Source organism: Candidatus Nitrosopumilus sp., assembly GCF_965263415.1.
Lineage (GTDB): Archaea > Thermoproteota > Nitrososphaeria > Nitrososphaerales > Nitrosopumilaceae > Nitrosopumilus.
The window spans coordinates 738,389-964,576 of the sequence record NZ_OZ253671.1; the positions used below are offsets into that span (position 1 = coordinate 738,389).

278 protein-coding genes and 3 tRNA genes (2 of these 281 only partly in view) are annotated in these 226,188 nt (G+C 34.4%); 159 read left to right on the top strand and 122 right to left on the bottom strand.

Going from position 1 to position 226,188, the window contains the following annotated elements; genetic code table 11:
- Both ACQY22_RS04945 and ACQY22_RS04950 read left to right on the top strand, forming a co-directional pair.
- Positions 1-155 carry the end of an AlwI family type II restriction endonuclease gene (locus ACQY22_RS04945; RefSeq protein ID WP_428325402.1) on the top strand. The gene continues 1,369 nt to the left of window position 1, outside the view, so only the last 155 of its 1,524 coding nucleotides appear in the window; the start codon falls outside the window, past its left edge; it ends in the stop codon at positions 153-155.
- A 40-nt stretch (positions 156-195) separates the two neighbouring features.
- Positions 196-396: a winged helix-turn-helix domain-containing protein gene (locus ACQY22_RS04950; protein ID WP_428325403.1), complete on the top strand. Its 201-nt coding sequence runs from the start codon at positions 196-198 to the stop codon at positions 394-396.
- Positions 397-404: 8 nt separating this feature from the next.
- Here the strand turns inward: ACQY22_RS04950 and ACQY22_RS04955 are convergent, their stop codons facing one another.
- The 9 genes from ACQY22_RS04955 to ACQY22_RS04995 all read right to left on the bottom strand — a co-directional run bounded on the left by ACQY22_RS04955 (position 405) and on the right by ACQY22_RS04995 (position 9,821).
- Complete coding sequence (locus ACQY22_RS04955; protein WP_428325404.1) at positions 405-1,346, bottom strand: hypothetical protein; 942 nt, start codon at positions 1,344-1,346, stop codon at positions 405-407.
- 1 nt (position 1,347) lies between these two features.
- Positions 1,348-3,549 (bottom strand): hypothetical protein, encoded by a 2,202-nt coding sequence (locus ACQY22_RS04960; RefSeq protein WP_428325405.1) that lies wholly within the window; start codon positions 3,547-3,549, stop codon positions 1,348-1,350.
- Positions 3,550-3,727: 178 nt separating this feature from the next.
- Complete coding sequence (locus ACQY22_RS04965; protein ID WP_428325406.1) at positions 3,728-6,043, bottom strand: valine--tRNA ligase; 2,316 nt, start codon at positions 6,041-6,043, stop codon at positions 3,728-3,730.
- 1 nt (position 6,044) lies between these two features.
- Positions 6,045-6,869, bottom strand: a complete 825-nt coding sequence (locus tag ACQY22_RS04970; RefSeq protein ID WP_428325407.1) for a 6-pyruvoyl trahydropterin synthase family protein — start codon at positions 6,867-6,869, stop codon at positions 6,045-6,047.
- A 68-nt stretch (positions 6,870-6,937) separates the two neighbouring features.
- Positions 6,938-7,858 carry a transcription initiation factor IIB gene (locus ACQY22_RS04975; RefSeq protein ID WP_428325408.1) on the bottom strand — a complete coding sequence of 307 codons (921 nt, stop codon included), beginning with the start codon at positions 7,856-7,858 and terminating at the stop codon, positions 6,938-6,940.
- Positions 7,859-7,869: 11 nt separating this feature from the next.
- A complete protein-coding gene (locus tag ACQY22_RS04980; RefSeq protein WP_428325409.1) occupies positions 7,870-8,112 on the bottom strand; it encodes a hypothetical protein in 243 nt (80 codons plus the stop codon).
- A 287-nt stretch (positions 8,113-8,399) separates the two neighbouring features.
- Positions 8,400-8,681: a DNA-binding protein gene (locus ACQY22_RS04985; RefSeq protein ID WP_428325410.1), complete on the bottom strand. Its 282-nt coding sequence runs from the start codon at positions 8,679-8,681 to the stop codon at positions 8,400-8,402.
- An 80-nt stretch (positions 8,682-8,761) separates the two neighbouring features.
- On the bottom strand, positions 8,762-9,037 hold the full coding sequence (locus tag ACQY22_RS04990) for a 4a-hydroxytetrahydrobiopterin dehydratase (RefSeq protein ID WP_428325411.1): 276 nt from the start codon (positions 9,035-9,037) through the stop codon (positions 8,762-8,764).
- A 37-nt stretch (positions 9,038-9,074) separates the two neighbouring features.
- On the bottom strand, positions 9,075-9,821 hold the full coding sequence (locus ACQY22_RS04995) for a thermonuclease family protein (RefSeq protein ID WP_428325412.1): 747 nt from the start codon (positions 9,819-9,821) through the stop codon (positions 9,075-9,077).
- 107 nt (positions 9,822-9,928) lie between these two features.
- Here ACQY22_RS04995 and ACQY22_RS05000 point away from each other — a divergent pair, with 107 nt between their 5' ends.
- The 10 genes from ACQY22_RS05000 (at position 9,929) to ACQY22_RS05045 (ending at position 17,777) form a co-directional block, all read left to right on the top strand.
- Positions 9,929-10,684: an asparagine synthase C-terminal domain-containing protein gene (locus ACQY22_RS05000; RefSeq protein WP_428325413.1), complete on the top strand. Its 756-nt coding sequence runs from the start codon at positions 9,929-9,931 to the stop codon at positions 10,682-10,684.
- A gap of 116 nt (positions 10,685-10,800) precedes the next feature.
- The gene (locus ACQY22_RS05005; protein WP_428325414.1) at positions 10,801-12,768 is read left to right on the top strand and encodes a serpin family protein; all 1,968 of its coding nucleotides are present in this window, start codon (positions 10,801-10,803) and stop codon (positions 12,766-12,768) included.
- 3 nt (positions 12,769-12,771) lie between these two features.
- Positions 12,772-13,275, top strand: a complete 504-nt coding sequence (locus ACQY22_RS05010) for a hypothetical protein (RefSeq protein ID WP_428325415.1) — start codon at positions 12,772-12,774, stop codon at positions 13,273-13,275.
- On the top strand, positions 13,257-13,916 hold the full coding sequence (locus tag ACQY22_RS05015) for a hypothetical protein (protein WP_428325416.1): 660 nt from the start codon (positions 13,257-13,259) through the stop codon (positions 13,914-13,916). The genes ACQY22_RS05010 and ACQY22_RS05015 overlap by 19 nt, the downstream gene beginning before the upstream one ends.
- Positions 13,913-14,341, top strand: a complete 429-nt coding sequence (locus ACQY22_RS05020; protein ID WP_428325417.1) for a hypothetical protein — start codon at positions 13,913-13,915, stop codon at positions 14,339-14,341. Before ACQY22_RS05015 ends, ACQY22_RS05020 begins: the two co-directional genes overlap by 4 nt.
- Positions 14,338-15,093, top strand: a complete 756-nt coding sequence (locus ACQY22_RS05025) for a hypothetical protein (RefSeq protein ID WP_428325418.1) — start codon at positions 14,338-14,340, stop codon at positions 15,091-15,093. The genes ACQY22_RS05020 and ACQY22_RS05025 overlap by 4 nt, the downstream gene beginning before the upstream one ends.
- Positions 15,094-15,103: 10 nt before the next feature.
- Positions 15,104-16,156 (top strand): hypothetical protein, encoded by a 1,053-nt coding sequence (locus ACQY22_RS05030; RefSeq protein ID WP_428325419.1) that lies wholly within the window; start codon positions 15,104-15,106, stop codon positions 16,154-16,156.
- 6 nt (positions 16,157-16,162) lie between these two features.
- Positions 16,163-17,083 (top strand): hypothetical protein, encoded by a 921-nt coding sequence (locus tag ACQY22_RS05035; protein WP_428325420.1) that lies wholly within the window; start codon positions 16,163-16,165, stop codon positions 17,081-17,083.
- On the top strand, positions 17,073-17,465 hold the full coding sequence (locus tag ACQY22_RS05040; RefSeq protein ID WP_428325421.1) for a hypothetical protein: 393 nt from the start codon (positions 17,073-17,075) through the stop codon (positions 17,463-17,465). The genes ACQY22_RS05035 and ACQY22_RS05040 overlap by 11 nt, the downstream gene beginning before the upstream one ends.
- A gap of 3 nt (positions 17,466-17,468) precedes the next feature.
- The gene (locus ACQY22_RS05045; RefSeq protein WP_428325422.1) at positions 17,469-17,777 is read left to right on the top strand and encodes a hypothetical protein; all 309 of its coding nucleotides are present in this window, start codon (positions 17,469-17,471) and stop codon (positions 17,775-17,777) included.
- A 115-nt stretch (positions 17,778-17,892) separates the two neighbouring features.
- Here ACQY22_RS05045 and ACQY22_RS05050 read toward each other — a convergent pair whose 3' ends face one another.
- The 3 genes from ACQY22_RS05050 to ACQY22_RS05060 form a co-directional block, all read right to left on the bottom strand.
- Positions 17,893-18,864 carry a dienelactone hydrolase family protein gene (locus tag ACQY22_RS05050; RefSeq protein WP_428325423.1) on the bottom strand — a complete coding sequence of 324 codons (972 nt, stop codon included), beginning with the start codon at positions 18,862-18,864 and terminating at the stop codon, positions 17,893-17,895.
- 243 nt (positions 18,865-19,107) lie between these two features.
- A complete protein-coding gene (gene purB / locus ACQY22_RS05055) occupies positions 19,108-20,469 on the bottom strand; it encodes an adenylosuccinate lyase (RefSeq protein WP_428325424.1) in 1,362 nt (453 codons plus the stop codon).
- Between the two features lie 42 nt (positions 20,470-20,511).
- Positions 20,512-20,709 (bottom strand): hypothetical protein, encoded by a 198-nt coding sequence (locus ACQY22_RS05060; protein WP_428325425.1) that lies wholly within the window; start codon positions 20,707-20,709, stop codon positions 20,512-20,514.
- Between the two features lie 83 nt (positions 20,710-20,792).
- Here ACQY22_RS05060 and ACQY22_RS05065 point away from each other — a divergent pair, with 83 nt between their 5' ends.
- Genes ACQY22_RS05065 through ACQY22_RS05075 form a run of 3 tightly spaced genes read left to right on the top strand, consistent with a single transcriptional unit; the run spans position 20,793 to position 22,950 of the window.
- Positions 20,793-22,241 (top strand): RtcB family protein, encoded by a 1,449-nt coding sequence (locus ACQY22_RS05065; protein WP_428325426.1) that lies wholly within the window; start codon positions 20,793-20,795, stop codon positions 22,239-22,241.
- Positions 22,238-22,642: a DNA-binding protein gene (locus ACQY22_RS05070; protein ID WP_428325427.1), complete on the top strand. Its 405-nt coding sequence runs from the start codon at positions 22,238-22,240 to the stop codon at positions 22,640-22,642. The genes ACQY22_RS05065 and ACQY22_RS05070 overlap by 4 nt, the downstream gene beginning before the upstream one ends.
- A complete protein-coding gene (locus ACQY22_RS05075; protein WP_428325428.1) occupies positions 22,642-22,950 on the top strand; it encodes a hypothetical protein in 309 nt (102 codons plus the stop codon). The genes ACQY22_RS05070 and ACQY22_RS05075 overlap by 1 nt, the downstream gene beginning before the upstream one ends.
- On the opposite strand, the gene ACQY22_RS05080 is transcribed toward ACQY22_RS05075, so the two are convergent.
- Positions 22,947-23,465 (bottom strand): 30S ribosomal protein S11, encoded by a 519-nt coding sequence (locus ACQY22_RS05080; RefSeq protein ID WP_428325429.1) that lies wholly within the window; start codon positions 23,463-23,465, stop codon positions 22,947-22,949. The genes ACQY22_RS05075 and ACQY22_RS05080 overlap by 4 nt on opposite strands.
- Positions 23,466-23,583: 118 nt before the next feature.
- On the opposite strand from ACQY22_RS05080, the gene ACQY22_RS05085 reads away from it, so the two are divergent.
- Positions 23,584-23,904 carry a hypothetical protein gene (locus ACQY22_RS05085; RefSeq protein ID WP_428325430.1) on the top strand — a complete coding sequence of 107 codons (321 nt, stop codon included), beginning with the start codon at positions 23,584-23,586 and terminating at the stop codon, positions 23,902-23,904.
- Here the strand turns inward: ACQY22_RS05085 and thiL are convergent, their stop codons facing one another.
- Positions 23,905-24,840 carry a thiamine-phosphate kinase gene (gene thiL, locus ACQY22_RS05090; RefSeq protein WP_428325431.1) on the bottom strand — a complete coding sequence of 312 codons (936 nt, stop codon included), beginning with the start codon at positions 24,838-24,840 and terminating at the stop codon, positions 23,905-23,907.
- Positions 24,824-26,122, bottom strand: a complete 1,299-nt coding sequence (locus ACQY22_RS05095) for a phosphomannomutase (RefSeq protein ID WP_428325432.1) — start codon at positions 26,120-26,122, stop codon at positions 24,824-24,826. The genes thiL and ACQY22_RS05095 overlap by 17 nt, the downstream gene beginning before the upstream one ends.
- Before the next feature lie 53 nt (positions 26,123-26,175).
- Here ACQY22_RS05095 and ACQY22_RS05100 point away from each other — a divergent pair.
- Positions 26,176-26,249, top strand: a tRNA-Thr gene (locus tag ACQY22_RS05100).
- A 202-nt stretch (positions 26,250-26,451) separates the two neighbouring features.
- On the opposite strand, the gene ACQY22_RS05105 is transcribed toward ACQY22_RS05100, so the two are convergent.
- Positions 26,452-26,637, bottom strand: coding sequence for a hypothetical protein (locus ACQY22_RS05105; RefSeq protein ID WP_428325433.1), 186 nt, complete (start codon positions 26,635-26,637; stop codon positions 26,452-26,454).
- 61 nt (positions 26,638-26,698) lie between these two features.
- Between ACQY22_RS05105 and ACQY22_RS05110 the strand changes: the two genes are divergently transcribed.
- Positions 26,699-26,908 (top strand): hypothetical protein, encoded by a 210-nt coding sequence (locus ACQY22_RS05110; RefSeq protein ID WP_428325434.1) that lies wholly within the window; start codon positions 26,699-26,701, stop codon positions 26,906-26,908.
- A 3-nt stretch (positions 26,909-26,911) separates the two neighbouring features.
- Here ACQY22_RS05110 and ACQY22_RS05115 read toward each other — a convergent pair whose 3' ends face one another.
- Positions 26,912-27,172 (bottom strand): winged helix-turn-helix domain-containing protein, encoded by a 261-nt coding sequence (locus ACQY22_RS05115; RefSeq protein ID WP_141978549.1) that lies wholly within the window; start codon positions 27,170-27,172, stop codon positions 26,912-26,914.
- A gap of 104 nt (positions 27,173-27,276) precedes the next feature.
- On the opposite strand from ACQY22_RS05115, the gene ACQY22_RS05120 reads away from it, so the two are divergent.
- Positions 27,277-27,855, top strand: a complete 579-nt coding sequence (locus tag ACQY22_RS05120) for a hypothetical protein (RefSeq protein ID WP_428325525.1) — start codon at positions 27,277-27,279, stop codon at positions 27,853-27,855.
- Here the strand turns inward: ACQY22_RS05120 and ACQY22_RS05125 are convergent.
- Entirely contained in the window at positions 27,852-28,019 is a 168-nt protein-coding gene (locus tag ACQY22_RS05125; RefSeq protein ID WP_428325435.1) for a hypothetical protein, read from the bottom strand. The genes ACQY22_RS05120 and ACQY22_RS05125 overlap by 4 nt on opposite strands.
- A 157-nt stretch (positions 28,020-28,176) precedes the next feature.
- The gene (locus tag ACQY22_RS05130; RefSeq protein WP_428325436.1) at positions 28,177-29,928 is read right to left on the bottom strand and encodes an AIPR family protein; all 1,752 of its coding nucleotides are present in this window, start codon (positions 29,926-29,928) and stop codon (positions 28,177-28,179) included.
- Positions 29,929-30,003: 75 nt separating this feature from the next.
- Between ACQY22_RS05130 and ACQY22_RS05135 the strand changes: the two genes are divergently transcribed.
- From ACQY22_RS05135 to ACQY22_RS05150, 4 genes are all read left to right on the top strand, one after another.
- Positions 30,004-30,465, top strand: a complete 462-nt coding sequence (locus tag ACQY22_RS05135) for a cupredoxin domain-containing protein (RefSeq protein WP_428325437.1) — start codon at positions 30,004-30,006, stop codon at positions 30,463-30,465.
- A gap of 182 nt (positions 30,466-30,647) precedes the next feature.
- On the top strand, positions 30,648-30,881 hold the full coding sequence (locus ACQY22_RS05140; RefSeq protein WP_428325438.1) for a hypothetical protein: 234 nt from the start codon (positions 30,648-30,650) through the stop codon (positions 30,879-30,881).
- Positions 30,882-30,883: 2 nt separating this feature from the next.
- Positions 30,884-31,303 carry a hypothetical protein gene (locus ACQY22_RS05145; RefSeq protein WP_428325439.1) on the top strand — a complete coding sequence of 140 codons (420 nt, stop codon included), beginning with the start codon at positions 30,884-30,886 and terminating at the stop codon, positions 31,301-31,303.
- Between the two features lie 3 nt (positions 31,304-31,306).
- Entirely contained in the window at positions 31,307-31,642 is a 336-nt protein-coding gene (locus ACQY22_RS05150) for a hypothetical protein (RefSeq protein WP_428325440.1), read from the top strand.
- A 241-nt stretch (positions 31,643-31,883) separates the two neighbouring features.
- Here the strand turns inward: ACQY22_RS05150 and ACQY22_RS05155 are convergent, their stop codons facing one another.
- Positions 31,884-32,258, bottom strand: coding sequence for a hypothetical protein (locus tag ACQY22_RS05155; protein ID WP_428325441.1), 375 nt, complete (start codon positions 32,256-32,258; stop codon positions 31,884-31,886).
- A gap of 350 nt (positions 32,259-32,608) precedes the next feature.
- On the bottom strand, positions 32,609-32,920 hold the full coding sequence (locus ACQY22_RS05160; protein ID WP_428325442.1) for a hypothetical protein: 312 nt from the start codon (positions 32,918-32,920) through the stop codon (positions 32,609-32,611).
- Positions 32,921-33,011: 91 nt separating this feature from the next.
- On the opposite strand from ACQY22_RS05160, the gene ACQY22_RS05165 reads away from it, so the two are divergent.
- The 11 genes from ACQY22_RS05165 (at position 33,012) to ACQY22_RS05215 (ending at position 42,079) form a co-directional block, all read left to right on the top strand.
- Positions 33,012-33,755: a winged helix-turn-helix transcriptional regulator gene (locus ACQY22_RS05165; protein ID WP_428325443.1), complete on the top strand. Its 744-nt coding sequence runs from the start codon at positions 33,012-33,014 to the stop codon at positions 33,753-33,755.
- 396 nt (positions 33,756-34,151) lie between these two features.
- Positions 34,152-34,559: a VOC family protein gene (locus ACQY22_RS05170; RefSeq protein ID WP_428325444.1), complete on the top strand. Its 408-nt coding sequence runs from the start codon at positions 34,152-34,154 to the stop codon at positions 34,557-34,559.
- Positions 34,556-34,945, top strand: a complete 390-nt coding sequence (locus ACQY22_RS05175) for a hypothetical protein (protein ID WP_428325445.1) — start codon at positions 34,556-34,558, stop codon at positions 34,943-34,945. The genes ACQY22_RS05170 and ACQY22_RS05175 overlap by 4 nt, the downstream gene beginning before the upstream one ends.
- Before the next feature lie 2 nt (positions 34,946-34,947).
- Complete coding sequence (locus tag ACQY22_RS05180) at positions 34,948-35,517, top strand: redoxin family protein (RefSeq protein WP_428325446.1); 570 nt, start codon at positions 34,948-34,950, stop codon at positions 35,515-35,517.
- Complete coding sequence (locus ACQY22_RS05185; RefSeq protein ID WP_428325447.1) at positions 35,507-36,844, top strand: hypothetical protein; 1,338 nt, start codon at positions 35,507-35,509, stop codon at positions 36,842-36,844. The genes ACQY22_RS05180 and ACQY22_RS05185 overlap by 11 nt, the downstream gene beginning before the upstream one ends.
- Complete coding sequence (locus ACQY22_RS05190) at positions 36,834-37,109, top strand: hypothetical protein (RefSeq protein ID WP_428325448.1); 276 nt, start codon at positions 36,834-36,836, stop codon at positions 37,107-37,109. Before ACQY22_RS05185 ends, ACQY22_RS05190 begins: the two co-directional genes overlap by 11 nt.
- Positions 37,106-38,038, top strand: a complete 933-nt coding sequence (locus ACQY22_RS05195) for a hypothetical protein (RefSeq protein ID WP_428325449.1) — start codon at positions 37,106-37,108, stop codon at positions 38,036-38,038. The genes ACQY22_RS05190 and ACQY22_RS05195 overlap by 4 nt, the downstream gene beginning before the upstream one ends.
- Positions 38,035-39,960, top strand: coding sequence for a hypothetical protein (locus ACQY22_RS05200; RefSeq protein ID WP_428325450.1), 1,926 nt, complete (start codon positions 38,035-38,037; stop codon positions 39,958-39,960). Before ACQY22_RS05195 ends, ACQY22_RS05200 begins: the two co-directional genes overlap by 4 nt.
- 104 nt (positions 39,961-40,064) lie before the next feature.
- The gene (locus ACQY22_RS05205; protein ID WP_428325451.1) at positions 40,065-41,303 is read left to right on the top strand and encodes a rhodanese-like domain-containing protein; all 1,239 of its coding nucleotides are present in this window, start codon (positions 40,065-40,067) and stop codon (positions 41,301-41,303) included.
- A 100-nt stretch (positions 41,304-41,403) separates the two neighbouring features.
- Positions 41,404-41,841 (top strand): universal stress protein, encoded by a 438-nt coding sequence (locus ACQY22_RS05210; protein ID WP_428325452.1) that lies wholly within the window; start codon positions 41,404-41,406, stop codon positions 41,839-41,841.
- A gap of 49 nt (positions 41,842-41,890) precedes the next feature.
- The gene (locus tag ACQY22_RS05215) at positions 41,891-42,079 is read left to right on the top strand and encodes a hypothetical protein (RefSeq protein ID WP_428325453.1); all 189 of its coding nucleotides are present in this window, start codon (positions 41,891-41,893) and stop codon (positions 42,077-42,079) included.
- Position 42,080: 1 nt separating this feature from the next.
- Here the strand turns inward: ACQY22_RS05215 and ACQY22_RS05220 are convergent, their stop codons facing one another.
- The gene (locus ACQY22_RS05220; protein ID WP_048071117.1) at positions 42,081-42,302 is read right to left on the bottom strand and encodes a histone family protein; all 222 of its coding nucleotides are present in this window, start codon (positions 42,300-42,302) and stop codon (positions 42,081-42,083) included.
- Positions 42,303-42,398: 96 nt separating this feature from the next.
- Here ACQY22_RS05220 and ACQY22_RS05225 point away from each other — a divergent pair, with 96 nt between their 5' ends.
- From ACQY22_RS05225 to cgi121, 3 genes are read left to right on the top strand one after another with little or no spacing between them, the layout of a single operon-like run.
- Positions 42,399-43,154 carry a TatD family hydrolase gene (locus tag ACQY22_RS05225; protein WP_428325526.1) on the top strand — a complete coding sequence of 252 codons (756 nt, stop codon included), beginning with the start codon at positions 42,399-42,401 and terminating at the stop codon, positions 43,152-43,154.
- A gap of 30 nt (positions 43,155-43,184) precedes the next feature.
- Complete coding sequence (locus ACQY22_RS05230; protein ID WP_428325454.1) at positions 43,185-43,580, top strand: hypothetical protein; 396 nt, start codon at positions 43,185-43,187, stop codon at positions 43,578-43,580.
- A 41-nt stretch (positions 43,581-43,621) separates the two neighbouring features.
- Positions 43,622-44,395 carry a KEOPS complex subunit Cgi121 gene (gene cgi121 / locus ACQY22_RS05235; protein ID WP_428325455.1) on the top strand — a complete coding sequence of 258 codons (774 nt, stop codon included), beginning with the start codon at positions 43,622-43,624 and terminating at the stop codon, positions 44,393-44,395.
- On the opposite strand, the gene ACQY22_RS05240 is transcribed toward cgi121, so the two are convergent.
- The 5 genes from ACQY22_RS05240 to ACQY22_RS05260 form a co-directional block, all read right to left on the bottom strand.
- On the bottom strand, positions 44,387-44,908 hold the full coding sequence (locus tag ACQY22_RS05240) for a THUMP domain-containing protein (RefSeq protein ID WP_428325456.1): 522 nt from the start codon (positions 44,906-44,908) through the stop codon (positions 44,387-44,389). The genes cgi121 and ACQY22_RS05240 overlap by 9 nt on opposite strands.
- Positions 44,905-45,501, bottom strand: a complete 597-nt coding sequence (locus ACQY22_RS05245) for an L-threonylcarbamoyladenylate synthase (protein ID WP_428325457.1) — start codon at positions 45,499-45,501, stop codon at positions 44,905-44,907. The genes ACQY22_RS05240 and ACQY22_RS05245 overlap by 4 nt, the downstream gene beginning before the upstream one ends.
- A gap of 152 nt (positions 45,502-45,653) precedes the next feature.
- Positions 45,654-45,941, bottom strand: coding sequence for a winged helix-turn-helix domain-containing protein (locus ACQY22_RS05250; RefSeq protein WP_428325458.1), 288 nt, complete (start codon positions 45,939-45,941; stop codon positions 45,654-45,656).
- Between the two features lie 119 nt (positions 45,942-46,060).
- Positions 46,061-46,702 (bottom strand): hypothetical protein, encoded by a 642-nt coding sequence (locus ACQY22_RS05255; protein WP_428325459.1) that lies wholly within the window; start codon positions 46,700-46,702, stop codon positions 46,061-46,063.
- A 60-nt stretch (positions 46,703-46,762) separates the two neighbouring features.
- Positions 46,763-46,972: a hypothetical protein gene (locus ACQY22_RS05260; protein ID WP_428325460.1), complete on the bottom strand. Its 210-nt coding sequence runs from the start codon at positions 46,970-46,972 to the stop codon at positions 46,763-46,765.
- Between the two features lie 224 nt (positions 46,973-47,196).
- Between ACQY22_RS05260 and ACQY22_RS05265 the strand changes: the two genes are divergently transcribed.
- Complete coding sequence (locus ACQY22_RS05265; RefSeq protein ID WP_428325461.1) at positions 47,197-47,580, top strand: hypothetical protein; 384 nt, start codon at positions 47,197-47,199, stop codon at positions 47,578-47,580.
- A gap of 60 nt (positions 47,581-47,640) precedes the next feature.
- A complete protein-coding gene (locus ACQY22_RS05270; protein WP_428325462.1) occupies positions 47,641-47,925 on the top strand; it encodes a Fe(2+)-trafficking protein in 285 nt (94 codons plus the stop codon).
- On the opposite strand, the gene ACQY22_RS05275 is transcribed toward ACQY22_RS05270, so the two are convergent.
- On the bottom strand, positions 47,922-48,383 hold the full coding sequence (locus tag ACQY22_RS05275) for a hypothetical protein (protein WP_428325463.1): 462 nt from the start codon (positions 48,381-48,383) through the stop codon (positions 47,922-47,924). The two genes, ACQY22_RS05270 and ACQY22_RS05275, sit on opposite strands and share 4 nt — an antisense overlap.
- 80 nt (positions 48,384-48,463) lie before the next feature.
- Here ACQY22_RS05275 and ACQY22_RS05280 point away from each other — a divergent pair, with 80 nt between their 5' ends.
- From ACQY22_RS05280 to ACQY22_RS05290, 3 genes are read left to right on the top strand one after another with little or no spacing between them, the layout of a single operon-like run.
- On the top strand, positions 48,464-49,465 hold the full coding sequence (locus ACQY22_RS05280; protein WP_428325464.1) for an adenylosuccinate synthetase: 1,002 nt from the start codon (positions 48,464-48,466) through the stop codon (positions 49,463-49,465).
- A gap of 49 nt (positions 49,466-49,514) precedes the next feature.
- Entirely contained in the window at positions 49,515-50,207 is a 693-nt protein-coding gene (locus tag ACQY22_RS05285; RefSeq protein WP_428325465.1) for a hypothetical protein, read from the top strand.
- Positions 50,188-50,928 carry an orotidine 5'-phosphate decarboxylase gene (locus ACQY22_RS05290; RefSeq protein ID WP_428325466.1) on the top strand — a complete coding sequence of 247 codons (741 nt, stop codon included), beginning with the start codon at positions 50,188-50,190 and terminating at the stop codon, positions 50,926-50,928. Before ACQY22_RS05285 ends, ACQY22_RS05290 begins: the two co-directional genes overlap by 20 nt.
- Here ACQY22_RS05290 and ACQY22_RS05295 read toward each other — a convergent pair.
- From ACQY22_RS05295 to ACQY22_RS05310, 4 genes are all read right to left on the bottom strand, one after another.
- On the bottom strand, positions 50,908-51,327 hold the full coding sequence (locus tag ACQY22_RS05295; protein WP_428325467.1) for a bis(5'-nucleosyl)-tetraphosphatase: 420 nt from the start codon (positions 51,325-51,327) through the stop codon (positions 50,908-50,910). The two genes, ACQY22_RS05290 and ACQY22_RS05295, sit on opposite strands and share 21 nt — an antisense overlap.
- Positions 51,324-52,121: a polyprenyl diphosphate synthase gene (uppS, locus tag ACQY22_RS05300; protein WP_428325527.1), complete on the bottom strand. Its 798-nt coding sequence runs from the start codon at positions 52,119-52,121 to the stop codon at positions 51,324-51,326. Before uppS ends, ACQY22_RS05295 begins: the two co-directional genes overlap by 4 nt.
- 73 nt (positions 52,122-52,194) lie before the next feature.
- Positions 52,195-53,340: a DUF373 family protein gene (locus ACQY22_RS05305; protein ID WP_428325468.1), complete on the bottom strand. Its 1,146-nt coding sequence runs from the start codon at positions 53,338-53,340 to the stop codon at positions 52,195-52,197.
- 71 nt (positions 53,341-53,411) lie between these two features.
- Entirely contained in the window at positions 53,412-53,909 is a 498-nt protein-coding gene (locus tag ACQY22_RS05310; protein WP_428325469.1) for a hypothetical protein, read from the bottom strand.
- Positions 53,910-54,159: 250 nt separating this feature from the next.
- On the opposite strand from ACQY22_RS05310, the gene ACQY22_RS05315 reads away from it, so the two are divergent.
- From ACQY22_RS05315 to ACQY22_RS05345, 7 genes are all read left to right on the top strand, one after another.
- Entirely contained in the window at positions 54,160-54,306 is a 147-nt protein-coding gene (locus tag ACQY22_RS05315; RefSeq protein WP_238523217.1) for a DUF5679 domain-containing protein, read from the top strand.
- A 71-nt stretch (positions 54,307-54,377) separates the two neighbouring features.
- On the top strand, positions 54,378-54,800 hold the full coding sequence (locus ACQY22_RS05320; protein ID WP_428325470.1) for a translation initiation factor IF-2: 423 nt from the start codon (positions 54,378-54,380) through the stop codon (positions 54,798-54,800).
- Entirely contained in the window at positions 54,800-55,096 is a 297-nt protein-coding gene (locus ACQY22_RS05325) for a DUF424 domain-containing protein (protein WP_428325471.1), read from the top strand. The genes ACQY22_RS05320 and ACQY22_RS05325 overlap by 1 nt, the downstream gene beginning before the upstream one ends.
- Before the next feature lie 53 nt (positions 55,097-55,149).
- Positions 55,150-55,929: a serine protein kinase RIO gene (locus tag ACQY22_RS05330; protein ID WP_428325472.1), complete on the top strand. Its 780-nt coding sequence runs from the start codon at positions 55,150-55,152 to the stop codon at positions 55,927-55,929.
- A complete protein-coding gene (locus ACQY22_RS05335) occupies positions 55,926-56,498 on the top strand; it encodes a KH domain-containing protein (RefSeq protein WP_428325473.1) in 573 nt (190 codons plus the stop codon). Before ACQY22_RS05330 ends, ACQY22_RS05335 begins: the two co-directional genes overlap by 4 nt.
- Positions 56,485-58,371 carry a DNA topoisomerase VI subunit B gene (locus ACQY22_RS05340; protein ID WP_428325474.1) on the top strand — a complete coding sequence of 629 codons (1,887 nt, stop codon included), beginning with the start codon at positions 56,485-56,487 and terminating at the stop codon, positions 58,369-58,371. The genes ACQY22_RS05335 and ACQY22_RS05340 overlap by 14 nt, the downstream gene beginning before the upstream one ends.
- On the top strand, positions 58,358-59,470 hold the full coding sequence (locus tag ACQY22_RS05345; protein WP_428325475.1) for a DNA topoisomerase IV subunit A: 1,113 nt from the start codon (positions 58,358-58,360) through the stop codon (positions 59,468-59,470). Before ACQY22_RS05340 ends, ACQY22_RS05345 begins: the two co-directional genes overlap by 14 nt.
- Here ACQY22_RS05345 and ACQY22_RS05350 read toward each other — a convergent pair whose 3' ends face one another.
- The gene (locus ACQY22_RS05350) at positions 59,471-59,983 is read right to left on the bottom strand and encodes an Hsp20/alpha crystallin family protein (RefSeq protein WP_428325476.1); all 513 of its coding nucleotides are present in this window, start codon (positions 59,981-59,983) and stop codon (positions 59,471-59,473) included. It lies immediately after the preceding gene.
- A gap of 18 nt (positions 59,984-60,001) precedes the next feature.
- On the opposite strand from ACQY22_RS05350, the gene ACQY22_RS05355 reads away from it, so the two are divergent.
- Genes ACQY22_RS05355 through ACQY22_RS05370 form a run of 4 tightly spaced genes read left to right on the top strand, consistent with a single transcriptional unit; the run spans position 60,002 to position 61,328 of the window.
- Positions 60,002-60,223, top strand: a complete 222-nt coding sequence (locus ACQY22_RS05355; RefSeq protein WP_428325477.1) for a hypothetical protein — start codon at positions 60,002-60,004, stop codon at positions 60,221-60,223.
- 41 nt (positions 60,224-60,264) lie between these two features.
- Positions 60,265-60,615: a hypothetical protein gene (locus tag ACQY22_RS05360; protein ID WP_428325478.1), complete on the top strand. Its 351-nt coding sequence runs from the start codon at positions 60,265-60,267 to the stop codon at positions 60,613-60,615.
- A gap of 21 nt (positions 60,616-60,636) precedes the next feature.
- Complete coding sequence (locus tag ACQY22_RS05365) at positions 60,637-61,035, top strand: hypothetical protein (RefSeq protein ID WP_428325479.1); 399 nt, start codon at positions 60,637-60,639, stop codon at positions 61,033-61,035.
- Positions 61,036-61,043: 8 nt separating this feature from the next.
- On the top strand, positions 61,044-61,328 hold the full coding sequence (locus ACQY22_RS05370; RefSeq protein ID WP_428325480.1) for a hypothetical protein: 285 nt from the start codon (positions 61,044-61,046) through the stop codon (positions 61,326-61,328).
- Here ACQY22_RS05370 and ACQY22_RS05375 read toward each other — a convergent pair.
- From ACQY22_RS05375 to ACQY22_RS05390, 4 genes are all read right to left on the bottom strand, one after another.
- A complete protein-coding gene (locus ACQY22_RS05375) occupies positions 61,325-62,116 on the bottom strand; it encodes an S-methyl-5'-thioadenosine phosphorylase (RefSeq protein WP_428325481.1) in 792 nt (263 codons plus the stop codon). The genes ACQY22_RS05370 and ACQY22_RS05375 overlap by 4 nt on opposite strands.
- On the bottom strand, positions 62,116-62,628 hold the full coding sequence (locus ACQY22_RS05380; RefSeq protein WP_428325482.1) for an adenine phosphoribosyltransferase: 513 nt from the start codon (positions 62,626-62,628) through the stop codon (positions 62,116-62,118). Before ACQY22_RS05380 ends, ACQY22_RS05375 begins: the two co-directional genes overlap by 1 nt.
- 40 nt (positions 62,629-62,668) lie before the next feature.
- A complete protein-coding gene (locus tag ACQY22_RS05385) occupies positions 62,669-64,834 on the bottom strand; it encodes a biofilm-associated protein (RefSeq protein ID WP_428325483.1) in 2,166 nt (721 codons plus the stop codon).
- Between the two features lie 91 nt (positions 64,835-64,925).
- Positions 64,926-67,019 carry an AAA family ATPase gene (locus ACQY22_RS05390; RefSeq protein WP_428325484.1) on the bottom strand — a complete coding sequence of 698 codons (2,094 nt, stop codon included), beginning with the start codon at positions 67,017-67,019 and terminating at the stop codon, positions 64,926-64,928.
- Between the two features lie 103 nt (positions 67,020-67,122).
- Between ACQY22_RS05390 and ACQY22_RS05395 the strand changes: the two genes are divergently transcribed.
- Genes ACQY22_RS05395 through ACQY22_RS05405 form a run of 3 tightly spaced genes read left to right on the top strand, consistent with a single transcriptional unit; the run spans position 67,123 to position 69,115 of the window.
- Positions 67,123-67,599 carry a hypothetical protein gene (locus ACQY22_RS05395; protein ID WP_428325485.1) on the top strand — a complete coding sequence of 159 codons (477 nt, stop codon included), beginning with the start codon at positions 67,123-67,125 and terminating at the stop codon, positions 67,597-67,599.
- A 50-nt stretch (positions 67,600-67,649) separates the two neighbouring features.
- Entirely contained in the window at positions 67,650-68,525 is an 876-nt protein-coding gene (locus ACQY22_RS05400; protein ID WP_428325486.1) for a transcriptional regulator, read from the top strand.
- A complete protein-coding gene (locus ACQY22_RS05405; RefSeq protein ID WP_428325487.1) occupies positions 68,522-69,115 on the top strand; it encodes an RlmE family RNA methyltransferase in 594 nt (197 codons plus the stop codon). Before ACQY22_RS05400 ends, ACQY22_RS05405 begins: the two co-directional genes overlap by 4 nt.
- Here ACQY22_RS05405 and ACQY22_RS05410 read toward each other — a convergent pair.
- Positions 69,105-70,253 (bottom strand): tRNA (guanine(10)-N(2))-dimethyltransferase, encoded by a 1,149-nt coding sequence (locus ACQY22_RS05410; RefSeq protein ID WP_428325488.1) that lies wholly within the window; start codon positions 70,251-70,253, stop codon positions 69,105-69,107. The two genes, ACQY22_RS05405 and ACQY22_RS05410, sit on opposite strands and share 11 nt — an antisense overlap.
- 61 nt (positions 70,254-70,314) lie before the next feature.
- Between ACQY22_RS05410 and rnhB the strand changes: the two genes are divergently transcribed.
- Positions 70,315-70,932 carry a ribonuclease HII gene (gene rnhB / locus ACQY22_RS05415; protein ID WP_428325489.1) on the top strand — a complete coding sequence of 206 codons (618 nt, stop codon included), beginning with the start codon at positions 70,315-70,317 and terminating at the stop codon, positions 70,930-70,932.
- On the opposite strand, the gene ACQY22_RS05420 is transcribed toward rnhB, so the two are convergent.
- A complete protein-coding gene (locus ACQY22_RS05420) occupies positions 70,929-71,603 on the bottom strand; it encodes a fibrillarin-like rRNA/tRNA 2'-O-methyltransferase (protein ID WP_428325490.1) in 675 nt (224 codons plus the stop codon). The genes rnhB and ACQY22_RS05420 overlap by 4 nt on opposite strands.
- Complete coding sequence (locus ACQY22_RS05425; protein ID WP_428325491.1) at positions 71,590-72,981, bottom strand: NOP5/NOP56 family protein; 1,392 nt, start codon at positions 72,979-72,981, stop codon at positions 71,590-71,592. Before ACQY22_RS05425 ends, ACQY22_RS05420 begins: the two co-directional genes overlap by 14 nt.
- 85 nt (positions 72,982-73,066) lie before the next feature.
- Here ACQY22_RS05425 and ACQY22_RS05430 point away from each other — a divergent pair, with 85 nt between their 5' ends.
- From ACQY22_RS05430 to ACQY22_RS05485, 12 genes are all read left to right on the top strand, one after another.
- A complete protein-coding gene (locus ACQY22_RS05430; RefSeq protein WP_428325492.1) occupies positions 73,067-73,978 on the top strand; it encodes a dihydroorotate dehydrogenase in 912 nt (303 codons plus the stop codon).
- Complete coding sequence (locus tag ACQY22_RS05435) at positions 73,962-74,774, top strand: dihydroorotate dehydrogenase electron transfer subunit (RefSeq protein ID WP_428325493.1); 813 nt, start codon at positions 73,962-73,964, stop codon at positions 74,772-74,774. The genes ACQY22_RS05430 and ACQY22_RS05435 overlap by 17 nt, the downstream gene beginning before the upstream one ends.
- A 51-nt stretch (positions 74,775-74,825) precedes the next feature.
- Positions 74,826-76,550 carry a B12-binding domain-containing radical SAM protein gene (locus ACQY22_RS05440; protein ID WP_428325494.1) on the top strand — a complete coding sequence of 575 codons (1,725 nt, stop codon included), beginning with the start codon at positions 74,826-74,828 and terminating at the stop codon, positions 76,548-76,550.
- Positions 76,551-76,590: 40 nt separating this feature from the next.
- A complete protein-coding gene (locus ACQY22_RS05445; protein WP_012215770.1) occupies positions 76,591-76,773 on the top strand; it encodes a 30S ribosomal protein S30e in 183 nt (60 codons plus the stop codon).
- Between the two features lie 82 nt (positions 76,774-76,855).
- Entirely contained in the window at positions 76,856-78,040 is a 1,185-nt protein-coding gene (radA, locus tag ACQY22_RS05450) for a DNA repair and recombination protein RadA (protein WP_428325495.1), read from the top strand.
- Positions 78,041-78,099: 59 nt separating this feature from the next.
- Complete coding sequence (locus ACQY22_RS05455) at positions 78,100-78,714, top strand: HAD family hydrolase (protein WP_428325496.1); 615 nt, start codon at positions 78,100-78,102, stop codon at positions 78,712-78,714.
- 60 nt (positions 78,715-78,774) lie between these two features.
- Complete coding sequence (gene rlmN, locus ACQY22_RS05460) at positions 78,775-79,830, top strand: 23S rRNA (adenine(2503)-C(2))-methyltransferase RlmN (protein WP_428325497.1); 1,056 nt, start codon at positions 78,775-78,777, stop codon at positions 79,828-79,830.
- 57 nt (positions 79,831-79,887) lie between these two features.
- A complete protein-coding gene (locus ACQY22_RS05465) occupies positions 79,888-80,187 on the top strand; it encodes a 50S ribosomal protein L21 (protein WP_428325498.1) in 300 nt (99 codons plus the stop codon).
- Positions 80,188-80,189: 2 nt separating this feature from the next.
- Complete coding sequence (locus ACQY22_RS05470) at positions 80,190-80,516, top strand: RNA polymerase Rpb4 (protein ID WP_428325499.1); 327 nt, start codon at positions 80,190-80,192, stop codon at positions 80,514-80,516.
- 20 nt (positions 80,517-80,536) lie between these two features.
- A complete protein-coding gene (locus ACQY22_RS05475) occupies positions 80,537-81,103 on the top strand; it encodes a DUF655 domain-containing protein (RefSeq protein ID WP_428325500.1) in 567 nt (188 codons plus the stop codon).
- Complete coding sequence (locus ACQY22_RS05480; RefSeq protein WP_428325501.1) at positions 81,100-81,804, top strand: ribosomal RNA small subunit methyltransferase A; 705 nt, start codon at positions 81,100-81,102, stop codon at positions 81,802-81,804. The genes ACQY22_RS05475 and ACQY22_RS05480 overlap by 4 nt, the downstream gene beginning before the upstream one ends.
- The gene (locus ACQY22_RS05485) at positions 81,779-82,315 is read left to right on the top strand and encodes a HemK2/MTQ2 family protein methyltransferase (protein ID WP_428325502.1); all 537 of its coding nucleotides are present in this window, start codon (positions 81,779-81,781) and stop codon (positions 82,313-82,315) included. Before ACQY22_RS05480 ends, ACQY22_RS05485 begins: the two co-directional genes overlap by 26 nt.
- Here the strand turns inward: ACQY22_RS05485 and ACQY22_RS05490 are convergent, their stop codons facing one another.
- Positions 82,316-83,347 carry an isocitrate/isopropylmalate dehydrogenase family protein gene (locus ACQY22_RS05490; protein ID WP_428325503.1) on the bottom strand — a complete coding sequence of 344 codons (1,032 nt, stop codon included), beginning with the start codon at positions 83,345-83,347 and terminating at the stop codon, positions 82,316-82,318. It abuts the gene before it with no gap.
- 109 nt (positions 83,348-83,456) lie between these two features.
- Here ACQY22_RS05490 and ACQY22_RS05495 point away from each other — a divergent pair, with 109 nt between their 5' ends.
- From ACQY22_RS05495 to ACQY22_RS05510, 4 genes are all read left to right on the top strand, one after another.
- A complete protein-coding gene (locus ACQY22_RS05495; RefSeq protein ID WP_428323707.1) occupies positions 83,457-84,215 on the top strand; it encodes a metallophosphoesterase family protein in 759 nt (252 codons plus the stop codon).
- 56 nt (positions 84,216-84,271) lie between these two features.
- Positions 84,272-84,358, top strand: a tRNA-Ser gene (locus ACQY22_RS05500).
- A gap of 35 nt (positions 84,359-84,393) precedes the next feature.
- Complete coding sequence (locus ACQY22_RS05505; RefSeq protein ID WP_185736594.1) at positions 84,394-84,555, top strand: hypothetical protein; 162 nt, start codon at positions 84,394-84,396, stop codon at positions 84,553-84,555.
- A 49-nt stretch (positions 84,556-84,604) separates the two neighbouring features.
- Complete coding sequence (locus tag ACQY22_RS05510; RefSeq protein WP_428323708.1) at positions 84,605-86,128, top strand: hypothetical protein; 1,524 nt, start codon at positions 84,605-84,607, stop codon at positions 86,126-86,128.
- Here ACQY22_RS05510 and ACQY22_RS05515 read toward each other — a convergent pair.
- Entirely contained in the window at positions 86,121-87,092 is a 972-nt protein-coding gene (locus ACQY22_RS05515) for a hypothetical protein (RefSeq protein ID WP_428323709.1), read from the bottom strand. The genes ACQY22_RS05510 and ACQY22_RS05515 overlap by 8 nt on opposite strands.
- Positions 87,093-87,153: 61 nt before the next feature.
- Here ACQY22_RS05515 and ACQY22_RS05520 point away from each other — a divergent pair, with 61 nt between their 5' ends.
- From ACQY22_RS05520 to ACQY22_RS05530, 3 genes are read left to right on the top strand one after another with little or no spacing between them, the layout of a single operon-like run.
- Entirely contained in the window at positions 87,154-87,342 is a 189-nt protein-coding gene (locus ACQY22_RS05520; protein WP_428323710.1) for a hypothetical protein, read from the top strand.
- 1 nt (position 87,343) lies between these two features.
- On the top strand, positions 87,344-88,306 hold the full coding sequence (locus tag ACQY22_RS05525) for a hypothetical protein (protein WP_428323711.1): 963 nt from the start codon (positions 87,344-87,346) through the stop codon (positions 88,304-88,306).
- Between the two features lie 37 nt (positions 88,307-88,343).
- Positions 88,344-88,565, top strand: coding sequence for a hypothetical protein (locus tag ACQY22_RS05530; RefSeq protein WP_428323712.1), 222 nt, complete (start codon positions 88,344-88,346; stop codon positions 88,563-88,565).
- 11 nt (positions 88,566-88,576) lie between these two features.
- Here the strand turns inward: ACQY22_RS05530 and ACQY22_RS05535 are convergent, their stop codons facing one another.
- Entirely contained in the window at positions 88,577-88,990 is a 414-nt protein-coding gene (locus ACQY22_RS05535; protein ID WP_428323713.1) for a hypothetical protein, read from the bottom strand.
- A 331-nt stretch (positions 88,991-89,321) separates the two neighbouring features.
- Between ACQY22_RS05535 and ACQY22_RS05540 the strand changes: the two genes are divergently transcribed.
- Entirely contained in the window at positions 89,322-89,780 is a 459-nt protein-coding gene (locus tag ACQY22_RS05540; RefSeq protein WP_428323714.1) for a hypothetical protein, read from the top strand.
- A gap of 60 nt (positions 89,781-89,840) precedes the next feature.
- Positions 89,841-90,962: an endonuclease NucS domain-containing protein gene (locus ACQY22_RS05545; RefSeq protein WP_428323715.1), complete on the top strand. Its 1,122-nt coding sequence runs from the start codon at positions 89,841-89,843 to the stop codon at positions 90,960-90,962.
- On the opposite strand, the gene ACQY22_RS05550 is transcribed toward ACQY22_RS05545, so the two are convergent.
- Both ACQY22_RS05550 and ACQY22_RS05555 read right to left on the bottom strand, forming a co-directional pair.
- Positions 90,959-91,222 carry a hypothetical protein gene (locus ACQY22_RS05550; protein ID WP_428323716.1) on the bottom strand — a complete coding sequence of 88 codons (264 nt, stop codon included), beginning with the start codon at positions 91,220-91,222 and terminating at the stop codon, positions 90,959-90,961. The genes ACQY22_RS05545 and ACQY22_RS05550 overlap by 4 nt on opposite strands.
- A 153-nt stretch (positions 91,223-91,375) precedes the next feature.
- A complete protein-coding gene (locus tag ACQY22_RS05555; protein ID WP_428323717.1) occupies positions 91,376-91,675 on the bottom strand; it encodes a hypothetical protein in 300 nt (99 codons plus the stop codon).
- A 121-nt stretch (positions 91,676-91,796) separates the two neighbouring features.
- Here ACQY22_RS05555 and ACQY22_RS05560 point away from each other — a divergent pair, with 121 nt between their 5' ends.
- The 5 genes from ACQY22_RS05560 (at position 91,797) to ACQY22_RS05580 (ending at position 95,627) form a co-directional block, all read left to right on the top strand.
- A complete protein-coding gene (locus tag ACQY22_RS05560) occupies positions 91,797-92,384 on the top strand; it encodes a hypothetical protein (RefSeq protein ID WP_428323718.1) in 588 nt (195 codons plus the stop codon).
- Positions 92,385-92,394: 10 nt separating this feature from the next.
- Entirely contained in the window at positions 92,395-92,823 is a 429-nt protein-coding gene (locus ACQY22_RS05565; RefSeq protein WP_428323719.1) for a hypothetical protein, read from the top strand.
- 73 nt (positions 92,824-92,896) lie between these two features.
- Positions 92,897-93,886 carry a hypothetical protein gene (locus tag ACQY22_RS05570; RefSeq protein WP_428323720.1) on the top strand — a complete coding sequence of 330 codons (990 nt, stop codon included), beginning with the start codon at positions 92,897-92,899 and terminating at the stop codon, positions 93,884-93,886.
- Between the two features lie 150 nt (positions 93,887-94,036).
- A complete protein-coding gene (locus ACQY22_RS05575; RefSeq protein WP_428323721.1) occupies positions 94,037-95,131 on the top strand; it encodes a hypothetical protein in 1,095 nt (364 codons plus the stop codon).
- Positions 95,118-95,627 (top strand): DUF6036 family nucleotidyltransferase, encoded by a 510-nt coding sequence (locus ACQY22_RS05580; RefSeq protein ID WP_428323722.1) that lies wholly within the window; start codon positions 95,118-95,120, stop codon positions 95,625-95,627. Before ACQY22_RS05575 ends, ACQY22_RS05580 begins: the two co-directional genes overlap by 14 nt.
- Positions 95,628-95,729: 102 nt before the next feature.
- Here the strand turns inward: ACQY22_RS05580 and ACQY22_RS05585 are convergent, their stop codons facing one another.
- Positions 95,730-97,262: a virginiamycin B lyase family protein gene (locus ACQY22_RS05585; protein WP_428323723.1), complete on the bottom strand. Its 1,533-nt coding sequence runs from the start codon at positions 97,260-97,262 to the stop codon at positions 95,730-95,732.
- A 156-nt stretch (positions 97,263-97,418) separates the two neighbouring features.
- Here ACQY22_RS05585 and ACQY22_RS05590 point away from each other — a divergent pair, with 156 nt between their 5' ends.
- Positions 97,419-98,156: a winged helix-turn-helix transcriptional regulator gene (locus ACQY22_RS05590; RefSeq protein ID WP_428323725.1), complete on the top strand. Its 738-nt coding sequence runs from the start codon at positions 97,419-97,421 to the stop codon at positions 98,154-98,156.
- Here the strand turns inward: ACQY22_RS05590 and ACQY22_RS05595 are convergent.
- Positions 98,153-98,536, bottom strand: coding sequence for a hypothetical protein (locus ACQY22_RS05595; RefSeq protein WP_428323726.1), 384 nt, complete (start codon positions 98,534-98,536; stop codon positions 98,153-98,155). The two genes, ACQY22_RS05590 and ACQY22_RS05595, sit on opposite strands and share 4 nt — an antisense overlap.
- Before the next feature lie 93 nt (positions 98,537-98,629).
- Between ACQY22_RS05595 and ACQY22_RS05600 the strand changes: the two genes are divergently transcribed.
- The 5 genes from ACQY22_RS05600 (at position 98,630) to ACQY22_RS05620 (ending at position 104,155) form a co-directional block, all read left to right on the top strand.
- On the top strand, positions 98,630-99,667 hold the full coding sequence (locus ACQY22_RS05600) for a cupredoxin domain-containing protein (RefSeq protein WP_428323727.1): 1,038 nt from the start codon (positions 98,630-98,632) through the stop codon (positions 99,665-99,667).
- A gap of 1 nt (position 99,668) precedes the next feature.
- Entirely contained in the window at positions 99,669-100,334 is a 666-nt protein-coding gene (locus tag ACQY22_RS05605) for a hypothetical protein (protein ID WP_428323728.1), read from the top strand.
- The gene (locus ACQY22_RS05610) at positions 100,335-101,909 is read left to right on the top strand and encodes a peptidase (RefSeq protein WP_428323729.1); all 1,575 of its coding nucleotides are present in this window, start codon (positions 100,335-100,337) and stop codon (positions 101,907-101,909) included.
- Between the two features lie 230 nt (positions 101,910-102,139).
- Positions 102,140-102,760, top strand: coding sequence for a cation transporter (locus tag ACQY22_RS05615; RefSeq protein WP_428323730.1), 621 nt, complete (start codon positions 102,140-102,142; stop codon positions 102,758-102,760).
- A 78-nt stretch (positions 102,761-102,838) separates the two neighbouring features.
- Positions 102,839-104,155, top strand: coding sequence for a hypothetical protein (locus ACQY22_RS05620; RefSeq protein WP_428323731.1), 1,317 nt, complete (start codon positions 102,839-102,841; stop codon positions 104,153-104,155).
- A 7-nt stretch (positions 104,156-104,162) separates the two neighbouring features.
- On the opposite strand, the gene ACQY22_RS05625 is transcribed toward ACQY22_RS05620, so the two are convergent.
- The 3 genes from ACQY22_RS05625 to ACQY22_RS05635 form a co-directional block, all read right to left on the bottom strand.
- Positions 104,163-104,492: a YnfA family protein gene (locus ACQY22_RS05625; RefSeq protein ID WP_428323732.1), complete on the bottom strand. Its 330-nt coding sequence runs from the start codon at positions 104,490-104,492 to the stop codon at positions 104,163-104,165.
- Entirely contained in the window at positions 104,489-104,845 is a 357-nt protein-coding gene (locus tag ACQY22_RS05630) for a YnfA family protein (RefSeq protein ID WP_428323733.1), read from the bottom strand. Before ACQY22_RS05630 ends, ACQY22_RS05625 begins: the two co-directional genes overlap by 4 nt.
- A 220-nt stretch (positions 104,846-105,065) precedes the next feature.
- Positions 105,066-105,263, bottom strand: a complete 198-nt coding sequence (locus ACQY22_RS05635) for a hypothetical protein (protein WP_428323734.1) — start codon at positions 105,261-105,263, stop codon at positions 105,066-105,068.
- A 311-nt stretch (positions 105,264-105,574) separates the two neighbouring features.
- On the opposite strand from ACQY22_RS05635, the gene ACQY22_RS05640 reads away from it, so the two are divergent.
- The 9 genes from ACQY22_RS05640 (at position 105,575) to ACQY22_RS05680 (ending at position 111,709) form a co-directional block, all read left to right on the top strand.
- The gene (locus tag ACQY22_RS05640; protein ID WP_428323735.1) at positions 105,575-105,913 is read left to right on the top strand and encodes a PEFG-CTERM sorting domain-containing protein; all 339 of its coding nucleotides are present in this window, start codon (positions 105,575-105,577) and stop codon (positions 105,911-105,913) included.
- A 1-nt stretch (position 105,914) separates the two neighbouring features.
- A complete protein-coding gene (locus ACQY22_RS05645) occupies positions 105,915-106,133 on the top strand; it encodes a hypothetical protein (RefSeq protein ID WP_428323736.1) in 219 nt (72 codons plus the stop codon).
- Between the two features lie 340 nt (positions 106,134-106,473).
- Entirely contained in the window at positions 106,474-107,235 is a 762-nt protein-coding gene (locus ACQY22_RS05650; protein ID WP_428325528.1) for a DsbA family protein, read from the top strand.
- 1 nt (position 107,236) lies between these two features.
- A complete protein-coding gene (locus tag ACQY22_RS05655; RefSeq protein WP_428323737.1) occupies positions 107,237-108,193 on the top strand; it encodes a WD40/YVTN/BNR-like repeat-containing protein in 957 nt (318 codons plus the stop codon).
- A gap of 118 nt (positions 108,194-108,311) precedes the next feature.
- Entirely contained in the window at positions 108,312-108,473 is a 162-nt protein-coding gene (locus tag ACQY22_RS05660; RefSeq protein WP_428323738.1) for a hypothetical protein, read from the top strand.
- A gap of 60 nt (positions 108,474-108,533) precedes the next feature.
- A complete protein-coding gene (gene mntR / locus ACQY22_RS05665; protein ID WP_428323739.1) occupies positions 108,534-109,013 on the top strand; it encodes a transcriptional regulator MntR in 480 nt (159 codons plus the stop codon).
- Positions 109,014-109,138: 125 nt separating this feature from the next.
- Positions 109,139-110,194, top strand: coding sequence for a multicopper oxidase domain-containing protein (locus tag ACQY22_RS05670; protein ID WP_428323740.1), 1,056 nt, complete (start codon positions 109,139-109,141; stop codon positions 110,192-110,194).
- A complete protein-coding gene (locus ACQY22_RS05675; protein WP_428323741.1) occupies positions 110,184-111,362 on the top strand; it encodes a ZIP family metal transporter in 1,179 nt (392 codons plus the stop codon). Before ACQY22_RS05670 ends, ACQY22_RS05675 begins: the two co-directional genes overlap by 11 nt.
- Positions 111,363-111,538: 176 nt before the next feature.
- Positions 111,539-111,709 (top strand): hypothetical protein, encoded by a 171-nt coding sequence (locus ACQY22_RS05680; RefSeq protein ID WP_012215752.1) that lies wholly within the window; start codon positions 111,539-111,541, stop codon positions 111,707-111,709.
- Here the strand turns inward: ACQY22_RS05680 and ACQY22_RS05685 are convergent.
- Complete coding sequence (locus ACQY22_RS05685) at positions 111,706-112,524, bottom strand: SirB1 family protein (RefSeq protein ID WP_428323742.1); 819 nt, start codon at positions 112,522-112,524, stop codon at positions 111,706-111,708. The genes ACQY22_RS05680 and ACQY22_RS05685 overlap by 4 nt on opposite strands.
- A 3-nt stretch (positions 112,525-112,527) precedes the next feature.
- Positions 112,528-113,724 carry a hypothetical protein gene (locus ACQY22_RS05690; protein WP_428323743.1) on the bottom strand — a complete coding sequence of 399 codons (1,197 nt, stop codon included), beginning with the start codon at positions 113,722-113,724 and terminating at the stop codon, positions 112,528-112,530.
- A 101-nt stretch (positions 113,725-113,825) separates the two neighbouring features.
- Here ACQY22_RS05690 and ACQY22_RS05695 point away from each other — a divergent pair, with 101 nt between their 5' ends.
- Positions 113,826-114,677, top strand: coding sequence for a methyltransferase domain-containing protein (locus ACQY22_RS05695; RefSeq protein ID WP_428323744.1), 852 nt, complete (start codon positions 113,826-113,828; stop codon positions 114,675-114,677).
- Here the strand turns inward: ACQY22_RS05695 and ACQY22_RS05700 are convergent.
- Both ACQY22_RS05700 and ACQY22_RS05705 read right to left on the bottom strand, forming a co-directional pair.
- Positions 114,674-115,150, bottom strand: coding sequence for a hypothetical protein (locus ACQY22_RS05700; RefSeq protein WP_428323745.1), 477 nt, complete (start codon positions 115,148-115,150; stop codon positions 114,674-114,676). The genes ACQY22_RS05695 and ACQY22_RS05700 overlap by 4 nt on opposite strands.
- Positions 115,151-115,234: 84 nt before the next feature.
- Positions 115,235-115,348, bottom strand: a tRNA-Met gene (locus ACQY22_RS05705).
- 150 nt (positions 115,349-115,498) lie between these two features.
- Here ACQY22_RS05705 and ACQY22_RS05710 point away from each other — a divergent pair.
- On the top strand, positions 115,499-117,106 hold the full coding sequence (locus ACQY22_RS05710) for a hypothetical protein (RefSeq protein ID WP_428323746.1): 1,608 nt from the start codon (positions 115,499-115,501) through the stop codon (positions 117,104-117,106).
- Positions 117,107-117,114: 8 nt separating this feature from the next.
- On the opposite strand, the gene ACQY22_RS05715 is transcribed toward ACQY22_RS05710, so the two are convergent.
- The 3 genes from ACQY22_RS05715 to ACQY22_RS05725 all read right to left on the bottom strand — a co-directional run bounded on the left by ACQY22_RS05715 (position 117,115) and on the right by ACQY22_RS05725 (position 122,230).
- On the bottom strand, positions 117,115-118,773 hold the full coding sequence (locus tag ACQY22_RS05715; RefSeq protein ID WP_428323747.1) for a DNA topoisomerase I: 1,659 nt from the start codon (positions 118,771-118,773) through the stop codon (positions 117,115-117,117).
- A 77-nt stretch (positions 118,774-118,850) separates the two neighbouring features.
- Positions 118,851-119,681, bottom strand: coding sequence for an SDR family oxidoreductase (locus ACQY22_RS05720; RefSeq protein ID WP_428323748.1), 831 nt, complete (start codon positions 119,679-119,681; stop codon positions 118,851-118,853).
- A 38-nt stretch (positions 119,682-119,719) separates the two neighbouring features.
- A complete protein-coding gene (locus tag ACQY22_RS05725; protein WP_428323749.1) occupies positions 119,720-122,230 on the bottom strand; it encodes a DEAD/DEAH box helicase in 2,511 nt (836 codons plus the stop codon).
- 85 nt (positions 122,231-122,315) lie between these two features.
- Between ACQY22_RS05725 and ACQY22_RS05730 the strand changes: the two genes are divergently transcribed.
- Together ACQY22_RS05730 and ACQY22_RS05735 are read left to right on the top strand one after the other, a co-directional pair.
- A complete protein-coding gene (locus ACQY22_RS05730) occupies positions 122,316-122,546 on the top strand; it encodes a hypothetical protein (RefSeq protein ID WP_428323750.1) in 231 nt (76 codons plus the stop codon).
- 242 nt (positions 122,547-122,788) lie between these two features.
- Positions 122,789-124,084, top strand: coding sequence for a DGQHR domain-containing protein (locus ACQY22_RS05735; protein ID WP_428323751.1), 1,296 nt, complete (start codon positions 122,789-122,791; stop codon positions 124,082-124,084).
- 32 nt (positions 124,085-124,116) lie between these two features.
- On the opposite strand, the gene ACQY22_RS05740 is transcribed toward ACQY22_RS05735, so the two are convergent.
- Together ACQY22_RS05740 and ACQY22_RS05745 are read right to left on the bottom strand one after the other, a co-directional pair.
- Positions 124,117-125,472 (bottom strand): DNA-methyltransferase, encoded by a 1,356-nt coding sequence (locus tag ACQY22_RS05740; RefSeq protein ID WP_428323752.1) that lies wholly within the window; start codon positions 125,470-125,472, stop codon positions 124,117-124,119.
- 38 nt (positions 125,473-125,510) lie between these two features.
- Positions 125,511-125,861: a Sec-independent protein translocase subunit TatA/TatB gene (locus ACQY22_RS05745; protein WP_428323753.1), complete on the bottom strand. Its 351-nt coding sequence runs from the start codon at positions 125,859-125,861 to the stop codon at positions 125,511-125,513.
- Positions 125,862-125,985: 124 nt separating this feature from the next.
- Here ACQY22_RS05745 and ACQY22_RS05750 point away from each other — a divergent pair, with 124 nt between their 5' ends.
- Positions 125,986-126,300: a P-II family nitrogen regulator gene (locus ACQY22_RS05750; RefSeq protein ID WP_428323754.1), complete on the top strand. Its 315-nt coding sequence runs from the start codon at positions 125,986-125,988 to the stop codon at positions 126,298-126,300.
- Here ACQY22_RS05750 and ACQY22_RS05755 read toward each other — a convergent pair.
- The 3 genes from ACQY22_RS05755 to ACQY22_RS05765 are packed head-to-tail and all read right to left on the bottom strand — an operon-like array spanning position 126,297 to position 128,911.
- A complete protein-coding gene (locus ACQY22_RS05755; RefSeq protein WP_428323755.1) occupies positions 126,297-127,451 on the bottom strand; it encodes an MFS transporter in 1,155 nt (384 codons plus the stop codon). The genes ACQY22_RS05750 and ACQY22_RS05755 overlap by 4 nt on opposite strands.
- The gene (locus ACQY22_RS05760) at positions 127,448-128,140 is read right to left on the bottom strand and encodes a class I SAM-dependent methyltransferase (RefSeq protein WP_428323756.1); all 693 of its coding nucleotides are present in this window, start codon (positions 128,138-128,140) and stop codon (positions 127,448-127,450) included. The genes ACQY22_RS05755 and ACQY22_RS05760 overlap by 4 nt, the downstream gene beginning before the upstream one ends.
- A gap of 48 nt (positions 128,141-128,188) precedes the next feature.
- A complete protein-coding gene (locus ACQY22_RS05765) occupies positions 128,189-128,911 on the bottom strand; it encodes an archaeal proteasome endopeptidase complex subunit alpha (protein ID WP_428323757.1) in 723 nt (240 codons plus the stop codon).
- Between the two features lie 110 nt (positions 128,912-129,021).
- Between ACQY22_RS05765 and ACQY22_RS05770 the strand changes: the two genes are divergently transcribed.
- Positions 129,022-129,405 (top strand): ArsR/SmtB family transcription factor, encoded by a 384-nt coding sequence (locus ACQY22_RS05770; RefSeq protein ID WP_428323758.1) that lies wholly within the window; start codon positions 129,022-129,024, stop codon positions 129,403-129,405.
- Between the two features lie 74 nt (positions 129,406-129,479).
- Complete coding sequence (locus ACQY22_RS05775; protein ID WP_428323759.1) at positions 129,480-130,754, top strand: Glu/Leu/Phe/Val family dehydrogenase; 1,275 nt, start codon at positions 129,480-129,482, stop codon at positions 130,752-130,754.
- Here the strand turns inward: ACQY22_RS05775 and ACQY22_RS05780 are convergent.
- Entirely contained in the window at positions 130,751-131,128 is a 378-nt protein-coding gene (locus tag ACQY22_RS05780; protein ID WP_428323760.1) for a toprim domain-containing protein, read from the bottom strand. The genes ACQY22_RS05775 and ACQY22_RS05780 overlap by 4 nt on opposite strands.
- A gap of 49 nt (positions 131,129-131,177) precedes the next feature.
- Here ACQY22_RS05780 and ACQY22_RS05785 point away from each other — a divergent pair, with 49 nt between their 5' ends.
- Genes ACQY22_RS05785 through ACQY22_RS05795 form a run of 3 tightly spaced genes read left to right on the top strand, consistent with a single transcriptional unit; the run spans position 131,178 to position 134,819 of the window.
- A complete protein-coding gene (locus tag ACQY22_RS05785; RefSeq protein WP_428323761.1) occupies positions 131,178-131,861 on the top strand; it encodes a type 1 glutamine amidotransferase in 684 nt (227 codons plus the stop codon).
- A 42-nt stretch (positions 131,862-131,903) separates the two neighbouring features.
- Positions 131,904-134,021: a 3-hydroxypropionate--CoA ligase gene (locus ACQY22_RS05790; RefSeq protein ID WP_428323762.1), complete on the top strand. Its 2,118-nt coding sequence runs from the start codon at positions 131,904-131,906 to the stop codon at positions 134,019-134,021.
- Positions 134,022-134,057: 36 nt separating this feature from the next.
- Positions 134,058-134,819, top strand: coding sequence for an enoyl-CoA hydratase/isomerase family protein (locus tag ACQY22_RS05795; protein ID WP_428323763.1), 762 nt, complete (start codon positions 134,058-134,060; stop codon positions 134,817-134,819).
- Positions 134,820-134,868: 49 nt separating this feature from the next.
- On the opposite strand, the gene ACQY22_RS05800 is transcribed toward ACQY22_RS05795, so the two are convergent.
- On the bottom strand, positions 134,869-135,393 hold the full coding sequence (locus ACQY22_RS05800; protein ID WP_428323764.1) for a cupredoxin domain-containing protein: 525 nt from the start codon (positions 135,391-135,393) through the stop codon (positions 134,869-134,871).
- A gap of 94 nt (positions 135,394-135,487) precedes the next feature.
- On the opposite strand from ACQY22_RS05800, the gene ACQY22_RS05805 reads away from it, so the two are divergent.
- The 9 genes from ACQY22_RS05805 to ACQY22_RS05845 all read left to right on the top strand — a co-directional run bounded on the left by ACQY22_RS05805 (position 135,488) and on the right by ACQY22_RS05845 (position 143,444).
- A complete protein-coding gene (locus tag ACQY22_RS05805) occupies positions 135,488-135,829 on the top strand; it encodes an ArsR family transcriptional regulator (protein ID WP_428323765.1) in 342 nt (113 codons plus the stop codon).
- A gap of 43 nt (positions 135,830-135,872) precedes the next feature.
- Positions 135,873-136,457, top strand: a complete 585-nt coding sequence (locus ACQY22_RS05810) for a hypothetical protein (protein WP_428325529.1) — start codon at positions 135,873-135,875, stop codon at positions 136,455-136,457.
- A gap of 44 nt (positions 136,458-136,501) precedes the next feature.
- Positions 136,502-136,900 (top strand): CBS domain-containing protein, encoded by a 399-nt coding sequence (locus ACQY22_RS05815; RefSeq protein ID WP_428323766.1) that lies wholly within the window; start codon positions 136,502-136,504, stop codon positions 136,898-136,900.
- Between the two features lie 89 nt (positions 136,901-136,989).
- Positions 136,990-137,340: an iron-sulfur cluster insertion protein ErpA gene (erpA, locus tag ACQY22_RS05820; protein ID WP_428323767.1), complete on the top strand. Its 351-nt coding sequence runs from the start codon at positions 136,990-136,992 to the stop codon at positions 137,338-137,340.
- A gap of 151 nt (positions 137,341-137,491) precedes the next feature.
- A complete protein-coding gene (gene dnaG, locus ACQY22_RS05825; RefSeq protein WP_428323768.1) occupies positions 137,492-138,634 on the top strand; it encodes a DNA primase DnaG in 1,143 nt (380 codons plus the stop codon).
- A gap of 8 nt (positions 138,635-138,642) precedes the next feature.
- Positions 138,643-139,326, top strand: coding sequence for a DUF120 domain-containing protein (locus ACQY22_RS05830; protein ID WP_428323769.1), 684 nt, complete (start codon positions 138,643-138,645; stop codon positions 139,324-139,326).
- A 38-nt stretch (positions 139,327-139,364) separates the two neighbouring features.
- Entirely contained in the window at positions 139,365-139,799 is a 435-nt protein-coding gene (locus ACQY22_RS05835; protein ID WP_428323770.1) for a universal stress protein, read from the top strand.
- A gap of 89 nt (positions 139,800-139,888) precedes the next feature.
- On the top strand, positions 139,889-141,232 hold the full coding sequence (urtA, locus tag ACQY22_RS05840) for an urea ABC transporter substrate-binding protein (protein ID WP_428323771.1): 1,344 nt from the start codon (positions 139,889-139,891) through the stop codon (positions 141,230-141,232).
- Positions 141,222-143,444, top strand: coding sequence for a sensor histidine kinase (locus ACQY22_RS05845; protein WP_428323772.1), 2,223 nt, complete (start codon positions 141,222-141,224; stop codon positions 143,442-143,444). The genes urtA and ACQY22_RS05845 overlap by 11 nt, the downstream gene beginning before the upstream one ends.
- A gap of 24 nt (positions 143,445-143,468) precedes the next feature.
- On the opposite strand, the gene ACQY22_RS05850 is transcribed toward ACQY22_RS05845, so the two are convergent.
- The 13 genes from ACQY22_RS05850 to ACQY22_RS05910 form a co-directional block, all read right to left on the bottom strand.
- Positions 143,469-144,089 (bottom strand): adenylyltransferase/cytidyltransferase family protein, encoded by a 621-nt coding sequence (locus tag ACQY22_RS05850; RefSeq protein WP_428323773.1) that lies wholly within the window; start codon positions 144,087-144,089, stop codon positions 143,469-143,471.
- Positions 144,090-144,129: 40 nt separating this feature from the next.
- A complete protein-coding gene (gene dph5, locus ACQY22_RS05855; protein ID WP_428323774.1) occupies positions 144,130-145,167 on the bottom strand; it encodes a diphthine synthase in 1,038 nt (345 codons plus the stop codon).
- Positions 145,167-146,294, bottom strand: a complete 1,128-nt coding sequence (locus ACQY22_RS05860; protein WP_428323775.1) for a M20/M25/M40 family metallo-hydrolase — start codon at positions 146,292-146,294, stop codon at positions 145,167-145,169. The genes dph5 and ACQY22_RS05860 overlap by 1 nt, the downstream gene beginning before the upstream one ends.
- Before the next feature lie 3 nt (positions 146,295-146,297).
- Positions 146,298-147,140, bottom strand: coding sequence for a lysine biosynthesis protein LysX (gene lysX / locus ACQY22_RS05865; RefSeq protein ID WP_428323776.1), 843 nt, complete (start codon positions 147,138-147,140; stop codon positions 146,298-146,300).
- Positions 147,137-147,304, bottom strand: a complete 168-nt coding sequence (gene lysW/argW, locus ACQY22_RS05870) for an alpha-aminoadipate/glutamate carrier protein LysW (RefSeq protein ID WP_012215677.1) — start codon at positions 147,302-147,304, stop codon at positions 147,137-147,139. The genes lysX (ACQY22_RS05865) and lysW/argW (ACQY22_RS05870) overlap by 4 nt, the downstream gene beginning before the upstream one ends.
- A gap of 21 nt (positions 147,305-147,325) precedes the next feature.
- The gene (locus ACQY22_RS05875; protein ID WP_428323777.1) at positions 147,326-148,489 is read right to left on the bottom strand and encodes a LeuA family protein; all 1,164 of its coding nucleotides are present in this window, start codon (positions 148,487-148,489) and stop codon (positions 147,326-147,328) included.
- Positions 148,490-148,605: 116 nt separating this feature from the next.
- Entirely contained in the window at positions 148,606-149,025 is a 420-nt protein-coding gene (gene lysM / locus ACQY22_RS05880; RefSeq protein ID WP_428323778.1) for an HTH-type transcriptional regulator LysM, read from the bottom strand.
- On the bottom strand, positions 149,012-150,193 hold the full coding sequence (locus tag ACQY22_RS05885) for an aspartate aminotransferase family protein (RefSeq protein WP_428323779.1): 1,182 nt from the start codon (positions 150,191-150,193) through the stop codon (positions 149,012-149,014). The genes lysM and ACQY22_RS05885 overlap by 14 nt, the downstream gene beginning before the upstream one ends.
- Positions 150,186-150,989, bottom strand: a complete 804-nt coding sequence (locus ACQY22_RS05890; RefSeq protein ID WP_428323780.1) for a [LysW]-aminoadipate/[LysW]-glutamate kinase — start codon at positions 150,987-150,989, stop codon at positions 150,186-150,188. Before ACQY22_RS05890 ends, ACQY22_RS05885 begins: the two co-directional genes overlap by 8 nt.
- A gap of 2 nt (positions 150,990-150,991) precedes the next feature.
- The gene (argC, locus tag ACQY22_RS05895; RefSeq protein WP_428323781.1) at positions 150,992-152,038 is read right to left on the bottom strand and encodes an N-acetyl-gamma-glutamyl-phosphate reductase; all 1,047 of its coding nucleotides are present in this window, start codon (positions 152,036-152,038) and stop codon (positions 150,992-150,994) included.
- Between the two features lie 28 nt (positions 152,039-152,066).
- Positions 152,067-152,924 (bottom strand): lysine biosynthesis protein LysX, encoded by an 858-nt coding sequence (gene lysX / locus ACQY22_RS05900; protein ID WP_428323782.1) that lies wholly within the window; start codon positions 152,922-152,924, stop codon positions 152,067-152,069.
- Positions 152,924-153,091, bottom strand: coding sequence for an alpha-aminoadipate/glutamate carrier protein LysW (lysW/argW, locus tag ACQY22_RS05905; RefSeq protein ID WP_012215670.1), 168 nt, complete (start codon positions 153,089-153,091; stop codon positions 152,924-152,926). Before lysW/argW (ACQY22_RS05905) ends, lysX (ACQY22_RS05900) begins: the two co-directional genes overlap by 1 nt.
- The gene (locus tag ACQY22_RS05910) at positions 153,088-154,287 is read right to left on the bottom strand and encodes an argininosuccinate synthase (protein WP_428323783.1); all 1,200 of its coding nucleotides are present in this window, start codon (positions 154,285-154,287) and stop codon (positions 153,088-153,090) included. Before ACQY22_RS05910 ends, lysW/argW (ACQY22_RS05905) begins: the two co-directional genes overlap by 4 nt.
- Before the next feature lie 134 nt (positions 154,288-154,421).
- On the opposite strand from ACQY22_RS05910, the gene ACQY22_RS05915 reads away from it, so the two are divergent.
- From ACQY22_RS05915 to ACQY22_RS05945, 7 genes are all read left to right on the top strand, one after another.
- Positions 154,422-155,450: an ABC transporter substrate-binding protein gene (locus ACQY22_RS05915; protein ID WP_428323784.1), complete on the top strand. Its 1,029-nt coding sequence runs from the start codon at positions 154,422-154,424 to the stop codon at positions 155,448-155,450.
- Positions 155,447-156,211, top strand: coding sequence for an ABC transporter ATP-binding protein (locus tag ACQY22_RS05920; protein ID WP_428323785.1), 765 nt, complete (start codon positions 155,447-155,449; stop codon positions 156,209-156,211). The genes ACQY22_RS05915 and ACQY22_RS05920 overlap by 4 nt, the downstream gene beginning before the upstream one ends.
- A 5-nt stretch (positions 156,212-156,216) precedes the next feature.
- The gene (locus ACQY22_RS05925) at positions 156,217-156,975 is read left to right on the top strand and encodes an ABC transporter permease (protein ID WP_428323786.1); all 759 of its coding nucleotides are present in this window, start codon (positions 156,217-156,219) and stop codon (positions 156,973-156,975) included.
- 81 nt (positions 156,976-157,056) lie between these two features.
- Positions 157,057-159,687, top strand: coding sequence for a 6-bladed beta-propeller (locus ACQY22_RS05930; protein ID WP_428323787.1), 2,631 nt, complete (start codon positions 157,057-157,059; stop codon positions 159,685-159,687).
- A gap of 56 nt (positions 159,688-159,743) precedes the next feature.
- Positions 159,744-160,127, top strand: coding sequence for a VOC family protein (locus ACQY22_RS05935; RefSeq protein WP_428323788.1), 384 nt, complete (start codon positions 159,744-159,746; stop codon positions 160,125-160,127).
- A gap of 77 nt (positions 160,128-160,204) precedes the next feature.
- On the top strand, positions 160,205-160,621 hold the full coding sequence (locus ACQY22_RS05940) for a universal stress protein (RefSeq protein ID WP_428323789.1): 417 nt from the start codon (positions 160,205-160,207) through the stop codon (positions 160,619-160,621).
- 50 nt (positions 160,622-160,671) lie between these two features.
- Positions 160,672-160,995 carry a hypothetical protein gene (locus ACQY22_RS05945; protein WP_428323790.1) on the top strand — a complete coding sequence of 108 codons (324 nt, stop codon included), beginning with the start codon at positions 160,672-160,674 and terminating at the stop codon, positions 160,993-160,995.
- A gap of 6 nt (positions 160,996-161,001) precedes the next feature.
- Here ACQY22_RS05945 and ACQY22_RS05950 read toward each other — a convergent pair whose 3' ends face one another.
- Positions 161,002-162,102 (bottom strand): MFS transporter, encoded by a 1,101-nt coding sequence (locus tag ACQY22_RS05950; protein ID WP_428323791.1) that lies wholly within the window; start codon positions 162,100-162,102, stop codon positions 161,002-161,004.
- Between the two features lie 113 nt (positions 162,103-162,215).
- Here ACQY22_RS05950 and ACQY22_RS05955 point away from each other — a divergent pair, with 113 nt between their 5' ends.
- A complete protein-coding gene (locus tag ACQY22_RS05955) occupies positions 162,216-163,178 on the top strand; it encodes a homocysteine S-methyltransferase family protein (RefSeq protein WP_428323792.1) in 963 nt (320 codons plus the stop codon).
- Between the two features lie 32 nt (positions 163,179-163,210).
- Positions 163,211-165,709, top strand: coding sequence for a dihydropteroate synthase (locus ACQY22_RS05960; protein WP_428323793.1), 2,499 nt, complete (start codon positions 163,211-163,213; stop codon positions 165,707-165,709).
- On the opposite strand, the gene ACQY22_RS05965 is transcribed toward ACQY22_RS05960, so the two are convergent.
- Entirely contained in the window at positions 165,706-166,443 is a 738-nt protein-coding gene (locus ACQY22_RS05965; RefSeq protein ID WP_428323794.1) for a 5,10-methenyltetrahydrofolate synthetase, read from the bottom strand. The genes ACQY22_RS05960 and ACQY22_RS05965 overlap by 4 nt on opposite strands.
- A gap of 74 nt (positions 166,444-166,517) precedes the next feature.
- Here ACQY22_RS05965 and ACQY22_RS05970 point away from each other — a divergent pair, with 74 nt between their 5' ends.
- The 3 genes from ACQY22_RS05970 to ACQY22_RS05980 are packed head-to-tail and all read left to right on the top strand — an operon-like array spanning position 166,518 to position 167,811.
- Positions 166,518-167,066, top strand: a complete 549-nt coding sequence (locus ACQY22_RS05970) for an NUDIX hydrolase (RefSeq protein WP_428323795.1) — start codon at positions 166,518-166,520, stop codon at positions 167,064-167,066.
- A 37-nt stretch (positions 167,067-167,103) separates the two neighbouring features.
- Positions 167,104-167,262 carry a 50S ribosomal protein L39e gene (locus ACQY22_RS05975; protein WP_428323796.1) on the top strand — a complete coding sequence of 53 codons (159 nt, stop codon included), beginning with the start codon at positions 167,104-167,106 and terminating at the stop codon, positions 167,260-167,262.
- Entirely contained in the window at positions 167,263-167,811 is a 549-nt protein-coding gene (locus tag ACQY22_RS05980) for a 50S ribosomal protein L31e (protein WP_428323797.1), read from the top strand.
- A 37-nt stretch (positions 167,812-167,848) separates the two neighbouring features.
- Here the strand turns inward: ACQY22_RS05980 and ACQY22_RS05985 are convergent, their stop codons facing one another.
- The 3 genes from ACQY22_RS05985 to ACQY22_RS05995 all read right to left on the bottom strand — a co-directional run bounded on the left by ACQY22_RS05985 (position 167,849) and on the right by ACQY22_RS05995 (position 171,505).
- Positions 167,849-168,799: a cell division protein FtsZ gene (locus tag ACQY22_RS05985; RefSeq protein ID WP_428323798.1), complete on the bottom strand. Its 951-nt coding sequence runs from the start codon at positions 168,797-168,799 to the stop codon at positions 167,849-167,851.
- Positions 168,800-168,872: 73 nt separating this feature from the next.
- Positions 168,873-170,141 (bottom strand): tRNA (N(6)-L-threonylcarbamoyladenosine(37)-C(2))-methylthiotransferase, encoded by a 1,269-nt coding sequence (locus tag ACQY22_RS05990; protein WP_428323799.1) that lies wholly within the window; start codon positions 170,139-170,141, stop codon positions 168,873-168,875.
- Between the two features lie 2 nt (positions 170,142-170,143).
- Positions 170,144-171,505, bottom strand: a complete 1,362-nt coding sequence (locus ACQY22_RS05995) for an aspartate ammonia-lyase (RefSeq protein WP_428323800.1) — start codon at positions 171,503-171,505, stop codon at positions 170,144-170,146.
- 128 nt (positions 171,506-171,633) lie between these two features.
- On the opposite strand from ACQY22_RS05995, the gene ACQY22_RS06000 reads away from it, so the two are divergent.
- The 3 genes from ACQY22_RS06000 (at position 171,634) to ACQY22_RS06010 (ending at position 175,139) form a co-directional block, all read left to right on the top strand.
- Positions 171,634-173,028, top strand: a complete 1,395-nt coding sequence (locus ACQY22_RS06000) for a multicopper oxidase domain-containing protein (RefSeq protein ID WP_428325530.1) — start codon at positions 171,634-171,636, stop codon at positions 173,026-173,028.
- Between the two features lie 67 nt (positions 173,029-173,095).
- On the top strand, positions 173,096-174,028 hold the full coding sequence (locus tag ACQY22_RS06005; RefSeq protein WP_428323801.1) for a D-2-hydroxyacid dehydrogenase: 933 nt from the start codon (positions 173,096-173,098) through the stop codon (positions 174,026-174,028).
- A 100-nt stretch (positions 174,029-174,128) separates the two neighbouring features.
- On the top strand, positions 174,129-175,139 hold the full coding sequence (locus tag ACQY22_RS06010; RefSeq protein WP_428323802.1) for a hypothetical protein: 1,011 nt from the start codon (positions 174,129-174,131) through the stop codon (positions 175,137-175,139).
- Here ACQY22_RS06010 and ACQY22_RS06015 read toward each other — a convergent pair.
- Positions 175,136-175,651: a thr operon leader peptide gene (locus ACQY22_RS06015; RefSeq protein WP_428323803.1), complete on the bottom strand. Its 516-nt coding sequence runs from the start codon at positions 175,649-175,651 to the stop codon at positions 175,136-175,138. The genes ACQY22_RS06010 and ACQY22_RS06015 overlap by 4 nt on opposite strands.
- Positions 175,648-176,307: a hypothetical protein gene (locus ACQY22_RS06020; protein WP_428325531.1), complete on the bottom strand. Its 660-nt coding sequence runs from the start codon at positions 176,305-176,307 to the stop codon at positions 175,648-175,650. Before ACQY22_RS06020 ends, ACQY22_RS06015 begins: the two co-directional genes overlap by 4 nt.
- Positions 176,308-176,521: 214 nt before the next feature.
- Between ACQY22_RS06020 and ACQY22_RS06025 the strand changes: the two genes are divergently transcribed.
- Together ACQY22_RS06025 and ACQY22_RS06030 are read left to right on the top strand one after the other, a co-directional pair.
- On the top strand, positions 176,522-176,977 hold the full coding sequence (locus tag ACQY22_RS06025; protein ID WP_428325532.1) for a 50S ribosomal protein L15e: 456 nt from the start codon (positions 176,522-176,524) through the stop codon (positions 176,975-176,977).
- Between the two features lies 1 nt (position 176,978).
- Positions 176,979-177,791, top strand: a complete 813-nt coding sequence (locus ACQY22_RS06030) for a CFI-box-CTERM domain-containing protein (protein ID WP_428323804.1) — start codon at positions 176,979-176,981, stop codon at positions 177,789-177,791.
- Between the two features lie 246 nt (positions 177,792-178,037).
- Here the strand turns inward: ACQY22_RS06030 and ACQY22_RS06035 are convergent, their stop codons facing one another.
- The gene (locus tag ACQY22_RS06035; protein WP_428323805.1) at positions 178,038-178,703 is read right to left on the bottom strand and encodes a TlpA family protein disulfide reductase; all 666 of its coding nucleotides are present in this window, start codon (positions 178,701-178,703) and stop codon (positions 178,038-178,040) included.
- Positions 178,704-178,797: 94 nt separating this feature from the next.
- Here ACQY22_RS06035 and ACQY22_RS06040 point away from each other — a divergent pair, with 94 nt between their 5' ends.
- From ACQY22_RS06040 to ACQY22_RS06050, 3 genes are all read left to right on the top strand, one after another.
- A complete protein-coding gene (locus tag ACQY22_RS06040) occupies positions 178,798-179,289 on the top strand; it encodes a HEAT repeat domain-containing protein (protein ID WP_428323806.1) in 492 nt (163 codons plus the stop codon).
- Position 179,290: 1 nt separating this feature from the next.
- On the top strand, positions 179,291-180,010 hold the full coding sequence (locus ACQY22_RS06045; RefSeq protein WP_428323807.1) for a plastocyanin/azurin family copper-binding protein: 720 nt from the start codon (positions 179,291-179,293) through the stop codon (positions 180,008-180,010).
- Positions 180,011-180,664: 654 nt separating this feature from the next.
- Positions 180,665-181,519: a hypothetical protein gene (locus ACQY22_RS06050; protein WP_428323808.1), complete on the top strand. Its 855-nt coding sequence runs from the start codon at positions 180,665-180,667 to the stop codon at positions 181,517-181,519.
- On the opposite strand, the gene ACQY22_RS06055 is transcribed toward ACQY22_RS06050, so the two are convergent.
- The 8 genes from ACQY22_RS06055 to ACQY22_RS06090 all read right to left on the bottom strand — a co-directional run bounded on the left by ACQY22_RS06055 (position 181,516) and on the right by ACQY22_RS06090 (position 190,748).
- Positions 181,516-181,890: a response regulator gene (locus tag ACQY22_RS06055; protein ID WP_428323809.1), complete on the bottom strand. Its 375-nt coding sequence runs from the start codon at positions 181,888-181,890 to the stop codon at positions 181,516-181,518. The genes ACQY22_RS06050 and ACQY22_RS06055 overlap by 4 nt on opposite strands.
- A gap of 10 nt (positions 181,891-181,900) precedes the next feature.
- On the bottom strand, positions 181,901-183,541 hold the full coding sequence (locus tag ACQY22_RS06060; protein WP_428323810.1) for an ATP-binding protein: 1,641 nt from the start codon (positions 183,539-183,541) through the stop codon (positions 181,901-181,903).
- Positions 183,542-183,595: 54 nt separating this feature from the next.
- Complete coding sequence (locus tag ACQY22_RS06065; RefSeq protein WP_428323811.1) at positions 183,596-184,108, bottom strand: hypothetical protein; 513 nt, start codon at positions 184,106-184,108, stop codon at positions 183,596-183,598.
- Positions 184,109-184,162: 54 nt separating this feature from the next.
- Positions 184,163-186,244: an AAA family ATPase gene (locus tag ACQY22_RS06070; RefSeq protein ID WP_428323812.1), complete on the bottom strand. Its 2,082-nt coding sequence runs from the start codon at positions 186,242-186,244 to the stop codon at positions 184,163-184,165.
- The gene (locus ACQY22_RS06075) at positions 186,241-187,383 is read right to left on the bottom strand and encodes a metallophosphoesterase (RefSeq protein WP_428323813.1); all 1,143 of its coding nucleotides are present in this window, start codon (positions 187,381-187,383) and stop codon (positions 186,241-186,243) included. Before ACQY22_RS06075 ends, ACQY22_RS06070 begins: the two co-directional genes overlap by 4 nt.
- A gap of 1 nt (position 187,384) precedes the next feature.
- On the bottom strand, positions 187,385-188,917 hold the full coding sequence (locus tag ACQY22_RS06080) for a helicase HerA domain-containing protein (protein ID WP_428323814.1): 1,533 nt from the start codon (positions 188,915-188,917) through the stop codon (positions 187,385-187,387).
- Positions 188,914-189,705: a DNA double-strand break repair nuclease NurA gene (locus ACQY22_RS06085; protein ID WP_428325533.1), complete on the bottom strand. Its 792-nt coding sequence runs from the start codon at positions 189,703-189,705 to the stop codon at positions 188,914-188,916. The genes ACQY22_RS06080 and ACQY22_RS06085 overlap by 4 nt, the downstream gene beginning before the upstream one ends.
- A 110-nt stretch (positions 189,706-189,815) precedes the next feature.
- Positions 189,816-190,748 (bottom strand): hypothetical protein, encoded by a 933-nt coding sequence (locus ACQY22_RS06090; RefSeq protein WP_428323815.1) that lies wholly within the window; start codon positions 190,746-190,748, stop codon positions 189,816-189,818.
- A 460-nt stretch (positions 190,749-191,208) separates the two neighbouring features.
- Here ACQY22_RS06090 and ACQY22_RS06095 point away from each other — a divergent pair, with 460 nt between their 5' ends.
- The 4 genes from ACQY22_RS06095 to ACQY22_RS06110 all read left to right on the top strand — a co-directional run bounded on the left by ACQY22_RS06095 (position 191,209) and on the right by ACQY22_RS06110 (position 192,911).
- Entirely contained in the window at positions 191,209-191,439 is a 231-nt protein-coding gene (locus tag ACQY22_RS06095) for a hypothetical protein (protein WP_428323816.1), read from the top strand.
- A 22-nt stretch (positions 191,440-191,461) separates the two neighbouring features.
- Positions 191,462-191,668: a hypothetical protein gene (locus ACQY22_RS06100; protein ID WP_428323817.1), complete on the top strand. Its 207-nt coding sequence runs from the start codon at positions 191,462-191,464 to the stop codon at positions 191,666-191,668.
- A gap of 122 nt (positions 191,669-191,790) precedes the next feature.
- A complete protein-coding gene (locus tag ACQY22_RS06105; protein WP_428323818.1) occupies positions 191,791-192,555 on the top strand; it encodes a hypothetical protein in 765 nt (254 codons plus the stop codon).
- Between the two features lie 83 nt (positions 192,556-192,638).
- Positions 192,639-192,911 (top strand): hypothetical protein, encoded by a 273-nt coding sequence (locus ACQY22_RS06110; RefSeq protein WP_428323819.1) that lies wholly within the window; start codon positions 192,639-192,641, stop codon positions 192,909-192,911.
- 207 nt (positions 192,912-193,118) lie between these two features.
- On the opposite strand, the gene ACQY22_RS06115 is transcribed toward ACQY22_RS06110, so the two are convergent.
- Together ACQY22_RS06115 and ACQY22_RS06120 are read right to left on the bottom strand one after the other, a co-directional pair.
- A complete protein-coding gene (locus ACQY22_RS06115) occupies positions 193,119-193,379 on the bottom strand; it encodes a hypothetical protein (RefSeq protein ID WP_428323820.1) in 261 nt (86 codons plus the stop codon).
- Between the two features lies 1 nt (position 193,380).
- Complete coding sequence (locus ACQY22_RS06120; RefSeq protein WP_428323821.1) at positions 193,381-193,842, bottom strand: hypothetical protein; 462 nt, start codon at positions 193,840-193,842, stop codon at positions 193,381-193,383.
- Between the two features lie 138 nt (positions 193,843-193,980).
- Between ACQY22_RS06120 and ACQY22_RS06125 the strand changes: the two genes are divergently transcribed.
- The 3 genes from ACQY22_RS06125 to ACQY22_RS06135 all read left to right on the top strand — a co-directional run bounded on the left by ACQY22_RS06125 (position 193,981) and on the right by ACQY22_RS06135 (position 196,255).
- Positions 193,981-194,799, top strand: a complete 819-nt coding sequence (locus ACQY22_RS06125) for an aspartate dehydrogenase (RefSeq protein WP_428323822.1) — start codon at positions 193,981-193,983, stop codon at positions 194,797-194,799.
- 93 nt (positions 194,800-194,892) lie between these two features.
- A complete protein-coding gene (nadA, locus tag ACQY22_RS06130) occupies positions 194,893-195,849 on the top strand; it encodes a quinolinate synthase NadA (protein ID WP_428323823.1) in 957 nt (318 codons plus the stop codon).
- Positions 195,850-195,853: 4 nt separating this feature from the next.
- Positions 195,854-196,255 carry a tetratricopeptide repeat protein gene (locus tag ACQY22_RS06135; protein WP_428323824.1) on the top strand — a complete coding sequence of 134 codons (402 nt, stop codon included), beginning with the start codon at positions 195,854-195,856 and terminating at the stop codon, positions 196,253-196,255.
- On the opposite strand, the gene nadC is transcribed toward ACQY22_RS06135, so the two are convergent.
- The 3 genes from nadC to ACQY22_RS06150 are packed head-to-tail and all read right to left on the bottom strand — an operon-like array spanning position 196,252 to position 197,897.
- Positions 196,252-197,070, bottom strand: a complete 819-nt coding sequence (gene nadC, locus ACQY22_RS06140; protein ID WP_428323825.1) for a carboxylating nicotinate-nucleotide diphosphorylase — start codon at positions 197,068-197,070, stop codon at positions 196,252-196,254. The two genes, ACQY22_RS06135 and nadC, sit on opposite strands and share 4 nt — an antisense overlap.
- 40 nt (positions 197,071-197,110) lie before the next feature.
- Positions 197,111-197,299, bottom strand: a complete 189-nt coding sequence (gene spt4, locus ACQY22_RS06145; protein ID WP_428323826.1) for a transcription elongation factor subunit Spt4 — start codon at positions 197,297-197,299, stop codon at positions 197,111-197,113.
- Position 197,300: 1 nt separating this feature from the next.
- The gene (locus ACQY22_RS06150) at positions 197,301-197,897 is read right to left on the bottom strand and encodes a DNA-directed RNA polymerase (RefSeq protein WP_012215618.1); all 597 of its coding nucleotides are present in this window, start codon (positions 197,895-197,897) and stop codon (positions 197,301-197,303) included.
- Positions 197,898-198,045: 148 nt separating this feature from the next.
- Here ACQY22_RS06150 and ACQY22_RS06155 point away from each other — a divergent pair, with 148 nt between their 5' ends.
- From ACQY22_RS06155 to ACQY22_RS06170, 4 genes are all read left to right on the top strand, one after another.
- Positions 198,046-199,158, top strand: coding sequence for an Mrp/NBP35 family ATP-binding protein (locus ACQY22_RS06155; RefSeq protein WP_428323827.1), 1,113 nt, complete (start codon positions 198,046-198,048; stop codon positions 199,156-199,158).
- Between the two features lie 41 nt (positions 199,159-199,199).
- Entirely contained in the window at positions 199,200-199,664 is a 465-nt protein-coding gene (locus tag ACQY22_RS06160) for a GTP-dependent dephospho-CoA kinase family protein (protein WP_428323828.1), read from the top strand.
- A 151-nt stretch (positions 199,665-199,815) separates the two neighbouring features.
- Positions 199,816-200,193: a hypothetical protein gene (locus ACQY22_RS06165; RefSeq protein ID WP_428323829.1), complete on the top strand. Its 378-nt coding sequence runs from the start codon at positions 199,816-199,818 to the stop codon at positions 200,191-200,193.
- Between the two features lie 35 nt (positions 200,194-200,228).
- On the top strand, positions 200,229-202,268 hold the full coding sequence (locus ACQY22_RS06170) for a sodium-translocating pyrophosphatase (RefSeq protein WP_428323830.1): 2,040 nt from the start codon (positions 200,229-200,231) through the stop codon (positions 202,266-202,268).
- Here the strand turns inward: ACQY22_RS06170 and ACQY22_RS06175 are convergent.
- Together ACQY22_RS06175 and ACQY22_RS06180 are read right to left on the bottom strand one after the other, a co-directional pair.
- The gene (locus ACQY22_RS06175) at positions 202,265-202,450 is read right to left on the bottom strand and encodes a hypothetical protein (protein WP_428323831.1); all 186 of its coding nucleotides are present in this window, start codon (positions 202,448-202,450) and stop codon (positions 202,265-202,267) included. The genes ACQY22_RS06170 and ACQY22_RS06175 overlap by 4 nt on opposite strands.
- A 57-nt stretch (positions 202,451-202,507) precedes the next feature.
- Complete coding sequence (locus ACQY22_RS06180) at positions 202,508-202,765, bottom strand: DUF2024 family protein (RefSeq protein WP_428323832.1); 258 nt, start codon at positions 202,763-202,765, stop codon at positions 202,508-202,510.
- A gap of 49 nt (positions 202,766-202,814) precedes the next feature.
- On the opposite strand from ACQY22_RS06180, the gene ACQY22_RS06185 reads away from it, so the two are divergent.
- The gene (locus tag ACQY22_RS06185) at positions 202,815-203,198 is read left to right on the top strand and encodes a cyclophilin-like fold protein (RefSeq protein WP_428323833.1); all 384 of its coding nucleotides are present in this window, start codon (positions 202,815-202,817) and stop codon (positions 203,196-203,198) included.
- Here the strand turns inward: ACQY22_RS06185 and ACQY22_RS06190 are convergent, their stop codons facing one another.
- Positions 203,199-203,591: a Mov34/MPN/PAD-1 family protein gene (locus ACQY22_RS06190; RefSeq protein ID WP_428323834.1), complete on the bottom strand. Its 393-nt coding sequence runs from the start codon at positions 203,589-203,591 to the stop codon at positions 203,199-203,201. It abuts the gene before it with no gap.
- A 2-nt stretch (positions 203,592-203,593) separates the two neighbouring features.
- Entirely contained in the window at positions 203,594-204,688 is a 1,095-nt protein-coding gene (locus ACQY22_RS06195; RefSeq protein ID WP_428323835.1) for a cupredoxin domain-containing protein, read from the bottom strand.
- Positions 204,689-204,785: 97 nt separating this feature from the next.
- Here ACQY22_RS06195 and ACQY22_RS06200 point away from each other — a divergent pair, with 97 nt between their 5' ends.
- Positions 204,786-205,673: a heme o synthase gene (locus tag ACQY22_RS06200; protein WP_428323836.1), complete on the top strand. Its 888-nt coding sequence runs from the start codon at positions 204,786-204,788 to the stop codon at positions 205,671-205,673.
- A gap of 3 nt (positions 205,674-205,676) precedes the next feature.
- On the opposite strand, the gene ACQY22_RS06205 is transcribed toward ACQY22_RS06200, so the two are convergent.
- Genes ACQY22_RS06205 through ACQY22_RS06225 form a run of 5 tightly spaced genes read right to left on the bottom strand, consistent with a single transcriptional unit; the run spans position 205,677 to position 209,811 of the window.
- On the bottom strand, positions 205,677-205,973 hold the full coding sequence (locus tag ACQY22_RS06205; RefSeq protein ID WP_428323837.1) for a hypothetical protein: 297 nt from the start codon (positions 205,971-205,973) through the stop codon (positions 205,677-205,679).
- A 2-nt stretch (positions 205,974-205,975) separates the two neighbouring features.
- Positions 205,976-208,144, bottom strand: a complete 2,169-nt coding sequence (locus tag ACQY22_RS06210; protein WP_428323838.1) for a CDC48 family AAA ATPase — start codon at positions 208,142-208,144, stop codon at positions 205,976-205,978.
- A gap of 8 nt (positions 208,145-208,152) precedes the next feature.
- Positions 208,153-208,434 carry an elongation factor 1-beta gene (locus tag ACQY22_RS06215; RefSeq protein WP_428323839.1) on the bottom strand — a complete coding sequence of 94 codons (282 nt, stop codon included), beginning with the start codon at positions 208,432-208,434 and terminating at the stop codon, positions 208,153-208,155.
- Positions 208,435-208,438: 4 nt separating this feature from the next.
- Positions 208,439-208,645 carry a zinc finger domain-containing protein gene (locus ACQY22_RS06220; protein ID WP_428323840.1) on the bottom strand — a complete coding sequence of 69 codons (207 nt, stop codon included), beginning with the start codon at positions 208,643-208,645 and terminating at the stop codon, positions 208,439-208,441.
- Between the two features lie 29 nt (positions 208,646-208,674).
- Positions 208,675-209,811 carry an NAD(P)/FAD-dependent oxidoreductase gene (locus ACQY22_RS06225; RefSeq protein WP_428323841.1) on the bottom strand — a complete coding sequence of 379 codons (1,137 nt, stop codon included), beginning with the start codon at positions 209,809-209,811 and terminating at the stop codon, positions 208,675-208,677.
- A 66-nt stretch (positions 209,812-209,877) separates the two neighbouring features.
- On the opposite strand from ACQY22_RS06225, the gene pth2 reads away from it, so the two are divergent.
- The 4 genes from pth2 to ACQY22_RS06245 all read left to right on the top strand — a co-directional run bounded on the left by pth2 (position 209,878) and on the right by ACQY22_RS06245 (position 213,369).
- Entirely contained in the window at positions 209,878-210,231 is a 354-nt protein-coding gene (pth2, locus tag ACQY22_RS06230; RefSeq protein WP_428323842.1) for a peptidyl-tRNA hydrolase Pth2, read from the top strand.
- Between the two features lie 44 nt (positions 210,232-210,275).
- Positions 210,276-211,880, top strand: a complete 1,605-nt coding sequence (locus ACQY22_RS06235; RefSeq protein ID WP_428323843.1) for a lyase — start codon at positions 210,276-210,278, stop codon at positions 211,878-211,880.
- Positions 211,877-213,073, top strand: a complete 1,197-nt coding sequence (truD, locus tag ACQY22_RS06240) for a tRNA pseudouridine(13) synthase TruD (RefSeq protein WP_428323844.1) — start codon at positions 211,877-211,879, stop codon at positions 213,071-213,073. The genes ACQY22_RS06235 and truD overlap by 4 nt, the downstream gene beginning before the upstream one ends.
- Positions 213,074-213,138: 65 nt before the next feature.
- Positions 213,139-213,369: an Lrp/AsnC ligand binding domain-containing protein gene (locus ACQY22_RS06245; protein WP_048069680.1), complete on the top strand. Its 231-nt coding sequence runs from the start codon at positions 213,139-213,141 to the stop codon at positions 213,367-213,369.
- Here ACQY22_RS06245 and ACQY22_RS06250 read toward each other — a convergent pair.
- Positions 213,366-213,575: a hypothetical protein gene (locus tag ACQY22_RS06250; RefSeq protein ID WP_428323845.1), complete on the bottom strand. Its 210-nt coding sequence runs from the start codon at positions 213,573-213,575 to the stop codon at positions 213,366-213,368. The two genes, ACQY22_RS06245 and ACQY22_RS06250, sit on opposite strands and share 4 nt — an antisense overlap.
- Positions 213,576-213,678: 103 nt before the next feature.
- On the opposite strand from ACQY22_RS06250, the gene ACQY22_RS06255 reads away from it, so the two are divergent.
- The gene (locus ACQY22_RS06255) at positions 213,679-214,365 is read left to right on the top strand and encodes a hypothetical protein (RefSeq protein ID WP_428323846.1); all 687 of its coding nucleotides are present in this window, start codon (positions 213,679-213,681) and stop codon (positions 214,363-214,365) included.
- Positions 214,366-214,368: 3 nt separating this feature from the next.
- Here ACQY22_RS06255 and ACQY22_RS06260 read toward each other — a convergent pair whose 3' ends face one another.
- Complete coding sequence (locus ACQY22_RS06260) at positions 214,369-214,617, bottom strand: hypothetical protein (RefSeq protein WP_428323847.1); 249 nt, start codon at positions 214,615-214,617, stop codon at positions 214,369-214,371.
- 120 nt (positions 214,618-214,737) lie between these two features.
- On the opposite strand from ACQY22_RS06260, the gene ACQY22_RS06265 reads away from it, so the two are divergent.
- The gene (locus tag ACQY22_RS06265; protein ID WP_428323848.1) at positions 214,738-215,226 is read left to right on the top strand and encodes a hypothetical protein; all 489 of its coding nucleotides are present in this window, start codon (positions 214,738-214,740) and stop codon (positions 215,224-215,226) included.
- On the opposite strand, the gene ACQY22_RS06270 is transcribed toward ACQY22_RS06265, so the two are convergent.
- Genes ACQY22_RS06270 through ACQY22_RS06280 form a run of 3 tightly spaced genes read right to left on the bottom strand, consistent with a single transcriptional unit; the run spans position 215,216 to position 216,701 of the window.
- The gene (locus ACQY22_RS06270; protein ID WP_428323849.1) at positions 215,216-215,449 is read right to left on the bottom strand and encodes a hypothetical protein; all 234 of its coding nucleotides are present in this window, start codon (positions 215,447-215,449) and stop codon (positions 215,216-215,218) included. The genes ACQY22_RS06265 and ACQY22_RS06270 overlap by 11 nt on opposite strands.
- 32 nt (positions 215,450-215,481) lie before the next feature.
- A complete protein-coding gene (locus tag ACQY22_RS06275; protein ID WP_428323850.1) occupies positions 215,482-215,634 on the bottom strand; it encodes a hypothetical protein in 153 nt (50 codons plus the stop codon).
- A gap of 32 nt (positions 215,635-215,666) precedes the next feature.
- Positions 215,667-216,701, bottom strand: coding sequence for an alcohol dehydrogenase catalytic domain-containing protein (locus ACQY22_RS06280; protein ID WP_428323851.1), 1,035 nt, complete (start codon positions 216,699-216,701; stop codon positions 215,667-215,669).
- 80 nt (positions 216,702-216,781) lie between these two features.
- Between ACQY22_RS06280 and ACQY22_RS06285 the strand changes: the two genes are divergently transcribed.
- Both ACQY22_RS06285 and ACQY22_RS06290 read left to right on the top strand, forming a co-directional pair.
- Entirely contained in the window at positions 216,782-217,015 is a 234-nt protein-coding gene (locus tag ACQY22_RS06285) for a hypothetical protein (RefSeq protein WP_428323852.1), read from the top strand.
- A gap of 38 nt (positions 217,016-217,053) precedes the next feature.
- Entirely contained in the window at positions 217,054-219,081 is a 2,028-nt protein-coding gene (locus ACQY22_RS06290; RefSeq protein WP_428323853.1) for a thioredoxin domain-containing protein, read from the top strand.
- Here ACQY22_RS06290 and ACQY22_RS06295 read toward each other — a convergent pair.
- The 3 genes from ACQY22_RS06295 to ACQY22_RS06305 all read right to left on the bottom strand — a co-directional run bounded on the left by ACQY22_RS06295 (position 219,078) and on the right by ACQY22_RS06305 (position 220,863).
- Positions 219,078-219,398 (bottom strand): hypothetical protein, encoded by a 321-nt coding sequence (locus tag ACQY22_RS06295; RefSeq protein ID WP_428323854.1) that lies wholly within the window; start codon positions 219,396-219,398, stop codon positions 219,078-219,080. The genes ACQY22_RS06290 and ACQY22_RS06295 overlap by 4 nt on opposite strands.
- 186 nt (positions 219,399-219,584) lie before the next feature.
- Positions 219,585-219,926: a hypothetical protein gene (locus tag ACQY22_RS06300; RefSeq protein WP_428323855.1), complete on the bottom strand. Its 342-nt coding sequence runs from the start codon at positions 219,924-219,926 to the stop codon at positions 219,585-219,587.
- A gap of 37 nt (positions 219,927-219,963) precedes the next feature.
- The gene (locus tag ACQY22_RS06305; RefSeq protein ID WP_428323856.1) at positions 219,964-220,863 is read right to left on the bottom strand and encodes a zinc-ribbon domain-containing protein; all 900 of its coding nucleotides are present in this window, start codon (positions 220,861-220,863) and stop codon (positions 219,964-219,966) included.
- A gap of 90 nt (positions 220,864-220,953) precedes the next feature.
- On the opposite strand from ACQY22_RS06305, the gene ACQY22_RS06310 reads away from it, so the two are divergent.
- Positions 220,954-221,409, top strand: a complete 456-nt coding sequence (locus tag ACQY22_RS06310; RefSeq protein ID WP_428323857.1) for a hypothetical protein — start codon at positions 220,954-220,956, stop codon at positions 221,407-221,409.
- Here the strand turns inward: ACQY22_RS06310 and ACQY22_RS06315 are convergent.
- From ACQY22_RS06315 to ACQY22_RS06345, 7 genes are all read right to left on the bottom strand, one after another.
- The gene (locus ACQY22_RS06315; protein WP_428323858.1) at positions 221,372-222,130 is read right to left on the bottom strand and encodes a DUF3426 domain-containing protein; all 759 of its coding nucleotides are present in this window, start codon (positions 222,128-222,130) and stop codon (positions 221,372-221,374) included. The two genes, ACQY22_RS06310 and ACQY22_RS06315, sit on opposite strands and share 38 nt — an antisense overlap.
- Positions 222,131-222,179: 49 nt before the next feature.
- Positions 222,180-222,869, bottom strand: a complete 690-nt coding sequence (locus tag ACQY22_RS06320; RefSeq protein WP_428323859.1) for a hypothetical protein — start codon at positions 222,867-222,869, stop codon at positions 222,180-222,182.
- The gene (locus tag ACQY22_RS06325; RefSeq protein ID WP_012215567.1) at positions 222,866-223,156 is read right to left on the bottom strand and encodes a hypothetical protein; all 291 of its coding nucleotides are present in this window, start codon (positions 223,154-223,156) and stop codon (positions 222,866-222,868) included. Before ACQY22_RS06325 ends, ACQY22_RS06320 begins: the two co-directional genes overlap by 4 nt.
- 33 nt (positions 223,157-223,189) lie before the next feature.
- Positions 223,190-223,423 (bottom strand): Lrp/AsnC ligand binding domain-containing protein, encoded by a 234-nt coding sequence (locus tag ACQY22_RS06330; RefSeq protein WP_048070591.1) that lies wholly within the window; start codon positions 223,421-223,423, stop codon positions 223,190-223,192.
- A 48-nt stretch (positions 223,424-223,471) separates the two neighbouring features.
- Complete coding sequence (locus tag ACQY22_RS06335; protein WP_428323860.1) at positions 223,472-224,797, bottom strand: DEAD/DEAH box helicase; 1,326 nt, start codon at positions 224,795-224,797, stop codon at positions 223,472-223,474.
- 103 nt (positions 224,798-224,900) lie between these two features.
- Positions 224,901-225,710, bottom strand: a complete 810-nt coding sequence (locus ACQY22_RS06340; protein WP_428323861.1) for a thioredoxin domain-containing protein — start codon at positions 225,708-225,710, stop codon at positions 224,901-224,903.
- A 58-nt stretch (positions 225,711-225,768) separates the two neighbouring features.
- A protein-coding gene (locus tag ACQY22_RS06345) for a pentapeptide repeat-containing protein (RefSeq protein WP_428323862.1) crosses the window boundary here: on the bottom strand, positions 225,769-226,188 show its 3' portion. Its footprint extends 1,263 nt past the window's final position; 420 of the gene's 1,683 nt are visible here — the last part of the coding sequence; its start codon lies beyond the right edge, outside the window — the gene reads right to left on this strand; it ends in the stop codon at positions 225,769-225,771.

Genomic DNA, 226,188 nt, shown 5'->3' on the forward strand with positions numbered 1-226,188 from the left:
ATAGGATATGTAAACAAACCAAAGTGAATGGATTCAGAATATCTGCTGTAAATCTTTTGCAGATGATGAAAACTTATGATGAAAATAAAATTTCTAAAGAAGAAATTTGGATTCTTCTTCAAAAAAATGGTGAAATAACTCCCCTAGATTATTAGTATCAAAAACTTTTACATTACATTATCTTTGAATTAATTTATGGGAAACGAATCACCTTCTCCTTTAAGAAAGAAAATTCTAAATCTTATGGAAGAAGAAGGACCTCAGACAGTAAAAGATCTTGAAAGCAAGATTGGTCTCAGCAATGGCTCATCAAGATCAATTTTGGTGAAGATGAAGGAAGCAGGATTGGTTGAGAGAGTAAGTCCTGGAAAATATCAATTAGTTAAATCCGAATAATCCCAAAATTAATTTTCTTCAAACTTGGGCATTTCAATTTCATATGTTTTTCCAATTCCATCTGAATATTCTGTATGTTTTTTTGGCCATGAATAAATTACTGTTGGATGAAAGTCAGATGAAAGGCAGTACAAAAATGCTCCGACTGATTGGGGCTTTGTACCTAATGGTGCAATAAGCACATTAAGATCATTATTTGGATTGTGTTTTGAAATAATTTTTTTTAAAGAATTATGCACTTCAATTGGGTTTGTGGAGTGAATTTTTTCAACAAAATTTTCTCCTACTGCATTTATCAGAGGACGGTTAATATTTTCTGTAACTCCCTCCCATTCTGGATTATATGATGGTGATGGAATCAATAACACACATTTGTGTGGCTCTATTTTTTCCCAGAGAGTAAAAGATCTGTCTCCTTCATATCCTAGAAACATCACTAAAAGTGATTTGTGTCGAGGATGATGATATCCTCCAAAAGTTGGAATAATCTCTATTTCCCGAGTTCCTAGTGAGAGTGGTCTGTTTTTAGAAATGTTGTAGGATTTAGGTTCTGTATAGAAGAACTGTGAATTTTTTAGTAGATTGTTTTCATGTAATCCTCGTAAAAGTATCAATAGTAAGTATCTGCTCATGGTGGAAATATCTATGGAGATTTTTGCATCTGGATTTTGATCAAAAATACCTCGTAATACATTACATACTGTTGGGGTAGGGTGAGAGGGATCCAATTCAACCACTTCAATTCCACCAAGATTAGACAATTTTTCTTCAACAATTTTCTCGTTTTTTAGTGAGGGGGGTGTCTCAACAGCAGTTTGTCTATATTCAAAAATTATCGAATTTTTTGGTGAAAAATCTTTGATGTTTTCAATACATCCTAATGTTCTATCTTCAAATCCAGCTGCACATATGAAAAAATCTCGGTTGATGTGTGGTGTTTTTGAACTCAATCTATTCTTGACTCCATTTTGTAATTTTTTCATTGGATGAATCATAGGTATCTTTTTTCATTTTAGCATTAAGTGATTTTTTCTCTTCAATCTTGGTTTTTGGATTAATCATTCTAGATAATTCTGATGAACCAAAATCTGAACGCCATCTTGTATGATAACTTATTTCCATTACGGGACAAAGAATACGGTTTATGATTATTTCAAGCGGTCTTGAATAAGAAGTACTTCTTGGTTTTGTAGCATCAATATTTCCAATTTTTTGAAACACAGATTCTCTAATTCCTGTCTTGTACAAATCGAGTAAGTTTTTGGGCCAATTTGTAATTGGATCCTTTATCCCAATTCTAAGCGTCTCAGGCTCTGTGTTATCAAAATGAAGTTTTGTTCGATAAAGATCACTCATATCAATCAAAAATAGTTGCATTGTAAGGCCCAAATTTTCAATACCTGGAGCAATTTTTTCAAGAATTCCTGAAGAAACATTTTGAACTGCTTGAGTTTGAATTTCCGAAGAAATAGTTTTCATTTTTGAAACTTCTTCACCATTTTGTTCCGCAAGATAGTATGCCATTCCACATAATTCCATAAACTGTCGAATGATTCCTGATGAAAGATGTGTAAAAGTATTGAATCCACAATAGGTCTTTTTTCTTCGTTTTTGTTTGGTTCGAAGGGCTCTAAAAATAAGCGCATCTTTGTAATAACTAATTTTTTCTTTAATTATAGATTCATTTATTTCTGAAATATCTTTGCCTTTGGCACTAAGCATTTTTTCATACTCTTCTCTCATGTTTTCATCAGTTACAAAAATCTCATCACCGTCCTGTAAAATTACCGAAATATCTGTCTCATCAAAGCCGTTTTCGGATAGAAGATTTTTTGACACGTGTTTTAGAAGGTCCTTGTATTGTGTCAAAGATCTAGGTTCCTTAAGATCATAATCCAGTGATATGTTCTGATAATCGTTTACAGCTTGTATATCCTGTCCAACAAGTGTTTTTCTTGTATACAGACCTTCATATTTTGTTGCCACTTTCAAACTAACTTTTTCATTAGATTTTTTTATCAAAGTGTTAATGACTACCTGTTGAGATTCCAACAAACTTTCATACTCATCTAACAGAAGGAACAGTGTTTTGTTATTCAGAGGAACGACATTGGAGCTGATTAACAACCAAATTTGTTGTATGGCATCTACCTCAGAATACCCTCCATTGTATGTATTGCCTCCAACCATCAAGGAACTTGCCACAAATTTTCTAATTTCCCTTTTTTGAGCTCTTATCCAATCTAAAAGACTACTCCAGGATTCCGGTCTTTTGCTACCTGCAATGTCGTTCAAGATTTTAGAAATGTTTTTGCAAATTTCTTTTTCATTTACAGCTCCAATTGTAAATCTATCAGAATTTAGGCATTCAGCAATTGTTTCTATCAAAGATTCAGTGAATTGTAGATTAAAATCATCAATAAATAATGTCTTGCTTAATTTTTCCCCCGTCTGCTCAATTTCTTTTTCACTTGTAAGCATAATTCCCCCCCGATCCATTTTCAGATACACTCCAAAGAATTCTAAACCAGAGTCTTCAAATTTGGTTTTGCCAGAACGTTCAATTGCAGTTGTTACCTCCAAAGAACGTAACAACATTGTTTTCCCAGAACCCCTGCCACCTTCTAAAATAACTGCAGATTCGCCTCTAAGAAGTTCATATTTTTCTTTTTCAGGCTCATGAAACGTATTTGCCAATAAACGCCCATCAAAAAATTCGGCTCTAATTTTACCAAATGGGTTTATTTTCGAAGGATTTTGAATTTTTCCATAAAGTTCAATTGATTTTGATTCATGTATACTTCCTAGTAAAGTGCTTAAGCCTTCTATGAATTCTGTAAAATCAATGATCAAGGAGTTATTGATTCCTGGAACTTTGATCAAAGAATTATCAAAAACTAAAAATCTGCATTCGCATTCACTTTTTTTCAAAACATCACGTGCTTTCTCAAAATCAAAACCTTTTGAATTCTGTGTTATAATAAAAAGCATAACGTCACAAATACCCGCAATGTTTTCTATTCCAACTTCAAAAGTTTCTAAAGATGTTAGACTTGGATGTAATGATCGTAATCCATGGTTTTCGAGTGAATCTGATAGAGTTTCTACAAGAGTTTTATCTGCATTATCTGCCGCTATACCTATAGAGATCATTTAATCAGTCCAATATTTTCATACATTCTTACTTTTATGTTCAATACGATTCTTATAAAATGATCAAATTGCCTAGAAAATGTTTTACATATATTAGAAATTTGTCTATGCCATTAATTGGATATATAAAATATAGATTGAATCATCTTTTGTCTAAAACGATGTTCTGAATTAAAAATTATTCTAAATTATGCATTGACTGTAAATCTTTCTTAAATTCAGACAAACTCTCAGGAACTTCCACTGCGATAGAATCCTTTAATGACAATTCTTTTGCCTTTTTCTCATTCCACACTTTGGAGTTAAACTGCACTACCTCTTCAGTAAGTTTTGAGAAATCTTCTGTCTCTTCTGACTCAGCTTGCCTTTCAGTATGGATACTGGTTTCAGAATACAATGTCTGCCACAAATGTTCTGTGATAAATGGCGTAATCGGTGCCAATAATTTTAGAACTGTTGATAGTACTTTGTGTAAAGTGTAAATGGCAGCATCTCTTTCTTCTTCTGAAAATCCCTCCCCATAGGCTCGTTTTTTGACCATTTCGATATAGTGAGCTGCAAACAGATTCCAAGTAAATTCTCTAATTGCAATTGCTGGAACAAAGAAGTTGTATTCATCATATCCTTTCTTGCAATCTTTAACCAATTGATTCAATTCAGACAAAATCCATTTATCCACTGTAGTTGGATTTGCATCTTTGATTACAGTAAAACTAGACAAGAATCGAGAAACATTCCATAGCTTGCTCAAAAATTTCTTGGTTGACTCTATCTTTTGCTCATTGCATCTAAAGTCATAACCGTGATTAATCTCACTTGCACTCCAGAATCGGAATGTGTCAGCTCCAAACTTTTCAATTACTGGTAATGGATCAATTGCGTTTCCTTTACTCTTACTCATCTTCATTCCTTTCTCATCCAAACCATATCCCATAACCCAAGCTTCAGTCCATGGTTTTTTGCCTGTTAACATGTCACAACGCAAAAGTGTGTAATACAACCATGTTCTTACGATATCTTTTGCTTGAGGTCTAAGTGATGTTGGATAAGTTTTCTCAAAGAATTCTGAATCCTTGTTATACTTTGTAACAAACAATGGTGATACACTAGAATCCATCCATGTATCAAATGTTCTATCCTCTCCAGTAAATTCACCATTACCACACTTTGTACATTTTGGAATAGGACATTTTTCCTTCCATGGTTGGTAATATTTTCCTGGTTCTGGAACATGTGGTTCATTGCAACTAGAACAATACCAGATAGGAATCTCTGTACCATAGTATCTTCGTCTAGAAATTGGCCAGTCAATGGATATGGAATCAAGCCAATTCATCAAAATCTGCTTGTGCATAGAGGGGTAAAACGTGATTTCTGAGCCTAATTTTCGCATTTTTTCAACAGAATCTTTCTGCTTGAGATAGTATTCTTCCATTGGAATGATTTCAATTGGAATCTTGCTTCGCTCAGAAATCGGAGTCCTGTGATTAATCTCTTCAATTTTTTCTACAAATCCTTTTTCTTCCAAATCTGCAATAATCTTCTCTCTAGCTTGTTTTGGTTTTAGTCCTGCATATTCTCCTGCAGCTTCTGTCATCCTTCCATCCAAACCAATTGCAACAATCTCTTCTAGTTTCATCTCCCGAAACAATGCAACGTCGTTTTGATCACCATAACTACAAACCATTACAGCTCCTGAACCAAAGTCTTGCTGAGCTGAATGATGAGTTTTGATTTCCACTTCTGCACCAGTAATAGGTACAACTACTTTACTTCCAACAAATGGAGCATATCTTTCATCTTCAGGATTTACAATAATGGTGCGACATGCACATAATAGTTCTGGTCTTGTACTTGCAATGATAATTTCCTTGTCTGTATCTTTGATTTTGAATTTCATGTGGACTAGTTTTGTCTGAATATCTTGGTATGCAATTTCAGCATCAGCAATTGTAGTTCCAGATACCCAATCATAGTTGTTAGGTCGAGTAGCTAGAACAATCTTTCCTTCCTTCCATAATGTGATAAATGTAGATTGTGTTAGTGCACGATATTCTTCTGAATCTGTTCTGTAATGGTTCTTCAAGTCCCCACTCAAACCAAGGTTTGTCATAATCAACACCATCTCTTCTTCCAAGTCATCTAGTGCTTCTCTGCACAAATTCAAAAATTCCCCTCTGTCTGTTTCCCTCATTCTGATGTTGTGTTTTTTCTCAGTGTAGAACTCTACAGGTAAACCATTTCTGTCAATTCCAATTGGAAAGTAGACGTTTTTGCCATTCATTCTTGCAGTTCTTGCAATCATGTCTATCTGGGAATAGTGAGCAGCAGCTCCAATGTGCCAAGGCCTGCCTGAAGGGTATGGCGGAGGCGTATCTATGGTGTAGTTATCATCAGTTGGAGTGAATTTGTAAAGGTCTGAATCCTGCCATTTTTTTAATACCTGTGCCTCTAACTCTGGATTCCATGCCTTTTCTGTAATTTTTGGGTCCATTTTACAAATTGTCTTTTGAGATGTTTGATATAATGTGAGAGCCTTTGTTGTATCCCTCGTAAATGTAAACACCTACAGCTTCAACATTTGATGGCATTTTAGGTGCCAATAATTTGATAAGCTCACCTGAAAGATTTTCAACAGTTGCCTCGCCCTCTAAAAGATAGGTCGTATGTTTTGGAACTTGCAACTCAAACATTCCTTTAGGTCCTTCAAATTTTATTACATAGTGAGAGTCGTCTTCAGATATCACATACTTTCTGTTAATGAAAAACTTGTGATCAAATGCAGTTAATACTTCTTTGATGATTTTTTTTGCAACACCAAAGTCCAGTAACAGGTTGTCTTTCATCTGTCCTACTAATTCCACCATTACAGATGATGTGTGTCCATGTAAAATGGAGCATTTCTCAACTAGTGGTAGTATGTGTGCATAATCAAATGCAAATGACGCATCATCTAAAAAGATAGAACCAGTCTGTGGTGTTTTATCATAAAATACAATGTCTTGTAACTCTTTTAATTGTGCAGCATATTTTCCGTGTCCGATTGCCATTACTTTTTGTTCAGGAAAGTCTTCTTTGATCTGTTTGTATTTTGTAATGTCGTCTTCATTATCAATTACCTCAATTAGTCCTTTTGCAGTTTTAAAATCAACTGTAACTTTTGTTCCATTTTTTAGAGTAACCTTGTGATTGTATTGGTAATCATCTTCAAGAAAGTCTAGCATCTGGGCTACTGTCAACTCTGTTCGAGTTCTCAGCAAATTTCCTTTCTTGTCGATATATTTGAAATCAGAATCCAATACTGCGGGACTTGTTGCCATGTAAAGTCATCTGCCCCAGAGTCATTATATAAATTCTGAAATTTTTGTGCCTAAAAGGGCCTGTCAAGTCATGATTTCAACTTGAAACTTGGTTGTTTCTTGAATCCTTTGAATCTGTTTCTTATGGTTACTTCTGTTACTCCTGCAGCCTCTGCAAGATCTCGTTGAGTAACAGCACCGCCATATTTCAAACAAGCAATGTATAGTGCAGTTGCAGCAAGTCCCATTGGGTCTTTTCCTGCAGATTCTTTGTTGTCTTGAGCTTCTTGAAGTACTTTGATTGCGTGCCGCTTGATTTTTTCAGAGAGTTTCAGCTTGCTTGAAATTCTTGATATACATTGTATGGAATTTACAACAGGCATCTTTAGCTGCAATTCATAATGCAATAATCGATAACATCGAGCAATGTCTTTACGTTTGACATTTGCAGCAACTGCGACATCATTTAGAGTTCTAGGAGTTTCAGTATCTCTGCATGCTGCATAAACGGATGCTGCAATCATTGCAGAAATAGATCTTCCGCGCACCAGTTTTTTCTCCAATGCTTTTCTGTACAGGTACGAAGCCTTTTCAAGTACGTTTGAAGAGAGTGCAATCTTGTCTTTCATTCTAGTTAGTTCGTTGAGTGCTTGTCTTAGATTCCTGTCCTCAGATTCATGGGATTGACTTCTGCTATCCCAAGTCCTTAATCTCTCAATAGTGCTTTTCATAGAAGATGACAAAGGCTTGCCAGTCGCATCCTTGTTAATTGGATTAATTACAGTAGATAATCCCATATCGTGCATCAAAAGTGAAGAGGGAGCACCAGTTCTTGCAGGATTTGCACCACTTTCAGTTTGAAATGATCTCCACTCTGGACCTGACTCGTTTACTTTTTCAGAGACAACATATCCGCATTTGCTACAAAACTGTTCTCCTGTAACATTATCCGTTAACAGGGAATTTTTTCCGCAACGCAAACAGTTAGAATCTTTTGTTAAAGTTACCATGAAAGTTGCTTTTATGCCGCCACCTTTTTTATTGGAATTTTTTCATGAGATGGATTCTCATCAGAATTTTGAGACTCTAAAACGTCTGCATCTCCTAGTACAGTATCTTCAGATATAGTGCCATCAAGGGTCAATGCATCACGAAATTTCTTGTACATTGTTGAATCCATCTTGGTCTTAAAAAACAGGAATTCTAATTCTAATCTCTTTAATCTATTCATCTCTGCTAATTCTTCTTCTATTCTTTTTGTCATGATTCACTTCCCAGTTCATCGCACTTAAGGGATGTTATTTTTTTAGATTCCATCCCAGTCTTTAGACTGGACATACTAGTGTTGTAAGTCATTTCTTTGAGCAGGTACATCCACAATCAAACATTCCAGCTTTTCCCATACATTGATCATGGTGCTCGTTGTAGCACTTGTTACAGATTACCATGAGATATTCCTTTTTTGTGAGTTTTTTCGTGTGCTAGTACTTTATCAAATGTATCAGAAAATCCTTCCCAAGTAAATTTGCAATCTCTGCAACTGTATTTCATTTATTTTACTCTCTTTGAGATTGGAATTTCAATAGTAGATACATCTCTATTTCTTCCATCTTGAGATTCAAGTGATTCAGAACTAATGTTTACACACCCTACTTCAAATGCATCTGTTTTCTTTAATAGAACCTGAGTGACGTCTACTGCAAGTCCAATACTGTGTCCTCTGGCCTTGATAGTAATTTTATCCAATGTAGCTAATTGAATTATTGCAGAAGTAACGTATGACATTAACGGCTTTTTTCCGATAAAAATTGTATCAGTTGTATTATCTAACATACAAACTGGGAATAAATGCCTCATTTAAACTGGGAACACATTATCTAGTCGCAAATTTCAATAAATGAAAAAAGTTGGTATTATACTAGAGAATTTAGGATTCTGGCCAAATTGATATCATTTTTTGTAATGCCACCTGCATCATGAGTCGTCAATTCTATTACTAGTCTGTTGTAGACGTTAAACCACTCTGGATGATGATTCATCTTTTCAATCTCCATTGCAGCTCTGGTCATAAACCCAAATGCCTGATTGAAACTCTCAAATTCTATTTCTCTGTGCAGTTTCTCATTTACTACACTCCATCCTGGTAGATTTTTGAGTTCTTCTGTAATCTCTTCTTGTGATAGTTTCATGATTCATTGTATGTTGCATCTAAATTAATAGGTACTATTATGATTCACATCCAATTCCATCATTATCTCCATCAAATTTGTGTGGATCTGGTTGGAATACTGTGAAATCTTTCTGAGAAATATCACCACAGTCTAAATCAGGTGGTGAAGATGGAATGCAAAAGTCCGGATATGACGAGTCACAGTTTTGAGTTTGTTGATTTGTTTCATCTTCTGAATTGTTACATCCATGTTTTGTTGCCCAAGAATGAGTGGCAAATTCACTTTGATCACAAAATGCTGAATAAAGATCCCCGATACCTGAATCAAGTATCTCTTTATTTAGATTCATATCATTACAATAAATCACTCCTAACATTCTACCGTATTTATCTACAAGTTGATCATCGTCCTGATCAACTATGACTTCTGAACCAACTGGACAAACTTGTTCGACAAATTGTTTTGCTTGTCCTCCATCGTATTTTAATTCCGGAGCATCAACTAGTGCAAATCGTATAGACTTTCCATCGACTTTTACGGTATCCCCATCAATTATCTGAGTAATTTTACCAGAAAAACACAAAGCATTTCCTGAACATTCTGTGGATTTTATTTCTATTTGATTTTCTACAGGTTCACTTTTTATTTCTATTTGATTTTCTACAGGTTCACTTTTTATTTCTATTTGATTTTCTACAGGTTCAATTTCTTGTTCTTGTTGTTCCACTAGTCCTATTCCAAATATTGTAACAATTACAACTGCAGATGCTATTCCTAAATTGCGAAGTAATTTTGTATTCATTTCTATACAATCCTCTAAATCCTAGTAGTTAAAATCCTAATTATTGTGCCTAGGAATCAGTTTAGAGATTGATTCATTACCCTTTGTAGAATTTAGAGGAAATAATCATGGATGAGAAATATCAGGAACTCTTTGATAAAATCAAAGATTCCATTACTCAAACAGTTACAGACAAAAAAATTGGAATTGCATATTCAGGTGGCGTTGACAGCACATTAATCTCTAAAATTTGCAAAGACATGAACTATGATATTACATTACTTACAATTGGATTTTCAGAATCTCATGATATCTTGTTTGCAAAAGAGGTCAATGAACAGTTGAATTACCCTCATCATGTCTTAGAAATTGATCCAGAAACTTTTCCATCAATCTCATCTGGTATTCATGAAAAAATACAAACTGACAATCTCTCCTGGAATGAAAACTGTATTGCATTTCATTACGTGTCAAAGCTTGCAAAGAGTTTAGGGATTGGTACGGTAGTCACTGCAAACGGAATTGACGAGCTATTTTGTGGCTATAATGCGTATAGAGAGGCATATTCCGGTGGTGAATCCAAAATCAATGAAGTCATGGAGGCAAAACTGGACAATGAACTCAAAATGATGAAGGCAGTAAACATGATTGCATCTGAATTTGGAATACAAATTCTGCAACCATTACTCTCACCAGATTTCATTGACTATGCAAAGACTGTACCAATTTCAGACAAAATTACAGATTCAGAAGATATCTATCGTAAACACATGATAAGAAAACTAGCAAAAAAAGTTGGTGTCCCAGAAGTTTCTTGTAACAAACGAAAGAAAGCACTACAATATGGTTCTAAGATTCACAAAACTCTACTGAAAACTAGATGATCTAAATTATTGCCTGAAAACGGTTCAGGCCTTTTTGGGTTCAAAACAAAATATCAGAAGCACTTTTCAATGACTGTAATTGATTTTCATATAGTATGAAGTATTTGGCGATTTTTTTGCTGGCCCTTGGTATCTTTGTAATTTTGCAAAACCATGCATATGCAACGTGTGCTATTGATACAGATGATCCTCCGGTATCCTGTGATGGAAAAATTGGAATCCTTGATTATCCAAAAAGCCCTGAGCAACTCATACCATCTCCGCTAAAGCAGATGACTCTTGGAATAAAATTAGGCCATGTAATTTGTGATTCAGAACACCATCTTGCATACAATATTCGCTACGAGCCTGCATGTGTGTTTCCAGACTCTGAATCGTCTCTTTTAACACGAGGCTGGGCCAAACTCAGGTTGCTGCTCCCTGCAGGTCCTGATCCAATCAAAGAGTTGGAACTTACGGGACAAAATGAAATGTCATATCGGATTAATGGTAACCTTGTTTCTGGAGATGACAAACCCCCGCTAAGTGATGAAAGGATTCGAGATATTGCGTGGGAGTATTCCCAAAAACATCATCAAGATGAGCAATACTTGGAGTATTCCATATCTTCTGTTCAACATGTCTATAATGTGGGAGATAAGATTGAATTAAACTTGTTAGAATGGGGAAATTATTCTGGTTGCTGGGATCTCAAATTGCGTATAATTGATGTGCAAAACAATCCTGTCTACGTAGATGATTCAATAAAACACTGTTCAGAGACTGACGAAATGTCTGGCACTTTTCATTCATACTTGACAGGCAAAGACTTTGAGGAATTCACATGTCCACATCCTGGATATTACAGAGTTGAAGTATCCAATGGTAATGTGTTTTATCCACAAATCTTGCAGAACTTTGTCTGTCTTGATCCTGAACCCGGACCTAAACCTGATATCAGTCATCAAGAAAAACCCGTGAATGAGAATCTTGCAAACAATGATGATTTTGTTTTTTCCTTGTATCGTCAAATAATCAAAGATGATGATACATCAAACTTCTTTTTCTCACCATTTAGCATATCAACTGCATTTTCTATGGCATATGAAGGAGCTCGTGGCAATACCGCATTACAAATGAAAGATGCGTTTGGCTTTTCACATGATGACAAAACTCGCTGGAGCAACATGTCTGATGCCCTAAAAAAACTAAACCATGAAAATGGATTTTACGCTCTGGAAGTAGCAAATGGAATGTGGCTTTCTGAACTGTATGAAATAAAACCCGAATATGTAGATGTAGTGACAACTCATTACAATGGAACTGCAAAGTCTGTTGACTTTGTAAGCAATGAGGGTGTAGATGAGATAAACCAATGGGTAAAAGAAAAGACTAGAGGCAAGATACAAGACATATTGGAACAAGGTTCAACTGACAAATTAACGCTCCTTGCACTTACAAACTCGATATACTTTAACGGAGAATGGTCCGACAAGTTCAGTCCAGATAGAACTACCCAAGAATCATTTTGGATTGGTAACGGAGAATCAGTAAATGTGCAGATGATGAAGATTCCATCTGATACGTTTAACTATGCTGAGACTGACACAGCTCAGATTCTTGAGATGCCATACCTTGGAAAATATATCTCAATGCTTGTAGTTCTTCCAAAGGACAAAAACGGACTGAGTTCTCTTGAGGCATCACTTGACTCGTCACAACTAAGCGAGTTCAGAAGCATGATGGAAAAACAACCGCTCACTGTTCATATTCCAAAGTTCGGGTTTGAGTCGGACTATGATCTTATTCCGTTGCTAAAAGAACTCGGGATCCGTGACGCGTTTGACAAAAACAATGCTGACTTTACTGGAATAATAGACGATGATACAGTGTATCTAAGTCAGGCAAAACACAAGGCATTTGTTGACGTACATGAAGAGGGAACAGAGGCAGCTGCTGTGACTGTGTTAATTGCCCAATTCTCAAGTGGCCCACCGGACCCTTTACATGAGTTTATTGCAGATCATCCGTTTGTCTTTGTAATTCCGGAAAACTCTGCTGAAGAGATACTTTTCATTGGACGTGTCACTAATCCTGCACTGTAGAAAATGAAAACTAAATTTTTGATATTTACAACACTAATGATTCTTATTTTGCCATTATTTCTACAAAACTCTTATGCTTGTAGTTGTGCTGCACCTACGGATTTTCTTGGTGCATTGCAGGAATCCCAATATGCATTTATTGGAACTGTTACTGATATTGATAATAGCGGAGGCCCGCAAAAGGTCACTTTCTCTGTTACACAGACATTCAAGGGAGACATCAAGGATCACAATTTTGTTTTAGAAAATCTGGGACTAAGTTTTTCAGATGAATATACAAACGTTAAGCATAGTTCATGTGATGTCGGATATCAAACAGGGATTACATATGCTGTGTTTGTTTATGATAATATTCATTACAACAATGGGATGTGTGATACTAAACCTATCGGGTTTTTAGGATTGAGCTTGCTGAATCCCTTTGATTATAATCTGTTCTATTATGTCCTCTTGGGAACAATTGTTAGTTCTGTTATTGGAGTAACCAAATGGAGAAAAAGAAAATGAAAACTAGGCTTTTGATAATTACTATACTTTGTGCTGTCTGTGTAACATCTACAGTGATGGAAGTTTATGGGCACGGAGTTGGATCCAGACTTAACACAGGATTCTACAGAGTTGAAGATGAAATGTCTTCAAAGACAACCGTGTCTGTAGGGGAATCATTCATTCTAAATGGCACACTCGTATCCCTAGTTGAAAGAGGATTTACAGGGAATATGAATATTAGATTTGATTATACAAACAATGAATCGTGGTTTGTGAATCTCTTGAAATCTAATTTCTCATGTCTTGCCAAAGACACATGTGAAAAATCAATCATTGTCGCACCCAACCAAAATCATTGGTACATGGATGTCCAACCTACTCCCAACTCATATCTGTTGAAAGGAGATGAAACTATTTCATATTCAATAGAAATCACTCCATTAAAGGGCGGAACATATCATGTTCATACGGATCCAAATGCCGACATTGAGTCTTTTAGATACATTGGACCTGGTGTGACAATAATTGTAGAGGGCTCGCAAGACATGACAGAAGGGGAATTGTTTGGATTTTACATTCCTTACACTGCAGGATTTGTTTTGATGGTAATTGGTATAGTGTATGGTATCGTTTTTGTTTATAGGAGAAAAAGAAAATGAAAATTAGATACAAAATACCAATCATTGTGGGAATATCTATTCTGATAGGTTTTGTAGCTATTGTAATGGCCCCCATTTTCTTGATGATTGGCTCTAATGCACTTGCAGGTTTTATAATGTCCAACACTTCCGATGAAATATTTGAAGAGGATTTTGCAAAAATTCCAGAAGTGAAATTCTTTATTGAAAAATACCCGAATCATTCTACATCTCATTCAGGAGATTTTCTGGGATGGAAAGTAATTTTTTACGACTCAAGAACACATGATCAAAATGCCATTAGTTTACATGTAAAGAAGAGTGTATTGCATCAAGGAGTAAAGATAAGTGCAGGATGCAATACAAGTGATTCTAGTATTGCATTTGACATTCCACAGGAACAAGTGATGGATTATCTAAAAAATGACAGATGTTCAAAAAGATGAAAACTAGACTTTTGATATATGTGGTGCTTTTTGGATTAATCCTATTTACGTTAGTGCTGCTTCCATTAATTCTAGAAACACAAGAATTCAATCCTCTTAAATTCCTAGTTGGAATTCCAAATTATCTAATTGTTGCATGTATTCTTGTCCTGATTGGAATGGGAATTTGCTCTCAAATGGATTTTCTAAAAAAGGAGAAAAAGAAAACTACTGACTATGGACACAACTTACGCAAGAGAATTTTGATTGTTATCGGAGCTATCGCCGTATATTATTTGATCAACTTACCATACCTTCTGATTAACGGATTTTTCAACCAGCCTACATTGCAAAATGATCTTCCTGATTATTTTGTCTATAATGTAATCAAGTTTGGGACAGTATCTGCAATCTTGTATGTTGCATTGATAGTGGTAAAACCATCACTATTTCCAAAATCAAAAAAATACAAACGACTAGTCATTTTGACAGTCATACTGATACCGACATCTGTAATTGCACTGCAAAGTGGATATGTCATACCAGAACTGGAGCAAGGACTTTGCATAACCCGTAGTGGCACAGTCAATGAGGACGGCAATTTTATTGGCAGTAGATCTCAGGGAATATCTGTTGAATCTGAATGCAATGCAAGCTGTGAATTTAACAGTAAAACTAGCATGGGAGAAGACAAATTATGTGAGTTTCATGGTGTTTACGGAAAGACTAATTGGATAATAGATCCTAATAATGAGAACATTATTTTTAATTGAGAAATAGAAAATGAAAACTAGATACATAATTCTAATCATTATAATTGCATTATCTTTAGTAGTGGCCTTTATGGTTTATGCTAACCAGTATCCTGAATCAGTTGGTTTGTCAAAACCAGAAATAAAAATGACTATTCCTGATAAAAATGACCCTAGAGTGGCAGAACTAGAAAAGCAAGGATTTTCAGGTTATAGAATTTTACAAATTTTAAACTGTGATCCTAGTGATGAAGACAGAGGAATTAGAGCGAACAGAATAGCTAATGAAACACATGTGTTTGATAAAATTGATTGTGTTTGGAATGAATTAGACTCTGACTCTCCAGTAATGAAGAATTCTGCATCTGAAGATGCTGATGATTTTGACAAAACATGGGGCGGTCCTGGTAACAGGCATCCTGCGTTTTTAGGATATCATATCCCTGATGTTTGCACAGAAGACATGGTTAAACATCTGGTAAAGCATTCCAATGTCTTTGAAGGTGAGGAACATTTTATGCTGGAATATGTTGGATTGCCTAAAGGGATGAACTCTGAAGACTTTGCCCAATGCTATTTGGAAGTTAAAACTGCAATTGTAGAGCAGAGAGAAAACACACTTCCAATAGAATCTGAAAATCTTATCGGAGCATCAGAAGACAAAACACACACATCTCTGGATATTGCAAGTATTGAGGATGGACGCATCATGCTTTATCCTGTTGACACTTGCGCAGGAATAGACATTGACCGCCTTACTGAAGACGAGCTAAGCCAAAGATATCCTGCAACACATACGACAAAATCCGGAAAGACATATGAGATTGAATTTCTAATCCTTGATGATGATGATCTTAAAGAAGCGCCAGTCATATCCGAACTGATCATGGCAACTCATCAAATCCCATTTCCGTCAGATGGAAGAATCACTGCATACAAAGGACTGGTAGAGGATCCTGACTGGAATAATTATTTAGACTGGTATGGTCAAAAAAAGGCCGAACAATTCAACCTAGATGAGGTGAAGGTGCGAGGATTTGTTTACAACGGGGAATACTATAGCATAGGGTTCTCAATCTGTTAGAATAAAATGAAGACTAGACTTTTGATAATTATTGGAATAATTGTTGCAGCTTCTGTAACTTTAGTTGTTTTAGAGTATGATCAAAAAACCAAGTCGTTTATGGAAATAATTGCCATTGATGTAAAGTTTGAGTCAATACATGTTCCTGATCCCATTTGTTTTGTTGTAGACAGATCGTCTCCAGACAACATCGGTGGCAATGTTACGTTGGATACCTGTATCACCTTAGACCAATTTGAGGAAATGGGATGCACTAAACCAATGCTTGAACACATATTAGAATTTTCAAATTTGCTTGATCATGAAGTTGACGGACTTATCTATCTGAAGTGGGTAGGACTACCAAACGGAGTATCTCAAGAGAAATTTGATGATTGTTTTGATGCTATTTCTGAAAAACGAACTGTATCTGAAACAAAAAAGCTTTGGAAATCAACAGATGATTGGAATTTTTTAAACTTAATACGTAATAATGATAATCTTTACTGCAGTTCTGCAAATGAAGAATTAATTGATCATTGCTATTCTCTTGAAAATATCGTATTTGGTGATGGTGGCAAAAAGAAAGAAACAGGTTGGAAATTATATCCTGGCGGAGCTGGATGGACACTTCCAGAAAATTCTACACTTGTACCTATCTACAAAGAAGTTGAATTTGGAATTCCACCACTTGATTTTACCGCAATGCTTGATGATAAAATATTTGTAAACAAATGTGAGTCAAATGGAGGAATGTGGAATTACACTCGTCATGATTGTGAAGGTTTGTGGGAAGTCTGTCCTGATATTGGAGGGATAACAATTCAAGAAGATATCACACCACCGTGTATTGATACTGGAATCATTGATGACGATCCTCTTACAGTTAAAGTGTGCCATGGTGCTGGAGTTATACGGGCAAGTTGTGTGTTTGAATATGAAAACTAGACTTTTGATGATAATTATCGGTATTGCAGTTGGTGCGATTTCTGGAATTGTGTTTGCAATTGATGCTAATGTGATCGAACATTTGATGTATTCTGATCAATATATGCTTGAAACTGCAATGGATAATTCCATTGTACAAGAGTTTGTCAATATGTATCCTGAAAACAAAATAAGGTATGTCAGAGTATTGCATCAGGAACCTGCAATTGTCTTTGAAATGATTTATGATCAAAAGATGGCATTTTTGGCAGTGGGAAGTTTTCAAGAGGATAATTTAGAATTTATGTACAAATGTTTTTCTTACGATTACAGAACAACATTCTTTGAGTTAAATGGATTGCAATCTAAAAAACAAATTCAAGAAAATCCTTGTTGGAATTAGAAAATGAAAACTACTCTAATCGTTCTTGCAATAGTAGTTCCTGCTTTAATTGGGATGCTTTATTTTGCTTATACTGTTGATTATGAAAATAAAATAAAGTCAGAGTTTGAATCTTTAGACTGTGAAAATTTTCAAGATGCTGTATCTTTTTCTGATCCAATAAAAAGCAAATATTATGATGAAAGGTATCGTGAATGCTTTGGAGGATTAGAAGAAGAAAGAAGACGTATTCAAGCTGGTGGAGGAGGACAAGGTGCTTCTCCATTTTCTAATTCTCACTTTGATGAAAGAGATTTGATAAATATACCATAAAATCTGGAAAAGAAAGCGAAGAAACGATAAAAGAAATTTTACGCCTAATTGCGTCTCATTTTATTCTCCAAGAAAAATTCAGGTCTTTTTGGGTTCAAACCATATTTTTAATAATTTATTTTAGATTCTCTTCAAAAAATTCTATTGTTTTTTGCCATGCATCCATTGTAGCTTCAGGAGCATATCTCTCACCTGATGGGTTTGCAAACGCATGGTCCACATCTGGATAAATGTGAATGTCATTAGTAATGCCAACTTCGTTTAATGCCGATTCAAAATCATTTACCTGTTCAGGAGGAATTCCCTGGTCAAGCTCTGCAAAGATTCCAAGTATTGGCCAATCAATTGATGATAATGTTTCAGGTTCTGTGACTAGTCTTCCGTAATAGATTGCAGTGGCATCCATGTCTTCATTGTTTAATGCAAGGTTAAGTGATTGTTGTCCGCCAAAACACCATCCAATTGAACCCATCTTTTCAGGTGAATATTGTTCTTGAAGATATTTTGTTGCAACATTCATGTTTTCAATCCAATACTGTTCCTCAAATGAACTTCTTAGCTCACGTGCCTCATCTGAAGTTGTGGCCACTTGTCCGTCATACAAGTCAACTGCAAAAACAATGTATCCATGAGACGCAAGTTTTTCTGCCATGTCATGAATATTTTCATTTAACCCCCACCATTCATGAATCATAATGACTGCAGGATATTCTCCATCGACAGTAGGTTTTGCCAAATATCCATTAGAGTTTTGAAAATAGTTTACATCCGTTGTCTCTACTGGATACTCTCCAAGTGTGAAGATTTCTGAATTGTTGTTTCCAGTTGTATAGTCAGGTAGAATGTGAATTGCCCATCCTCTCTCAATTAGTTTTGCAACAGAATCTGGTTTCAGACAGGCTGGATTTCCATTTGAAAATTTCATTACAAGTTCCAAACCTTCAGTACAAGTAATATTTCCAGGATCTATGCCTTGTTGAATTTGTTTTAGTGGTGGTGGATGATATGCAATTGCATCTGCTAGTACAATTTGTGATAGTCCTAAAACTATACTGAGAAAAATTATCGCAATCACACTAGTTTTCAATGCTTTAAGATGTTCATTATTTGGTATAAAGAATTCTCCAAAAAAGGTTCAAACCTCTATGGACTCATTTTTTCTTTATGAATAGTTTGAACATGTCTTCGGAGAAAACCTTCACTAGTTAGACGTCTTTTACAATGTGGACAAGTTACCCTTTTAGCCATTCATGAATTCATATTTTTTTATGAATTTCATACATTTGAATGTTAGTTATTAAAAGAGATTTGTATCCCAGTTGGTTCAAGCCTAAAGAAATTTCTTTACTGTTTTTTGAACAGACTGGTTTACGTTACTGATAATCTTAGGTGATGCGCCCAAGTGTTTTTCAGGTGAGAATATTGCATCAATCTCTTTTTCAGTTAACTTTGATGTGAATGCTTTGTCGTTTTTGATTGCATCTTTGTAGAACATTCCCTTGTCATTTGCCAAAAATGCAACTCGTTGTACATCCCTGTATGCAACAAATCTTGGAACACCTTTCTTGATTAGTGCCTCTAGTACAAATTCCGCAAAGATTTGTCCCTTTGTGATGTAGAGATTATCAACAATTCTCTTTTCGTTTACCAATAGATTTGAAACAATTCTAGTCATGGTTTCAAGCATCTCATCAACTAGAATGGATACTGTAGGAATTACAAATCGCTCGTTAGCTGAATTTGATAAATCACGCTCATGCCACAATGGAATGTTCTCAAATGACAATGCAACCTGACTTCTAACTAGTTTAGATAATGATGATACACGCTCACTTTTGATTGGGTTTCTCTTTACAGGAACTGCACTGCTTCCCATCTGTCCTTTCTTGAATTGTTCTGCAACCTCACCGATTTCTGTTCTCTGCAGATTTCTAATCTCAATTGCAATTTTTTCTAATGTTGCACCAATCAAAGCTAATTCAAAGACATATTCTGCATATCTCTCCCTTGGAACTACCTGAGTTGTAACTTCAGCTGGGAATAATTTTAATCGCTTTGCAGCTCGTTTCTGAACTTCAAGTGACTTTGCACCCATTAGAGAACCTGTTCCAACAACACCTAGTGTCTTGCAAATCAAAATTCTTTTCTTGATTTCCTCAATTCTCTCTACGTGCTTTGCCATCTCTGCTGCCCAGTTTGCAAATTTTAATCCAAATGAAATGATACTGGCATGTTGTCCGTGTGTTCTACCCACTGCTGGAATCTTGGAGTGCTTTACTGCTTTTTTTGCCAAGATTGATGCCATCTTTGCAACTTTGGGTTCAATGATTTGCAGTGCATCTCGCATCTGCATAGAGTTACTTGTATCAACCAAGTCATTGCTTGTCAATCCATAGTGAATCCATGGTCTTGCATCTTTAGTACACTTTTCACTTAGTGATTCAACAAGAGCTGCAGTATCGTGATCACTTTTAGCTTCGAGTTGTTTGATTCTTTTTGCAGTAATTTTACCTGAATTAGCTGCTTTGAAAATTTTTCTTCCAACTGTTTTTGGAATCATTCCAATTTCACTTTGAGAAATTGCAGCAGCTCCTTCAATTTGTAATTGATAGTTGACTTTTTTTTGTTCACTAAAAATTTCCATCATTTCTTTAGTGCCATAACGGCCACTATCAATAGGTAGAATTGCCAATGATTCAGATTGAATCTATTGGAAAATAAATCTACTCCTCGTCTAGTATCGTGATTTGTTTACTGTTGCAATCTTTCTTTGAGATCTAGGCTCCTTTGTTTTGGCCTTTGATTTGCTAACTTTACCTTCTGTTTTGATGCTTTTACCGCTTCTTCTTGCTGCCCTTGATGCTTTTGCTCTTGTTTTTTGTTCTTCTTTTTGCTTTTCCTTTTCTTCTTCAGTTATTTTTCCTCTTACCATATTTTCTAAATGTGATTTATCCTAGATAAGTCCTATTCTTTTTACTAAACTTAAAATTGGAACCACACAACTTTTGAAACTGTATGAGTGATATGACTCCAAAAAAGATTGGAGAAAATCAATACCAAATTGATGCTGATTCTAATTTAGGAATGAAAGTTCCAGTAAAAATTTACGCAAATCAAGCACTACTTGACAAAATGCTTACAGACAGAACTATCATGCAAGCAAGAAATGTCTCATCTATTCCTGGAATTGTAGGACACAGTGTTGTTCTACCTGATGGACACGAAGGATATGGCTTTCCAGTTGGCGGAGTTGCTGCCATGGATGCTGAAGAAGGGATGATTAGTCCTGGTGGTGTAGGTTATGACATTAATTGTGGAGTGAGATTACTTCGCTCTAATCTAACTGAAGAAGCAGTTCGTGCAAAACTAAAGGACTTGGTAACTGATTTGTTTAGTTCAATTCCTTCTGGTGTAGGTTCAAAGGGTGCAGTAAAGCTTAGTCATTCAGAACTTGATGAGGTTCTAGTTAATGGAGTAAACTGGGCAATTGATCATGGATATGGTTCTACAAATGATTCAGATGTTTGTGAAGAGAACGGTCAGATAAAAAATGCAGACCCTAACAAAGTTTCAGATAAAGCAAGAAAGAGAGGGGCTCCACAACTTGGAAGTTTAGGCTCTGGAAATCACTTTTTAGAAATTCAAAAGGTTGCAGAAATCCATGATCAAGAAGCAGCTGAAAAGATGGGAATCAAAGAAGGAACAATTACAGTTCTAGTTCATTGCGGTTCAAGAGGATTTGGTCATCAGGTGTGTAGTGATTACTTGCGAGTATCAGAGCAAGCAATGTCAAAGTATAACATTACATTACCAGATAGAGAACTTGCATGTGTTCCAAATACTTCTGAAGAAGGAGAGTCTTACAGAAAAGCAATGTTTGCAGCTTTAAACTTTGCATGGAGTAACAGACAGATGATTACTCATTGGACAAGAAAATCTTTTGAACGTGTCTTTAATCAGTCTGAATCTGATCTTGACATGAAACTAGTTTATGATGTTGCACACAATATAGCTAAAGTTGAAAAACACAAAGTAAACGGAGAAGAAAGAAAACTAGTTGTTCACAGAAAGGGTGCAACTAGGGCATTTCCTGCAAACAGAGATGAGATTCCATCAAGGTATCGCCACTTGGGACAACCAGTATTGGTTCCAGGTTCCATGGGAACTGCAAGCTGGATTCTACTTGGACAACCAAACTCTATGGACTTGAGCTTTGGTTCTACTGCACATGGTGCAGGAAGAACAATGTCCCGTTCCAAGGCAAGACGAAATTACACTGAAAATGATGTTAAAAAATCCCTAAATGACAAGGGCATCTTTATCAAGGCATTGACCAGAGATGGAGTTGTGGAAGAGACCCCTCAAGCCTACAAAGATGTTGATTCTGTAGTTGATGTATCCCATAATCTGGGAATTGCCACCAAAGTGGCAAAATTAGTGCCTATAGGTGTGATTAAAGGTTGAGTGATGATTCAGAACTAGAACGACTAAAAGCAAAGAGACTAGCAGAGATGCAAAAAAATCTCATCTCTAGACAGGATACAGAAAAAACTCCTGAACAAACCCAAGAAAAGCCTGCTGAAAATCCACGAGACATTCTAGTCAAAGTTTTGGGATTTCGAGGACTAGAAGTTTTAGAGAATGCAGAATCTCAATTTCCAAATGAAACACAAATGATTGTACAAAAATTATCTGAATTAATCAAATCAGGAGAACTAAACGAAACAATTGATGGCGGACAACTATTAACATTATTCAGAACAGTTGGACTAAACATTAGAATGGAAACTAAAATCAATGTTGAACAAGATGGAAAATTTGTCTCACTAACTGACAAACTCAGCAAAGAATCAAAGGATGAATAATGGTAATAACACTAGAAATTTCTACAAAAAACTATTCAGATGATTCATTTAACATCAAAAGAGCTCTCTCCCACATGGAAACATTAACTGGTGCATACAACGGATACATGTTTAGTGAACCCAAAGAAAACTTTGGTTGGACTTTTTTTCAAATTGCATTCAAAGCAGACTTGCATGATGGCATTGCAACAAAGTTTGCTGACATGTTAACACGATACAGATCTAAACCCGAAGAAAAGTTTGCTGAATTTATGAGAGATTATTTTGCTTCTAAAAATTGTGACGTAAAAGTTAGAGTTGTTGACTAGACTCTTCTTCCTCTCTTTCCACCCTTCTTTCTAGTGGTGTCATGAGGAATAGGTGTAACATCATCAATTCTTCCAATCTTAAATCCGCCTCTTGCTAATGCTCTGATTGCAGCTTGTGCACCTGGACCTGGAACTCTAGAACCAACTCCACCAACGGCACGAACTCTGATGTGGAATCCTGTGAATCCTTTTGTCTTTGCAGATTCTACCACTGCATTTGCAGCTTTCATTGCAGCAAATGGTGATGATTCGTATCTGTCTGCATTGACATGAATTCCGCCTGAACTAATGGAAACAGTTTCTCCACCAGTAAGATCGGTCATGTGAATGATTGTGTTATTGTAACTACTGTAAATGTGAGCGATACCCCATTTTTCTGGGCCCTCTTTCTTTGCCTCTGGTTGGGCTTTTTCTACTACTGCTTCGGTTTTTGCTTCCTCGACAGGTGCCTCAGTCTCTTGGGCTGGTGCCTCTTCGACAGGTGCTTCCTCAACTTTGGCTTCAGTTTCTGACAATGACTACTCACACCTAAAGGGGTTTAAAAAACATTGATTTTGGAATTTTGCTTTGATTTGGCCACTTTAGCCAAAAACGACCATTCTTCTTATACTGAAAAAAGCTCTGAATTCTCATATGGGAAATATTTTGTTTCTGGCAATTGGTGTTGCAATATCTGCTGCCTTGTTTGGTTCAATGGCTATGCAGTCTCTTGCTCCGATCAATGAAGTAATTTTATCTCCTCAAGAAAAAAAATGCCAACAAATTGCAAATGAAGGATACAAGATGCATGCACTATACCCCGAAGCTCATCCTGATGAACTGCCAGATGATGACAAAAAGAGATTACTTTACCTTGATGACTTGTGGATGACTGAATGTGTTGCAGTTTTGCCTGCCGAATCTGTTTTTGATATTGTAAATAATGTAGAGCGAGACGTATCTTACGACGAATAATTATCTAAAGTGTTTCCAACCTTTGTCTTTTAGAGAAACTTTTTTGTTGTCTCTTTGTAATATCACACCTTTACCTGTAGTGACATAACCAATTTCAATAATTGGTGTTCTGAGTAGTTTTGCATTCTTTAGAATTGTTTTTTTGTATTTTGGATTAATGGTAAACACAAACTCGTACTCTTCTCCTCCATGAAATACTAATTTGTCTTGATTAGACTTTGCAAACTCTTTTAGATCTTTTTTGTGTGGAGAGTTTGTAATAACAAATTTCTTCTTTGATTGCTTTGCCATCTCGTTTAGCGTAGTGGATAATCCATCACTGGAATCCATTGATGATGTAAAGTATCTTTTGTTCTTCACACCAAAATCTACTCTTGGTTTTGGATGAATCACTGACTGTACAGCTTTTGCAACAAAGTCTCTTTTTCCTTTCTTCTTGTGCAATAGTATGCTCAAACCTGCTCCAGTATAGCCAAATGGCCCTGTTGCAAAGATCAAATCCTTGTTCTTAGAACCCTTCCTAGGTACGATTCCATCATCACTACCAAACAGGCATACATTAAACACAATCTCCTTTCCTGCATTCGTATCGCCTCCTAGAATCGAAATTCCAAACTCACTGCATGCCTTTCTAAAGCCACTTGCTGCCTCCTCAACCTTTGAGCGTGAGATGCCTGAAGGGAAATTGACTGAAATGATACCATACCGGGGCTTTACTCCCTTTGCAGCAAAGTCACTAACACATGCTACCACACTCTTTCTTGCAGCATCATCTAGTTTCATTTTAGGAGGAATGTCCGTACTTTGAACCAGTGTGTCTGTCTTTGCTATGATGTTTGCTTTGTTTAGTTTGAAAATCTCTACGTCTTCAAAATTCTTGTTACCTAGTTTCTTTTGAAAAATTTTGATAATTTCAGATTCATCTAACTTGCTCATAACTTTGATTCACCAATTCTATTGTATCTTTTACAATCTGTTTGCATTTCTTTTCATCATTTGATTCAGCTGAGACTCTAATGATGTCTTCAGTGTTTGACTTTCTTACCAATACCCAACTGTTCTCATCAATTATTCCTTTAACACCATCAAGTGTAATTACTTCTGAATAGTTTTTCTCAAATGTTAATTGCACTTGCTCTATCACTTTGTCATGGAATTGTGCATCAATTGCAGTCTTGTCTCTTATTTGGAAATAACTTTCCATAAAGTCTAGTATTTCATTAAATTTTGTAGTTCCAAGCATTGATGAAATTAGACCACTAGTTAGAATTCCTTCTCTACAATAATTAAACTCCGGCAAAATAAAACCACCACTGCTTCCTTCTCCTCCAGCTTGTGCATTGTCTTTTATCATTTGTTCAATGACGTTTGCTTCTCCTACTTTGGTTCGCTGAACTGTTCCGCCATTTTCTTTGATAAATTTTTCAACTGAAACACTGGTGTCAATGCTTAGTACAAATTTTTTGTATCCAAGATCTAATGACTTTGCAACTCCCAATCCCAAAGTTACATCTGGTGTCTGTTTCTTTCCATTTCTAACAACAACCAATCTGTCTCCATCCAAGTCAAATGCAAAACCAATCTCTTTTCCTGATGATGCTGAAACTAGATCCGATAAACTGTCTGCAGTGGGATCAGGGCCTCTAGTACTTGCTTCAAGGTTATCATTAATCACAGCCACCTTGCATCCGATTGATTCTAGCAGTTCAGGCGCAAATCCCTTTGCAGCCCCGCCTCCAATATCGACTACCACTTCAGGATTAGTGTCTAAACTTCCTATGATTTTTCTTGCATCCTCAATGTATGATGATGAAATGTCTTCTTCTGAACCAATCCGTGTCTTTGGAAGTTCTTGTTTCTCAATTATCTGTGGAAGTTCTTTTTCATTGATTCCTCTTCCCTCAATGATGAATTTCAATCCATTCCATTCTATTGGATTGTGAGATGATGAAACAACAATTCCTGCACCATACTTTCTTGCTTCTCTAAAAACTACTGGTGTTGGAACAGTCTCTAAATTAAAAACATCAATTCCGTTTTTCATTATAGCTGCACTTGCAGTATCTTTTATCATGGAACCTGTCGGTCTGGTATCTTTTCCAATCACACATTTACCTGACTGTACCAGTGATGAGAAATTGTTACAAAATTCTAGTACGTCTTTTAGATTAAGATCTTTGCCAAATATCCCTCTAATCCCAGAAATTGTTTTCTTCAATCAATCCAACTCAGGAAGGCTTTTTATTAACTCTGATGGATTTATCCAGACGTGCCTTGGTAGCTCAGCCTGGTAGAGCGAACGCCTCGTAAGCGTTAGGTCGCGGGTTCGTACCCCGTCCGAGGCTTTAATTTAATTTCAAAAAATATTTGTAAATAATTAATTTGATTCATCAAGGGCTTCAATGTCTACTTCTAGTTCTTTTCCTAAACCAATCCACCATTGCTTAGTATCTTCTGTCATATTCCCCTCGTAATTCTCCTAAAATCATCCTTTATAGATCTGCCGGTTGATCAAAAGTTGATCAATTCCTAACTTTTTTCTAAAAATTATTCAGCTTCTTCTTCTCTCTTTCTCTTGAATTTCCTGTACAAGATTATCGTCAGTGCAGCTCCGGCACATCCCCAAAATAATGGCGATAATCCAGGTTCAACTGTAGGCTGAAAAGCTCCAACAAAGCTTGCAAACATGATACCTATCAAAACCAATCCACCAAGTTCAAGCATTTTTGCCATGTTTTCTCTGCGTTTGTGATGATATCAAAAAGATATATGGTTTTGTAAATTATCTTCTCATATGGACAAATATCTTACTGTAGTTTTGATGTTCATGATTGTAACTATTGCAATTGCATTCTTTGATCCTACTACTGGAGATATGCGATTCATTCCGCATCTATTCTATGGCGGAATTGCAGGAATAATCATCATCTTCGTTTACAGTTCCTACAAGGAAAAGAAAGCACGACAAGAAGCAAATGCTAAACGTAAAAGATCTAAAAAGTAAGTTTTAGAGTTCTAAACCAAATGATTCAGCAATACTTGAAAAGTTTGCATAAGACTCTAAATATTGTCTTCCTTTTGGTGTAATTACAAAAGTGTTTTTTCCATCAAACTCAATCTTGTTGATTAGACCTGCTCCAGTCAAGTTATCCAAGAATTTGGATAGTCTGGAATGTGATAAATTGGCCTTTGTTAGAAGTGAGGTTGTCTTGATGCCTTCCTGTCCAGACTGTTCAGTAACAGTCAACAAATCAGCTACAATTTGCATGCTAGTTCTATAGGAAACCATACGTAGTTACTCTCAAACTCTGATATAAGGGTATTACCACCAATTCAGATCAGATAAATAATCTCTTGCCTGATTTGCCAACAATGTCTGCAATTCCATGGTTCAATGACTTTGAAGGTGTTGCTTACCGTTATTATGATCTTCGCATGAATGTTGTCCCGCTAGTTTCAGACAGAAAAGAGTCTGCTTCCCTGTGGCATGATACCATTCGTTTCTGGGTAGATCCGTCAATTAAGATCAGATTTGTCGAAATTGGCGACAAGTACTGGTTTATCATGGGTGCTGATTCCCAAAAGCCTGACACAAATCTTTCCTTTTACAAAGTCTTGCAAAAGTCCGAACACTATGAGCGATTCAAGAAAGGCCACGGTGGTGAAGCATATCTGAGATTGGGAACATATGCACACAAGTCACTTGATGATGTGAAAAAAGATGCATTGTGTAATTGTGGACATGAGGCAAGAGATCATGATGAAAATGATAACGATGAATGTTTGTACCACGATTGTGATTGCAAAGAGTTTTCAACTTTTCAAGTAAACTTGCTTAAACGCAAAAAAACAATCACTGACATACAATTTCTTCAAGAAGAAGATGTAAAAGATGATCCACTTGTTTGGAACTGTTTTAACGCAAATGATTTTTCAGAATCAGAAACTTAGTCTAGTTCTTTGTTTACTCTAATGTGATCTCCAGGATAATACTCGTGAAGCTGTTTTGAATAACAGTCGCCGCAAAGTGTACCTTCTATTCCCCATTCTTTCATTGGATGAAATGGTTGGTTAACTTTTTCACCACAAATTACACATTTTTCTTTTAGTCCCAAAGTGTTTTCTGCTCTTTTTAATCGATATAAAAAACATTCCCGCATACAGATGATAGTTATGTTAAATACAACCTGTTTTTAGGAAATTCAGGTACTAGTCTGACCAATGTAAACCTCCTGCAAGATTTTTACTTGGTTGGACTATTGCCTACTAGAATCACAACAAACTGTTTGTGAGTTTCTTTAGTGCCAAGATTTCATCTTCTTCTTGTCTTATTTTCTTGTCAATCACTCGCAGCATTGTATCATTCCACACATGTTGGGAAAAGAAATTGTGCTTTGTGTTTGCCATCTCTATTTCATCATCAACTACAGTATCCTCCAAAAATTTTGTAACAATAATGTCTGCTAGCTTTAAAATTCGAGAATTCAGTTTGAAACTGCGAAAAACTGGCTCTATTTTTCTAATATCTCCCTTAAAATCGCCCTTTGTTTCGAGAATCTTTTTGTGTAGAATTCTAAAGTATACTGCAACATAGAACAGAGTTGCATACCTCTTTGTCTTGTGACCCCCTTTCTTTCCATACTTTAATGACTTTTTTGCAAATTCCTTTACCAAGTACGGATACAACAAAATTCTGTAATCATCCTTTAGGTTGTCATTAAAAATATCATCATACTTGCTTCCTCTTGGAAGAAATTGAGCTGGCGAGCTATAAGCTTCAGTTGGTCTTTGTTCAATTCCTGCAACTAGACATTGAATTGCATCTTTTGCAACAATGACCTTTTTGTGATTGTCTGGCAAGTAATTGTTGTATGTAGAATCTCCTGCATAGTCGCATTGTTTTGATTTTGATTTTGTATCAAAGGAACCTGCTTGAATCTCATAAAAGTATCCAGAGTTTTTTAATTGTGACTTAATTGACTTGTGAAAGTCCATTAGAGAAACCAAGTCTTTTCCTCTTACAGAGTTTTGAGAGTTTCTGTACTTTGTAATGTTGTTTTGTTCTTGTTCATCATCAGCTTTGATTATTGTAACTGTCATAGAGCCATCCATGTTCTTTGTTCTCTTTGAATGATCCAAAATAGAATTTGATGTCTGAGCACCATTGACTATCTGTGGTGCGTGAAGCTCTATCATGTTCTCACCTAGTTCTGAAAAATCACTTACTACAATTGTAATTCCATTATTGTAAAAGAAGAATTTGTTAGGGTTACTTTGTAGTGTGTCTCGCAGTCCTTTGTTTACTGTAGTCTTGAACTGCATCCATTGTCTGATGTTTGATTCAAATACATAGTCTCTATTCTTGCTTACAAACTCTGTTAACTCGCGTAGTTTCAAAATACCTAGGATTGTATTTTCATGTCTGAGCATCTTTTCTAGTCGTATTGATGATTTTTTGCCTGCAGCTGGCTTTTTTATCCTGTCCCATAATTTCTGAATGATTTTCTCCTCGTCAATTACCTCTACTAGTTCATCATGATAGTCTACTTTTTGGTCTGTAACGTAGCAGCACTTTACTTTGAGATTTTTTTCTTTAATCTTTGTAACAAGCTGGGCCAACTCTGGTCTCATCTTTGTAACGTCTTTTGCAAGCAGTCTCTTTGCATCTTCTTTGAACTTTGCAATTGCTTCTAGTGAATGAGATGTACCATATTTTGATTGAAATAATCTAATTGTATTATCTGAAAAATCTACTGGCAAATACGCATCAATTCCTAGATCGTTTGCACCATCTACAATTGCATCTGCCGCATCATCTTCTGTTGCCTCAAAGACTCGCGTTAATATCCACTGCAGAAAGTTATTTCCCTTCTCAACATCACTCTTAGAGTTCTCAGCATACTCGTGTATGCTTCCTCTGATGTTTTCTGCAAATCCTTCTAGAGGTGGGCTGGAATTTTTTTGAACTAGTAGTGTGTGTGAGCCAGGTATGTATTCTAGTAACCCGTTTCCGTTTTGAGACAATCTACTTTTCTAGTATGTTATATATTTAGAGAATTTGGTAATTATGTAATAACTCAGTTTTGGATGTGAAAAGATTTGATAAAAAAAATAGTTGCAGCAAGCATAGTTGGTATAGTGATTATTGTGGCACTCGCTGCAGCATTCTCAACTGAAATGGATCCACAGCCAGAACCACAACTCGAATCAAATCTTGAAGTTTCATCTTATTCCATGCAAGGAGTTTTGCAGCCTGATGTTATGACTGGAGGCGATGTTATCATGCCAACCAAAGTCTCACGACCTGGCTGTGAAGAAACTGACAGATGCTACATCCCATCTGTAATTACAATTAGTGCAGGCGAGTCTGTAACATGGGTAAATGAGGATTCTGCATTTCACAGCGTAACTTCAGGATTTTATGACACACCACAAGATCTCTTTGATAGCGGACACATGGATCCTTTTGATTCTTACACGCTAACATTTGATGAACCCGGAACTATTGATTATTTTTGCACCTTGCATCCTTGGATGGAAGGACAAGTTATTGTAGAGTAAAGGTACCCGAGGGAGTCGAACCCCCTTGTATAGGCTTTGCAGGCCCACGCATAACCGTTCTGCCAGAGTACCGTTTTGAAAAACACAAAATGAACAATTAAACTCTTGTGATATTCAATCCCTCAAGGATTAGTACACAAGATCAGAAGTACTTATGAACTTAGTAATTTCAGCCAAAAGTATTGCAAGTATATTTTCGTAAAGAAATTCAGGCTTTTGAATATGTCTCATTTTCTGAATTAAAACTCAACAGCCAATCTGACTTTTGCTGCGAAAAATTATCAAAATATGTTTCATCAGTAAAATCTTGGAACGGAAAAATTGGAAAGTACTCTATAGTTGAGAAAGACAACTATGTCCCAATTGATTTTTGTCCTTTTTGTGGTGAAAAAATAGAATACATCTCTGTGACCTGAAAATGAAAACTAGAAATAAAATAATTATAATTGTGGTAACTGCAGTAATTTTATTATTAATAGTAAACACGATTATCCCTGCATATCTATACGCTCAATCTGATAAACTAGGTTTTATTTTGTATAATTGTGCATTTGGAATGCACCGTTATGGCTCCTTAATGCTGATCACTTATGACAATGGAACGCATACAATTAATGAAAATTCTTGTGCTTGGATAAAAAACTCTGATCATAAACCAGCTTCTATGGAGTATCAAGAAATTAATGGTATGTCTTGTGATGAACTTATAGAAAGACACGCTACCAATAGGCCTTATCAAAATAAAGAAAATAAAATATTTGCTGAATCAAAAATTTCAAATTGTAATTTTGTAGATGATTGGTCTGACACGCAGAAAAAAGTAGATGAGTGGAGATAAAAAATGAAAACTAGAAAAATATTTTGGACTTGTATTTCAGTTTTTACCATGATAATAATAGGCATAGTTTTGTTCATGAATATTCTTTCGTTTGAACGACTGTTTCCTTTAGAATGTGATGTATCTGAAGAATGGTTAAGAGGAAAAACAGATTTTCTTGTGATAAAAGATTTTTTTGATAGATATCCTGATTCAAAATTTGAAAATTTGGGAAATATGAAAAACATGCCTAAGTTTTGCCAATATGCATTTGTTTCAGAAAATGATGGTAAAACCAGACAAATGATAATTACTGTTGACAAAAACCTACAACTAATGAAAATATCTGTAGATCCTTGAGAATAAAATGAAAACTTTTGGCAAAAAATGCAAATGCGGTCATTTTGAAAGTGATCATATCAATGAAAACAAGAATTTCTATGAACCTAATCGCTCTCCCGAAATGGATTATTTTATGTCCCCGCCACCAATTATAGAAAACCCAAAACGAATTCGATGTAAGATTTGTTTGTGTGATAAGTTTATTCCAGAAAAGAAAGGATTTTGGAATAACCTCTATTAAACTAAATGAGTAACTAATTTACTTCAAATCCCACACACATGTGTCGTGGTTAAATGAATGAGTACTGTTGTCAATTATTTTGTTTGGTGCAAATCCACCTGGAGTACAAAATACCACATATGGATTACCGCCTGTAGATTTTTCTACTGGTGCTGGTATGCATGCTATAGCTTTTTCAGCTCCAACTCTTGCATTTTCAGAACTCCAGTATTTCCCTATCTTTTGTTTTTCAAGGATTTCAGAACACGTAATTGTTTTCAGTTCTTCTTTTTCTATTGCAGCATTTGGATACATTACATTGTATCTGTAATCCAGAGATGCTCCAAAAATTATGAAAACTGCAACAAAACACACCATAGGAATTAACCAGAATCGCAAGGATTCTTCTTCCATGATTACGTATGGTTGATACTCTATTTAATCACTTGAATTGCAAATTGCGCCTATTGACCCCAAACTAGAGCTGAATCCATGTGGATTCAATCTTCTGAATCATCTGGAGATGCCGAAATTGATGCTGCAAGAGCTACATTTGTAGAAAAATTGCAAGAATTAAGGCAAGCAATCGAGGATGGAGACTGAAAGAGTTTCTGAGTTAAGAGAAGAACTCAAAGATCTTAGAGGCGAGTTAGGTAACATTAGATCATACAGAAGTTAGGTCTAATCCCTACTCTCTTTTTTATTTTTTTTAAAACGGTTCAAGCCTATAGTATTCAAATCTAAAATAAAAAAAGAAGAGAAAATCATCCTCTTCCCATTGCAGCGTATTTTCCCTTGCGACCTCTAACAAAAAATGCAGAAGCGATTCCACCAAATATTCCTGTAGATAGTATCAAGGCACCAAGTACTCCGTCAGCTGCAAACATTGGAGTTCCTGAGCCTGTACTAGGATTTTCATTTGCAATTCGTACTCTGTCTTCTGAGAGTTTGAGGTAATCCTCAAGACCTGTATGCCCAGAAGATGGCAGATATTGAGCAAATGCAAGGTTGCTAACAGAAGGTAATATCAAAACACTTAACATTACTCCTGCTATGATTGTCTTTTTTCTATTCATTGAATAAATTACGTGAATTTTGCATAAAGGGTTTGATGAAATTTTTGTTTTACTAATCCTTACATACTATGTTGTCTTATATTATGCACCTATGAGCAATGAAACTTCAAAGACGATAGATGCTGTAAACATTTTTTCTTTAGATGATGAAAAAATGAAAATTCTGGCCAAAGTCATTTCAAACAAATCAAGTATCTCTATTTTGAATTTATTATTTGATGATGAGATGACTGCAAATGAAATTGCTCAAAAAACAAACATGTCATTGCAATTAGTAAAACATTATTTAGAAAAAATGCAACAGATTGAACTTGTATGTGTTTCAAAAGTTGAAAAAAACTCTAAAGCACGAGACATGAATTATTACAAAGCATCAAAGCTTGCAATTGTAATCACTCCATCAAAAATTACAGAAAAGACAAAGAAAAGCAAATTGTTGTTACGTTCATTTAACTCCATTTCCAAAGTACTTGGTATGGGAATTGTTTCTGCAATAACTGCCATGTCTTTAGTTGTGGTGTCAGCTGAAAGTAGGTTGTTACAACCAATACAGAGCTGGTATTCTCAGTTTAACTTGCCCATCAAAATCCCAGGAACTGGTATTGCAAACTCTATGGATGAGTCATTATACTTGGCAAAGACAAAGGTAGAATCAGTAGTATCAAATCCTGGAGAGGGTTCTGGAACGCCATATCTAGATCCTTATACTGGCGTATCTGAATTAGCAGGAACTGATTTTCTAATCATGCTTTCAATATTGGCAGGAGTAGGTGCAGTGTTATCATTTGTATTTTTCAATAATGTGATACGAACATACCAAAAAATTGATGAATGATTTTGTATCTTTTTGTGCCTAAATATGCCCATTTTTGACCCCCATATGGCAGTTGAATGATGATTATTCCTGAAATTTTTGATTTGTTCTCATATTCGAGCTAATTCTGTCTCTCGTCTGCTTCTGTTTGAGCGATTTGAAAAACGTGTACGGGTATTGCAGCAAGGACATCTAAGGAATCTTTTTTCAAAATAATAGTCACAGTTATTGCAATAACACCCACCTTTTTCATAGGCTGTAGGCTTTGATCCTTTCTCAAATGTTTGACATTTGTTTTTACATGCAGTCAATCCCATTTTCTTCTAATTAGTCCTCATATTATATGAAGGTATCATCTTATTCTAATGATGTCAATAATACGAATACTTTATGAGTCACATTTCTTAATTTTTTGTGATGATTGACGAAATCGAAGGTATGACTGTAATGGTTTCTGATCAACAAAAGGCATTAGAATTCTACACTGAGAAACTAGGATTTGAATCAAAACTAGATACAGATGTTACAGGATTTCGATGGATAGTGGTAGGACCAAAAAACTCTAAAACTGTACTTAGCTTGGCAGATCCTACCAGTGTTGAGAAATGGTCTGAACAAAAATCAACAAAACTAGATCTTAAAATTGGTACTCCAACTGGGATTTGGTTTTTTACAAAAAACATTGATGATACATATCAGGAACTTCAATCAAAAGGAATTGAAATCACAAAACCTGAAAAACAAGTTTGGGGAGGAATAATGTGTACTGTTTATGATCAAGACAAAAATAGTTTTGGTCTTGTTGGTGATTCTGAAGAAAAATGAATAATTTCAAATTCCGTCAAATTGAAATCAAAAACATTGATTTACTAATATCAAAAAACATTGGAGACAAGGAACGTCTTGAATCTATTCAGATGAAACTTGCACGTGGGTTACACTTGTTTTCTGAGAATCGTGCCTATGTTGATGCATTAATTTTAGAAAATCTCTCAAATGATGAGATTGAAGAGATAAAAAATCAAGTAAAATCTGTAACTCTTGAGAAATCAGAGTTTAATGAACAAAGTATGACTAGATGCATATGTTGTGGTAATCCAAAAAAATCTCTTGATAGTGGTGGAATGTGTACTGAATGCTATTATGAATATAGAATGAAAATTTCAAGATTTATTACAAAACCTATGGGAAATATGGGATTCTTGTTTTAACAATGAACGATAGTTATACAAAACTTTCAGTAGATCTTCCTGTACCAAAAAATGACGGTAAGGCATCTCATCTCTTAGGAAGAACAATCCCAAATCTCATTTTACCCTCAACTAAAAACAGTTTTTTTGATTTGTCTGCAATTGAGAAAAAATATGGAATCTTGTATTTTTTCCCAATGATGAGTATGCCTGAAAAAGAATTACCATCCGGATGGAATGACATTCCTGGTGCACGTGGATGCACTCCTCAAAATATTTCAATTACCAAACACATGGTAGAACTTGAAAAACATGATGCTATTCCAATTGGAATTTCTTCGCAACCAATTGCAGATCTAGAGAAATTGTCTACATTAAGGAATTTATCACAAATTCTAGTATCTGATAACAAACTAGAATTTCAAAAGAAACTCAATGTTCCTGTCTTTGCAGTTGATGGAAATACATTGTATAGACGACTAACACTGATTGTTAAAAATTCCAAAATCCTAAAGGTGTTTTACCCTGTTTTTCCTCCTGATGAACACATTTTTGAGATATTGAAATGGTTGGAGAAAGAAAATGAAAACTAGTTTTTTGATAATTGCTTTGGTTTTTGTAGGTGCTTTTGGCACTGTTTATGCTACACCTGAACCTGAACCTGTACCCGATGAACCTGTCTATACTAACTGTGGTCCTGGAACAACACTGCAAGACGGTATATGTGTAGTAGATGATACAGAAGAAAATTCCGATGATTCTGTTCGCTGGGGTGGAGCTGTTTTTGCAGAATGCTCAGAACAACACAGAGAAGCATGTATTGATGAGAATGGAAAATTTGACTATGGTGCATACTGGGACAGCTTTTGGGAGCCTATACAAGTACAACATAGTTTTGAAAAAGACAGCACTGCTACATTTGAGCATCATAAAGACGAATTAGGATTTAGAGGAAAAATAAACGCAACGCAAGAAGATGTCATTACAATTACTGTCCCAAGAAATGTCGTTGATTCTATTTTTAGAAACTGTGATCCTGATGACTTGATGCTGCTTGCAAACTATGAAGAACAATATTCTGATACAATATCTCATGACGGATTGTATGAGCATGACATACAGGCAGAACAGATTGCAAACCAGACTCACAGGCAAATAACCTTTGGAGTTTTACCTACAATGTCTTTTGAACTGGTAGGATCTTTTCCTTTGGGATTGGCAGAAGAAATGTTTGATACGTGTGGTGCACCAAATGGATATTTAGCATATTATACACCTCCAAGATTTCAAGCAGAAAATGGAGTAGAACCCTCTAAAGTAAAATGCAATGATGGTCTGGTTTTACTACAGAAACATAGTGGCTCTCCTGCATGTGTAAAACCTAACAGCGTCATAGACCTTGTTAAACGCAATTGGATGACTACTGATGAGATAGATGGATATGCAATTGACTATGATGGAGATGTAAAACATTTGCCATTTGCAGATATCTGTACTAATGAAATGAAGATACTTTTACTGACATATTCCAACATAAGCTTACCTGAGGAACACTTTGTAATGGAAGATGTAGTGTTGCCCTCTGGAATGAATCAAGAAGACTTTGAACAATGTGCACATGAAACAGAATTTACTAAATCGAGATGGAATATGGTGTCTGTAGAAAATACTGATGAATTTGATAAAACATGGGGAGGTCCTGGAAACAGACATCCTGCATTTTGGGGATATGATATTCCAAAAATCTGTACTGAGGACATGATAAAACATCTGGTAAAATATTCTACAATGTTTGATAGGAGTGCACCATATTCTCTTGAATGGGTTAGTTTGGATGATGGTATTGATCCGGATGACTTTGATGCATGTGTAGAAGAATTGTTGGAAAGAAATCCTAAGGAACTAGAAAATGAAAACTAGATACATCGCAATAGGTGCAGTAATTTCTCTCATATTGGGAGTTGCTATATCTATTCTAAGTATCGAAACATTTCCCTCTGAACCTCCTCAAAATTTGCCCAAAGGAATGGTTCCTATAACACCTGAAGTTGGAAAAACATCAACTCCTATTGGAATTTACATGATTATTGCAAGCGTGTTTGTTCTGATTGGAATTGGCATCTATTCATTAATTGACTTTCAAAAAAGAAGAACTGGTAAAACGGATATGAGAAAAAGAAAATGAAAACTAGATTTTTGATAATTGTTGGTCTATCAGTTATTGGAGGCTTCCTAGTTTTACCAACAATGTCATATGCATTTGCAGCATGTGCACCAACACCGTTTGGTGAATCTATGCCATGTTTTGATAGTTTTCATGTATTTCATGAACCTCTCACAGAAGAATTGATTATGGATTCAATCTACAGAAATCTTGAAACAAACTATGATGGATGGATTCAAACTGATAGAATCTGGGCAAATAATGATGTGGGCTATGAACATCCAACAATAATTTGTACTGCATTTGATTGGAATGGTCAGACTAATTATCGAATGCTACAATGGAAAGATGACTATAGACTTTCAAGTCTAGAAGATCATCGAAATGATTCAATGTGTGACAAGTGGTTTCCTCCAATGTCCTTAGATGCTTCAAATCCTAGTTTTGATTGCAAAGAAGCAGTAAAAAATGAAATCCCTACTGACTGGAAATACAATTGCTATGATGAACCTATGGGTAACCCACTCCGAGACATCAGCTTGTCCAAATCTGATGATCCTCAAAGATTACAATTCATCTTGGAGCATTGTGAAAAATATGGTCCACTTGGTTATGTTGGAGAATTAAGATATCTTAATGACACTCATCTGATAGATCTTGATACTTGTCAATGGGATGTTAGATCCAACAGCGGAATAAGCTTGGATAGAACTGTATACACTGTACCATTTTCTGGAGAAAAATCAGAACAAACAAAGGTACTTTGTGAAGATGAATATGTGTTAGTTGATGGAATATGTGCACCGAAACCAAAACCATCTGATTTTAGAGATTTGCAAACGGGTGAAACTATATCAAATCCTGAAGTGATTGTAATAATTCAGAGTCTTGGAGCAATACTGATAATTTTATTCATTGTAATTTATGCAATAAGGAAGAGAAGAAAATGAAAATTAAAATCGCAATAATTAGTGGAGTTATACTTGCAGCTATATTGTTTGCAGGATTCTCTTCATCCTTTATGTTCCCAAATCCAACTTGCCCTGCTGGAACTGTTCTAAAAAATGATGTTTGTGTGATTGATGCAGATTATACTCGGAATTATGACTACAAGATTACTGGCACACAGGCTGGAGCTGGCTCTCACACAAAATCAGAACTAATCTTTACTCGAACTACTATCGATGAACCACTAATCGTAGACTCTACTGAATTGACCAAAGACCTGTATCACACTGAAAATATCATGTTCTGGGATTGGCAAATCTACACTTTGGAGAATTTTGTCTTTGTTAGTTGGATTACCTCTGAGCAGTCCTGGTCTGATGTATTTTTAGCAATAAGTGATGATTACGGCAAAACTTTCGAAGTAAAAAACATCAGTCAGAATAGAAATTATATTGATCATTATAAGATAGATTTTTCTGATGAGATCCTCTATTTTGTATGGCATCAGGATTTTATCACTGAAGAAAATAATCATCTGACCCATCTTTATTTTACAAAATCTGACAATTATGGAGAATCATTTGGACAACAAAAACTCATGAGTGGTTTTGATACTCGATCTTTTGAGTTTGACATGGAAGCATTTGATGATAATGTCATTTTAGTTTGGAGAGAAGATACGGATTCCCAAGAAGAAAAAAACATATGGTTTGCAATAAGCACTGACAAAGCAGAATGGTTTGATAGAGAAGCAAAATTGTTTGGGGCTCGTATTGACGTAGAATCTTTAGATGGAATTTTACATTTTACCGGACTTTCAGAAAGACATGACACTCAAGTTTGGTATGCATATAGTGACGATGTGGGACAAACTTTACACAAAAAAATAATCTTTGATGCTGATTGGAAACTCAGTCCTTATGCTGAACGCCCTTTTCCAAAGATTACATTTGAAGATAATATTTTTGTAGAATTTGAAATGAATAATGCAGACGGTGAAAAAACGCATTACAAAGTTCCTATAATTGATGAAGATGAGCAAGAAGTTGACTGGTCAGATATTACATTAATGAAACCAAACAGTGTGGAATTTTTCTATTATCCTAACCCTCAGGATAAAGAGGACACACATCAGTTATTCATGCTAATTAGGCTGCCTGAGTGGATGGGCGGTGCAGAAAATGATGTTTCTGCATTTAGAGCATACAGTGCAAAGGCGCTAGATGATCCATGTATCGTAAAATATTGGCCTGATGTAGGACGGCAACGAATTGAGAATCCATGTCAGGGAGGAATGTACCGAGTAATTGATGGTGCCATAACTTATGGTGCAACACATAGAACAACTGCAATGACTGCACTTCCATATCTTGAACTTTCAATTGATAACAATGGAATGATGTATGTCGAACCTCCCACATTTACTCCATCTGAAAATGGTGTGATTGCATATGGCAGAAACTTATCCCTGGATGAAATACGTGAAAACTCTGAATTTCTTGCCGAATCATTTGCAAAACACTATCCAAAGTATCCTCCAATTCCAACCGAGTTTGCTGGATACATCTTGTCTGAAATTACACCTGAAAACCATTCTACTACTGTAAGATACTTGGATTTTCCAAACAAAGTTGGATATGTCACTTTGATAGTGGGAACTGGAGCAATGCATCAGGATTTTTCAAAATCTAATGTGGAGTATTGGCATATAGGTGACACTGAAATCAAAATTGCTGGAACTGCAATGGATGAAGACAGTACTACGCATGAATATTTTAGAACATATGAAATAACATTTAGAGACGGATACTATTACATGATAGAAGGGAAAAATCTAGAGTTTCTCAAAAAATCAGTTGTCTCAAGCTTTTTCCCAGATTTTGAATATGATGATTTGCTTTTAATCTCAAATACTGCTGAATAGGAAATAACAAAGAATAATGAAATTGTCTATGACTCAACTGTATGTTCATGAATGACATTAATCTGAACATTGGCAAATAAATAGAACAAATACGTAATTGTATTATGAAACATTTCATTTTATTTGGAGTTTTGATTCTTTCACTAATTCTAATTGTTAATTATGATCCTATCTTTGCATCTCATGGAGGTTCGCATCATGATGATCAAATGGGCCAACACGGAATGAAAGATAAAACAATGGGACACCATCATATGTCACACAAAGGAATGTGTGCCCCAGGATTTGTGTCCCTTGATGATATGTGTGTGCTAGATGACCGATGCGGACCAGGAGCTTATGCAGGAAAAGTTTGCATGATGGATGGTGTCATGAAAGAATACCTAAGACCACATCATCAAAAACATGCAGGAATTTCTGCTGAAAATATTATTTGTGCTGAAGGAAAACATTTGATGTTCAAACATCATGATGCAAGTCCCGCTTGTGTATCCTCTCACTCTGTAGATAAACTAAAACATAGAGGATGGCAAACTGAAAAACCTCCAATTGCATGTACAATGGAATACAATCCAGTGTGTGGGGCTGATGGTGTAACATATGGAAATATGTGTAGTCTTCATGCTGAACATATGGGATTAAAACATCCTGGTGAATGTGTTGTCTCATCTTCTATGGATTTAGAAGAATCATTCTCATTATCTCCAAGTGAACTAGAACAACAGATGACACTTGATCCTAATCTGGTAGTAATTGATATGCGGGATTCAAACTCATACGTGGATGGACATATTGCAGGCTCTTCAGTTGATGTGATGGAAGGTGCAACCCTTGATAAAAGAATCAAAACAATGTTTAGTAGAATTCCTGAAGTAGCACAAAATATCCATGTGGTTCTTGTTGGTGATTCTCAAAATAATGCATTAGACTCAGCACAAATTATGAATGATGCAGGAATCAAGACCTCTTTTCTTGCAGATGGAATAGAGTCATGGGGTGAACTTTCAACAAAGATGACTCCAACTGTAACTTCTTCAGAAGAACTATACCAACAATTACAAAATCAAGATGACGTTTATCTTCTTGATGTACGAGAACCTTCTGAATTAGAGGTAACTATGATTTCAGGAAGTAAAAACATCCCACTAGCAGATATCTTCATTGAAGAAAATTTGTCTGAGATTCCAACTGACAAACCAGTGGTGATTATTTGTGGCTCTGGTAATCGTGCAACCATTGCAACATATGAGTTGGCACAACATGGAATTGACTTTCAGGTATTGGAGGGTGGAATCATAGCATGGGATGCCTATCTAGATGAAAACAATCTGCCTAAACACTGAAAATTTTATCTATCTACATCTACTTTGAACTCAAATCTCTAATTATCATAATTGATTTTTGAATTTAACAATAAATATTCAAAGAAACACCAATACTTTATTGGAAAAAATTTTGGTTCCGTTTGATGGCTCAGGATATTCTCAAAAAGCTTTTGAGAAAGCATTGGAAATTGCAGAAAAATTTGCATCAAAACTCATAGTCATCACTGTTTTACAATCTACAGTGTCTGAATCTGCGGGTATTTCACTTGAAAGGATGCAAGAGATACAAGATGAAGAGAAAGACACAGCAACTGTAATGCTCAAAAAACTAGAATCGCAAGCAAATGCCAAAAATGTTTCATTTTTGATGCAAGTGATTCACAACCCTTCGTCTGCTGATGGAATAGTAACTTTTGCTGATAAGAACAATATTGATTTGATTGTAATTGGATCTCATGGCAGAACAGGTTTTAGAAAGATTGTGTTGGGTAGTGTGGCAAATGGAGTGCTTGCACAGGCTAAATGCCCTGTATTGATAACTAAAGGAACAGAATAACTATTACATTTTGGGAATTCCTTAAATGCTAAAATGTTCTAAGATACACATGGATTCAAGAATTGCATTATTTACAGTACTAGCACTTGTTGCAGTATTTGCAATGGCACTTCCTATGGATTCTGTTTATGCACAAACAACTGACATCCTTCCAGATGGTGAGGGTGAAGATGGTGAAGGAAAATCTTGTCCATTCAAAAACAAGACTGCATCAGTTAACACCGGTTTGAATATCTAGATTAGAATTTGTTAAATGGTTTTGAAGCTAATTTTACGTCTTCTCCTTTTACAGTCTTTCTTCCTGCATGAGAAGCCATGTCTACTGCACTCTTTGCAATGCCGTTTGCCACTTCTTCAATGACTCTTCTTAATTCATCAGCAGATTCGTCACTGACTCTTTCAGCACCTGCTTTTTTTAGAATTCTATACATTGCAGATAGTCCCAATTCTGATGATTTCATGGATTCTGTTTTCATTTTTTGTGAAAAAAGATAGTGAGTGAAAAAATATCACTAAGGAATCGATTTATACAGACTATTTTAAGAATTGATCAAGAAATGACTTGGCAGTTTGATTCTCACATTCATCTCTCTGATCCGCAGTATTCTACTGACATGCATTTTATTTTACAAGAAATGAAATCCTTGAAAATCAAAGCATGCTGCGTATCTATGGATGCACAAAATTCACAAGAGACCTTGGAGCTTGCAAAAAAAAGTGATCTTGTTTTACCCTTTATTGGAATTCATCCTGAATGTGCAAATGATGAACTGGAAAAAGTTGTCACCATGATTGAAAACAATCATGATGCTCTTGCAGGAGTTGGAGAGATTGGATTGGACCCAACTTATACAAATAATGATGAAGACACTAAAAGACAAATCCATGTCTTTGAAACTTTGCTATCTTGCGCTGAAAAATTCAACAAACCAGTTTCAATTCATTCCCGGAAGAGCTTGGATGATGTATTTCAAGTCATGACATCATATGATACCAAACATGCTTTGCTTCACTGGTTTGATGGAAGCAAAAAACAACTTGCAAAGGCCATGGATATGGGATTCTTTGTTTCATTTGGTCCTGTAATGGTTTATGCTAATGACAAACAGGTTTTGTTGTCAAAATGTGATGAATCAAAAATTCTAGTTGAAACTGATGGTCCTGTGAGATTTTCTAGATGCTTTGAGATGAAATCAGCTGATATTGGCTTTGTTCCCAGTGTGATCTTTTGTGCCTCAAAAATTCTGAATAAATCATTTGATGAGACTGCATTATTACTGGAAAAAAATTCCAACGCATATCTTGGAATATAGGTATAAAATACCCTAATCTTTAGACGATTTGTGGATAGAATAAAGAGTCTTTCATACAAAGTCTTAGAAACTCACAAGTCAAAGTTTGGTGAAGATTTTGCTGATAACAAAAAAATTCTAGATCAAGTATCCATCGTTCGCTCAAAAGGACTCAAAAATGAAGTTGCAGGTTACATTACAAAATATATCAAAAGAGAAATTCGTGATGAAAAAGCAAAACAAGCACGAGAAGAAGCTTCCAAATCCCTAGAACAAGAATCTCAAGTAGAACCTAAACCCGTAGAGGCAACTGAAACTACAGAAGCACCTGCTGCAGAAGCAACTCCTGAAACCACAGAAGCACCTGCTGCAGAAGCAACTCCTGAAACCACAGAAGCACCTGCTGCAGAAGCAACTCCTGAAACCACAGAAGAAAAATCTGAATAATGCACTAAGTATTAATTTCAAACTTTTAACAACACATCATAATGATTACTGTAAAACTTGTTGGCGGTGCCAAGAAATCTTTTACATCAGAAAAATTAGAATTTGAAAAATCTGACATTACTATTCAAGAACTAATTGACTTGTTATTGGAAACAAAGCCAGATGATTCTCCAAAATTAGATACTGAAAATATTTTGATTGCAGTAAATGGTGTTGACTCTTCTGCACTTGATGGAAAATCGACTATACTTCAAAATGATGATGTAGTTAGTATTATTCCTGTAATTCATGGCGGTGCTTCAAAAAAACTACTCTACAAGGTATCCTCAAAACAGATTCAAGTCATCCAAATCAAAGGTCAAAATGATATTGATGTAAAATTTCTTGATAATCTCAGAGAAAAGTTCCCTAAAATTCAACTCCAAGCAGTATCAAGTAAATTTGTCTTGAACAGTTATCATCTCAAAAAAATACTATCTCTTTCACTAGAGTCTCAAAAAAATGATGTTTTACTCTCAAATAAACTTGAAACTGATATTTTGATGCGTTTTGCAATATCAAAACAAATCTCTGCTGCAATCACTTCTGCAGGAATTAAACCAAAAACTGATTTTCTCTTAATTGCAATTGGAAATAAAACATCTCTTGATTCCTTGTACAAAGAATTATCTTCACTTTCTGTTCCATTGTTTTCAAAAAATAACGAGGCATTCTTGAAAAAATCATTTAATATTTCAAAAAAACAAATTGATTCTGTTTATTCCAAAAACCCATTGGAAGATATTCTAGTAGAAAAAGCAGCAGTCTTACTCTGACATACTGCGTTTAGTTTTCTCTGTGCTTAAAATGTCGGATTTTTTTAGCACAGAAATTCCAGTCTTGTTGCCCAAAATCTCAATTAAGACAACCTTGTCTGGAAACTCTAGTGATACTTGATTTTTTATCTTGTTGGCAATTTTTGTAATGATTTCCTGACTAGACATGTCTGAATTTCTTTTCTCAATTGATATTCTGTATTTTTCATCTTTAGATATTTCATCAGCTAATTCTTCAACAACTTTCTCAATCTCTTCAAGTTTTGTCTCTACCATTCTCTGAATTGGAATGATTCTCAAACAATATCTGACACTCCAGGGCTCATCAAGAAGCATCTCCTTGATCTTTCGCACTACCTCAACTGGTTCTAGCTTTGTTTCAGCAGTTAGAATCCCTGACATGCTTGTGATTGTAACTTTGGGATCAGAATCTCCAAATTCATCTAAAAATCCCCTCAACTCCTCTTCTGTTTCTGGCTCTAGATGTCTGGCACACGTTATTATCAGATTCATACCTTCAAAATCTCCTCTTTGCTCAAAGAACCTTCTCTGATAATTTTGATCTTGCCATCTTCTATTGCAACGATTGTTGATTCTCCTTTGCTTGTAATTGTTCCTCCATCAACAAAAACATCATAGTTTTCCACACTCTTGATGCATTCCTGAGGATCAAAAAATGATGGTTGTCCTGAAACATTTGCACTAGTTCCAATTAGATAATGACATTTTTCCAATAATTCTAACGTACATTTGTGATTTGGAACTCGTAGTGCAATTTTGTCTGAAAGATTTAGTGATTCTTTTAATTTTTCATCCTTTAATTTCAAAAGAATTGTTAGTTGACCTGGCCAAAATTTCTCTACAAGTTTTTCTGAAATCTCATCAAATTCAGCAATCTGACTAGCTATCTCTTTAGAGTAAACTAAAACTGGAAATGGTTTTGAAAAATCCCTTGATTTAATCTCGTAAACTTTTTTTGCAGACTCTTTGTTGTAAGGATTACATCCAATCCCATATACTGTATCTGTTGGAAAAACAACTATTCCTCCATTATCGATTATTTTGGATGCTTTCTCAATTCCTTCCTTGTCACAGTTTACTTTCATGCTTTATCCCAGTTTTTTTGTTTAATTACCATTTTCTTTTGAAAAGTTTTTAACATCATATTTTTTCTATGGTAACGTATGTCTAATCCAGATTATCAGGATACAGATTTTGAAGATGACTTTGATGATGAATTAGATGAATTGGATGAAGATTAGATGTTTAATCCAAAGTTGTCTGCAAAGCTTGTAAATTTGTAATATGCTTGAAGAAATTCTCTACCTGTTTGGCTGATTTTGTATTTGTTAGAACCTTGACTGTCAACTTGCTCTAAGAGACCTTGAGAAACTAGTGTTTTTAGAATTCTTGAAATTCTGGAATGAGAAACATTTGCTTTTCTAATCAGATAAGTTACTGTTGCTCCATCCTCATCTTGAAGATCATCTCTGGTAGTAGCTAGAATGTCGCCAATAATTTTCATATGTGTTCTATACTCTGCCATTTCTTACTGATTATTTTGAGAATTTCTATGATAGGACGTTGATATTTTGCAATATACCAAAAAGATAAAAGAATTTGACAAATTTTGCCCTTTGTTCAAATTCGAGCCTAGATTAAAAATCACTCTAACCCTTCATCAAATTTTATCTTGGTTAGAGGAACCTTGCTAACTGGAATGAATAGTGCAATCAGACCGCCAATTTTAATCACCATTGATACTGAATAGAGAATTGATTCAGGGAATACAAATGAGTACCATCCAAGGAATTCTCCTAACGCCAATAACGCCAATCCAATTGAAACTGAGATTGCTCCTTTGTTTCTATTGTCAATGTAGGATAGCATTGTTTCAATTGCACCATATGCTAACAAGATGAATGAAACTGATCTAAATAGATGTTCCAACTGCACTGATGAAACTAGAAAGAATGGTAAGATTCCAACTGATCTAAAGTAACTTGATTTTGGAAAAAATGATTTGATACTATGTGAGAATGCAATGAAAAAGTATCCTACTGTTTGGATTGCAATTCCCAAAGTTTGTACCCATCTTTCAATGTTGCCAGACTTTATGACAAAGTCTTCTGCCATGTATCCTGTCCAAATCACAAAGAATCCTATACTAATTGAGAAAAATGCAATTGTTAATCTAAATAATGTTGGACTACCTGTATTTCGAAATCCAATTAGTGACATTATTCCGATTCCAAGTCCTACCAAAAATCCTATGAGATTAAGTATATTTTCTAACAGAAATTCCAATGATGTTTAGAAAATTGTTAAACTAATTATTTTAATCTGATGAATGATTTTACCATCTTGTTAATCCCATTCATCTAGAGAACCTGCAGTTTGTCCTTCAGTACTACCTGCATAGTCTCCTAGTATGTCTGAGTATGTTGCTTGATTATGTGCTACAAATTTTATGTATTCTCCATAACTCATGTCCAAATCACAAGAACCACATTTTACAAAAGAAAAATCTGGTGACAATTCTGCATTTTCTTTGCATTTAGGGCACTTTATCTTCATGAATGATTTGGTCTTTGTTAATTATTATTACTTTACATAACAGAATTTTCAAGATACTGTTTTTGAGAAATATTTCTAGTCGTAAACTAGGATTTTACCGTGTAAAACCCAAAAATTGATTGTTTTTGTTATCTGAACATATTTTTAAAAATTAACAAAAAATCAGACAAATTTTTCGATTCACACCAACCATAGTTATCTTTTATGAAATTCACAAACCATTCATGAGCCAAAAACTAAATTATGATGGAGTAATGCACCGTCTCTTCGACCTTGATGAGAACATTCGATTTGCTGCAGTAGCTAACATGAATGGTGAAATTCTAGCAACTCATTCAAGACCAAATACTAACTTGTATCTTTCACATGATGACACTCTAGATACAATCCAACATGCAATTGGTGCATGGAAATCCCGAGAGAAACATTACAACAAAGTTGGAGAAGGACTCTATACATTGGCTGTTTATGAGAAGCTAAGAAGGGCAACAATTCCATTGCCAAGTGGAAATCTACTTCTTGTAACAATTGACAACTCTGGTGGTCAACAACAAATCATGGAAAAAATTCTCAATGAAGTAAAAATTCATGATTATACTACAGGGTAAACCTCTTCTTTTTTATTCAATTCAATAAAAGATAAAAGGAGTTTCAAATTGCTAGATTCTATGACTCGTACTTGTACAAAATGCAAGAATGAAATTCCTGATACTGAACAATTAGGTCTAGTTAATGAGAAATATCCTACATGCAACAAGTGTTGGGCTGAATGGAAAGAGTATCAAATCATGGTAATGAATGAATTGAAACTTGACATGTCAATGGCAGATCACAGAAAATTACTAAAAAAACACGAGAAAATCTTTGTAGGTGTAATGTCTCCTGAAGGGGAAGTCATTGATTATAGCAATGAAGATAACAGAAAACCTGATGAGCCACAGACTGGTGCTTAAAACTTCAAGTGTTTTTTTGCATTTTCAGGAATAACTAGCATTATTCTTCTCTTTTTGTCTTCATCAAGACTGTTGATAATTTTTTTTACTGCATTTGCTAGTGTCTCTTTTTCACCATCCTCTAGTGTGAGATAGATTTCCAAGATTCCATCTAAATTGAAAGTGATTAATTTTTGTGGGTTTTGTGCAACTTCTACAATGTATGCTGAAAACAGACCTTCTCTTTGCTCTTCAGACAGTGTGGCCAAAATCTTTAGCCACGTCTTGAAGAGTTTTGCAAAATTTGGAAATGGGATTGTTGGTCCTGCCTCTAATGCATTGTTGATCACTTCATCCTGATCTGGTTTTGCTAATGAAAAAAATTCCATCATACGTTTTTTTAGAATTGGGTTTCTCAAAAAGTCTGGAAGATTTGCTAAATTGACAATGATGTTTCCTGCAAAATTCTCTCCGACCATCGATCTAGAAAACTAATTCTCGGTTATAAAATGATGTCACACCACTTTAGCTTAAATAAACCAAAGTCAAGTTCAACATTATGACATCTACTGTTGTAGTTGGTGGATTTTTTGGAGATGAAGGAAAAGGAAAGATCATCTCATATTTGGCAATTAAGGATAATCCAAAAGTTATAGTTCGCGGTGGTGCAGGACCAAATGCAGGTCACACCATCAAAGACGGTGATAAAGTTTACAAAGTCAGAATGCTTCCAAGCGGATTTCTAAACAAAGATGCCAAAGTCATGATTGGTCCAGGAGTTGTGATTAATCCTGAAGTATTACAAAAAGAGATTGATGATTTTGGTGTTTCTGGACGAGCATTTATTGATAAACACTGCGGAGTTATTGAAGAGACCCACCTTGCCCGAGATTCCAAAGGTGAACTCAAAGAAAAAATTGGTAGTACTGGTTCAGGAACCGGACCTGCAAATGCTGATAGAGCAATGAGGGTCTTGAATCTAGCAAAAGACTTTGATTCTTTGTCTTCTCTAATCATAGATGTACCTGCTGAGGTCAATTCTGCTATAGACAAAAATGAAAATGTCCTAGTTGAAGGCACTCAAGGCACGTTTCTCTCATTGTGGCATGGTACCTATCCATTTGTAACCTCAAAAGATGTTACTGCTTCAGGAATTTGTGCTGATATAGGCTTGGGTCCAACCAAAGTAGATGAAGTGATTGTTGTCTTCAAGTCTTATGTTACGCGTGTAGGTACAGGTCCACTTGACAAAGAACTCTCACTAGAAGAAGCAGAAAAGAAAGGCTGGTCTGAATTTGGAACTGTAACAGGACGTCAACGTCGTGCAGCTGATTTTGATTTTGATTTAGCTAGGCGTGCAATCATGCTCAACGGTGCAACACAAATCTCAATTACAAAGTTAGATGTGTTGTTTACAGACTGTGCAGGAAAAACTTCGTACGATGAATTGTCTGATGATGCAAAAGAATTCATAAAAAATATTGAAGATGAATTACACACGCCTGTTACAATTATTGGAACAGGACCAACTGTCAATGATGTCATTGACAGAAGAAACTAGGCTCCAACTTTTTGGATAAGTTTAATTTGTTAATCGATCGTTAACTTTCGTGGAACAACCTTCTCCTTCTCCTTCTCCTGTTGACAAACAACCTCGATACATACAAGTCAACTCCACTTTAGAATTCACTAGGCTCGTTTGCGCACTAGAGCGTGCACCACGCGTATCTTTCTTACATGATCATGATGGCAGAAAAATTCTATCAGTCCAGATGGATGTTCTAAAAGAAAAACCAATTGTATACTTTACACCATTAGACAATAACGGCCACTATCTTCGTTATGGATTAACAGGTGGAAAAGAAGAATCTGAAATTGTAGATACAACTTCTGATTCTAGCAAACTATATTCTCCAATTGTTAGAATAAAGTCTCTACCAAAAACATTGAAACCTGGAAACGGAACTCTTGATAGATATCAGCCAATTGAACTAGAAGACATGTCTAGTCTTGCAAAACTCACATGGGGTTTTGAAGATATACCCTTCCCGTTATTCTTATTCCCTCACAATGACAAGTGGCTTTTAGGTGTCTTCATGAATTTCCATGAAGAAGGCACATCGTACTTTTGTCATGTCTTACTAGATCAAGATCCACAAAAACCATTCCTAAAGTTTTCAACTAGTAATGTAATTGAACCAGTCTTCGTAGATAACCCTGCAGAACATGGTTATTCATACATCAAAATAATAAAATTAAAAGAGACTCATCCATTGGTTGACTATGCTCACCTTCAAAACTAGACTTTCTCAGATCGCAAAAACAAATGGCAAAGTAATTCTTGCCAATGATTATGATCCCTCTGTAAAAAATTTAGAAGTCAAAACTATCTCTAATATCAAAAAATTACATCCATATCTTTGTGCAATCAAATTAAATTTTCATCTGTTACTTCCACTCAGTGAAAAACAAGTTCTAAAAATAAACAAAACAGCTCACAGATATGGTTTGCAAACAATTGCAGATATCAAACTAAATGATATTGGAAACACAAATCGTGTAACTACGGAAAACTTGTGGAAGATGGGATTTGATGCAGTTATTGCGAATCCTATAATGGGATTAGACAGTCTCAAAAATCTCGTAAAATCTGCCCACAAACATGGTAAAGGTGTCATCACTTTATGCCATATGAGCGCCCCTGAGGCTAGATTGTCTTATGATATGGAGGTAAAACTGAGAAAAAAACAGCAACTCTATCAACTGTTTTTGGATTGGGCTCTGCAATCTAAAGTTGATGGAATTGTAGTTGGCGCAACTTTTCCAAAAATTATTCAATATTGCTCAAAAAAGGCTGGACGAAAACTCAGTATTTTCTCTCCAGGAGTTGGAACTCAAGGTGGAGATGCAAGCGAAGTGATTTCTTCTGGAACAAACTATCTAATTGTTGGAAGAACAATTCTTAATGCAAAAAAACCAATTGATGTTGCAAAAGGTTTGCAGTTAGACAGTCTTGGTAAGTAACATTTGAGCTTTTGTTAGAACTGTTTTTGCATTATCAAAAGTAGTTTTTTCCATTGCAGTGTTGTAATCCATCCAGGTATAATCAAGGTGCTCATGTGAAATGTTTACTTCTTTGGTTGTGGTTTCAGCTAAAAAGAAAACCACTTTTTTGTGAACTAGTTCCTTTTGATATTGAAAATTATATTCAATCCACTCTTCAAAACCATCTAAAAACTTCGCATCAGTTATTCCAGTTTCCTCTTTTGTTTCTCTAATTGCAGTTTCATGTGTGGATTCACCCTTTTCCATTTTCCCCTTTACAAAATCCCAATGCCCTGATGGATAGTGTAAAAGTAAAAACAAATTTTTAGAATCTTCTTTTCTAAACAATACTATTCCTGCTGATGTCTCTTCTATCATTTTCCTAATCTTCTTTTTCTTTCTTGAAATGTTCTAATGGCTCGCATCAAATCTATCTTCCTAAATTCAGGCCAAAATATGTCCATAAAAACTAATTCACTATATGCACTTTGCCACATCAAAAATCCGCTGAGTCTTTTCTCTCCAGATGTACGCAAAATCATGTCTGGTGATGATTGTGGTAAATGTGATGTGTAAAGATTTGATTCAATTTCTTTTTTTGTAATTTTCTCAACGTCTAGTTGACCATCTTTAATTTTCTCACCAATTTTTTTAACAGCATCAACTAATTCGTATTGTCCTCCATATGCTAGTGCAATGTTTAGAAAATGATTGTCATAGTCTTTTGTAGCGTCATCTAGTTTTTTTAGAATATCTTTGATAGAATCAGGTAACAACTCAATTCTTCCAATCCCCTTCACTCTCATCTTACATCTATGGATTCGTGGATCGTTGTACAATTTTTCTAGTCGCATACGAATCAACTCATAAAGATGATCTAATTCTTTATCATTTCTATCTAGATTTTCAGCTGACAATGCATACAATGTTACAATTTTGATGTTAAATTCCTCACACCAATCAAGAAGATTTTCTACTGCATCGGCTCCTTTCCAGTGTCCTGCCTTTGGAATTGTTAGATGTCTTTTTGCCCATCTTCTATTTCCATCTAAAATTAATGCAACATGATTTGGAATGTCTCCACTTTGAATCTCATTTTCTAATCTTTTCCCATAAATTTTGTAAAGACCTGATAGCTGGAAAATTACATCTTTGATTTTACTAATACCGATTCACCTTTTGATGACTAGTGCACCATTAAAGATATCAGTGTTTTTGCAAAATTCAGCCTAGAAATAGTCTAAATTAATCTGAAACCATTTCTTGGTCTTTGTGTTTTCTGTACTTTTTGAAGAGAATTGTAGCTGAAACCAGGGTAGCTGCAAGTCCTCCAAGCAGTGGTGGAATCAGAGTAAATGAACTTACATCAGAAATCATGATGTTTGTAAACTGATAGATTGTTGGATACAAAGCAATCAATACAATTATTCTCAAGATATCGCTGATTTGTCTTGGCACTCCTCCAATCCAATTACTAAGTAATGTTCCTGCAAATATTGCACCTAATCCTGTCCATAGTATTGGTAATACTCCTGCAATAAACTGACCAATGATTACTTGATCAGTAATCTTTACAATAAATTCTGAATCTGATTCTATTAGTTCTGGATCAATTGACGCAACTCCAGCTGGTACTGATGATAGTATCAACAATACTCCTGCAACCATTGTAAACATTCTGATAAAACCCATCGGCGTCGGCTTTGACCAGCTTGACCAAACTCTATCAATATCAAATGCACGAATCAAAAATGCACCACCTAAAATACTGACAAGCACTGCAAAGATTTCTGTAGTGATTCCAAATACTGCTGCAACTCCACCAATTAACAAAAGAATTCCTGGAACCCCCAAGAAAAATTTAGAATATCTGGAATCATATGCAATCATTTTGAGATATTTTCCAAATACTGCATAAGAATACTCTACACTTCTACTTACTTTCATTACAACACGTTGTACTGAAACTACTGGTAGAACATTTTGAATTACTGGAATAACACTTTCATCATCTTCACCATCTGAAACAATAACTGCGCCATTTGCAGAAAATCTATCTAAAACTTTTCTTGTTTCTGCAAGAATTTTTTCATCAGCTTGAACTCCTCTATCTTTGACACCTGCAACTGTAACTACTTCAACTTGATATCCTTTACTTACCAAATCTTCATATGTTTTAATTGCTGAAAATATGGAATTAGAATCTGCATCTTCGGGGTCTTCTAATGCAAGTCTCTGTGCTGCCTCAATACATGCATCTCTTCCAATCACTGGTGTGACAATACCTGCCTTTTCACCTACGTCATTATCTCTGTCTACACAAATTACGAGTAATTTATTGGCAGTAGATGCATTGACATCTTTTTCAACCTTGTCTGAGCGTTGAGACATTCATCTTGTATCGTAAAATTGCTTTTTAACGATTTCCAACCATTATGATTAGTAAAATTCGGTTTTTGAGGCTAAGGTCTTGAGTCATCAGAAATCTTGACAAGTTCCATAGATTCGTCTTTTAGTGATTCAATTTTTTTCATTGCTTCAGAGATTTCATCCTGTGATCTTTCATTTTGTATCAAATTTGCCAAAACTTTGGTCTCTCCAATGTATGAATTGAATTTCTTCATTGCATCCATGTAACTGATGTAACTGTTTTGCCATTCTTCAGGAGGTTTTGATGTTACAAATTCGCTGATCTGAGATGTTATTTGAGTTGATGTAACATCTGCTGATGCAATATACTCTTCTGGTGTAATCTCTCCGTCTAGGAGTTTCTGATATTCTATCAGAGTTGATTCTTGTAAAACTTCGTGAATACCTTTTGCCCCATCTAGATAATTTTCGTAATCTGTAACAATGAATGTGGTTTCATTTTGTTGAGGAACTGTCCACACCAAAAAACTGGCACCCGTAATTACACCCAAAATAATTATTGTAATTGCAATTCCTTTTTTTAATACCATTTTTCTTCTATAATGTCTGCTAGTTTATAATTGATAATCTTTGAAGAAATTTTCTATTATTAAACAAATATTGGAAAAATTGGTTTTTGGCATAATCTTGGCCATAATTTTGTAAAATTAACTAACATTCGTTAAAATTTTTGAATTTAGGCTTTTTCTGAGGCACAAAAAAATTTACGCACGTCTAGTCTGTAGTTAAATAATTTTCACAGGCTCTTCCTAAATACCAGCGTGTTTGACAATTTTTAGAATGGTTACAGCATATTGCGTAAAATGCCGCGAAAAAAGGGACATTAAAGATCCCAAAGAAACTAAACTAAAGAACGGACGTCCTGCCGTAAAAGGTACATGTCCTGAATGTGGAACTAACGTTTTCCGTATCGGAAAAATGGAATAATTTAGAAAGAAAATCCACACGACTTCTTCTTTTTCAAAACCCATATAGGGTCTAGTCTACACTATTTTTTAGTGACCAAAGCAGAATACGAAAGTCTACTCAAAAGGATACAGGACAAACTAGGTGATACTGAAAAAACCTCTACTGCTAGGTTTGAACTTCCTGTTGTAGATGTAATGTGGGAAGGACAGAAGACTTTCTTGCGTAATTTCTCTGAATTCCCAAAGGTGCTTAGACGAGATCCTGACAAAGTATTACAATATCTCTCAAAAGAGTTTGCAGTTCCTGCTGAAAGAATAGGTGACAAGGCCATGTTTATTGGAAAACGTGATCCTGATGACTTTACCAGACTGTTTCAAATTTATGTTAAAGATTATCTTGAATGTCCAACTTGTAAAAGTCCTGATACAAAGATACTAAAAGAAAATCGCATATCATTTTTGATTTGTGAGGCATGTGGTGCCAAGTCAACTCTAAAAGGTAAATATGCATAATGCCATTTGCAGTACGTCAAACTGATTATCAAAAAAACCAAATGTTAAACATCTGTGATGCAGAACTATTAGGTAAAACTATTGTTGAAGGTGAACTGAACATGCACATCAGTGAAAGCTATTACGGAGAAAGATTTGTTGAAAAAGATGAAGCTGAAAATTTACTAAAAACTTCTGCCATAATCAATATGGTTGGAGAAGAAACAATTTCTTTATCCATTAGGTTGGGGGTCGGTTCTGAAAATGGTGTTAAAAAAATCTCTGGTGTTCCTTTTCTTATTGTTTTTAAAATGTAAAATGTCCTTTCAAAAAAGAAATTCATTTTATATAGTAGAGGTATTGCTAACTAATGACTGACATACTAAGCAAAAAATTAGAATCAAAATTAGATAAGAAACTAATTTCAAAATCCAAAAAAAGAACTTTGGATGATGGTTTTAAGAAAGGAAAAGTAGTCAATGAAGTTTTAGACAAACCAACTGTCATGACTTTGTACAAAATGATAACAGATCATGTAATTGCATATGTCAATGGTGCAGTAAGTGCTGGAAAGGAATCTGTATTGTTTTGGGGAGTTGATGAAAATGATTCTAGTGTTGCATTGAAAATTTATCTTGTTAGTACTTCTAATTTTAAAAAACGAGAACCATACATTCTAGGTGATCCTAGATTCTCAAATGTGAAAAAAGGAACAAAAAATCTTGTTTATCTCTGGGCAAAAAAAGAATACCGTAATCTAACTCAATGCTTTGAGGCTGGAATCCCAGTCCCAAGACCACTCTATGTGACAAATAATGTGCTTGCAATGGAGTTTGTGGGTGAAAATGGCACCCCTGCCAAACCATTACTTAATTCACAAGTAGATGAAGATGACTACAAACAGGCCATCCAAATTATTTTAGATATGTATGAAAAGGCAAAGTTGGTCCATGGGGATTTTTCAGAGTATAACATCTTCAAAACCCAAAATGGATTGGTTGTTTTTGATTTGGGTTCTGCAGTCGATTTGAGACACCCTAATACTCAAGAATTTCTTAAGAGAGACATTAATAACATTACAAGGTTCTTCAAAAAAAGAGGAGTTTCTGTTGAAGATCCAGATGAATTGTTTGAGGATATTGTAAAATGAGCTTTGAAAAATTACTACGAATACCAAATGATAGGATTGCAGTACTAATTGGCAAATCTGGAAATGTCAAATCTAAAATTGAAACAGCATGTCATGTCATTTTGGATATTGATGGTGAGACTGGAGAAGTTCTAATAAAGTCTGATGGCGATGTTGAGAAGATCCAACCATTCAAAGCAATGGAAATTGTTACAGCAATTGGTAGAGGTTTTTCTCCTGAAAATGCTATGACTCTGTTAAAAGGAGAAAACACATTGCACGTTATAGATCTCAGAGAATTTGCTGGAAAATCTAATGCAAATGTTGAAAGGATAAAAGGGAGAATTATTGGAGAAGGTGGTAGAGCAAGAAGAAACATGGAAAATCTTAGCAGTACACACATCTCAGTTTATGGAAAAACAGTTTCAATTATTGGTGATGCAAGTAAATTACGATTAGCAGTTGATGCAATATCTTCCATATCAAGTGGAAGTATGCATGGCGCAGTTTATGATAAACTAGAAGCTGCAAATAGAAAAGAAAAACAAGAAAAAATGAAATTGTGGGAAGATCAAGATGTCTTCGATTAAAGAAAAATTTAATCAAATTTCTCCTAGTGAGTTTTTCTATAGTAACCGTGACTTGGCTGGATTTAGTAATCCTACTCGTTCACTATATACTGCTGTCAGGGAATTTGTTGAAAATGCCCTTGATGCCTGTGATCAGAAGGGAATTCTACCTGATGTACACCTAACAATCAAGGCTGTAGAGCCTGATAAACCCGACCCAAAACCATACATCTTGACTGTAAAGGATAATGGACCTGGTGTTGATGCAAAACATATTCCACTTGCATTTGGAACTGTTCTTTATGGTTCAAAATTTGGATTAAAACAAGCAAGAGGGATGTTTGGTCTTGGTGCAACAATGGCAATTCTATATGGTCAAATTACTACAAACAAACCAGTAATTGTAAAAAGCTGTGCTGATGGACAAACTCAAAATCAATTTGAAATATTATTGGACATTCAAAAAAACAAACCAGTAATTGTAAAACATAATACAAAAGAAGCTTCTAAGAAAGGACTTTCTGTTAGTATTTGTTTAGAGGGGGATTATTCCAAAGCAGGAAACAAAATTAGAGATTATGTCTATGAAACATCACTAATTACTCCTTATGCAACAATAACATTTGATGATCCTAAAGGACAAAAATTCCAACATCCTAGATTTGTAAAAGAAATTCCACCTCCACCAACAATCATCAGACCACATCCACATGGAATTGATGTTGAAAGAATTAGAAGGATGATCGTTGAATCCCAATTTGAAATTCCAACAATTGATGATGTAATGATTGAAAAAGTGAGAAAAGATTTGGGATTATCCAAACAAAATCTTAGCTTTACTGCAATAATGACAAAAGCAAAAAAGAAATGGAAAAATCTTTCTCGTCAGGTACGTGTTGTCATAGCTTTGTTGTCCTTTTTGAAAATGGATTTTGAAAAACTAAGTAAAATTAGAATTGAAGACCTTGATGTCCCAAACAAAAAATTACACTATTGGGACTTTGGTGATTCTCAATCAAAAACAGTTGATATGGATCCTGAAAGTCAATATTATAAGCAACTTACCAACACTGTTCAAGGTGAACCGCTAACTACTTTTCTTACCAAAAGATTCCAGCGTGTTGGACCTACTACTGCTGTTAAGTTTGCAGAGTTTGCAAAATTCAAGCCTGAAAAACGTATGGGAACTCTTACCAATCAAGAACTAGTAAACTTGAGTGACTCACTTCAGAAATTCGATGATTTCATGGCTCCAGATTCCAGTTGTTTGGCCCCATTGGGTGAATCTCCACTTGAAAAAGGAATCAAGAAATTTTTCAACCCTGACTTTGTTGCAGTAGTTCAACGCCCAGCATCTGCATATTCAGGATTTCCATTTATTGTTGAAATGGGAATAGCATATGGTGGTGACATTAAATCAGGTGGCCCTCATGTGTATAGATATGCAAATAGAATTCCTTTACTTTACGATGAAGGAAGTGATGTGGTTCTCAAGGTTGTAAATGATACAGACTGGGGACGGTACAAAGTAAAAGGTGATCCACCGTTTATCATAGTCTCTCATATTTGTTCAACTAGAATTCCTTACAAGACTGCAGGAAAAGAAAATGTTGCAGACAGACAAGAAATTGAACGTGAACTCAGACTAGGACTACAATTCTTATCAAGAAAATTAGCTGCATTCATGTCTAAAAGAGGACAAGCAGAAATGGCAAAAAAGAGAGCCAATCTTTATGCAAAGTATATTCCAATGATCGCAGAGTTTTGTACTGAACTTGCTGGAAAGAAAAAAGAACCTAATTACAAGAAAATTTTAGAGGAACTAGAACCTGTTGAGACTAAACAAGCAGAACCCAAACTAGTAGAGGAGGAAAAACCAATTGAAAGCAAGTGAGAAAAAAGCAAAAGAGATCAGCAAAAAGGCTAAAGAAAAACAAAAAACAATTCTTGAATCTCTAAAAAGCCATGGTGCAAAAATCTATGAAGATTTAGAAAATGGACAATTCCCAAAATTCTCCATTCCAAGTAGATCTGTAAGTAACATCGTTTATGATAAAAAATTAAGACAATATATTCTAGGAAACTCATCTGCATTAAGAAGTGCAAAGAATTCAGCACAACTCCGTTCATTTACGCAACTAATGTGGCTAGCATTTTTTGCAAATCGTCTTACTCAAGAGAAAAAATCTTCCACATTAAGAGATGTGTACTATTCCTCACAAGCATTTGCCATTGAATTTGATGATCAGTCTGAATCAGATAACATCATTGTGGATTTAGAGGCAGTAACTTCAAGACCTAGAGAAGACTTTCACATCTTCCCTGAGGAGAGGAGCTCTATCTTTGGTGATTTGAATATTGAATATACAATTCCTGGATATGAGGGTAAAACAATGAATCTCTCAAACCATCCAGACGGTTATTCTATTGGGCCTAGTCTGACTACTGCTGAACTAGTTGATACTAGTGCTGAAATTGTAATTGCAATTGAGAAAGGTGGTCTCTTTACAAGATTCGTTGAAGAACAAGTAGATAAAAAATTCAAATCAATCATAATCAATACTGGAGGACAAGCTCCACGTTCCACTAGAACTCTGCTAAAACGTCTTCATGATGAAATGGGATTACCTGTTATCATTTTGACTGATGGGGATGTGTATGGAGAACATATTGCTATGGTGATAAAATCAGGTTCTGCAAATGCTGCACACCTTAGAGAGTTGACAGTGCCTGATGCAAAATGGGTTGGAGTTTGGGCAACTGATATTGAAAAATACAAACTACCAACAATTCCAATGACTGAGTCTGATATTAAGAGATGTTATGATTTACAAAAGGATCCAAGATATGAATCAGGAATTTGGAAAAAGGAATTGGAAGTATTTTTGAGATTAAAGAGAAAAGCAGAATTGGAGGCCTTTGCAAAATATGGCCTTACAAACATCACTGACAAGTATCTTCCACAGAAATTAGAATTAGCAAAAAGTTTGTAGCTATTTTATTCGTAGTGTTAATACACCATTACGATATTTGAAATCAAATATTTGCATATCGTTTGCACCTTCTATTGGAACTTCTTTTGAGAATCCTGCAGTTCCTCTAATGTAGAGCATCCCATCTACCAATCTTACTGCAATTTTATCTTCAGGACCTGGAACTTCTGCTACAAAGACAAACTCCCCTTCTCCTTTGATTAAATCATACACCCAGTTCTTTTGCTCTTGTTCTCTTGATTGTGTGTAGAGTGGTTTCTGGTCTTTTGTCATCTTTTTCAAGACTCTTACCCAGTAAAACATTGTAAGTGCTGCTGCACCAATCAAGAAGAAACTAACAAAGCCTGAATCTGCTCTCTGAGTCATTATGTAAATTACTCCTAAAAATAATATCACAATAATAGGAATTACAAAATTTAGAGATTGTTCATTTGAATATGCTCCCTTGTAACTTGACAAACAGTAACAATTTGGGCTGACCAAATATAAAGTATCTTTGGTTTTTATTACCATTTTTTCAAATTTGAGCTATTGTCTGAAGATGAAAAACCTGCAAAATTAACAAAAAAAGAAATTTTTCTTAGAGGAAGTATAATTGCATTAATCACTACTGTTCCATCCCTTATTGTATTTGTTCTAGTTTGGTTTTTCCTTGATGATGTTATGATTGGAGCAATTTCAGGTGCAATATCTCACTTTGTTGCAATGGGATTTTCTTTGAAGATATCAAAAAAACTCCTAGTCAAAAAATGACATGGGATCATGTTTTATTGTAATGGAGTAGTTGAAAAATTATGGATTCAAAGATTGAAAACGATCTGATCTCTGAAATTCATCTAAATTCCATTCAAACCAAAGTGTATTTGCTTGTTACTTGTTATGGAAAAATGTCTGCTAAAACAATTTCAGAAAAACTAAAGATCTCTTTAGAAGATGCCCAAAATGCAGCAAATGATCTAATGAATTTGGGTGCATTCATTGATATTTCTGAAACTGAATTTGAGGCAATGCATCCTAGATTTACTGTAGTTAACATGTATAGACGAATGTGTGAGCGAGAAAATATTGTGTTTAAGCGAAACAAGGTTGTTGACAGTATAGGTGTGATTCTTGAAAAGCCATATGATGATGCAAGAACTAAATAATACTACGATTTTTGAAGACCATTGACTATTGATACTGAAACTTGTAAACACCAGCCAGTTTACTTTGGTGTAGTTAACATAAACATAGATGAAAGAACAATTGGTTCCGTTGATGTATGGCGATGTGGTGTATGTAAAAAGAGATTCTGTGAGGAAAAGCAACTTGGAATTGAAGAACTGGCTGATCTTGTAGGGATGCCAAAAATTGATCCAGATGCAAAATGGGGAGTTACCGTTTGTAAATTACAACAGGGAAAATACAAGTGGAAACTAGTAAAATTAAAAGAAAATGGTGAAATTAAGCACGAATGCCTTGATGAAACGATTATTCCTCTAACAGTCAAAGATTACAAAGTCGAGGATGACAAACACTGGAGCTTTTTGATTGATGATAATGTCAACAAAGCAGTTGAAATTTAATTTTTAACATGGAAATCAAAGTTCACATAAATGATATTCATGGCAGTCAGATGGCTGCAAAGATTAATGGTAAATTCACTGTTGATGAACATGAATTTCATTTTACTGCAATAGCATTTGGAAGGATTGGTGGACAAAATGTTGGAGCAAAGCTTTCCAAAACAACTGAAAAAGAATTAGAAAAACTAGGTTATGATGTTGATGAAGTAATAATGGAGTTACAAAGACATCTACTTCAAGGTGATATGTCTTTACCTGAAGGGCTTAAAAAAGAATCATTTGTTGATGATTAAAATTCTGCTTCTTCTAATGCTTTAGCACAAGAACAACTTCTATCTTTAGGGATTTTTTCAATTAATTCTGTTAAAATTTTCTTTGTACCTTCAACATTTTTTGAAAGTGTCTCTAAAACTTCTTTTGCAGTTACTGGTTTTTCTGCCCAAACATCGTAATCAGTTACTGTGGATATTGATGCATAACAAATCTGTGCTTCTCTTGCTAATTGACATTCTGGAACTAGAGTCATTCCAATAATATCTGCACCTGTTGTTCTGTAGAATTTTGATTCTGCTTTTGTAGAAAATCTTGGTCCTTCAATACAGACATAGGTGCAGTCTTTGTGAATGTGCATATCTAAACTATCTGTAACTTGTGTAATTGATGATTGCAATTCTGGACAGAATGGATCTGCTACTGAAATATGAATGACTCTGCCATCTTCAGAAAACGAACCGTCTCTTGATTTTGTGAAATCTATAAACTGTGATGGTAACACAAAGTGCCCTGGTGTCAGTTCTTCTTTTAGACTGCCAACAGCTGATGGTGCAATAATTCGTGTGACTCCAAGCTCTTTGAATGCCCAAATATTTGCTTTAAAATTAATCATGTGTGGTGGAATTGTGTGTTTTTTCCCATGTCTTGGCAAAAATGCAATCTTTCTTCCCTTGAATGTTCCAACAGTAATTGTGTCTGATGGTCTTCCATATGGTGTATCTATATCTACTTCTTTTGCATCTTCAAGTAATCCTGAATCATAAATTCCAGTTCCTCCAAAAATTCCAATCTCTACGTCTTTTTCCATTAGTATTTCACCAGTGATTTACAATCATACTTGCTAATTCCTTTCATACCGTTAAGATCTGTTAGTTCTATGATAAATGCAAAGCCAACAATACTTCCTCCAACTTTTTCAATTAGTTTTGCAGCTGCCTTGGCAGTTCCACCAGTAGCTAGTAGATCATCGCAAATGAGTACTCTTTGTCCTTCTTCTATGATGTCTTTTTGAATTTCTATTGTGTCTTTACCATATTCAATTGTGTATGAAATTTTTGTGGTCTTTCCAGGTAACTTTCCTGCTTTTCTAATCATCATCATGCCTTTGTTGTATCTTGTGGCCAAGATGCATGCTAGAATGAATCCTCTTGATTCTATCCCTGCAAATATATCTACATTTTTTGGATGAAAATACTTTGAAAATTCATCTGCAATTGATTCCATTGCAGATGGATCTTTTAGGATTGGGCTAAAGTCTCTAAATAAAATTCCTTTTTTAGGAAAATTTGGGTATTCTGCTATTTTGTCTCTTAGATTCATACTAGCTGCTAAATTTAGGTGAAATAAAAATTGTTTGAGATTAATTTATCTCAAAAGTGGTTTCGCCTGAAGAAAATGCATCTGATACTTTAATTGTGTATGTTCCTGGTGCAGTTTCTGCAGGAATTATCCATGGTTGGTTAATTTCTCCTCCTGATGATGCAACAAATTCTAATGAATCTAAAACTGATCCATCTGCTGAAACTATGTCAATTTGTACTGTTTGACTAACTCCAATTATCTTGATTTGCATTGAATCCCCAACACCTGGAATGTTAATTCCTTCTTCAACGGTTATTTGAATTCCTTCTGCTACTGTGGAAACCACTTCGATTTCTATTGTGTGGAAGTTTGAGCCACTTTTTGCATTAATTGACCACATACCGCTTTTTCCATCTGTTGGAATTCTAAATGCACTTTCAGAAATCTTTCCATTTTTATCTGAAAAAGTATCTCTTTCTTTTATGATATTTCCATCAGGATCTGCTAAAGATATCGTTAGCAAGACATTTGCGCCTGTATCTCCTAGAATTAGAATAGAATCACCTGGAGTATAGTCTAATTTTGTAGTGTTAATTTGAATTTCTCCTGAACCTGTTTGCAATCCTACTGTAAAGACTTCTGAACTTTGTGAAGTTCCTTTACTAGCTACAGCCGAGTATACTCCTGATGCAAATCCTGTCAAGTCTAGTTCATGTTTTGCAGTACCATCTGGTTCTAATGTAATGGAAATTGTATCTCCTTTTGGTTTATCGGATGGATCTATGATCAACAAACTAACAATTTCAGAAGCTTTTCCTGTGATTGAAATAAATGCTGTATCTCCTGCACTATAATTGAGTTCATCAAATTCTACATTAACTGGTGTTGTAGGTAATTGTCCCAGTCCTGCAAATATGAATTCAATATCTTTTTCTTGTGTTGCAATTAAGGTGTATGTTCCTTTAGGTGATGATTGGTCTGTATCGTATTCAAACTCTACATATCCTGATTCATCTGGTTGAATAATGTCTGAAAATAATTCTTTACCTTGTGGATCTTCTAAAATAAACTCAATTGGTTTGTTAGGCAAGGCAGTTCCATTAAATGTCATTACTTCTCCTGGTTCAAACTTTAATTTGTCTGGTGCAACGATTATTATTTTGTCAGATTCCACAGTCCATGATTTTAGTATACTTTCTCGCCCGTCAGTAATTGTTGCACTGTATTTGCCAAATGGTGTGTCTAGTGCAACTATGATTGGTTCATCCAACTCCCAATTCCCTTTAGCATCAATTTCTGCTGTTCTTGAATTAATAATCTCTCCATCCGGATTCGTTATTTCTGAAGTAATTGCACTATTGGGGGCCCCTGTACCTGAAATCTCTAATAAATCTCCTCTATGAATCACATTTGGTAATCCTTTTACTGTGAGTTTGATATTTTCTGTCACTGGAATTCTATTTTCTATCTGTCCTATTCTTAGACTGATCTTTTTCTCTTCTCCTTCACTGTCTTTGACTTTAAAATCTACTCTGTCTGCATTTTGATTTTCTGGAATCTTCATTGTTGTAATAAAGTGACCGTTCTCATCTGTTACAAAACTGCCAATTTTTGAACTATCTATGTAAAAGTCAAATTCTTCTGAAGATCCAAAATGATCTCCAGTTACTCTGATTGATGAACCGGCATTGGGTTTTTCTGGAACTATTCTAAAGATTGAATCTGAAAGAATTCCTGTTTCTGTTGGTGTTTCCACTGGCTTGTCTTCGGTGTTTTCTACTGGCTTGATTTCGGTATTTTCTACAACTTTGGGTAACTCTTTTGGTAGTACTTTGCCCATACCCTGTTGTTCACTTTTTGTATCCATTGCTTTCCAGTTGATTCCTGGATTTTTGTTGTCTGTTTTTACTCCAAATTTCACTGATTCTCCTTTCTTGATTGGTTCAGAAGTGGTAAAAATGATAACTCCTTGTGGGGTTTTTTCACCTACCCATCCTTTTTCAGTCTTAAAAGATTCAAACGTAAAATCTGAACCTAACCAAATTCTAAAAGTATTGATTTCTTTATCTAAATCATTTGTAAACTCTATGATTGTTGTTTCCTCTAGACTAATACTGTTAGCATTAATCTCTTCCCCATACACATTATCTGGAATTGAAATTAATGTTATTGAAAATAATAGTACAATTGAAAGGAAAACTCCTCTCACAGAGGATTTACTCATTATATTCAAACTAGTCATCTCTCACTTAAACCTTAAAGGTTTTTTTCTCTTTTTCTATTTGTAAATTCAGGATTTTTCATGAGCAAACTTCTTAAGCTTTGGCCTTTTGAAATTTATCTAAATCTGGTTTTGCATTGACATTCTGATATTGTCTAATTCGCTCTGCAACTAATCTGTATAATGATCTGAATTGGTCTTTAGTTTTATCTGATAGAAAACTGGTTTCCTCTAATGCAATTTTTTCACAAATGTATCTGGTAATATCTTCTTTGTTGAATTGACCCCAATCATCATCACTATGCTCTTGCCAAATCTTTCTTAATTTTTCTAAATTACCCTTACCATCTTTTGATAGCACATCTTCAGGTGCAAGATTTGAAAACCCTTCACGTCTCAACTTGATTTCATAAGTCTGATTTACAGGATGTAAATAATCTTCAAGCACGATATAATCTTCAATTGATTCAAGCTTTTTTCCTTCCAATTCAAAGAAAATTGTTTGAATTGGTGAAAATTCATTTGAAACTAGTTGTGCAGAAATTTGTTTAGATTCTTCAGTATTATCTAATAGAATAAAGGTTCTATATCCATGATTTCTATAAAATATTGCCAAAGGTAAAACTGAATTTTTGTTATATGCTGCAACAACATTTAGTGGATTCATTGAAATGTTTGGGTCTTGTAAGAATTTGTCAAATGCATTTAGGTACATTGAATCTGACATTGTCTCTACGATGATCACTGGTCTGGAGTTTGTTCCTATCTCTCTGTCTACTATTGATTCTACCTGACCTCTAGACAACCCATACAAAATTGGTGTTAGTGTTTTATCATCTGCATTCCAATAATCATAAAATATTCGGCTTAGGTGCTTTCGTTTGTCTAACTCTACAACAAGTAAATTTCCTGGGGTATAATCAAATATCATAAATGGTGAGTGTGTTGCATACAAAACTTGGTTTGAACCTGCTAGGTTTTTTAGCAAATCTGAAATTCCCATCTGTTGCGTTGGATGAAGATTTCTTGCTGGTTCATCTAAAAGTAAAATTGCTTCTTTTAGTTCTGCTCTTTGTGTTTCAGCTGCAAAGTTTACAATAAAAGAGAACGTCCATTTGAAACCTTCTGCTCTTCTATTTAATAATCCTGTATTAGTTACTGTACCATCTCTGTGAACATCTGAAATTACAACACTCATGATGTTTCCTGGATTGTATCTCAAGTCTACATGAATTGGATCTCCTTTCCATGCTGGATTCAGTTTACTAGTTAATCTATTGCTTGCAGCGTTTAGTAATTTGATACACTTTGATGGACTCTCTTTTACTTCCTCTAACTCATTCATATCCAATTCTGCTAGATAGAAGAGATTTCTTACTGTCTCTGCCTTATCAAACTCTTCAACATATTCAATAGAATCTGCCCTATCTCCTTTTTCTTCTCTGAGATATTCATTAAGATTTATGTTTCCATAGATTTTTTTGTAATCTGAAAAGTAAACAAATCTTGGATGTAGTTCTGATTCTATGAAATTTTGCAGGGCAATTTTTTCACTCTTGCCACTAAGTAAATTTGAAAATTGATTTTCTGGATTCTCATAGATCTTTTCCCATTCTTCAATTACTTTTGGTTCTTGCATTGCAACAACATGAAATTGATTACTAAATTCTGCCATTCCTCTGTCAAATGATTCTTGATTATTTGGAACATCTCCTTCAAAGAAAGATGTGTTAATCTGAATTCTAAGATGATTTGGAATTGTATCTAAAAACTCTATAATTTGTTTTGAGAAATTCTCCCATGAATTAAGTCCCTTGTTCTCTTCTTCACCAAGTTCAATATCGTCAAATTCGTACTGCACTTTGGGATGTTGATTTGTTCGAAATAATCTAATTTTTTTCATTTCTGGCAGACCTGGAAATTTTTCTTTTAGCATTTCCATCTCGTTTTGATTTAGTTCGAATTCTCCTTCTGCTAGTCTGATTTCCTCCTTGAGCTCGTCACTCATTTCATCACAAAGATCTAATTCTGAAACTTGTTCGCCTCTATTCAAAAGAGTCAATGCTTGTAAAATGGTAGTTTTACCACTTTCATTTCTTCCAATAAATGCTGCCAAATCTCCAACTGTAATCTCTCCAGAATCATGAATGCAACGATATGCCCTAACTCTGAATTTTCTAAGTCGCATCTAGCGATATTTAGTCGGCTACGATTTAACTCATTCGTCAAATTGATCTGAAGTCAAAGGTTTTGCTAAATAGATATAGGGGAAACAGTAATTTTAAAACAAAATGGCATCAAAGAGAATTTTTATTGTATTTGTCTTACCAGTAATTTTCTCAATTGCTTTTGGTTCTGCTGTTATGGGTGATATTCTACAAGAACCTGGTCGAGAATTGAACATGATGCCTTCAGCACCTTCTTCAGGAGGATCTCATAGTTCTGGAGTAAGTTCTCATAGTTCTGATATTGATATAATTGGACTTTCTAAATCATATTCAACTTCTGAACCCGTAGAGATATTTGTACAAGTTTCTGATTCTCATTTTGATTGTGGAGATCTTTATGTGACAATTTATTCTGGTGACGATGTAGTTACCCAAGGTGGATTCCTTGAACAATGTTTTGCTGAAAAAAAGGCATTAATTCCAATTGGGGACAAATTCTCTGAAATTATTGATACTGCTGGATCCTACAAGATTGTAGCACAAATGATATCTAAAGATCTAAAAAACATCTCCACTGGTGAAGAATTTACTGTTAAATAGTAATACTATATGGAAAATATGAAATTAAATTTAAAAAATAAGGTGATTTGATGGCAAAGAAAAAAGAAGAATTAGTTGATGAAGCAAAGAAAATCAAAGCAGAAATTGATGCATTAAAAAAGAAAACAGAAATTTTAGATTCTAAACCTAAAAAATCTACAAAGAAAGCAGAAGCAAAACCTGCAAAGAAAACAACAAAGAAAGCAGAAGCAAAACCTGCAAAGAAAACAACAAAGAAAGCAGAAGCAAAACCTGCAAAGAAAACAACAAAGAAAGCAGAAGCAAAACCTGCAAAGAAAACAACAAAGAAAGCAGAAGCAAAACCTGCAAAGAAAACAACAAAGAAAGCAGAAGCAAAACCTGCAAAGAAAACAACAAAGAAAGCAGAAGCAAAACCTGCAAAGAAAACAACAAAGAAAGCAGAAGCAAAACCCGAAAAACCTAAAAAATTAACTAAGAAAGAATTAGAAGAACAAAAAAGAATAGAAGAATTAACCCCTGAAGAAGAATTAGAAGAGCAATTATCTGATGAAGAAATTGAAAATTTCCAAATCGAAAAAGTAGACATGGAAAGACTCACAAACAAAGTTTGTGATATTTTGGCTGAACGTGAATCAGAAGGAATGTTTCAAAGTGAATTGTGGAAAAAACTCAAACTTACAAGCCGTGATGGTTCCCGTCTATCGTTAAAACTTGAAAGAATTGGTTTTATTACTAGAGAAAAAATGCTTGAAAAAAATCGTTGGACATACAAATTAATTTTAAAGAAAACTCCAATTAGTACACAATCAATTGAGAACTCTCCCTGTTTGGTTTGTCCTGTTGAACAGAAATGCTCACTTGAAGGTGAAATCAGTCCTAGAAACTGTCAATTCATTGAAGATTGGGTAATTGCTGAGATGAAAAAACCTGCGAAGGCCAAATGAAACTATTAGATGCACGAAAAGATCACTATCGAAAATTAGCACATGAGCAAGGTTTTCGAAGCAGAGCTGCATACAAACTCAAAGAACTAAATCAATCTTATCGAATTATTGGTCCTGGTTTTTACGTTCTTGACCTTGGTTGTGCTCCTGGTGGTTGGACCCAGATGGCTGTCAAACTAGCAGGAAATCAGGGCAAAGTTATGGGAATTGACTTGTCTTATGTTGAAGAAATCCCTGGGGCAGAAATTTTGAGAGGTGATATTGAAGATGAAAATGTTGTTGATGATGTGATGTCTTATTTTGAGCGTAAAGTTAATGCTGTGATTTGTGATCTTTCTCCAAAGGTTAGTGGAAATTGGTCTGTTGATCATGCAAAACAAATTTCTCTAAATTATGATTGCACCAAAATCATGGATAAAGTATTGGCACACAAAGGTAATGCTGTATTCAAGGTCTTTGATGGTGAATACTCTATGGAGTTTAGGGACTATGTTAAGAAAAAATTTGCAAGAATAAATCTTACAAAACCTAAAGCTAGTAGAAAACAAAGTAGTGAGTTATACTATGTATGTTTAGGCTTTATTGGATAGATTGGAAAATCTCTGTTATTTGATTAATTTTTGCATCAGTTCGAAATCCTGTTGGATTAAATGATGTTATGCTAGCAACAAAACCCCTTTTTTGTAAATTCTCTATAACATCATCTAGTTTAGGTGGAGATGATTTCATTTTTTTTGCAACTTCATCTAATGTGTAGTATGTTACAGGCATTTCTGCTTCTAAAAGACATTTGTTTAGGGTTTTTTCACAAACTTTGTCTACTTGTAAATTTGGAATTTGAATTAACATATTTTCAACAAATTCTTTATCAAAAATTTTCCCAATCCATAGCGGACCTGCAATTCCACTTTTTGATTTACACAACTCACACTCTTGTTTTTGCTCTAATGAAATTTTCCGATGTCCACAATTTTTACAATGTATAATGTATCCAATGTTTTCTTTTTGATCAGGTCGGTTTCGAACCTTAACATATGTTCTATAGTAATGCATGTCACTTTCTACAAACATTGGTTCAACTTCAACTCCTAATCTTGCTGCTACAATTCTTAGACAACCAAGCACCAATCTAATTGCTATCTCATTTCCATATTCTGCTCTAACTGGAATTCCACCATATTTTCTCTTACAGGCATCCTGAAAGAGCCCATTTAACACCTGTAAATCTGTGGCTGCAGTTGATAATATCCCTCCATGCATGGTTGCTCTTATTCCACAATCAAAAAATGCTGCAGGGGATCCAAATGGATCAATATCTACAATTGAACCTCTTTCCCCTTTTTTTGAATAATTACTAAAAAATCTGCATACTTCTTTTTCAATAAATTCTACATTTTTGATTTCATTAAGATTGGCTGAGTATTCTGCCATTTTTAATGCGGTTGGATTTAGATCATTGATTACTAAATTGTCAATTTCTAATTCATTTGCAACTCGTAATCCTCTTGCACCAATTCCTGATAATCCTTCTAAGAAAATCTTTGGTCCTTGAAAATTTTTTAGAAATGCAGCATATGCGACAATTGAAAAGTCTCTATTCAGTCTTGCTTTTGGATTAAAAAATGCTGGTTCTTTTGGTGGAACTTTTTCTGTAATTGAACCCTTTGGAACTAACAACTTTGTTTTTCCTTCAACAATTTCTTGAAGAGATTCATTTGGTATTTCCAATTATTCTTCTATTTTTTCAAAGCCTATAACGGTTTAATACTTGCGCTTTAAGACAAAATTTGTGCAAATTTGTGGGGTTGATGATGCTGGACGTGGTTCTATGTTAGGTCCACTAGTAATTTCTGGAATATCTATTGAGAAACGAAAATTAAGAAAACTTTCTTCTCTAGGTGTTAAAGATTCAAAGAAACTTTCTCCAAAAAACAGAGAACTTCTTTACAAAAAAATTATTGAATTCGTTGATGATTATTACGTTGTTAAGATTCCGCCAAGATCTATTGATGCCAGTGTAAAGAAACATGGTTTGAATGAATTAGAGGCAAAATACATGGCAAAAGTTGTTTCAAAATTAGATCCTGATACATCATATGTTGATTCCTGTGATGTAAATCCTAAAAGATTTGGAAAAGAGATATCTAAATTATCTGATAACCATAAAATCAAATCCTACCATCATGCAGATAGTAGATTTGTTGTTGTATCTGCAGCCTCAATCCTTGCCAAGGTTACGCGTGATAGGGCAATTGAAAGGCTTCAAAAAAATCATGATTTGGGAAGCGGATATCCATCTGATTCCAAAACTGTGAAATTTGTGACTAAATATTACAAATCTAATCATTTTCTTCCTACATTTGTGAGAAAAAGCTGGAAACCAGTTCAAAAAATCTTGAATAATTAATCTCTAAATTTTGCAATAACTATTGCATGGTCTTTATCATATGGATGCAAATCAATTGATTGTAATATCTCAAACTTTGATTGCAGTTTCTGTGTTTCTTCTTCTACAATTTTTTTTGGTGATTTTGTTACGTCAATACTTCTTGTTTTAATTACTAGAAAGAAATAACCACCTTTCTTTAGAAACATTCCACAGTTATCTATCGCAATTTCTGTTTGATCAGGTTGTGCAATATCAACATAGACTACATCTACTTTTCCAAATACTGAAAAATACTCTTTTGGTCTTCGTGCATCTTGTAGAATTGGCATAATATTTTTTCTATAAGCTGCAACTCTATCTAAAAAATCTCTTGCAACTCTACTTGCATGTTCTACGGCAAACACAATCCCACTAGGACCTACAATATCTGAAATATGACTTACAGTTGTTCCAGTTGATGCACCTAGATACAACACTTTGGTTTTATTTTCAAAAGGAAAATCTTCTAACTCATTCATTATTGCAGCTGCTAATTTACTTCTAAATGGATCCCATAATCTGTATTCTATTCCTTTTTTTACAATTAGTTTTTCTTTGTATACTTGATTGCCTGGTACTAAATTTTCAGTAGCTAATTTTTGCTGACCTTCTGATTTTATCCAGAAAAATGATGGATTATCTTCTTCCAAACTGTTTTCTCTTTTTATTTTTATTTGAACCTGGTCTGTCATCTCTACGTCCGCCTCTGTCATCTCTACGTCCGCCTCTGTCATCTCTACGTCCGCCTCTGTCATCTCTACGTCCGCCTCTGTCATCTCTACGTCCGCCTCTGTCATCTCTACGTCCGCCTCTGTCATCTCTACGTCCGCCTCTGTCATCTCTACGTCTTGAATTGTCTCTAAAGTTGCCTCCATCTCGTCTAAATGACTCTGGTCTTCTGATGTCTTTTTCAGTTGGATTTTCATACTTTTTGCCAATTTCATCTACTCTGACATTGAGCTTTTCAAGTAGAGTATTGTTTAGTCCCTCTCCATACACGTCAACTCTGGCAGCAATGACTGCTTTTGCAGCAATAGCACGTGCAATCTTTCCTCTTTGCCATCTAGGTGCAGCATGAACCATTGCGTGTTGGAACAACAATCCATGCTTTGGTGGTTGGGAACCTGTCTTCAATGATCTAAACAATGCTTTTTCAGCTCCAAGAACTTGAATTGTACTTGCTGGAAGTGATGCTAATCTCTTTAGACTACCAGCTCTTCCTAAAATTCTAGCACCAACTGCAGTACCAAGTATTGCAGAAAGATTTGGTGCAATTGTTACCATTTCAGATTCAACATGCTCTTCAAGTTTTTTACGCAAATCATGAAAATCTAAAATTTGTTTTGCAATTGATTGGACAATTGTTAAATTAACATCTGATATGTCTCCTCCTCTACTTTTTGTAGAAATCAAAGATAACATCTCAACTTTTGATTCTGGAAAACCTGCATCTTCAAAAACTTGCTTTGTTAATGATTCACGTTTTCCTGCCATAACAATTTGTGCATATCCGTTAATGCTGTCAATAATATTGTCTAGTTCAGGAAAGTGTAATCCGTACCATTCCCTTAATCGTGAACTAAGAGCATTTGCAATTTTATCAATTTCATCTAATGAATTAATTGCTTGAATAATATGAAGATCTGGACTTTCAGATACTTCTGTAACTTTTGAAGATGATAATCCTAAAGCAAATTCTCGTAGTTTTCCTAATGCGTCTTGAGGATTAGATGCAAAACCTGAATCCACAATGATTTGTGGTTTTGATGATTGAATTATTTCTAATTTTGAATCCTCCATTATCTGTGAATCTATGTTATTTTTTTTTAAAATTGCAAGTAATGATTCATCACTTACTGCAACACCTCTCTGAATTGAAATTAAATAATTAATGAGCTCATTTAACCTTGATTCTTTATTTTTCACTAAAAGATATTCTTTAACTGAATTTGAGAAAGGAAATGCTTTTTCAAGTTTGCCATCATTGAAAACTGATATTCCCAATTCTGTTAAAATCACAGAATACATGTCTAGTTCAATCTAAATCACCTTTAAAAAAGGTACTAGAATCACAAATCAACTGTTATATTCGAAACTACCCTCATTAATCAAAGTGGAGCCCAATCTTGCAACTTCCATAGGTCCAATTCAATTAGATAGACCCGTAATGCTGGCCTCTGGAATTTTAGGAATATCTTTAGATGTTTTTAATCGTCTTTATCGCTCAGGAGCAGGAGCAGTTGTTACAAAATCACTTAGTACTGAACCTTGGGAGGGATATCCAAATCCAACTATCTTTAGTGTCAAAGGAGGCGGATGGATTAATGCTGTGGGATTATCAAATCCTGGTGCAGAAAATTTTGCAAAAATGATTGAACCAAATCAAGACGTACCAATTATCGTGAGTCTTGTAGGTTCTGTTCCTGAAGACTTTGAAAAAATGATAAAACAATTTGAAAACTGTAAAGTTACAGCGTATGAACTGAATTTATCTTGTCCCCATGTAGCTAAAGTCGGATTAGAGGTAGGTGATGATCCTGAACTCGTAAAGAAAATTGTAACTACTGTCAAAAATTCAACCAATGTACCTGTCATTGCTAAAGTTGGTCTGGGAACTACCCATTATCTTAACACCGTAGGCACTGCGGTTGAATCTGGAATTGATGCAATCACTGCTATTAACACAGTTAGGTCAATGGCAATAGATGTTGAAACACAACGTCCTATTTTGAGTAACAAATTTGGAGGACTATCTGGAACTCCAATCAAACCAATTGCATTAAGATGTGTGTATGAAATTTCATCCAAGTACGACATTCCAATTATTGGATGTGGTGGTATTTCTACTTGGGAAGATGCTGTTGAATTTTTCTTGGCAGGAGCTTCTGCTGTACAACTTGGAAGTGCAATAGGTGATAACTGGATAGATGTGTTTAATGAAATCAATACAGGAATTTTACGATATATGGAGAAAAAAAATTATTCAAAAATTGAGGAGATGGTAGGTCTTGCAAAGAAATCATAATCATACAACAATTGTCACAGTTGAAAAAGTAATTGATGAAACCCCTACTGTTAGAACTTTAGTTTTCTCTGATGAAGTAATGTCAAATGTTCTTCCAGGCCAATTTGCAATGGTTTGGATTCCAGGAATCAATGAGTTGCCAATGAGTGTTATGATTTCAGATGAATCTGGAAAAGCAGCATTTACTGTTAGAAAACATGGAGCAGCTTCTACTGGTCTATTTAATGTACAAGTAGGACAACAAATTGGAATTCGTGGACCTTATGGAAACTCTTTTGATCTTAAAGAAGGAAAACTGTTGTTAGTTGGTGGTGGAACTGGTCTTGTTCCAATGATGCGATTACTAACACATGTAAAACCTACAGATGATGTAACTGTTCTAATTGGTGCAAAGTCTGAGGATGAGGTATTCTTTGAAGACTTGGCAAACAAACTTCTGACAAACAACTCTCACAAAGTAATCGTATCAACTGATGATGGAAGCTATGGCGAAAAAGGCTTTGTCACTGACTTAGTTGAAAAACATGTGGAGCAAACCAAATTTGATGGAGTATATGTCTGTGGACCTGAAATAATGATGTACAAAACAGTTCAATCTGCTCATTCTAGAGGTATTTTTGTCCAGGCCAGCCTTGAGAGAATGATGAAATGTGGTGTTGGGATTTGTGGTAGCTGCTGTGTGGGTGAAGATCTAGTATGCAAGGATGGAACCGTCTTTGATGGTCAGCATCTGTCTCAAAACAAGGAATTTGGTAAATTTCACAGAAACAAGGCTGGAATATTAGAAAATTATTAGATTTGACCAGCAAGGTTTAAAATAAATCATAAAATTAATTTCGTGAAGGGAATGGGAACTCCAAAGATCGTTTTAACTGCTGATCGTACATTAATGTCGCCGTATAGAGGACTGTCTCTTGCGACATTTTTTGGATGTGCTCCTGCTGTTGACCCTAATAGAGACCCAAAGAGCTTTTGGTACAAGATTCTTGGAAAACAAGTAACTCCAAAGATTCTGTTTGATTTTATCTGCAATTATATTCCGCACACAAACGGTGTTGCAAATTATGCTCCATATGGTTTGAGAAAACTTGAAGCAGGTTTGCTACGAGATGGATTTAGCAGACAAGATGTTGTTGTTGCACATCCAGACCACATTGAAAAATTCATTGGACCTGAAACACTAGTTGTTGGAACATATGAGATGGATCCACTTGGAATGGGACCAGTAACTATGACCTTTACTTATGGTAGAAAACAAACATCATACGATGAATATTACAACACTGAACTACATCATAGAATCAAGGCTGCAAAAGCAAAAACTGGCAGCAAAGCCAAAGTAATCTCTGGCGCATCTGGAACTTGGCAATACAACTATGACCCAGAAAAAATTGAAGAGTTTGGAATTTATGCAATTCTAGAAGGTGAGCTTGGTGGCATTGCACCTGAAATTGATGGACATGCAGGACGATTCTTTAACTATTTGATTAATGGCGACTTTGAAAACATGGATCCTTTCAGAAAGAGAAGTGACTTCAAAGTTAACATTAAAGAATTTGAGAGAAACGGCAAAAAACTTCATGGAAGATTTGTCAACTTTTGGGATAGACCTGATTTGGAAGAGATTCCAGACATTGTTGAACCAAGTATGCACGGAATGATTGAAGTAATGAGAGGGTGTGGACGTGGATGCAAATTCTGCGACGTTACATTACGTTCCTTGAGATATTATTCTCCAGAAAAAGTCAAAAAAGAAATTGAAGTCAACATAAAGAAAGGTGGTTCCAAATCTGCATGGGTTCACAGTGATGATATTTTCGTTTACGGCATGGATCCTAGAACTGCAAAAGGAATGGAGCCAAACAGAGAAGCATTAGAAGAATTATTCACTGCAATCATGTCCACTGGAGTAGAACATACAAATCCAACACACGGTACATTAGCAGGAGCAATTGCTGATGAAAAATTAATTCCAAATCTATCTAAAATCATGAAAGCAGGACCTGACAACATGATTGGTGTTCAGGCTGGATTTGAGACTGGAAGTTTGAGATTAATTGGAAAATATGCTGATAGAAAACTTGCACCATACTCTCCTGATGAGTGGCATTGGGTTGTAAAAGAAGGTGTAAAGACTTTGAATAAGGATTACTGGATTCCAGCATTTACTTTGATTATGGGACTAGATAATGACGAGCAACCAGAAGATTCATGGGAGACTATTCGATTAATCAGTGAATTAGAACGTGAACAACCTGAATCAATGTTTACCACAACTGCTTTGACATTTGTTCCAATTGGATTGTTGGAGAAATCTGACTTTTTCAACATTGGAAACGAGATGACTCCTGCACAACTAGGAGTTTTGTACAAGACATGGCAACACAATTTCAAATATGGTATTCAAAAATTCATGACTAGAACTGGTTCTAAAGGACCTCAGAGATACTTTTTCAATGCAATTGCACGTTCCCTTGGTGGTGTACCACTAGGTGCTATGGAGAGATATGCTCGCAGGAAGAGTCGCGAGCACGAACATGTCATTGAGACTGTAAAGGCAAAGTACCGATAAAATTCCAAATACATAAATTCGTTAATTATTGGTGTAGATTATGGCAACTCACGGTTCACTTACCAAAGCAGGCAAAGTAAGAGGACAAACTCCAAAGGTAGAAGGACGTAAAATTGTAGGTACCAATTCTAGTCTTAGAAACAAGAGTAATTTCAAAAAGAGATTTGTCTTAGGTAGATTCCCTGGTCAAAACAAACCTGGACAAAGAAGAAAGAGACGATAGTCAATTTTTCTAAAATTTTCTCACTTTACGATCATTTTCTAAAACAATACTCTTATAAAGTACTGGTACCGTACCATACGGTATGGTAGAAGATTTAAGATTAGATAGTTTAGAGGGCGTAGGTCCTGTAACAACTAGAAAATTATCCGATGCAGGTGTCCACAACGTCATGGACCTCATCGTCAGAGGTCCTGTAGAAATTGCAGAAATAACTGGAATGGAAAAGGATACTGCTGAAAAAATTGTCAATAAAGCACGTCAACATCTAGTTGATGGTGGATTAATTGCCAAACACTTTACAAGTGCAAGTGAAATTTACAAACACCGTCAAAGTATTGGTAAAATCACAACTGGTACAAACTGTCTTGACACACTATTTGATGGTGGTCTTGAGACACAAGCCTTGACAGAAGTTTATGGAGAATTTGGTTGTGGTAAAACACAATTTGCACATACAATGTCTGTAATGGTTCAAAAGACCAAAGAAGAAGGTGGTCTTGAAGGCAGTGTTTTGTATATTGATACTGAAAACACTTTCAGACCTGAAAGAATTGTATCTATTGCTCAAGCTCATGAGATGGATCCAGAAAAAGTTCTAGACAACATCATTGTTGCTCGTGCATACAATAGTGCACATCAAGTATTGATTCTAGAAGAAGCTGGACCAATCATTGAAGAAAACAATGTAAAACTAATTGTTGCAGACTCTGCAGTTGGATTATTCCGTTCTGAATATCTTGGAAGAGGAACTCTGTCAACCAGACAACAAAAATTAAATCACTTTGTTCATTTGCTGTCCAGAATTGCAGAAACTTACAACTGTGCTGCAATTGCAACAAACCAAGTTATGGCATCACCTGATGTCTTCTTTGGAGACCCAACTAGACCAATTGGTGGAAACGTAGTTGCACATACTAGTACCTACAGAATCTACTTTAAGAAATCTGGCAAGAAACGAATTGCCCGAATGGTAGATAGTCCTCATCATCCTGAGGAAGAAGTAATCTTTGCTCTCGGTGAAGCAGGTGTAATTGACCCTGAAGAGGCTGAGAAAAAGACCAAAAAGACTACCAAAAAAGCAACCACAAAAAAGGCAAAAGAGCCTGAAGTAGAAGCCAAAGTAGAAACTCCAGAAGAATCTACAGAAACACCTGAAGTAGATGCAACTGCTGAAACCCCAGAAGTTGAAACTGCACCAGATGTAGAAACTGTCGAAGCACCTCCAGTAGATGCTGAAGCAGATGATTCAGAACCTGTAGAAGAGTAGAACTCTCTACTTTCCTTTCTTTTGAAATCTATGAATATTCCTTTTTTGTTAATCTCTATGTGACTAAAACAAAATGTATTCTGTTTGATATTGGTGGCGTACTAGTTGACTGGCACATGTCCTGGATTACATCTGAAGTATCAAAACGATTTGGTATTAAAGAAGACTTGATAATTTCAGCATTTGATAAACATCTATCTAAATTAGATTCTGGAAAAATTAATGAATCTGATTTTTGGAATAACGTTGCAGTTGATACTCAATCTGATTTATTAAAAAATAACAAAGAATCACTTTGGGATACTTATTTTAGAAAAAATGCAATCCCAAATCCTGATGTAAAAAAACTTAGCATGAATCTAAAACAAAATGGGTTTACTATTGGAATAATTTCTAATATTGAAAAAGTAACTCATACAGTAGTAGACGATTGGGATATGTTGTCTCACTTTGAACACAAATTCATGTCCTATCAAATTGGTTTTTCAAAACCCGATCCTAGAATATATGAACATGTAATTCAAAAATTACCTTATTCTGCAGACGAATTGTTATTCATTGATGACAAATCATCTAATGTGGAATCTGCAAAAAATTGTGGCATGTCCTCTATCCATTTTACAGATTTAGATAATTTACAATCCTCTTTGGAGGGATTTGAGGTAACAATCTAGCCTCAATTTTTGATATCTTTTTGATTAAATTATAATATCAATTGATTAATCTTGTAAATCATGACAGACCTTTATCGATTACTTCCTGAGGAGATGGAAAAATTAGTGATTGATATGGGATATGATAGATACAGAGCAGACCAAATTTTACTTCCGTTATATTACAAATTCCCAAAAAACATCAACGACATTCCTCAACTACCAAAAAAATTACGAGAAGAATTAACAGAAGCAGGTTATACAATTGGTTCAGCAAAAGAAACCCATCGTGTTGTAAGTGATGATGGTGATACTACAAAATTACTATTACAATTATCTAATGATTCATCAGTTGAAACTGTTCTGATGCAATATAATCCAACAAAGATTGGGGGTCATCCAAGATCAACCATTTGTGTTTCAACACAAATAGGATGTGCAATGGGCTGTGTGTTTTGTGCAACTGGACAAATGGGATTTGAAACAAATCTAAAAGCAGAACATATTGTATCTCAAGTAATTCATTTTGCTGAACTTTTAGAGCAACATGGAGAGCATGTTACAAATTTGGTCTTTATGGGAATGGGAGAACCTATGGCAAATTATGATGAAATGATTCGAGCTGTAAAAATTCTAACTCATGATCGAGGGTTTGGATTAGGACAAAGACATATCACAATTTCTACTATTGGTATTACATCTGGAATTGAAAAACTAGCTGAAGAAAATCTTCAGATTGGTCTTGCTATATCTTTACATGCTCCAAATAATGAGTTAAGAAAAAAACTAGTTCCAACTGCTGGATCACATTCTGTTGAAGACATTATAGAATCTGGACGAAATTATTTTAAAAAAACTGGGCGACGTGTAACTTTTGAATATGCATTAATGGAAGGAATTAATGACTCTCCAGAAATTGCAGAAGAATTAGCCAAACTACTACATGGAAACGGTTCACATGTCAACATCATTCCAATCAATCCAACTGCTGGTGACTTTAAGCGACCTACTGAGAAAAATGTCTTAGAATTTGAGCAAATTTTACTCAAATCTGGTGTAAATTGTACTGTTCGTGTGGAAAAAGGCACTGAGATCTCGGCTGCTTGTGGGCAATTGAGAACCGATATTCTTGGTTAATTCTAGTAGAACCTTGTTCTAAGTCTTAAAATAGGGCTTTGGAAGGTTTCACACTACATGGCAACTAAGAAATCTTCTGGTCGTTCACATGGATTCAAACACAAATCTAGATCAGTTATGAAGAAAGATTCTCCTAGAGGCGTTTCATTCTTGCTACGTGAATACAAAGAAGGTCAACAAGCACTTGTCATCATTGATCCTAGGCAGCACAAAGGATTACCGCACAGAAGATATCATGGTAAAGTAGGTATGATTACAAATGTGGGTAGACGTGCAGTCACTCTAGATGTAAAATTAGGAAACAAATCGAAAACCTTAATCACTAGATTGGATCACATAAAACCATTCGGTGTATAGTTATGGAAGAAGTACAAAAGAAACAAGCTATTTCTCTTTCAGAAGTTAAAGAAATCTTAGGCAAAGTTGATCCTGAAGAAATGGATCAAATTCAACGTTGGACCTATGATTATGTTTCAAAATTTGTATCACTTGATCCTAAGAATGCAAAAGAGATGAAGAAAAAACTCATCAAGGAATGTGAATTAACAGAAGATGAAGCTGTTGAAATTGTTAACATTAGACCAACAAGTATGGCAGAATTACGTTCTTTCACCTTTGGTTGGAAAAAACTAATTCTTGCTGAAACTCTAGAAAAAATGCTCAATATAATCAAGGAGCATTCTTAATTTCTCAGGAGTATTTTATTTTGTATAGGGCACAATCCCCACCTAGAAAATATGAGGAATATGCATATGTTCTAGATTTTAATCCTCGGGGGAAATCATCAACTGTAAGAGGAAGAGAAGGAATAATCATCACTGCAATTGGTGAAAATAGACTTACAATCTTGGAGATTCTTGGAATTGCAAATTCTACATTTGAGGTAGGTGAGAAAATCTACATTGGAAAAGAAGGAAGAACTAAAGTTGAGTCTGTATTAGGTAAGATGGAATATGAAAAAATTTCTTCATCTGCTCAAACTGAATTACAAAATGTAGTTGAAAGTATTGTAACTGAAAATGAACCAAAGTTTGTAGAATATCTAAACAAGGCACAACCACTAACTCCTAGAATTCATGCATTGGAATTGATTCCAGGAATTGGTAAAACCTACATGAAGACAATGCTTGAAGAACGAGAAAAGAAACTGTTTGAGAGCTATGAAGACTTGCAAGAAAGAGTTGGATTCAAAGAACCAATCAAACATATCACTGAGCGAATCATGGATGAAATTACTGGTGAAAGTAGAATGAATCTCTTTGTAAAGAGATGATAAAGCGAAAACTACTAGGACAACACTTTCTCAACTCACAACCAATTGCAGAATCTATTGTATCTGAGGCTGAAATCACAAAAAATGATGTTGTATATGAGATTGGAACTGGATTAGGTGTGTTGACTCCTTTATTGTGCAAAAAGGCAAAAAAAGTAATCTCAGTTGATGCTGATGATAATCTGATCAAAAAGGCAAGAATTGAATTCTCTAACATTGACAATCTCGTGTTAAAATCAGGTGATGGTTTCAAGAAAAAGGATTCATTTTCTATTTTTGTATCTAATTTACCATATTCTAAAAGTAAGGATGCTATAGAATGGTTGGCTCAACGTGCCTTTTCTCATGGTGTAATCATGGTTCAAAAAGAATTTGCTGAAAAACTTGTTGCAAAGTCAAAAAACAGAAAAGCAATCAGCATTATTGCTACACATGCCTTTGATATCGAAAAAATATCAAACGTTAGAAAGAATAATTTTTCTCCACCCCCAAAAGTTGATTCTGTGATCTTGAAAATAAAAAAGAAAACTAATGTAGATAAAAGACTGATCTCTACAATTAATGAGATCTTTTCATACCGACGTAAAACTGTAAAAAACATCCTAAAACAATTTCACAAAGAATCTGATATAGAGAAACGAGTTGATGATTTAACAGGAGATGAAATAGTTAATCTTGCAAAACAAATTCTCAAAAAATGATGAATATCCTCCATCTGAGGATACTTTTTTCATTGCAAACAATATTGAAAATGAAAAAGGAGAATATGCATTAGATATTGGAAGTGGTTCAGGATATCTTACAAAATTGCTTTCTGAAAATTTCTCTCTAGTTATTGGAACTGATATCAACTGTGATGTATTGCAACATCAAAGTTCCTACAAAACTCAGAATTTGATTTGTTGCAATGGTTCAGATGCATTAAAGATAAAATTTGATTTTATTGTATGTAATTTACCATATTTGGCTACTGATGAAATATTGGATATTGCAACAGATGGTGGTGCTGAAGGATTTGAAATCCCAAAGAAAATTTTTGATTCTGCAAAAAACAACCTAAAAGAGAATGGCAAGTTTGTTTTTGTCACGTCTTCTCTATCAAATTATCAAAAACTCATAGATTACGCACAAAAACTAGGACTAGAAACACGAATTATGGCAAAAAAGAAACTTTTCTTTGAAGAATTAATTCTTGTAGAAGCAATAAACTAGTTATTTTCTTAATTTTTCTTTTGCGTATGTGACTATTGAATCAGTCATTTGTGTTGTTGATGCATCACCCCCAATGTCCCATGTTACTGTCTTTCCTTCGTTGATTACTTGTTCAGTTGCAGCAAAAATTGCGTCTCTGATATCTCTTTCACCAAGATAGTCTGCCATCCAAGCTCCTGATAGAACAGTTGCAGTTGGGTTTACTTTGTTTTGTCCTGCAAATTGTGGTGCACTCCCATGAGCTGCTTCAAACATTGCATAATTGTCTCCAATGTTTGCAGAGTAAATTAATCCAATAGAACCTACTAGTGCTGATGCAAGTTCTGAAATAATATCCATAAACAAATTGGTACTCACTAGAACTGAGCCATTGAATTGTTCAGTTGCAATTACCATTTGTTGTGCCATATTGTCAATATAAATTTCAGATAATTCAATATCTGTTCCCTCAACTGCCTTTTGTGTTTCATCCCAGAATATTCCATCAGTTTGTTTTAGGATATTTCTTTTTGTTACTGCAACCATCTTTTTCATATTGAATTTATTTGCCCAATCTACTGCTGAATCAATTAATCGTCTACTTCCCTGTCTTGTAATTTTTCTAATTGCGATTGCTGCATCATCTGTAATTTTTGCCTCTACACCAGTGTATAGTCCTTCAGTTGCTTCTCTAAAACAAACACAGTCAAGTTTTCTGTCTGGAGTTAGTCTGTCGTAGGTTTTAGTTGGTCTGATATTTGCATAAAGATCAAATTTCTGTCTTAATGTCACTGCAACACTTCTAGGTGCACCTGGAACTGGAATTGTAGTAGTTGGACCCTTGAAACAACAGTCAGATTCTTCTAGAATTTTCATGGTTGCATCTGGGATGTATGATGCGTCTTTCCTACCATTTTTGTCCCATTGCTCAGAGCCAGCCTCACATAGAACCAATTCTGACTGGAAATTACATTCCTTGAGAACTCTAAGCATTGAATCTACAACTTCAGGTCCAATACCGTCACCTTTCATTACTGCAGCTTTTTTACTCAAAACTGCAAGTTTTTGAGGAGTTTATTATTTAATTCTACCTTGATGTAAATGATTTCTACATGTTATCTATAGTGATGATTTAATAGCTATTTTTGCAAAATAATCTTAAATGATCATAGTTCAGATTTCTGATCTTCATGTAGGTTCTCAATTCTTGGAAGAAAAATTCAACATACTAGTTGATGAAATCAATGCATTAAATCCTGATGTAATTGTAATTACTGGCGATTTGACAAACGAAGGACTAATGAAAGAATATGAAAAATGTAAATCATTACTAGAAAAATTTAACACCAAAAAAATTATTGCGATTAGTGGGAATCATGATTACAGAAATACTGGTTATTTGTTATTCAAAAAATTCTTTCCATTTCAAACTATTAATGAATTAGGTAATGATGTTGTTTTAGTAACTGTTGGTACTGCAAGACCTGATCGAAATGAAGGCGAAGTTGGATATCGACAAAATCTCTGGCTTGAGAGAACCATGAAAAAATACAAAGATAAGATAAAGATTGTTGCAATGCATCATCATCTAATTGCAATTCCTGATACTGGTTCTGATCAACTAACTGTAGTTGATGCTGGTGATGTTCTAAGAACTGTGCTTGATTCCAAAGTCGACGTTGTTTTATGTGGTCACAAACATAGACCTTGGACTTGGAACTTTGGAACTTTGAATGTAGTAAATGCTGGAACTGCGACATCTGAAAGAGTACGTGGATTATTTGAAAATACATACAATATTTTAACAATTGAAAACAAAAAAGTCCAAGTTGACCTAAAAATTGTAGGTGGCAAACGTGTCCCAATTGATGAAATTGTGAGCAATTACAGTCAGTTTCATGATGAACTAGACAACACATGAGTTCTCAATTTGTCCAAAGTTTGACTTATTTACAGATTAATTCTAGCCCTCATTATGCGGGGATCGCCTAGCCTGGTAGGGCGTAGGATTGCTAATCCTATGTCCGCAAGGACACGGGGGTTCAAATCCCCCTCCCCGCGCCATTAAAACTTAATAGACCGAATCGGGAACTTTTTTCATGGGACGAAGAAAAACTCAAAAAATTATACGCACAGGTCCTAAAAATGCAACAACTGGAATGTGTCCTATTTGTAAAACAATTGGTAAAATATTCATCCTTGGTTCACCTGGCGAAGAACGTGCCAAGTGTGAAAAATGTCGCCAAGAATTTGAATTATAGCTTAGGCTGACAAATACACATTTTATCTTTCATTTACTGACTATACCTGATGCACAAGGTCTATCAGATTCTAAAAAAATTCAACCCAAAAAAAGACTATGGATTTGATATTAGACCACAATATGCAAGATGCCTTGAGGTAATGTGCAATGATGATAAGGTAAATGCCAATGAATTTGCAAAAAAACACAGAGGTGAGTTTGTCACAAGAAAAAATACCATGGAGGCAAACTTGGCAGTAGTTCACAAGGCAATTTCATTTGGCAAAAAACTTGGACTATTACAAGAGATTCCAACTGACTCTACTCCGATTTTGTACAAGGACTTTTGTCAACTAGAAACAGTTTCTCATTTTAGAAGTCAACTTCGAGGAAGTAATCGCAGAAACACAAAATCAAATACTGATGGAACCCGTGATACATACACAAGACATCTTCACTACTTTAACAACTGGATTTTTGGAAAATCTTTAGAATATACCAAAGAAGTTTCTGCAGGAAATGACACATACAAAAAAACAAAACAAAAAGTAACTCTAAAAGGAGTAGAGAATTTTTTGCAAATTTATGCCCAAAGCCATTATGACAAAAAGCCGTTTGTGAGACTGATAAAGAGTTACTTTTTGGATTCAGATACTCAGACAAAGAGCAAAGCTATGAGAAACAACTCTTTTTTTGCAATCAATGAATATTTTAAGAAAAATGAAGAACCTATAGAACTAACATTTGATCCTAATGCTGGACTATCCCTTGATGATGGTGATCTAGAACAAATCATGACACTAGATGAGTTTTTGAAAATTCTAACTCTTGGAAGGCCTAGCATAACTGAGCGAGCAGTATTTTTGTGCAAATTCCAAAGAGGACTTGATTCATCTACTCTAGTTGACCGGTTCAACTTTGAGGCATGGTCACAACTAGTAGAAGAATTTGGAACTGATGATTATACCAAATGGGATTTGAAAAAATGTCCCGTATTTGTTGGATTGAGAAGAGTAAAGACAAACATCTCTCATGGGGGATTTTTAGATAGAGATTCAATTTCTGCTTTAATTGACTATTTGAGATATCGAAAAAAAATTACTGGAAAAGAGATTAGTGCAGGTCAGGCACTGTTTCTAAATAATTTTCAAAAACCAATCAATGAGGTATGGATTACTCAAAGTTTTGGTAGAATGAGAAAAAATGCTGGTCTTGATGAGATTCTAAACCCTCAAGAAGTAGAAAATGGTGCAAGAAAAAAGTATAGGATTACGTCCCATGAAACCCGCGATCTCCTAAAATCCGTCCTTGTTGATTCTGATGTAAGATATGATCTTTGTGAGGAGTACATTGGTCACAAAACTGGAGATTCCTATGAAAAACAAACAAAGATGTTTGATGTTACCATGCGAAAAGAGTACATCAAGGCATCAGGCAGACTCAATATCTTCTCAAAGTTTCAGGAAATCTCAAAAGGAGTAAGTAGTGAAGACGAGATGCGAGAGAAACTCAAAGAAGTAGAGGCAAAGATGGAGAAGATGAACAAACGCATCTCTCGAACAGACAAACTGCGTAGAAAAAAATCTAGGTAATCTTTTTCTTTATTTTAGTTAGATATTCAGGTATGTTTAATGATTCTTTAATATCTGCAATAAAATCTGTCAATAATTTTTGTAATTGTGAATCATTGTTAATTGTATCAAATAGTTTTTTTGTAGACTCGTCAATACTGTCTGCAAATTCTGAGTATTTTTTGTTGTATTTTGCCATCTCTGATATAGTATAATCATTTTTTTGTGGTTCATCAGAAAACACAGAAAATATTCTGTTTTGAAATACTACATCATAGTGTAATCTCAATAAATTAAGATAAAACAATGCAACTAGTTCATCAATGAAAAAAGAGATATCTTGTGAATAATGAAATGGAATCTTGTCTTTGTTGTATTTTTTTGTAATCTCTTTTTTGTATTTTGTTTTGTGTGGTATGGTAAAAAAATATTTTTTGAGATGAATATCTGAAATATCTTCAACTATTGGAATCTTTATTGTGAATCTAAATTGGTTTTGTATTTTCTCTCCCTGTGATCTCCATGTATTACTGCCTTGCTCTACTTCTACTGATTCAAATGAATATTTTAGAATCATTAATAGTAATTTTCTGTCATAAATTGATAAGAGCCCGTTGTCATTCCACTGACCTCCAATGTTTGGAAAGAATCTCTTAAAATGTTCTTGATGTATTGTATCTATTTTTGTTATCTTTTCAGATTTTAGAAAATGAAAGAATCCTATTGGTGTTACTTGGTATGTTCTGACTGTCTGTTTTCCGTGTTTTTCCTCTGATGCTATCTTGATGCAAAAAGAGTCTGTGAGATCTTTTTCATTGTCTCTAAAGGTTCGCCTTGATACCCACTCTGTCTTTGAATCTTTATCATGCTTTGAATTGTGTTCAAGATCATACTTTGTAACGCCTATCTGCTTGCTTTCAATGCGTTTTTCTACGCTCAAAATTCTTGCAATTATGCGAATTTGGGTCTTGTTCAAGGCAAACATGGGGAACTTCTCCCCATTATGTCCCACATTTTCTATATAAAATTCTGGTTTATTCTCTCCAATGGGTAAATCAGAACTAAAAGTGTCATTTGAAGTCGAATCTTGGTTTGAATGTGAATGTGAAGATCTAAAAGAGTATAGACTGGAGTTTGATGGCGGAAGTTCTGGAAGTTATTTTGTAGATTATTGCAAGAAATGCTATGATGATGATGACAAGCAGTTTCTAATCTCAATGGAGGTCATACCATAGTATGGCAAATGCACAATTTCTAAATGATATGATATTATTATTACAAACACTAACTGTTGCATTAAAGCAAAAATATTTTGAAAAAATAATAGAGCGTGATGATGGGTTTTACTGCTTTTACTGTAAAACCAAACTAGAACTAGAAAAATTTGTTTATGAGCATCTAAATGATAACAGAGCAGATAACAGATTAGAAAATATTGTATTTGCATGTTATTCTTGTAATAATAAAAAAACATCTAGTGAATCACTTAAAGAAATAGCACTTGCAAAACTCAAAGACAATGAGGGCAATGTTCTGTGTGTGCGAGAATTTGAGGAAAGCGAAACTGCTTCAGTTGAGATTAATCTAAATAGACTTGGAATGAAAATGACTCAAGAATTTTTAGAAGAAAAATTTCAACATAGTGACAGTATTGATAAGATTGATGCAAAGCGATGCATTGCACTAAGAATGTACAACAAAATAGGTAGTGGAAGTGAATCTACAATAAGCAAACACTTGAATGCATTTTGTTGCTCTGAAGGGAAATATGAGCAGGTAGGAAAAAAGATTGTAAAAAGAACTAGTATAGAATCTGGACAAGAAAATATTGATAATCATAATCGAAATAATACTTTGGATAAAACAACAAAACTACGTGCCATAGAATTGAATCTAACTCCTGAAATTGAGCCTAAAAATAGGCATAAAATCGAGAAATTATCTAAAGAACTTCATAATGAGGAAAAATGTAAGGCATGTGAAACCATAAAAGAACATGAAAAAAGAACAGATATACTTTTAGCAATTTATCATAAATCAAGTTCTAAAGAAAAAGATAATCTACTTCTTGACATTCATTCTAAAGTAGATCATTGTGCTAGTTTCTTTTGTAATAGACCTGTATTTGATGGACGTAATTGGTGTGGAGATTGTGTGAACTTTTGGAGTAAGATGATGAATTTTGGTGGGGAGAGATAGGTTGGTGTATAGAACTGATCACAAGTCATGTGATAGTATGGATTGTAAGCAACTTTGTGCATACATTAGAGTAGAAGGTAGATGGACTGTAATTGGGTATTATGGAACAAAATGTAAAAAACTCTCATATGATGACTATGAAGCAGAAAAAAGGAGCAGAGAACTACAAAAGAGACTATATGAAATAATGCATACTCCCAAAGTCCACAAATACCCTAATACAGGCATCAATAAAGAGACAAAAATATTTACCCAGTAAACTGTTACATCTTAATTTCTTTTTTCTAGTGCTTCATTGTATGCTTTGCATTGCTTTTTTGAATCAATTATTTGCCAAATGTATAGTGCAAGAAATGGAATTAGATATAGTGGAACAAACGAGTTTGCAGTAGCGATATATCCTGCTAGTGGTGTAGAGCCATAAATCATAGCAGCTCCTACTGTTAGCATTAGAATAATCCACACCAGAAATAATCCTCCAACTAGAATCAAGACTCCACGTTTTTTCTTTCCAACATAGATGTGACCAATTCCTAAAATCCCAATTAATCCAAGTAATATTGATAGAACTAGAGTTGTACCCTGACTCTTGTAGTCATTGACTGATGGTCTTTCTAGATTTTTGATTCTCTCTTTTGCCTCGTCTAGTTCTTTTCGAAGATCTTCATCTTCTCCATCTTTCATACTATGTTATACTGAGTTACACCCTTCTTAAATTATACTCAGTATTACTTTGTAATACGAAGACAAAAACTGCCATATCTGTAGATATTGAGATGCTCAAATGGGTTGAATCTCAGGTAAAAAAGGGAAGATTTGCTAATGTTAGTCATGGTTTTGAATATTGTGTTAGGGTAGTTAAAGAACAGAAATTATCATTATCTACAAAATGATTTTTTAAGAAAATGTTAACACCTTGATAATTTTTGGTATTTTATTGTCTGTAGATAATCCTTCAAAAATGCAATTGGATCGAAAAACAACTTCATTTATTCTGATATTGATGATTGTTTCTTTGTCACTTCAATTAATCGATCAAAATCTCCATTTTGAATCAGATGAACTTGATAAACAAATTGGAACTCTATTGTTTGCAGTTACTGTTTCTCTTTTTGGAATTGTTTTTGTTACTTTAGCTCATAAAAATTTGAACAAATTTGCAATTGGAGTTTTAACTACATTTTTTTCAGCGATTCTACCTGTTTTGGCATTTCTACCTATACTCTTAAACCATCCTCCAAATCTAGCATGGTTTATTGTTGTGTATTTGATAGTAATGTTAGGTTGGTTTTTCTTAGTTTACACTTTTTTGATCGGAAAAAATAATTCTAATAAACCAATAGAAATACTGGAAAAAAATTATGCTAGATCAATTTCGAAATTAATGTTAAAATATATTCTTCTAATATTTTTCCAAATTCTTGGATATTATGTATTTGTAATGTATTTTCACACTAAAGAATTCATAACATAAAAATTTCATAAAAGTTATCAATAAGATATACATAATTTAGTAATGTTAAATTTTCTTTTTTTGCAGGCTGAAATGGGTGTTGCTGTACTAATGGCTATAATTGTAGCCATAATTATTAGTGCAATATTTTATGGAATTCAGAGACGAGGTATTGCATCAATTCAGAAAAAGTTACAACCTCTATCAAACTTGGATCCTAAAATTGTATATGATGTATCTAGGATTGATACTGAACTAAAAACAGCATATTCTGATCTTACTAATTTGAAAACAAATCTTCCACACACAAATGAAATTACTTCTTTGGAAGAAAACATCAAGAAACTATGTCTTGATTTCACTGAACTTAAAACAAATATTGATGATCAAATGAATAAATTCCGACTTAATACTACTGAAGATTTAGATAAAACAAAAGATGAAATGATAAAAACTGCTACTCAAAAGATTACTGAACAAACAACTAATCATTTAACTGAAACAAGTGTATCTAGAGAAGAATTTGAAAGTCTTAAAGAAAGAATTTCAAAAATGTTAGGTGCTGATGAAGTTGCTGAAAGAATGGAAATTCTATCTTTACTTTTTGATTCTTCGCAAATCAAAACTCTAAACTGGCAATGTAAATTAATTAAATTACTCAATGGTGGATTGGCACCTGATGCTGAAGAAGATTTGATAGTTGCAGAAGGTATTCCAAAATCTAGATGTGAAAAATTTCTAAAAACACTAACTGCAGCAGGAATAACTGAAGCAAAAAAAGTCTCTGCATATTATCTTGCACCAGACTATGAATGGATTTACAGTTATGTTGATAATCCTGATTGGCTTCAAAACAGACTCAGCAGCAATATCAAAAAGGAATATGAATATCAACAATACATCAAAAACAATCTCCATTTGATTGAAGAAGGGCTACTTTTGGAAAAGTCTGAATATGAGTTAGCTACCGGAAAAATTGATTTTATTTGTAGAGATTCAAATGGCAAAGCAGTAGGCTTGGAATTAAAGTATCCATCTGCTACAAAAAGTGTAAAACGACAGATTTCAGGCTATAAAAATGACTATGAATCAAAATCTGGTAGAACTGATTCTAGATTCTTTGTAATTGCTCCTAAGATCCCTGAGGATCTCAAAACTCTTCTAGTAAGTGATGGCTTTGAATATCGTGAAATTGAGTTCTAATCTACAATCTTAATAATTCTATCAAAATTACTGTGTTCTCCCGATTGAGTATATCGTTTACCCGGAAAACTTTGTTCTGTTATCTGAAAATTTGTTATGTCGTTTACAAACATTCTTCTCCATTCTGGAATTCCTCCTGATGATGATGTTCCTGCAATTTGATAAACTAAAAGCGATTCTCTACCATCTTTTATTCCAAACACATGTGGTTCTGCAATTCTATGATGTCCATGATAATCAAAACTAACTATTCTTTTCATGTTTATAGAATCCTCGATATGTTGGAAACTCATAACTTGTATTCTCATTTTTGATATTTAATAGATCTGGATTACATAATACCCAATTAACATATCAAGTTAAAATAAGTAAAAAGAGAAACATAGAATTGAATCTTTTGATTAATTCTATGATTAGTTCTTTTTTTGTGCTAAGGTAATTGCCTCAATTACAGTAGTAACTAGTTCAATTAGTGTCTCAATAGTTTTTTTGTATTTTGTAGCAGATTCTGTTTTAAGATTTTGAATCTTTTGTTTGATTTCTACAAGAATGGTATTGAGAACTTTTACTAGTTTTGAAGTTCCTTCAAATTCTGCAACTATGTCAACTAGAGCTTGACTGTTTGAAGGTAGTTCTCTTTCAATTCTGTATTGTTCAATCTTGGATACTGTGGGTTTTGGAGCAATTATTGTCTTAAAGTCTCCACGAGCCAATGGCAAATTTCTCCATGCATTCAATATATACTAACTAGCCAATATCATTTTCTTTTGATCGGTATCATACCTGTCCAATAAGCTTATAAGCTCATATGTTACAGGTATGATAAGACCTAACATGGCTAGATACTCGAGAAAAAAGGTAATCGAAGAACTAGAAAAAGCATTTCCAAGAATGCAAAAACATGATGAGATTGTTGATGTTTTATTTGCTGGAGAACATATTCGTGCATACAATGAGTCTAATAGAGCAAAAAAATGGAAGTTTGTTCTAAAGGGTGCCTCTTCAAATGCATTTTATCGTGCTTACAAATACAAATTATTAGAAAAACGTGAATCTGCACGTAGAGCATTTGTTATGTCATTACGTGGGATTAATACGAAAAATAAAAAGGATACTTATGAAGCACTCAAAAAAGAACGTGTTGGTTTATTGAAACATTTGGCAGTTAGTGCTTCTGCTCGAAGATCTGCAGCAAAAGCACTATCATTAACATCTGATAGTTATGGATTGATCAAACAAGAACTTGAACAAGGTGATTCACAAACCCAACTTACAACTTATGGTAAAGTGGTTAATCGTTTGACAGTTGAGAAAAAATATAATAAAAAATATGATTACTATTGGATGGGATTTCGAAATATTGGAGATTTGTATTGGTTAAGTGATATGGCACGTAGAATTTTAACAAAGGCAGTTGTGTGATGAGAAAGATATGTCTTTGAATTTTAATGATGAATATCAGGTCAGAATAAACATCCCTGAACTAATTACCGATGTTTTAGATTGTGAAAGACATCTTGAAAGAAATTTGAATCTAATTGGATTTACAAAATGTCATATTTTTGGTAAAATAATGACAATTTTCTTTAAACCTCCTAGAAATTTTACTGATGAATATGTGTTAAAACAAATAGACATGACTCTAAAAGAGATGAGTATTATTTTTGTCAAAGCTGTAATTCGACATTATGTAAGTAATGCTACTAGAACTGTGATTGCAGGAGCTGCTGGTGGTATTGTTGGTGGTATTGCAGGAGCTGCATTGGCTGCATTAGCTGAAAAAGCATTATTTGGATGGAAAGATATGTGTGAATGCAAGCATGGAAATTTCAATGAATTAATTATAACATCATTGGATTGAGATTCTATTATTTAGATATAATTTAACAAATCCAGGAACGACTTTTTATTCAAGTATATTCATAAAATAATACTTGAATAGTGAATCCCCCGATGATGAATTTCCAACGTACACTGGTAATGCAGATAACACTGTAGAGGTTCGTACTGATTCTGATACTCATATTGGAGTAGAGAAAAAATCTGGAGGCTGGCTTGAAAGCGAAACAGAGCGAATTTTGAGATTTGCTGGTATGAAAACCCAAAGAGAAAGAAAAATAGTTTTTGAAGAATCTACTAATGAGCATTATCGTGTTGACATTCTAGCACAATATGACAATCTTACATTATTTGTAGAATGCAAAGACTATTCTGAACTCAAAGTAACTGAAAAAATCCTTTTTACTCTTATTGGACAAGTTCATGATTATAGAATAGATCATCCAGATGAAACTGTTGTAGGTGTACTAGTTACTAGTGCTAAAAATGTAGGGCAAAACATGGGAATTCAAAATAAACTTCAACGTGAAGGATGTCAATTATGGGATGGTACCACTATTCAAAAATTACAAGAAAAAATGATTGATGTTGATAGTAAATCTGAATTTGCTTCTTACTTGTTTGAAAAACTTGGTTATGTATTACAATCTGATGATGTCGATAATGATACTCTAATGCCTGGTCAACATAGATTCCATTGTAGAATGCACTTTTTTTCAATTCCTGCAGTAAAATACATTGGAAACAAATTTTCACATAAATCAATAATTAATGATCTAAAACGAGTTTTAGATGGAACTGGAATATCGATATCTTCATTTAGCTACAAAAATTTTAATTCTTCTGAAGGCGAACGAATTAATTTGTACGTTGATTTTCAAAAAACCCTTACTGAAGAAAAACTCAAAGAATATTGGAAGAGCAAGTCTGGACTTTTTAGAAAACCAAAAGAATCTCCAATGGAATTAATGGAAATTGGTTTTGAATCTGCTTGTATTGGAGCAATCACAAAGACATATGGTGTAGAATATAGCCATCCAACTGGTGCTTATCAAATAAGGTCTATAGCTACGCGTTCTCAGTAAATTTTATTTTTTATAAAAAATATTTTTTATCAGAATTTTTTTCGTTTTAGGTGTACTGAGTATGTACTATGTATTTATAGTACTTTTACCATAATATTATGGTAATAAACCATAATGTTATGGTGTTATTACCATAAGTGGTGCCTAGATATGAGAGAAAATATGTACAAAATACTGGATATACTTGCCAGAGAGATTGGCAACCCAATGTCAATTAACGAAATAAAAAATAACATACATCAAATCTATGGCTCTGCTGATTACAAAAACATCTACATGGCAATACATGAGATGGAAAAAACAGAACTGATTAGAATTCAAAGCATTGGGCGATCTTCTATTGCAGTTTTGAGCTTTGAGAATCCATTATTAATTGACATGCTTGCAGAAATGGAACTAAGAAGAAAGACACTGTTTCTTGAAAATAAACAAGACTTTCAGATGTTACTTATTGAACTTAGCACATTTCTAAAGGAGTTTTATTTTATAAAATCAATATCCATAGTTAATCCTCAAAGAAATGCAAAACTCAACAGAATAGAGTTACTGATTCTACTAAAAAATTCCAAGAGGAAAGGAGATGTTGATGGAGAAATTGCAGCTGTTCGCTCAATAATGAATGCACTATACAAAAAGTATAACATCCGAATAGATCATATACTAATTAACGGAAAAACTTTTCTTGAATTATTAATTTCAGATGAAATTAATGTTGCAAGAGAAATGCTCTCAAATAAGATAGTTCTCTCAAATCCTCAAACATTTTGGATAGAAATAATGGCTGCTCTTAAAGAAGGAATGAATATTAAATTTGAAGAAGAAACAAACCCTGCAAAAATATCTGAACAAGACATGGTTTACAATCTAGCAAGACTGGGATACAAAGAAATTGGAACTAAAATAACAAATGGAACCCCAATAAGCATTGAATACATCATAACATCTATCTTACTTAAAGACAAAAGCATACGACGAATAGAAGCAATTCCTATAATTCTTGGAAAAAACGAGTCTCATGTTAACTATACTCTCTTAGTTTTTCTTGCAACAAAATTTCATGTTCTAAAAAGATTGTATCAGATACTGGAAATCCTAGATGCAATCAAACCTGCTGAAGCACTGACGCACGCAATAGAAGAACTTCGAAATACTACCGTTCACAATGTAAAGACTCGCCAAAAGGAGATTGAGTTGAACCTAAAAGATGTTGAAAAAAAGATGAGGCTATACGATGTCATTGAGTAAGCAGCAATTATTGGATTTTTTAGAAGAATTAGATAAAGAACTTGAGCGTGAGATAACTGTAGTTGCAGTAGGTGGCACTGCAATGACTCTTCATAATGCTAAAGCATCCACAATTGATGTTGATTTTACAATTCCTGCCCAAGACTATTCTGAATTTGATAGAGTCTTGAAAATAATCCCACATGGATTCAAAGTTGATGCTTGGAATAATGGGATGGTCTTCAGCCAAGACTTGCCTGATGACTATTTGGAGAAAAGCAAACCTGTCAGGACAAAGATGAAAAAAATGAAACTCAGGATTTTAGATCCGCTTGATATCATTGTTACAAAGATTGGTAGATTGCATGGACGCGACAAAGAAGACATTGCAACATGTATTAAGAAATTTAGAATTACTCCAGAACAAATCAAGAAAAGAGCAAAGCAAGTTGTGTATGTTGGAAGGGAAGAAAATTATGAGATTAATCTAAATCATGTGATAAAGAATTTTTTCTAGATATTTTGAATCAATTAAACTCAGAATCTCTGAAAGAATCCCTTTGGTGAGCAATTTAACGGATATCTGGTTGGTTTCTTAGATGGGTTATCTCCTACAAAATTATCCAACTTTAATTGTAGCATACGATGATATTGCCACATCACTAAACTGCGTACCGATTAAGATCTTGTAATATCCCTCATGTGCATCATCGCTTGCAGTTATAGTTACAGGAATTTTTACAGATTCATCTGAGATTAATACCATCTCTGATTTTGGATTAACTGTAATTGATTCAGAATTACTATTTCCAAATAATTTAACTTCAGAGTTTTTGTTTGAATTGGGTGTTATAGTTACAAAGAACTCTTTTTGTTCCCCTTGCTTGATTTCAATTTCATCATCATCTATTGAAACTTCTATTGGTAATGGTACTGAAGTGTCTAGTACTCCTATGTTGTTTTCAACCCATTCAGTAAACCATACTTGTTTATCTTTAAACGTAAATCCAAAACTTTGTGATAACCCACAATCACTCAAGTCTCCACAATCTGACCAATCAGGATTTCTTGATGGAATGTCATATTCTACAAGTGATTCTATATCTGGATTAAAAACTGCCAATCTGTTTGCAGTTTGTTGATTAAACCACATGTTTCCCTCCGAATCAAATGCATTCCAGTAAGGACGTGTAATTGGTGTTTTAATTAATCCTGAAGCATTGCCATAGGTCATCACTGATGGTTTTGATGTAACAAATTCTATCACTTTATTATCATCTGGATTAAACTTGTAAAATGAATTTCCTGCAGTATCTGCAATCCAAATATTCCCTAGATGTCCTAATGCAACACCATTTGGTGCTTTTATTGAATCAGGAAGATTAAATCGTTCTACTTCTTGTGTATTGGAATTTGTTTTAACAAGTATTGCTTCTTTTTGATATTTCCACATGATAAACCACATGTTTCCATCATTATCTACAACTGCCTGACTTGTGAAGAATCCATCTGGAATTGAAAGAGTTGCATTAGTGTAAATTCCATTATCTAATTTCTCATGATTCAAAACCACAATTTGTTTTCCTGAAAAATCATTAATTACAAAATTATCATTGTATAAACCGATTTTTTGGGGTGATGGTTTTCCTGTTTTACCTTTAATTTCAAACTTTGAATATTTTTCATCAGGAATAGAGAATTGCCACAGTGCCCCGTATTTGTCATCTGTATACCAAATTTCATTATCTTCAGTAAGTGCTATTCCCCACATCATTGATGCACTATTCAATGACCACATATCATTTGGATACTCTGTAAATTCTTCAGATTCAGGATCAAACTTTGCAATATTCCCTGTATTGGTTTGTGTAAACCAAATTTTTCCGTCATAATCAGCAATTATTGAAAGAGGTTGTGTACAAGGAGTGGGAATTTTAAATTCTTTGATGTATTGACTTGTCTTAGCATCAGAACTTCCACAATGTTGGTCTCTTTCATGAGGTTCATAATTATCAGCAGGAGTTCCAGTTAATTTTTGAACGTCTTTAATTTCTGTAGTAGAACTATCATTTCCAAAAGGGACTAAAGTATACACTGCCCCAAAATATACCAAAATCACAATTACGGGAATAACATAGAGAATTTTGTACACATGATAAAAGGCATTTTCATAGTTTTAATCCCTTGATGTTGTTCTATAGTTGTACCAACAAAAATACAGTTTTTGTCATGTTTCTACTATGCATTATGTTTTCTAGTTGTGATTTTTTACAAACTTTTTAAAAACCATATTTTGTTTTAGTTCTATATGGATTATGAAACAGATTATTCAGAATATGTTCGAGATCAATCTGCAAGATTAATTCTAAAGTCAACATGTTCTCCCAAATCTGCAATTGAAATCAGCAAAGATACAAAAATTTCTCTTGGTACAGTTTACAGAAGACTGGAAATTCTCAAAAAATTGGGATTTTTGAAAACTTCTGGTAAAATTGAAAATGGATGTAAGGTTATGCTATATCATAACAAACCTAAAAGATATCATATCCTAAACCCCAGAATTGTATTTCTTTTAGAAATTATTAACAAAAATCCTGGGTTGTCTTTTAGAGAGTTGCAAAAATTATCAGGTTATCCTTTTGGCACACTTTCAAATTCTCTTAATAATTTAGAAAAAGATTCTAAAATAATTATCAAACGTTCTACTAGACGTGCAAATTATTTCCCACAAGACATCCCATCCCTAGAATATTCAACACTAATCAATTTAAGAAAAGAAACATCAAAGAGAATAATCTTATTCCTTGTTGAAAATCAAAAGGGAACTTTTTCAGAAATTCAAGCCCATGTCTGCAAAGCTCCCTCCACAGTTTCATTAACATTGACTCATTTGGTTGAAGAAAATATTGTACTACGAATAAAAGGACTAAGACCTCATTTCAAACTATTTGATACAAAAACCACTCTTAACGCATTGGATAGACTTGAGCCAAGTGTAACTGATACTATGAAAGACAGATTTGCTGATACTTTCTCTTATCTCTAGTCTGATCTAAAAATCCCTACAATGAAAAAGGATAACATTACAAGAATCAAACCGTGTGTTATGAAATCATGAGCTCCATAAGTAATCTCGAAGAACGGATTTAGCAGATTTGCCAATGATGTACTTTCTGCAACTGTTATTGCTGAAAACGCACCAAAGATCATCAACAAACGAATATTCCTAAACTCCAAATATGTGATCAAACCAACTATTGACAAAAACAAACCAAAAATCACACTAGCTACGTGAATTGCATAATATCCTCTTTCTTCAAAATCCACTCTGTCAAAACCAAGAGGGATGGAAATCACAAGAGCCGTAACTGAAACTATTAGGAGAATTTTTGTTTTCTCTTTAATGGATAGTGTTGGTTTTTGCAATGTTTAGTTTTGAATTAATTTGATTTTAAATTATTTGGAACAATGGTAAAACAATATCATCATTAATTAAAGAAAAAAAGATATTTTTCATTGATGATGATTCTTGAGAAAGCCCCTAGAACTTTTTCAAGAAAAGTCATCATTGGAATGTTTGTTCTAGTCATGCTTTTTACTATTGAGCAATCTTTTGCTGAAGAATACACAATTAGCACTCCCTTTGGAGCATTTAATCCAGAACTAAATACGCCTGCCGAAGTATGGTATGACCCTCCAGAACTTATCATCCAAGTTGGAGATACAATAACATGGACTAATGATGACCGTGAAGGACATACTGTCACTAGTGGAGATGGGGCTGGTAGATTTGATTGGATGGGTTCTAAGAATCTAGGAAAAGCAGATGGCATTTTTGATAGTGGGCGATTCATGCCAGGCGAATCATGGTCTTATACATTTGAAGAAGAAGGTGCATTCAATTATTTTTGTATAATTCATCCTTGGATGGAAGGAATTGTGTTTGTAAAACCATTCATTCCAGATTATCCCCATGATGGTACAGGAAAAAAACTTGAACAATTCCCAATGTATAAAATAACACCTGATCAATCAATTGAAATTAATTTTTCATGGGAGCCTCACATAATCAAAACACATGAAAAAGTAAATTTCATTTATCGATTTTATGATGCAGTATATGATCTTCCTTTAAGAAAAATGCAGTATGATATTTCTATAATTCATAATGGAAATTTAGTTTTTGAAGAAAAAGGCGCAGTTTCAAGTGCAGGTGGGGATTATCGTCAATGGATTTATGAAGAACCTGGAACCACAATTGTAAAAATTAAAAATATCAAGCCTTTTGGAACTGTAGCTGAAACACAAATCCAATTTGGTGATGATGCATCTGCTAGATTGGCAGATTTTAGTGCAATTGTATATGAAAATACCGAAAAAACATTCACTAGTGATGAAATTGTCCAACCAAGACAAACTGTTCAATTTTATTATGAAATAGCAGTTGCAATCATTGTAGTTCCAGGCGTTATGCTATTGGTAGTTATTCTTTACATGAAAAACAAAGGATCTGATATATCTGCAAATCAAAAGGAGAGAAAGGCTAGTCCTGTATGATATGATGGATGTAAAATCAGAACTAAAACTAGTTCGACTCTCATTAATTGTCTCAATAGTTGCAGGAATGTCTTTTCTTGGTGTGTTGTTTTTGGATATTCCAAATGACACAAAAAGTGATGTTTTAGGCACAGAAATTGCATTTTCAGGATTTGGTGAAATTACTTTGTTTAGTTCTCAAAAGACAGGTATGTTTGAAAAAAATTTCTATGAGGATGCAAATCTTGGATTTGTAATATTCAAACCAAACAGCAATTGGGAAATTCATTCTGCATTAGATGAATTTGAATCTGAAGAACTAGAATCATTAAAAACAATAGGATTTGTTGATGGAATATTCATTGAACAAAACCATAACAAACAGTTTTTGCTCACAATCTTTGATATACAAAAAGAAGATTTTTCATTACACGAATACATTGATGACCAAATCTCCTTGATGGAATCTCAAAATTACGATATACCTTTTGAACAAGTATCTCCTGACAATGATTGGGCAATATTTGCAGTAAATGATTCTGTTAGTCAGACATATGGAGAACAATTCTTGATTCTAAAGGAAAATCGATTGTATATGTTACAATACACAGGAGATCATCCAGAAACACTTAGCATAAAACAAAAAGAAAATATCAATTTTATCATGGATTCATTTGAGGTAATTTAGATGAAATTTTACTTCAAGTTTTTAGCACTTTTTCTAATTGTTTGTTTAGGGTTTTCTACAAATTCCGCATTTGGACATGGATTGGGAGGAGAAATGCATCCGCCTAGAACTATTGGAGATAGGGATGCAACTCTTTCAATAAATGTCTCTCCTTCTACATATGATCCTAATGATCCAGAAAATTTTGTGACACTGAAATTGTTTAATTCAGAAACTGAAGCAATTATTGAACATGTTACATTTATCTTGGAACTCAAAAAAGATGGAGAGAGAATTTTCAGATACATGTTTCATGATGAATTTGGCAATCTCAATTTTCGTGTGATTTCAAATGACTCTGATAAAATAGAAATTGATGGGGTTCAGGAGCCTCTTTTGGGAGGCTGGATGAGGGGAAATGATCAACCTCTTACTCTTACTGGACCCATTTTCTCCTCAGGCGGTCTTTATGAATACAAAGTGGAAGTACTTACGGTAGATTCAGACACAAATGTCTTGGATGTAAGGGTGGAACTAGAAGGGGCAATCAGTCTTGCAGATACCAAAACTTTTGGAGTCACTGATTCTCAAAACCAATCTCATGACGTTCAAGTCATTTCGTATTTTGATGTCGTAAACAATTTTGATTTTGATTCAAATCAGATGAGTTTTTCCATGCCTTTTGATTGGAATCAAGATCTTGAACAACTAAGCGTAATTCATGAAGAAATCAGAGTTCCAAATACATTTGGAGAGTTTCTGTCTACAAAGTATGATGCATATCTAAATGGTATTTTGTTACCTGATGATGTAGTAACCATTGATGATTATTCTTTTGATGATAGAACAGTTCACATGACAGTTTATCGTGAATTAATCAAAGAACTAAAAGAAGAGGCTTCAAAAGTATCTGATTCACGAATAGATTTTAGATTAAAGACAAGTGACCAAACACAGTTTCCTTTAGAATTTGCTACTCCTGATTATCGATTCAAAGTGTTCTTGTCATGGGAACCTGAAATCATTCGTGCAGGTGAACCTGTAACATTTTTTGTAGATTTTGATGAATTGTTTAGTGCAAAAACTAAGAGAGTTACAGAATATGATCTTACTGTAATTCAAAACGATGCAGAGATTTACAAAAAACATCTAACTGGTAATGTCAATTCTGATACTTCAAATTCTCATACAATAACGTTTACACCAGAACATACGGGAACTGCAAATATTTTCTTCTCAAACATTGATGATAATACTCTTTCACGAGGAAATTTTATCATAGTAATTGAACCCTCACTTGAGCCACAAATTTTAACAAATATTGAGCCTGAAATTCCTTCTTGGATAAAAAACAATGCAGGTTGGTGGGCAGATGGTTCTATTGATGATGATGCCTTTGTTCAAGGAATACAGTTTTTGATTAAAGAAAACATTCTACAAGTTCCTATAACTACCTCACAAGAATCTACTGACAACGAAATTCCTTCTTGGATAAAAAACAATGCAGGTTGGTGGGCAGATGGTTCTATTGATGATGATGCCTTTGTTCAAGGAATTGAATACTTGATGAAAAATGGAGTCATTGTTGTAAATTGAATTTGTGCAAAGGAGTTTGTGACAGATTCAAAATAAAGATCAAGGGACAAAAAATTAGATATGAAAATAATCAAAAACGATGCCCTGTATGTGATATTTTTATGGTTTGCCTTGACATAAGATGTCCTTGCTGTAGTTGTATTTTGAGAGTAACTCCTAGAGCAAACAAATATCGAAAATCATTTCATGAAAGAAAAAATAACTCTAGACATTAACGAGATAGTGATTTAATGCCAGACGATGATGATTTACCAAAAGATCTTGCACACATCACACCTGCATACAAACGTGCATTATGGATTGTCGTTTTAATCAATGTAGGTTACGGGATTGCCGAAATGATTGGTGGATTCTTGGCAGATTCTCAAGCACTCAAAGCTGACGCACTTGATTTTCTAGGTGATGGGTCAATCACGTTTTTGGGATTGCTTGCGATAGGATGGGGTTTGAAATTACGTGCTCGCTCAGCTCTTCTACAAGGAATTTTTCTTGGTGTAATGGGAATTGCAGTACTTGGTTATACGATATATCGCACACAAGTTTTGCATGTTCCAGAAGCTGGAATGATGGGAGTTTTTGGCTTTGGTGCACTTTTGATAAATGTACTTGCTGTGATCATATTGCTTCCACATAGGAAAGGTGATGCAAACGTACGTGCAGTATGGCTCTTTAGTCGCAACGATGCACTAGGTAATATTTTGGTAATAGTTGGTGCAGGTTTTGTATTTTTAACAGGAACATCATATCCTGACCTTATAGTAGCTGGAATAATTGCGAGTCTCTTTTTACAGTCATCATTTTCAATCATTAAAGATGCTAGAAATGATCTAAAGCAATCCGAGTCATCATAATTCTCATTACATCATTTGAGAATCATCTGTGAAATATGGTATATACTTTAAATTTAACAAAAATACTATCAATAGAGTATGAAAAATACATTACTTTCTGTAATCTTAATTTTTGCTGTTGCTACAATTTCACTATCTTTACTTTCTGAGCAAGTCATGGCACAAACCATGATGTCTCCAAGACAACAAATGATGATGGGAACAAATCCTAACCAAATCGTATGTGCTGACGGTAAGGTTCTCATGATGAAAAACATGGGCATGTCTGCGTGTGTTAATCCTAACAGCTATCTGAAATTGGCAGATAGAGGATGGGGTAATTGGGATATGAACATGATGACAAACGACCCACAACAAATGCAACGTGTAATGAATAGCATGTTAAGCAATCAGCAAACTGGAAAACTTTGGTATGATACTATGGCAAATGATCCTCAGCATTTGCAGACAATGACTGATCAAATGAAAACAACCATGATGAACAATCCTCAGATGATGAGTCCTATGATGAATACCATGATGGATAACCCAGAACTTCGTCAACAAATGATGGACATGATGGCACAACATCAACCAATGATGCAGACAATGCGAGGAAATAGTACTATGATGAATATGATGATGGGTGGTTCTATGAATCACGGAATGATGGGAATGATGAATGATCCTGAACTAAGACAACAGATGATGAACACAATGATGAACAATCCTCAGATGATGCAAGACATGATGAACAATGGAATGATGATGAACATGATGAATGGTAAAATGATGATGGGTAACATGATGGGAAACAACATGATGATGAACAATAACATGATGGGAAATAATATGATGAATGGTAACATGATGGGTTCTGGAATGAACCAAGGTATGATGGGTAACAACATGATGGGTGGCTCTATGATGGGCAAAGGAATGATGATGGGCAACATGATGGGAATGAATCATGGAATGATGTCAAATATGAATAACATGAGCGCTATGGGAACTGCAATGAATGATCCTGAACTAAGGCAACAAATGATGTATGACATGATGAATCACCCACAAATGATGTATGATATGATGAACAATAATCAAATGATGAACATGATGAATGTGAAACCTATGATGAATAGTAATTGGACTATGAACAATCCACAAATGATGAATAATATGATGGGTCAAATGATGAATGATTCTCAAGTAATGCAGAACATGCATGATATGATGATGAACAATCCTTGGCACATGCAAGGAATGATGGGCAACATGATGAGTCCAATGATGAATAGTATGATGGATGATCCAGAATTACGTCAACAGATGATGGACAACATGATGATGCACCCTCAGATGATGCAGAACATGATGAATAATCAACAATTTATGCAGACTTTGAATACGCCTTAGAACTGATTCATCTAGGAAAATAAAACATTACAGCAACACCAATCAAAACTACTACTGAACCAATTATCTCTGGTTTGTCTGGCTTTTTCTTGTCAACCCAATAACCCCAAATTATTGATGATACAACAAAGATTCCTCCATATGTCGCATAGACTTTACCAAACTCAGCAGGCTGTAAAGTCATAACAATTCCATAAGAAAATAAAATCAATCCACCAATTACTCCAAATATTTTTCTTTTATCAATTCGCAACCATTTCCATACAAGATATCCTCCACCAATCTCTAATAGTGCTGAAAAAAAGAAAATACCTAGACTAGTTGCTACTTCGATCAAACCTTCTCTCCTTTTCTTGGATAGTAGAAAATTATTGCAACCCCAATAACTGCAATTATTGTTCCAATAATGTCATAGGTATCTGGTGGCACACCTGCAATTAACCATCCCCACAATATTGCCATTACAATAAAGACTCCTCCATAAGCTGCATAGATTCTATGAAAGTGAGTCTTCTGAAATGTTGGAACAATTCCATACAAGAATAACACAAATCCTCCAACTGCACCTAACATCCAACTAAAATCTTCACGTAACCAAAGCCAGACTAGGTAACCTCCGCCAATCTCACAAAGACCAGCTAGGAAAAATAATAGAATTGAAACGAAAAAATTCTTTGATTGATCACCCATTTGATATCAAAATGGAATAAAGATTCTATATTATAACTAATTAAGATACATGAGTTGGAATCAAAGAAAAAGCAGTTTTGTGGTTATTGTCCAAAAGACAAATGTTTACTTGATTGTAAAATATGTAATCCTCGATTAGATAGTAAATCATCCTGTGATTGTTGACTGTATTCAAAAATTGTCAATTTAGACATTGATAGTCAACAATTAAAAGCAAAAATCAATGAGTTAATTCTGGTTTCAAAGTCCATGCTATTCCCAACATTACAAATGGAATAGACATTATTCCAATTATCCCTAATGTTATATAGAAAGCAGATTCTGATACATTTGGATTGTTAATTATCCAAGGAAGAGGTAATGAAATTACAAACCAAATCAATGCAAGTAAAAGAATTAGTTTTTTGTTGATTTTCAATTCATATTTTACATTTTTTAAATTGTTTTACGTGTATCGTATTTTAGTACAATAAACGAATACGATTAACACGCTAAATTCTTTTCATCATTTAACATATTCCAAAAATCAAACGCAGTATACTGTTCTGACACTACATAGGAAATTCATTATCTGATGTTAGTTTCTTAGTTGTTGTCAATCCTCAAGAAGTTGCAAAATTCCCAATAAAGTTAGAAAGCATTTCTGAATCAAACCCTGATACTGGAAAATACAGGGTAGATCTTACGTGGTTCCCAAATACACTTGAACTTGGAGAATCTGAGTTCATAATGTCATTTTATGATAAGGATACTGGGATAACTTCAGGAAATGTCTCATATGATTTTGTACTAGTCCAAAACGGAACTGAGATTCATCGCAAGTCTGGAATTGCAAATGGTGGTGGAACTTTTGAGAATTTTGTGTTTGTGGAAAAAGAGGCAGGTGATGTTACCATAAGAATTGAAAAAATTGCAGGAACTGATGAATATGTCGAAATCACTGTAAATGTTGTTCCTGAATTTGATTTACTTGCTCTGTTAGTGTTAGGTGTTGCCTTTGTTATTGTAGTGATTTTGAGCAAAACTGGAAAAAAATTACCTGTGTATAGAAATTTGGAGTCCATCTAAAATGAACGTGTGTAAAGGACTTTGTCTTAGAATAGAAATTAAAAAATTCAATGGAAAGATTAGATATGAAAACAATCAGAAACTCTGTACTCAATGTAATGTTTTCATAAATTGCACTGACGCAAGATGTCCTTGCTGTCGTTGTGTTTTACGTATTACTCCAAGAGCAGGAAAATATCGTAAACTATTCCAAGAAAGAAAAGATGAACTCAGATACTAATCAAGTCTTAATTCCACTTGTTTATTGATTAGTAAATTTAAGGTCTATTGACTAAAATAAAATACGAGATAATTACAGCAATAATTCCAATTATTGCAACTTTTGAATTAGTTTGTAGTTTCAATTTAATTAAAAATACATTTTTGCAATATATAACGTTAAAATCTTTGAATTAGGACATTATGTGATTGTTCTTGTAAATAATCACTTCATTTTTTTAAAAAAAGATTAGTACAATGATAAAACATAGTGAATAAATATTCAAAAAATCTATTGTCAGTAGTGAATTTTTTTGGAAGATGAATCTGTTAAAAATACAATTAACAATTCAAATAATATTATGATTAAAAAATCTACGTTTACTAGTTTGATTGTTGTACTAGTGATAGTAATTGCAATATCCTCTTTTTTTGCAGGTTCATATATTACAAATTTAACTTCTGATAAAATTACAAAATCAGATCTTGATACTGCAATTTCAAAATTAGAATCAAAAATTGGAAATACTGCTAAATCTAATGTTCAACCAAATACACCGCCTGTAAAAATTTCCATTGATGATGATCCGATGAAAGGTGATCCAAATGCACCAATTACGATAATAGAATTTTCAGATTATGAGTGCCCTTTCTGTCAACGATTTTATGTTAATACTCTTCCGTTGATTGAAGAAAATTATATCAACACAGGCAAAGTCAATTTTGTTTATAGAGATTTCCCAATTCAAAGCATTCATGACAATGCACTGCCTGCTTCATTAGCTACTGAATGTGCTGATGATCAAGGAAAATTTTGGGAATACCACAATATGATATTTGATAAAAAAAGTACGTGGGAGAAAATAGATGGAGCAAATCTACTACAAGAATTTGAACAATATGCAGTTGTTTTAGGATTAAACATTGAAGAATTTAATGCATGTTTGGAATCTGGGAAATATCTTGATGAGATAAAAAAAGATCTTCAGGATGGACGTGACTATGGTGTAACAGGAACACCTGCATTCTTTATTGGTAATGACGAATTAGGATATGTTGAATTAAAGGGTGCACAACCGTTTGAGAGTTTTCAAAAAGTCATTGATGGCATGTTAAGGCACTAAAATGAACTCTAACAACAAGAAATTCATTATTATTAGTGCAGTAGTTGTAATTGCCATAATTGTGACCCTAATTTTGATTGGTTCGTCTTTGATTAATTCATCAGTAATTGTAGAACAATCTCCAAATCTGGAATCCTCTCAGGAACTTGATCCTAGAATTATTAATTGGCGCCATGTTCATGGATTGGGGCTAGATCCTGCAAATCATTCTGTTTTGTATATTGCAACACATGGGGATTTCTATCAAAGTATTAGCGGTGCACCTCCAATCAAAGTAGACAAAGTTAGAGCAGACTATATGGCATTTAATGCGCCACTGGTTTCTGGATTCCCTCTCTATGCAAGTGGACATCCATCAACTGGAGGAAATACAGGATTGATCAAAAGTAATGACGGAGGAGTGACTTGGCAACATGTTTCTAATGTGATAGAGCCCCCAGTTGATTTTCATGCAATGGCAGTAAGCAAACAAAATCCCGAAACAATAATTGGTTTTGACAGTGGAGCACGCGGACTATTCAAGTCTGTTGATGCTGGAAAAACTTGGGAAACACTAGACTATCCAGAGTATGTTTCAGCATTAGCAATTTCACCTGATGATTCAGAACTAGTATTTGCAGGAACTGGAAATGGCATTTTCAAATCCGATAATGGAGGAAAGACTTGGATTCATCTTGATACGTATAGAGGATTGTCTGTATTTGCATTAACTTTTGATGATACAGGAAAACTATTTGCCTCAGTTAAAACATTTGGCATAGTACAATCAGATAATTCTGGAGATTCGTGGGAAAGTATGGTAAATGTTGATCTTACAGTAACAAGCATTACTGCTGATTCACAAAACAATGGACTCTATGTTTCAGGATTTTCTTCTGATGGGTATCAAGAAGTTTACAAAGTTTCATACGATGGAAATTCATATGAAATGATTGGAACTAACAAGGGGTTAAGATAATTGGAATCAAAGAAAAAACAATTTTGTGGATATTGTCCTGAAGATAAATGTCTATTAGATTGTAAAATATGTAATCCAAAATTAGGTGATGGTTGTAATTGTTAGGAGTAATCAAATATTGAAACTAGTCTGTACTCATTGTAGCAAATTGTTTGAAGGGGAGAATACCAAATTTTGCTCTCAAGGCTGTCGAGATTCGTACATTATTGCAATAGACAAAAGAACAAGAGAGGCAGTAAAAGATGACCCAAGTCATACTACCCATCTGAGTGAAGATTAGAATTATTCCTAAAATAGTCAGTCTACAATAATAAAATACTTGTAGGTTTTCTAATAAAACGTGTCAAAAACTACCTCGGGAAAAAACACAAAGCGATTAGAATCAATCAAAAAAGCACACCGCCAAAAAAATTCATTTACAACTAGAATGGAAGATTATCTTGAGGTGATCTCCGAACTCGTAGAACTCAAAGGATATGCTTCTCCAACTGATATTTCAAATTACATGCATGTTAGTCCACCTAGCGTAACTAAGATGCTTAGGAAACTTGATTCTGATGGGTATGTGGAATATACAAAATATCGTGGATTAAAGTTGACCTCAAAAGGTAAAACTATTGCAAATGACATTCGTCAAAAACACAGCGATCTTTTAGAATTTTTTCAACTAATTGGTGTCGAATTTGATGTGGCAAACAAAGATGTAGAAGGAATTGAGCATCACTTGAACCCAAAAACTATGAAACAATTAAGAAAATTCACAACATTTCTAAAATCTAATTCTGATTATCTTCATTCATTTAATCCCAAGAATAATTGATTCTCTACATCGTTCTTGATTGTGTTGGTACTAGTAAAGTTGCCCTATTCTAATAAAGTTGCATTAGACTAATAAAGTTAGCCTAGGCTAACTTTATATTGTTCAAACATTTCTGTATATCATTCATGATAAAATCACGTTCTGGAATTATGCTAATGTTTTTGATTGCAGTTGCAACAGTTTCTGTACTGTTTACTGCTTTTCCTGATGGTATTAATGCACAACAAGATGAGAATACATTTGTAACTCATTCTGGTGCTGTGGTAAAAACTACTGGTGAGGTACTAGATCCATTGTATACCAGTGCAACAGTGGAATTTGATCCTATGGAATATTTACGTGATTTCAATTATGGTCGTGTTTCACAACTACCTGATGGAACAACTCTGCGTGAATACACAATAATTGCAAATGATGATGAAATAATGGAAGTGTCCCCTGGAATTTTTTATAATGTTTGGACATTTAATGGAACCGTTCCTGGACCTACAATTAGAGCAACCGAAGGAGATGTTGTACGAATCAAATTCATCAACAATGGGGAAAAAGAACACACTATGCATTTTCATGGAATTCATCCAGCTGGAATGGATGGAGTCTTTGAACCAGTAGGTGGAAATGGTGGACAGTTTGTTTATGAATTTGAAGCAGGTCCAGTAGGAGTTCACCCATATCACTGTCATGTAATGCCACTTGAGGAACATATTGTACATGGACTTTATGGTGTGTTTATTGTAGATCCAAAAGAGGAACGTCCACCAGCTGATGAGATGGTTATGGTCTTAAATGGATTAGATACTGATTTTGACACTGAAAATAATTTCTATGCTGCAAACACTATTCCATTTTACTATCAACACCACCCAATCCAAATCAATGCTAATGAATTGATTCGAGTTTATGTTGTAAACATGGTGGAATTTGATCCAATTAACAATTTACATCTTCATGGTAATCTGTACAAATATTATCCCACAGGAACTGATATTGTACCGTCATTTTATACAGACATGATAACGATGTCACAAACTGAACGTGGAATAATGGAGTTTGAGTATGAATATCCTGGGAAATATCTTTTCCACGCACACAAGGTAGAATTCTCAGAAAAAGGTTGGGTAGGAATATTTCTGGTAAATGAAGATGAAAATACTGTAGAGTCTGAAGGATATGGAAGTTAGTAACAAATCCTCAAAAGGAAAAATGATTGCAAGTGGTGTCATTCCATTTGCATTTTTAGTGATTATGATCGCATACATTTTTGGTCCTGGTTCGGATTTATTGGATTTAGGAGTTCCATTACCTGAAGTTACGATGGAAAAAGTAGATTTTGTAGATTCTGAAATTCAAGTTACTGTCAGAAATACTGGACCAATCCCTGTTGAGGTTGCAATGGCAGATGTTAATGATAGAATACAACCTGCCGCAGTTGAACCGGATAGATATTTGAACAGGTATGAAACAGCTTTGGTGAGAATTCCTTTTGAATGGAATGAGGCAGAACCATATAGAATTGGAATTACAATTGAGGATGGAACACGATTTGAAAAAGAAATCGATGCTGCTGCCCCTGCATTAGAACCGACTTTTGATCTTGTAGTCTTTTTTGCAATAATTGGAACCTATGTTGGAATTATCCCTGTAATGATTGGTTTGCTTTGGTTGCCTTTCATCAAAAGGATTAGCAAACAAAAGTATCATTTCTTTTTGGCGTTGACTGCAGGACTTTTGTTATTCTTGGCAATTGATTCTGTTGAAGAGGCATTAGAAGTTTCTGAAGAAAACCTTGCAGGAAGTTTTAACGGTGTACTGCTTGTTGCTACAGTTTTAGTAGCTTCATTTCTTGGATTGTACTACACTGGTGAAAAATTAGTAAACAGAGCAAGATCGTCTAGGTTTACAAAACCTGTTGCAATTGCACTGATGATATCTATAGGAATTGGATTGCATAATTTTGGTGAGGGACTTGCAATAGGAGCTGCTGTTGGTCTTGGGTCTGTTGCATTTAGTACATTTTTGATAGTTGGATTTGCGTTACACAATACCACTGAGGGAATTGCAATTGCCTCCCCTATGTCTAGGGAAAAACGAGTGATTGGAAAATTAGCAGCTATGGGAATGATTGCTGGAGCACCAGCCATTTTTGGTGCATGGGTTGGAGGCTTTGTATATTCTCCTTTCACATCTGTGATATTTTTGTCAATTGGGGCAGGTGCAATATTTCAAGTAATAATTACAATTTTGAAATGGGTGCGAGAAGAAGGTGACAAGAATCTATCTAGTGCCGCTATAGCTTCAGGTTTTGTAGTTGGAATGGCAATAATGTATCTTACTAGTATCCTGGTTTAATTTTTTTGGTGAATTAGCATTATACTCTATTTTTTCATCTATTCAAGCATGAAATAGTCAGTCATTAAAAGAAAAAGTCAATATTTCCTATGTTAAATTATAGTCCAAAAAGCTAACCTGCTCATCAAATTATTTACCCATAACTTTTTAAGACAATTTTTTCTTGATAGATAATCATGAGTTCAGAAGCTGAAACCATCTATGAACGAGTTGCAAAACTTGAAGATGAAATTGCATTGCTCAGAAGTGAAGTCGATATCCTCAAAAGAGCATTGAGAAATAAAATTGCACGTCATGAAATCTCAATGATTAAGAAAGGAAACGATATAGATTCTATTATTGATTAATTTTTTGTCTTTATACTTCTAATCAATTCTAAAATAAAATCTACATCTTCTGCATTTGGATTAATCTCCAAATATTTATTCAAATATTTTAAAGCATTATCATAATTTAGTAATCTTTCTTCCAGTATTCCTTTGTCTCTAATATCCTCAGGTGATTCTGGCTCAATTGCTAAAACCATATTGACACAACGAAGTGCTTTATCATAAACAAAAGATTGTACATAGGAATTCTTCAAGTTGCGAGTCATTCTTATTAGAATCTGATCATGTTCTATCTCATCTAAGAATTCTGGTTTGAATTCTATTTCTCCTCCATAATTTGTATCGAGAATTTCTTGCAAGTCATCAATGTCTAATAATCTTCCATCATAGAATGGATCTAGTATCATCTCTTCGTTATATTTTACTAAGATGTGACTTGGAAATCCCACAATCTTAAGATCCAGTCCTATGAACTTTGCAATTTCTGCATAAAGAATTGAAATAGTAATTGGCAGTCCTGTCTTTTTGTCTAGTACTTCGTTTAGAAAATTATTTTTTGGATTATAGTAATCATCATCATCTCCACTATACCCTAGATTCTCAAAGAGATGTTCGTTTAACATTGATATGAGATATGTTGGATTTTTGACATCACTAATTGATTCTTTAAGAGACATTCCCATTTTGGTTGTCTTTTCTATGTACTTTTCAATATCTAGATCTGGGTATTCTAGAATTTGTGCAAATTTTAGACACTTTTCAACTAAATTGAAGTTTGGATTCTTTACAAATGAAACCCATTCTGCAACAAATGGATCAAACTCTTTTTCCAATTATCACTGGCCCAACTTGTTAAGGTATAGTTGAGGATCCTTGAGTTCTTTGGTATTTGGAGGAATTTCTATAATTTTTTTGAAGGTATCTGAGCCTAGTTTTTCATACACTGCCTTTGTAAAGTCCTTGCCCATGCTCTTTCTTACCTGATATGATGAAAAGTCTGTCCCCATGAATGTGGTGAGATAATTTTGAAAGTCTTGGTCATCTTTTAGAATATTTTCAATTGCAAATCCTGCCATGCCTTCCATTGCGGTAAATACTGCATGATGTTGTTGTATTGGTGCAAGCCATCTCTTGTAAATATCCAAGAGTTGAGGAATTGCTTCTTTAATTTTTGGATCCATTTCTACATGTGTGAATGTCATGACATCAGGTCCAATTTGTTCGATTAAGAAATGATCTGGATTCAAAAAGAAAAACAGATTTGCTCTTTTTGCAAATGGGAAATCATCTGGCACTGTTTGTAGTTGACAGTATTCCGCTAACATGTTAACAGTTTCTGTATCTAATTCTAGAATAATCCTTGCTAGTTCTTCATTAATCTTGTTTACTTGCATTGCAGCTTCTTTGTTTATTTGATGTAACTTTTCTTGTGTCGAGTGAATTAACTCTTCTAATACTGCCATCTTTATTCCTCCTGTATATCCAGAGTTTACGTTCTCAAATCTTGATTCGTATGGTTCTCCTTGTTTGTGTAAAATGATTTGTGGATAACGTGACAAGATGAATCTGTTAAGGTAGATCACACCATCAAGATAGTCGCCATAAGTTGTTGTGATTTTTGAAATGTATTGAATTGCATAGGTGGAATATACCAAATACTTTGCAGTATCTTGCTTCATTAATTCTGCAATCTTTGTATTGTCTTCTTTTGCAACTGCATTAAATAATTCTCTTACAAATTCTTTTGATTCGTTATCTGCAAATACTTTCTCTCCTTTGAGTCTCTTTAGATCTTCTAATTCTGGAAACTCAAATTCTAAAATATCTGATACTTCTATTCCTAGAAATTCTTTGATCTTTTCTTTAAATTTTGGAAGCACTTCCTCTGTTATTTTTTCTATATCTTTGAACTCTATTTTGCCAGCAAGGTCTTCTTTAGCCTTGACTACCAGGCTTGAAATCTCATTTTCTTCATCAATTTCTACTGATAATTGACCAAAAAGTGCTTCTGCAAATTCCTCAAACTCTCCCATTTTCAAATAGAATCTCGAATTACTACATTTAACATTATCTTGGTTTTACATCAAAGAAATATAGTTTGTAACAATTGATTTTTCATATGCTACAATCAAGTATGAAATTTTTAAGATGTATTAGATGTGGAGCAAAACTTGAACTTGACGTTTTTGAATTTGATAAAGAAATCACAGAAGGGATGTTGGAATGCAAGAAATGTAAATTAGAGTTTCCAATTATCCAAAAAATCCCCATCTTATGGGATGATTTCTCAGAATATCTATCTTTTAGAAGGATTCTTGGAGGTAAACTCTACAAACTAACTAATTCATCTAAACTCAAGAGTTTTGTCAAAAAATCTCTGAACACAAAAAACAATGACCGTAGCAATATTGAAGAAAAATGGGCTAGAATTTACCAAAACAGCAAAACTTCAAAATTTTATAGTATGATAAAGAATAATCTAGACTCTTTACCTTCATCAAAATTTGTCTTGGAGCATGGTTGCTCTATTGGAATTGTAACTAGTCATTTGGCAACTTCTAATGAATTAGTGTTTGGTGTAGACCGCTCATTTTCTGCAATTCAAATCGCAAAAAAACAATTCAAAGATAATTTAGATTATTTTGTAACTGACTCATTGAATCCTGTGTTTGGCAAGTTGCAGTTTGATTTAGTTTTGGCTCTAAATGTATTAGAAATAATTGAACCGAAAATATTGCTTAAATTAATATCAAAACAAATTACAAAAGGATATTTTGTAGTATCTGATCCTTATGACTTTGATAGGGGGACTGGCTCTGTGAAAAATCCTGTAGATGCATCTAGTTTACGCACAAATTTGAAAAATTTAGGATTTAAGATTTCAAATTCCACAAAAAAACCATCGTACATTCCATGGAATCTTAAACTAAATCCCCGAACAACTCTAAACTACAAAGTAGACTTTGTTATTTCACACAAATCCTAAATCAAATCTTTCCAGATTCCAGTAAACTCATCACTTGGCACTACTGAGAAAATTTTGATCTTGCCTAGTGGTTCTAGATGTTGTCTCTTATCATAATAGGTAAACTCTCCTTCTGTATCTGGAAAAATTGTGATTGTATCTTGTTGTCCTGGTTCTAGCAAGTCTGTTTGGACATTAAATCCATCAATATACAATCTATGATGCGTTGCTCCATTGTTAATTACCGTTAGAATGTATGCAAAAGACGTTCGTGAAATTAATGTTGGATTGTTTTCTCCTTTAACTCCCTTGATTGCCTGAATTCGTGTTTCTCCCTCAATCTCTTGGAACACTATTGTTTGTTCTACTTTTTCAGTCCAAAATATCTCCACATGTCTTATGTTTCCTTGTCCAATGAATCCGATCATTATTGCAAGACCTATCATTCCTGCAACTAGTCCTGCAATAATCAAAATTTTGTCATTTTGTTTCACTTTGTAATAGATGCAACTTTTACTCTTAAAGACATTAAATCTTAAAATCAATATGAAAAATGACTAAAATTTTGTAAAATTGTGTGCCGGGGGCGAGTTTCGAACTCGCGACCTCCAGATTATGAGTATTGCCTTAGTTGGAGAACCGCTAGAGTTTACCAAGTAACTGGCACTCTAACCAGGCTGAGCTACCCCGGCATAGTATATGCCTGAAAATATGGGAAATTAAATGATTCTTTCAAAATTTTGATTGTATTTTCAGTTTTTTGTTCCTCTTTTTTACCAAAAAATACACTGCATGGCAGTGAATACTCACTGCTTAACTTCTTTTTTGGTGTTTGTACCACGTTGAAGAAATCCTCTCAAAAAGTCACTATTTTGACATCTATTCTACTAATTTCAACTATTTTGATATCTACTCAGGGTTTTTCAAATACCGCATTTGCTGATGATGAAGCAATCAGTCATGACTATGATTTTGTCGCAGGAATACATAATGTAGCTACTTTTCATTTTAGAGATGGTATTGAAACAGTAAACTTTCCAGTCTTTTCAACTACTTCTGATATAGTATCTGATGCTGGAACTAGTTTTTCCATGGAAGGTGTAATTGGTCATAATCCTCATCTTCATATGGCATTAGATGAAGCATACAAACACAGAATATCAAAATTAACTGGTGGCAGTGCATTTGATTATGATCATCGATTTTTCGATGTGGATGTAAAAGTAATGCAATCTAGTACTGTTTTAAAGTCATTCTCGTATAGAAATTGTGAAATTTCTTCACATGGAGTAACAACTCAAAATGATGATTATGAGTCATATCATGTAGCAAATTCTGGATTTGCTATAGTTAACTCAATAGAGTTTAACTGTGGTGGCATTTCAATTAATCAAGAAGAAATTTTTGCAAGTGTACGTCCTGGCGAAAAAACTTTTACAGATTATGGTTCATTACCATTCAAACAAGCTAATAATGTACGTACTTTTCTAACATTTGACTTTGATAACGGTGCTGAAAAAATAGAATCAGTGATTTTTACGTCCACTGGAGGATATAGTGAAGAAGATACTGGAACTCCTAGTTTTCAAATCATCACTGCAGTTTTACCTCATCCATTAATTGATAATGCAATCATAAAGTCTCAAAAAGTTGGTGGTCTTGCAACAAGTTATAATGAAGATTTTGATGTAAATGTAGAATTTGTAACTCCTGCAAAGTTGGATGGACTGACAAAAGTAGATGCTCAAACAATACGTGCTCTTAACTATGAGGGTTGTATTGTGAGTGGTTATGATATACTTACTTTACAAGATAAAGAAGAAGGTTATACTGGAAAGCGTGGATTTGCAACTGCTGAAATACTTGATGTTGAATGTTCTGGATTAACTCCTGTAAATCCTAATAATGAACCTAAACCTGTCACTATTAATTATAACATGGGTTCTGGCCCTCGAGCAGTAGCCACATTTAGCTTTGATAGTGGAACTGAAGTTGTAGAATTTCCTGAATTCTATCAAGGTAATTTAATTGCAAGAGCAAATCCCACATTTGAACTTGTAGGCGTACCTGGAATCACTCCATTGTTGTATGAAGTAGTTGATAATTCCAGAAAGACTGGTTCAAAAACAACTGGTGTTTCTTCACTTGATGAGTTGTTTAATGTCAATGTTAGTATGATGTATGGAAATATTCTTGCTCGTGGATATGACTATTCAAATTGCCATGTAACTGATTATCTTCTAAAAACAGAACATGATCTTGAAGAAAGCTTTTACAAAGGCTTTGCATTAACTAATGAATTTCATTTTGAATGCTTAGGGTATTCTCCAGTAGATCCACACCTTAACATGAATAACCCTCAAAAAGGAGATGTCGAATCTTCAAAAGATTATCAAGCAAAACAGCGTTCTTCTTGGGGACCTGGATTTGCATATGTTTCTAAAAATTAATTTTTTAATTATTTGATTTCTTTCCACTTTGTAGTTTCATTTTTTACCCAGAGGAATTTTTTTTGTAGTGCTGATGTGTATAATTTCTCCCATTCTGCACCCACCTCATCAGTCCATGCCTTGAAAATACGTGGATCTATATAATTTCTAAGTGATGTTCCAATATTGTAATCTCTAGTTTTTTCTGATAAATCTACTTGCAACTTTAATTTTTCAATTCTTTCTTTGTGTTTTTGTTTTTGTTTCTTGATTTGCTCATTTAGTGTCTTGATTCTTTTTTCTTTGTTCTTTTTCTGAGTATCAGTTTTTGGTTCAGTTGATTCTACTTTTTTGAGTGTTTGTTGTGTTTTCTCCCATGCTTTTTCTTTTTCTCTTTTCTTGAGTGTATCCTTCTTTTTTTGTAATGATTGCTCAAACGTCTTTGGGATTGTTCGTTTGTGATTACACATTATTGCAGCTTCAAGATTTGCCAATTTTGCATGGTATAGTTTCTCATTATCTGACTTCCCTTTCATGTTATCATGATTTACCAGATAATTCTTGACTACTGTTGTTGCCTGGTATGTTCTGAACACTTTGGCAGTCACTCCCTTTACAATTCCTGAAAAATACTTGTTTACATCTCTCGATGTTATATTATGGAAAATTTCCTCGTTTGGTTTTTTCTTTTCAATTAATTTTTTGAGATTTTCTTGAAATTGTTTATCGTCTCCTGTTGCTTTGATCGTCTCTTGCCATCTGACACTATCTTTTCCTAAAAAGTCAAACTCTATTGTATCTGAAGTAATTTTGATATGCTCTTTTCTTAATGTTGTAGCACCTACTGTATCAGCTTCATCAGGATCTTTTTCATCACCTACTCTCATTGCAGTTCTATAAATCAGATAACATGCAGTTGCAACATTACTTTTTTTTGCATCTTTCATATCTTTGACCATTGCTTTTCTAATTTTCTCAATCTCTTTTTCAAGCTTGACAGCTTTTTCGTACTTTTCCTTATCTCTACCTTGTTTAAGATCTGAACTGTCTGCCAGCCAAACATATTTTCTTTTTTGTGTAAGAAAATCCAACCAACTGGCAAGCCACATTGAATCATTATCATGAATAATTTTGCCCCAATCACCTTTCATTGTTTTTTTAGCTTCTTTATCCATATTCAGAGTGACATCTTTAGAAGTTACACGAGGTTTCCATCTTCCTCTAAGTGGATGTTCTCCTCTACCGATAAAAATTCCTGGAGGCTCTGCCATATAGTTTCCAACTTCGACTTCTTTTCCATCCATAATTGCAACTCCGTATTTTGCTTTGAGTTCTTCTCGAAGTTCTTTTCTTTTTGCAGCAATTGCCTTTTTCTCTTCTTTTGTCATCATCTCTTTGAGATCTTTTTCTTTGTCAACTAGTTTGTAAGCATCTGAAAAATCAATATCCTCATATGATATTTTTTTAAATTTAGAATCTAGAGTCTTTGCAAAATCTGCTGTAAAGTTTTTCTGAAAAACCTTATCTTGGGCATATGGGGTGTCTTTCTTTTTTGCCCACTGGTAAACCATCTCTTCCTGGTCTAAATTGAGATTTACTTTTTCTCCCTTGATCTTTATCTTGATTCCTTGTGTCTCATAGGCAGGAGGAAACAAGATTCCGTTGTGTTGTAGAGTTTTCCATTTCATTCTTTTTTCACCTTAAAATTGCGGACTTTGACAAAAACTGAGTTCTATGTGTATATCAAGTTAACGTACAAGTTATGTCATCCTGGAAAGAGCTCTTTGCTCATGTATTTCTCAAATTCTAGGTCTGTTTTCATCTTTTTTGCCTCCATGAACATGGCAGCATCTGTTCCAACAACATATCTTGGAAGCATCTCCTTATCATGAATTGCTTTGATGATTACTTCTGCTACTTGTGATGGAGCAGTTCCCATCTGGACCATCATCTTCAACCCTGCCAAAATGTGGTCCGTCAATTCTTTGTATTTTGGATCTGTCTTTGAATCTGGGATCTTCATTGATTCAAAAAAGTTTGTCTTGATTACTCCTGGTTCAATTAGTGTAGTCTTTATTCCAAACTGACCTAATTCATATCGCAAACATTCTCCTAATCCTTCCAATGCAAATTTTGAGCTGATGTATGCTGGAGATCCTGGCAATCCCATTCTTCCAGCAACAGAACTAATGTTAATTATATTTCCTGAATTTTGATTTCTCATAATTGGGGCAACTTCTTGAATAATTCTTACAATACTAAAGAAATTAGTTTCAAACTGTTTTCTAAAATCATCCACTGAAACATCTTCAGTACATCCAAACTGACCATACCCTGCATTATTCACTAAAACATCTAGTCTTCCTGCTGAATCTGTTACTTTTTTTACTGCTGAAACAATTGATTCTTCTTTATCAACATCAAGCTCTATCACTTCAATTGGGAGATTGTCTTTTTTTGCAGCATTTTCCAATTCTCCTGCTTTTGATAAATCTCTCATACTGGCAAATGTGTGATATCCGTCTTTTGCAAGTGCTAGTGCTGTTTCTAATCCAATTCCTGATGAACTACCAGTTACAAGAGCTACTTTTTCCATAATGTTTCTAATTTTTTGTTATATTTATCCCATTTTGATTATACTAGTGGTCTGTCTCCTTCTGTAGGATCTACTAGTTCTGTTTTCTCACCGTTGTTGATTCTCTCCAAAATCTCTAGTGCAGAGTATTTGTGCAAATATTCATTGTTATTTCCACATCTGTACGAGAACGTGCATCTTGGACATCCAGCTTCGTTTTTGCATGGACATTCCTTTACAATGAACATGCTTCTCTCAAGTGCTTGCTCAAATCTGTCATAGAGTGCCTTACTTGCCCCGCTTCCACCAATTGCCCCGTCATAGATGAAAATCAAGCCTGACGTGCCTAGTGATATGCCTCCCAAATCTTGAGATACGCCACCTGTAATCATATTGCTTCCCTCAATTACTACGTGTTCTGTTGCATGATATCCACTGGCTTCAGTATATTCTTCATCTTCAGACTCTCCCATAACTTTAAGAGGTCTAGGTGCATGAAAGACAATTCCCTTTGTAACAAAATCATATTCTAATGGTGTATCTAGTAGAACCTTTTCTCCTTGTGTTACTTCTTGTCCAAGTTCGATATTGACATATCCGTATACTTTTTTCTCAATATGTAATTTACAAAATGCAACTTCAACTCCGTTTGCAACTCTTTTCTCAAAGACTGTCTCAATTGTAGGCCATTCTTCAGTTAATGATTTTGTATAGTATGGATAGTCTCTTGGAATTTTTTCAATCTTTGCGTAATTTTTTTCTGGATAATCAAATTCTTTTACTTTGTAACGAATACCTGCAAGAAAATAGATTGCATCTTTGTGTAATTCTTCTAATGCAATTGGTAATATTCTATCTCCAACTTTTTTTCCATTTAAGAAAATGTCAATTGATTGTCCTATTCCTCTGATACTGTATTCGTTGAGAAGAGAACTAATTTTATCAAAATTTGGAATTATTCTATTATTGAATTCTTTTAGATTCTCTTTGATGATGTGTTGTTCAATTACTTCTTGATGTTCTTTGAGTTCATGTTTTGAAATTGGTCTGTCACATGCCATTGCCAATACTTGAAATTCTTCAACAAATGGATTCTTGGGATCAATGTATGTTTTTTCAATATCTTCAAAATAATCATCAGGATGATTCTTGTAATATTGTGAAATTGGATCATTTCCCAATGCCAAAAATGCATATCCTCTCTGACCTTTTCTTGCAGCCCTTCCAATTCTTTGGATTAGTCTATTTACTGGGATGGTAGATGAAATAACACAATCAACATTTCCTACATCTATGCCTAATTCAAGCGTAGGAGTACATGAAATTGCATCAAGCATATCCTCTTTGAACTGTTTTTCAACAAATGTACGATAATTTGCCATCAGTCCCGCCCTGTGAACTTTGATGTTTACTTTTTGTTTTTTTGCCTGGATTGCTAAAAGTTCAGAGTTTAGATGCGAGTTGTTAAAGACCATTGTCTTGTGATTTTTCTCAGTAAGTTTCTTTGTTAGTTCTACCATTAATGCTCTTTGAGTTCGAAGTGATGGAAATAACATTGCAAAGTCAGTCTGGCCTTTTTTACCTGAACCTTGGATTTTTTGCATTTTTTCTCCAAATAATTTCTCACAAAATTCTTTTGCATCTTCAAGTGTAGCTGATGCTGCAACAAATTGCAACTTGTTTGTACAGATTCGTTTGAGTCTCTTTATGATATAATGGACATTAGAACCAAAAATCCCTGAATACACATGAGCTTCATCTGTAACTAGAATTCTTGTTGATGATAATATTGATGAGAACTTTGTTTGATGCCACAAATGATAATGTAACACATCAAAGTTTGTTACGAGAATCTGAGGAGGGTTTTCAATAATCTCTCTTCTATCAGCTAATTTCGTGTCTCCATCAAAGACATTTACTCTAACTCCAATCTTTTGTGCAAATTTTTTGATCTTTGGGAACTGATCTCTTGCAAGTGCTTTTGTAGGATAAACAAAAATTCCAAATACATTTCCGTCACTGGAATCTTTTTTTATTCTTTGAATCACTGGAATCAAAAAGGCTTCTGTTTTTCCTGAAGCAGTTGGAGCTTCAATTATTATATTTTCTCCATATGCAATTTCGCCAATTGCATCTTCTTGGAATTTATAAAACTGTTCAATTCCTAATTCCTTAAGATGCTCTGTAATTGATTCATCTAATCCCAAATCTTCTATTTTGCAGCCCATTTTAGGCTCAGGATTGCTCAAAACCTTGTATTGTGAAACATAATCCTTTTTTGAATATAGTATTTCTTCAGTTATTTTATCTGGCTTGTTTTTACCAATCATACTTTTGATTTCATTTTCAGCACGTACAATTCCCTCATCTTTGAGGCCTTCAGAAAGTCCTTTTTCGGTGACTAGTCCTTTGTCATATCTTGAAAGAAATTCCAAGAATACTTCATCTACATTCTTTGAGAACTCTAATAGATCTTCAATTCCACAACCACTACACGAAACATGCATTTTTTTATTGAATGTCTTTTGAATCTCAATTCTAGACTTGCATTTTGGACATGATAACTTCAAGATCTATTTGCTAAGAAACGATTAGTGATTTATTGTTTAGTAAATCTGTATACTTAAATCATTGAAAATAATCTGATATGAATATATGAAACAAAAAGATGATTTAAAATTAATTAGAAAAGCTAAAAAAATTTTTGAAAAAAGTAAATTTGATTTTGTTAGTGAACGTATACATTTTTGGACTGATGAAGATGATGAAGAACTTACTGAAATAGATGTATGTGCAATTTTAGAAAATAGAATGTTTATCATTGAATGTAAAAGTGGTAATATAAATAATAAAAATACTGAATTAAGAAAAAAAAAAATGACTTAATCAAAGCCATAAAATCCAAAAAAATAAAAAAAATAAAAAATGATACCAAAGAAAAATTAACTTTAGATCTTCTTGAAAATATAGATGAAGTTTATCTTGGATATTACTTAGGAGATGATAAAGTTTACAAAAATAATAAAGCATCATTAGAAAAAAAACAAAAATTCCCCATATGGGATAATCATGCAGTAAAATATTTTGAGAAAGTTTCTGAAACTTTAGGAAATTTAACTCAGAATGAATTGTTATTTAGAGAATTTTTAGTATTTGATGATGATGCGGGAACAAAACCTGTATCTGCAATACCGTTCAAACAAAATTCTGTTAGATTACATTTATTCACATTACCTGCAAGTCAACTCTTAAAAATTGCATACGTATCTAGACGTGGTACCTCTAGAGATGAATCATATCAAAGAATTATCAATCCCAATAGATTGAAATCTCTAACAAATTTCATTCTTGATTCGAAAAATTTACTCATGGCAAATCCTATAATCATTGCATTTGATCCAGAAACTTATGGAAGTGTAACTTACAACGAAGAAAAAAAATTAAATTTTAAAAATATTGCATGTTCAGCTTGGGTAATTGATGGCCAACACCGAATTTTTGCTTTTAAAGATATAGATTTACCTTCCAAAAAATTCAAAAAATATGATATTCAGATTCCTATTGTTGCCTTAGAAAAAACGAATACACTGCTTCAAAGTGAAACTTTTCTAAATATCAATTATTATCAAAAGAAAATTGACTCTCTTTTGATATATGATCTAGCTGCCAGTTTCCAATATCCTAGAAATGCATTAGTTTGGCCTAGTCTTTTAACATTAAAACTTAATGAAAGTGGAATACTTCAAGGATTAATTAAAGTAAAAGAACTTGATGAAAAAAAATCTTTACAAACAACAAATTTTGTTAGAACCATTTTAGAAGAACTGTTAGGTTATAATTCTGCTATTGATGATTATGATGGTCCATTATACACTTTAGCCAAATTTAACAAAAATACGCGAATTGACACACCAAAAAATGAATCTGCATTTAAGAGTCATTTGGATATTTTGCAAAAATATTTTGTTGAAGTAATGGCTTTGACAAAAAAACAAGGGACAAATTGGAAAGATAACGCCACTGCAAGGGGTTTTTTGTCTTCTTCAGCAATTCAAGCCTTTATGCTAGTACTTTCTGCAATATTGAGAGTTGAAAAGAAAAAAAACATAGATTTCAAATCTATTTTAAAACCTCTTGAAAATGTTGATTTTACTGCTGGAACATATGCTGAATATCGGGCTGGGTATCCTTCAATTCAAGGTTATACAAAAGATCTTCTTCAAACAATTAGTGATCAAATTGGAAAAGATTACCGCTATACCCCAATTAGTCAAATTAGAAAAAAAATAGAAACAGCAAAAAAATCTAAAGCAAAATCCACTAAATCTAAAGCAAAATCCACTAAATCTAAAGCAAAATCCACTAAATCTAAAGCAAAATCCACTAAATCTAAAGCAAAATCCGCTAAATCTAAAACTAAATAAAAATTTCAATTATTCAACTAATTTTTGAATTTTCAGGAATTCTTTTTCTTTGATTTGATCTTTATTGCAGGTTTTGATTTAATTCCTATTTTTATATATAATTCGGAGGTACGCAGTTTCTCTCCCGTTTTTTTAATTTTCTTTTCATGCAGAAGTATGTCGATTATTGCCTTTACAGGTTGTCTGTTTTCCACCAATCTCTCAGGTAAAATTTTATTCAAACTTGCTTTATGAAATGCTTTCTCTGGTAATTTTTTTAATGATTTTCCTAAATGAGATTTTGGATCTTTGATATTTCCTAATTTTATTCTAGTAGTTGGTTTTGTGTCTCTTCCCATCACATAGCACAAATAATCTCCGTCTTTATTTTTATAATATACATAAGTGCTTCTGAAACCTCTGATTTCTTTTTCAGATTGTTCTTTGAATTTGAATTTGTAACCTTTTGGTACTTCAGGCACATCCAGATGTACATCATCTTTTTTACCTGATTCTTCTGCATCTGTCCACTCGATTGGATGATATACTGGTATCATAAAATTTGATGAAAGAAATTTTTCATCTAATCTATTTTGTGCTAATTTTACGTATGGTTTTCTTAAATCAATTCCAATAAAATCTCTGCCAAGTAATTTTGCCATTTTAGTGGTTTGGCCACTTCCATTCATGGGATCTAATACTGTATCTTTTTTCTTTGAATATAATTGAATTAATCTCCATGGAATTTGTTCAGGAAATACTGCAGGATGTTTAATCACCCGTGGTGGAACTGGTGTTATATCCCATATAGACAATGAAACTTGTCTTTTCATAGCTCTGTTTAATGGAATTTTTTCTGTATTTTTTCTATCTAAGGGGATTTTCTCACCACCTTTTTCAAGAACTATAATGTATTCATGCATGATGTTTGCTCTATAATATGTTGGAAATGAGTGTTGTACAAAAACACCAAATCTATTTCCTGCACCATTTCTCCCTGCAGTTACTTTATTCCAAATAATCATATCACGCAAATGCCAGCCTAATTCATCTTCATTTTCTTTAACTAATCGAGATATTAACAAACTAGATAATGGAATCAATTTTCCATTTACTACTTCATCCCCAATAACAATACAACAAAATCCTCCTGGTTTAGTAACTTTCAAAACTTCAGAAAACACTTGCTCCATCTCATCCAAATATCTCTCTGTAGTGGTACCTGCATTTCCTCGAAATGATGATTTCTGAGATTTTTTCTCATTTTCTACATGTTGAGAATAATTAATGGCATTTCTATAAGGTGGAGATGTAATAGTGAGCGAAACACTCTCAGGTTTGATATATTTGCTTAATTCCTTACTATTTGCTTGAAAAATTTCATTTATCTTGTATTTTTTATTTTTCACGAAATATCTGTCAATCGTCAAAGCTTTAAAACTTTCGTTTAGTCCTGTTTTGTTTCAGATTCATCTATTTTCTTTTGACCAATCTTATCTGCAATAATTTTTCGCAACTCGTCATCAGTCTTTCCTTCAACCTTAACCCCTATTGATTTTGCAATAGTCTCTAATTTTTCTCTCTCTGATTCTACTGGTCCTGAAATCTTTGGTGTTTCTTCTGTAACTTCTTTCATGCTTTCTTGAATGTCATTTTTTGCTTTGTTGTATTCATTTACTGCTTTTCCAAGTTTCCTTGCAGCGCCTGGAAGCTTTCCTGTTCCTAAAATCAAAACTAGGGCAACAAAAATTATGATTATCCATTCACTACCTGCTACATTTAATGAATAATCTACCATGATCTCACATGTCTTATTTTGAAATTAAACGTAATGTTTAAAATTATGCCTAGCATTTTCATACATGAATATCACGAATGAGAAGTAGTTATTGATTTAAATAAATTCAAAATTATTTACCTGTATGAAAAAAGTTGAAGCAATAGTAAACGAATCTGCGCAAAATGCAGTTATTGATGCAATGAGAAAGGTTGGCATTAGTGGTGTAACTGTTAGTAAAGTTCAAGGTCAAGGTGCACAAGATCCTCCTTTAGTTGGTGACTTCTTTAGCAGGGTGTTAATTGTATGTGTAGTCGATGATCCTAAACTAGATGAAATCCTTAATGCAATTGCAGGTGCTGCTTGTACTGGTACTAAAGGGGATGGCAAAGTCTATGTCTCAGATATTTGTGATGCTCTTGATATCTGTACTAAAAAACGCGGAACAATGGATATCTAATACAATACTCTTTGTGGTTCTAGTTTCTTTCTAGTAATGATTGCAAGTAGTGCTACCCCAATTCCTATTACACAAAATATCAGATACGGTGTATCATCTCCTAAAGATTGTGATATTGGACCTCCAAGTGTTGGTCCTATTGCCCAACCCATTCCAAACACTGTTTCATATGCTCCAATGATTTTACCTGAGATTCCTTTCTTGGTTTTGCTTAGAATAATCTCCAAAGTTAGTGGGAAGAATATACTGAATCCGAATCCCATTAGAACCAACGATATTGCAAATGTTATGATAGAGTCTGCTACAACTGATATTGCAAGTCCAGCTGACACTGCAAAAACTGCTGCAATCAAGGTTTGACTTGTTTTTCTTGCAAATTTTCCTGCCAATGCAAGTGATACAACCCGTGAAATCCCAAAAACAAAAAACAACAACAAAATGTCTGTGTCTGTCATTCCGTTATCATTTAGAAATGCTGGATAAATTGTCAGAATAATCCCAAATGAAGATGTGCAAAAAAGCAACAAAATTATGACTTCGGGAAATCTCTTCATTTCTTTAATTGATGAAAATGAGAAATGCTCATGATGATTTCTTACACTCTTTCTTGAAACAAGAATTGAAGAAATCAATGCTGTAGCCAAAATAAATGCTGTAATTTGGAATAGGATTCTGTAAGTAGTATCAAGACCTTCCAAAAATACCGTTCCTAGCAGTGGTCCTACCATGAACCCAATCACAAAAAACATTGTAAACCATGAGATGTTCTTTACCCTGTTTTTCTCTGTGCTTTCATTTGATATGATGGATTCACATGGTGGCCAGAAAAATGCATGGGCCACACCTGTCAAGATTCTGAATCCCATTATCTCTGGAACTGATTGTGCAATTGATAGAAGGTAAATTGATGCAGAATTAATTGCAGTTCCCAACGCTAAAAGATATCCGTTGTTGAATCTGTCAAGAAGAATTCCAACAAATAATGGAATGAACATGTAAGGAATGAAATTTGTTAATCCGATTAATCCAAGTTCAGAATATGTTGCACCTATGACATTTTTTGCAAATACTGGAAGTATTGGTCCATGCAGCCCATAGGAAATTCCAATAATTAGACCTGTAATGTTTACTAGAATCAGAACTTTATTCATTTGTATGCAGCAACCATGATTGCTCCACCCATAAGATCTTTCTCAAATTCTACTCTGGAGAATTTCTCTAAAAGTAAACTTTCAAGCTTTTTGTTTTGTGGCCATCTTTTGAAAGTTCCATAAAGAGTTCCAAACTTTAATCCAAGTTTACCTCCTGCACTAAATGCAAGAATTGGCAAGATACATCTAAGATAAAATGCAACTCCTGCTCTAATGAATCCACTATCTGGTTTTCCTAAGTCTACAATAACAAATCGTCCATCTTTTTTCAACACTCTGTGAATCTCTGATATTGCAACTCTCAAGTTTATTGCATCTCTTAACGAGTAACCACATAACACTGCATCAAACTCTTTATCTCTAAATGGAATGTGCTCAAAAACACCGTTTGCCATGTCTGGGGTTTTCTCAAAATGCGAACCTGTATTCTTTAACATTGGAACAAGAGGATCATAAAGCGTAACTGAAATTTTTCCATCAGTTAGTTTTAGTGCTGTCTTTGACATATTGCCAAAACCTGAACCTGCATCAAGTATCTTATTCCCTGGAAGAACTCTATTTGAAATTCCACGGTTACGATGCTCTACATCTTTTCCTAGTGATATGATAGAATTTACCTTGTCATAAACTGGAATGATTTCACGAAGTACTTCGATTACTTCGCTCCAATAACTGCTTCCTAAACCCATTATCTATCGTCTCATACACTAAAATGAATATCTTTCAAATCTGAAATTCTAAGGAACAAATTTTGATGCGTTTTGAGAATATTTTTGCAAATCTGCTTCAGATACTTTTTCAAAGATTTTAGACTCAGTTGAAATCTTTGCCATCTTGATGTCATTAACTCCTTCTTTTTTCTCTGCCTTTAGATTAATTGCTGCAATTGCTAGTGCTGCTGCATCTTCTAAACTCAAATCTTCTTTGTAATTTTTCTCCAAGAATGCATTTACATCATCTGAACCTGCTCCAATTGCAATTGCTGCAAATTGAACATATGTTCCACTTGGATCAGTTACATAGATTGATTCTCCTTTTTGGTCAACACCTGCAATAATCATTGAAACACCATTTGGACGAACTCCTCCATATTGTGTAAATTGATGAGCTTGGTCTGCTAGATGTTTTGCAACAGTAGCAACTTCTACTGATTCGTCATAGGTCATTCTATTTCCTTGTGAGAAGAATCTTGCATTGTCAACTTGAACACGTGCATCTGGAATGTATCCTGCTGCTGCAACTCCAATATGATAATCTACTTGGAAAATTTTCTGTGTGACATCCGTACTTTGTAATGTACGAGGTTTTTCCTCAACTGCCATGATGACTCCTTCTTTACTAGCTACTCCAATTGCTAAAGTTCCTCTTTTTACAGTCTCAATAGCGTATTCGACTTGGTAAATTCTGCCGTCTGGAGAATACATAGTAGGAGTCATATCATAACCCTTTGATGCCATCATGTCATCACGAGTTCATTCTCAGTCAATTTAAGGGTAATTGTCGAGCCTGAATATGGAAAAGATCTGGAAATACGGTTTTAAGCAAAACGAGCATATCTACCTCAAGAAACATGACAAACCAATTACTAGAGTTCAAAGAGATCATTAGATCTAAACAAGATCCAAACCAAAGAAAGCCCGATAAACAAACTAGAAAATTACTATTTTACTTGTTTACAAGTACTCGAGGTGGATTTACAAGACTTAGAATTATTATGAGTTTACTTGATAAGCCCTACAACACTCATCAACTCTCTCAAGAACTTGAACTTGATTACAAAGCCATACAACATCACATGAAGGTACTTGAGAAAAATAACATGGTTTCAAAAATTGGTGAAAAATATGGTGCAATCTTTCACTTGTCAAACTTTCTTGAAATGAACATCTCTGCTTTAGATGAAGCAATTGACAAACTAGACCGAAAGATGAATCACAAAAAAGTCTACATCTAATTCACATATTATGAAACGCGATCAGAAATTTTTAACCAAACTTATATAATTGGAATATTCCTAGATCGATCATCTTGGTAAAATCTGACCCATTTGCAAATGCAACAAAACAGGTTAATGATGCATGTGATATTCTTGGTATCAAAGATAAAGAATTACGAAATTATTTAGCAACTCCAAATAAAGTTTTGAGAGTAAAGATTCCAGTCAAAATGGACAATGGAAAAATTAGAGTTTTCATGGGTTTTAGAAGTCAACACAATAATGATAGAGGTCCTTACAAAGGCGGTATCCGATACTTCAATCCAGAAGGTGGAGTTGAATACATGGAACGGGAAGTCATGGCACTCTCATCATGGATGACTTGGAAATGTGCTATTGTTGATGTTCCACTAGGTGGTGGTAAAGGTGCAATCTATGTTAATCCAAAAACTGAAAAACTAAGTGAAGGTGAACTTGAAAGACTAACTAGAGGATTTGCATACAAAATTTCTGAAATTATTGGTCCAGAAAAAGACATTCCAGCACCTGATGTTTACACAACAGGAAAAGAGATGACACAAATCATGGATACATTTAGCAAACTAAATGGAAACAAATACTCTCCAGGTGTAATTACTGGAAAACCAATCTCAATGGGTGGTTCTCTTGCAAGAAATGTTGCAACTGGTTTGGGAGCAGCATACACAGTTAGAGAAGCTGCAAAGACTTTGAAAATTAATCTTAAAGGTGCAAAAGTTGTCTTACAAGGATTTGGCAATGCATCAACATTTGCAGGTGAATATCTTGAGAAGATGGGTTCAAAAGTTATTGCAGTTAGTGACTCTAAAGGTTCCATCTCAATTCCAAAAGGTGCCAAAGTCAGTAAAATCTTAGAACACAAACAAAAGAAAGGAAGTGTTGTTGGATTTCCTGGCAGCAAAAAAATCTCTACTGAAGAATTACTTACAACAAAATGTGATATTCTAGTTCCTGGTGCACTTGAAAATCAAATTACTGCTAAAATTGCTAAAAATCTAAAATGTAAAATTATTGCCGAAGCTGCAAACGGTCCAACATTACCTGAGGCAGACCCAGTAATTCAACAAAAGAAGATTTTAGTCATTCCTGATATCTTGGCAAACTCTGGTGGTGTATGTATCTCATACCTAGAGTGGGTGCAAAACAACATGGGTTACTATTGGACATTTGACGAGGTTGCAAACAAGATGGAGAAAAATATCACTAAAGGATTCAAAGATGCATATGCATTATCAAAGAAACACAAAATCGATATGAGAAAGGCAACTATGGTTTTGGCTGTAGAAAGAGTACTTGAGGCCTTTAACACAAAAGGTATCTGGCCTTAGGCAAAGTAAGACTCGTAACAAACTAGTTGTTCAATAAACATTATCTTTCCATTTGTAATTTGTCGCAATTTTCTTTTGTATGAAAGATCTATCTTTGTTCTTCTTTGTAATAGTTGAATTGTTTTTCCTGTAAGGTATCTTCCTTTTTTGTCTCTATCAAACAAAAGAATAATTTTTTTGTATTTGGCAGCAGAGTCTACAAAATTAATTATTCCTCCAAACTTGTGAAATACTAAAATTTTTCCTTGATAGCCTAATTTTCTTAATGCGTTAAAATCCCTCTTTCCTTCTACTACTATAACTCCATCTCTTACAGAATTTAATTGAAAAACAAAATTCTGCAATTCTAAAATCTCTTGTTCTGTTACAAACACACCTCTAAATTTATTTTAACATATTAAGCACTTTTGTATGTGGAAAAACATGTCTGATGTGTTATTAGTACAAAACACAAGAATTGAAGGTTCTGGTTATCTTGGTGATTTACTAAAAGAAGATGGATTTGATATTATGTCAGTAAATGCAAAACATGAAAAACTTTCCGAAAAAGATTTCTCTCTTGTTGTGATTTTGGGAGCACCTGAAAGTGCAAATGATGATTTGCCATATCTTAACGAAGAACAAAAACTAATCAAAAATTCTGTTGAAAAAAACATTCCTGTTTTGGGAATATGTTTGGGTTCTCAATTAATTGCAAAAACTTTTGGTGGTAATGTATACTCTGGTCCAAAAAAAGAGATTGGATTTTACAATGATTTGAAAGTCTCAGATGACTCTGGACTATTTTCTGGTTTTCAAAATCCGTTCACTGTATTTCATTGGCATGGTGATACCTTTGATTTGCCTGATGGTGCCATTAATCTAGCCTCATCTGAGCACTATCAAAATCAGGCATTTCGATACAAAAGTGCAGTTGGACTACAATTTCATTTGGAAGTAAATGAAGAGATGGTGAATCTTTGGCTTGATAATACAGAAGAAAAATTACAAAAAATCCCTTACATCGATCCAAAAAAAATTCGTTCTGATATTGATGAAAATATTTCAACTGTAAAATCGAATATGAAGAATTTTTACAATAATTTCAAATCAGAATTTCAACTTTGACCAAAGTTTAATATACTGAGTTTTGATTTCATCGATCGAACGATGGCTGCAGTTAAGAAAATTTTTGATGAAATTATTGAAACTGATCACAAAGTCATCACTGAAGAATCATCAAAGTCTATTCTCAAAACTTATGGCGTTAAAGTACCGCCATATGCACTAGTAACTTCTGCTGAAGAAGCAGCAAAACAAGCAAAGAAGATTGGATTTCCACTTGTAATGAAAGTAGTATCTCCACAAATCTTACACAAAACTGATGTTGGTGGAGTCAAAGTTGGTTTAGACAATGTTGCTGATGTAAAAAAGACATTTACTGACATGTATGGCAGACTATCAAAAAAGAAAGGTGTCAATGTTAAAGGAATTCTTTTGGAAAAGATGGTTCCAAAAGGTGTTGAGCTTATTGTAGGTATTCAAAACGATTCTCAATTTGGTCCAATCATTATGGTTGGAATGGGTGGTATCATGACCGAAGTTATGAAAGATGTTGCATTCCGAATGTTACCCATTACAACTTCTGATGCAAAATCAATGTTAAACGAACTAAAGGGTTCTAAACTTCTCAAAGGATTCAGAGGAAGTGAGCCAATTGACACTAACATGGTTGCAAAAATGTTAGTAAACATTGGAAAACTAGGCGTAGAAAATGCAGATTACATTAACAGCATTGACTTTAACCCCGTAATCGTATATCCAAAATCACACTTTGTTGTTGATGCAAAAATCATCTTAAACAAAGAGAAGAAGAAAAATTCCATCTCAAAGACAAAACCAAACATCACAGACATGGAGACATTCTTTACTCCAAAAACTGTTGCACTAGTTGGAGCTTCTGCAAGTGCAGGAAAGATTGGTAACTCTATCTTAGATAGTTTGGTAAATTATGATTTCAAAGGAAAAGTAATCCCAATTAATCCAAAGGCAGATAAAATCTTTGGACAAAAATGCTATCCTTCAGTAGCTGATATTCCCGGAAAAGTTGATCTAGTTGTTGTTTCAGTTGATTTATCCATGACTCCTCCAGTTCTTGAGGACTGTGCAAAGAAAGGAGTTCATAGTGTTGTAATTGTCTCTGGTGGAGGAAAAGAACTTGGTGGTGAAAGAGCAGCATATGAAGCTGAAGTAGCAAGATTATCTAAAAAACATAAAATCAGAATTATTGGTCCTAACTGTATTGGAATGTTCAATGCAGCAAATAGATTGGACTGTGCATTCCAAGGACAAGAAAGAATGTTACGTTCAAAATTAGGCCCTGTAGCATTCTTCTCCCAAAGTGGAACAATGGGAATTAGTATGTTGGAAAGTGCTGACACATTTGGTCTATCTAAGATGATTAGTTTTGGTAATCGTTCTGATGTTGATGAAGCAGATATGATTTGGTATGCTGCAAATGATCCTCAAACTAAAGTAATTGGATTGTACGTTGAAGGATTTGGTGACGGTAGAAAATTCATCAATGTTGCAAAACGTGTAATGAAAGAGAAAAAGAAACCAATTGTTATTTGGAAGAGTGGAAGAACTGCAGCAGGCGCAAAGCAAGCTGCATCACATACTGGTTCACTTGGTGGCTCAAATGCAATTATTATGGGTGCATTCAAGCAGGCAGGAATCATTTCAGTTGACAGTTACCAACAACTAGCTGGAGTTCTAAAGGCACTAGCATGGCAACCAGCTGCAAAGGGCAATAAAGTTGCTATGACCAGTAATGGTGCTGGTCCAATGATTGGTGGAATGGATCAATTAGAAAGATTTGGTCTTACTATTGGAAAATTATCTTCTGAACGCGTCAAAAAAATGAAGGCCCACTTCCCACCAGCAGTTCCTATCCACAGTGGTAATCCTGCTGATGTAGGTGGTGGTGCTACTGCAGAAGATTACAGATTTGTTATTCAACAATTCATGGATGAAAAAAATATAGATATTGCAATGCCTTGGTTTGTATTCCAAGATGACCCATTAGAAGAAACAATTGTTGATCATCTTGCTAATTTCCAAAAGAAAAGAAAGAAACCCCTTTTAGTTGGATGTAATGGTGGTCCGTACACTGAAAAAATGGCAAAATTAGTTGAGAAACACAATGTACCAGTTTACCAAGACCTTAGAACTTGGGTTGAAGCTGCAGCTGCATTATCTCAATGGGGAAAATTCCTCGGAAAATAGATAACATTTAAGTCTCGCATGGCTTGACAAATTTCCATGTCACTAGTTACCACATCTACTTCTGATGGCATTTGTACTGTCAAAATCAACAGACCTGACAAACTCAATGCTATGAACACTGATGTTGCAAAAGAACTAATCAAAACTTTTGAAGAACTAAACCACAATGATGATGTCAAAGTTATCATTTTGACTGGTGAAGGTGAAAAAGCATTTTCTGCTGGTGCAGACATTGAATACATGTCAAAAATCTCTGCAGATGAATCAGTAGAATATGCAAAGACTGGTCAACTCGTTACTGCAACAGTTGAATTAGTTAAACAACCAACAATTGCAGCCGTAAATGGATTTGCATTAGGTGGCGGTTGTGAACTTGCAATGTCTTGTGACATTAGAATAGCAGCTGATACTGCTAGACTAGGTCAACCAGAAGTAACAATTGGTGTCCCTCCTGGATGGGGTGGAACACAAAGATTGATGAGAATCGTGGGAATAGCAAAGGCAAAAGAACTTGTTTACACAGGTAAAATGATCAAAGCTGATGAGGCAAAAGAGATTGGTCTTGTAAACCATGTCGTTCCTCTTGCATCATTACAAGAAGAAGCTTTGAAAATGGCACAACAAATTGCTGGAAACTCTACAATGGGTGTACAGATGTCTAAAGTTGCAATCAACAAGGGACGAAATGCAGACCTTGATACTGGTCTTGGATTAGAAATTCTTGCTTGGAGAAATTGCTTTACACATCCAGATCGCCAAGAGAGAATGACTGCATTTGTTAACAAGTCAAAGAAATAGCTATTTCCTATTTCCTTCTTATTTTATTATTTTTTGAGTTCTATTGATTCTATGATACTGTAACCAGTCCAACTCTCCAAGGATGGAATGAACAATAGTATTTGTAAACACCTTCTTCTTCAAATATGTGCTCAAATCTATCTCCTGTGTTTAGTGGTGGACTGTTAAACAATTGCGTGACCTTTCCACTTAGATCTATGCTTTGGATGTTATGAGGCACTGAATCATCATTTACCCATGTTACAGTTGCTCCTACTGGAATCTCTAGATTCAATGGTGAGTAAAATCCGGCACCTGTTACATCATAGTTGCCATTTGGAATGACAACTTGTGCATCAACTACTTGTGGTGTTGGCTCCTTTATGTTATCTATTACAATTACTTCATTTTCAATCAAGAATTTTATCATGTTGAGAAATTCCCCTTCAGAGACAATTCCTTCACCATACCATAATGCTGTATTTTTTACCCATTCTGGTACTGCTTGTGCATTTGCTACATTAATTGAAAGAGAAACTATTGAAACTGCAAAAACTAATACTAATACGGACATTGTTTTTGAACTACGTTTCATAGAGATTATAGTAATTCTGGAATTTATAAGATCTGAGTGCAGTGTCTTGCAATGTGTACTGGTTGATTATATCTGATTATCACATATGATAATCATGCAAGAATTAGTACAAACAAGAAAAATAATGGACGATGAAAGAAAGCAAATAATTTTAGAAGTCTTAGCAGACAAATATTGCAAACAGATCCTCCATGACACACTAGAAAAACCAAAATCTGCAATGGAATTATCTGGTGATAAAAAAATCCCTATTAGTACAGTTTACCGAAGATTACAAACCCTATATGATGCAAAATTACTTGCAATCTCCGGTTCAATAAATGAAGATGGAAAGAAATACTTTCTTTACAAGAGTAAGGTAAAGTCAATATCTCTTCAATGCGATTTAGAAGAGACCACAATCGAAATCACTCCTAACCCGTCTAGTACGAGTTAGTTACATTTTATACTTGGGGGCCTGAGATACGTTGAAAGAGAAAATGGGTGCAAATCGTCAGGTTCACAATCAAAAAAAGGAATCGACACGTAGCATTACCTATAGACTTCCAGAAAAACTAGTCAATGAACTTGAAACTGAAGCTACTATGAAAAGCATCTCTCAAAATGTGCTTGTAAAACAAATCTTAGAAAAATATGTTCAATGGGATAGATTTTCAAATAAAATTGGAATGATTCCTGTTCCAAAAACTATTGTAGAAACTTTGGGAAGTGAATTGGATGGTAGAGACATTGATGAAATTATCACACTAATCTTTCCAATGATTAAAGATACTGTTTTGTTTATCAAAGGCGGATATGATTTGAAACGATGTATTGAAACTCTAGAAGATTACATGAGAGCATCTGGAATGAACTCTGATCATAGAATTGAAGGTGATATGCATATTTTTTTGATTCAACACGAGTTGGGAATGAAATGGTCTGTCTTTACTGAACAGATGTTAACTCAGGTTTTTCGTAGTTTTATGCCCGAAAAAGAATTAAAATTTCAAACAACAGACACTACGGTAATTCTTAATGTTCAACTAGGTTCTGATTTCAATGAACATGATTATCATAGTTGAAATTCAGTAAATCCTTTGAAATATCACATGACACAATCTTTTACATGAGTTCTGACACGGTTCATCAGAAAACTCTTGTCAAAGAAATTATGAGCAACTCCGTTATCTCTGTGGATTCTTCTGTTACTGCAACTGATGCTGCAAAAATGATGGAAGATACCGGTGTTGGGGCAATTGCTGTATTGGAAAATGGGTCTCCTGTTGGAATTGTAACTGATAGAGATTTTGCAATAAAAATTACTGCTCATTCATATCCTATTGATACTCCTATTCGGAGGATAATGTCTGCCCCCCTCATTTCTATTGATCCTAATTCTGATCTTTGGACTGCTTCAGATTTGATGACAACAAGAAATGTTAGAAAATTACCTGTAATTGATGATGACCGAATTATTGGCATAATCACTTCTAGTGATCTAGTCAAATATTTTGCAAGTCTTTAAAATTCCATTAAAAATGCCCAATTTCTTGAATTACTAGTGTGTAGGGTTGGAAAAGCTTATTATATTTTGAACCAACTTTTTTGTTCATTATGGCAACTGAACAAACACAAAAGATGATCACAGTTACTGAAAAAGCAGCTGAGAAAATCAAAGAATTCATGAAAGAAGAAGCAGAATCTCCTGAATACCTTAGAGTATATGTTCAAGGCGGAGGCTGTTCTGGTTTGTCTTACGGAATGGGCTTTGAAAAAGCACCAGAAGAAGATGACATCGTCATGGAAGAAAATGGTGTAAAACTTGTAGTTGACAGTTACAGCGTTGACCACTTACAAGGTGCAAACGTTGACTATATTGAAAGCCTAATGGGTTCTGGATTTAAGATTAACAATCCAAATGTTACAAAATCCTGTTCATGTGGTCATTCATTTAGTACTGAATAAACACACCATCATTTTTCATTTTTCATTATACTATGTTTGTATTACAGGCAGCTTTTTTGAAAATTCTAGTTTTTTAATGCAAATTTTTGCGATACCCTCATATATCGAATACAGAGACTCAAAATATGATAATTAAGGAGATGAATAATTTATGCCTCAATCAGGAATTGTCAAATATCATGTTAAACTTTCCTATGAAGTTGATGGGCTCGTTGAAAGGGCAGATATAATCGGAGCCATCTTCGGCCAAACAGAAGGACTGTTAGGCCCTGAGATGAATCTGAATGAACTGCAACGAGTTTCAAAAGTAGGTCGTATTGAAGTAAACGCTAGAAATACTGCAAATACAACTGCTGGTGATGCATTAATTCCAATGAGTACTGATATTGATACTTGTGCATTGATTGCAGCAGGAATTGAAAGCATTGACAAAGTAGGTCCATTTGACTGTAAATTTACCTTAGAAGCAATTGATGATGTACGTGCTGCAAAGAAAGACGATATTGTAAAACGTGCAAAAGAAATCAAGCAAAAATGGGCAACTAAAACTGTTAGTGAAGGAGAAAGTATGCTAAATGATGTACATCAAGGTGATTCTAAAAAATTAACCACTTATGGTCCCTCCAAACTTACTTGTAGTTCTGGCCTAGCTGATTCTAACTGGGTAATTCTAGTTGAAGGAAGAGCTGATGTAATCAATCTTCTTAGAGCAGGATATGATAATGCACTAGCAATTGAAGGTGCAAAAATTGATGAGTCTATCAAAGAATTATGCAATTCAAAAGAAACTGTTGTCGCATTCTTAGATGGTGATAGAGCCGGTGGCTTTATTCTCAAAGAACTAAAATCAGTTGTTGCAATTGATTACGAACTAAGAGCAGACAATGATGTTGAAGTTGAAGAATTAACCCCACAAAGAATTGATGAAATTCTTAGTCCAATTGCTGAAGAAATCAAAGGTGGAAAACCTACACCACAACTCAAAAGTGAAGATGATAAACCTCTTGCAGAGATGGCCGCAAAAGTTTTTCCAACTCTAAATGAAACTCTTGAAGCAGTTGCATTAGATGGTGATAACAATGAAATCTTTAAGGTTCCAATCAGCGAAGTTGTTAGCAAACTATCAACACAATCTGGAATCAAATATCTTCTACTAGATGGAATCATCACTCAGAGACTTTTAGAGGGTGCCAAAAACGCAGGAATTGAATGTGTAGTTGGTCACAGAGTAGCAAAACTATCAAACTCTGATGGAATGACTCTAAAAACATTCGGTGACTTGGGCGTAGCATAGGATCTTAGATGCCTGAACTAAAAATTCAGCATATCCTAACTTTATCTTATCTTCTATCCAAAGGTGCTAAACACAACTATGTTTCAATAACAACCTCTTCTTTGGGCAAAAGCATAAAAAAATCACAACAAGCTGCATCAAAACACCTGCTAGAACTAGAGCAAAATCAATTCATTGATAGAATAATGAGTGGACGAAATGTATCTGTAAAGATTACCCCCAAGGGATTTTCTGAAATGATAAAACTTTCTACGACTCTGCAAAAAAGCTTGAACTCATTTCCATCTCATGTTGAACTAAAGGGAACTTTGGTTTCTGGAATGGGTGAAGGAGCGTACTATATGGGGCTAAAGGGATACACAAAACAATTCAGGTCAAAAATTGGTTATGTTCCATTTCCTGGAACTCTCAATGTACGACTAGATCAAAAAATCCACCAAGAAGCAATCAAACAATTTGAAACTCTAGATGGAATCAAAATTAAGAGCTTTTCTGATGGAAAGAGGACTTATGGTTGGGTCAAATGTTTTCCTGCAAAACTAAACAATTCAATTAATTGTGATGTGATTTTACTTGAACGTACTCACCATGATAACTCTGTTGTTGAATTGATTTCAAAAACATGTATGAGAAAAACTGGCAAACTAAAAGATGGTTCTAAAATAACAATCAAGATCCCTATTTCTTCTTAACAAAAAATTATTAACAGTACATTTGCTAGAACTAATGCTTGATTAAACAAATTACGGTAGCCATCATCACTCCAACTCACGATAAAAAGTCCTTTGATCTGGGATTAGAATTGGCAAAGAAACTAGACTGTCCTCTTTCTGTGATAGAGTGTTTTTACCAAAAACCTCCAACATTTCATTTCTTTGAGACAAAAACTGACAAAATTGCCTTACAAAAAAGAAAAGATAAAATAAAAAATGAACTTTCAAAATGGGAAAAAGCTGCTGCAAAACAAAATGTTCCAATTAAAACTAAATTTGCATTGACTGATTCAATAGCCCATTGGGTAATTGACTATGTTACTGACAATAAAGTCGATTTGCTAATTGTAGACTATCCAAAGTTGTCTATGACTGAATCTACGCTTTATGATGACATTATCAATACCATTCATCATAAAGCAAAGTGTCACGTTTTGACAACAAAACAATAGTTTTGAATAACTAAATTTTTATCCATTATGAATTAAGGTTGGAATTCTACAAAATAGTAATAAGAATCTAATACACTCATACCTTGTTAATGAATAAACTCATTCTTTTTTCTGCACTTGGGATTTCAATCATAATTGTTCTGGGCGTTGGAATTTTTAATCTACAAACTATGGACATTAGTCAAAATCCTCATTTTGAATTTACTTCTGATTATGTAGCAGTTCCTTTGGATAGAGAAAATCCAATCAAAGTGGGTATTATTCATTCTCTTTCTGGAACAATGGCCGTTAGTGAAAAGTCAGTTGTTGATTCCACACTAATGGCAATTGATGAAATTAATGCAAAGGGTGGAATCTTAGGTAGAGAGATAATACCTATTGTAAAGGATGGCAGTTCTGATTGGGATGTCTTTGCATATGAAGCTGAAAATCTTATAGTAAATGAAGACGTTGATGTTGTATTTGGAGGATGGACATCTGCTAGCAGAAAAACCATGAAACCAATTTTTGAAGAACATGAACATCTATTATTTTATCCAGTTCAATACGAGGGATTAGAAAAATCTCCCAACATAATCTACACAGGAGCTTCTCCTAATCAACAAGTTTTACCTGCAGTAGAATGGGCATTTGTTAATCTTGGAACAAAATTTTTCTTAGTTGGCTCTGATTATGTTTTTCCAAGAAGTGCAAATGAAATTATTAAATCTAAAATTCATGAATTAGGTGGTACTGTTGTAGGAGAAGAATACAAACTATTAGGAGATCAATATTTTGATGATGTTGTAGAAAAAATTTCTGAGTCAAAACCTGATGTGATTCTAAATACTATTAATGGTGATAGTAATGTTGCCTTTTTCAAAGAGCTACGACAACAAGGAATTGAATCTGATGAAATTCCAACTATTTCATTTAGTATTGCAGAAAATGAGATACACAATCTTGGTGTAGAATATCTGCAGGGAGATTATGCTTCTTGGAATTATTTTCAAAGTCTTTCAAATGAAAAAAATAGAGAATTTGTAGATAATTTTAAGAAAAAATATGGTTCGGAACGCGTAGTTGATGACCCTATGGTATCTGGATATGTTGGGGTGTATCTATATGCTAAAGCAGTAGAGTCTGTAGGCACCACTGAAACCACTCAAGTGTGTGATGCATTAAGGGGGCTGACGATAAATTCTCCAAAAGGGGCTATAGGAATTGATCCTGAAACTCAACATCTTTCAAAGGTTGTAAGAATAGGGAAAATTCTACCTGATGGCCAATTTAAAATAGTTTCAAGTTCTGAAAAACCAATCCATCCTGAACCATTTCCTGATTATAAAACTGAAGATCAATGGAATTCATTTCTTGAAGATCTCTATTTTGGATGGGATGAAAATTGGGCAAACCCTGTTTTGATTTCTCAAGGAGATAAAAATGAAATTTGAATTAACTTATTCTAAAAAATTACTTTTTCTATTATTGTTAGTAAGTTTGGTTCCTCTTGTTGTGTTAAGCACATTTTACTATGTTGATAAAATAGAAACTGAATCAAATACTTTAAAAAATAAATTATCATCTGTCTCAGAAACTGGTTCAAAAAATATTTCAGAGAAACTATATGAACTAAAAGATAATATTTCCCAAATAGCGCAAACTGAAATCATCGTAACATCTACTAAAGAATTATCAAATGAAAATCTTGAAAAATCTGACATATTCAAAAATCGTTATGAATTAGAAAATCAATTTTACATACTTTCTGATTCTTTTCCAGAAGTACAAAGTTTTACAATTAGTAATGCAAAAACTGGAAAAATTTTATTTTATACTGATTTAGTTCCACCTATTGCAGATCTAAAAAACCAAAAACATTTTGAACAATCTATAAAAGAAAATATTCAAACTAGTGAAGTACTTCTATCTGCATATCTATTACCAAACGAATTTGGTAACTATGAATTAAACATTCCAACTTTGTATGTTTCATCTCCAATTGAAGGTGAAGCGGGTATCGAAGGAATACTTACTGTCCGAGCCAATCTCTTTAAGACAATTTTAATATCTCAATCAGATGATTTTGTTACCTCAAACTCATACTTGGTAACTTCTGAAGGATATTTCCTATCAAAACCAAAATATTTTGATGATTCAGTTGGTTCTGATTTTATCAATACAAGACCTGAACTAAATTACCAAGCTATTGAGCCAAATACCAATCAATTTACTGAAATTCTAAAAATATCAAATAATGAAACTACTGAATTGAACTTAAATGGATATTCTAATTATTTGGGAGCGATTGTTGTTGGTTCTGTCTCTCCTGTAAAAGAAACTGGTTGGAGTTATGTTGCCGAAGTTGACAAAAATGAAGCATTTCAGAAAATTATATCCTTCCAAATCTTGACGGTTTCTATTTTTGGTATAGTTTTGATAGGTATGGTAAGCATGGCACTTTATTTTGCATCTACTTTTACATCCCCAATTAAAAAACTCCAAAATGCTACTGAACAAATTATTCAGGGCAATTTTGATATCAAAACTGCAGAAAATTCCCGAGACGATATTGGTCAACTAACAAGAAATTTCCAAAATATGGTTCAAACTCTAAAGGACACAACTGATGTAAAAGAGCAAATTACCATACAACAGAATCTTAGAAAAGCACTTGAAGAATCATCTACAGTAAGTATAATCGATAAAAATGGAAAAATAACTTATGTTAACGAGAGATTTTGCAAAGCCTCAAAATACACAAAAAATGAACTTATAGGCAAACGTCAAGATATTTTGAGATCTAGAAAAATTCATCTTCCTGGATTCTATAAAGATTTGTGGACCACGATTTCAAGTGGAAAAATTTGGCATGGTGAAATTTGTAATACTGCTAAAGATGGAACTTTGTTTTGGAATGATACTACGATTATTCCGTTCTTAGATAAGGATGGACAAATTTCAGAATATGTTTCAATTAGAAACGACATAACTGAACAAAAAAATCTCACAGATAGATTAGTTCGTGCAGAAAGATTTAGTGCTATTGGTGAACTATCTGCTAGAATTTCTCATGATATCCGAAATCCTCTGGCAATAATAAAAAGTGAATTTGAATTATTGAAAATTCAAAAACAAATTGATGAAGAAGACTTCCGTCGAATTGACACGTCCATTAACAGAATCACACATCAACTAGATGACGTTTTAGAATATTTGCGTGATACGCCACTAGTCTACTCTAAATTCAACCTTACTGAACTTGTAACTGAAGTAATTGATACTTTACAAGTTCCTTCCAATGTAAAAATCACCATCAAAGATGATGAAATTTTTATGATAGGTGATAAAGAAAAAATGAATGTCATTTTAGTTAATTTGATTTTTAATTCTATTCAAGCACTTGAAGATGGAGGAAATATTGAAATTATTTTGTCAAAAATTGATTCTAAAATTGTTATCCAAATACAAGATTCAGGTATTGGTATCACTATAAAACCAATAGAAGCAATATTTGATCCGTTAACTACATCAAAACAAAAAGGAACAGGATTGGGACTTGCTAGCGTAAAAAATCTCGTAGAACAACACGGTGGTACAATATCTGTTAAAAATAACCCTACAACTTTTACGATAAACATTCCGCAAAAAGAGGGTGAAATCTGAAAAAATTATACAATTTTTCAATAATCAAATTCCGTGAATTGATTCACCGTATTCTTTTTGAATCTTTGAGCTAGAACTATCTGGAATTGGGGATTGTAGCCTTGCAACTTTTGCATCTAGATTGATTTTTTTGCATCCTTCTGTAATGAATTTCTCTTGATGAACTTGGTCGTACCCTAATGCAATTATCTGTGGTCTCACATTATTTACAGTCTTGAAAATATCATCTTCTTGTCCAATTAGGCAAAGATCCACCATGGATAATGAGTTAACTAATTCTTGCCTTTGTTCTTGGGAGTGTAATGGTTGTCTTTTTTTCATTTTAACTGCAGTGTTATCTGTGGCAACTACTACTGCAAGAACATCGCCTAGTTTCTTTGCAGCATTTAGAGTGTGTATGTGTCCTGGATGAATAATATCAAAAACACCTCCAGCTAAAACAACCTTCAAAGAATTTCGTCCTGATTCAGTTAGTGATTTTTTGTCTTCATTGACAAATTGATTTTTTATCAACTCATCAATTTCTGAATTTATTTTATCATCTGATAATGCTGTACTTTCTTTGATTTTTTCAATTGGGTTAGTACCATCAATTTGAGATACGTAAATTGCAGAAAGAATTATTTTTTTACTTGATTCCAACATTTTTCCTATTTTTCTCCCTCTCTTTAATTCATCGCTGAAATTACATTTTGGGATCCAAGCCTTTGGCTAACCTCAACGCATCAACTAGTCCATCTGCATAACCGATACTTAGTATGGCAACCTCATCTTGACCATCTTCCAAAAATTTCTCTGCGTCTCTAACATACAACTCTGCATTTTCTAAAATTATTTGAAACTCTTTTTGGTCCTTATAGTAGGGTTCAACCTCTTCTAGTGCTTCTCTGACCATTGGAACGTATTTTTCAATCATTTGAGCAGAAATCTTTCTTGTTTTCTCTGCATTATCGTATGGCTCATCAATACATTCTCCTAAAACCTTCAATGCATCTGATTCTGTAAAATGTAATCTTCCTGGAATTATCACTGTATGTGGTGGTTTTCCAAAATCCTTCTTTTTTAGGCTAGAAATTTTACCTGAAACTATCTCTTGGTCTTTGAATCCTATTCTTGATGCAACTATGGCAAAGGTTGATGAACTGATTACTTTTCTTCTTTGACCTTTCTCAGTTTCTAATAATCCGTTCAATGCATCCTTGGGATCTAAAAAGAAATCTTTGTCTTGATTAAATTCCAAAAGAAGTACAGTGTGATTTCCTTCTATAACATTTTTGTAAATTACATAGTATGGAGTTGTTAGTGATTTCATCTCACTCATTATTGTTGCAATTCTTCCAACTTTGTAAAAGTGCAAACCGCACTCTCCAATCATTGAAGTTAGTGATGAAGATGCATGAATGGAATGTGTTTTTATTTTTTCTTTAATTGCTCTTTCTCGTAACTCGATATGTGTTGTAGCTATGTATGGATCTCCATACGATAACAATACAACTTTCTTTTTCTTTGCATTCTCTAAAATCTCGTTTCCATCTTCTACTAACCATCTTTTTGCAGGTCTAAATTCTCCCTTTGTTGCATTTTTGATTTTGGTTAGATCTGATTTACCAATTGGACTTGTGAATTGTTCAAGATACACAATGTCAGCTTTTGCTAAAACATCAATTGCTTCATTTGGAATGGATTTGAATCCTGAAATTCCTAAACCTACAAACCAGAGCATTACTGCATCTTTCTATCGTGTAGTCTTTTTAAATGCTGTAGCATCTTTTTGAGAATTTCTATTCCCCTAAGGTATTCATCAATTGAGACCTTTTCATCAATGGTGTGAGCTTCATGAGGATCTCCTGGACCATATGTTACAACTGGAATACTCCATTGAGTTCCTAGCACATTCATGTCTCCAGTACCTGTTTTTCTGATTAATTTTGGCCTAGTATGTTCTACATCCATAACTCCAAGCGTGAATGCACGCACTAGAGGAGAATTATGTGCTGCCTCAAATGGCTCTGTTTCATCAAGAATTGAATAAAATGCCTCTACCTCTCTTTCCTCTGAAATCTCCTTGACTAGATTTGCAATTTTTTGTTCAACTGATTTACAATTCATATCAACTGGAATTCTGATATCAAATGTAGTCTCGCATTCTTTTGGTGTAACATTATGACTAGTTCCGCCCCTGACTTCAGTCATAGTTGCAGTAAGCAACATTCCTTTTGTCCTGTCCTCTTGGTTTTCTTCTAGTTTTTCTTTTAATTCTCTTGCAAATATCATTGATTCTAAAATTGCATTTTTTGAAAGCCATGGCGCACTAGCATGTGAACTATCCTCTACAGTTACCTTGAGATTTATTGCTAAACGTCCTTTGTATGCAATTGTAACTTGTTTGATTCCACTTGGTTCGCCAAAAACAGCATAATCTACATCCATTTCTTTTTTGACTAGATTCTTTATTCCTGTTGCATTTCCTTCTTCATCAACTGCACCAACAAAGATTATTGTTCCATTATTGTTTTGTATTGATGCTGCAGCAAATAGCATTGCCATTAATGGTGCTTTTGCATCCGATGCACCTCTGCCATAAAGTGAATCTCCTTCTTTTCTTACCTTTACTTTGCCTGGAACAACATCCATGTGTCCGCACAACATAATTTTTGGACTGCCTGAACCTTTTTTGGCAATTACATTACCAACTTCATCAATTTGTATATCTTCAAATCCTAAATCATCACACTTGTCTGCAAGAAATTCTGCCATTGGTTTTTCACTAAGAGATGGCGTGTACAATCGCAGTGCTTTCTCAAGCATTTTTGTTGCAAATCTTGGTGTTACTGTAAAATGAGTGTCCAATTCTTACTTCTCTATATTTAGTGCATAGTCTAGCATTAGTGAAGGAATATCTACTTCACATACTCTAACAGTGTTTTTGTATTCTGTTGTATTGTTTACTTCGTGAACCACTAATCCTTTCTCTTCGCTTTCCATCAAATCTACACCTACAATATCTCCATAAACTGCATTTTTTGCCTTAATACACATTTCTTCCATTTCTTGTGTTACCTCGCATGGCTCTGCAACTCCTCCCAGTGCCATGTTTGTTTTCCAATGCTCAGAATTACGGTAAATAGCTGCAACAATTTTGTCACCTACCATAATTGCTCTGATATCTCTAGGTGGTCTTTTTACAAACTCTTCTAGATAATGAACTTGATAAATTGGATACATGTTCTCTCTACTTTCAATAATTCCTTCAGCAGAATCTTTATCGTTTAACTTTGAGATTAATCTACCCCAGCTTCCAACTGTTGGTTTGATTACTTTGGGATATCCTTGTGAATCTAGTGCTCCAAGAGCTGCATCCTTTGAGAAAGCAACTGTTGCATCTGGTGTTGGAACTCCAGCTTTCTTTAACAACATATGTGTGAATAACTTGTTTCCTGCAAAAATTCCAGTGTTAAGACAATTGATTACTTTGACTCCTAATCCTTCAAGTGCTGCAGTTGAATGCAAGTTTCTGTAATAACTTACACACCTTTGTATAACTACACCATAATCTTCAGGTTTTTTTTCTAAATCTATTGCTAACTTCTTACAATCTACCATCTGTATGTTGATGTTCTTTTTCTTACCTGCTTCTAGTAGGCCTTTTTCTTCCCAACGGATGGTATCATAAAGAATAGTAACGTCAGGACTCACTGTCCCCAATCCTCGCCAACCGTTTGGGCAGGCTTTAGATCGAAACCGTCTGAACCTTTTGCTAATTCAAAACTTGCGCCACATTCCGGACATGTTACAATTTCTCCTTCAAGTGCATCACTTGGTATAGAAATATCTGCATCACATTCTTCACATTTTGACATATTCTCTTCTCCACCTCCTCTCTATTTATCATTAATTATTTTTTCAAGTCTATCTTCAAGTGGAATTTCAATTAGATCTCCCATTCTAAGACCCTTTAATCCAGCTGCAACTGCTTTTGCACTTTCATCGTCTTTTTCTAATCCTAATAGTGACATGAGATAAGCTGCTCCTGTCTTTCCTGCCAATTCTCCAAATACGATTCTTCTTCTGTTGCCTACTGCTCTAGGAGGAATAGGCTCATAGGCTGCAGGATTTCTGAGTATTGCTGCAAGGTGTGTTCCTGCCTTGTGTTTGTATGCTGAAGAACCAACTATTGGTTTTGAATCATAAGGCTTGATTATTGTATAATCTTCAATTAATCTAGATAAATCTAGTAACATATCTAATCTGAAATCATTTGGTGATTTGTACAAGTATGTTAATGCAACTGCAACTTCTGCAAGTGGAGGAATTCCTGTTCTTTCTCCAATACCATCAATGGTTGTGTGAATTTGATCAACTCCTGCATCACATGCTGAAAAAGCGTTAGCCACTGCAAATCCGATATCATTGTGTACATGTGCATCTAGTGGGACATCAATAGAATCTCTTACCTTCTTTACAAAATTATACATTCCAATAGGACGAAGTATTCCAACTGTGTCTGGAAGACTAATTCTGTCAACACCTGCTTCTTCTATTGCTTTGCAAACTTTGAGTAAAAATTCTGGCTCTGCCCTACTTCCATCTTCTACTGTAAATCTAATTTTTAATCCATGTGATTTTGCATACTCTACAGTTTCCACTGCTCTCTCTAATGCCTCTTCTCTTGTGATGCGAAGTTTGTCTTTTAGGTGTATGTCTGAAATCCCCAGATATGCTGCACACCATTTTGCGTCACAGTCTAATGATGTGTCAATGTCTTGTTTAAGAGCACGTCCATGAGAAACAATATCTGCCTTTAGTCCTTGTTTAATGATTGTCTTTGTTGCTTCTTTATGATCACTTGATACAACTGGTGAAATTTCAATTTGGTCTACGCCGAAATAATCTAACATCCATGCGATTTGGATTCTTTGTTTGTTTGTAAATGAAACACCTGGATGTTGTTCTCCTTCTCTTAGAGTACTATCTAATACTCTAATCTTCTTTGGATTCTTTTCATATGCATTGTATATGTTTGCATAGTGATTCGGATCTTTCATTACAGAATTCGTTAACATAAATTGATGATATAAACATATTCGTACTAGTTTCGTTGGAAATAACTAAAAACGATCCTAAACTAGTTTTGAATTAAAATTTTGAAACGAAAGTCGTTTTAGATAACTTTTCTTAAAATAATGACAGTGTTGGTGTCTACCACACCAGGAATTTTTCTTAAAGCATCAATACTGTTGTTAATCTCTGCAATACTTGATGCACTCATAATTGTCGTAATGTCGTATTGTCCTGTAATTTCATAAACTGTTTTTACACCATCAAGCTTTGCAAGTTTCAAAGAAACTTTTGATGTGTCTGTTGCAGAATCAACTGAGACTAAAACAATTGCACTGGTTGCATTTTCTTCACCTAGTTCTAAAGTAAATTTCTTGATAGTCCCATTTCCTACGAGATTTTTTACACGTCTTCTTACTGCTGATTCAGAAAGTTTTAGTTTCTTTCCAATGTCTACAAATGATTCTCTTGAGTCTTCTTTTAGATACCCAATAATTTTTTCGTCTACGTTATCCTTGTACATTTCGCTTTTTCTCCTCTTCAGTTAGTATGATATCTAGAGCATGTAAAACTTTTGTTACATCTTCTTCTGTTATTACTAATGGAGGTAGAATTCTTAGAATATTTCTTCCAGAATATAGCATAAGAACACCTTCTCTGATCAATCCCATCAAAATATCTCTAACCTCGAACTTCATCTCTACACCTATCATGAGTCCTTTACCACGAATTTCTCTGATCATGGTGTGATTTTCCTTTAATTTTTCTAAACCTTCTCTGAAAATTTTTCCCATCTTTTCAGAATTCTCAATCAATCCATCTTCTGTAATTGATTTGAGTGCTGCAATTCCTGCAGCACATGATATTGGATTTCCTCCAAAAGTTGAAGAATGTTCACCTTTGCTAATAGAAGCCAAGATATCTGGTCTTACAAGAGTTGCACCCATTGGAACTCCCCCTGCAATTCCTTTTGCTAAACACAAAATATCTGGTGCTGTGTTCCAATGATCACAAGCCCATAATCGTCCTGTTCTACCTAAACCTGCTTGTATTTCGTCAAAGATTAACAGAATTCCTTTCTCGTCACAAAGCTTTCTTACATCTTGCAAGAAACCATCTGGTGCAACAATAATTCCACTTTCTCCTTGAATTGGTTCTAAAATTACAAATGCAGTATCATCATCAATTACCTCACGTAATGATTCAATGTCTCCATAAGATGCAAATGAAACTTTTTCCACAAGAGGCGCAAATGCTTTTTTGTATTTTGGATTAAATGTTAATGATAATGCTCCAAATGATTTTCCGTGGTACGAACCTTTCATTGCAACCATTCCTTTTTTACCTGTAAACTTTCTTGCAAACTTTATTGCAGCTTCAATTGCTTCTGCACCACTGTTGTTAAGATGTACTTGTGTTAGTTCTTTAGGTGCTAAACCAATTAATGTTTTCAAAAACTCTTCTCTTGTTTTATTGTAAAGTGAACTGTGTACTGTAATAATTTTGTCAACTTGTTCTTTGATTGCATCATTGACTCTTTGATTTTGATGTCCTACTAGTGCTACACCATATCCTCCCATACAATCAATGTACTCTTTTCCATCAACATCCCACACATGAGCTCCTTTTCCTTTTTCAACTGTAACTGGAAATCTCTGATAGAGATTACCCATGTATTGATCTTCACTCATGTTCAATCACCGTACAATTATCATGTGCAATAGCTGATGAAACTGGATTTTCTTTTTGACCATTTGCAATGAGTGCTTTTTCAACTCCCATATCTAATGCCTCAGTTGATGCTAAAATCTTCTTTTCCATTCCTGGTCCAATCTTTGGTCTAATCTCTTTTGCTTCAGCTAGTGTTAGTTTTGGAACAACCTTATCATCCATTAGCAAACCATCAACATTTGTGATGAATAATACTTTGTCACTTCCTACCTTTCCTGCAACATATGCTGCTGCTCTGTCTCCATCTACATTGAGAAATTCAGACTCTTCACTCATTGCAATAGGTGAAATGACAGGCGTAAGACCTTGATCCAAGAGCAATTTTATGAAACTAGCATTAACTTTTCTAATTTTTCCAGTATATCCGCCATCAATTGCTTGTTTTCGTCCTTTTTCATTTACAATTAAGAGCTTCTTTTTTCTGTCTGCTTCTATAATTTTGGCATCAACACCTGATAATCCAATTGCATTAATACCGTTTTTTTGAAGCATCTGAACAATTGTTTTGTTGATTCTGCCAGACATTACCATTGTAAAAATCTCTGCGGTTTCTTTGTCTGTGTATCTACTTTTAATTCCGCTAGGAGATGTTACAAATTTTGGCTCTTTTCCAAGTTGTTCACAAACTTTGGTAACTTCTTTACCTCCACCATGAACTAGAATCACTCCTTCTGACTCTGCAACTTTTTTGATGTCTGCAATTGTTGATGGATGTAAATCATCTACTACACTTCCACCAATTTTGATAGTAATCATTTCTAAACAGGTGTTAGTGGTGTATATCTTAGTCCGTCCATTTCATCAAAACCACACATTACGTTCATGTTTTGGATGGCAGAACCTGCTGCACCTTTCATCAAGTTATCTGATGCAGATAATGCAATTAATCTATGGTTGTCTTCGTCTAAATCAAATCCTATATCACAAAAGTTTGAACCAACCAAGAATTTTGGATCTGGGAATTTGTATAATCCTTTTTTGTCTCGAATTAATCTTACAAATTTCTCTTCACCATAAGTTTGACGATATAATTTCCACAATTCTTTTTCATCAACATCTTTATTCATGAATGTGTGGTTTGTACAAAGAATTCCACGAACAACATCTACTGCATGTGGACTCATTGAAACATGAATTTTCTTTCCTGCAATTTCACTTAGCTCTTGTTCAATCTCCCCAGTGTGTCTGTGTTTTGCAGGTTTGTATGGTCTAATGACTCCTGCTCTCATTGCGTGTGCAGTTCCTGAACCAGAACCTGCACCTGATGAACCAATTTTAGAATCTACTACAATGTGTTCTGTATCAATAATGTTATTTCTAATCAATGGAGCAAGTGCTAACATTGATGTTACTGCCATGCATCCTGGACATGAAACAAGCTGTGCTTTTTTGATTTCTTCTCTGTGTAATTCTGGTACTCCAAAAACTGATTTAGATAGATAATCTGGATGTGGATGTTCCCAACCATACCATTTGTCATATCCTTCTTGATTATGTAATCTATAATCTGCACTCAAATCAATAATCTTGATACCTCTATCATACAACGCTTTTACAATTTCTGTGGCAGTTCCATGTGGCACTGCTGTGAAAACCAAATCACATTTGTCAGTTAATTTATCGTAATCTAATTCTGAGAAAGTAAGATCGGTAAAACCCTTCAAACTTGGTTGAACTCTGTGTAGATACTCTCCTACATGTTGTCTTGATGTAACTGTAGTGATCTCAACATTTGGGTGATTGACTAAAAGACGTAATGTCTCTCCACCTACATATCCTGATGCTCCTACAACACCTACTTTCATGATAAACCTCCTCGTAATGGAGTATAATTTATTTCCTAACGTAGTTTAGAGCAAATTCTACCATTTCTTTTGGTATATTTCGTTGTGCAACTCTTGCCAATCCCTTAAATTCTACTGTATTATTGACTTCATGAACAACTAGACCATTCTTTTCGTCTTCCATCATGTCTATTCCTAAAATTCCTCCTCCCATTGCTTTTGATGCTTTTGCAGCCATATCCTCCATCTCTTTTGTGATCTCACAAAGCTCTGGATCGGCACCAAGTGCAATGTTTGTCTTGAATCCTCCTGAAGACTTTCTGTACATTGCTGCAACAGGCTCATCTCCAACAGTAATAACTCGAATATCTCTAGGTGGTCTTTCTACTAATTCCTGTAAATAGTAAATTCTATCATGTGGGCTATCTGTAATATCTCTGATTTCTGAAATTGCATCAAACGTATCTTTGTCTTTAATTGGCATTACCCCTCTTCCCCAACTACCAATTACTGGTTTGATTACTAGTGGGTATCCGACTTTTTCTAAATTCTCAGATGCACTTTCACTTGTAAATGAAAAATATGTTTTTGGTGTTGGCACCCCTGCTTTTTTCAAAAGCAACGTCATGAACATTTTGTTTCCACAAACACTTGCAACATCAAACTTGTTTAGAACCGGAATGTCCATAAATTCAAGACTTGCAGTAAAGTGCAATCCCCTAAAGTAACTGACACATCTTTCTAAAACAACCTCTCCCAAGTCAAAATCTTCTTTCTTACTATCTGTGTTGACTTGAGTAATCTTTGCATCCAGCATCACCGTATCATGTCCTAGTTCATCTGCTTCTTTTTGAAGCATCTTTTCTTCGGCTCTTAGGCGGTCAAACACAATACAGACTTTTGACATTACTCTCCCCAGTCTTCGCCTACGCTTTCTGCTTGTTTAAGCTCAACATTTGATCCGTCTTTTTTTGCGATTTCAAAGTCAGCTCCACAATCAGGACAGGAAACAATTTCTCCTACTGCGGCATCATCTGGGATGTTTAGTGTTGCGTCACATTCTGGGCAGTTCATATTTTTTTTGACCTTTTCTTTTGTAATTTATTAGCTTCTGTTGATTGCATTCCCCACAATTCTACAAATCCTTTGGCCAATTTTTGGTCAAATGTGGACTCTGTACCATAAGTAGCAATTTTATGGCTGTAAAGTGAGTTCTTGGATTTTCTTCCAACTACCCTTAGGCTTCCTTTGTACATCTTTAGCTTGACTGTTCCTGAAACCGGTTTTTGGGATGCTTCGATAAATCCGTCTAAATCTATCTTTAGTGGGTCTTGCCACAATCCTGAATATGCTAGGTATGCCCATTCATCATCAATTATTGATTTGAACTTGTTTTCGTGTTTTGTGTGGACCATTTTTTCTAAATCTGAATGTGCTTCAATCAAACAAGTGGCAGCTGGAGTCTCGTAGACTTCTCTTGATTTTATTCCAACAACTCTGTCTTCGATATGATCAATAATTCCAACTCCTGCAGCTCCTGCTTTTTTGTTGATGTATTCAATTAACTTTTGACCATCCATTGTTTTACCGTCAACTGCTACAGGAATTCCTTTCTCAAATTTAATTTCCAAGTATGTTGGTTTGTCTGGTAAATTTTTTGTCTTAACCCAAATGAATGCATCATCTGGTGGTTCGTTGTATGGATCCTCTAGTACTCCGCCCTCAATTGCACGACCCCACAAGTTCTGGTCAATGCTGAACTTTTTTGCTACAGTATCAATTTTGATTCCGTGTTTCTTTGCAAATTTTAACTCTGTAACTCTGTCTAAATTCTTATCTCGAATTGGTGCAATGATTGGTAGATTAGAACCAGAACGTAATGTAATATCAAAACGTACTTGGTCGTTTCCTTTTCCTGAACAACCATGAGCTAGAGATGTTACTTTTTCTTTTTTTGCAATTTCTAAAACTTTTTCAGCAATTAATGGTCTTGCAAGAGCTGTTGCTAGACAGTATTTCTTTTGATAAAGTGCATTTGCTTTAATTGATGGGAAAATGTAATCTTTTACAAACTCTTTTCTTGCATCTATATTGTAGTGTTTTTTTACTCCTAATTTTTTTGCCTTTGCTGCAATTATTTTATTGTCTTCACCTTGCCCAACATCTACTGTAACTGTAATAACATCCATGTCGTGTTCATCTTGTAGATACTTTACAACAACTGAAGTGTCTAGTCCTCCAGAAAATGCAAGAATTCCTTTTTGAGTCATAAAACATCTTTTCCGTCGTATTTTGGAATTTATCTTTTGTGATAGGCTTGCAAATCATTTCTTTTGCAAAAAATTCTTGGCTAGCTTGAGCTAAAATTCGATGATTATTTAACCGCCAAATATAACGCTGTTTTATGAAAATTCGTACGGCAATTTCTGCTGGTATTGCAGCAATTGTGGTGTTTTCAGTACTTGGAGTTGCTCTTAGTTCTAATGATAATACTCATGAGAATAAACTCCGAATTGCATACTTTCCAAACATCGGACATGCTATTCCAATTGTAGGAATAGAAAAGGGATTCTTTGAAGAACATCTTGGTGATAGTACTCGAATTGAAACCAAAGTTTTTGATAGTGGACCTCAAGCAATAGAAGCTCTCTTTGCAAATTCAGTTGATGTTGCATATGTTGGACCTGGACCTGCAATTAATGGATTTTTAAATTCTGAGAATAACAATGTAAAGATACTTGCAGGTGCTGCAAGTGGAGGTGCAAGTTTTATCGTTCATCCTGATTCTGAAATAAATACTGCATCTGATTTTGCAGGCAAAAAAATTGCAGCTCCTCAAATTGGCAACACACAAGATGTTTCACTACGACACTTTTTGGATGAAAACCAACTAAAGCCCGCTGAGAAAGGAGGTAGTGTTGTTGTTTACAATATCCCAAATCCTGACATTTACACATTATTTGTAAAAGGTGACATTGATGGTGCATGGGTTGCAGAACCTTGGGCCACAATATTAGAAACTGAACTTGATGGAAAAAGATTGTTCCATGAAGAAGAACTTTGGCCTGACCAAGAATTTGCATCCGTTTTATTGATTGGAAATGTAAATTATGTTGAAGAAAACAGTGCAACTATTGCAGAGTTTATCCGTGCACATCATGAAACAACAATCTGGATTCAAACAAATCCCATAGATACTAGAATTGTTTTTAATGATTTTCTAGATTCATACCTTGGACAATCTCTGTCTGATGATGTTGTGGATATCGCATTATCAAATATTTTGATAACTGCAGATCCTAAACCCCACTCTGTCTTCTCTTTTGCTGAAAAAGCCGATGCATTGGGATATCTTGGAAGAAATGGATATGATTTGTCTGGAATTTTTTACAGCTTTGATACAAATTCTCTAGAGGAGGCTAATACTCGATGACCAAACTAGAGGCCAAAAACATTGTCAAGTACTTTAACCATGATTCTCATAAACTCAAGGCTCTGGGTGGGATTGACCTCAAAGTAGAGTCTGGTGACTTTGTATGTTTGATAGGGCCTTCTGGATGTGGAAAATCTACCTTTTTGCGCATAGTTGCAGGCTTGGAAAAGCCTGATGATGGTCAGATTCTCTTTGATGGCCGCCCTGTAACTGAGACTGGACCTGAAAGAATCATGGTCTTTCAAGAGGGTGCCTTGTTTCCATGGCTCACAGTACAAGATAATGTGGAGTTTGGGTTAAAGATGGCAGGTATTCCAAAAGAAGAACGTGCCAAAATATCTCACAGGTATCTTGACATGATGCAATTAACAAAGTTCACTGATTCGTATACTTATCAACTTTCAACAGGAATGAAACAACGCGTAGCAATAGCTAGAGCTCTTGTAATGGATCCTGATGTATTATTAATGGATGAACCATTTGCAGCACTTGATGCACAAACTCGTGATTTGTTGTTAGTTGAAATGCAATTGATTTGGGAAAAAACAAAGAAGACTATTCTATTTGTAACTCACAGTGTTGCAGAAGCTGCAGTTCTTGGAACCAAAGTTGTAGTGTTTAGCAATCGTCCATCAATAATTAAAAAAGAAGTTGATAATGATTTTCCAAGACCTAGAGTTTCTGAAGATGAATCATTATTGAAATTCCAACAAGACTTGTTATCTGAACTAAGACCTGAGGTAAAGAAAAACAAACAGTGATTATCATGGCAAAAAATTACACACCTCACAGAATTGCTTTTTATATTGGCATCATTGTTGTTTGGCAAATAATTGCAATGACTGGACTTTGGCCAGACAATGTTTTTCCATCTCCCTATGAAGTAGCTGAAGACTTGGCTTATGGTGCATCTGATGCGAGTCTGTTTTATGGCATTGTAACTAGTATGTGGAGATTGGCAGTAGGACTTGCAATCGCAATTGCTGGTGGTATTGTTTTAGGAATCTTTATGGCAAGAGTTGAAGTTGTGAATCAAACAGTTGGTTCTTTGGTATTGGGATTGCAATCAATTCCATCTATTGCATGGGTGCCACTTGCAATTCTTTGGTTTGGTTTGACTGATGGTGGAATTATCTTTGTTACTGCAATTGGTGCAATCTTTGCTGTAACGATTAACACCTACACTGGCGTCAAAAACATCAATCCCCACTTTATAGAGGCTGCAAGAAATATGGGTGCAAAGGGCAGTCAACTTGTAACTGCTGTGCTTATTCCAGCAGCATTTCCGTACATGATTTCAGGCTTTAAGCAAGGCTGGGCCTTTGCCTGGAGAGGTGTTATTGGTGCAGAAATCCTCTTTTCATTCCTGGGATTGGGCTTTTTACTTAATGCTGGACGTTCTCTAAATGATGTTTCTCAGGTAATTGGAATCATGCTTGTGATCATGGGAATTGGTCTTGCAGTAGATGGAGTTGTCTTCAAAAAACTTGAAGACAAGGTAATGTCCAGATGGGGCTTGCGATGATCCTTGAAAATGGTTCAATCTTTATAGGATTCAAACATTTCGTCGAATACTTTATGAATATCTCATTTAAAGACAAATAAAATGAAATTTTCTTCTTCTGTAGTCTTTGTCTTATTTACTATTAGCATTGCTCCTTTTGCAATAGCAGATTTTGATAATATTGACACAGACAATTTATTACAATTTGATTTTTCTTTTACTCCGTTAACCCCTACAGATAGTTCACCTAATAATTTCTACAAGTTAGAAGTTGATAATCAAGGGAATATCTTTGTGGTTCAAACTGATGTCCATAGAATTCTAAAATTTGACTCTAATGGCAAATTTATTTTCCAATTTGGCACTCATGGTTCAGGTGAGGGTGAAATGACTCAACCTAGGGACATTGCCATAGATAGTTCAGGTGATCTATATGTTGTTGATGGTGGAAATCAAAGAGTTCTAAAGTTTAATTCTGCTGGAGATTATCTAAATACTTTTGGTGATTCTGCTTTTTCTTATTTGCCTAGATTGAATATGGGTGGCATTCACATTGATGAGGAAGACAATGTTTTTGTTGCAAACAGTGGAAGAATTTTCAAATTTAATCTTGATGAGACATTAAAAGACATCTATGGTCAAGACGGTGCTGATAAAGGAGAAGCATTATTCATTATGGATATGGATATTGATTCCCGAGGAAATCTTTATGCATCTGAAAATAATCTTGATAAAATTCTAAAGTTTGATGAGAATGGTAATTTTCTATTTGAATTTGGTGAATCTGTGAGTGGTATTTCAGAACCTGGAAAATTTACTAGCCCTGTGGATGTTGCAGTAGATAGTAAAGGTAATGTCTATGTTATTGACAGCTTTGATGATTCACTCCAAATCTTTGATCCTCAAGGAAATTATGTTCATAGAGTTGGTGATTCTACTGATGACACATTTTATGCTCCATCTGGAATTACAATTGATAATTTAGATAATTTGTTTATCGCAGATACAAATCATCAACTTGTTCAAAAATTTGTTTTGAATCCTGTAGATCTCTTTGTTGAACAACCTGACAATGAGGCAGAAGAAATTCCAAATACTCCTCAATCCATAACTGTTGAAAAAGAACCTGAACCCACTGTCCCAGCAATTCCTTCAACTACAACAGAAACACTTGATAATACAACAAAACCTATTGCATCTTTTGTAGATCCATCAAAAGATCCTCAACATTATGTTGACAGATACAACAATGAGGAAAACTATCGAGATTGGTTTGACAAGAATTATCCTGAGTACGAGTCAATCTATGAAGCAGTGGGTCTTGATGAACCCATTACTGTACCCACCCTTCCAATATATCCAGATTATACTCCTGATCAACATCGTCTGCTAGGTATTGTTGATGGGGTTCAATCCTATCAAAATACAGAATACGGATTTACAATTGATTTTCCCTCCCCCCTACTGTTCTTGATTGACTTTCCTTCTTTGTCTGACTATGATGACGCAGAACAAATTATTCAATTTGGTGGATATCCGCCACACAGTCGTATCATAATTGAAAATTTACCTGATCATGCAAATTCCATAGATGACCAAAAATATTTGGAGACCTTGGAGAAAAGATCTATAACTTTTACTGATACTGTTACAAACAACTTAGAACCAAATTCTTCTACTATCACCTCTTCAGAAATAACTAGTGTTGATAATCACAAAGCATATCAAGTAATCCATGAAACAACATATGAAACAGAAACTCCTGAAAAAATAAGCGCTACCCAGACTGTAATTATTACTGATATTGTAAATGATGATGATATTTTGTCAATTATGATTGTCAATATGCAATATGAAACAGAGTTAGATGTTTCCTCACTTACTATGTTTGCTCCAAAATTTACAAATGAGCAATTAACTGCTTTTCTTGACTCATTCAGGTTTACAACTGAACATCTTCCAAAAATATATGGAAACTCTGATGCCGGATTTGAAATAATCTTACATGATGATTGGACTGTACGTGATTACAGCTTTGTAACTAATGTTGGTGATCTGGTAGAAAAACCACTAGATGAATACTTGCACAAGTCTTTTGATCATTTGGTGTCATCAGCTAGAATCTTTCCTGATAATTCCAGGCATATGCCTGGTGTGGATTCTTTGAATGTTGATATTGGAACAAAAGATGATTTGTTTGTCAATCAGAGCCCTGCTGCTTTTCTTGCCTCGTATCAAGAACATCATTATGATCTGATGAATCGACTCGGTGCCATGTCTTGTGATTTAATTTTACCTCAACCCCATACTGTTGATGGTGTGAAATCTTTTCAATCTCAAATAAGTTGTAACGAAGCAGACAAAGATCAATTCTCTAAAATCAATTACACTTTACTTTTAACAAAAGATCATTTTGTGTTGATACATTTCATTGAGAGACCTGCAGTAGATAATTCTAGATATGTTGATGATATATCTACAATGATAAATTCTATAAAACTAAACATGGTATCTGAACCTGAAGCTTCAACGATAAACAAGTCCTCCTTGTCCGAAAATGATGCTGAATTAACTTCTACTCCTAAATCTTCAGAGATTAGATGTGGAATGGGAACTGAAATGGTGGATGGAATTTGCGTAGTTAGTATTGATGAAGAACCTTCTGAAGAATTATCTGAAGAACCATCTTTTGTTGAAAACATTTTTGGATTTTTCAAATCTTTGTTTAAATAATTTTTTCCATAAACTATTGGAAAAAAGGTTATCAATTATTATAATTTTGAGCCTGTATGAACAAAGTAGTACATTTTGAAATTCCTTTTGATGATGAATCAAGAGCACAAAAGTTCTACCAAGATGTCTTTGGATGGCAAATAACAAAGTTTCCAGAAATGGATTACTTTCTTGCTGTAACCACTCCAAGTGATGAGAACATGAAACCAAAGGAACCTGGTTCGATTAATGGTGGTCTCTTGAAAAAAGATCCTACAGGAAATCATCCAGTTATTGTAATTGATGTTCCATCTCTTGATGATCATATTGCCAAAATTGAATCTGCAGGAGGCAAAACAATAATGCCAAAAATACAAGTCGGTGATTTTGGATTATATGCTCGAGTGCAAGATACTGAAGGAAACATTATTGGAATTTGGCAGACTCTGAAAGCCTGCTAAATTATTTTTCTTTTTCATATTTCTTTTTGTGAAAATAGGATTCACTGTTAATATGTAGGTATTTTTGGAAATGATTAATGGATCTTAATAGAATTTTAGTTCCACTCGATGGTTCAAAAAAATCCTTTCAAGCTTTAGACAGAGCTCTAACTTTGGCAGGATTTACTCATGGACAAGTAACTTGTATTCATGTAATCCCCCATGTGGCTGATGGAGGTCCACGAACAAAAACATTTGATAAGCAACTCCAAGAAGATGGAAAAATATTGCTCAAAAAAGCAGAAAAACGAGCAGGAAACAAAAATGTAAAATTTACAACAAAAATTCTCAGAGGCTCACCAGGACATGTGACACTTCATACTGCAAAAACAGGAAAATTTGATCACATTGTAATGAGTACCACTGGTTCAGGAAGTGCATCCAAAGATATGATTGGTAGTGTATCCAATCATGTTCTTCAAAAATCCAAAATACCTGTGTATTTGATAAAGTAGGAAATTTTGTAACACAAGATCTTTAAATCTAAAATAAACTATAATAACACATGTCAAAGATTCTGTATTCTGATAAACATATCCAAATCTTTGAAGATAAACTTCGATTCAAGTCTTGGTGTTTGCCATGGGGCAAAAAAGACGTCAAACTATCTCATGTCAAAAAAATTTCTGAAAAGAAGATGGGTTTGTTTTCTGGTAGATTGAGAATTTCAGGTTCTAATAATTTTAGAGATTGGTTTCATTTTGATGCAACAAGGCCTGCAAAGAAAAAAGCAATTGTGCTTGAGACTGATTTTCATGTGTACAAACGACTATGGATTACGCCTGAAAAACACAATATTGCCTTTAATGTACTTAAAAAATTGATTTAGTTCTGGTTATTTTTTTACCTTTAACGATACTGCGAATGCACATACAATAATTGCAATTGCAAAGTACATCACAGCAACATAATCAAACAAAAATGCAATTGTTCCTGCAATTACGGGACCAACTACAGTAGCAATTGATAGTGTTGAGCTAAATATTCCAGTTGAAGTTGAACGTGGGTTGTTGTCCATTAGATGAAAGTTTCCTCCAATGAAAAGAAATGCCCATGTGGCACCAACTAGTGACATGAATGGCATTGCCATCCACCACTCAGTTACAAATGACAATCCTACAAACACAAATGTCGTAGAACCAACCCCTATCTTGAATTTAGTAATATTTGAGAGATGAATCTTGCTTGCCATTACATTCATCAAGATAAAAGCAGTCATTGTGTTTGCTGTATATACAATTGAAATGTGGTATAGTTCTCCTCCCCATTTATCTACAATCATTATTGGAAGAATTACCCAAACAGCTGCAGCACCAATGTGTCTTAGTAGTAATGACAAGAAAAGAAACTTGTTTTTTGAAATAACTTTTTTTGTTGTTCCAGGTTCTACCTCTTTTTCTTGTTCAGGATTTGGTAGTCTGATTGTAAACAACAAACCAACTACAAATGATGCCGCACTAATCAAGAAAATTAATTGCAAGTCATTTGCTAGTCCAGCTGCTGCAATTCCTGCCATCCATCCTAATGCATGAAATGAGATTACTGTTGCAGCTCTTTTTTTGTCGACGTTTGCTTCATAGGTATATGCAATCATTGCAGGAATCATTATTCCACTTGCAATTCCTGCTGCAATTCTTACCAAGAAGAACATGGAAAGATCTGTTGCAAAGTAATGCATTCCAAATGCTATTGCACAACCAATGAATCCAATTCTGATGAATTTGAGCCTAGTTCCCTTCTTGTCTGAGTGTCTACCAAAGTAGATTTCAGAGAGAATCTGGGCAAAGCTAAATGAGGCTACCAAAAGGCCTATCTCAAAGACTGATTCTGTGACGCCTTGGGCAATAATGGGCATGAACACAAAGACAATTGAGATTCCAGCGTGCTGAAAAAATGTGGCACTACGTACTAGATTGTTTACTTGAACTTTTTGCATAAATGTATCAAAAAATTACCTCTGACCTAATTTCAACATACGTATCATTACTACTACAGTTAGTTGTTTTTTCTGAAAAGAGTTAAACTGTACAAACTTATTTTGAAATTAAATTGGCTGAAAAAGAACCATTTTTGGATGCATTGCAAAACAGAGTCTTACTTTTTGATGGTGCAATGGGAACTGAAATTCAAAAATTCAATCCAAAACCTGAAGATTTTCCAAACAATCAAGATGGATTCAATGATGGTTTAGTAGTTACTCATCCTGATTGGATTAAACAAATTCACAGACATTATTTAGATGCCGGAGCTGATTGTATTGAAACAAACTCTTTTGGCTCAAACAAAATTAAACTAGATGAATATGGTTTTGGTGATCAAACAATTGAATTTAATAAAAAAATTGCACAACTTGCATCTGAAGTATGTCAAGAATATTCTGACAGACCTCGATATGTGATTGGTTCTATGGGGCCTTCAGGATTTTTACCAAGCTCAAATGATCCTGATTTGGGACAAAAATCTCTAGATGAAATTAGAGAAGCATTTGAACTGCAAGTAGAGGGATTGATTCTTGGTGGAGTAGATGCATTACTAATTGAAACAAGTCAGGATATTTTGGAGGTAAAATTAGTAATTGAAGCATGTCATCAAGCAATGGGAAAAACTGGAAAGAAGGTTCCAATAATTGCAAATACAACACTAGATCAATATGGCAAAATGTTGCTTGGAACAAACATCCAAGCTGCATACACTACTGTTTCTGATATGGGGATTGATGTCTTTGGAATGAATTGTTCTACTGGTCCCATTGAGATGACTCCAAGTGTTAGATGGCTTGATGAGCAAAATGAACATAATATTTTGGTGGTTCCAAATGCTGGCATGCCTGAAAATGAGGGAGGACAGGCAGTTTACAAGATGACTCCTGATAAAATGGGTGATGCATTAGGTGATTTTCTTAATCAATACAAAAAAGTCCGAATAATTGGAGGCTGTTGCGGAACAAATCCTGAACACATCAAAGTTCTAAGAAAAGTAATTGACGAAAAAGCCAACTCTGTCGAGGGTTAAGTATTTAGAAAAACCGAGATGATTTTACACTATTGACAACCCCTAGAGTAAGTTCCGCATTAAAGGCAGTTGATCTCAAACAAATTCCTGCTCCATTAATTATTGGAGAGAGAATCAACACCCAAGGTTCTCGTAAGGCAAAACAACTAGTCCTTGCAGATGATTATGATGGACTAGTTGATTTAGGCAGAACCCAAGTTGAAGATGGTGCACACTGTCTTGATGTATGTGTTGCAACAACTGAACGCTCTGATGAAAAAGATTTCATGTTAAACCTAGTAAAGCGTTTGAGCTTGGAGGTAGATGCTCCTCTTGTAATCGACTCTACTGATCCTGATGTAATTGATGCATCTGTAAAACAGATTCCAGGAAGACCAATAATCAACTCTATTAATCTTGAAGGTGATGGAAGTAGATTTGAAAAACTTGCACCAATAATGTCAAAGTATGGTTTGCCTGCGATTGCATTATGTATTGGACCAAACGGAATGGCAAAAACTCCTCAAGAAAAACTAGAAACAGCTGAATTACTTTTTGAAACTGGTAAAAAATATGGATTAAAAATTGAACAGTTTATCTTTGATGTGTTGACATTTACACTTGCAACAGGAGAAGACGAATTTCTTGAAGCAGGAAAGAACACTCTTGAAGGAATTCGACTAGTTAAAGAAAAATTCCCTGATTCTTTTACTACCTTGGGTCTAAGCAACATTAGTTTTGGACTGGTTCCATATGCTAGAAAAATTCTAAACTCTGTATTCTTGCATCATGCAATAAAGTCTGGTCTTGATACTGCAATTGTTAATGCAAAAGAGATTATCCCCTATGGGGAGATAGATGAAAAAGAAAGAAAACTTGCAGAAGATCTAATCTTTAACACTCATCCTAATGCACTATCTGAACTAATCACATATTTTGAAAATGCTGGACCTCAAACTAGTACTGCATCAAAGAAAGTCGATGTAGACCCATCTTGGCCTGCAGGAAAGAAGGCTCACTTTAGAATCGTTAACAGACTCAAAGATGGAATAGAAAATGATGTTGTTTTAGCTATTGCAGATAAGGTTGACAAAAATGAAATTCTAAAAGACACTGATGGGGTTCTTTCACTTGATGCCCCTCCTGAAACAACTCATGATGGTGCAATCAGAACTCTCAATGAAGATTTGTTACCTGCAATGAAGGAAGTAGGTGACAAATTTGGAGCAGGGGAATTAATCCTTCCATTTGTTTTGAAATCTGCTGAATGTATGAAGGCAGCTGTCAGTGAACTTGAAAAATATTTGGTCAAAGAAGAGGGCTCTAGTAAAGGAAAATTAGTTTTAGGAACCGTTTATGGTGATGTACATGATATTGGAAAGAATTTGGTAAAGACTATCTTTCAAAATAACGGTTATACTGTTTATGATCTTGGAAAACAAGTCCCTTTGCAACAATTTCTTGAAAAAATTGATGAAGTAAAACCTGATGCAGTTGGATTGTCTGCATTACTAGTTTCTACTTCAAAACAGATGCAGTTCTTTGTAGAGCATGCAAGAAAAAACAATATGGATATTCCGATTCTTTGTGGAGGGGCAGCAATCAACAGCAATTACATCAATCGAATTGCAAAGGAAGATGGAATCTACGAGTCTGGCGTCTTTTACTGTAATACGATGTTTGAAGGCCTAAAAACAATGGATACTTTGGTCTCTGATGAAAAACCAAAACTCTTGGCAGAGTGGAAAGAAAAATTAGAAAACTGGAAAGAAAAATCTACTGCCACAGTAGATCCTGCTAGTTTACCAAAAAGTGATATCAAACCAGTACAACCCCCTACTCCGAAAATTATTGGTGAGCCTATTCGCCTAAAAGCAGAACAAATCAAGATGGATGAAGTATGGCAACTAATTGACAAAAAATCACTCTTCAAACTTTCTTGGGGTCTAAGAGGTAAAGCGGGCTCTGAATCAGAAGCTGATCACGAACAACTGCTGAGTCAATGGAAGATAAGAATAATTCGAGAAAAACTGTTTGAACCCGAAGTGGTTTATGGGTATTTCAAATGTAATAACAAGGATGGAAAACTATCTGTAGAGAATCCTCATGGTGATGATGTATCCTTTGACTTTCCTCGTTCTACAAAACCTGAGCATCTATGTTTGACTGACTATTTTGGTGATAATGATGTTGTCGCATTTCAGGCAGTAACAGTTGGAAACAAAGTTGCAGATATTATTGAACAATGGAATCAAGAAGACAAGTACACTGATGCATATTATCTTCATGGATTAGCAGTTGAAGTTGCAGAAGCATTAGCTGAATGGATTAATAGAAAAATAAAATCTGAACTGAATTTAGATGCGGGTGGTCTGAGATATTCTTGGGGTTTTCCTAGCTGCCCTGATGTATTACAACATCAATTAGTCTGGAAACTCTTAGAACCTCAAAAATCTGGAATGGAATTGACTGAATCAGGCCAAATAATTCCAGAACAATCTACTGCAGCAATAGTTGTACATCACCCTAAAGCACAATATTTTGTACTTTAGAAACTAGTTTTACTCAAAAACTCGTTTAATCCAGTAAAGTCATTTGGAGATGTGAGCAATACGTCACCTGTAATATTGTGTGCTTTTTTCAACAACTCTTCAAATTCCTGACTATATGATTCTAAATCCAAACCCAAAAATTTTGCAGATTTTTCATTTTTTTGTGAAGGAAACAATATGATTGGAATGATTGAGAATTCTTTTAGATTGTCTGCTAATGCTTGTACTTGTCCCGCATTCTGAACTACCTGAGTCATGAATCCTTTTGGTTTTGCATCTGTCTTCTTTCCAAGTTTAGAGAAGTTTGGCTTGTTTGAAACTGAAAGATACAAATCAATTTTTGAATCTATATTTTTCTCCTTTAGTTTTTTTATCGTCAAACTAGGAATCTGCCCAGAATCTGACTTTCCTGTTTGTGACGGATCACCCATCAAAACTAGGATTCCTGCAAAGCCAGTATCAATACATTTTTCAACAAATTCCAAAATTTCTTCTTCGGATTTGTCTCTGACTCTAAGGCTTACTGTAATTGGCAAATCTGGAATTTCTTTTTTAATTATTTTTCCTACTTCTAATGGTGACACTCTTTGAAATCCTAACACATTTTCTGTAAGATGAATTGCATCACATTTTTTTGAAATATCTTTTATCCTCTCAATGAATTTTTTTATTGATTGATCAATATCTACATCAGGTAAAATTTTAGGTGGATTAGCTTCATACCTGATTGTCATATTGTCATTTTTTGTATCCTTGGTTAAAACCTTTGAATACCAAAACCCATATGGAAAAGTAGGAAAGAAGAAAAATGATTCTTAAAAATATCAAATCAACTCTTACTAGTGCAATTCATCCTGTCATTGAAGATCCTGGAGAATATAGGTTGGCGTCAGTTCTAGTTGTAATTTATGGAAATGATCCAATCGTTGTTATGACTGAAAAACCAAAGAACATGAAATTTCATGCAGGTGAAATTTCATTTCCTGGTGGAAAATTAGATTCAGATGATTCAGATCTTTTGGATACTGCATTACGTGAAACAAGTGAAGAGATTGGTTTGACAATTTCAAAAGACCAAGTAGTTGGTCAACTCGAACCTGTGATTACTTTGAATTCTGGATTTAAGATACTGCCATTTGTTGCTATTGTCAATGAGATTCCTTCTCTTTCACCAAATCGAGAAGTTGAGAAAATTTTTCATATGCCTCTTGATTCTTTATTGAAAACTATGGCACATGATCCTGATCCCTCCCACAACATAATCCAAGAAATGTTCGTCTTTGAATATGAAAACAAAATTGTCTGGGGTGCCTCTGCTAGAATCCTAAAACAGATACATGATAGCCTAAAATCCTGAGATTCATTTAAAAAGAGCTCCGCGTGCCTGAAAATCTATGGCTGCACGTAAGTCATCTCCAAGGAAAATTCGTCTGTTGAAAAAAACAAGACAAGCATCACCAGTACCCGCATGGATAATTCTCAAAACAAAGAGAGGTGTTAGAACAAATCCAAAACGTAGGGCTTGGAGATCAACTGATGTGGAGGTAGGATAGATGTCTCAAGAATTAGAACGCGTTTACACAATTCCACTTGGTAAAGTATTGCTCTCTCAATCACAACATAGAGCAGTTAGAGCAATCAATATGATCAAAGAATTTGCTCGTCATCATATGAAAGTTGAAGATATTAAAATTGAAGAAGATTTGGCTCATCAAATATGGGCAAAAGGGGTTCGAAGTCCTCCAAGAAAAATCAGAGTTAGAATGAGTAAGACCGATGAAGGCTATGTACTTGTTTCTCCTTATGAAGAGGAAATTGAATCTAAAGTAACACCTGAAAAAGAAACTCCAAAAGTTGAAGACAAAGTAGAAGAACCAACTAAGGAAGAAACTAAAGTTGAAGCAGAAGTTGAAGAACCAGAAGCAGAAACTGAAGTCGAAGCTGAGGTAGAAGAGCCAAAGAAAGAAGAAACACCAGCAAAAGAAGAAACACCAGCAAAAGAAGAAACACCAGCAAAAGAAGAACCTAAAGTTGAAGACAAAGTAGAAGAACCAACCAAAGAAGCACCTTCTGAAGAACCAAAGAAAGAAGAAAAAGAATAATCTTTTCTCAAAAAATTTTTAGTGTTTAAAAATTATTTTATTCTAATTGGTACAAGTCTAATTCACAATCAATACTACAGTCTGGTGTGTCCCAATCAAGTGTGTCTTCTTGTGAAATCATTCCAAGAGGATCATAGTTATCAAATTTAGTCATTCCTTGAATGGATGATAACATTACTACTTTGGATTCTTCAGATTCTGAAGTCATATCAATTTGTGAATTACTTTCACTTAGAATTCCACTTGTAAGGTTGGTAATGGAATTTAATACTCCCACTGGAATGTTACTTCCTCCAACAACATAAAGCATTGAGCGTTTTACAGCGTTAGGTGGAGCATTTTCGTATAACATTTTGAGTGAATCTCTAAGAGAGTCTTCAATATCTTGACCTTCTTTGCTTGTAGTGAGAATGTTTGTCTCAGAAGACATTTCTGATGTTCCAAGTGATTCAACTACGTGCATGATTGCAGAGTTTGCAATACCATAACATGCTTTTGGAGTTAAATCAGGATTGCTTTCTAATAATGAATCATTATCAAGCACAACAGTGCATTCAGAGTTTTCTCTAACTCTTTTTAGTGATACACCTGAATTGAAAATTCTGTCTTTTTCATATTTGAAAGGCATAATTGCAAATGAAACTAGTCCAATATCTGCATCTTTACACATATCTGATACAACTGGTGCCATGGCTGAGCCTGCTTTCCCAGCTAAATTACTCATCATAACAATTGTGGAATAACCTGAAATCTTTGATTTGATTTCGTCTGAAACGTTGTAAGTTGAACCTCTGATTAATTGCATTGATGGATTTACTACTGAATCAGTTGAAACATGCACAGAAGGCACATCTCCTGTAAAGTCCTTTGAGTCATTACTGATTAAGAGACAATCTGAATTTAGTGAATCTTTGGCTTTGAGTGCTAGTTTTGAGCCTGCACCACCAAGGCCTACTACTAAAACTGGTTCTTTTACTTGAAAACTCATTTCAGATCCTATTCTCTGAATTCCATAAAAAACCTTCTTACGTTTTTTTAATCAAATTTTAGATCTAAAAAATTTAGCTTGCGATCTTTCCAAGAAGGCTATTTTGTGTTGCATCAATGATTTCAATTGTGTGTAATTGACCAATGTCTACTTTTTCAGGGACAAATACTGACTTGTATGCAAAGTTTCTACCTTTGATTCCCTCGTCTGTCTGCTCATCAAAGAGGACGGCTCCTTTCCATCCGATCCACTTTTTGTTGTTCTCAAACGATATTTTGTTGATCTGCTCAAAAATTTTCTTACTTCTTGATTTTACTTCTGCAACATCAATTTGTTCCCATTCAGCTGCCTCTGTTCCAGGTCTGGCACTATATTTTGAGAGATTTACAACATCTGGTCTTGTCTCCTCAAGCAGTTCTACTGTTTTTTTAAAGTCCTCCTTTGTCTCTGATGGGAATCCAACTATGATGTCTGTTGAAATGGTGAAGTCTGAGAATTTTTCTCTTGCCTTCTTTACTATTTCTCTAAATGTTCCAGCAGTATGACCTCTTTTCATATCGTGTAAAACTTTGTCACTTCCGCTTTGTACTGGAATGTGCAAGAATTTGAAGACTTTGTCATTGTCATATGCTTCAATTAGTTTTTCTTTAATTCGTGGCATGTACATTGGATTCATCATACCTACTCTAATCATAAATTCTTCAGGAATTTCTGATACTGCATCAACCAAAGAAGGCAAATCTGTTCCAATATCAAACCCATAACATCCATTATCTGTTGATGTTAGCCAAACTTCTTTACATCCTTCATTGATCTCTGTCTTTACTTGTCTTACAATGTCTCCTAATCTGTAACTTTGCAGATCACCTTTTGAAATCTTAGTTTGGCAAAATGTGCATTCACTCATACATCCACTTGCTATCTCAACTATTCCTACTGCGGGATTCAATCTTACTTTTGGCAGTCCCACTTTTGATAGATCAGTGTCTGCTAATGCAATTTCTTTTCTTCCTTTGAGAGTAGAATCAATGACTTGGAGAGTTTTTCCTAGAGAATTTGGACCAAGTAGACTGGCATTTTCAGAAAATTTCTCAACGGTTTCTTTTTCAGCCTTTGGTAGACAACCAGCTACTACAAGAGGCTTTGTTTTTAATGACTTTATTCTGTGAATCATCTTGTTTGCAGTTGCATCTTTTACAGAACATGTGACAACAACATTAAGATCTGACTCTGAAGAATCTTCAACTAATGTGTGTCCTCCATTTAGAATTAATCCTGAAATCATTTCAGAGTCTGCAAAGCTTGCAGAACATCCGTAAGATTCTACAAATATTTTTGCCATCTTTATCCAAACAGAGAATCAATTTCTTTGTTAGTCATTAGTTTCTTTGAAACAACTAGCTCTCTGATAGTTTTTCCGGTCTTTAATGACTCTTTGAAAAGTTCTGCAGATTTTAGATAACCAATTTTTGGAGTTAACAGAGTTACAATTACTGGGCTATTTTCAATGTCTGCACGTAACTTGTCCTTGTTTGCAGTAAGTCCATCAATTAGATTTGCAGAAAATATTGGCAAGAAATTCTTTAGCATGTCTGTTGACTCTAGCATGCATTTTAGCATTCCAGGTAACATGACATTAAGCTCAAACTGTCCACCTTGTGCTGCATATGATACTGCAGTATCATTCCCAATAACATTAAAACAAATCATGTTCATGCATTCAGCTAATGAAGGATTCACTTTGCCTGGCATGATTGATGAGCCTGCATGAACTGCAGGAATTCCAATTTCTGCCAAACCTGCAATTGGACCTGATGCCATTAGTCTGATATCATTTGCAAGTTTTCCAATTTCTAATGCTAAATTACGTAGTGCACCTGAACAATTTGCAACTGCATATTTGCTTTGCAGTCCATACTGCATATCTTTTTCAGGTTTTAGTGGTAACTTTGAAATTTTTCCAAGCTCTACAATTACAATCTTTCTGTAACCTTTTGGTGTATTTGCACCAGAACCAACAGCAGTTCCACCAAGTGCAACATTTTGTAATTCTTTTTGTGATGCTACAATTTCATTTCTTGCTTTAGTAATAGATGTAACATAAGCTGCAAATTCGCTTCCTAATGTTACTGGTAGTGCATCCATAAGATGGGTTCTTCCAATTTTCTTAAACGATGAAAATTGTTTTGCTTTCTTTGTTAGCGACTTTATCAAAATGTCAATAGCAGGAATTGTTTCTTTTAAATTCATCAAAATTGCAACATGCATTGCAGTTGGATATGTGTCGTTGCTTGATTGTGACATGTTGACATGATCATTTGGATGTAAGAATTCATACTGTCCTTTCTTTTTGTGCAATACCTCTAATGCAACATTTGAAATGACTTCATTTGAATTCATATTAAATGCGGTTCCTGCACCAGAATTTATCATATCAACAACAAATTGTTCAACATATTTTCCCGCCAAGATTTTGTCACAAGCTGAAACAATTGCCTTTCCACGTTTTGTATCAATTGCCTTTGTCTTCATGTTTGCAACAGCAGCTGACCGTTTAATCATAACAAATGCCTTAATCAAATTCTCATGAGATGTGTTTCCAGTAACATGATATTGTTTGATTGCTCTACCAGTAAATGCTCCATAGTATGCATCTGATGGGATTTTGACTTTTCCTAAAGAATCTTGATCTAATCTGAATTTCATATAAAATAGCCTCAACTACCCATTATTCATTCTTTTTCAGCATCATCTTTCATTTTTGTAATTCCCAAATTGGGAAATTGTTATATAGGAACTGGATACCATCGTGCATAATGAATAAGCGTGTTAGTATGCTCTTTACAATTGCAGCAGTAGCTGTAATGGGCGCAACCTTATTCGGAAGCACATACACACAAACCCAAATAGCTGGTCAATCCCTTGACATGGACCAAATGGATGTCTCTGTTATGGATAAGATCAGACATATGGGCGGTTTACAGCTTGTAATGCCTGAAGCATTCGCAGAAACTGATTGTGGTGCTCTAGAAAACTCTGGACGTAATGTCGTTGAGTTTAACTTGACTGGTGAAAGTGTTGAACTTCCAATCATGGGAGGAAAAACATATCACGCAATGACTTTCAGTGAACAAGTCCCAGGACCAACACTAAGAGTTACACAAGGTGATGTTGTTAAAATGACACTTACAATTCCAGATGATGAAGTTACTGGACACGGTAACGACATGCATGCATCACAAATGTCAGCAGGAAACTTTGAATCAGTTAATCCTGGTGAAACAAGTCAGTACTGTTACATCGCTGAATCTGCTGGTATGTTCAAATACCATTGTTCTGGTGTTAAACTAATTGGTATGGACCAACACGTACTTTCCGGCATGTACGGAATTACAATTGTTGATCCTGCAAATGGTTACAAGAAATTAATGGTTGAGAAAACAAGCGGAAGTGGTGAACTTGACAGAAAATTCTATGATGCAGATGCATTAGAGTTCCAACTCCAATACAATCAGTTGTACCTTACACCTGAAGGCAACTATGATGCCGGTGCAATGTTCAAACATCAAAACACTGCAACAGTTGTAAATGGACTACAATTTGGTTATGTACCAAACATGGCTCATAACTTACTCGTCAATGGCGATGTAAACAAGAACATCTTTGTTGCACAACCATGGAATGGACTTGAACACAAGCAATACCAATCACAACTCTTATTTGTTGAAAATGATCAACACGTAAGATTATTCGTTGAAAACCAAGGTAACGAACCAGTATTCTTCCACATTGTTGGAGAAATTTTGGACAGAGTTACACAAGGTAACAGAGTACAATCCGCAGCAACTGAAACATGGTTACTCGGTGGCTCACAAGGAATGATTGTTGACTTGGTATTTGATGAACCAGGTGCATACGCAGCAGTTAATCATGACTATGCAGCAATTTACACTGGCGCAGCTACAGTCTTTGTAGCAGGTGATCCATTCGGCTTGAACCCAGTTCTAGTTGAGAAAGGAGTTATCCCAGCACCAGTCGCATCTTATGCATATGCTTTGGGTAACCCAAGTAGTGCTGTCCCACCAATGGGAATGAACAGTATTGCTCACCCAGCAATTAACATTCATGGTTTGATGACTGACAACGTAGCTTCTGAAATGCAAGAAAGTGGCGATTATGTCGCATTATGGGAAGTAATTCCTGTAGTAGCAGAAATCTTAACTTCTTGATAACATAACATCTTTTTCTTTTTATTATTTTGAATGAATTATATTCCGTAGCTCTATTTTGTATTTTATGGGATTTGATGATTCTGTACTGATCTGTGATGAAGTAGATCCAATTTTAAATAAAATTTTACAGGATAATGGCTTGAAAATATCTTATGAGCCCGAAATTACCCCTGAACAAATTTTAGAGAAAATTTCTGATTACAATATTGTGATTGTTAGAAGTAGAACTACAATCACAAAAGAAATGATCGCTAAAGCAGACAATTGTAAGATTATTGCCCGTGTTGGAGTTGGACTTGATAATGTTGATCAAGAAGCTGCCAAAACAAAAGACATTCGTGTAATTAATGCCGTAGAGGGTGCAATGAATGCAGTTGCAGAATTAGTATTAGGTTTGATGTTATCTCTTGCAAGACAAACTGCAAGAGGTGATAGGGGTATTAGAAATGAACAATGGCTTAAAAAAGAATTGAAAGGAACAGAACTTGCAGGAAAATATCTTGGAATTGTTGGATTAGGAAACATTGGAAAACGATTGGGAAGACTTGCACGTGCACTTAACATGAATATCATCGGCTATGATGTGGTTCCAATTGATGAAGAATTTTCAAAAGAAGTTGGTTTGATGAAAGCTGATTTGAATACTCTTTTACAAAGTTCTGATTATATTTCAATTCATGTTCCACTACTTGATTCAACATACCATCTTTTAGATGCTCAGAAAATGTCTACAATGAAAAAGACTGCAAAAATTATCAATACTTCTAGAGGTGGAGTAGTTGATGAAGATGCACTTTATGATGCACTCAAAAATGGAACTTTGGGTGGTGCAGCATTAGATGTATTTGAAAAAGAACCTGCTATTGGAACAAAGTTGGCAGAACTTGACAATGTCATTTTAACTCCTCATATTGGTGCTCAAACAAAAGAAGCACAATCCTTAGCAGCAAATGTAATTGCCGAGAAAATTGTTCAGATTTTACGAGGCGTTATCTGACAATTTCTGCGTGATTCTTAAAAATACTCAAAAAAGTTGACTTTTACGTGATTAATTATCGTCTCTTTGTTTTTAACACCCATTTGGAGGAAGTCAATCGTTGAATAACCATAGTACACACCAATTACAATCTGATAGATTAAGAAATTTGACCAATGGTAATTCACTGCTAAAAATTTCTCTAGGGTTAATCTTCTTTACAATACTCTCATCTGCATTTGTGTATGCTGAAACAATATCCGTTGATGTAGATGGAACTAGTTATGATGTTGATTATACTGTATCTGGAATGTCTGTATCTGGCATTGAAGCTGATTCTGATTTCATTTCTCTACTTTTTACTGTAGATGTAACTGATTCTCTAGGTATTTTGGAAATTACTTTTGATAGAACTTTTTACGATTCCATTTATCAAGGATTAGATGATGAGTTTATAGTAATTGCTGATGGTGGACTTGAACCTACTGTTACTGAAACTGTTACAAATTCACAAAGCAGAACATTAAAAATTGAATTACCTCCTGGAACACAAGATGTTGAAATTATTGGTTCTGTATTTGGTAGAACTATAGAAGAAACACCTGAACCTGAGGAAACAATTCCTGAAAAACAAATTCCTGCAGCATTTGTTGATACTTCAAAAGATCCAAAGTTCTATGTTGAACGCTATGTTACTGAATCATCATACAAGACCTGGTTTGAAGAGAATTATTCTGATTATACATTTCATGAGGCTTTAGATATTTCAAAATCTGAATTAGATAAACTAATTGCTGAAGTTGAAGCAGAGAATTCTGCTCCTGCTCAAGTAGAAACTCCGGTAGAAACTCCTGACGAGACCACTGAAACAACACAATGTGGTGCTGGAACCGTTCTCAAAGATGGGGCCTGTGTTTTAGATGATAGATGTGGTCCTGGAACAATTTTCCAAGATGGAGCATGTGTAGTTGAACAACAAACATCTACTTCTCCAACATCTACTCCCCAACCAACTTCTTTCAAAGGACTTGGTAAAGAATTAGGTTATGGATTAATTGCAGCATTTATTGTAACTGGTGCAATTGCAATCATCTTGGCATTAATGTCTAAGGCCAGTAAAAACAGAGATTAATCACAAGTCAAATCTTCTGCGTTCATCATTTGATCAAAATCAAATGCCGAAATTTGTGTAGTTGATGAATATGGTATTATGCCTAGAATAGGTGTGTGTGTTTGAATTACTACGATGAATTGATTTGGATCTAATCTGATATCTCCTGAATCAAACTCAAAATCAAAATTCATGAAAGTATGTTGTGCATGTGAGATATTTTCAGATGAAAAAACTCCTTCTTGAATTCCTGATGACGATGGATTAAGTGTCAATGGTTTTACTTCATATGATCCTATATTTGTTCCAGTGTAAAATATTGAAAGTTCAAATTTTTCAAATGTCATCCAAAACGGAAGTGTGTTACAAAACTCCATCTCCCCATGATTTGACATTGTAAAAAATGAAAAAGTTCCTGGAGAATGCCATCTGTATTCTAATTGCTGACTACCAACGATATTCATTGCAGCAACTACAAACGGAGTGACAATTACTATGATTGCAATTGCAGTTATTGCAGAATATTTATTCATATTTCATTTCCTGTCTCTTGTTCAAGTGAAATTATGTTTCTTTCAATTAGATTGTTTATTGCATTAACTAGATCATCGTCACTTATCGCACCTTCAAGCCACCAGTACCCTACGTTTTTCACCCATTCTGGAATTCGAACATCATAAACAGTTGTTTCATTTACATCAAATGGAATTTTAAAAAGTTCTAAATCCTCTGTGAATTTCTCAAATGCATCAATCAAAAATCCATCTGAAATATTTCCTGAAAGCCAATTTGCCATAATTGGTTTTACTGTTTCTGGAATGCATACTTTACCTGAATCGATTAATGTAAATTCTGCAGTTGTCTGTGCTTCTGAATATTCAACATCAATAAAGTATTTTCCTAACGGAAAAATTTCTTTTTCAAAAGCAACTCTTGATGGTACTGGATTTTCTAAATCTGTTATTGGAAATGGAATTGCACTACTTCCTTTTCCTGTATCATCTCTAATGTGAATTATTGCAGGATTTCCTGTAACTTCTGAAACTTTGATTGTATAGAATAATTTTTCACAGTAACTGTAAGTTGTTTTTTCCATGATAATTTCTACTGTAGACTCTGCATGTGCAGATGGTAAAACAGTCAAACTTAGTATTACGATCGTGGCTACTATTCCCACTTTTACTCTCATCATTTTTTTGCTCATTTTACTCAATAAAAATCTCAAAACAATTCTCAGGAATCTTTTTTAACAACTTTGACGTCCTTATATTATCGAGTTTTCTGCGGATGCAACTCTTCGAGTGCGTGGAATGTGATGCCCCACTCAAGAGAATTTTAACTACCTAGCGGTGCTCAGATTCACACGATTTACAGTTATTAAAGGGGATTTCACTATGCCCGATATGCCTAGTCGTCAAGACCAAATTTGGATCAGACTCTGGAAAGAAAATGCTCCAGAACTACGTGAACGTGTAGTTGGCTGGCGTAAACAAAATGCAGTGACTCGTATTGACAAACCCAGCAGAATTCAAAGGGCAAGAAGATTAGGATACAAAGCAAAACAAGGCATTATTGTTGTTAGAATGAGAGTAGGTACTGGTGGTATGAGAAAACAGAGACCTACTGGTGGTAGAAGGCCAAAACATCTTGGTGTTACAAGAATTAAAGCAGATGACAATATGAAAACTGTTGCTGAAAGAAGAGTCAGCGAAAGATATCCAAACATGAAGCTATTGGGCTCTTACTTTATCTACAAAGATGGTAAACACTATTGGTTTGAAGTAATCTTGGCAGACCCAGATCATCCAAGAGTTGCACAAGATAAAGAATTAACTAAACGTATATCTCAAACAGCATAAATTGAAAATATTATTTTTCATTCCGTTATTATTACTTCTAATAATATCTCCTGTGTTTGGTCAACTTTCTGATCAAACCGGATTATTAACACGTCTTGATGTTGATACAAGTGGTCATACTTTTGAAGTTGTTGTTGTTTCAAATTTTGAGATTCTAGATCATGAGTTTAACAAAAATGAAAAACGTTTAACCATCTTCATTAACAGTGGTCTTGAAGATAATCTAGGTGAAGTAACAATACCTAAAAATCTCCTTGGTGGTAATTTCACCTATCAGATAAATGATATGACATCTATTCAAGAATTCAAATCGAATGAAAGAATTTCATTTGTTACTTTGAATTTTACTGGAATTGGTGACAACAAAATCGACATCATTGGAACAGACGCGTTAGTTGGAGTAAAAGAGGTTGTAGAAATGGTTCCTGATGAAATTGTTTATGAAGAACCGGGTGGTGGTTGTTTGATTGCAACTGCAACATTTGGTTCTGAATTGTCACCTCAAGTGCAGCAGTTAAGAGAACTTCGAGATGGAAAATTACTGCAAACAGAACCTGGAAAATCTTTCATGAATTCATTTAACGCATTTTACTATTCATTCAGTCCTCAAATAGCAGACCATCAACGAGAAAATCCTATATTTAATGAATTGATAAAGGCAGGAATTACACCTATGATTACTAGTTTATCTTTAATGGACTATGCAGAAACTGAATCTGAGATGATATCTATTGGAATGTTTTTGATTATTCTAAATATTGGAATGTATGTTGGATTACCTGCAATTGTAATTATGGGAATAAGGAAAATCTAATTCATTTTTTAAACATAATCCATATTCTTGTTCCAACAAAAATTCCAACTGCTGCTGCAATTAGTAATGGAATAATGATTTGTCCTTCTTCCATACTCTGTGTTGTTTGAAATTGCATTAATGTCTTTTACAAATCCTTAAAATTTAGAGGCCAAAGTTATTTTGTGGATAATGCAAAAATTGCTATTGTTGGAGGATTCATAACAGCTGTAGTATTATCAATTGTTGTAATTCTACTTTGAAAATCTAGTCTTCACTAAGTAATTTTTGAATCATTGATTCTGTTTGTCCAACTTGACCAAATGAAACATCTCTGAGAATTCCTTTTCTATCGACTAGAATAGTTGATGGGGTTCCACGTAGTGCAAATTTTTCAAATGTTTCGGCCGAATATTCTTTTGATTTCATGTAATCTTTGACTCTTTGTATGATTTGATTTTTGTATTCTTCAGGTTGTGAGTCAAACTCTGGAATTTGTGGATAGATAAACTCCATGATTTTTTCTTGGCTTATCTCACCTGCTGTCTTTACCAAGTTATCCATTGCTAAAGGAAATGGAATTTTGTATGGTAGTTTATCTCCTTCTTGTAGTTGTCCATTCATTTGAAATGCACTTTTTGTTTCTCCTACTATTTCTCCAGTTTCTACTAGCATCTTCAAATTATCTAATGTATTTTTATCAAAATCCTCAAAAGCCGTAGCAATTCCAATTACTCTTACTCCATCATCTTTGTATTTGTTGTAAATCTCAATTGCTTCTGGTAAAGCATGCATAAAACAACCTGGGCAGTTTACTTGGAATACTTCCACTAGAACTATGTGATCTTTTTCTTGGTCAAAGTTTGTTGGTGCACCTTGGACCCAGTCTGAGACTCCAAAATTTGGCACTTTATCACCAATTACTGCGCTCATGAGAAATTAACATATTTTTTCCATTAAATACATACCTCAAAATTTTTGGAATTTCTTCTGATTACCTAAATATAGGACACAGAAATCTCAAAAAATGTTGCAAGTAGTTACTGATGATCGATTGACTCTTTTTGCTGAAATGGAAAAAAAGTATGAGCAAAAAGACACTGAATACTTTGTAAAACTTTTAGATCATTCTGATTATGTGGTCAGAACTAGAGCTACATGTATTTTAGTTGATTTTGGTGGTGAAGATAAAGTTCCCTATATTGCAAAAGTTTTGAAAAACGATGATAATGAATTGGTAAGACATGAAGCTGCTTTTTCCTTAGGTCAGATGTGTTATTCTAGCTCAGTTCCTCCACTAACTGATGCAACTCTAAATGATCCAAGTATGTTTGTACGACATGAAGCTGCAATTGCATTAGGTGTTGTTGGCAATAAAGATGCAAAAGATGCCTTGGAGAAAGCATTAGATGATCCTGATGAACCAGTTGTAGAATCTGCAGTTGTAGCCCTATCTAATATTGAATTTATGGAAAAGTTAAGTAAGAACGAGAAGTTTGCAAAGTTAACAGGTGGATGAGATGAATTTTTCTTATGGAATTATAGCTGCAGTTGGAGTTTTAGTTGCAATATCAATTGGATTTATTGCTCAATCTCCTGATGATGTTATTGAACCCAGAATAGTTGAAGAAAACCCAACTGTTTGTACTATGCAATGGGAACCTATGTGCGGTGTTGATGGTGAAACTTATGGTAATTCATGTATGCTAGATGCTGCTAATGTTAAACTAGATTATGTAGGTGAATGTATTGTTTCTGTACCAGAACCAGAGCCTGTACCAGAGCCTGTACCAGAACCAGAGCCTGTACCAGAACCAGAGCCTGTACCAGAACCAGAGCCTGTACCAGAACCAGAGCCTGTACCAGAACCAGAGCCTGTACCAGAACCAGAGCCTGTACCAGAACCAGAGCCTGTACCAGAACCAGAATCTAATTTACCAATGTCACTAACTATTTCTGCACCTGAAGGATCAGGTGTTCCTGGATGTGAAGAAAATAATGAATGTTATTTACCTTATGAAGCAACTGTAGCCGTTGGTGCAATAGTTACTTGGAGTAATGATGACACTGCAGCTCATACTGTAACTAGTGGAAATGTTAATGCAGGTCCAACTGGAGTGTTTGATTCAGGATTATTCATGTCTGGTGGAACTTTTGAATTTACCTTTGAAGAAGCAGGCACTTATGATTACTTTTGTATGGTTCATCCTTGGATGACTGGTATAATTCATGTAGAATAATTTACTTTCAAAATTTAACACATAATTTTATTCGTTAATCTTGTTGTGTTAAGAAGTTTAGATGATGTTTGATGAAAACAGATTGTAAAATCTGTTCCACAATTAACGCACCAAGGATCTGTTACTCTTGCAGAGTGATTACAGATAACACATAATTTTTGATTTTCTTGCATGCAATTTATGTTGATTTTGATTTTAAAGATTCATTGAAGTTAATGCGGTATGCTATTGATTAGTTTTTATCTGAATGTTTTATGTGATTGCAATTCTTTGTAGAAATTATCTAAAAATTCTGGCATGTGTTTAGAACAATAATTGTAAGAATCCCATATTTCATTCCCACATTTTCTGCATATTGTATTTGGCATTTTTTTCTCCGAAATAGGACTTGGGGAGAATTTCTTCCCCCCAAGGGTAACATGAATTTCTAATATTGTTAGAACCAAGTGATATATGACAATACCAATCCATTTGCGGTATGGCTTTTAATTAATTTTAAAAGAATTTTGAGATTGTGTATTTTTTTGGATTTATTTGAAAAATTAGGAACGAAATAGGACTGCCGGGCCATAAAAAAATCAGCCCGGCTGTCATTTGGGGCGTTTGATTAATTTAGATAATTGTTATATATGACAATACCAATCCATTTGCGGTATGTCTACCGAAGAAAATACTTCAAAATACGGAAATCTGTATTCTTACAAATTCTATCTAAGACCTACTGCTCATAGACTTTACGGTGATCGATTCTCATCAATTAAAAAAATCAAACACCATGAAAATGTCCAAAAATTATTACAAGTATTGTTTCTTAATGGAACGTGTACTACGTGGGAAATGGCAAAAATAAAACATCCAAACGATGTATCTACAATTAGAACAAAAGAAAAGGAATATCGAAGATTAATCAAAGGACGTACTGACAGAGGTAAGCACTCTTCTGGAATAATGGAATTGGGTTTAGTAATTAATGATGGTCAAAAATTCAATAAAGGATATTCAGACACATATCGATTATCTCTTCCAGGAATTCTTTATTGTCTTGATGTCTTGAATTTAAGTAAAAAAGAAATTGATCAAATGGCAGCAAAATATGCTGTTTTCGTGCCAAAACTTTTTGGAAAATGGGAATTTCTAAAATCGATTATAGATGACGATGTCTATAAAATTCAAATTCTTGCAAGAGGATTATTACTTGATAACCCTGAACTTTCTTTGGAAAAATCTCCTTTGTATGAATTAATGTCTTATCTGAATTTCAAATATAGAAAATTTTATGAATTCATTTCTGAAAAAGATCTTTCTGAACAAATCTCATATTGGTTTTACACTTGTATTCTATATCAAAATCAAAGAAAGGGGAAAACTATTCTTTCTGGTGTTGAAAAACTACATGCAATTTTTAAAAAGGATAAAGAAATTGCAGCCTGGTATAAGGAATTTTTTAAGGAATCCGAACTCTATTTCAAAGACAGAACTAAAATCTTGAAGAACTCTGGAGTTTTTTAATTATTTTTTGCGTATTTTTTTATCATTTTTTCATACTCATCAAAATCTGCCGGTTTGTTAATGATCCCGCACAAATCCATTTCTTTTGCTTTTTTGTATTTTTCATTTTCTAATGCATAACTTGATGCAAACACAATTTTTGCTTCTGAATCCATTTTTTTTATTCTAAAAAATGCCTCATATCCATCAATTCCGGGCATCTTTATGTCTAAGAATACAATATCTGGCTTTGATTCTCGAAATTTTGTTATTCCGTCTTCTCCATTGATGGCAGGAATAACATCATAGCCTTCATCCATTAGCATTAACTGAGTAACTTCCAAATAATCTGAATCGTCATCTACTAGTAAGATCTTAGTGGCTCTTTCCAATTCTAACTAATTACTTTTCTTGCCTTAAATTTTTTGGGATTGTAATGGTAAATGTTACTGGATTGTTCATAATTGAAATTGTACCCTGATGCTGTGTAATGATGTTCTGGCAACTTGAAAGACCAAGTCCTGTTCCTTTAAGTTTTGAAGTAAATAGCGGTCTGAAAATTTTTGAAATATTCTCTTCTGAAATACTTGGACCAGAATTTTCAAATGATATTATGATTTCTTTTTCAGTTTGTTTTGAATTTATGTTTATTTTACCTTCTTCTGAATCAATTGATTGAATTGCATTTAACAGTAAATTCTCAAATACAACTTTGAATTTATCTGAATCACATTCAAATTTTATGTCTTCTTTAGGAATATTCAGTTGAATATTTTTTGGAATGGTTAGTGAATTTGAAGATGACTGAATTAAATCATTTAGTGAGTTTTCAGATAAATTTAGTGGTGTTGTTCTAACATAATTTAAGACACTCTCTACCTGGTGATTCATTCTTGCAACTGAACGTTTGATTCTCTCTGTTTCTTGATTTATTGTTTCATTTATTGTTTCATTTTGTTTTTCAATTCTTGTAACTGAGCTACGTATAGTTCCCAATGGGTTTCTAATATCATGTGCTATGTTTGATGCAAGCTGTCCTATGACTAGGAGTTTTTCGTTTTCAATTGATTTAACTCGTTTTATGACGATTACCACAAACAAAATTGTCATTATAAATAAAATCAAATTATTTTTTAGATCTTCAACAAACAGATTATCTTCAATATCTTCAACTATCTGACTTACCGGGGTTGTAACAAAGAAAAAGAATCTGTTTTTCTCTTCTATTGAAACAGGTGTTCCTGTACTTATTACATCTCCAAACCTGTGCGATTCATACGTGAATGATTTTGTGTTTCCTGAAAAAATATCTTCATAGTGAGAATTTTGAATTTTATCTTCTCCAAAATATCTCTGTACAAAATAACTCGAAAACTCTTTTCCAAGCAAATCACTGTTTTCAGCAAATAATATTTTTTGATTTTCATCAAATATTGTAATTGATGAGAGATCAATTTCGTAAATTCCAATATATTTTGAGATAATTTCTGATGGTTCTACTATTCCAAACACAATTCCTTTGAATTCCCCTGATTCTGAATCAATAATTGGGCTTGATACAAGAACTCGATAAATCCCATCTGTACTAATTATCTCTCCTGAATACCCTGGTTTACTCTTGAATTCCTCACTTGATTGAATATTTTGTAAATTTAATCCCACTAGACGAAATTTTTCATCATTTACCTGTGATACTATTGTAAGTGAGTTATCTACCAAAAATATGTCTGAAATTTTTGTTATTGAATTAATATTGTCCCAACTACTTGAAATGTAATCTTGTGTTTGACTATTTGTTAGACTTTGTTGAATTTGTGAAGATTCTGAAATAGTTTTCATATCTATCAAAAGCCTCTGAAATTCTGAATTTACAGAAGCTGCAAGACTTTTGGTCATGATCATTTGAATCTCACTTTTTTCTTCAATTAATGATTCTCGAATGTTATTTTTTGTGAAATCATTAATGTAGAATCCTGTGGTGATTACCGATATTATGATTAATCCTAGTATTCCCCATAAAATTTTATTTTTACCTAACGCCATTTTGCCCCAATTTAACTACATTCACGCACTTATTTAATTAAATTTTGAAATCCCTCATGCTGCTTGAGCGTTCATTGCTTTCATTTCTTCAGCAACTCTTGCCTTAAACTCTGCATTTGTTTCAAACCATTCTTGTTGAAATTTCTTTTCATTTGGAATTGTTTTTGTTTTCTTGTTTTTAGAACCCTTTGGTCTTCCTCTCTTTCGAATTTTTGGCATTTCAGGTATAGATTCTAAGTTTATTTTTTGTGTTGGTGTATAATTTTCTTCTAATGTTTTTTCAGCTTCTTCTTTCATCTCTTTTTTAGGGATCAATGTGTTTTCTTGTTTTATTTTTTGTCTTGATTCTGGAATTATTCTTAAACTAGAATGAATTTCTCCATTGTCATCTAAGAAAAATCTGATGTCTATGGGTTTTGTATTTGAAAAAACAAACCTCACATCAGATGCAGGGGTATTGACGGTCTCGTTTGGTAAGGAAAAAACGAATGAAAAGCAACGACTAGAAGATGACTCTAAAAAACTACTGTCGTTTTCTTTTCCTGATGTGAGTGTTTGTTGATTCATAGAGTACAACATGAGTGGTGATATATCATAATACCAATCCTTTTGCGGTATGCCTTAATTGAGTAATGTGACTTCGCTGCCTTGTTCAGATGACTCAAATCTGTAAATCTGTTCTACTGTAGAATCCTCAAAAATCTCTGCATCATGCGTAATTATGATAAATTGCATTGGTGTCTCTGAATTTGAAATGTTTGATAACTGAGACAACACGCTTACTAGTGATTTTTTTCTCTCTGCATCTAGGTGGGTTGTAGGCTCATCTAGAATCATCAAGTTAAGATTTGATCCTCCTAGAAGATTTGCCATGCCCAATCGTAACGATAATGCCACACTGACTTTTTCTCCTCCGCTAAGTGATTCTAAATCTAGCTCTTCACTTTTTGAATTACATATTATTGAAATATCTCTGGCCTTTTCAGTAAGTTGAATTCTTTGAATTTTTGTATTAAGTAATGCCAGATATTCTGATGCTTTTGCTGAAATTGCATTTAGTGCCCATGATCTCAAACTTGTTGCCACTGGACCGTCTCTGCCAAAGACATTATTTTGTATGTCATCAAGATTTGTAACGTATTCTTTAACAACTTTCAATTCTGAAATTGCATTTTCAAAAATTTTGATTTGTTCAACTCCTTTTGAAATTTTTTCTAAAATTGCTCCTATTTGTTGATCTATGTTTGATAACTCCATCTGTTTTTCATTAACATTTTTTTTCAGGTTCAGGAATTCTTGCTCATTAAATCCTCTTGTTTCTGATTCCAGTTGCGAAATATTCTCAAAAATTGTCTTTGCATGAGAGTCAATCTGTGATATTTCAATCAAATTTGAATTATTAGTTGAAGGAATTTTTTGTATATTCTCTTTTTTTGTTTTGACTTCTTCTTGAATTTTATCTAATTCTTCTTTTGAAGAAACTGAATATGCTCGAAGTGTTGCTTCTGCATCTCTTGCTGATTGCAGTTTTTCTGAAAACTCTTTTCTTTTTTGGTTGTACATTTGATGCTCTTTTTCTTTTAAGATTATTTGATCTTGAAGTGATTCTAATTCTTGTTTAAGATGTTCTTCTTGGAATAATGGATTCAGTTTTTCTACATCTGAATCACATACAGGACATTTGTTATCTTTGAGCTGAAGTTTTGCGGCAAGTGATTGCTTTTCTTTAAGAGATGCTGTTTGACTTTTCATCTCTTGTATTTTCTTTAATGTCTCTTCTACTGCCTGCTCAACTTTTTGAATTTTGGACTCTAAATCTTCTTTGAGGTTAGCATGCTCAAAACAGCCTTCACAATCACGTATTTTACGCTCATTTTCAGTTATTTCTTGCTGAATTTCATAAATTGCTTCTTTTGCATATTCAATTAATTCTCTTTTTCTTGCTTCAAGTTGATTGAGTTTGTCAATTTTTGGGGCGTCAATTTCTACTTGTTTTCTTAATTCTTCAACTTTATCTTGTAATTGTTTTTGCATCATTTGTAGTTGATTTTTTTGTGGCTCTGATTCCTTGATTTCATTTTGGTATTTGTCTAATTCTCTTGATAAAATATCAATATGTGTGTCGTCGTATCCAATTTTTGATCTAATATTTTCACGAAATTCTTTGTTTACTGTCTTCATTGATTCAGAAGCCACATCAAGCTTGTCAATTCCTATGATTGCATTTAGTAATTCTTTGAACTCTTTTGGTTTTGCATTAATGATTGCATTTAACTCTCCTTGCTGTACAATTGATGCAACTTTTAATTTTTCAAAGTCTAGTCCAATTGCTTTTTCAACTTCTTGAGTCATTGATTCTCCAAATTGTTTTCGCTCTCCTGCTGCAATCTCTATTTTTTCATTGCCAACAATCTCAGTAAATTTTGCTGAAAGAGTTCCTTTACTGTCAATCTTTCTTACTGCTTCAAAGGATTTCTCATTAACTGAAAAGTTTACCTTGGAATACCCTTGATTTACCCCCCGTTTGATTAACCCTTTGTTTGATTTTCTTGTATGTTGTCCAAACAATGCAAATGTAATCGCATCAATGATACTTGATTTTCCTGCACCATTTTGTCCTACAAAAACAGTTACTCCATTATCAAACTCTAGATTTGTATCTGAATGTGCTAAAAAATCTCCCAATTCAACTGATGTAATCATTTTTTCTTCTCCTTTTTGAATTTCTCAAAATTTTCAATGATTATCTGTGATGCTTCTTGAATCTGTCCTGATGATAAGACTGGAAGAAGTTCTTTGATGGCAAGATTGGCGTTCTGCTCTGAGCCTAGTGCATTAACTGATAGTCTATACATCTCGTCATCTATGATGTTTGGTCTGTCTAGGAATACAGAAGAGTCAGAAACTTGCTTTGTGCTAATTCTCCAAAAACATCTTAAAACCATTGAATTGAGTCTGGCAATCTGTGCCTGGATGTTGTCCGTCTCTATTTTTTCTCCTTGAATATTGACCTCTACAATGGGTTTTTTTGAAAGACTAGTGATTTTCTCTGAAATCTCATCTATTGTTTTTGATAGTTCTTGATAATCGGTTTTGAATGAAAATTGTGGTCTTGTATCAAGTTCAATCCAGTTTGGATTTGCTTCTTGTCCTGAAATATCAACTTCAAAAAACCCTTTTTTTGTTTCTTTGACTCCTTCACTTGTTGTCAGTTCAATTGAACCAGGATATGCAATTGGTCCATTTAGATGGTTGAATTTTTTAACATCTGTGTCGTGAAGATGCCCCATTGCATAATATGTGAAATTTTTTGGCAGATCAGTTGATTGTAACTCTCCTGCAAACTTGTTGAATTCTGTTATGCCTTGATGTAAAACCAAAATCTTATGTCCTGAAAAGTTTTGTGCAACTCTGTCTACTTCGGTAAATTTTTCTTCATATTGAGGAATTTCTGTTTTCCTTATCTTATCAAATCCTGCAAGAAGGACTCCTTTATGCTCCATTGGTTTTCCTTGACCAATATACTTTGAGAATTCTAAATTGTGATAAACATAGGGAATTGGAGTTGTTCTAATTCTACTAATATCGTGTTCTCCTAAAATGAAAAACGAATCTATGTTGTTTTGTTTTAATCGCTTTAATCCGTTTGCCATTTGGACAATTGCAGTCCCATTTGGATTTGGAACATGAAAAATGTCTCCTGCAAAAATTACAAAATCTACATGATCTTTTATTGATGTATCAATTGCTTGATTAAAGACATCGTAGACATCTTTTGCACGTTCATCTGAACCATATTGTACTAATCCCAAATGAGTATCTGAAATATGTGAAAACAGCATATCAGTCTAATAACAAATCTTTTTGAACTAGTCCTTGTGTTGATTCTACTGCAACCTCTTTCATTTTTTCTGCATTGGCCCAAGCATTTACTGCACTTTGGTCTGCCCCCATAATTTTCTCTTTAACTTCTTCAACATGTACTAGTGATGGTAAGTTTGTCCATTGTCCTACTAGAACCGCATCACCCACGTTTAGTGAGGTCAATTGGGCAATCAATTCACGGCTAGTTGACTCTGTTGCTGAGGCTATTTGGCGCTGATCATCTTCTTGAATTATCTTCATTATTGCAAAAGAACCCATCTGGCTCAGAACATTAAGGTCTACACTTCGAGGTCTTTGAGATACTACTCCTAATCCTAAACCAAATTTCCTTCCTTCTCTGGCAATTTTTGCTGCCCAATATTTTGCACTGGTGTCGTGGTCTTTTGGAATGAAAACATGTGCTTCTTCAATAATTACAAAAATAGGTGAATTGAATCTATAGTTTCTTTCTCTCTTGCTTTTACCATGTCTTGCAATACTTGCATCTTTTCTGTCTTTGAGTAGTTGTTGCAAGTAAAATGCAACTGCAACATTTGCTTGTTTTTCAGACAATTCTGAAATATTGAGAACATTGGTACGACCTTCTTTGATAAAACTAATTGGATCTCCCATATCTGGATCCAAAATATCTTCAAATCTTTTTTGAGATTCTTCTATTATGTCTTGAACCCTGTATGCTGACGTCCTGATTTCTTTTAGTTTTTTATCTTCTGAATTTACGATAAAATCAATTTCATTTTCTAATTTACTCCAAAATTCTTTTGATTCTTTGACATGTTTTGTAAATGCCATTCTTAACACTCTTTGTTGTACATTTGCACCATCTCTAATCTCTAAAACTTCTGAGAGTTGATCTGCATCAAGTAATCTTGGATTAATTTTTGCATCAACTACATTAATTCTTGGAATATTTAGTGTAGTATAGTCATTGTGATAATCAAAAATTATTACTGTTCCTTTTAATTTTGAAATCTGTTTTGTAACTAGTGATACAAGATTACTTTTACCCATACCTGTCATTGCTAAAATTCCTAAATGTCTTGAGACAATTTTATCTAGATTCACTTTTGCATCGATTGTTTTGTTTCTCAAAAGATTTCCAATCTTTACCCATCCGTTATTTTTGGGGCTAAAGATTTCTTCAAGATCTTGTTTGCTTGGTTGAGTGATTTCTGTGCCTGGAATGGGTGGAATTGCAGGAATAATTGATTGACCTTTTCTCAAATTCTCTAAAAATCCTAAAATTCCAATGTGTGCAGTAAACGTTTTGTCTCTCTTGTTTAGTTCTGCAATCTCGGTACTTTCAGCTGCTTCATCAAAATTTCTTACATCTGTAAATGCTGCACTTGTTACTGATGATTTTTCAACTAGTCCTAATATCTCTCCTTCGTCAGAACCAATCTTGATGTACTCTCCAACAGACAAAGCTCTTGATGTAATTGCTGTGACAAATGTTGGTTTTGATTCACCAATTACAAATCCTAAACTCAACCTAATACCTCACGTGAACCAATCTCATTACTTAGACCTAATAAACTGACCATTTTTGCAAGTTCCTTATCAGATATTTTACAGTTGTTGTGTGCAAGCTTTAATGCATATGGATATCCTCCAATACTTGTTTTGTATAATTTATTCATGACTGATTTTATATCATTTTCATCATGTTGTTCTCCAAGAAATTCTAATTTGATAATTGGTGTAGAATCACTTAATCTTACAAATGTAGATGAAATGACTTTGTCTGAACCATATTTTTTTTCTACAAATAATTTACTAAATCCTGGATTGTTTGTAACATGATTATAGTAAAAAATATCTCCAGCAAGAGAACCTAATTTCTCAAATTGTTTTTTTGTGTTTGATGTTTTTGCAATAAAAATCACATTGTCTCTCTTTTTCATTGTTCTTACTACCTGTGCATCCAAAGTTGACTGTCTTGTCATAAATTGAGAATGCAAAGAACCATCCATCAAAACCAAATCAACTTGGTCCACTGTTTTCTCACAAGCATCAATTTCCATTTTACTTGCAATTCGCGAAAGATCAGTATCTGAACCCAATCCTGACTCGTGTAAATCAACTAATACATCACCATCTGCCTTGATGGATACTGCTGTAGTTGCCCAAAGTTCAATTCCTTGGAATTTTGTATTGTTAAAACTTGAATCAATTCCTGCAGTAACTACTTCTTCTTTTACAGGCATAAATTCTACCCAATTTTCTCTTGCCTTTTGTATTATTTGCTCAAATTTAGGACCTTTTAGAATAGATAGCATCTTATCTCTATTGATAATTGCATCTTTGTATACGGTATTGAGCACAACACTAGTTCGTTTGTTTGAATAAAATCTTTAGGTTATACTGAACCTTGACAAAACTGATCCATTTAGCCAATCCTTCCTTTGAAAATTATTTTTTCTTCAGTTTCTGATGGGGTGCTTCTGTCAATGTATCTAATTTCATACTTGTCTCCAATGTGGATTGTTTTACCATCCAATTCTCTTGGAATTTTGATCTTGACTTCAAATGTATTTGTGTTTGGTCCAGTTTCAATTAATGCCCAAGAATTCGCATCAAATTTTGGATTGGCTAAAGTGGTTCTAATCCCACCATCTCCTCTATATTCAAATGAACTGAGAGAAATTTTATCCTCATCTTTTGAATCCCTATTTGCATCAGGCTCGTAAATTCTTAATGTGAATTCGTGGCCTATTCTAGAATTTCCTCCAGATGTTTCTACTTTTGCAAATGTTTTGGTTAGTGCAATTGATTTTGTTAACACTCTCATTTCTCCTGCCGAGTCTGATTGATCTAAATATCTAATCAAAACAACATCATCTTGTTTGACTGTATTTGGCAAATCTAATTTCAAATAAAATTTCCCTGTATTCATTCCTGTTTCAACCATTGTTTCCGGTCCTTGTATTGAAACTCCGTTTATTGTAAACTCAAAAAGATCTTTTGTACTTACTACATCAACACCACTATGGCTTGTATTCAGATCATCATCTGAAATGTAAAAATTTACTGTGGTGCTTTGGGATGCAGGTATTGTCTCAATCTCTTTTTCTGCTTTCACAAATTTTTGAATGATTTGTTTCCAACCTCTTTCTTCTAATCTTTCAGCTGTAGTTGATTTTACACATGCAGGCATTCCTGATATTTTTAGCATCAAAACTAGTCCTTCATTACAAGTTACTTTTTCAGGCATTATTCCTAATTTGATCTGTTTTTTTGGTGATTCTATATCTCCAAATGATGACTGAATAACAACTAAAAAAAATATTGTAAAAATTATTGAAACTTGGTAAAATTTCATAGATTTTTTCGAGTTTCTTTGCATAAATAACTTAATGATAAATTATTCTCTTTTGAAACCAGTTTGCCTAGAATTAATTAAGTGATAATAGCTCACAAACTAGAATTAATTTTTGTATTCTACTCATGAATACATGAGGATACCACGTTTACTTTACGGATTTACTAATACTGGATTCGATGTGTTAAATGGTGATTGTATTGGATAAAATCCCTAGATGCCTAGTTTTTCATTATATTTTGTTTGAATGAACCCCTCCACATGAAATTGAGGGGAATTTTTCGTAGAACCAGAGGATGGTGTATCGTGATGATTAGTCAATATTTGGTTCAACCCATAAGTAACTGTTTCAAGATATGCAAAATGAATAAGCCTAGATTTGACATGATTTAAAAAAATCCCACATCAAGTCTACTGAAAAATATTAAAATTTTAAATGATTTGAGATGTAATTATGATTGTGCAAAAAGAAGAAAGGATTTCAATTGATGCAATTCTAAAAGATGATGTATTAGAATATTTGACACAATTAGACTTGAAAGAAGATTTTGAAGCAGGTAAAATAAAATGTAATTCGTGTGAAGATATTGTAACATTTGAAAATATAGGAATTATTTTTTTCGAAGAACATATTCCAAAAATTGTTTGTAACAAACCATATTGTTATCAAAATGTGCCGATAACTAGATAAGTAAATTATGTAATTTTAAAACATGTTAGAATTTCTTCTTCAAACAGGAAGTGATGCTGCATCTAATGTAACTATAGTGGATCATCTGATTGGTTCGTGGTATATTTGGGCTCCAATTATAGGAATCTTGATATTTTTTCTTAAAGCAGGTACAAATTTTAGAGAATGGCGAATTTTTATTAAAGAAATAAAAGAAGATGCTGAAATTAGTAAAACTCAAAAAAAGTAGAAAAAAATATTGTAAATGAAATACATGATGCTAGAAAAGAAATCAATAAACAAGCTGGTTTTGACGTTTTCCCATATGATTTAGATATTAAATGGACAAAAGCTGTTAAATCTAAAGTTGATGTGGATAAATCTGAAAATAAAGTCATAGCTATTTTACAAAATGATGATACTTCTGCAGAAAGTTTTGCAAAAACTTCTTATTTTTATTCACAAAAAGGATTGCTTCCTGAACTAAAAAAACACATCAATCCTTCTAGAATTAGTTCTATGGATTTGATTATGGCAAAAAAAATTATTGAAGCAAAACGACAGGATGCAATTCCGTTCTTTCATGATGAAATTTTCAAAAAAGAAACTAAATCCCGTCATGTAAAATTACAATGTATTGCACTGGGTTCTCTTGACGATAAAGGGGAATTCACAAGATTGTTTCTAAGAGAACTTACTGATATTGGGCATAAATTTGCAACAATTCAACCAAGTAAATACTCAAAAGATGAATTAAGTGAATTTTTAGATTATATGTACACTATTGGAAATCGAAAAACATCTGAAAAAATAAACAGCCTTGCAGTAGAGGGAACTTATATCAGATTTGCAGTTTCATTTATTGCAATTGATCGAGACAAAGATAATTTCAATTCGCTGACAAAAATGGGTTCTAAATCATTTCATGTTCAACATGTTCATAAATTAATCAAGAAGAAAATTCTTTCAATATGGATCTTAGCGAGTGGGGTGGATAATGTCAAATACGCTAAATGGTTGTTGAATTATTTTCGTTCATATCAAGAAGTTCTCAAAACTGAACCTATTGAATTTACACATTCTTTTTCGAAACAACCTACATTGTTAGGACACATCATCTTAAAGAAAGGACTTTAGGCATCTTCCGATTGTAATATGTCATAAAATTATTCACATAACCTAAACGTTAAGTATAATTCTAAATAACACATTACATCATTTTGAAACCATATATTGTAATTGAAAATTTTAAGGAAAGTGAATTTCTTAATCTAAAAGGGAAAATCAAAGAAAGAACAAACTGGAAAGATAAACCCCTCCAGAAAGGCACCAAAGAATCTTTACAATTTGAAACTCCAGATGGCAAAATAACTGTCACTTATTACAATAATAGTAAGTTAATGATCCAGGGAAGTCCTAATAACCCAGAATTTGAATGGTTGTATACTGAAATTTCAGAATATTCTACAAACCGAACAATTGGGAAAATCTAATTTTCTATTCTAGTACCGATAAATGTTGAATAAATGGTAGTTAATTAAACAAAACCAAAAATTTTGTTGCATAGAAGTTATATTCTCAGTTGAATAGTTACCGTATGATTTTAGAAACTATAGGAAATTTGATAATTTTTGGAATTGTTGGAGGTGCTATTTTGGCATTCATAATTTTGTTAACAAGAAAATAAAAAATCTTTTTTGTTAAAATGTACCTATAACATCCCCATTATCATCTAAAATTTTACCATGTACTATGGGTTTTGGTTCTTTAGATGCGTCCTCAACAATGATTTCAGGTTCCCCTTTTTCTTCTTGTTCTAATTCCTTCCCTTCTTCATAAGCATCTAAACCCATTATGACTAATTCTCTCAATTCTTCAGACATACATTGTCCATCGTGGTTGCACATTTCTTGAAATTTCTTGAAATCCTCTTTTGATAGTTTTGTTGAAACTGTTTTCAAATTATTTGGCCTCTGTTTTTCTAATTTTTAATGCTACTATGGCAAAAATTCCAGTTATGACAGTAGGAACAACAACTAAAATCAATGATTGTTCAAAAGGTTGAGATTCTATAACAACTTGTGCATTCCCATTACTGTCGGACAACATAGTTTCCATAGATTCATGTTTCATATTATGAGCGTCAATAGATTCTTGAATTGTATCTAGTTTATTTGCGATTAAAAGTAATGTTAAATTCAATTCGGCTAAGTCTGGGTCTGGATTTGATGCTTCAAAGAGAATTTTTGTGGATTCTAATTCTTTTATCAATCTAGAATTTTGTTTTTCTAATTCCGTTATAGCAATATACGAATCTACTATGGATGTTGGATTTAGTTCTTCATAAACAATGTTTACTGTCATTCCAACTGTAATCATCCCAACAATAGCTGTTAATATCCCGATAATTGATGAAAGTTGCACATAAGACGATATGATATTGTTCTAAAAAGACTTTGGTTTATCCACAATCTACCATGAATAGACCTTGTATGCTAGTAGACCGACAAATAATACCTAAAATTTATTGATTAATTAAGTGATGATTTCTAGATAATCTGTTTGAAACGAATAGCCCTTCTTGGATGCGGTTCAATGGGAACTCAAATTGCTCTTGCAATTGATTCTGAAAATTTCCCTGCTACTCTTACCCATGTATATGATGAATCAAAAGATGTATCATCTTCTCTTGTTCAAAAACTAAAAAACAAACCAGAAATTGTTGAAAATTCTCATCTTTTATCTTCTCAACCAATTGATATTGTTGTCGAGGCCGCATCACAAAATGCAGTAAAAGATATTGCACTAAGTGTTCTACAAAATAAAAAAGACTTGATGATCATGAGTGTTGGTGCGTTACTTGATGAATCAATCTATGATATTTTGTCAGATGCATGTAAAGACTTTAAAAAAACAATCTATCTGCCTTCAGGAGCAATTGCAGGATTGGATGGACTAAAATCAATCAAAGACGAACTTGAATTCATATCTATCACAACAACAAAACATCCACGTTCTCTGAAAGGTGCAAAATTCTTTGAGACTTCTGATATTAACTTAGATGAAATTACTTCTTCAACCATAGTGTATGAAGGAACTGCAAAAGAGGCTGTTACACTATTTCCTGCAAACATCAACGTTGCAGCACTCTTGTCACTAACTGGAATTGGTAGTGAAAAAACTAATGTAACAATTATTGCAGATCCTAATACTGACAGGAACACCCATCACATTGAAGCTTCGGGAAAGTTTGGAAAGATGACATTTACAATAGAAAATATTCCTGATTCAAATAATCCAAAGACAAGCAGATTGGCAATCTTGTCTGCAATTGAAACTCTGAAAAAATACTGTTCAGATGATATTCAGATTGGCACATAACATGGCAATAATTGCCACTGTTGCCCATATCCATGAAAATTCTAGGCGCGATCCCATTCTTTAAATCCCCACCACTCAAATTTTCTATGGTTTATGCTCGTACAACAAACCTCAAAACTCAAAGAAGAGATTGAACGTCTCAAGAAGGAGAAAGACGTGATTATACTTGCCCACAATTATCAAATTCCTGAAGTTCAAGATGTAGCCGATTTTACAGGTGATTCTTTAGGATTATCCAGACAAGCAGCCAAAGTTCCACAAAAGACAATTCTTTTTTGTGGTGTGAACTTTATGGCTGAAACTGCTGCAATTATCAGTCCTCAAAAAAAGGTAATCTTGCCAGATTTAGAAGCTGGTTGTTCATTATCTGATTCAATTACTGTTGATGAATTAAGAAACTGGAAGAAACAACATCCAGGTGCAATTGCAGTTGGATATGTTAACACTACTGCTGAAATTAAAGCAGAACTTGATTATTGTTGTACCTCATCAAATGCAGTAAACGTAGTTAAAGCAATTCCTGAAGATAAGGAAATTTTATTTTTGCCAGACATGTTCTTGGGCTCATACGTTGCAAAAATGACTGGTAGAAAAAACATGCACATATGGGCAGGCGAATGTCACGTCCATGCAGGAATTACACCTGAAGATGTCACAAAAAAACTAGATTCCATGAAAGATGCAGAATTTGTAATTCATCCTGAATGCAGTTGCACCACTCCAATGATGTATGATGTTGCTGATGGTAGTTTTGATGATCAAAAAGTTTCAATTCTTTCAACTGAAGGAATGCTAAATCATGTAAAAGAATCAAAATCTAAAAACTTTGTTGTTGCAACTGAAACTGGAATTTTATACAGAATGAGACAACAAAATCCTGATAAGAAATTCATTCCAGCTTCTGAAAAAGCTGAATGCCAATACATGAAGATGATCACACTTGAAAAAGTTCATGATGCCCTTGTAAATGAGAAAAACATTGTGACTGTTCCAAAAGAAATTGCAGACAAGGCACGTTTAGCAATTGATAGAATGCTTGCAATAAGCTAATTGTGTGACTATGTTGGTTGGATTATTTAGTAGAACTCCAAAAGACCCTAATCAAAAAAGAAATCAAGAAAAATTCAAAGAATTCAAGAAACTTGCCAAACAAAAAAAGTACGACGAGGCTCTAAAATCAGGCACAGAATATCTCAGAATGGTGCCAAACAATCACGATGCATTGTTTACCGTGGGTGGAATCTATTATCTGAAAAAAAAATACAAAACTGCAATATCTCATTTTGATAAAGCACTTGAAATTGGCTCTTATGACGTTGATGTGTTGCTTTTGAAAGCATACTCTCATCAAAAACTAGGTGAAAAGAAAAGAGCACTTCAATGTTGTGAAAAAATTCAAGAAATTGATCCAAAAAATAAGACAGTAACTGAATTATTATCTCAATTAAATTCCTAAATTTCTAAACTCATATCAATTCCTTTTACAGAATTTGTTATACTTCCAACTGAGATAATGTCTACTCCTGTTTGTCCATATTTGGAAATATTTTTTGAGTTAATTCCTCCTGATGCTTCAAGCAAAACCTTGTTTCGTAATTTTTGATTTTTGAGAACTTTGATTGCTTTTCTAATCTGATTTGGAGTGAAGTTATCTAACATGATTATTGTTGCACCTTCTTTTGCAGCAAGAACTGCGTCTGACGTATTCTCAACTTCTACTTCGAATTTACTGTGTCTCTTCTTTGCTTTTTTGATTAATGACTCTAATGAATTTCCTACTGCGATATGATTGTCTTTGATCATGACCATTTCATCTAATCGTAATCTGTGTTTTTTACCTCCTCCAATTTCTACTGCTTCTTTGTCAAAATATCGTAGTCCTGGTGCAGTTTTTCTTGTGGCATAGAGTTTTGTTTTCTTTGGAATTTTTTTTACAAGTTCATTTGTTTGAGTCGCAATTCCACTCATTCTTGTTAAAAGATTCAATGCTGTCCTTTCACATGTAAGAATTTTTCCAGCATCTCCTGATATGTTCATTATAGTTTCATTTGGTCTTACTTTGGAGCCATCTTTTTTCAAAATTCTTGTGTTACATCCTTTGATTTTGAAAATCTGCCTTGCATGTACAACTCCGCCTACAATTGCATGTTCTCTTGAAATTATTCTAACTGTGATTTTTTTCTTTGGTAGTAATGCACTTGTGATGTCTCCTTTACCAATATCTTCAGCTAGAAATTGTGATAACTGTTTTTTAGAATTAAATGACAACATTATGATAAAATGCTAATTTGATTTTAAATATTTAGAAATTTTATGTTACTTTAATTGCATATTTGCCTTTCTTGGTAATTCCAAGTGTTTTTGAAATTTCAGAGTTTGTTGGATCTACTACTAATACAACCCCGCTCCAATCTGGTGTTAAATCTGCTGATTTACATATTGGACAAACTTTTCCCACGGTTACATTCTTGCATTTTCTGCATGCCATTTCTCGTGCCATCTTAACTTGCCTCTACTTTAGCTTCTTTTGCTGGTTCTTCTGCTCCGCCAGAAGATTTCTTTATCTCTTCTTCAATCCATTCGTCTGCACCAAGGAATGGTTGTCTACATGTAATTCCGATTTTACCCATTGCAGCTGCTTTACCTAATGATACTGCAGTGATTCTTGCACGAAGTGTCGAACCAACTTTTAATGTTCTTCCACTTTGATTAGCCAAAATCATTCCAGATTTTACATCACTCTTAAGATAATCATCCATAACTTGTGATAAGTGAAGTAATGCATCGGTAGGACCAATTCTTACAAATGCACCAAAGTCTGTAATGTCTACGATTTCTCCTTGTACAATTTCTTGTAATTTTGGATAAAATGTTAGTGCTTCAAATTGAACTCTGTGGAATGTTCCACCGTCACCGGCAATCATCTTTCCCATCTCGTCCACTTTAGCGTCTAAAATCATAATGATGTAACCTAAATCTGCATTAATCATACTCTCGTACTTTTCTTTGAGAATATTCACTGCTGCCTTTTTGAGTGTGGTTCCAAACAAGCTTGGAGGAATCCTGACAACATCAACTAGAGTAGATATAGAAAACAACTGTGCTGTTTTTCTTGAATTTCAATTTATGAATCTTTGGGTAATTTGAGCACATTTTTCTAAAGATTTTGCTAATTTTCGAAAATTATCTCAATTTCTTTTGGTCATCAACTTATGTTTAAATAATGTAGAAGGGCTTTTTGACGCAATGGTTGGCATAGATCAAGTCCTTGAAAAACTTAGTACTGTAATTGATCCTGACTTGAAAAAAGATATTGTCTCTATGGGAATGATCAAAGATTTAGAACTTAATGATGGAAATTTGAAATTTACGCTCGAATTAACTACTCCGGCATGTCCTTTCAATATCGAAATTGAAGATGATGTAAGAAAAGTAATTGGTGAACTTACTGAATTGAAAAACTTTGACATGAATGTAACTGCAAAAGTTATGGAAGGACGTTCACTTGATGCCGACACTGGAATGGCTACAGTCAAAAACATTATTGGTGTCGCAAGTGGAAAAGGTGGTGTAGGTAAATCAACAGTTTCTCTCAATTTAGCTTTGGCACTACAACAAACAGGTGCAAAAGTTGGATTACTTGATGCTGATATCTATGGTCCAAGTATCCCATTAATGCTTGGAATGAAAGATGGATTTATGGAAGTTGAAGATAATAAACTTCAACCAGCAGAATCAAATGGTCTCAAAGTTGTTTCATTTGGTTTCTTTGCAGAACAAGCACATCAAGCAGCAATTTATCGTGGCCCAATTATCTCAGGTATTCTAAAACAATTTCTAGTTGACACAAACTGGGCTGATTTGGATTATCTTATTGTAGATCTACCTCCAGGAACTGGTGATATTCCATTAACTCTTGCACAAACAATTCCGATTACAGGAATTCTAGTAGTTACCACTCCTCAAGATGTAGCAAGTAACGTTGCAGTAAAAGCAATTGGAATGTTTGAAAAACTAAATGTTCCAATTATTGGTGTTGTTGAAAACATGAGTCATTTTATTTGTCCTAATTGTGATGAAAGACATTACATCTTTGGTGATGGTGGTGCAAAGAAAATAAGTGAACAATTTAACATGCCTTTCTTAGGTGAAATTCCATTAAACTCTGGAATCATGTCTGGTTCTGATGTGGGAAAACCAATCATGATTACAAATACTGATTCTCCAAGTGCTGATGCATTTAGAATTGCTGCCAAAAACATTGCAGCACAATGTAGTATTCTTGCAGCAAAACTTCAAGAAGAAATGGAGTCTGAAGGCTCTAATGAAGAATCTGCTCCAGAGGCAAGTACAAACTAGAATCGATTTTTGTGAAGTTACCTAATTCTCTAAGAGAGCAAATGAAAGTTCCTTTGGGGGTTCTTTTACCTGAAAGTCAAGCAAACAAAGAAAACATACTCAAACACATAGAAAAAAACTCTTACGTTATAACAGTTGGTGATAGAACTACTGAAAAGATGATTGATTTTGATTTAATTCCCTCACTTCAAATTGTTGATGGCATTGAAAAAAGAGAAAAAAGAGAGCCTCCAAAACTTGTAAATGCAACTGAGATAACTGTTGATAATCCTCCTGCTGAAATTACTTCTCAAAGTATTGATGTTATCAAAAACGCATTTTCAATGAATTCTCCAATACGAATTCTTGTAACTGGTGAAGAAGACCTTCTGGTGTTGCCTGTTTGTATACATGCTCCTGAAAACTCTGTTGTATTGTATGGTCAACCAAATGAAGGGTTAGTGATAGTCAAGATTACCTCCGAAATTAGAAATAAAGCACAAAACCTACTTGATTTAATGGAATAAGGGGTATGATGAGACGGTGGCTGTATGATTAATGATTACACTACTAAAACCTCTGACCCTATTAATTCCTAATTTTGAAGAATGAAAATCAACCAAATCTCTTACAACAATTGACATTCCAAGATAAACACAGATTACATGATTATATTGCGTGAAGCTTGATCCTGAACTGCAATTACAAATTTTAGAAAAAGTTGGAATTTACTCAAACCGATTCTCTATTCCTGAACCTACAATTCTATTAACTACAAAAGAAGTTCTGGATGCTCCAAAAGAAATGACTGAAGGAAGACGTACATCTGCTTACAAATACTATGGAGTTTCTTACCTTCAACACAATCTAGTTTTCATAAATGTTAGAAAGATTCCTGATGAGAAGACTCTTGAAAATACAATTGTACATGAACTGATCCATATGCGATTCCCCTATCTTGCACATGGAAAAAGATTCAACAAACTAGTAAGACAGGGTTTGCGTGGCAAATCCTTTTTGCCATATAGAAAAAGAAGCAAAGCCCACGCTATTTGATTTATATTTCCCAGACTTGGGCATGCGAGTATAACATGGAAATCTCTGAGATTCTGCCATTTATCGCAGGAATTGCATCATTTTTAGTAGCTGGTGGATTAGTTGCTTGGATTTCAAAGCAACCTGCTGGAACAAAAGAGATGATGGATATCTCGAATGCTGTCAAAGTTGGGGCTGCGGCATTTCTAAAAAGAGAGATGAAAATTATTGTTCCTGTTGCAATTGCATTAACTGTGATTATTGGGGCATTCCTTACTCCATCAAATGGTCTTGCATTTGCAGTTGGCGCAGCATTGTCTGCTGTTGCAGGAATTATCTCATTAAAAATTACAGTAAAAGCAGCAGTAAGAGCTGCACATCTAAGTAGTGACGGACTTGGAAAAACATTTGCTATGGCCTTTAGAGGCGGTGCAACTGTTGGTCTTGCAGTACCTGCAATGGCATTAATGGCAATTGCTGGTTTGTATCTTGTATTCCCTGACCCCATCACAATTGCTGGTGTAGGAATTGGTGCAAGTCTTATTGCACTATTCATCAGAATTGGTGGTGGTATATTCACAAAGGCTGCAGATATGGGTGCAGACTTGGTAGGAAAAGTTGAAGCAAACATTCCTGAAGATGATCCTAGAAACCCTGCAACTATTGCAGATAATGTGGGAGACAACGTTGGAGATGCAGCAGGAATGGGTTCTGATGTTTACGAGTCTTATATTGTTACAATTTTAGCAGCATTACTAATTGCAGCATTAATTGGTGCACCAAACTATTTCCTTTACCCAATACTTGTTGGCTCATCTGGAATGATTGCATCCATCATTGGTGTTGTTATCGTTGGTTCTAAGGGAGTAACTGATGTAATGAAGCCGCTTAATCGTTCTTTTTATGTTTCAGCAGCAATTGCTATTGGACTAAACTATGTATTCATTACACAATTCATTGAACAATCTACTGCAGGAATTGCTTTGTTTGGTACAACTGTAATTGGTGTAATTTTGGTACCTGTTATTCAAAAAATCACCGACAAATACACTAGTTACAAACACGGTCCTGTAAATGAAATTGCAGACTCTGCAAAGTGGGGCTATGCATCATTAACCTTAATGGGAATTATCAAAGGAATGCAATCAACAGGACCATTTATGATTGCACTAGTTGTCGCAATTATACTATCTTATAGTATTTCATCTGCTGCCGCCCCTGAAGGCGCAGATCCAGTATTGTATGGAATCTTTGGAACTTCACTTACTGCAATGGCAATGCTAAGTCTTGCAGGAATTGTTCTAAGCATTGATGCATTTGGTCCAATTGCAGATAATGCAGGAGGTATTGTTGAAATGACTGGAATGGGTGAAGAAAACCGTAAAGTCACAGATGAGATTGATGCTGTGGGAAATACTACTAAAGCAGTTACAAAGGGATTTGCTATTGCAAGTGCTGCATTAGCTGCACTTGCCATGATTCAAGCATTCCAATTTGAAGCCGCACATATCTTTGAAGGTGTTTTAGATTTAGATTATAGTTTGACAAATCCTGCAATCATTGTAGGTCTCTTGATTGGTGGGTTGATTCCATTTATCATTACAGGTCAACTGATTAATGGTGTATCTCGTGCTGCTGGAAAGATGGTAGATGAGGTAAGACGCCAATTCAAATCAGATCCAGAAATTCTTACTGGTAAATCCAAACCTGATTATGCTAAATGTGTAGACATTGCAACTGTTGCTTCTATTAGAGAACTTTGGAAACCTGCAATTGTCGCAATTATCGCTCCAATCATTCTAGGTGTTTTACTAGGCCCAACTGCAGTAGCTGGATTGTTAATGGGTGCTGTTGTGACTGGAATTCTACTTGCATATCATTTGGCAAACACTGGTGGCGCATGGGATAATGCAAAGAAACTTGTTGAAATGAAAGGTGAAAAAGGCTCTGAAGTTCACAAAGTAGCAGTCGTTGGTGATATTATTGGTGATCCCTACAAAGACACAGCAGGTCCTGCACTTAACACTGTAATCAAATTACTAAACACAATTGCAATTGTGTTTGTATCTGCATTTGTCGCAATAATCGCACTTTAATTTTCTTCAACAATCAAAGTCATATCTAATTCATCAACTTGAGCTTGAATTGCTTTTTTTAGAGTTTCATTATGTGCATCACAGAATTTGAAGTAATCATCTGCTGTTTGAAAACATCCACAAATCCATCTTGTTTTTTTGTCTCCTTCCACAGTCCACTTTGAATATTTTTGTTCATCCATACAATTCTGAATGCTATTAATCTAAAAAATGTGTATCGTAGAAAAAGGAAAAAATGTTTAAGGACAGCCTTCCATCTTTTGGATAAAGTAGCCGTTTTCCTTAATTGCCTGTTCTACAGGCTCTGGTGCTCCTTGGGAGTGGCAGAATTGACATTCGTTTGTAGTCATTGTTGCGTTTTCTTCTCCAATGGATTTTAACCACTCTTTACCATATGTGATGGCTTTATCGTGATCTTTTTCACCAGTAATTACATCAAAGTGCATGGTGTGACCATCTGCTGCTTTGACATAAGTGTCGTACACGTGAATTTCCATAATCTTAATCAAAAAAAGGCATATTTAATTCAAAATGATATTCTAGAGCATGAAACATACAATACATGTTGATGTTGATTCATCAAAGATAATTCTAGAATTAGATGATTCTCATTCTCCCACAACTGTAAATGAGTTTGTTGAAAAGTTACCCTTTACAGTAGATCTAAATGTTTGGGGTGATGAAATCTATTCATCAAAGTCTCCAATTAACCAACCTGAAGAAAATGCAAAGTCTCCTGTAGAATTAAATGATGTTGCTTATTGGCCAACAGGAAAAGCTATCTGCTTATTTTATGGACCTACTCCAATAGGAAAACCTGGGGAGATAACCCCTGCATCCCCTGTAAACATTATTGGTAAAGTAGTATCTCCTGACAAATCTATTCTTAGTATGACTGATGGAACAAAGGCCACCTTTAGGAAGGCTTGATTATTTTTCCACAATTGGAATTTCTTTGATTTTTGATTCTAACAAGTATGCTCTAAAGTCATTGTTTACTCCAGAGTAAATTACCCATGCAACCGGGTTGCTTTGCATGAATTTTTTGTCTGTATTTGATGGGTATGCTTCAGAATTTGGGTGTGAATGAAAAATTCCTATCACATCCATCTTTTTTTCTTCGGCAATCTTGTATCCCTCTATGAGTTGTTCATTTGAAATGGTAAAATTTACTGGTGATTCTTCAATATTTTTTGTAAGAAATATCTCTGAAACTGTATCTTCTTTACCAAATAGTATGGCGCATGATTCGTTTGGCTTTTCATCTTCAGCATGTTGTGTTAGAATTTTTTTATCTGAATTTGATAAGATGATTTTCTGCAAATCTATTCTACGTTAACAATTCCTACCATCCATGGATGGAATGTACAGTAATAATCATAACTTCCTGCTTCTGTAAATGTAAATTCAAAACTATCTCCTGCCATCATCATTTCAGAATCAAATACCCCTGTTGACTCTGTAGGTGGCATACCTGATGTTACTGTGTGTACAGTAGTATCTGCATTGTCCCATAACACTGTATCTCCAACAGATATTGTAATTACTTCAGGGTCATAATAGATTTGACCATCTTCTGGAAGTGCTGCACCTTCTGGCATTACTACTTTGATAGGTTCTTTTGCACCTTCAATGGTTAATGTTGCAACCATCCAAGGATGTACAATACAAAAATATTCGTATTCGCCAATTTCTAAATTAGTTGTATCAAGTGTAAATGATTCTCCTGGACCTAACAATCCTGTGTCAAATGTTTCTCCAAAGTCTTCAGAACTAGTTGCAGTATGTGCTGCAGAATCTGCATTAATCCATTCTACAATATGTCCTTGTTGAACAACTGCTGTATCTGGGGCATAATCTGGATTTCCTTCTTCAGCTGAACCTTCTAACATTTCAATTGTAGAGACAGGACCTGCTGGTACAACTTCTTCTGCACTTGGTTCTTCAACTGTAACTTCATCAGGAATCAAATATGTATCCGGACTAACAAATCCAAATCCAATCCATGCAATAATTCCTGCAGCTGATGCCATTCCTACTATGGATCCGACAGGTTTCAAATATTGTGGATGCTTCATTGCAAGATATGCTATAATGATTGCTGGGAATGCGATTGCCATCAAAATTCCAGCTATTGTAACAGTATAAGCCGAAGTATTCGCTGTAAATGCAAACATTCCAAATCCTAGCGAAATTGATGCAATTACCAAAACTGTGGCTTTTGCTCTGTTGCTAGTTGAAACTCCTCCATCTAAGATACCTGTTGCCAAGAAGATTAGTCCTATGAACATAGTAAGACCAGTCAGAGCATGCATTCCATCAATGAAGGTGTGTGCAACCTCGGCATATGATATAACGACTCCTGCCAATCCTATGGCTGTAAGTCCCATTCCAGGCATCATGAGGTCCCAATTACTCATTTAACGTAGCTGGTAGGACTGAGATACTTATTCCTTTTGAAATGATACGGATCAAAGACGAAGAAATTAAATGGCTTTGGACTAGGATAGAGTGAGATTGGGATTTAATGAAATAATGGAGATATCCAAACCAAGGATTGTTGTTCTTCTAGTAATCACTGCAGTTACTTCGATGTATGCTGCAAGTAAACTGGTTCCAGGTACACCTGAGCTTGATTATTGGTCTTATTTACACATCATTATAGCTGGGGCATTGGCATCAGCTGGTTCTAGTGCTCTGAATCACTACTATGACAAAGATATTGATCCAAAAATGGAGAGAACCAGCAAAAGACCTATTCCTTCCGGACGAATGGCAGCATCTCATGTTTTGATTTATGGTTTGGCTGTTAGTTGTATTTCTGTTATCTATGGATTTTTTGCATTAAATGCAGTTTCTGCATTCTTTATTGCAGTTGGAATCTTTTCTTATGTCATAATCTATACTGCTTGGCTAAAACGTCTAAACACTTCAAATATTGTAATTGGTGGTATTGCTGGTAGCGCAGCTGCATGGGCTGGTTGGTCTGCAGCTACAGGAAGTATGGATCTTTTAGGATTCTTAGTTGGTTTTCTTGTATTTGTTTGGACTCCATCACACTTTTGGTGTCTTGCAATGAAAATCAAAGATGAATATGCACAAGCTGAAGTCCCCATGTTACCTGTTGTAATTGGAATGCAAAAAACTTCAAAATACATTTTGGGAAATACCATAATTTTACTTCCTTATTCATTGATACTTTCTTTTATTCCCGATGGGATGGGAGTTGTATACACTGTAATTGCAGCAGTTTCTGGTGGATTGATGTTGGCATATCATTACAAACTAACAAAAACTCCTACATCTGAATTTGCTTGGAAAGCATACAAGGTTACTGCACCTTATCTTACAATAATTTTTGTTGCAGTCGCATTAGATGCAGCATTTCATATTCCTTTGTTCTAGGAATTATTTTTCAAAACCTGGGAAACTTGCTTCATAGTCTTTTTCCATCATTTCCTTGTTTTGCTCATCAACTTCATCAACTTCTTCTTTTTCTGCGAAAACCTCAATTCTTTTCTCATCTTTTGTAATCCAAGATACTTTGATTAATCCAAGAATCTCTAAATCTAAAAGTATCTTGTTGAATTTGGCTTCTGCCATGGTAAATCCATCTTTTGTCAAAATTTTGTAAAGATCAACATCTGTTAGTGAACCTGCATCTCTAATTTTGTCAAATACTGTATTTCTGATTGGAATTGCCATTTTTATCCGTAGAATGTTTTATCTCCTGTCTTTGGTACTACGTTAGATATACTTTCCTTAACTGATTTGTACCATTGATCAACTTCTTTTGTAATTGAAGGTCTAACATGTTTTAGACTGTTTGCAAAGTCTTGACTAGATATCTTTGTAGCATTATTTTGCATTGCTTGAACTGCTGCTTCTCTACATAATGCCGCTAAATCTGCACCTGTATAGTTTTGAGTTGCTACTGCAATTTCCTGTAATTTTACATCACTAGTTAATGGCATTTTTTTTGTCAAAATCTTGATAATTTCTAATCGTCCTTTTTCATCAGGAGGCTCAACATACAATACCAAATCTAATCTTCCTGTTCTCAACAATGAATTATCTACTACATCTGGTCTATTGGTAATTCCAATTACTACCACACGTGATGAAACTCCATCTTCAATCTCTGTAAGTAACTGACTAAGAATATTCTCCCCAACTCCTCCTTCACCTGATTTACTACGTGCAAGTGAGTCTAACTCATCAAAAATAACTACACACGGAGACGATGCTTTAGCTTTTCTAAAAATTTCTCTAACAGCTTTCTCAGATTCCCCTACCCACTTTGAAAGAATCTCTGGACCTCTAACTAAAATCATATTTGCACCTGTTTCTGTTGCAAGTGCTCTTCCAAGCAAAGTCTTTCCACATCCTGGAGGTCCGTAAATCAGTGCACCTTTTGGTGGTTTGATTCCCATTTTGGTAAATTTACTTGGTTCGTTCATTGCTAGAATTAGATTGTCTGTCAATGATTTTTTGATCTCATCTAATCCTCCTACGTCTTGCCACCAAACTTTTGGTCGTTCAACATAGACCTCTCTCATTGCAGTAGGTACAACTTCATGCATTGCATCGTAAAAGTCGATTAATTTGATCTTCATTGATTGTAGTACTTCTGAAGGAATCTTTTCTGTTTCAAGATCTATTTCTGGTAGGTATCTTCTAATTGATTTCATTGCAGCTTCTCTACATAATGATTTGATGTCTGCACCAGTGTATCCGTGTAATTCTGATGCCAAGTCTTTTAGATCAATATCCTCATCAATTGGCATTCCTCTTGTATGAATTTGAAGAATCTCAATTCGTCCATCTTCATTTGGAACTGAAATTTCAAACTCTCTATCAAATCTGCCTGGTCTTCTAAGTGCAGGATCAACACTGTCTGGTCTATTTGTAGCTCCGAGGACAATTACATTGCCCCTGTCATTTAGGCCATCCATTAAAGCCAAAAGTTGTGCAACAACTCTTTTTTCAACGTCTCCATAAGCCTCTTCTCTTTTTGGTGCAATAGCATCAATTTCGTCAATGAATATTATACTTGGAGAGTTGTCTTTTGCTTCTTTGAAAATATCTCTTAATTTTGCTTCTGTTTCTCCATAATACTTGTTCATAATCTCTGGACCATTAATTGGGAACATGTTAGCTTCTGATTCACTTGCCATGACCTTTGCTAGCAAAGTCTTTCCACATCCTGGCGGTCCATAAAGTAAAATTCCGCTATGTGGCTCAATTCCTAATCTGGAGAATAATTCTGGATGTCTTAATGGGAGTTCAACAATCTCTCTCATTGCTTTGACTTTTTCTCCTAATCCTCCAACTTCTTCATATGTTACTCTAACTTTTCTATCAACTGCAGTTTCAGTTGAAATGTTAAGTGTGGTGGAGCGGTCAATCTTTACTACTCCTTTTGGTGTGGTCTTTGTAATCTTAAAGTCCATTGAATTTCCTAGAATCATTACTGAAATTTCATCACCATGTGTAATTGGCAATCCCTTTAATCGATTTTTTACAAAATCTGTAAACTCTTTATCAACTGTAACTGAATCATTAACTGGGGTTAAAGAAACAGATTTTGCAATCTTTGATGTTACTTTTCTGATTTTTACAATATCGTTTAGTGATGCACCAACATTTTTCCTTGTTTGCCCATCAACTCTTATGATGTCTGGAAATTTTTCGTCTTCATCTACTGGCCAAATCACTGCACAACTAGTTCTTGAACCCATAACTTCGACGATGTCTCCTGGAGTCACTTTGAGAAAATCCATTGCTTCAGGACCGATTCGAGCTCGTTTCTTACCTACGTCTCTTTGTTTTGCTTCTCCAATTCGCATCTGCAAAGGTTCCTCTTTGCGTACCAAAAAATCACCTATTTCATGTCAACTGACATTCGGCTCATATTGAGGACCTCGAATTCACTAACGCCCTCTGTCTTTTTAACAGCATCTTCTAATGCATCACTTTGACCTTCTTTGTCTTCTAAAACAAATTCAGCTTTCAAAAATTCTAAACCAAATGCTAGTGGTTCTTTTGCATGTCTTTTCATCTGAATTCCTTCTGGCAATGTACTCTTTAGGGTCTCTGCAAGTTTGTCAAGATCTACATCGGTTCCTTCTGGAAGAATTTTTGTGATAAATAGTAATTGTGCCATTTCTCTAAGGTCCTGTAAACCCACATGAAGAGCAAGTATATGTTCTTGCAGCTTCTCTGCAACTAGAACATCTCCATATTAAATCCGCGCCACAACTTGGACAATTAAATTTTAAACATTTATCATTCGGCATAATATGTCTGTGACAACAACTACATGTTGGTAGTGATATTGTTGATGATGACATACCACGATTTTCTGCAAACATCATTTATATCTTCCTTGAAATTTAGGCGTGTTTCATCGAAGTAGTTTTTTGAATTCTCCACCAATTAGTGTTTGAGCTGTTTTGATTGATCCCTTTAATCCTAACAGTTTAACAATTGAACTTGTATGAAAATCAAAATCATCCTTCTCTGAAATATCTTTTAAAATTTCTGGTGTTATTGATTCAAATAATTTGTTGATTGTACTATTGTCCAGTCTTTCTAAAATTTTTCTTGCAAAAATTTGTTTTTCAAATTCTTTTCCAAATCTATCTGTCCATCTATTTTGATATTCATCTAGTTTTGATTTATTATCTGTCTTGAGAAATTCTGCTATTGCTTGCCCTGCATAAATTCCTCCCATTCCACTAGTGAAAATACCTCCTGCAGTAGTTGGCTTTGCTTGCCCTGCAGCGTCTCCTACAATTACAGTATTTCCCTCAACAAATTTTTCAATTGGGCCTTTTACCCAAATTGGTGCAAAAATCTTTCTAATTGTAGAGTATTTTCCTTTCTCTGCAAGAATTTTATCTATTGTTTCTGCAACATTGATTCCTTTACCTGCAACTCCAATCTTTCCTTTTCCTTCGTTAGATGGAATTATCCATGCAAAAAAACCTGGATATTTTTCTTGATCAAAAATCACTTCTACTTTTCCTTTTTTTATCCAATCTGCATAGACTTCGTATTGTGCAGATGATAAAATTCCTGTTCTGTCTTTATGAATTAAGGATGACACTCCTCTTGCATCAACAAAAATTTTACAATCTATATTTTCTTCATTTGTTCTAATTCCAGTGTCTGTCATCTCTTGAAAACTTGTTCTAACTTTGATTATTGCTCCATTTTTTTGGGCTTGAAAAGCAATCTGTTTGTCTAGTTCTCTTCTACTAATCTCTATAACTTTTTGATTTTTTGAGTTTATCGAAAAACTTTTTCCGTCAGGAGCAGTAATTTCAGCTGATTCTATCATATGATCAAATGTTTTTCTAAATGGAATTATTCCCAACTCTTCTAATCCTGAAATGCTGACTAATCCGCCACAATGTTCTGGTGTACCTATTTCATAATCTTCTTCAATAACTAATACTGAGAAATCTTTTGCTGCAATCTCTCTTGCACAAAGTAATCCTGCAACACTACCGCCCGCAATTACTACATCAAAGTACACAGTTTTTGTTTCTTTGTCAATTATTTAATTCAAAAGTTTTTCATTATGCCTGTTTTTGGTAATAGTATGGGAGATATCAAACAGGTAATTGTTGTTAGAACTGACCTTGAAATGGGTAAAGGAAAGATTGCTGCTCAGGTAGGCCATGCTTGTGTTCTTGGCGCAGAACATGTGAGAAAATCTCATCCTGAATGGTATGAACAATGGTGGGGCGGACAAGAAAAAGTAGTAGTCAAAGTTTCTGGAATAAAGGATTTACAAGAAGTAAAAAAACATGCAATTGATTTGAATCTACCTTGGTCTGAAATTACTGATGCAGGTCATACTCAAATTGCTCCTGGAACTACTACGTGTATTTCAATTGGCCCTGCACCTGAAAATCTGATTGATAAAGTGACTGGTGACTTGAAATTACTTTAGAATTTTGGAATAAGATATAACGAGGAAAGTTTGCTTTTTTATTTGTGAAAAAACAAACCAAAGGAATTTTGGCTTTTGCATTTTTAGGTGGAATCATGGTTACTTCTGGAGTTGTTATTGCAATTCCTGGACTTGCTCCTGATGAGGAGGGCCCTGAAATGACAGTTACTGGAACTCCTGCAGATAATTTTCCTGATGAAGATCGTCCTAGATTTTGTGGTTCAGGAGATGCAAAGTCGACTAATTTTGTAACAGAGTATTCGATTCCAACTGAGTGTACTAATCCTTTGGCAATTGTTACTGATTATGACGGAAATGTTTGGTTTGCACAAACTAATACTGGAAAATTATCAAAGTTTGATCCTAACACTGAATCATTTACTGAATATGATAATCCCACATGGCCAAAAAATGGTCGTTCTATGATGTGGGGAATTGATTATGCCCCTGATGGCTCTGTATGGTTTACTGATGAGACATTTGATTCTATTTGGAAATTCAATACCCTTGATGAAAAATATGATAGACTTGGATATCCCTCTGTAGATGATTCGTTACCTCAGAGACTTCAGATTGATGGTTCTCAGATAATTGTTAATGATTTTACTGGAAATAAACTGACATTCTTTGATATTGGTCAATCCACTGGAGATGTTGAATACATTAGTTTACCTTCACCTATTGATAATTCTGTAACTGCTGATTTTGCTTTAGATGCAGATGGTAATGTTTGGTATACTAATTGGTTGTTTCAACAGGGTGGGGTTTTGGTAAAATTTGATTATGATGGTTATCGAAATGAAGTTCAAGAATCTGGACAAGAATTTTTTGCAGGAGAAATGTTTACAGAAATTTACCAGTTACCTGTAGCATTACTGACTCCAAACGGAGCTGTGGTTTCTAATGATGGAAAAATTTGGTTGGCTGATACCACTTCATCTTCTTTCTTTAGCTTTGATCCAGTAACTGAAGAATTTGTACAATATGTCACAGCAGATCCATTACTTAGCACATATGGAAACCAAACAGGTGTAATCAAATCCCCTATTTCTAGACCTTATTGGATTGATTCTGATGCTCAAGGAAGAATCATCTTCAATGAACAAAATGCAAATAACATATCTGTATTTGATCCAAAATCAAACTCTCTTGTAGAATATCATGTTCCTTCAAAGAATCCTTACTGGGGAGATTGTGATCCTGGAACGGGTTTAATGCTAGCAGACTGTGGATTGGCACAAATCTTTGACTTTGCTGTAGATGGAGAAAAAATTTGGTTTACTGAATGGGTTGAAAATAATATTGGCGTAGTTGATACATCTATTTCACTTCCTGTTGAAATTCAATTAGAATCAGAAACAATTTCTCTTGATTCGGGTGATTCACAACATTTCAACTTTGTTGTATCTCCAAAATCAAATGACACGTTAGGTGGCTCTCTCATTCTAGTTAGTTCTCATGACTTTTTGAGTGTGGAACTCTCACACGATAGTCCTGAATCTTTCCAATTGGTTTCTGGCACATCTCAACCAATTCATACAGATATTTCAGCATCTGATGATGCAATTCCTGGAACCTACCATATTCTAATTGGAATGCAATCCTCTGATATTGCAGTTAGCAAATATGTTACAGTGACAATAGAGTGATACCTGAATTAGATTCTCAAATAGGAATTTCTGTTTATAGTACAAAATTTGATGGTATTGGTGGAAAAATTCGTATTACTCCTGAAGATTTTGAAGTTTCTGAAAAAATTTTAGAAAAAACTCTGAATTTAATTAACCAAGAAGAAGGGTACGCTGTTTACAAATTAAAAAAGAAACGAATTGATACAAATCATGCATTATCTAATATTTTCAAAAAGAAAGGGCTTAGACTAAAGTCTCTTGGATTAAAGGATGCATCTGCAATCACTGAGCAGTTTGTTTGTTCTGGGCATAAGGGTAAAGCAATTGAAGATTATTCAACTGAAAAATATTCTTTAAAAAAAATTGGCTTTGTAAAAAAACCTCTTTCAAAAAAAGACATGATTGGGAATCACTTTAAAATTAAAATCTCTGATTGTACGGATAAACTATCTTCATTTGAAGAGTTTAACAATATCTTGAATTTTTATGGATACCAAAGATTTGGCTCAAAAAGACCTGTAACCCATCTGATAGGCAAAGCAATACTACAAAGAAATTTCGGTAAAGCGGTTGATTTGATTTTATCTTTTACTTCTGATTATGATTCAAAAGAAAATAATGAAATTCGAAAAAAACTTGATGACAAACAAAATTACAAGCAGTATTTTGAAAAAATCCCAAAACAAATGGATGTTGAAAGAATTGTCATAAAGGATATGATGGAACATGATGATCCCTTTCATGCAGTACGTGCAATTCCGTTATCTCTAAGGAGATTTTACATTCAGGCATATCAGTCATTTATTTTCAATAAATCCCTGAGTGCGGCATTTACTGATGGCGAAAATCTATTTGAGCCTGAATCTGGAGATATCTGTTTTGATTTTAAAGGGATTATTGGAAAATTCATCAAGGGATTAGATCAAAATTTGGCATTACCTTTTGTAGGATACTCATATTACAAAAAAACAAGATTTGATTATCAAATTTCACAAATAATGAAACAAGAAGAAGTAGCACCAAAAGATTTCTTTATCAAAGAAATGCAAGAAGTAAGTAGCGAAGGAGGATTTAGACAAGCTGCAATTCACTGTTCTGATTACTCCTCTCATGATAATATTGTAGAATTTACTTTGTCAAGAGGTTCTTTTGCAACTATCTTACTGCGAGAGATAATGAAACCTTCTGATCCTATTTATGCTGGTTTTTGAGATCAATTTTGAAAAATATTTTCTTAGATGTCTTTAAGTTAGTGTCCATTTGAAATATTTTAGAAATGGAAAAATCCTACATGTTAATTAGCTGTGAAATAGGAGAAGAACAATTTCTTTATTCTCAATTAAAAGAAATCCCTGAAGTTAAAAATTGTTTGGTAACTTTTGGAAGCTATGATGTAGTTGCCGAATTTGAAACTGACACTCAATCACAAATGAATGAAGTAATTACAACAAAAATAAGAAAACTTAAGAAAATTCGAAGTACTATAACACTTCGTGCGATGAACTAATTTCGTTTTATTACTTGTACTACCATACCTGATATCATGATAATTATTCCTATAATCATGATTTGTATTCCATAAGTTACCCAATCTGGATTAGAATACATGAATGATGATTCTGGTCCTATAACTGACTGACCTTGAAAATGAAATACTATTCCCAAAACCATGATAATTCCTCCAACTATTGCTAATACTGTGCCTAATTTCATGATCCAACTTATGCGCTTGCCCTAAAAAGGGTAAAGAGAATTGATAATTTGACCAAATGATTTTTGGATTTGGTCTTTAATGATTTTTGTATGATTGTGTATAGTGTATAACTGGACTGATACTTACGAATCAAACAATCACAAGTATTTAGGATTGATTCTATTTGGAACATCTGCTTCACTTGCAGTAATTTTATTTCTAATCTTTCACCCTCAAATTGATGAAATTAACAAACAATCTCCCATTCTCATCAATATTATGTTCATTCCTGCAATGGCAGTTGGTTTTCTATATGGTGTAAGAATAACTGAAAGAGCTGTAAAACCATCTGAAATTAGAAGTCCAATAAAACGCTCGATTGTAAAAATTTTCTTATTCTTCTTTGTTATTGGTGGAATGTTTAGCTCTGTAAATTTTGCAATAAATGGAGGTAGTGTTATGCCTGATGTTTCAATTATTGAAGATGGACTTTTATCTTGGATTAACAACTTTGTCACTGCAAATGGCGGTGCAACATTTTTGATTATTACTAGTATTGCATTAATGGCAGCAGCTACAAAAAGAATTGTTGGGATGAATTCTGGATTCTTAAACCGATTTGTAACTTCTGTTGGAACCTTTGTATTTTTTACAATGCTTGCTCTAAGCTTTACAAAATCTGATCCTACGTCTTCAGGTGTATTGTTATACACGTTTTATCAGGCTGGTATTGTTGGTGGTGCATTCTTTGCAATGAATCGTTTAACAAAGAATCAAAATATGTTAGAAGACTTTTCAAACGGATATTAGATCTTATTCTTCAAGATCTACATAAATTCCTGAGATTTGATTGTTGATTCTATCCCAGTATTTCTCACAACCCTCTGTCTTGAAATCACTTGCCTTACATTCGTTAAAATGCAATGTGTTGTCTCTTTGCAAATTATCTGCATATAATACATCATCTGCCATAAACAAAGCCATTATTCCAATCACTGCTAGTGAAGCTGCTACTGCAATCATAGAATATCCTACTTTTGCATGGTTGTGAGGCTCTTTCATTTAAAAAAAATCAATTACTCTTGAATTTAATCTTTTCAAGTTACCATTTTGCGATCAATTTCATGATACTAGGTAATTTTATTGGAAAAGAAGAAAAGTCAGTTATTCAAAATACCTCTGTTGAGCATTCAAATTCTACAATACGAGTTTTTAGGTCCTATCCCCCTCGATGACTGGGGGCCACCAATGGAGAAACTGGTGTTTTTGATAATGTCTAGAGATAAGGACAGATTCAACATTGTCTATGCTGGTGACTGTGAAAAAACAGATGACAAATCATTTTTTGTTCAACATTCCAGCTTCAAATGCTGGGTTGAAAAATCAGGCTCTGAAAAATCTCTATATCTTGCAATATTGCCTCTGTTTGATGCAAACAAAGAACATCGACAAAGTGTGCTAAACAAAATCAAAGTACGCTATAACCCTCCATGCAATACAGGTGAAATTGTTGAATCAAAACCTGATTATGTTGTTCGAAAATCAACTGATTCTGAAAAATTCTCTTGCCCTTGTTGTGGATCTGAAATGAAAGCAGAGCAGTTTCTAGAAAAATCTACTCTTTACAGATGTAGCAGCTGTGGAATAAGTGACACTAAACTTAATTCTTGACTTTGTTTTGAACATCAAAGAGTTGCAATGTTAGTAAATCAATTGCTTTTTTCAAATGTCCAAATTCGTTTATTGAATGGATTTGTCCTTCCACTAAGGCTCTCATGATTTTGATAGAGTTTTTTTGAAAGTCATCTGATGCAACAATTTCCATAGCGTTAATTTTTGACAATAAATTGTCTAATTCCTTTATCATCTCATCAGATGGTTTGTGTTTGTCCATGACTATTTGAAATAATTTTGATATATGAATTGTTACAACAATTCTTCATCAATTTCTTGAATTGGGTCTAAATATTGCTGACATGTACATGTAGGAATCTGGCATTTCCCCATTTTCATTAATGAATTGCTTTGCTCATTTGGAATGTGAGCCTCGTCAGTATGGTGGCATCTCTTACAATTCATATCTTCAACTCACCATTTCGATATTTAACTAGTCAGGGAATTAAAACTGCTCTAGCTTCAATCTCTGAGTCTTTTAATTTTTTGAGAACTTTGTTTGCATCCTCTAACGGAAATACTTCAGATACTACTTCGATATTTTTTTCATCACATGTCTTGATTACTTCTTCCATGTCTTTAGTTGAACCAATCAAAGTCCCTCTGATTGTTTTCTCTTCAAATGCTACAAAAGATGGGTTCTTACCAATTGTTGCAATTACTACCATCCCTCCTTTCTTTATAGCCTTGATTGCGGTATCAGTTACAATATCTGCAGGTGCAAAAACAATTGCAGCATCCAAAAATCCATGTTTTTCTTTTAATTTTTCTAAAAACTCTTCTTGATTTTCAGAAAACTGTATGGCATCAATTGCACCTAATCTCTTTGCAACATCTAGGTGACTTTGAGACCTTGAAAATGCAATAACATCACAATCTTTCACCTTTGCAAACTGTACTGCCATGTGTCCCACTCCTCCAATTCCAAAAATTCCAATCTTTTTGTGAGTTTGTGGTTCTGCAGCTTTTACTGCTTTGTATGCTGTAATTCCTGCACAAAACAGTGGTGCTGCATACTCTGGTTTCATAGAATCTGGTACCTTGGTTGCAAAGTCCTCAGTAACTGTTACGTATTCTGTGTATCCTCCTTTGAGAGTTTCACCTAGAATAATTGAAGATTCACACAAGTATTCTTTTCCTTCTTTACAATATTGACACTCTTTACATGCTTCTAGTAATGGTGTAATTCCAGCTCTATCTCCAACTTTGAATTTTGTAACCCCACTTCCAACTTCAACTACTTTTCCTACTACTTCATGTCCTGGAACTGTTGGCAATTGTGGTGGAATTCCAAGTTCTTTCCAATCTCCTTCTATTCCATGTAATTGTGAATGACACACTCCACATGCTTCGATTTTTAGTAAAATTTCATTTGTTCTTTCAATTTTATGTCTATCAATCTCTGTTAGTTTTAGTGGATTTGTTTCAATTACTGCACATTCAGATAGCACCATTGCACGCATCTTATCCATACAATACGACTTTTTTTTAAATAATTTTAAGATTCGCTCCTACCCATTAGAAAAATAAGGGACAGAAATTATCTAATTTTGTGCCTGAAATCACAGATGAAGACAGAGAACGTATAGAATTGTTACGTCTTGTATCTAGTTCAAAAAATGAATTCAAAAACCTCACTTTGGAACAACTAAAAAGATTGCAAGAATTAGTTGAAAAGAAAGATTACAGTCATGACAAAAAGGCTCACAAATCTAAGGTAAAATTACTTGGAAAAATCAATGTTCGAATATATGAGATAACTGAAGGTCGAGGAATCTGGGGTTAACCAATTAAGTACAAATATCAAAACAAATCTGAAAAACTGTGGTAGAAAATAATCTTATTCATGAAACAAGCCCTTATCTTCTTCAACATGCCAATAACCCTGTTGATTGGTACGGATGGAATGATGATGCATTAAAAAAAGCAAAAGATGAAAACAAGCCCATCTTTCTTAGTATTGGTTACAGTTCTTGTCATTGGTGTCATGTAATGGCACATGAATCATTTGAAAATGACGAAGTTGCTAAATTTATGAATGAAAATTTTGTAAATATCAAAGTAGATAGAGAAGAACGTCCTGACATTGATGATATTTATCAAAAAGTTTGTCAGATAGCTACTGGTCAGGGCGGATGGCCTTTGAGTATTTTCTTAACTCCTGATCAAAAGCCCTTCTATGTTGGAACTTATTTTCCAGTATTGGATTCTTACGGCCGTCCTGGATTTGGAAGTATATGCAGACAACTTTCTCAAGCTTGGAAAGAAAAACCTAAAGATATTGAAAAATCTGCTGAAAACTTTCTTGAGGCTCTAAACAAAACTGAAAAAGTTTCAATTCCTTCAAAATTGGAAAAAGCAATCCTTGATGAAGCTGCAATGAATTTGTTTCAACTAGGAGATTCAACTTATGGTGGATTTGGATCAGCCCCAAAATTCCCTAATGCTGCAAATGTTTCTTTTTTGTTTCGTTATGCAAAGATGTCTGGACTATCAAAATTCACTGAATTTGGGCTCAAAACTCTCAAAAAAATGGCAAATGGTGGAATATTTGATCAAATTGGAGGTGGTTTTCATAGGTATTCTACAGATGCAAAATGGCTTGTACCTCACTTTGAAAAAATGCTTTATGATAATGCCTTAATCCCTGTAAATTATGCTGAGGCTTTTCAAATAACAAAGGATCCTTCCTATCTTGATGTTTTGAAAAAAACCCTAGATTTTGTTTTACGTGAAATGACCTCTCCTGATGGCGGATTTTATTCTGCATATGATGCAGACTCTGAAGGTGTAGAAGGAAAATACTATGTTTGGAAAAAAAGTGAGATTAAAGAAATTCTTGGTGATGATGCTGACATATTCTGTTTGTTCTATGATGTTACTGATGGTGGAAATTGGGAAGGAAACAACATCTTGTGTAATAATTTGAATATTTCTACAGTGGCCTTTAATTTTGGAATTACAGAAGATAAAGTTAGAGAAATCCTTCAAATCTGTTCAAAAAAACTACTTGATGTTCGTTCCAAACGAATTGCCCCTGGATTAGATGATAAAATTCTCGTTTCATGGAACTCTTTGATGATTACTGCATTTGCCAAAGGACATCGTGTAACAAATGATACTAGATATCTTGATGCTGCAAAAACTTGTATCTCCTTTATTGAAAATAACTTATTTTCTGGAGAAAAGTTACTTAGAACTTATAAAAATAAAACTGCAAAAATTGATGGTTATCTAGAAGACTATTCTTACTTTGTAAATTGTTTGTTAGATGTCTTTGAAATTGATCCTAATCCAAAATATCTACAACTTGCACTCAAACTAGGTCGCCATTTAGTAGATCACTTTTGGGATTCAGAAAACAATAACTTCTTTATGACTTCAGATAATCATGAAAAGCTAATCATCCGACCCAAAAGCAATTATGATTTGTCCTTGCCCTCTGGAAATTCTGTTTCTGCATTTGTTATGCTTAGACTATTTCATTTTTCTCAAGAACAACAATTCTTGGAAATTACTACAAAAATCATGGAATCTCAGGCACAAATGGCAGCTGAAAACCCATTTGGATTTGGACATTTACTAAACACCATTTCAATTTATTTAGAAAAACCTGTTGAAATCACAATTATTAACCCTGAAAATTCTCAATTATGCAAATCAATTCTTTTGGAATATTTGCCAAACTCAATTGTTGTCACTGTACAAAATTCTGAACAATTATCTGCATTAACTCAATATCCCTTCTTTACTGGAAAATCTTTTGAAGAAAAAACATCTGCGTTTGTTTGCAAAAACTTTACTTGTTCTTTGCCATTGCATACACTTGATGAGATAAACTCCCAACTTTAGATTTTCTTCAAGTTTACTTCGATTGTGTTTCCTACTTGTGGTCTACCCATCCCATCATATCTTGCCTTTGGCATTGCAATTGTGATTTGAGTTTGTTGATATGATTTGATGTTTACTGTAGGTTGTGCTTGTAATATTGCCTCTAACAATGGCATTACCTGCTCTTTTGTTTCTTGATCAAGCTTTTTTGAAACATTCTCAATTATCATTTGTTTTTGTGAAATGGGCTCTGTTGAAACATTTTCAATTAATGTTATCTGTATGACCTGTCCATTGTCTACTATCTGAGTGATTCTAAATTCGTTTGTTGCTGACATACTTTGCTAGATTTCCTTGATGATTTATCTTTAACGAATTGAAAAATACAATGCCACTATTGCTGTGACTACTGCAGCAGCAGTACCTCCCCAAAAAATTATTTTACTACCATCTACTTTCATATTTTTTACAATTTTTATTCAGAATTAAACTGTATTGCTTTTTTCTAAATTTTTAAAAATCACTTACTCATCTTCTTTGATTTTATTTTCTGGCTCTTCTTGTTTTTCTTCTGTTTTCTCTATTTTGGTAGGCTCAATTATTGCCTTTTTTATCAAAGCTGCTCTTTTTTTTATTATGTCATTGAATTCTTTCATATCTTCTAGGCTTGGAGTTTGTTGTTGATTTTGATATGCCTGTAAAAATCCTGAATACACACATCCTGTAATAATTCCAAATGTCGTATCTGGAACGGAACCAACTTCTGGAACAAAATTCTCTGCAATCTGTGTATATGCTTCAGACTCGTTAATGTAGTAATCAATTAAACTGTCAATGAACTCTTTATTCTCTTTAGAAATTACCATGATCTCTCTTATCTTCCCTAGTTTATTTAATTGTCTTTTATTTGTCTAAAACGCATGAATTAGTTTTAGCATCCAAAACAGTTCCTGGTCCACATGGTGAATCTGTTTCACTTGATGTTTTTTCTGTACTGACTTCACTCTCTAAAACGCATGAATTAGTTTTAGCATCCAAAACAGTTCCTGGTCCACATGGTGAATCTGTTTCACTTGATGTTTTTTCTGTACTGACTTCACTCTCTAAAACGCATGAATTAGTTTTAGCATCCAAAACAGTTCCTGGTCCACATGGTGAATCTGTTTCACTTGATGTTTTTTCTGTACTGACTTCACTCTCTAAAACGCATGAATTAGTTTTAGCATCCAAAACAGTTCCTGGTCCACATGGTGAATCTGTTTCACTTGATGTTTTTTCTGTAGTTTCAACTATGGTGGGTTTGACATCAACTTGTTCATCTTTTAATTCTGTTCTTTCTAGCGTGTTGTCAAAATAACCTTGACTGTATGCTCCCCCAATAATTGCCAAAATTATTACAGGAATGCCAATCATAATTGGAATTTTTAGTTTAATTGTTCTAGTGTTATTTTTCTGATTAGATGGAGTTGATTCTTGTTCTACTTTTGGTTTTGATGCAACATCAAATAATGATGCTCCGCATACCATGCAAAAATTTGCCCCTAACGTGGTTTTTTTTCCACATTTCCAACAATGAATCTTCTCTTCATTTTCAGATTCATCTTCTGTTTCGGCAGAATCTGATTCAAGATTTGAATGTTTTATGAGATATTTGTCTACCATTTTTTGTAGATAATTTTTATCCACATTCCAAATTGATTTGTTCTGAATATAGGCTTGTTTGATATGTTCTAACCTGTATGCATCTCCTACTCCTAGATTTAGAAGTGCATTTACATCATCCACTACATCCCTATCTTCCATATTCCTCTCTATTTGGGGTCATTCTAAATTGTTTTCTCCATATATGGGAATGATATATAAAAAAAATCATTTCATTTATGATGAACCTGATTGTGGAAGTTAGAATTAGATGAAGAATATTTTCGCATTTATGATTCAAAAAAAATGATTGCAGGATACTTTGATCCTGATTATGGTGATATTTATCCAAAAGAAAATTCTGAACAAATTATTTCTTCTATGTTAAAAAACCATGATAAAATTTTAGGAGGAATGGTAATGGTACCCTTAGTGAAATTTGGATTGTTTGACAAGGATTTGGATACCAGTATTTCAGATGTTCATGAGAATGTTGTTAGGGTAAATGTTCATTTGGATAAATGGAATGGTGTATTATCTGAAATGAACTGTAACTTTCATTCAGTAAGAATTTCTCATACTGATCAAGATATGCTTACCATAAGCTTCCCTGTTTTATTTTCACAACCAGCTCCTCTCAAAAAAGAAGAACTGGTCAAAGAACTTTTTCCTACTTTAGATTTGTTGCAGAAAAGAGATTTGTTATAATTTTTCCAGAATACCGTGTAATTCCAATATATGCTGACAATGTGAGTATGAGCAAGATAACTGTGCCTATAGGAAATTCTGGTACTGCTGCAAACTCTTCAGATTCTGCAATTAGTGTATAATCATTAATTTCTTCAGTTTGAATTTTGTCTAGTACTGATAATACAAAGAATGCACTATCTTCTGCTCGTAGATAATCTGGTTCAGGGTTTACACTTGATACTGCTGCAACATTTCCTTGTTTGTCATAAAGTGTTGCAACTATTGATACCATATTTGCTGTAATCTCTCCATTATTTGCTACAGTTCCTGTTATCATCAAATTATTGTGACTGTCTCTTGAAAGTACTGACTCAGTAATGTCTATGACTTGACTTTTTGGAGGACTAACTTGATAATTTATTTCCATAGTGTATGACTTTACATTTTTTGCTTCATTATTTGTTAAAATGAGATCAAATGGTCCTTTCATTCCTGGCATTATTGTATTGACCAATGAGTTTGTCTCTTTTGTTTGGATTAATTGCTGATTTTCATCAAACAAATCAATTTGTACATAAATTTGATTCAAAGGTATGTCTAGATTGTTTACAATCTCACCTACAATGTGAATTGAACCATCATCTCCAATGTATTGTTGATCATTTTGGATATACACATCTGCGAATACAAACGGTATCATACTTGCAAAAATAACTCCAGCAATGAAGATTTTTTCCACAATTATTCTATATCTGATTCTTTAAAGTAGTTTTTGTGGATTTGATTATTTATGGAAGATGCTCAATTTTCCATTTTTTAGCCTCATTTATACAATTAAACCACTCTACTTCTATCTCATCAGAATCAAATTCTCCTGATTCATTTTTGAATTCTTCATCACATTTGCTTGCCATGTTCTCTGCAACTTGAATGACTTTTTGTGTTAATCCTGTTTGTGGAGCTTCAAACTTTGCATCTTCATCATAGTTTTTGATTCCTGTCTTTGCTGAATAAAATTCAACTAAGCCTTGCAATTCATATTCAACTGATTCTTGAAACTGTGTGTCTGATCTTACTTTAGCTGATTCGTCTCCTGTCTCAATCCATTTGATGTATTCTGAATCACTTGACAGTTGTGTCTCTGATGAAATCTTTAACAATTCTACTGAACTCTCAAATAATTCTGGGGAATTAAGATTATCATATTTTGAAATGATTTCATTGAATTCATTTAGATGTTCATCATAAAATTCCAACAACTCTTCTTTTGTTATGTCTCCTTCTTCCCATTTTGTTTTTTCTGAATAAAATTTAGTTTGCAAATCTTTTACTTCTTGTTGAATTTGTTCTAACTCTGTCCCAAATTGTAATCCTTTTTGTTTTGTTTGATCTACTGAATAATTATATGCTATAATTGCTCCAATAATACTAATTGCAATTATTCCTATTGTAATATTTTGAATTTTCTTTTTTTTCAAAGATAATCTATGTAGTTCCCATTTTCGTCTAATTTTAACTCAATTGTAAATTCAGTACCACTGATAAAAGAGTCATTACGTGTTGATCTTACTCTTCCAATTACAAGTTCATAAGGCCAAATTTCAACCACAATTGAGCCTATTTTTGCAGTTGGAGTTTCAGTAATTTCCATGTCTTCTCGTTTTACCCCGTGTCTCTCTAGCATGTGTATTGCATGATCCAAAAGTGGTTTTGGGTTGTTGTAATTTAGTACCCATACTGGTGCTTCATAATCAATTTTTTGCAATTTTATTCAATCCTGAATTTTCTCATATAACAATTATTCGGGACGAATCACATTGAGTGTCATAGTGCTGACCACTCTGGATAGTTTTCTAATCACTGCAATTGCTTTTTCAAATCCTTCTTGATTTTCTGTTTCTATCTCTGCAATTACATCATATGCTCCAAAAGTTAGATACGCGTTTTTTACATCTTGCATCTGATTTAATTCATCTACAATGTATTCTTCAGCCCCGAGATCACAATTTAACAAAATGAATCCTTTATGCATTACTTTATCTTAAATTAATTACGTGGTTCAGGTCTTTAAGTTTTACAGTTACCATCTACTGCGGCCGCCGTAACTGTTTCTGTTACCGCCTTTGTCATTATATCTTCGTCTTCCGCCTCTATCGTCTCTGGAATCTCGTCTTCCTCCTCCTCCTCCTCGACTATATCCTCCAGAGCGACCTCCTCTGGAATAGTTTGATCTTGATTGACCTCCGTATCTTCTTGATGGCATTTGTCTTTTTAGAGGATCTGGAATTGCAATTTCTATTCCCATCTCTTCATTCAAATCTTTTAGAGGAACTTTGATTTGACGTTTGATAAGATTCCAATCCCCTACAGATGAATATGAAACAAATGTTACTGCTTTACCCTTTGCTCCTGCTCTTGCGGTTCTGCCTATTCTGTGAAAATATGCCATTTCTTGATTTGGAACATCGTAATTGATTACTAATTCTACTCTGGGTACATCAATACCTCTTGATGCCACATCTGTTGCTACTAGAATGTCTGCTTTACCACTACGGAATTTTCCCATTGATTGTTCTCTTCTGTGCTGTGACATGTCTCCTTCTATTGCAACGGCGTCAAATTTTTCCTGATGTAGGAATTTTGCAACGTCTCTAGTTCTATATTTTGTTGAACAAAACACAATTGCTTGACCTTTTACTGGTTTAATGAAATCAATTAGATACTTGAATTTGTCTCTGTCTTTGATGACTAGATATGATTGATCAATACCTTCTCCACTAAGGTCATCTGCATCTAGTAAGAATTGTTTTGGATTTTTCAAATATTCTTCAGATAATCTGAGAATCTCAGTTGGCATTGTTGCAGAAAACAATGACATAACTCTGTCTTCTGGTGCTAAATCTAAAATGAATCCAATGTCGTCAATAAATCCCATATCTAACATTGTATCTGCTTCATCTAGAACAATATGGGTGACATCTCTAAGCTCTATTGAACCTCGTTTGAGATGATCAATTAATCTGCCTGGCGTTGCTACTACAATTTCTACTCCTCTCTCAAGAGCATCTAATTGGAGTCCCATACCTTGTCCTCCATAAACTGTTGCTACTCTGATTCCTGTATGTTTTCCAAATTTCTTTATCTCATCTGTAATTTGCATTGCAAGTTCTCTTGTTGGTGCCATGATCAAACCTTGAATACCGTTTTTTGGTTGAATCTCTTGCAGCATTGATAATGCAAATGCTGCAGTCTTACCAGAACCTGTATGTGCTTGTCCTACGACATCTCTTCCTGTGAGTAGTACTGGAATCACTGCCTCTTGAATTGGAAATGCTTCTTCAAATCCAAGATCGTTAATTCCTTTTAGTATGTCTTCTTTTAATCCTAATTCCTGAAATTTTGTCATTTTGTTTTCTTCTCTTTAGCAATGACGAAAAGCTCATTGCCAGACGTCATTATTCCGATGCGTAAAGTCGCAGTTTAGGTCTAATAAACGCTTGTTATTTTTTTTATGCCTCTAACTGTGAATCAATAATTTTTTTGAAGCTTTCAAATGGTTGTGCGCCTTTTAGTTCTACGTAACCTATTTCGTCATTTCCTACAAAAAATCCGGGGGTTCCTGTAACATCATAACTTCTACCATCCTCCAGATCATTTCTTATCTCTTCAATGTATTTTCCACTATCAAGACAAGAGTCAAACATTTCTTGATCTAATTGAATTTGAGTTGCATATTGGCTAAACATAGCTAATGCATCAACTGTATCTTGGTTGCTCCATTGACCTTGATTATCAAATAACTTATCATGCATTGCTTTGAATTGACCTTGTTCATTTGCACATTCTGCTGCCACTGATGCTGGAAGTGCATTTGGATGAATACTTTGTATTGGAAAGTCTCTAAAGACTAACTTTACTTTACCTTGTTCAATGTATTCCTCGAGAAGTAATGGAAGTGTTTGGACGTGGAATCGTGCACAGAATGGACATTGAAAATCAGAAAATTCTATTATTGTGATTGGTGCATCTGGATTTCCAATCACTGGATCATCGTCTGCTGAAATTCTTATTGGTTCTGAAGGTTGATTTGTTGGCAGTCTATTTTGCAACATTTTAAGTTCTAATTTTGCAATTGCATCATCTAGATCTTCTTGTGAAATCTGGTCTGAATCCATATTTGAGAAATACATTCCTGCAAAAAATGCTGCAATTCCTACTGCAATGATTAATCCAATTATTAGACCACTTGATTTTGATTTATTTTGATTCTTGTCATTATCTTTAATTTCATTATTTTCAACATTATCTTCAAAACTCATGTAAAATTGTTCCAAAATTTAACATACTTAATCGTATTGCTAGATTATTCATTCAGAATTATGGGTAGTTTATAACATAATTGTCTCTGTGCACAAACGTTGTTTCATATGGTGGAGAATTTGGTGTTATTTCTCTTGTGATTTTACAAAATATAACGTTCATCAAATCCAGTTCAAAACAACTGTCCGTCTTACTGTTTTTAGTAATTGTATTTTCTCTTATTGCATTTTTTAAGTAAATGTTTGTTAGATCTGCATTAGTTAGATCTGCATTAGTTAGATCTGCATTTCCTAAATCTGCCATATGCAAATTAGCATTTGTCAAATTTGCAGAATTTAAGTTTGCACTATTTAGATACGTCCATGATAAATCCGCATCAATAAAAATAGAATTTTTCAAGTTTGCATTTGATAATTTAACATCTCGTAAATTGGCTCCTGACAAATCTTTTTTAGAAAGATCACTGGAAATCAATGA

Coding starts and splice junctions, on each gene's coding strand:
- ACQY22_RS05680 (WP_012215752.1), top strand. CDS start 111,539: ATGAGTTCAGAAGCTGAAACCATCTATGAACGAGTTGCAAAACTTGAA.
- argC (WP_428323781.1), bottom strand. CDS start 152,038: ATGAAAGTAGGTGTTGTAGGAGCATCAGGATATGTAGGTGGAGAGACA.
- ACQY22_RS05085 (WP_428325430.1), top strand. CDS start 23,584: ATGGGAAATATTTTGTTTCTGGCAATTGGTGTTGCAATATCTGCTGCC.
- ACQY22_RS06005 (WP_428323801.1), top strand. CDS start 173,096: ATGGGATTTGATGATTCTGTACTGATCTGTGATGAAGTAGATCCAATT.
- ACQY22_RS05520 (WP_428323710.1), top strand. CDS start 87,154: ATGGGTAAATCAGAACTAAAAGTGTCATTTGAAGTCGAATCTTGGTTT.
- ACQY22_RS05750 (WP_428323754.1), top strand. CDS start 125,986: ATGAAAAAAGTTGAAGCAATAGTAAACGAATCTGCGCAAAATGCAGTT.
- ACQY22_RS05390 (WP_428325484.1), bottom strand. CDS start 67,019: ATGCGACTTAGAAAATTCAGAGTTAGGGCATATCGTTGCATTCATGAT.
- ACQY22_RS05495 (WP_428323707.1), top strand. CDS start 83,457: ATGATCATAGTTCAGATTTCTGATCTTCATGTAGGTTCTCAATTCTTG.
- ACQY22_RS05165 (WP_428325443.1), top strand. CDS start 33,012: ATGAGCAATGAAACTTCAAAGACGATAGATGCTGTAAACATTTTTTCT.
- ACQY22_RS05295 (WP_428325467.1), bottom strand. CDS start 51,327: ATGATAGAAGAGACATCAGCAGGAATAGTATTGTTTAGAAAAGAAGAT.
- ACQY22_RS05335 (WP_428325473.1), top strand. CDS start 55,926: ATGAGCTTTGAAAAATTACTACGAATACCAAATGATAGGATTGCAGTA.
- ACQY22_RS05400 (WP_428325486.1), top strand. CDS start 67,650: ATGGCAAAGAAAAAAGAAGAATTAGTTGATGAAGCAAAGAAAATCAAA.
- ACQY22_RS05885 (WP_428323779.1), bottom strand. CDS start 150,193: ATGAGTGAAGATCAATACATGGGTAATCTCTATCAGAGATTTCCAGTT.
- ACQY22_RS05695 (WP_428323744.1), top strand. CDS start 113,826: ATGAAATTTTTAAGATGTATTAGATGTGGAGCAAAACTTGAACTTGAC.
- ACQY22_RS05425 (WP_428325491.1), bottom strand. CDS start 72,981: ATGTATTCTGTGATTTTAACAGAATTGGGAATATCAGTTTTCAATGAT.
- ACQY22_RS05550 (WP_428323716.1), bottom strand. CDS start 91,222: ATGAAAAGAATAGTTAGTTTTGATTATCATGGACATCATAGAATTGCA.
- spt4 (WP_428323826.1), bottom strand. CDS start 197,299: ATGGCACGAGAAATGGCATGCAGAAAATGCAAGAATGTAACCGTGGGA.
- ACQY22_RS04950 (WP_428325403.1), top strand. CDS start 196: ATGGGAAACGAATCACCTTCTCCTTTAAGAAAGAAAATTCTAAATCTT.
- ACQY22_RS06000 (WP_428325530.1), top strand. CDS start 171,634: ATGCTCTTTACAATTGCAGCAGTAGCTGTAATGGGCGCAACCTTATTC.
- ACQY22_RS06180 (WP_428323832.1), bottom strand. CDS start 202,765: ATGGAAATTCACGTGTACGACACTTATGTCAAAGCAGCAGATGGTCAC.
- ACQY22_RS05730 (WP_428323750.1), top strand. CDS start 122,316: ATGAAACAAAAAGATGATTTAAAATTAATTAGAAAAGCTAAAAAAATT.
- ACQY22_RS05015 (WP_428325416.1), top strand. CDS start 13,257: ATGGAGAAAAAGAAAATGAAAACTAGGCTTTTGATAATTACTATACTT.
- ACQY22_RS05030 (WP_428325419.1), top strand. CDS start 15,104: ATGAAAACTAGATACATAATTCTAATCATTATAATTGCATTATCTTTA.
- ACQY22_RS05850 (WP_428323773.1), bottom strand. CDS start 144,089: ATGTTGGAATCAAGTAAAAAAATAATTCTTTCTGCAATTTACGTATCT.
- ACQY22_RS05580 (WP_428323722.1), top strand. CDS start 95,118: ATGTCATTGAGTAAGCAGCAATTATTGGATTTTTTAGAAGAATTAGAT.
- ACQY22_RS06075 (WP_428323813.1), bottom strand. CDS start 187,383: ATGCTGTTTTCACATATTTCAGATACTCATTTGGGATTAGTACAATAT.
- ACQY22_RS06250 (WP_428323845.1), bottom strand. CDS start 213,575: ATGAAATTAGGCACAGTATTAGCAATAGTTGGAGGAATTATCATGGTT.
- ACQY22_RS05075 (WP_428325428.1), top strand. CDS start 22,642: ATGGTAATAACACTAGAAATTTCTACAAAAAACTATTCAGATGATTCA.
- ACQY22_RS05945 (WP_428323790.1), top strand. CDS start 160,672: ATGTCAAAGATTCTGTATTCTGATAAACATATCCAAATCTTTGAAGAT.
- ACQY22_RS05010 (WP_428325415.1), top strand. CDS start 12,772: ATGAAAACTAAATTTTTGATATTTACAACACTAATGATTCTTATTTTG.
- ACQY22_RS05185 (WP_428325447.1), top strand. CDS start 35,507: ATGAAAACTAGTTTTTTGATAATTGCTTTGGTTTTTGTAGGTGCTTTT.
- ACQY22_RS05330 (WP_428325472.1), top strand. CDS start 55,150: ATGACTGACATACTAAGCAAAAAATTAGAATCAAAATTAGATAAGAAA.
- ACQY22_RS06220 (WP_428323840.1), bottom strand. CDS start 208,645: ATGATGTTTGCAGAAAATCGTGGTATGTCATCATCAACAATATCACTA.
- ACQY22_RS06305 (WP_428323856.1), bottom strand. CDS start 220,863: ATGGAAGATAGGGATGTAGTGGATGATGTAAATGCACTTCTAAATCTA.
- ACQY22_RS05510 (WP_428323708.1), top strand. CDS start 84,605: ATGCACAAGGTCTATCAGATTCTAAAAAAATTCAACCCAAAAAAAGAC.
- rlmN (WP_428325497.1), top strand. CDS start 78,775: ATGACAGACCTTTATCGATTACTTCCTGAGGAGATGGAAAAATTAGTG.
- ACQY22_RS06065 (WP_428323811.1), bottom strand. CDS start 184,108: ATGAATCAACAAACACTCACATCAGGAAAAGAAAACGACAGTAGTTTT.
- ACQY22_RS06045 (WP_428323807.1), top strand. CDS start 179,291: ATGAATTTTTCTTATGGAATTATAGCTGCAGTTGGAGTTTTAGTTGCA.
- ACQY22_RS05395 (WP_428325485.1), top strand. CDS start 67,123: ATGGCATCAAAGAGAATTTTTATTGTATTTGTCTTACCAGTAATTTTC.
- ACQY22_RS05290 (WP_428325466.1), top strand. CDS start 50,188: ATGCTCACCTTCAAAACTAGACTTTCTCAGATCGCAAAAACAAATGGC.
- ACQY22_RS05800 (WP_428323764.1), bottom strand. CDS start 135,393: ATGAAACGTAGTTCAAAAACAATGTCCGTATTAGTATTAGTTTTTGCA.
- ACQY22_RS05445 (WP_012215770.1), top strand. CDS start 76,591: ATGGCAACTCACGGTTCACTTACCAAAGCAGGCAAAGTAAGAGGACAA.
- ACQY22_RS05045 (WP_428325422.1), top strand. CDS start 17,469: ATGAAAACTACTCTAATCGTTCTTGCAATAGTAGTTCCTGCTTTAATT.
- ACQY22_RS05645 (WP_428323736.1), top strand. CDS start 105,915: ATGAACGTGTGTAAAGGACTTTGTCTTAGAATAGAAATTAAAAAATTC.
- ACQY22_RS05560 (WP_428323718.1), top strand. CDS start 91,797: ATGGCTAGATACTCGAGAAAAAAGGTAATCGAAGAACTAGAAAAAGCA.
- ACQY22_RS05245 (WP_428325457.1), bottom strand. CDS start 45,501: ATGAAAGTAAACTGTGACAAGGAAGGAATTGAGAAAGCATCCAAAATA.
- ACQY22_RS06170 (WP_428323830.1), top strand. CDS start 200,229: ATGGAAATCTCTGAGATTCTGCCATTTATCGCAGGAATTGCATCATTT.
- ACQY22_RS05795 (WP_428323763.1), top strand. CDS start 134,058: ATGTCACTAGTTACCACATCTACTTCTGATGGCATTTGTACTGTCAAA.
- ACQY22_RS05940 (WP_428323789.1), top strand. CDS start 160,205: ATGGATCTTAATAGAATTTTAGTTCCACTCGATGGTTCAAAAAAATCC.
- dnaG (WP_428323768.1), top strand. CDS start 137,492: ATGCCTCAATCAGGAATTGTCAAATATCATGTTAAACTTTCCTATGAA.
- ACQY22_RS05790 (WP_428323762.1), top strand. CDS start 131,904: ATGGCTGCAGTTAAGAAAATTTTTGATGAAATTATTGAAACTGATCAC.
- ACQY22_RS05810 (WP_428325529.1), top strand. CDS start 135,873: ATGGGTGCAAATCGTCAGGTTCACAATCAAAAAAAGGAATCGACACGT.
- ACQY22_RS05310 (WP_428325469.1), bottom strand. CDS start 53,909: ATGGTATTAAAAAAAGGAATTGCAATTACAATAATTATTTTGGGTGTA.
- dph5 (WP_428323774.1), bottom strand. CDS start 145,167: ATGCTCTGGTTTGTAGGTTTAGGAATTTCAGGATTCAAATCCATTCCA.
- ACQY22_RS05770 (WP_428323758.1), top strand. CDS start 129,022: ATGACAAACCAATTACTAGAGTTCAAAGAGATCATTAGATCTAAACAA.
- ACQY22_RS05640 (WP_428323735.1), top strand. CDS start 105,575: ATGTCATTTTATGATAAGGATACTGGGATAACTTCAGGAAATGTCTCA.
- ACQY22_RS06060 (WP_428323810.1), bottom strand. CDS start 183,541: ATGGCGTTAGGTAAAAATAAAATTTTATGGGGAATACTAGGATTAATC.
- ACQY22_RS05175 (WP_428325445.1), top strand. CDS start 34,556: ATGAATAATTTCAAATTCCGTCAAATTGAAATCAAAAACATTGATTTA.
- ACQY22_RS06085 (WP_428325533.1), bottom strand. CDS start 189,705: ATGCTATCTATTCTAAAAGGTCCTAAATTTGAGCAAATAATACAAAAG.
- ACQY22_RS05745 (WP_428323753.1), bottom strand. CDS start 125,861: ATGGTAGATTATTCATTAAATGTAGCAGGTAGTGAATGGATAATCATA.
- ACQY22_RS06215 (WP_428323839.1), bottom strand. CDS start 208,434: ATGGCACAATTACTATTTATCACAAAAATTCTTCCAGAAGGAACCGAT.
- ACQY22_RS06260 (WP_428323847.1), bottom strand. CDS start 214,617: ATGAAAGAGCCTCACAACCATGCAAAAGTAGGATATTCTATGATTGCA.
- ACQY22_RS04985 (WP_428325410.1), bottom strand. CDS start 8,681: ATGTTAGATAATACAACTGATACAATTTTTATCGGAAAAAAGCCGTTA.
- ACQY22_RS04980 (WP_428325409.1), bottom strand. CDS start 8,112: ATGACAAAAAGAATAGAAGAAGAATTAGCAGAGATGAATAGATTAAAG.
- ACQY22_RS05830 (WP_428323769.1), top strand. CDS start 138,643: ATGCCTGAACTAAAAATTCAGCATATCCTAACTTTATCTTATCTTCTA.
- ACQY22_RS05525 (WP_428323711.1), top strand. CDS start 87,344: ATGGCAAATGCACAATTTCTAAATGATATGATATTATTATTACAAACA.
- ACQY22_RS06335 (WP_428323860.1), bottom strand. CDS start 224,797: ATGACAAAATTTCAGGAATTAGGATTAAAAGAAGACATACTAAAAGGA.
- ACQY22_RS05930 (WP_428323787.1), top strand. CDS start 157,057: ATGAAATTTTCTTCTTCTGTAGTCTTTGTCTTATTTACTATTAGCATT.
- ACQY22_RS05145 (WP_428325439.1), top strand. CDS start 30,884: ATGAAAACTAGAAATAAAATAATTATAATTGTGGTAACTGCAGTAATT.
- ACQY22_RS05950 (WP_428323791.1), bottom strand. CDS start 162,102: ATGCAAAAAGTTCAAGTAAACAATCTAGTACGTAGTGCCACATTTTTT.
- ACQY22_RS05440 (WP_428325494.1), top strand. CDS start 74,826: ATGGGAACTCCAAAGATCGTTTTAACTGCTGATCGTACATTAATGTCG.
- ACQY22_RS06050 (WP_428323808.1), top strand. CDS start 180,665: ATGTCTACCGAAGAAAATACTTCAAAATACGGAAATCTGTATTCTTAC.
- ACQY22_RS05965 (WP_428323794.1), bottom strand. CDS start 166,443: ATGACAATCAGGTATGAAGCTAATCCACCTAAAATTTTACCTGATGTA.
- ACQY22_RS05630 (WP_428323733.1), bottom strand. CDS start 104,845: ATGGGTGATCAATCAAAGAATTTTTTCGTTTCAATTCTATTATTTTTC.
- ACQY22_RS06300 (WP_428323855.1), bottom strand. CDS start 219,926: ATGGTAATTTCTAAAGAGAATAAAGAGTTCATTGACAGTTTAATTGAT.
- ACQY22_RS04990 (WP_428325411.1), bottom strand. CDS start 9,037: ATGAAACTATCACAAGAAGAGATTACAGAAGAACTCAAAAATCTACCA.
- ACQY22_RS05505 (WP_185736594.1), top strand. CDS start 84,394: ATGGGACGAAGAAAAACTCAAAAAATTATACGCACAGGTCCTAAAAAT.
- ACQY22_RS05805 (WP_428323765.1), top strand. CDS start 135,488: ATGCAAGAATTAGTACAAACAAGAAAAATAATGGACGATGAAAGAAAG.
- ACQY22_RS05765 (WP_428323757.1), bottom strand. CDS start 128,911: ATGATGGCATCAAAGGGTTATGATATGACTCCTACTATGTATTCTCCA.
- ACQY22_RS06175 (WP_428323831.1), bottom strand. CDS start 202,450: ATGGATGAACAAAAATATTCAAAGTGGACTGTGGAAGGAGACAAAAAA.
- ACQY22_RS05000 (WP_428325413.1), top strand. CDS start 9,929: ATGGATGAGAAATATCAGGAACTCTTTGATAAAATCAAAGATTCCATT.
- ACQY22_RS05205 (WP_428325451.1), top strand. CDS start 40,065: ATGAAACATTTCATTTTATTTGGAGTTTTGATTCTTTCACTAATTCTA.
- ACQY22_RS06160 (WP_428323828.1), top strand. CDS start 199,200: ATGAAAGTTCCTTTGGGGGTTCTTTTACCTGAAAGTCAAGCAAACAAA.
- ACQY22_RS05035 (WP_428325420.1), top strand. CDS start 16,163: ATGAAGACTAGACTTTTGATAATTATTGGAATAATTGTTGCAGCTTCT.
- ACQY22_RS06040 (WP_428323806.1), top strand. CDS start 178,798: ATGTTGCAAGTAGTTACTGATGATCGATTGACTCTTTTTGCTGAAATG.
- ACQY22_RS05925 (WP_428323786.1), top strand. CDS start 156,217: ATGGCAAAAAATTACACACCTCACAGAATTGCTTTTTATATTGGCATC.
- ACQY22_RS05280 (WP_428325464.1), top strand. CDS start 48,464: ATGACATCTACTGTTGTAGTTGGTGGATTTTTTGGAGATGAAGGAAAA.
- ACQY22_RS05755 (WP_428323755.1), bottom strand. CDS start 127,451: ATGAATAAAGTTCTGATTCTAGTAAACATTACAGGTCTAATTATTGGA.
- ACQY22_RS06330 (WP_048070591.1), bottom strand. CDS start 223,423: ATGCATAAAGGATTCATTTTGTTAAATTGTGATCTCGGGGCTGAAGAA.
- ACQY22_RS05615 (WP_428323730.1), top strand. CDS start 102,140: ATGCCAGACGATGATGATTTACCAAAAGATCTTGCACACATCACACCT.
- ACQY22_RS05650 (WP_428325528.1), top strand. CDS start 106,474: ATGATTAAAAAATCTACGTTTACTAGTTTGATTGTTGTACTAGTGATA.
- ACQY22_RS05200 (WP_428325450.1), top strand. CDS start 38,035: ATGAAAATTAAAATCGCAATAATTAGTGGAGTTATACTTGCAGCTATA.
- ACQY22_RS05990 (WP_428323799.1), bottom strand. CDS start 170,141: ATGGCAAAAATATTTGTAGAATCTTACGGATGTTCTGCAAGCTTTGCA.
- cgi121 (WP_428325455.1), top strand. CDS start 43,622: ATGATTACTGTAAAACTTGTTGGCGGTGCCAAGAAATCTTTTACATCA.
- ACQY22_RS06090 (WP_428323815.1), bottom strand. CDS start 190,748: ATGAAATTTTACCAAGTTTCAATAATTTTTACAATATTTTTTTTAGTT.
- ACQY22_RS04960 (WP_428325405.1), bottom strand. CDS start 3,549: ATGATCTCTATAGGTATAGCGGCAGATAATGCAGATAAAACTCTTGTA.
- ACQY22_RS05760 (WP_428323756.1), bottom strand. CDS start 128,140: ATGGGTTTAGGAAGCAGTTATTGGAGCGAAGTAATCGAAGTACTTCGT.
- ACQY22_RS05600 (WP_428323727.1), top strand. CDS start 98,630: ATGATGATTCTTGAGAAAGCCCCTAGAACTTTTTCAAGAAAAGTCATC.
- urtA (WP_428323771.1), top strand. CDS start 139,889: ATGAATAAACTCATTCTTTTTTCTGCACTTGGGATTTCAATCATAATT.
- ACQY22_RS05535 (WP_428323713.1), bottom strand. CDS start 88,990: ATGAAAGATGGAGAAGATGAAGATCTTCGAAAAGAACTAGACGAGGCA.
- ACQY22_RS05675 (WP_428323741.1), top strand. CDS start 110,184: ATGGAAGTTAGTAACAAATCCTCAAAAGGAAAAATGATTGCAAGTGGT.
- ACQY22_RS05260 (WP_428325460.1), bottom strand. CDS start 46,972: ATGAAGATAAAGTGCCCTAAATGCAAAGAAAATGCAGAATTGTCACCA.
- ACQY22_RS05720 (WP_428323748.1), bottom strand. CDS start 119,681: ATGGAAAAAGTAGCTCTTGTAACTGGTAGTTCATCAGGAATTGGATTA.
- ACQY22_RS05385 (WP_428325483.1), bottom strand. CDS start 64,834: ATGAGTAAATCCTCTGTGAGAGGAGTTTTCCTTTCAATTGTACTATTA.
- ACQY22_RS05160 (WP_428325442.1), bottom strand. CDS start 32,920: ATGAATAGAAAAAAGACAATCATAGCAGGAGTAATGTTAAGTGTTTTG.
- ACQY22_RS05785 (WP_428323761.1), top strand. CDS start 131,178: ATGTCTGATGTGTTATTAGTACAAAACACAAGAATTGAAGGTTCTGGT.
- ACQY22_RS04995 (WP_428325412.1), bottom strand. CDS start 9,821: ATGAATACAAAATTACTTCGCAATTTAGGAATAGCATCTGCAGTTGTA.
- ACQY22_RS05265 (WP_428325461.1), top strand. CDS start 47,197: ATGAGCCAAAAACTAAATTATGATGGAGTAATGCACCGTCTCTTCGAC.
- ACQY22_RS05170 (WP_428325444.1), top strand. CDS start 34,152: ATGATTGACGAAATCGAAGGTATGACTGTAATGGTTTCTGATCAACAA.
- ACQY22_RS05815 (WP_428323766.1), top strand. CDS start 136,502: ATGAGTTCTGACACGGTTCATCAGAAAACTCTTGTCAAAGAAATTATG.
- ACQY22_RS06100 (WP_428323817.1), top strand. CDS start 191,462: ATGTTAGAATTTCTTCTTCAAACAGGAAGTGATGCTGCATCTAATGTA.
- ACQY22_RS06205 (WP_428323837.1), bottom strand. CDS start 205,973: ATGGCAATTCCAATCAGAAATACAGTATTTGACAAAATTAGAGATGCA.
- ACQY22_RS05110 (WP_428325434.1), top strand. CDS start 26,699: ATGGACAAATATCTTACTGTAGTTTTGATGTTCATGATTGTAACTATT.
- ACQY22_RS06015 (WP_428323803.1), bottom strand. CDS start 175,651: ATGAATAAATATTCTGCAATAACTGCAATTGCAATCATAGTAATTGTC.
- ACQY22_RS05575 (WP_428323721.1), top strand. CDS start 94,037: ATGAGAGAAAATATGTACAAAATACTGGATATACTTGCCAGAGAGATT.
- ACQY22_RS05655 (WP_428323737.1), top strand. CDS start 107,237: ATGAACTCTAACAACAAGAAATTCATTATTATTAGTGCAGTAGTTGTA.
- ACQY22_RS05025 (WP_428325418.1), top strand. CDS start 14,338: ATGAAAACTAGACTTTTGATATATGTGGTGCTTTTTGGATTAATCCTA.
- ACQY22_RS05270 (WP_428325462.1), top strand. CDS start 47,641: ATGACTCGTACTTGTACAAAATGCAAGAATGAAATTCCTGATACTGAA.
- ACQY22_RS05605 (WP_428323728.1), top strand. CDS start 99,669: ATGATGGATGTAAAATCAGAACTAAAACTAGTTCGACTCTCATTAATT.
- ACQY22_RS05220 (WP_048071117.1), bottom strand. CDS start 42,302: ATGAAATCATCAGAATTGGGACTATCTGCAATGTATAGAATTCTAAAA.
- ACQY22_RS05180 (WP_428325446.1), top strand. CDS start 34,948: ATGAACGATAGTTATACAAAACTTTCAGTAGATCTTCCTGTACCAAAA.
- ACQY22_RS06340 (WP_428323861.1), bottom strand. CDS start 225,710: ATGAGTTTTGAAGATAATGTTGAAAATAATGAAATTAAAGATAATGAC.
- ACQY22_RS05980 (WP_428323797.1), top strand. CDS start 167,263: ATGTCTCAAGAATTAGAACGCGTTTACACAATTCCACTTGGTAAAGTA.
- ACQY22_RS05970 (WP_428323795.1), top strand. CDS start 166,518: ATGATTCTTAAAAATATCAAATCAACTCTTACTAGTGCAATTCATCCT.
- ACQY22_RS05250 (WP_428325458.1), bottom strand. CDS start 45,941: ATGGCAGAGTATAGAACACATATGAAAATTATTGGCGACATTCTAGCT.
- ACQY22_RS05995 (WP_428323800.1), bottom strand. CDS start 171,505: ATGAAATTCAGATTAGATCAAGATTCTTTAGGAAAAGTCAAAATCCCA.
- ACQY22_RS05875 (WP_428323777.1), bottom strand. CDS start 148,489: ATGAAAGATCCGAATCACTATGCAAACATATACAATGCATATGAAAAG.
- ACQY22_RS05620 (WP_428323731.1), top strand. CDS start 102,839: ATGAAAAATACATTACTTTCTGTAATCTTAATTTTTGCTGTTGCTACA.
- ACQY22_RS05590 (WP_428323725.1), top strand. CDS start 97,419: ATGGATTATGAAACAGATTATTCAGAATATGTTCGAGATCAATCTGCA.
- ACQY22_RS06275 (WP_428323850.1), bottom strand. CDS start 215,634: ATGAATTGTAAGAGATGCCACCATACTGACGAGGCTCACATTCCAAAT.
- ACQY22_RS05020 (WP_428325417.1), top strand. CDS start 13,913: ATGAAAATTAGATACAAAATACCAATCATTGTGGGAATATCTATTCTG.
- ACQY22_RS05350 (WP_428325476.1), bottom strand. CDS start 59,983: ATGGTAATAAAAACCAAAGATACTTTATATTTGGTCAGCCCAAATTGT.
- lysM (WP_428323778.1), bottom strand. CDS start 149,025: ATGTACAAGGATAACGTAGACGAAAAAATTATTGGGTATCTAAAAGAA.
- ACQY22_RS05915 (WP_428323784.1), top strand. CDS start 154,422: ATGAAAATTCGTACGGCAATTTCTGCTGGTATTGCAGCAATTGTGGTG.
- lysW/argW (WP_012215677.1), bottom strand. CDS start 147,304: ATGTCAAAATGTGAAGAATGTGATGCAGATATTTCTATACCAAGTGAT.
- ACQY22_RS05845 (WP_428323772.1), top strand. CDS start 141,222: ATGAAATTTGAATTAACTTATTCTAAAAAATTACTTTTTCTATTATTG.
- ACQY22_RS05480 (WP_428325501.1), top strand. CDS start 81,100: ATGATAAAGCGAAAACTACTAGGACAACACTTTCTCAACTCACAACCA.
- ACQY22_RS05920 (WP_428323785.1), top strand. CDS start 155,447: ATGACCAAACTAGAGGCCAAAAACATTGTCAAGTACTTTAACCATGAT.
- ACQY22_RS05515 (WP_428323709.1), bottom strand. CDS start 87,092: ATGTTTGCCTTGAACAAGACCCAAATTCGCATAATTGCAAGAATTTTG.
- nadA (WP_428323823.1), top strand. CDS start 194,893: ATGCTCGTACAACAAACCTCAAAACTCAAAGAAGAGATTGAACGTCTC.
- ACQY22_RS05150 (WP_428325440.1), top strand. CDS start 31,307: ATGAAAACTAGAAAAATATTTTGGACTTGTATTTCAGTTTTTACCATG.
- ACQY22_RS04970 (WP_428325407.1), bottom strand. CDS start 6,869: ATGGCAACAAGTCCCGCAGTATTGGATTCTGATTTCAAATATATCGAC.
- ACQY22_RS05240 (WP_428325456.1), bottom strand. CDS start 44,908: ATGAATCTGATAATAACGTGTGCCAGACATCTAGAGCCAGAAACAGAA.
- ACQY22_RS05470 (WP_428325499.1), top strand. CDS start 80,190: ATGGAAGAAGTACAAAAGAAACAAGCTATTTCTCTTTCAGAAGTTAAA.
- ACQY22_RS06035 (WP_428323805.1), bottom strand. CDS start 178,703: ATGAGCGCAGTAATTGGTGATAAAGTGCCAAATTTTGGAGTCTCAGAC.
- ACQY22_RS06245 (WP_048069680.1), top strand. CDS start 213,139: ATGGAAAAATCCTACATGTTAATTAGCTGTGAAATAGGAGAAGAACAA.
- ACQY22_RS05305 (WP_428325468.1), bottom strand. CDS start 53,340: ATGTCTCAACGCTCAGACAAGGTTGAAAAAGATGTCAATGCATCTACT.
- ACQY22_RS05465 (WP_428325498.1), top strand. CDS start 79,888: ATGGCAACTAAGAAATCTTCTGGTCGTTCACATGGATTCAAACACAAA.
- ACQY22_RS06195 (WP_428323835.1), bottom strand. CDS start 204,688: ATGAGTAATTGGGACCTCATGATGCCTGGAATGGGACTTACAGCCATA.
- ACQY22_RS05215 (WP_428325453.1), top strand. CDS start 41,891: ATGGATTCAAGAATTGCATTATTTACAGTACTAGCACTTGTTGCAGTA.
- ACQY22_RS06020 (WP_428325531.1), bottom strand. CDS start 176,307: ATGAGAGTAAAAGTGGGAATAGTAGCCACGATCGTAATACTAAGTTTG.
- ACQY22_RS05935 (WP_428323788.1), top strand. CDS start 159,744: ATGAACAAAGTAGTACATTTTGAAATTCCTTTTGATGATGAATCAAGA.
- ACQY22_RS05340 (WP_428325474.1), top strand. CDS start 56,485: ATGTCTTCGATTAAAGAAAAATTTAATCAAATTTCTCCTAGTGAGTTT.
- ACQY22_RS06025 (WP_428325532.1), top strand. CDS start 176,522: ATGCCTAGTCGTCAAGACCAAATTTGGATCAGACTCTGGAAAGAAAAT.
- ACQY22_RS06070 (WP_428323812.1), bottom strand. CDS start 186,244: ATGATTACATCAGTTGAATTGGGAGATTTTTTAGCACATTCAGATACA.
- ACQY22_RS05380 (WP_428325482.1), bottom strand. CDS start 62,628: ATGAATCTAAGAGACAAAATAGCAGAATACCCAAATTTTCCTAAAAAA.
- ACQY22_RS05890 (WP_428323780.1), bottom strand. CDS start 150,989: ATGATTACTATCAAAATTGGTGGAAGTGTAGTAGATGATTTACATCCA.
- ACQY22_RS05370 (WP_428325480.1), top strand. CDS start 61,044: ATGGAAATCAAAGTTCACATAAATGATATTCATGGCAGTCAGATGGCT.
- pth2 (WP_428323842.1), top strand. CDS start 209,878: ATGGGAGATATCAAACAGGTAATTGTTGTTAGAACTGACCTTGAAATG.
- ACQY22_RS04965 (WP_428325406.1), bottom strand. CDS start 6,043: ATGGACCCAAAAATTACAGAAAAGGCATGGAATCCAGAGTTAGAGGCA.
- ACQY22_RS05375 (WP_428325481.1), bottom strand. CDS start 62,116: ATGGAAAAAGACGTAGAGATTGGAATTTTTGGAGGAACTGGAATTTAT.
- erpA (WP_428323767.1), top strand. CDS start 136,990: ATGGCAACTGAACAAACACAAAAGATGATCACAGTTACTGAAAAAGCA.
- ACQY22_RS05155 (WP_428325441.1), bottom strand. CDS start 32,258: ATGGAAGAAGAATCCTTGCGATTCTGGTTAATTCCTATGGTGTGTTTT.
- ACQY22_RS05405 (WP_428325487.1), top strand. CDS start 68,522: ATGAAACTATTAGATGCACGAAAAGATCACTATCGAAAATTAGCACAT.
- ACQY22_RS05060 (WP_428325425.1), bottom strand. CDS start 20,709: ATGGTAAGAGGAAAAATAACTGAAGAAGAAAAGGAAAAGCAAAAAGAA.
- ACQY22_RS05115 (WP_141978549.1), bottom strand. CDS start 27,172: ATGCAAATTGTAGCTGATTTGTTGACTGTTACTGAACAGTCTGGACAG.
- ACQY22_RS05325 (WP_428325471.1), top strand. CDS start 54,800: ATGCCATTTGCAGTACGTCAAACTGATTATCAAAAAAACCAAATGTTA.
- ACQY22_RS04975 (WP_428325408.1), bottom strand. CDS start 7,858: ATGGTAACTTTAACAAAAGATTCTAACTGTTTGCGTTGCGGAAAAAAT.
- lysW/argW (WP_012215670.1), bottom strand. CDS start 153,091: ATGAACTGCCCAGAATGTGACGCAACACTAAACATCCCAGATGATGCC.
- ACQY22_RS05985 (WP_428323798.1), bottom strand. CDS start 168,799: ATGAGTTTTCAAGTAAAAGAACCAGTTTTAGTAGTAGGCCTTGGTGGT.
- ACQY22_RS06270 (WP_428323849.1), bottom strand. CDS start 215,449: ATGGACAAACACAAACCATCTGATGAGATGATAAAGGAATTAGACAAT.
- ACQY22_RS05610 (WP_428323729.1), top strand. CDS start 100,335: ATGAAATTTTACTTCAAGTTTTTAGCACTTTTTCTAATTGTTTGTTTA.
- ACQY22_RS05105 (WP_428325433.1), bottom strand. CDS start 26,637: ATGGCAAAAATGCTTGAACTTGGTGGATTGGTTTTGATAGGTATCATG.
- radA (WP_428325495.1), top strand. CDS start 76,856: ATGGTAGAAGATTTAAGATTAGATAGTTTAGAGGGCGTAGGTCCTGTA.
- ACQY22_RS05715 (WP_428323747.1), bottom strand. CDS start 118,773: ATGAAATGGAAAACTCTACAACACAACGGAATCTTGTTTCCTCCTGCC.
- ACQY22_RS05195 (WP_428325449.1), top strand. CDS start 37,106: ATGAAAACTAGATTTTTGATAATTGTTGGTCTATCAGTTATTGGAGGC.
- ACQY22_RS05120 (WP_428325525.1), top strand. CDS start 27,277: ATGTCTGCAATTCCATGGTTCAATGACTTTGAAGGTGTTGCTTACCGT.
- lysX (WP_428323782.1), bottom strand. CDS start 152,924: ATGTCAAAAGTCTGTATTGTGTTTGACCGCCTAAGAGCCGAAGAAAAG.
- ACQY22_RS05065 (WP_428325426.1), top strand. CDS start 20,793: ATGAGTGATATGACTCCAAAAAAGATTGGAGAAAATCAATACCAAATT.
- ACQY22_RS06280 (WP_428323851.1), bottom strand. CDS start 216,701: ATGGATAAGATGCGTGCAATGGTGCTATCTGAATGTGCAGTAATTGAA.
- ACQY22_RS05670 (WP_428323740.1), top strand. CDS start 109,139: ATGATAAAATCACGTTCTGGAATTATGCTAATGTTTTTGATTGCAGTT.
- ACQY22_RS05690 (WP_428323743.1), bottom strand. CDS start 113,724: ATGGGAGAGTTTGAGGAATTTGCAGAAGCACTTTTTGGTCAATTATCA.
- ACQY22_RS05360 (WP_428325478.1), top strand. CDS start 60,265: ATGGATTCAAAGATTGAAAACGATCTGATCTCTGAAATTCATCTAAAT.
- ACQY22_RS06295 (WP_428323854.1), bottom strand. CDS start 219,398: ATGTCAGCAACAAACGAATTTAGAATCACTCAGATAGTAGACAATGGA.
- ACQY22_RS05040 (WP_428325421.1), top strand. CDS start 17,073: ATGAAAACTAGACTTTTGATGATAATTATCGGTATTGCAGTTGGTGCG.
- ACQY22_RS06185 (WP_428323833.1), top strand. CDS start 202,815: ATGAAACATACAATACATGTTGATGTTGATTCATCAAAGATAATTCTA.
- ACQY22_RS05315 (WP_238523217.1), top strand. CDS start 54,160: ATGGTTACAGCATATTGCGTAAAATGCCGCGAAAAAAGGGACATTAAA.
- thiL (WP_428325431.1), bottom strand. CDS start 24,840: ATGAGCAAGTTAGATGAATCTGAAATTATCAAAATTTTTCAAAAGAAA.
- nadC (WP_428323825.1), bottom strand. CDS start 197,070: ATGTTGTCATTTAATTCTAAAAAACAGTTATCACAATTTCTAGCTGAA.
- ACQY22_RS05975 (WP_428323796.1), top strand. CDS start 167,104: ATGGCTGCACGTAAGTCATCTCCAAGGAAAATTCGTCTGTTGAAAAAA.
- ACQY22_RS05530 (WP_428323712.1), top strand. CDS start 88,344: ATGGATTGTAAGCAACTTTGTGCATACATTAGAGTAGAAGGTAGATGG.
- ACQY22_RS05225 (WP_428325526.1), top strand. CDS start 42,399: ATGACTTGGCAGTTTGATTCTCACATTCATCTCTCTGATCCGCAGTAT.
- ACQY22_RS05910 (WP_428323783.1), bottom strand. CDS start 154,287: ATGACTCAAAAAGGAATTCTTGCATTTTCTGGAGGACTAGACACTTCA.
- ACQY22_RS06155 (WP_428323827.1), top strand. CDS start 198,046: ATGGTTGGCATAGATCAAGTCCTTGAAAAACTTAGTACTGTAATTGAT.
- ACQY22_RS05565 (WP_428323719.1), top strand. CDS start 92,395: ATGTCTTTGAATTTTAATGATGAATATCAGGTCAGAATAAACATCCCT.
- ACQY22_RS05275 (WP_428325463.1), bottom strand. CDS start 48,383: ATGGTCGGAGAGAATTTTGCAGGAAACATCATTGTCAATTTAGCAAAT.
- ACQY22_RS05190 (WP_428325448.1), top strand. CDS start 36,834: ATGAAAACTAGATACATCGCAATAGGTGCAGTAATTTCTCTCATATTG.